Source organism: Ralstonia mannitolilytica (assembly GCF_000954135.1).
In the GTDB taxonomy this organism is placed as follows: domain Bacteria; phylum Pseudomonadota; class Gammaproteobacteria; order Burkholderiales; family Burkholderiaceae; genus Ralstonia; species Ralstonia mannitolilytica.
In genome coordinates this window covers 57,672-283,802 of the sequence record NZ_CP010800.1, presented here as the reverse complement: position 1 = coordinate 283,802, position 226,131 = coordinate 57,672, and the positions used below count along the sequence as shown (strand labels likewise).

General features: G+C 66.9%; 212 protein-coding genes, 1 tRNA gene and 4 pseudogenes (2 of these 217 running past the window's edge). 130 read left to right on the top strand and 87 right to left on the bottom strand.

Going from position 1 to position 226,131, the window contains the following annotated elements; translation table 11 throughout:
- Positions 1-923, top strand: the 3' portion of a protein-coding gene (locus TK49_RS17880; protein ID WP_045218652.1) for a flagellar hook-length control protein FliK. Its footprint begins 631 nt before the window's first position; the window shows 923 of its 1,554 coding nt (coding positions 632-1,554); its start codon lies off the left edge, out of view; its stop codon occupies positions 921-923.
- 373 nt (positions 924-1,296) lie between these two features.
- Here TK49_RS17880 and TK49_RS17875 read toward each other — a convergent pair.
- Positions 1,297-2,274: pseudogene (locus TK49_RS17875) on the bottom strand (DedA family protein/thiosulfate sulfurtransferase GlpE).
- 153 nt (positions 2,275-2,427) lie between these two features.
- Here TK49_RS17875 and TK49_RS17870 point away from each other — a divergent pair.
- Complete coding sequence (locus tag TK49_RS17870) at positions 2,428-2,997, top strand: GNAT family N-acetyltransferase (RefSeq protein ID WP_045220291.1); 570 nt, start codon at positions 2,428-2,430, stop codon at positions 2,995-2,997.
- Here the strand turns inward: TK49_RS17870 and TK49_RS24805 are convergent.
- Positions 2,987-3,154 (bottom strand): DUF6726 family protein, encoded by a 168-nt coding sequence (locus TK49_RS24805; protein WP_164491372.1) that lies wholly within the window; start codon positions 3,152-3,154, stop codon positions 2,987-2,989. The two genes, TK49_RS17870 and TK49_RS24805, sit on opposite strands and share 11 nt — an antisense overlap.
- A gap of 445 nt (positions 3,155-3,599) precedes the next feature.
- Here TK49_RS24805 and TK49_RS17865 point away from each other — a divergent pair, with 445 nt between their 5' ends.
- The 5 genes from TK49_RS17865 (at position 3,600) to TK49_RS17840 (ending at position 8,165) form a co-directional block, all read left to right on the top strand.
- Positions 3,600-3,998 carry a hypothetical protein gene (locus TK49_RS17865; RefSeq protein WP_045218649.1) on the top strand — a complete coding sequence of 133 codons (399 nt, stop codon included), beginning with the start codon at positions 3,600-3,602 and terminating at the stop codon, positions 3,996-3,998.
- Positions 3,999-4,124: 126 nt separating this feature from the next.
- Positions 4,125-4,430: a hypothetical protein gene (locus TK49_RS17860; RefSeq protein WP_045220289.1), complete on the top strand. Its 306-nt coding sequence runs from the start codon at positions 4,125-4,127 to the stop codon at positions 4,428-4,430.
- A gap of 86 nt (positions 4,431-4,516) precedes the next feature.
- Positions 4,517-5,179, top strand: coding sequence for a DUF1345 domain-containing protein (locus TK49_RS17855; protein WP_045218648.1), 663 nt, complete (start codon positions 4,517-4,519; stop codon positions 5,177-5,179).
- Positions 5,176-6,201 carry an AI-2E family transporter gene (locus TK49_RS17850; protein WP_045218646.1) on the top strand — a complete coding sequence of 342 codons (1,026 nt, stop codon included), beginning with the start codon at positions 5,176-5,178 and terminating at the stop codon, positions 6,199-6,201. Before TK49_RS17855 ends, TK49_RS17850 begins: the two co-directional genes overlap by 4 nt.
- A gap of 737 nt (positions 6,202-6,938) precedes the next feature.
- Positions 6,939-8,165, top strand: a complete 1,227-nt coding sequence (locus tag TK49_RS17840; protein ID WP_045218644.1) for an MFS transporter — start codon at positions 6,939-6,941, stop codon at positions 8,163-8,165.
- A 14-nt stretch (positions 8,166-8,179) separates the two neighbouring features.
- On the opposite strand, the gene TK49_RS17835 is transcribed toward TK49_RS17840, so the two are convergent.
- From TK49_RS17835 to TK49_RS17825, 3 genes are all read right to left on the bottom strand, one after another.
- Entirely contained in the window at positions 8,180-8,848 is a 669-nt protein-coding gene (locus TK49_RS17835) for a phosphoribosyltransferase (protein ID WP_045218641.1), read from the bottom strand.
- A gap of 13 nt (positions 8,849-8,861) precedes the next feature.
- On the bottom strand, positions 8,862-9,422 hold the full coding sequence (locus tag TK49_RS17830) for an HdeD family acid-resistance protein (protein ID WP_045218639.1): 561 nt from the start codon (positions 9,420-9,422) through the stop codon (positions 8,862-8,864).
- Positions 9,423-9,580: 158 nt separating this feature from the next.
- Entirely contained in the window at positions 9,581-10,207 is a 627-nt protein-coding gene (locus tag TK49_RS17825; protein WP_045218637.1) for a LysE family transporter, read from the bottom strand.
- Positions 10,208-10,309: 102 nt separating this feature from the next.
- On the opposite strand from TK49_RS17825, the gene TK49_RS17820 reads away from it, so the two are divergent.
- Positions 10,310-11,176: a LysR substrate-binding domain-containing protein gene (locus TK49_RS17820; protein WP_045220284.1), complete on the top strand. Its 867-nt coding sequence runs from the start codon at positions 10,310-10,312 to the stop codon at positions 11,174-11,176.
- Here the strand turns inward: TK49_RS17820 and TK49_RS17815 are convergent.
- The 4 genes from TK49_RS17815 to TK49_RS17800 all read right to left on the bottom strand — a co-directional run bounded on the left by TK49_RS17815 (position 11,173) and on the right by TK49_RS17800 (position 13,971).
- On the bottom strand, positions 11,173-11,448 hold the full coding sequence (locus TK49_RS17815) for a CppA family protein (RefSeq protein ID WP_045218635.1): 276 nt from the start codon (positions 11,446-11,448) through the stop codon (positions 11,173-11,175). The genes TK49_RS17820 and TK49_RS17815 overlap by 4 nt on opposite strands.
- Positions 11,449-11,547: 99 nt before the next feature.
- Positions 11,548-12,450 (bottom strand): MBL fold metallo-hydrolase, encoded by a 903-nt coding sequence (locus tag TK49_RS17810; protein ID WP_045218634.1) that lies wholly within the window; start codon positions 12,448-12,450, stop codon positions 11,548-11,550.
- Positions 12,451-12,486: 36 nt separating this feature from the next.
- Positions 12,487-13,251, bottom strand: a complete 765-nt coding sequence (locus TK49_RS17805; RefSeq protein WP_045218631.1) for an SDR family oxidoreductase — start codon at positions 13,249-13,251, stop codon at positions 12,487-12,489.
- 45 nt (positions 13,252-13,296) lie between these two features.
- Positions 13,297-13,971, bottom strand: a complete 675-nt coding sequence (locus TK49_RS17800; protein ID WP_045218629.1) for a histidine phosphatase family protein — start codon at positions 13,969-13,971, stop codon at positions 13,297-13,299.
- A 225-nt stretch (positions 13,972-14,196) separates the two neighbouring features.
- On the opposite strand from TK49_RS17800, the gene TK49_RS17795 reads away from it, so the two are divergent.
- Positions 14,197-15,318, top strand: a complete 1,122-nt coding sequence (locus TK49_RS17795) for a beta-ketoacyl-ACP synthase III (protein ID WP_045218626.1) — start codon at positions 14,197-14,199, stop codon at positions 15,316-15,318.
- Positions 15,319-15,321: 3 nt separating this feature from the next.
- Here the strand turns inward: TK49_RS17795 and TK49_RS17790 are convergent, their stop codons facing one another.
- Entirely contained in the window at positions 15,322-16,176 is an 855-nt protein-coding gene (locus TK49_RS17790; RefSeq protein WP_045218623.1) for a LysR family transcriptional regulator, read from the bottom strand.
- Positions 16,177-16,278: 102 nt separating this feature from the next.
- Between TK49_RS17790 and TK49_RS17785 the strand changes: the two genes are divergently transcribed.
- Positions 16,279-16,662: a tautomerase family protein gene (locus TK49_RS17785; protein ID WP_045220282.1), complete on the top strand. Its 384-nt coding sequence runs from the start codon at positions 16,279-16,281 to the stop codon at positions 16,660-16,662.
- A complete protein-coding gene (locus TK49_RS25095) occupies positions 16,659-16,784 on the top strand; it encodes a hypothetical protein (RefSeq protein ID WP_257983856.1) in 126 nt (41 codons plus the stop codon). The genes TK49_RS17785 and TK49_RS25095 overlap by 4 nt, the downstream gene beginning before the upstream one ends.
- Here TK49_RS25095 and TK49_RS17780 read toward each other — a convergent pair.
- Together TK49_RS17780 and TK49_RS17775 are read right to left on the bottom strand one after the other, a co-directional pair.
- Entirely contained in the window at positions 16,774-17,730 is a 957-nt protein-coding gene (locus TK49_RS17780) for an SRPBCC family protein (protein WP_045218622.1), read from the bottom strand. The genes TK49_RS25095 and TK49_RS17780 overlap by 11 nt on opposite strands.
- Complete coding sequence (locus TK49_RS17775) at positions 17,714-18,070, bottom strand: ArsR/SmtB family transcription factor (protein ID WP_045218620.1); 357 nt, start codon at positions 18,068-18,070, stop codon at positions 17,714-17,716. The genes TK49_RS17780 and TK49_RS17775 overlap by 17 nt, the downstream gene beginning before the upstream one ends.
- 115 nt (positions 18,071-18,185) lie before the next feature.
- Between TK49_RS17775 and TK49_RS17770 the strand changes: the two genes are divergently transcribed.
- From TK49_RS17770 to TK49_RS17760, 3 genes are read left to right on the top strand one after another with little or no spacing between them, the layout of a single operon-like run.
- Complete coding sequence (locus tag TK49_RS17770) at positions 18,186-19,073, top strand: alpha/beta hydrolase family protein (protein WP_045218618.1); 888 nt, start codon at positions 18,186-18,188, stop codon at positions 19,071-19,073.
- Positions 19,070-19,504 carry a MarR family winged helix-turn-helix transcriptional regulator gene (locus TK49_RS17765; RefSeq protein WP_045218616.1) on the top strand — a complete coding sequence of 145 codons (435 nt, stop codon included), beginning with the start codon at positions 19,070-19,072 and terminating at the stop codon, positions 19,502-19,504. Before TK49_RS17770 ends, TK49_RS17765 begins: the two co-directional genes overlap by 4 nt.
- Positions 19,501-20,280 carry an enoyl-CoA hydratase-related protein gene (locus tag TK49_RS17760; protein ID WP_045218614.1) on the top strand — a complete coding sequence of 260 codons (780 nt, stop codon included), beginning with the start codon at positions 19,501-19,503 and terminating at the stop codon, positions 20,278-20,280. The genes TK49_RS17765 and TK49_RS17760 overlap by 4 nt, the downstream gene beginning before the upstream one ends.
- Before the next feature lie 109 nt (positions 20,281-20,389).
- Here TK49_RS17760 and TK49_RS17755 read toward each other — a convergent pair whose 3' ends face one another.
- Together TK49_RS17755 and TK49_RS17750 are read right to left on the bottom strand one after the other, a co-directional pair.
- Entirely contained in the window at positions 20,390-20,824 is a 435-nt protein-coding gene (locus TK49_RS17755; RefSeq protein ID WP_045218612.1) for a DUF3005 domain-containing protein, read from the bottom strand.
- 62 nt (positions 20,825-20,886) lie between these two features.
- Positions 20,887-22,305, bottom strand: coding sequence for an aminotransferase-like domain-containing protein (locus tag TK49_RS17750; RefSeq protein WP_045218610.1), 1,419 nt, complete (start codon positions 22,303-22,305; stop codon positions 20,887-20,889).
- Between the two features lie 189 nt (positions 22,306-22,494).
- On the opposite strand from TK49_RS17750, the gene TK49_RS17745 reads away from it, so the two are divergent.
- Positions 22,495-24,006, top strand: coding sequence for a M20 family peptidase (locus TK49_RS17745; protein WP_045218607.1), 1,512 nt, complete (start codon positions 22,495-22,497; stop codon positions 24,004-24,006).
- A 2-nt stretch (positions 24,007-24,008) separates the two neighbouring features.
- On the opposite strand, the gene TK49_RS17740 is transcribed toward TK49_RS17745, so the two are convergent.
- A complete protein-coding gene (locus TK49_RS17740) occupies positions 24,009-24,977 on the bottom strand; it encodes a TauD/TfdA dioxygenase family protein (RefSeq protein WP_045218605.1) in 969 nt (322 codons plus the stop codon).
- A gap of 253 nt (positions 24,978-25,230) precedes the next feature.
- Between TK49_RS17740 and TK49_RS17735 the strand changes: the two genes are divergently transcribed.
- A complete protein-coding gene (locus TK49_RS17735; protein ID WP_045218601.1) occupies positions 25,231-25,593 on the top strand; it encodes a DUF2917 domain-containing protein in 363 nt (120 codons plus the stop codon).
- Between the two features lie 13 nt (positions 25,594-25,606).
- On the opposite strand, the gene TK49_RS17730 is transcribed toward TK49_RS17735, so the two are convergent.
- On the bottom strand, positions 25,607-27,016 hold the full coding sequence (locus TK49_RS17730; RefSeq protein WP_045218599.1) for a heavy metal sensor histidine kinase: 1,410 nt from the start codon (positions 27,014-27,016) through the stop codon (positions 25,607-25,609).
- Positions 27,013-27,687 (bottom strand): heavy metal response regulator transcription factor, encoded by a 675-nt coding sequence (locus TK49_RS17725; protein ID WP_045218597.1) that lies wholly within the window; start codon positions 27,685-27,687, stop codon positions 27,013-27,015. Before TK49_RS17725 ends, TK49_RS17730 begins: the two co-directional genes overlap by 4 nt.
- A gap of 198 nt (positions 27,688-27,885) precedes the next feature.
- Between TK49_RS17725 and TK49_RS17720 the strand changes: the two genes are divergently transcribed.
- Genes TK49_RS17720 through TK49_RS17705 form a run of 4 tightly spaced genes read left to right on the top strand, consistent with a single transcriptional unit; the run spans position 27,886 to position 33,866 of the window.
- Positions 27,886-28,203, top strand: a complete 318-nt coding sequence (locus TK49_RS17720; protein WP_045218596.1) for a hypothetical protein — start codon at positions 27,886-27,888, stop codon at positions 28,201-28,203.
- On the top strand, positions 28,203-29,480 hold the full coding sequence (locus tag TK49_RS17715) for a TolC family protein (protein ID WP_045218593.1): 1,278 nt from the start codon (positions 28,203-28,205) through the stop codon (positions 29,478-29,480). Before TK49_RS17720 ends, TK49_RS17715 begins: the two co-directional genes overlap by 1 nt.
- Before the next feature lie 23 nt (positions 29,481-29,503).
- Complete coding sequence (locus TK49_RS17710) at positions 29,504-30,688, top strand: efflux RND transporter periplasmic adaptor subunit (RefSeq protein ID WP_045218591.1); 1,185 nt, start codon at positions 29,504-29,506, stop codon at positions 30,686-30,688.
- Between the two features lie 10 nt (positions 30,689-30,698).
- Complete coding sequence (locus TK49_RS17705; RefSeq protein WP_045218588.1) at positions 30,699-33,866, top strand: efflux RND transporter permease subunit; 3,168 nt, start codon at positions 30,699-30,701, stop codon at positions 33,864-33,866.
- Positions 33,867-33,874: 8 nt separating this feature from the next.
- On the opposite strand, the gene TK49_RS17700 is transcribed toward TK49_RS17705, so the two are convergent.
- The 3 genes from TK49_RS17700 to TK49_RS17690 form a co-directional block, all read right to left on the bottom strand.
- Positions 33,875-34,309: an HIT family protein gene (locus tag TK49_RS17700; RefSeq protein ID WP_045218586.1), complete on the bottom strand. Its 435-nt coding sequence runs from the start codon at positions 34,307-34,309 to the stop codon at positions 33,875-33,877.
- Between the two features lie 95 nt (positions 34,310-34,404).
- Complete coding sequence (locus TK49_RS17695; RefSeq protein WP_045218584.1) at positions 34,405-35,844, bottom strand: MFS transporter; 1,440 nt, start codon at positions 35,842-35,844, stop codon at positions 34,405-34,407.
- Between the two features lie 44 nt (positions 35,845-35,888).
- On the bottom strand, positions 35,889-36,539 hold the full coding sequence (locus TK49_RS17690; RefSeq protein WP_045218582.1) for a TetR/AcrR family transcriptional regulator: 651 nt from the start codon (positions 36,537-36,539) through the stop codon (positions 35,889-35,891).
- A gap of 259 nt (positions 36,540-36,798) precedes the next feature.
- Between TK49_RS17690 and TK49_RS17685 the strand changes: the two genes are divergently transcribed.
- Complete coding sequence (locus tag TK49_RS17685) at positions 36,799-38,043, top strand: branched-chain amino acid ABC transporter substrate-binding protein (RefSeq protein ID WP_045218580.1); 1,245 nt, start codon at positions 36,799-36,801, stop codon at positions 38,041-38,043.
- 42 nt (positions 38,044-38,085) lie between these two features.
- Here the strand turns inward: TK49_RS17685 and TK49_RS17680 are convergent, their stop codons facing one another.
- Positions 38,086-39,018 (bottom strand): 2-hydroxyacid dehydrogenase, encoded by a 933-nt coding sequence (locus TK49_RS17680; protein ID WP_045218578.1) that lies wholly within the window; start codon positions 39,016-39,018, stop codon positions 38,086-38,088.
- Positions 39,019-39,272: 254 nt separating this feature from the next.
- Between TK49_RS17680 and TK49_RS17675 the strand changes: the two genes are divergently transcribed.
- The 8 genes from TK49_RS17675 (at position 39,273) to TK49_RS17640 (ending at position 51,085) form a co-directional block, all read left to right on the top strand.
- A complete protein-coding gene (locus TK49_RS17675) occupies positions 39,273-39,965 on the top strand; it encodes a glycine zipper 2TM domain-containing protein (protein ID WP_045218576.1) in 693 nt (230 codons plus the stop codon).
- A gap of 99 nt (positions 39,966-40,064) precedes the next feature.
- Positions 40,065-41,882 (top strand): methyl-accepting chemotaxis protein, encoded by a 1,818-nt coding sequence (locus TK49_RS17670; protein WP_045218574.1) that lies wholly within the window; start codon positions 40,065-40,067, stop codon positions 41,880-41,882.
- A gap of 719 nt (positions 41,883-42,601) precedes the next feature.
- Positions 42,602-44,713 (top strand): glycosyl transferase family protein, encoded by a 2,112-nt coding sequence (locus tag TK49_RS17665; protein ID WP_045218571.1) that lies wholly within the window; start codon positions 42,602-42,604, stop codon positions 44,711-44,713.
- Positions 44,710-46,446, top strand: coding sequence for a bacteriophage N4 adsorption protein A (locus TK49_RS17660; protein WP_045218568.1), 1,737 nt, complete (start codon positions 44,710-44,712; stop codon positions 46,444-46,446). The genes TK49_RS17665 and TK49_RS17660 overlap by 4 nt, the downstream gene beginning before the upstream one ends.
- Positions 46,447-46,735: 289 nt before the next feature.
- Positions 46,736-47,995 (top strand): non-hydrolyzing UDP-N-acetylglucosamine 2-epimerase, encoded by a 1,260-nt coding sequence (gene wecB, locus TK49_RS17655; RefSeq protein WP_045218567.1) that lies wholly within the window; start codon positions 46,736-46,738, stop codon positions 47,993-47,995.
- A 9-nt stretch (positions 47,996-48,004) separates the two neighbouring features.
- Entirely contained in the window at positions 48,005-48,463 is a 459-nt protein-coding gene (locus TK49_RS17650) for a hypothetical protein (protein ID WP_045218565.1), read from the top strand.
- 13 nt (positions 48,464-48,476) lie between these two features.
- The gene (locus TK49_RS17645; RefSeq protein WP_045218564.1) at positions 48,477-50,195 is read left to right on the top strand and encodes a DUF2334 domain-containing protein; all 1,719 of its coding nucleotides are present in this window, start codon (positions 48,477-48,479) and stop codon (positions 50,193-50,195) included.
- Positions 50,196-50,197: 2 nt separating this feature from the next.
- Positions 50,198-51,085, top strand: a complete 888-nt coding sequence (locus TK49_RS17640) for a hypothetical protein (RefSeq protein WP_045218562.1) — start codon at positions 50,198-50,200, stop codon at positions 51,083-51,085.
- On the opposite strand, the gene TK49_RS17635 is transcribed toward TK49_RS17640, so the two are convergent.
- Both TK49_RS17635 and TK49_RS17630 read right to left on the bottom strand, forming a co-directional pair.
- Positions 51,075-52,211, bottom strand: coding sequence for a mechanosensitive ion channel family protein (locus TK49_RS17635; protein WP_045218561.1), 1,137 nt, complete (start codon positions 52,209-52,211; stop codon positions 51,075-51,077). The two genes, TK49_RS17640 and TK49_RS17635, sit on opposite strands and share 11 nt — an antisense overlap.
- A 93-nt stretch (positions 52,212-52,304) precedes the next feature.
- Positions 52,305-53,624, bottom strand: a complete 1,320-nt coding sequence (locus TK49_RS17630) for an Nramp family divalent metal transporter (RefSeq protein WP_045220280.1) — start codon at positions 53,622-53,624, stop codon at positions 52,305-52,307.
- 166 nt (positions 53,625-53,790) lie between these two features.
- Here TK49_RS17630 and TK49_RS17625 point away from each other — a divergent pair, with 166 nt between their 5' ends.
- The 5 genes from TK49_RS17625 (at position 53,791) to TK49_RS24610 (ending at position 60,270) form a co-directional block, all read left to right on the top strand.
- The gene (locus TK49_RS17625) at positions 53,791-55,548 is read left to right on the top strand and encodes a molecular chaperone HscC (protein WP_082076355.1); all 1,758 of its coding nucleotides are present in this window, start codon (positions 53,791-53,793) and stop codon (positions 55,546-55,548) included.
- 8 nt (positions 55,549-55,556) lie between these two features.
- Positions 55,557-57,356, top strand: coding sequence for a J domain-containing protein (locus tag TK49_RS17620; protein WP_045218559.1), 1,800 nt, complete (start codon positions 55,557-55,559; stop codon positions 57,354-57,356).
- Positions 57,357-57,531: 175 nt separating this feature from the next.
- Positions 57,532-58,197, top strand: a complete 666-nt coding sequence (locus tag TK49_RS17615) for a response regulator (protein WP_045218557.1) — start codon at positions 57,532-57,534, stop codon at positions 58,195-58,197.
- Entirely contained in the window at positions 58,194-59,684 is a 1,491-nt protein-coding gene (locus TK49_RS17610; RefSeq protein ID WP_045218556.1) for an ATP-binding protein, read from the top strand. The genes TK49_RS17615 and TK49_RS17610 overlap by 4 nt, the downstream gene beginning before the upstream one ends.
- Positions 59,685-59,958: 274 nt before the next feature.
- Positions 59,959-60,270, top strand: a complete 312-nt coding sequence (locus tag TK49_RS24610; protein ID WP_157774012.1) for a hypothetical protein — start codon at positions 59,959-59,961, stop codon at positions 60,268-60,270.
- Here the strand turns inward: TK49_RS24610 and TK49_RS17600 are convergent, their stop codons facing one another.
- From TK49_RS17600 to TK49_RS17590, 3 genes are all read right to left on the bottom strand, one after another.
- Positions 60,271-60,882: an NAD(P)-dependent oxidoreductase gene (locus TK49_RS17600; protein WP_045218552.1), complete on the bottom strand. Its 612-nt coding sequence runs from the start codon at positions 60,880-60,882 to the stop codon at positions 60,271-60,273. It abuts the gene before it with no gap.
- A 90-nt stretch (positions 60,883-60,972) separates the two neighbouring features.
- Entirely contained in the window at positions 60,973-61,407 is a 435-nt protein-coding gene (locus tag TK49_RS17595; RefSeq protein ID WP_045218551.1) for an Rrf2 family transcriptional regulator, read from the bottom strand.
- Positions 61,408-61,474: 67 nt separating this feature from the next.
- Positions 61,475-61,801, bottom strand: a complete 327-nt coding sequence (locus tag TK49_RS17590; RefSeq protein WP_045218549.1) for a DMT family transporter — start codon at positions 61,799-61,801, stop codon at positions 61,475-61,477.
- A gap of 108 nt (positions 61,802-61,909) precedes the next feature.
- On the opposite strand from TK49_RS17590, the gene TK49_RS17585 reads away from it, so the two are divergent.
- From TK49_RS17585 to TK49_RS17560, 6 genes are all read left to right on the top strand, one after another.
- The gene (locus TK49_RS17585; RefSeq protein ID WP_045218547.1) at positions 61,910-62,293 is read left to right on the top strand and encodes a winged helix-turn-helix transcriptional regulator; all 384 of its coding nucleotides are present in this window, start codon (positions 61,910-61,912) and stop codon (positions 62,291-62,293) included.
- A gap of 68 nt (positions 62,294-62,361) precedes the next feature.
- Positions 62,362-62,889 (top strand): membrane protein, encoded by a 528-nt coding sequence (locus TK49_RS17580; RefSeq protein ID WP_045218545.1) that lies wholly within the window; start codon positions 62,362-62,364, stop codon positions 62,887-62,889.
- A 113-nt stretch (positions 62,890-63,002) separates the two neighbouring features.
- Positions 63,003-64,373, top strand: coding sequence for a TolC family protein (locus TK49_RS17575; protein ID WP_045218542.1), 1,371 nt, complete (start codon positions 63,003-63,005; stop codon positions 64,371-64,373).
- Between the two features lie 41 nt (positions 64,374-64,414).
- On the top strand, positions 64,415-65,581 hold the full coding sequence (locus TK49_RS17570) for an efflux RND transporter periplasmic adaptor subunit (protein WP_197742992.1): 1,167 nt from the start codon (positions 64,415-64,417) through the stop codon (positions 65,579-65,581).
- Positions 65,578-68,736 (top strand): efflux RND transporter permease subunit, encoded by a 3,159-nt coding sequence (locus tag TK49_RS17565; protein ID WP_045218540.1) that lies wholly within the window; start codon positions 65,578-65,580, stop codon positions 68,734-68,736. The genes TK49_RS17570 and TK49_RS17565 overlap by 4 nt, the downstream gene beginning before the upstream one ends.
- Entirely contained in the window at positions 68,733-69,056 is a 324-nt protein-coding gene (locus tag TK49_RS17560) for a P-II family nitrogen regulator (protein WP_045218538.1), read from the top strand. The genes TK49_RS17565 and TK49_RS17560 overlap by 4 nt, the downstream gene beginning before the upstream one ends.
- Positions 69,057-69,157: 101 nt before the next feature.
- On the opposite strand, the gene TK49_RS17555 is transcribed toward TK49_RS17560, so the two are convergent.
- Positions 69,158-71,365: a M1 family metallopeptidase gene (locus TK49_RS17555; protein WP_045218535.1), complete on the bottom strand. Its 2,208-nt coding sequence runs from the start codon at positions 71,363-71,365 to the stop codon at positions 69,158-69,160.
- 554 nt (positions 71,366-71,919) lie between these two features.
- Here TK49_RS17555 and TK49_RS17550 point away from each other — a divergent pair.
- From TK49_RS17550 to TK49_RS17540, 3 genes are all read left to right on the top strand, one after another.
- The gene (locus TK49_RS17550; protein ID WP_045218533.1) at positions 71,920-73,392 is read left to right on the top strand and encodes a sensor domain-containing diguanylate cyclase; all 1,473 of its coding nucleotides are present in this window, start codon (positions 71,920-71,922) and stop codon (positions 73,390-73,392) included.
- Between the two features lie 114 nt (positions 73,393-73,506).
- Complete coding sequence (locus TK49_RS17545; protein ID WP_045218530.1) at positions 73,507-74,109, top strand: cysteine hydrolase family protein; 603 nt, start codon at positions 73,507-73,509, stop codon at positions 74,107-74,109.
- Positions 74,110-74,190: 81 nt separating this feature from the next.
- The gene (locus TK49_RS17540) at positions 74,191-75,084 is read left to right on the top strand and encodes a LysR family transcriptional regulator (protein ID WP_045218528.1); all 894 of its coding nucleotides are present in this window, start codon (positions 74,191-74,193) and stop codon (positions 75,082-75,084) included.
- A 40-nt stretch (positions 75,085-75,124) separates the two neighbouring features.
- Here TK49_RS17540 and TK49_RS17535 read toward each other — a convergent pair whose 3' ends face one another.
- Entirely contained in the window at positions 75,125-75,961 is an 837-nt protein-coding gene (locus TK49_RS17535; protein ID WP_045218527.1) for a class I SAM-dependent methyltransferase, read from the bottom strand.
- A gap of 212 nt (positions 75,962-76,173) precedes the next feature.
- Between TK49_RS17535 and TK49_RS17530 the strand changes: the two genes are divergently transcribed.
- Positions 76,174-77,433, top strand: coding sequence for a BaiN/RdsA family NAD(P)/FAD-dependent oxidoreductase (locus tag TK49_RS17530; protein ID WP_045220272.1), 1,260 nt, complete (start codon positions 76,174-76,176; stop codon positions 77,431-77,433).
- Positions 77,434-77,437: 4 nt separating this feature from the next.
- Here TK49_RS17530 and TK49_RS17525 read toward each other — a convergent pair whose 3' ends face one another.
- Positions 77,438-78,568, bottom strand: coding sequence for a methyltransferase (locus tag TK49_RS17525; RefSeq protein WP_045218525.1), 1,131 nt, complete (start codon positions 78,566-78,568; stop codon positions 77,438-77,440).
- A 246-nt stretch (positions 78,569-78,814) separates the two neighbouring features.
- Here TK49_RS17525 and TK49_RS24605 point away from each other — a divergent pair, with 246 nt between their 5' ends.
- Both TK49_RS24605 and TK49_RS17510 read left to right on the top strand, forming a co-directional pair.
- Positions 78,815-79,468 (top strand): hypothetical protein, encoded by a 654-nt coding sequence (locus TK49_RS24605; protein ID WP_147282554.1) that lies wholly within the window; start codon positions 78,815-78,817, stop codon positions 79,466-79,468.
- A 128-nt stretch (positions 79,469-79,596) separates the two neighbouring features.
- Entirely contained in the window at positions 79,597-79,860 is a 264-nt protein-coding gene (locus tag TK49_RS17510; RefSeq protein ID WP_045218519.1) for a hypothetical protein, read from the top strand.
- A gap of 156 nt (positions 79,861-80,016) precedes the next feature.
- Here TK49_RS17510 and TK49_RS24275 read toward each other — a convergent pair whose 3' ends face one another.
- The 5 genes and pseudogenes from TK49_RS24275 to TK49_RS17485 all read right to left on the bottom strand — a co-directional run bounded on the left by TK49_RS24275 (position 80,017) and on the right by TK49_RS17485 (position 83,704).
- Positions 80,017-80,511: a PA1136 family autoinducer-binding transcriptional regulator gene (locus tag TK49_RS24275; RefSeq protein WP_099050679.1), complete on the bottom strand. Its 495-nt coding sequence runs from the start codon at positions 80,509-80,511 to the stop codon at positions 80,017-80,019.
- A gap of 50 nt (positions 80,512-80,561) precedes the next feature.
- Positions 80,562-80,877: pseudogene (locus TK49_RS17500) on the bottom strand (type 1 glutamine amidotransferase family protein); the annotation flags it as partial.
- 365 nt (positions 80,878-81,242) lie between these two features.
- Positions 81,243-81,319: transfer RNA gene (locus TK49_RS17495), tRNA-OTHER, on the bottom strand.
- A 98-nt stretch (positions 81,320-81,417) separates the two neighbouring features.
- Positions 81,418-82,479: an SDR family oxidoreductase gene (locus TK49_RS17490; protein ID WP_045218515.1), complete on the bottom strand. Its 1,062-nt coding sequence runs from the start codon at positions 82,477-82,479 to the stop codon at positions 81,418-81,420.
- Positions 82,480-82,522: 43 nt separating this feature from the next.
- Complete coding sequence (locus TK49_RS17485) at positions 82,523-83,704, bottom strand: MFS transporter (protein ID WP_045218512.1); 1,182 nt, start codon at positions 83,702-83,704, stop codon at positions 82,523-82,525.
- A gap of 132 nt (positions 83,705-83,836) precedes the next feature.
- Between TK49_RS17485 and TK49_RS17480 the strand changes: the two genes are divergently transcribed.
- Together TK49_RS17480 and TK49_RS17475 are read left to right on the top strand one after the other, a co-directional pair.
- Complete coding sequence (locus TK49_RS17480) at positions 83,837-84,742, top strand: LysR family transcriptional regulator (RefSeq protein WP_045218510.1); 906 nt, start codon at positions 83,837-83,839, stop codon at positions 84,740-84,742.
- Between the two features lie 115 nt (positions 84,743-84,857).
- Entirely contained in the window at positions 84,858-85,811 is a 954-nt protein-coding gene (locus tag TK49_RS17475) for a chemotaxis protein (protein WP_045218507.1), read from the top strand.
- A 3-nt stretch (positions 85,812-85,814) separates the two neighbouring features.
- Here TK49_RS17475 and TK49_RS17470 read toward each other — a convergent pair whose 3' ends face one another.
- Together TK49_RS17470 and TK49_RS17465 are read right to left on the bottom strand one after the other, a co-directional pair.
- Entirely contained in the window at positions 85,815-86,330 is a 516-nt protein-coding gene (locus tag TK49_RS17470) for a membrane protein (protein WP_045218506.1), read from the bottom strand.
- A gap of 82 nt (positions 86,331-86,412) precedes the next feature.
- Positions 86,413-87,057: a TetR/AcrR family transcriptional regulator gene (locus TK49_RS17465; protein ID WP_045220270.1), complete on the bottom strand. Its 645-nt coding sequence runs from the start codon at positions 87,055-87,057 to the stop codon at positions 86,413-86,415.
- A 139-nt stretch (positions 87,058-87,196) separates the two neighbouring features.
- Here TK49_RS17465 and TK49_RS17460 point away from each other — a divergent pair, with 139 nt between their 5' ends.
- The 8 genes from TK49_RS17460 to paaE all read left to right on the top strand — a co-directional run bounded on the left by TK49_RS17460 (position 87,197) and on the right by paaE (position 93,617).
- Positions 87,197-87,643: a YybH family protein gene (locus TK49_RS17460; protein ID WP_045218504.1), complete on the top strand. Its 447-nt coding sequence runs from the start codon at positions 87,197-87,199 to the stop codon at positions 87,641-87,643.
- A 66-nt stretch (positions 87,644-87,709) separates the two neighbouring features.
- Positions 87,710-88,141, top strand: coding sequence for a VOC family protein (locus TK49_RS17455; RefSeq protein WP_045218503.1), 432 nt, complete (start codon positions 87,710-87,712; stop codon positions 88,139-88,141).
- An 82-nt stretch (positions 88,142-88,223) separates the two neighbouring features.
- Positions 88,224-89,669, top strand: coding sequence for a DHA2 family efflux MFS transporter permease subunit (locus TK49_RS17450; RefSeq protein WP_045218501.1), 1,446 nt, complete (start codon positions 88,224-88,226; stop codon positions 89,667-89,669).
- A gap of 179 nt (positions 89,670-89,848) precedes the next feature.
- Positions 89,849-90,868 (top strand): 1,2-phenylacetyl-CoA epoxidase subunit PaaA, encoded by a 1,020-nt coding sequence (gene paaA, locus TK49_RS17445; RefSeq protein ID WP_045218499.1) that lies wholly within the window; start codon positions 89,849-89,851, stop codon positions 90,866-90,868.
- A 10-nt stretch (positions 90,869-90,878) separates the two neighbouring features.
- Positions 90,879-91,166: a 1,2-phenylacetyl-CoA epoxidase subunit PaaB gene (gene paaB / locus TK49_RS17440; protein ID WP_045218496.1), complete on the top strand. Its 288-nt coding sequence runs from the start codon at positions 90,879-90,881 to the stop codon at positions 91,164-91,166.
- 8 nt (positions 91,167-91,174) lie between these two features.
- Positions 91,175-91,975: a 1,2-phenylacetyl-CoA epoxidase subunit PaaC gene (gene paaC, locus TK49_RS17435; RefSeq protein WP_045218494.1), complete on the top strand. Its 801-nt coding sequence runs from the start codon at positions 91,175-91,177 to the stop codon at positions 91,973-91,975.
- Between the two features lie 23 nt (positions 91,976-91,998).
- Positions 91,999-92,508: a 1,2-phenylacetyl-CoA epoxidase subunit PaaD gene (paaD, locus tag TK49_RS17430; protein WP_045218491.1), complete on the top strand. Its 510-nt coding sequence runs from the start codon at positions 91,999-92,001 to the stop codon at positions 92,506-92,508.
- Between the two features lie 14 nt (positions 92,509-92,522).
- Positions 92,523-93,617: a 1,2-phenylacetyl-CoA epoxidase subunit PaaE gene (paaE, locus tag TK49_RS17425; RefSeq protein WP_045218489.1), complete on the top strand. Its 1,095-nt coding sequence runs from the start codon at positions 92,523-92,525 to the stop codon at positions 93,615-93,617.
- A gap of 121 nt (positions 93,618-93,738) precedes the next feature.
- Here paaE and TK49_RS17420 read toward each other — a convergent pair whose 3' ends face one another.
- The 6 genes from TK49_RS17420 to TK49_RS17395 all read right to left on the bottom strand — a co-directional run bounded on the left by TK49_RS17420 (position 93,739) and on the right by TK49_RS17395 (position 98,285).
- Positions 93,739-94,353 carry a TetR/AcrR family transcriptional regulator gene (locus TK49_RS17420; protein WP_045218486.1) on the bottom strand — a complete coding sequence of 205 codons (615 nt, stop codon included), beginning with the start codon at positions 94,351-94,353 and terminating at the stop codon, positions 93,739-93,741.
- A gap of 64 nt (positions 94,354-94,417) precedes the next feature.
- Positions 94,418-94,777, bottom strand: a complete 360-nt coding sequence (locus tag TK49_RS17415; protein ID WP_373271720.1) for an alpha/beta hydrolase — start codon at positions 94,775-94,777, stop codon at positions 94,418-94,420.
- A 24-nt stretch (positions 94,778-94,801) separates the two neighbouring features.
- A complete protein-coding gene (locus TK49_RS17410) occupies positions 94,802-95,929 on the bottom strand; it encodes an acyltransferase family protein (RefSeq protein WP_045218484.1) in 1,128 nt (375 codons plus the stop codon).
- A gap of 87 nt (positions 95,930-96,016) precedes the next feature.
- Positions 96,017-97,300: an RNA polymerase sigma factor gene (locus TK49_RS17405; RefSeq protein WP_045220268.1), complete on the bottom strand. Its 1,284-nt coding sequence runs from the start codon at positions 97,298-97,300 to the stop codon at positions 96,017-96,019.
- 20 nt (positions 97,301-97,320) lie between these two features.
- A complete protein-coding gene (locus TK49_RS17400) occupies positions 97,321-97,752 on the bottom strand; it encodes a YciI family protein (RefSeq protein WP_045218482.1) in 432 nt (143 codons plus the stop codon).
- 134 nt (positions 97,753-97,886) lie between these two features.
- Positions 97,887-98,285, bottom strand: a complete 399-nt coding sequence (locus TK49_RS17395; protein ID WP_045218481.1) for a winged helix-turn-helix transcriptional regulator — start codon at positions 98,283-98,285, stop codon at positions 97,887-97,889.
- 150 nt (positions 98,286-98,435) lie between these two features.
- On the opposite strand from TK49_RS17395, the gene TK49_RS17390 reads away from it, so the two are divergent.
- Positions 98,436-99,443, top strand: a complete 1,008-nt coding sequence (locus TK49_RS17390) for a zinc-dependent alcohol dehydrogenase family protein (protein WP_045218479.1) — start codon at positions 98,436-98,438, stop codon at positions 99,441-99,443.
- A 75-nt stretch (positions 99,444-99,518) separates the two neighbouring features.
- Here TK49_RS17390 and TK49_RS17385 read toward each other — a convergent pair whose 3' ends face one another.
- Entirely contained in the window at positions 99,519-100,172 is a 654-nt protein-coding gene (locus tag TK49_RS17385; RefSeq protein ID WP_045220266.1) for a GntR family transcriptional regulator, read from the bottom strand.
- A gap of 456 nt (positions 100,173-100,628) precedes the next feature.
- The gene (locus TK49_RS17380) at positions 100,629-101,234 is read right to left on the bottom strand and encodes a cysteine dioxygenase family protein (protein ID WP_045218477.1); all 606 of its coding nucleotides are present in this window, start codon (positions 101,232-101,234) and stop codon (positions 100,629-100,631) included.
- A gap of 169 nt (positions 101,235-101,403) precedes the next feature.
- On the opposite strand from TK49_RS17380, the gene TK49_RS17375 reads away from it, so the two are divergent.
- Together TK49_RS17375 and metC are read left to right on the top strand one after the other, a co-directional pair.
- Positions 101,404-103,029 carry a rhodanese-like domain-containing protein gene (locus TK49_RS17375; protein ID WP_045218474.1) on the top strand — a complete coding sequence of 542 codons (1,626 nt, stop codon included), beginning with the start codon at positions 101,404-101,406 and terminating at the stop codon, positions 103,027-103,029.
- On the top strand, positions 103,026-104,249 hold the full coding sequence (metC, locus tag TK49_RS17370; RefSeq protein ID WP_045218472.1) for a cystathionine beta-lyase: 1,224 nt from the start codon (positions 103,026-103,028) through the stop codon (positions 104,247-104,249). Before TK49_RS17375 ends, metC begins: the two co-directional genes overlap by 4 nt.
- Positions 104,250-104,260: 11 nt before the next feature.
- On the opposite strand, the gene TK49_RS17365 is transcribed toward metC, so the two are convergent.
- From TK49_RS17365 to TK49_RS17345, 5 genes are all read right to left on the bottom strand, one after another.
- Entirely contained in the window at positions 104,261-105,124 is an 864-nt protein-coding gene (locus TK49_RS17365) for an amino acid ABC transporter ATP-binding protein (protein WP_045218471.1), read from the bottom strand.
- On the bottom strand, positions 105,111-105,794 hold the full coding sequence (locus TK49_RS17360) for an amino acid ABC transporter permease (RefSeq protein WP_045218469.1): 684 nt from the start codon (positions 105,792-105,794) through the stop codon (positions 105,111-105,113). The genes TK49_RS17365 and TK49_RS17360 overlap by 14 nt, the downstream gene beginning before the upstream one ends.
- Positions 105,787-106,572: an amino acid ABC transporter permease gene (locus tag TK49_RS17355; protein WP_045218467.1), complete on the bottom strand. Its 786-nt coding sequence runs from the start codon at positions 106,570-106,572 to the stop codon at positions 105,787-105,789. Before TK49_RS17355 ends, TK49_RS17360 begins: the two co-directional genes overlap by 8 nt.
- Before the next feature lie 14 nt (positions 106,573-106,586).
- Entirely contained in the window at positions 106,587-107,426 is an 840-nt protein-coding gene (locus TK49_RS17350; protein WP_045220264.1) for a transporter substrate-binding domain-containing protein, read from the bottom strand.
- Between the two features lie 281 nt (positions 107,427-107,707).
- The gene (locus TK49_RS17345) at positions 107,708-108,676 is read right to left on the bottom strand and encodes a hypothetical protein (protein WP_045218465.1); all 969 of its coding nucleotides are present in this window, start codon (positions 108,674-108,676) and stop codon (positions 107,708-107,710) included.
- 479 nt (positions 108,677-109,155) lie between these two features.
- Here TK49_RS17345 and TK49_RS17340 point away from each other — a divergent pair, with 479 nt between their 5' ends.
- From TK49_RS17340 to TK49_RS17325, 4 genes are all read left to right on the top strand, one after another.
- Positions 109,156-110,748, top strand: a complete 1,593-nt coding sequence (locus tag TK49_RS17340; RefSeq protein ID WP_045218464.1) for an MFS transporter — start codon at positions 109,156-109,158, stop codon at positions 110,746-110,748.
- A 66-nt stretch (positions 110,749-110,814) separates the two neighbouring features.
- A complete protein-coding gene (locus TK49_RS17335; RefSeq protein ID WP_045218462.1) occupies positions 110,815-111,300 on the top strand; it encodes a MarR family winged helix-turn-helix transcriptional regulator in 486 nt (161 codons plus the stop codon).
- 28 nt (positions 111,301-111,328) lie between these two features.
- A complete protein-coding gene (locus TK49_RS17330; protein ID WP_045218460.1) occupies positions 111,329-112,300 on the top strand; it encodes a magnesium and cobalt transport protein CorA in 972 nt (323 codons plus the stop codon).
- 10 nt (positions 112,301-112,310) lie between these two features.
- The gene (locus tag TK49_RS17325; protein WP_045218456.1) at positions 112,311-112,868 is read left to right on the top strand and encodes a DNA-3-methyladenine glycosylase I; all 558 of its coding nucleotides are present in this window, start codon (positions 112,311-112,313) and stop codon (positions 112,866-112,868) included.
- Here the strand turns inward: TK49_RS17325 and TK49_RS17320 are convergent.
- Together TK49_RS17320 and TK49_RS17315 are read right to left on the bottom strand one after the other, a co-directional pair.
- Positions 112,865-114,085: a CynX/NimT family MFS transporter gene (locus TK49_RS17320; protein WP_045218454.1), complete on the bottom strand. Its 1,221-nt coding sequence runs from the start codon at positions 114,083-114,085 to the stop codon at positions 112,865-112,867. The two genes, TK49_RS17325 and TK49_RS17320, sit on opposite strands and share 4 nt — an antisense overlap.
- Before the next feature lie 92 nt (positions 114,086-114,177).
- A complete protein-coding gene (locus tag TK49_RS17315) occupies positions 114,178-115,059 on the bottom strand; it encodes a Rossmann-like and DUF2520 domain-containing protein (RefSeq protein WP_045220263.1) in 882 nt (293 codons plus the stop codon).
- 185 nt (positions 115,060-115,244) lie between these two features.
- Between TK49_RS17315 and TK49_RS24270 the strand changes: the two genes are divergently transcribed.
- From TK49_RS24270 to TK49_RS17290, 5 genes are all read left to right on the top strand, one after another.
- Positions 115,245-115,400, top strand: coding sequence for a DUF3309 family protein (locus TK49_RS24270; protein WP_045218452.1), 156 nt, complete (start codon positions 115,245-115,247; stop codon positions 115,398-115,400).
- Between the two features lie 131 nt (positions 115,401-115,531).
- Positions 115,532-117,103 (top strand): efflux transporter outer membrane subunit, encoded by a 1,572-nt coding sequence (locus TK49_RS17305; RefSeq protein WP_045218450.1) that lies wholly within the window; start codon positions 115,532-115,534, stop codon positions 117,101-117,103.
- Positions 117,100-118,242: an efflux RND transporter periplasmic adaptor subunit gene (locus TK49_RS17300; RefSeq protein WP_045218447.1), complete on the top strand. Its 1,143-nt coding sequence runs from the start codon at positions 117,100-117,102 to the stop codon at positions 118,240-118,242. The genes TK49_RS17305 and TK49_RS17300 overlap by 4 nt, the downstream gene beginning before the upstream one ends.
- Complete coding sequence (locus TK49_RS17295; protein ID WP_045218445.1) at positions 118,239-121,334, top strand: efflux RND transporter permease subunit; 3,096 nt, start codon at positions 118,239-118,241, stop codon at positions 121,332-121,334. Before TK49_RS17300 ends, TK49_RS17295 begins: the two co-directional genes overlap by 4 nt.
- A gap of 48 nt (positions 121,335-121,382) precedes the next feature.
- Positions 121,383-122,168 (top strand): crotonase/enoyl-CoA hydratase family protein, encoded by a 786-nt coding sequence (locus TK49_RS17290; protein ID WP_045218443.1) that lies wholly within the window; start codon positions 121,383-121,385, stop codon positions 122,166-122,168.
- Between the two features lie 73 nt (positions 122,169-122,241).
- On the opposite strand, the gene metE is transcribed toward TK49_RS17290, so the two are convergent.
- The gene (gene metE, locus TK49_RS17285) at positions 122,242-124,572 is read right to left on the bottom strand and encodes a 5-methyltetrahydropteroyltriglutamate--homocysteine S-methyltransferase (protein ID WP_045218441.1); all 2,331 of its coding nucleotides are present in this window, start codon (positions 124,570-124,572) and stop codon (positions 122,242-122,244) included.
- A 123-nt stretch (positions 124,573-124,695) separates the two neighbouring features.
- Here metE and TK49_RS17280 point away from each other — a divergent pair, with 123 nt between their 5' ends.
- Positions 124,696-125,613: a LysR family transcriptional regulator gene (locus TK49_RS17280; protein ID WP_045218440.1), complete on the top strand. Its 918-nt coding sequence runs from the start codon at positions 124,696-124,698 to the stop codon at positions 125,611-125,613.
- On the opposite strand, the gene TK49_RS17275 is transcribed toward TK49_RS17280, so the two are convergent.
- The gene (locus TK49_RS17275) at positions 125,614-126,534 is read right to left on the bottom strand and encodes a LysR family transcriptional regulator (protein ID WP_045218438.1); all 921 of its coding nucleotides are present in this window, start codon (positions 126,532-126,534) and stop codon (positions 125,614-125,616) included.
- Between the two features lie 113 nt (positions 126,535-126,647).
- Between TK49_RS17275 and TK49_RS17270 the strand changes: the two genes are divergently transcribed.
- Both TK49_RS17270 and TK49_RS17265 read left to right on the top strand, forming a co-directional pair.
- Positions 126,648-127,805 carry an acyl-CoA dehydrogenase family protein gene (locus tag TK49_RS17270; RefSeq protein WP_045218436.1) on the top strand — a complete coding sequence of 386 codons (1,158 nt, stop codon included), beginning with the start codon at positions 126,648-126,650 and terminating at the stop codon, positions 127,803-127,805.
- Between the two features lie 100 nt (positions 127,806-127,905).
- On the top strand, positions 127,906-128,565 hold the full coding sequence (locus TK49_RS17265) for an FMN-binding negative transcriptional regulator (RefSeq protein ID WP_045218434.1): 660 nt from the start codon (positions 127,906-127,908) through the stop codon (positions 128,563-128,565).
- Between the two features lie 20 nt (positions 128,566-128,585).
- On the opposite strand, the gene fahA is transcribed toward TK49_RS17265, so the two are convergent.
- The 3 genes from fahA to TK49_RS17250 form a co-directional block, all read right to left on the bottom strand.
- Positions 128,586-129,857, bottom strand: a complete 1,272-nt coding sequence (fahA, locus tag TK49_RS17260; RefSeq protein WP_045218432.1) for a fumarylacetoacetase — start codon at positions 129,855-129,857, stop codon at positions 128,586-128,588.
- 306 nt (positions 129,858-130,163) lie between these two features.
- The gene (gene hmgA / locus TK49_RS17255) at positions 130,164-131,510 is read right to left on the bottom strand and encodes a homogentisate 1,2-dioxygenase (protein ID WP_045218429.1); all 1,347 of its coding nucleotides are present in this window, start codon (positions 131,508-131,510) and stop codon (positions 130,164-130,166) included.
- A gap of 62 nt (positions 131,511-131,572) precedes the next feature.
- Positions 131,573-132,964, bottom strand: coding sequence for an MFS transporter (locus tag TK49_RS17250; RefSeq protein WP_045218426.1), 1,392 nt, complete (start codon positions 132,962-132,964; stop codon positions 131,573-131,575).
- Positions 132,965-133,102: 138 nt separating this feature from the next.
- Between TK49_RS17250 and TK49_RS17245 the strand changes: the two genes are divergently transcribed.
- Positions 133,103-134,020 carry a LysR family transcriptional regulator gene (locus TK49_RS17245; protein WP_045218425.1) on the top strand — a complete coding sequence of 306 codons (918 nt, stop codon included), beginning with the start codon at positions 133,103-133,105 and terminating at the stop codon, positions 134,018-134,020.
- Between the two features lie 3 nt (positions 134,021-134,023).
- Here the strand turns inward: TK49_RS17245 and TK49_RS17240 are convergent, their stop codons facing one another.
- Together TK49_RS17240 and TK49_RS17235 are read right to left on the bottom strand one after the other, a co-directional pair.
- The gene (locus TK49_RS17240; RefSeq protein WP_045218423.1) at positions 134,024-134,872 is read right to left on the bottom strand and encodes an ureidoglycolate lyase; all 849 of its coding nucleotides are present in this window, start codon (positions 134,870-134,872) and stop codon (positions 134,024-134,026) included.
- Positions 134,873-134,911: 39 nt separating this feature from the next.
- Entirely contained in the window at positions 134,912-135,601 is a 690-nt protein-coding gene (locus TK49_RS17235; protein ID WP_082076353.1) for an SDR family oxidoreductase, read from the bottom strand.
- 7 nt (positions 135,602-135,608) lie between these two features.
- Here TK49_RS17235 and TK49_RS24440 point away from each other — a divergent pair.
- A pseudogene (locus tag TK49_RS24440) lies at positions 135,609-136,345 on the top strand (aldo/keto reductase); the annotation flags it as partial.
- Here the strand turns inward: TK49_RS24440 and TK49_RS17220 are convergent.
- The 3 genes from TK49_RS17220 to TK49_RS17210 all read right to left on the bottom strand — a co-directional run bounded on the left by TK49_RS17220 (position 136,342) and on the right by TK49_RS17210 (position 139,274).
- A complete protein-coding gene (locus TK49_RS17220; RefSeq protein ID WP_045218418.1) occupies positions 136,342-136,551 on the bottom strand; it encodes a DUF2783 domain-containing protein in 210 nt (69 codons plus the stop codon). The pseudogene TK49_RS24440 and the gene TK49_RS17220 overlap by 4 nt on opposite strands.
- A gap of 5 nt (positions 136,552-136,556) precedes the next feature.
- Entirely contained in the window at positions 136,557-138,236 is a 1,680-nt protein-coding gene (locus TK49_RS17215; protein ID WP_045218415.1) for an FAD-dependent oxidoreductase, read from the bottom strand.
- A gap of 78 nt (positions 138,237-138,314) precedes the next feature.
- Entirely contained in the window at positions 138,315-139,274 is a 960-nt protein-coding gene (locus tag TK49_RS17210; protein WP_045218414.1) for an MBL fold metallo-hydrolase, read from the bottom strand.
- 268 nt (positions 139,275-139,542) lie between these two features.
- Here TK49_RS17210 and TK49_RS17205 point away from each other — a divergent pair, with 268 nt between their 5' ends.
- The 4 genes from TK49_RS17205 to TK49_RS17190 all read left to right on the top strand — a co-directional run bounded on the left by TK49_RS17205 (position 139,543) and on the right by TK49_RS17190 (position 144,205).
- Positions 139,543-140,427 (top strand): IclR family transcriptional regulator, encoded by an 885-nt coding sequence (locus TK49_RS17205; RefSeq protein WP_045220260.1) that lies wholly within the window; start codon positions 139,543-139,545, stop codon positions 140,425-140,427.
- A gap of 84 nt (positions 140,428-140,511) precedes the next feature.
- Positions 140,512-141,564 (top strand): branched-chain amino acid ABC transporter permease, encoded by a 1,053-nt coding sequence (locus TK49_RS17200; RefSeq protein ID WP_045218412.1) that lies wholly within the window; start codon positions 140,512-140,514, stop codon positions 141,562-141,564.
- Positions 141,565-141,568: 4 nt separating this feature from the next.
- Positions 141,569-143,395 carry a branched-chain amino acid ABC transporter ATP-binding protein/permease gene (locus TK49_RS17195; RefSeq protein ID WP_045218410.1) on the top strand — a complete coding sequence of 609 codons (1,827 nt, stop codon included), beginning with the start codon at positions 141,569-141,571 and terminating at the stop codon, positions 143,393-143,395.
- A gap of 66 nt (positions 143,396-143,461) precedes the next feature.
- Complete coding sequence (locus TK49_RS17190; RefSeq protein ID WP_045218407.1) at positions 143,462-144,205, top strand: ABC transporter ATP-binding protein; 744 nt, start codon at positions 143,462-143,464, stop codon at positions 144,203-144,205.
- A 3-nt stretch (positions 144,206-144,208) separates the two neighbouring features.
- Here the strand turns inward: TK49_RS17190 and TK49_RS17185 are convergent, their stop codons facing one another.
- Both TK49_RS17185 and TK49_RS17180 read right to left on the bottom strand, forming a co-directional pair.
- On the bottom strand, positions 144,209-144,523 hold the full coding sequence (locus tag TK49_RS17185; RefSeq protein ID WP_045218406.1) for a hypothetical protein: 315 nt from the start codon (positions 144,521-144,523) through the stop codon (positions 144,209-144,211).
- Positions 144,524-144,618: 95 nt separating this feature from the next.
- Positions 144,619-145,128, bottom strand: coding sequence for a GNAT family N-acetyltransferase (locus TK49_RS17180; RefSeq protein WP_045218404.1), 510 nt, complete (start codon positions 145,126-145,128; stop codon positions 144,619-144,621).
- 168 nt (positions 145,129-145,296) lie between these two features.
- Here TK49_RS17180 and TK49_RS17175 point away from each other — a divergent pair, with 168 nt between their 5' ends.
- Entirely contained in the window at positions 145,297-146,169 is an 873-nt protein-coding gene (locus tag TK49_RS17175; RefSeq protein WP_045218402.1) for a D-amino-acid transaminase, read from the top strand.
- Positions 146,170-146,235: 66 nt separating this feature from the next.
- Positions 146,236-146,790, top strand: a complete 555-nt coding sequence (locus TK49_RS17170) for a surface-adhesin E family protein (RefSeq protein WP_045218400.1) — start codon at positions 146,236-146,238, stop codon at positions 146,788-146,790.
- Positions 146,791-146,838: 48 nt separating this feature from the next.
- On the opposite strand, the gene TK49_RS17165 is transcribed toward TK49_RS17170, so the two are convergent.
- Positions 146,839-147,063 (bottom strand): hypothetical protein, encoded by a 225-nt coding sequence (locus TK49_RS17165; RefSeq protein WP_009239764.1) that lies wholly within the window; start codon positions 147,061-147,063, stop codon positions 146,839-146,841.
- Positions 147,064-147,403: 340 nt separating this feature from the next.
- On the opposite strand from TK49_RS17165, the gene aspT reads away from it, so the two are divergent.
- Positions 147,404-149,089 (top strand): aspartate-alanine antiporter, encoded by a 1,686-nt coding sequence (aspT, locus tag TK49_RS17160; protein WP_045218398.1) that lies wholly within the window; start codon positions 147,404-147,406, stop codon positions 149,087-149,089.
- A 69-nt stretch (positions 149,090-149,158) separates the two neighbouring features.
- Complete coding sequence (locus TK49_RS17155) at positions 149,159-150,784, top strand: bifunctional aspartate transaminase/aspartate 4-decarboxylase (RefSeq protein ID WP_045218396.1); 1,626 nt, start codon at positions 149,159-149,161, stop codon at positions 150,782-150,784.
- Positions 150,785-150,797: 13 nt separating this feature from the next.
- On the opposite strand, the gene TK49_RS17150 is transcribed toward TK49_RS17155, so the two are convergent.
- Both TK49_RS17150 and TK49_RS17145 read right to left on the bottom strand, forming a co-directional pair.
- Positions 150,798-151,748 carry an alpha/beta fold hydrolase gene (locus tag TK49_RS17150; protein ID WP_045218394.1) on the bottom strand — a complete coding sequence of 317 codons (951 nt, stop codon included), beginning with the start codon at positions 151,746-151,748 and terminating at the stop codon, positions 150,798-150,800.
- 81 nt (positions 151,749-151,829) lie between these two features.
- The gene (locus TK49_RS17145; RefSeq protein ID WP_045218392.1) at positions 151,830-152,750 is read right to left on the bottom strand and encodes a LysR family transcriptional regulator; all 921 of its coding nucleotides are present in this window, start codon (positions 152,748-152,750) and stop codon (positions 151,830-151,832) included.
- A 106-nt stretch (positions 152,751-152,856) separates the two neighbouring features.
- Between TK49_RS17145 and TK49_RS17140 the strand changes: the two genes are divergently transcribed.
- From TK49_RS17140 to TK49_RS17065, 16 genes are all read left to right on the top strand, one after another.
- On the top strand, positions 152,857-153,096 hold the full coding sequence (locus TK49_RS17140) for a DUF2798 domain-containing protein (RefSeq protein ID WP_045218390.1): 240 nt from the start codon (positions 152,857-152,859) through the stop codon (positions 153,094-153,096).
- Positions 153,097-153,418: 322 nt separating this feature from the next.
- On the top strand, positions 153,419-153,880 hold the full coding sequence (locus TK49_RS17135; protein ID WP_045218388.1) for a GNAT family N-acetyltransferase: 462 nt from the start codon (positions 153,419-153,421) through the stop codon (positions 153,878-153,880).
- A 206-nt stretch (positions 153,881-154,086) separates the two neighbouring features.
- Positions 154,087-154,404: a recombinase-like helix-turn-helix domain-containing protein gene (locus TK49_RS17130; protein ID WP_045218385.1), complete on the top strand. Its 318-nt coding sequence runs from the start codon at positions 154,087-154,089 to the stop codon at positions 154,402-154,404.
- A gap of 81 nt (positions 154,405-154,485) precedes the next feature.
- Positions 154,486-155,553, top strand: coding sequence for an aromatic ring-hydroxylating oxygenase subunit alpha (locus TK49_RS17125; RefSeq protein ID WP_045218384.1), 1,068 nt, complete (start codon positions 154,486-154,488; stop codon positions 155,551-155,553).
- Positions 155,546-156,319 (top strand): SDR family oxidoreductase, encoded by a 774-nt coding sequence (locus TK49_RS17120; RefSeq protein ID WP_045218382.1) that lies wholly within the window; start codon positions 155,546-155,548, stop codon positions 156,317-156,319. Before TK49_RS17125 ends, TK49_RS17120 begins: the two co-directional genes overlap by 8 nt.
- 50 nt (positions 156,320-156,369) lie before the next feature.
- A complete protein-coding gene (locus tag TK49_RS17115) occupies positions 156,370-156,906 on the top strand; it encodes a cupin domain-containing protein (protein ID WP_045218380.1) in 537 nt (178 codons plus the stop codon).
- A gap of 4 nt (positions 156,907-156,910) precedes the next feature.
- Positions 156,911-157,813: an alpha/beta fold hydrolase gene (locus tag TK49_RS17110; RefSeq protein ID WP_045218378.1), complete on the top strand. Its 903-nt coding sequence runs from the start codon at positions 156,911-156,913 to the stop codon at positions 157,811-157,813.
- A gap of 13 nt (positions 157,814-157,826) precedes the next feature.
- Positions 157,827-158,654, top strand: coding sequence for an IclR family transcriptional regulator (locus TK49_RS17105; RefSeq protein WP_045218376.1), 828 nt, complete (start codon positions 157,827-157,829; stop codon positions 158,652-158,654).
- Between the two features lie 2 nt (positions 158,655-158,656).
- On the top strand, positions 158,657-159,460 hold the full coding sequence (locus TK49_RS17100) for an SDR family oxidoreductase (protein ID WP_045218373.1): 804 nt from the start codon (positions 158,657-158,659) through the stop codon (positions 159,458-159,460).
- The gene (locus TK49_RS17095) at positions 159,453-161,168 is read left to right on the top strand and encodes a thiamine pyrophosphate-binding protein (RefSeq protein WP_045218364.1); all 1,716 of its coding nucleotides are present in this window, start codon (positions 159,453-159,455) and stop codon (positions 161,166-161,168) included. The genes TK49_RS17100 and TK49_RS17095 overlap by 8 nt, the downstream gene beginning before the upstream one ends.
- 32 nt (positions 161,169-161,200) lie before the next feature.
- Positions 161,201-162,004 (top strand): aspartate dehydrogenase, encoded by an 804-nt coding sequence (locus tag TK49_RS17090; RefSeq protein ID WP_045218362.1) that lies wholly within the window; start codon positions 161,201-161,203, stop codon positions 162,002-162,004.
- An 8-nt stretch (positions 162,005-162,012) separates the two neighbouring features.
- Positions 162,013-163,494: an aldehyde dehydrogenase gene (locus TK49_RS17085; protein ID WP_045218360.1), complete on the top strand. Its 1,482-nt coding sequence runs from the start codon at positions 162,013-162,015 to the stop codon at positions 163,492-163,494.
- A 73-nt stretch (positions 163,495-163,567) separates the two neighbouring features.
- The gene (locus TK49_RS17080; RefSeq protein WP_045218358.1) at positions 163,568-164,848 is read left to right on the top strand and encodes an MFS transporter; all 1,281 of its coding nucleotides are present in this window, start codon (positions 163,568-163,570) and stop codon (positions 164,846-164,848) included.
- A 118-nt stretch (positions 164,849-164,966) separates the two neighbouring features.
- A complete protein-coding gene (locus TK49_RS17075; protein ID WP_045218356.1) occupies positions 164,967-165,929 on the top strand; it encodes a VOC family protein in 963 nt (320 codons plus the stop codon).
- A 22-nt stretch (positions 165,930-165,951) separates the two neighbouring features.
- Positions 165,952-166,908, top strand: coding sequence for a PDR/VanB family oxidoreductase (locus tag TK49_RS17070; protein ID WP_045218354.1), 957 nt, complete (start codon positions 165,952-165,954; stop codon positions 166,906-166,908).
- 156 nt (positions 166,909-167,064) lie between these two features.
- Entirely contained in the window at positions 167,065-168,162 is a 1,098-nt protein-coding gene (locus TK49_RS17065; protein WP_045218352.1) for a porin, read from the top strand.
- Between the two features lie 67 nt (positions 168,163-168,229).
- On the opposite strand, the gene TK49_RS17060 is transcribed toward TK49_RS17065, so the two are convergent.
- The gene (locus TK49_RS17060; RefSeq protein ID WP_045218350.1) at positions 168,230-169,108 is read right to left on the bottom strand and encodes a 2-hydroxy-3-oxopropionate reductase; all 879 of its coding nucleotides are present in this window, start codon (positions 169,106-169,108) and stop codon (positions 168,230-168,232) included.
- Between the two features lie 234 nt (positions 169,109-169,342).
- Between TK49_RS17060 and TK49_RS25090 the strand changes: the two genes are divergently transcribed.
- On the top strand, positions 169,343-169,465 hold the full coding sequence (locus tag TK49_RS25090; protein WP_257983859.1) for a hypothetical protein: 123 nt from the start codon (positions 169,343-169,345) through the stop codon (positions 169,463-169,465).
- Here the strand turns inward: TK49_RS25090 and TK49_RS17055 are convergent, their stop codons facing one another.
- On the bottom strand, positions 169,466-169,990 hold the full coding sequence (locus tag TK49_RS17055; RefSeq protein WP_045218348.1) for a cupin domain-containing protein: 525 nt from the start codon (positions 169,988-169,990) through the stop codon (positions 169,466-169,468).
- Between the two features lie 202 nt (positions 169,991-170,192).
- Here TK49_RS17055 and TK49_RS17050 point away from each other — a divergent pair, with 202 nt between their 5' ends.
- Together TK49_RS17050 and TK49_RS17045 are read left to right on the top strand one after the other, a co-directional pair.
- Positions 170,193-170,765, top strand: coding sequence for a DUF4337 domain-containing protein (locus TK49_RS17050; protein WP_045218347.1), 573 nt, complete (start codon positions 170,193-170,195; stop codon positions 170,763-170,765).
- A gap of 98 nt (positions 170,766-170,863) precedes the next feature.
- Positions 170,864-171,781, top strand: coding sequence for a LysR family transcriptional regulator (locus TK49_RS17045; protein WP_045220258.1), 918 nt, complete (start codon positions 170,864-170,866; stop codon positions 171,779-171,781).
- Between the two features lie 32 nt (positions 171,782-171,813).
- Here the strand turns inward: TK49_RS17045 and TK49_RS17040 are convergent.
- Positions 171,814-172,595 (bottom strand): annotated as a pseudogene (locus tag TK49_RS17040) (substrate-binding domain-containing protein).
- Positions 172,596-173,027: 432 nt separating this feature from the next.
- Between TK49_RS17040 and imuA the strand changes: the two are divergent.
- From imuA to TK49_RS17015, 5 genes are all read left to right on the top strand, one after another.
- Positions 173,028-173,924 (top strand): translesion DNA synthesis-associated protein ImuA, encoded by an 897-nt coding sequence (imuA, locus tag TK49_RS17035; RefSeq protein ID WP_045218346.1) that lies wholly within the window; start codon positions 173,028-173,030, stop codon positions 173,922-173,924.
- The gene (locus tag TK49_RS17030) at positions 173,857-175,434 is read left to right on the top strand and encodes a Y-family DNA polymerase (RefSeq protein ID WP_045218345.1); all 1,578 of its coding nucleotides are present in this window, start codon (positions 173,857-173,859) and stop codon (positions 175,432-175,434) included. Before imuA ends, TK49_RS17030 begins: the two co-directional genes overlap by 68 nt.
- Before the next feature lie 7 nt (positions 175,435-175,441).
- Positions 175,442-178,672, top strand: a complete 3,231-nt coding sequence (locus TK49_RS17025) for an error-prone DNA polymerase (RefSeq protein ID WP_045218342.1) — start codon at positions 175,442-175,444, stop codon at positions 178,670-178,672.
- 541 nt (positions 178,673-179,213) lie between these two features.
- A complete protein-coding gene (locus tag TK49_RS17020; protein WP_045218341.1) occupies positions 179,214-179,753 on the top strand; it encodes a helix-turn-helix domain-containing protein in 540 nt (179 codons plus the stop codon).
- 142 nt (positions 179,754-179,895) lie between these two features.
- On the top strand, positions 179,896-181,044 hold the full coding sequence (locus tag TK49_RS17015) for an SLC13 family permease (RefSeq protein WP_045218339.1): 1,149 nt from the start codon (positions 179,896-179,898) through the stop codon (positions 181,042-181,044).
- A gap of 79 nt (positions 181,045-181,123) precedes the next feature.
- Here the strand turns inward: TK49_RS17015 and fusA are convergent, their stop codons facing one another.
- Positions 181,124-183,226: an elongation factor G gene (fusA, locus tag TK49_RS17010; protein ID WP_045218337.1), complete on the bottom strand. Its 2,103-nt coding sequence runs from the start codon at positions 183,224-183,226 to the stop codon at positions 181,124-181,126.
- A 124-nt stretch (positions 183,227-183,350) separates the two neighbouring features.
- Complete coding sequence (locus tag TK49_RS17005; RefSeq protein ID WP_045220256.1) at positions 183,351-184,088, bottom strand: Crp/Fnr family transcriptional regulator; 738 nt, start codon at positions 184,086-184,088, stop codon at positions 183,351-183,353.
- A gap of 148 nt (positions 184,089-184,236) precedes the next feature.
- On the opposite strand from TK49_RS17005, the gene TK49_RS17000 reads away from it, so the two are divergent.
- Complete coding sequence (locus TK49_RS17000) at positions 184,237-184,770, top strand: Mpo1 family 2-hydroxy fatty acid dioxygenase (RefSeq protein WP_045220254.1); 534 nt, start codon at positions 184,237-184,239, stop codon at positions 184,768-184,770.
- A 15-nt stretch (positions 184,771-184,785) separates the two neighbouring features.
- Here TK49_RS17000 and TK49_RS16995 read toward each other — a convergent pair whose 3' ends face one another.
- Together TK49_RS16995 and fdxA are read right to left on the bottom strand one after the other, a co-directional pair.
- Entirely contained in the window at positions 184,786-185,610 is an 825-nt protein-coding gene (locus tag TK49_RS16995) for a crotonase/enoyl-CoA hydratase family protein (RefSeq protein WP_045218332.1), read from the bottom strand.
- A 20-nt stretch (positions 185,611-185,630) separates the two neighbouring features.
- Entirely contained in the window at positions 185,631-185,981 is a 351-nt protein-coding gene (gene fdxA, locus TK49_RS16990) for a ferredoxin FdxA (RefSeq protein ID WP_045218331.1), read from the bottom strand.
- A 419-nt stretch (positions 185,982-186,400) separates the two neighbouring features.
- On the opposite strand from fdxA, the gene TK49_RS16985 reads away from it, so the two are divergent.
- Positions 186,401-187,960, top strand: coding sequence for a methyl-accepting chemotaxis protein (locus TK49_RS16985; RefSeq protein WP_045218330.1), 1,560 nt, complete (start codon positions 186,401-186,403; stop codon positions 187,958-187,960).
- A gap of 228 nt (positions 187,961-188,188) precedes the next feature.
- Here TK49_RS16985 and TK49_RS16980 read toward each other — a convergent pair whose 3' ends face one another.
- Positions 188,189-188,485: a hypothetical protein gene (locus TK49_RS16980; protein ID WP_062738197.1), complete on the bottom strand. Its 297-nt coding sequence runs from the start codon at positions 188,483-188,485 to the stop codon at positions 188,189-188,191.
- Positions 188,486-188,816: 331 nt separating this feature from the next.
- The gene (locus tag TK49_RS24800; RefSeq protein WP_164491300.1) at positions 188,817-188,993 is read right to left on the bottom strand and encodes a hypothetical protein; all 177 of its coding nucleotides are present in this window, start codon (positions 188,991-188,993) and stop codon (positions 188,817-188,819) included.
- On the opposite strand from TK49_RS24800, the gene TK49_RS16975 reads away from it, so the two are divergent.
- Entirely contained in the window at positions 188,982-189,518 is a 537-nt protein-coding gene (locus TK49_RS16975; protein ID WP_240480045.1) for a LysR substrate-binding domain-containing protein, read from the top strand. The two genes, TK49_RS24800 and TK49_RS16975, sit on opposite strands and share 12 nt — an antisense overlap.
- Positions 189,519-189,563: 45 nt before the next feature.
- On the opposite strand, the gene TK49_RS16970 is transcribed toward TK49_RS16975, so the two are convergent.
- A complete protein-coding gene (locus TK49_RS16970; protein WP_045218325.1) occupies positions 189,564-189,890 on the bottom strand; it encodes a hypothetical protein in 327 nt (108 codons plus the stop codon).
- A 331-nt stretch (positions 189,891-190,221) separates the two neighbouring features.
- Positions 190,222-190,425: a cold-shock protein gene (locus TK49_RS16965; RefSeq protein WP_045218323.1), complete on the bottom strand. Its 204-nt coding sequence runs from the start codon at positions 190,423-190,425 to the stop codon at positions 190,222-190,224.
- A 346-nt stretch (positions 190,426-190,771) separates the two neighbouring features.
- Here TK49_RS16965 and TK49_RS24600 point away from each other — a divergent pair, with 346 nt between their 5' ends.
- From TK49_RS24600 to acnB, 6 genes are all read left to right on the top strand, one after another.
- Positions 190,772-190,945 (top strand): hypothetical protein, encoded by a 174-nt coding sequence (locus TK49_RS24600; RefSeq protein WP_157774011.1) that lies wholly within the window; start codon positions 190,772-190,774, stop codon positions 190,943-190,945.
- A 173-nt stretch (positions 190,946-191,118) separates the two neighbouring features.
- On the top strand, positions 191,119-191,349 hold the full coding sequence (locus TK49_RS24260) for an isochorismatase (protein WP_082076350.1): 231 nt from the start codon (positions 191,119-191,121) through the stop codon (positions 191,347-191,349).
- A gap of 60 nt (positions 191,350-191,409) precedes the next feature.
- Positions 191,410-191,664, top strand: coding sequence for a hypothetical protein (locus tag TK49_RS16960; protein ID WP_045218321.1), 255 nt, complete (start codon positions 191,410-191,412; stop codon positions 191,662-191,664).
- Between the two features lie 99 nt (positions 191,665-191,763).
- Positions 191,764-191,976, top strand: coding sequence for a hypothetical protein (locus tag TK49_RS16955; protein ID WP_045218317.1), 213 nt, complete (start codon positions 191,764-191,766; stop codon positions 191,974-191,976).
- Positions 191,977-192,072: 96 nt separating this feature from the next.
- Complete coding sequence (locus TK49_RS16950) at positions 192,073-192,951, top strand: lysophospholipid acyltransferase family protein (RefSeq protein WP_045218316.1); 879 nt, start codon at positions 192,073-192,075, stop codon at positions 192,949-192,951.
- A gap of 217 nt (positions 192,952-193,168) precedes the next feature.
- Positions 193,169-195,754, top strand: coding sequence for a bifunctional aconitate hydratase 2/2-methylisocitrate dehydratase (gene acnB, locus TK49_RS16945; RefSeq protein WP_045218314.1), 2,586 nt, complete (start codon positions 193,169-193,171; stop codon positions 195,752-195,754).
- 223 nt (positions 195,755-195,977) lie between these two features.
- On the opposite strand, the gene TK49_RS16940 is transcribed toward acnB, so the two are convergent.
- The 3 genes from TK49_RS16940 to hppD all read right to left on the bottom strand — a co-directional run bounded on the left by TK49_RS16940 (position 195,978) and on the right by hppD (position 199,847).
- Positions 195,978-197,180: an amino acid aminotransferase gene (locus tag TK49_RS16940; protein ID WP_045218312.1), complete on the bottom strand. Its 1,203-nt coding sequence runs from the start codon at positions 197,178-197,180 to the stop codon at positions 195,978-195,980.
- An 84-nt stretch (positions 197,181-197,264) separates the two neighbouring features.
- The gene (locus tag TK49_RS16935; RefSeq protein WP_045218310.1) at positions 197,265-198,650 is read right to left on the bottom strand and encodes an amino acid permease; all 1,386 of its coding nucleotides are present in this window, start codon (positions 198,648-198,650) and stop codon (positions 197,265-197,267) included.
- Between the two features lie 123 nt (positions 198,651-198,773).
- Complete coding sequence (hppD, locus tag TK49_RS16930) at positions 198,774-199,847, bottom strand: 4-hydroxyphenylpyruvate dioxygenase (RefSeq protein WP_045218309.1); 1,074 nt, start codon at positions 199,845-199,847, stop codon at positions 198,774-198,776.
- 287 nt (positions 199,848-200,134) lie between these two features.
- Between hppD and TK49_RS16925 the strand changes: the two genes are divergently transcribed.
- Positions 200,135-200,608 (top strand): Lrp/AsnC family transcriptional regulator, encoded by a 474-nt coding sequence (locus TK49_RS16925; RefSeq protein ID WP_045220250.1) that lies wholly within the window; start codon positions 200,135-200,137, stop codon positions 200,606-200,608.
- A 182-nt stretch (positions 200,609-200,790) separates the two neighbouring features.
- On the opposite strand, the gene TK49_RS16920 is transcribed toward TK49_RS16925, so the two are convergent.
- Entirely contained in the window at positions 200,791-202,497 is a 1,707-nt protein-coding gene (locus TK49_RS16920) for a M30 family zinc metallopeptidase (RefSeq protein ID WP_045218308.1), read from the bottom strand.
- Between the two features lie 308 nt (positions 202,498-202,805).
- Here TK49_RS16920 and TK49_RS16915 point away from each other — a divergent pair, with 308 nt between their 5' ends.
- The 6 genes from TK49_RS16915 to TK49_RS16890 all read left to right on the top strand — a co-directional run bounded on the left by TK49_RS16915 (position 202,806) and on the right by TK49_RS16890 (position 209,863).
- Complete coding sequence (locus TK49_RS16915; RefSeq protein ID WP_045218307.1) at positions 202,806-203,678, top strand: LysR family transcriptional regulator; 873 nt, start codon at positions 202,806-202,808, stop codon at positions 203,676-203,678.
- 118 nt (positions 203,679-203,796) lie between these two features.
- The gene (locus tag TK49_RS16910) at positions 203,797-204,915 is read left to right on the top strand and encodes a putative 2-aminoethylphosphonate ABC transporter ATP-binding protein (protein WP_045218305.1); all 1,119 of its coding nucleotides are present in this window, start codon (positions 203,797-203,799) and stop codon (positions 204,913-204,915) included.
- A gap of 7 nt (positions 204,916-204,922) precedes the next feature.
- Entirely contained in the window at positions 204,923-206,674 is a 1,752-nt protein-coding gene (locus TK49_RS16905; RefSeq protein WP_045218303.1) for a putative 2-aminoethylphosphonate ABC transporter permease subunit, read from the top strand.
- Positions 206,675-206,703: 29 nt separating this feature from the next.
- Positions 206,704-207,570, top strand: a complete 867-nt coding sequence (gene phnX, locus TK49_RS16900) for a phosphonoacetaldehyde hydrolase (protein WP_045218299.1) — start codon at positions 206,704-206,706, stop codon at positions 207,568-207,570.
- Positions 207,571-207,613: 43 nt separating this feature from the next.
- Positions 207,614-208,639 (top strand): putative 2-aminoethylphosphonate ABC transporter substrate-binding protein, encoded by a 1,026-nt coding sequence (locus tag TK49_RS16895; protein ID WP_045218298.1) that lies wholly within the window; start codon positions 207,614-207,616, stop codon positions 208,637-208,639.
- On the top strand, positions 208,640-209,863 hold the full coding sequence (locus TK49_RS16890) for a TIGR03364 family FAD-dependent oxidoreductase (protein WP_045218296.1): 1,224 nt from the start codon (positions 208,640-208,642) through the stop codon (positions 209,861-209,863). It begins immediately after the preceding gene.
- Between the two features lie 57 nt (positions 209,864-209,920).
- Here TK49_RS16890 and TK49_RS16885 read toward each other — a convergent pair whose 3' ends face one another.
- Together TK49_RS16885 and TK49_RS16880 are read right to left on the bottom strand one after the other, a co-directional pair.
- Complete coding sequence (locus tag TK49_RS16885; protein ID WP_045218294.1) at positions 209,921-210,604, bottom strand: HAD family hydrolase; 684 nt, start codon at positions 210,602-210,604, stop codon at positions 209,921-209,923.
- A 40-nt stretch (positions 210,605-210,644) separates the two neighbouring features.
- Positions 210,645-211,580: a LysR substrate-binding domain-containing protein gene (locus tag TK49_RS16880; protein ID WP_045218292.1), complete on the bottom strand. Its 936-nt coding sequence runs from the start codon at positions 211,578-211,580 to the stop codon at positions 210,645-210,647.
- A 189-nt stretch (positions 211,581-211,769) separates the two neighbouring features.
- On the opposite strand from TK49_RS16880, the gene TK49_RS16875 reads away from it, so the two are divergent.
- From TK49_RS16875 to TK49_RS16860, 4 genes are all read left to right on the top strand, one after another.
- Entirely contained in the window at positions 211,770-212,186 is a 417-nt protein-coding gene (locus TK49_RS16875) for a F0F1 ATP synthase subunit epsilon (RefSeq protein ID WP_045218290.1), read from the top strand.
- A 232-nt stretch (positions 212,187-212,418) separates the two neighbouring features.
- Positions 212,419-214,401, top strand: coding sequence for a TonB-dependent receptor plug domain-containing protein (locus TK49_RS16870; RefSeq protein ID WP_045218287.1), 1,983 nt, complete (start codon positions 212,419-212,421; stop codon positions 214,399-214,401).
- Positions 214,398-214,967 (top strand): YfiR family protein, encoded by a 570-nt coding sequence (locus tag TK49_RS16865; RefSeq protein WP_045218286.1) that lies wholly within the window; start codon positions 214,398-214,400, stop codon positions 214,965-214,967. The genes TK49_RS16870 and TK49_RS16865 overlap by 4 nt, the downstream gene beginning before the upstream one ends.
- Positions 214,964-216,976 carry a putative bifunctional diguanylate cyclase/phosphodiesterase gene (locus tag TK49_RS16860; protein ID WP_045218285.1) on the top strand — a complete coding sequence of 671 codons (2,013 nt, stop codon included), beginning with the start codon at positions 214,964-214,966 and terminating at the stop codon, positions 216,974-216,976. Before TK49_RS16865 ends, TK49_RS16860 begins: the two co-directional genes overlap by 4 nt.
- A gap of 3 nt (positions 216,977-216,979) precedes the next feature.
- Here the strand turns inward: TK49_RS16860 and TK49_RS16855 are convergent, their stop codons facing one another.
- The 4 genes from TK49_RS16855 to TK49_RS16840 form a co-directional block, all read right to left on the bottom strand.
- Entirely contained in the window at positions 216,980-217,855 is an 876-nt protein-coding gene (locus TK49_RS16855) for an EamA family transporter (RefSeq protein ID WP_045218284.1), read from the bottom strand.
- Positions 217,856-217,980: 125 nt separating this feature from the next.
- Positions 217,981-219,621: a rhodanese-related sulfurtransferase gene (locus TK49_RS16850; protein WP_045218283.1), complete on the bottom strand. Its 1,641-nt coding sequence runs from the start codon at positions 219,619-219,621 to the stop codon at positions 217,981-217,983.
- The gene (locus TK49_RS16845) at positions 219,618-220,253 is read right to left on the bottom strand and encodes a cysteine dioxygenase family protein (protein WP_045218282.1); all 636 of its coding nucleotides are present in this window, start codon (positions 220,251-220,253) and stop codon (positions 219,618-219,620) included. The genes TK49_RS16850 and TK49_RS16845 overlap by 4 nt, the downstream gene beginning before the upstream one ends.
- Positions 220,250-221,530: an acyl-CoA dehydrogenase family protein gene (locus tag TK49_RS16840; protein ID WP_045218280.1), complete on the bottom strand. Its 1,281-nt coding sequence runs from the start codon at positions 221,528-221,530 to the stop codon at positions 220,250-220,252. Before TK49_RS16840 ends, TK49_RS16845 begins: the two co-directional genes overlap by 4 nt.
- A 198-nt stretch (positions 221,531-221,728) precedes the next feature.
- Here TK49_RS16840 and TK49_RS16835 point away from each other — a divergent pair, with 198 nt between their 5' ends.
- The 5 genes in view from TK49_RS16835 to TK49_RS16815 are tightly spaced (at most 43 nt apart) and all read left to right on the top strand, a layout consistent with a single transcriptional unit that may run on beyond the window.
- A complete protein-coding gene (locus tag TK49_RS16835; protein ID WP_045218278.1) occupies positions 221,729-222,820 on the top strand; it encodes an LLM class flavin-dependent oxidoreductase in 1,092 nt (363 codons plus the stop codon).
- 2 nt (positions 222,821-222,822) lie between these two features.
- A complete protein-coding gene (locus TK49_RS16830; RefSeq protein ID WP_045218276.1) occupies positions 222,823-223,671 on the top strand; it encodes a class II aldolase/adducin family protein in 849 nt (282 codons plus the stop codon).
- Between the two features lie 43 nt (positions 223,672-223,714).
- Positions 223,715-224,722 carry an ABC transporter substrate-binding protein gene (locus tag TK49_RS16825; RefSeq protein ID WP_045218275.1) on the top strand — a complete coding sequence of 336 codons (1,008 nt, stop codon included), beginning with the start codon at positions 223,715-223,717 and terminating at the stop codon, positions 224,720-224,722.
- Positions 224,723-224,754: 32 nt separating this feature from the next.
- Entirely contained in the window at positions 224,755-225,792 is a 1,038-nt protein-coding gene (locus TK49_RS16820; protein ID WP_045218274.1) for an ABC transporter permease, read from the top strand.
- Positions 225,786-226,131, top strand: the 5' end (the start) of a protein-coding gene (locus TK49_RS16815) for an ABC transporter ATP-binding protein (protein ID WP_045218268.1). 467 nt of this gene lie beyond the right edge of the window; only the first 346 of its 813 coding nucleotides appear in the window; the start codon lies at positions 225,786-225,788; the stop codon falls past the right edge of the window. Before TK49_RS16820 ends, TK49_RS16815 begins: the two co-directional genes overlap by 7 nt.

The window sequence follows — 226,131 nt, the reverse complement described above, 5'->3', positions numbered from 1 at the left end:
CACAGGCGCCCAACGATGCCAACGCGAACGCGACGGCCGTGTCCAATGCGCCCACCGCGCCCACTGCTGCATTGCCCGACGGCCATGCGCTCGCACAGACACTGGCCCGCACACGCGCCGTCGGCGACAACACGCCGCCCGGCGTGCGCCAACTGGGCAGCACGTCACAGGCCCAGAACGCAGGCGCCGAACATGGCCTGCCGCGCCGCAGCGACGCAAGCGCGCATGGCGCCGCCGGGTCAACCGCCGCCAGCGTGGCCGATGTCACCAATCGCACCGGCGGTAACGGTACCGGCGCCGACAGCGCAGGCACGCAAGCCGATACATCCGGTGCAGGCGCGCAGTTCGAGGGCATCCTGACGCGCGCCCATGGCGACGCCAGCGCTGCCGCTCCGACCTTTGCCGTCGGCGGTGTGGGCGCCACCGGTGCCGCCGCGGCTGCGTCGATCACGCCGGCGCAAGCGCACGCACTGCCCACCTTTGGCGATGCAGCCTGGCCGCACACGATGGCAAGTCAGCTCGCGTTCATGCAGGTGCACCGCCAGTCCTCGGCGGAACTGCAACTGAACCCGGCCGAGCTGGGCGGTCTGCATGTCAAGCTGGAAGTCGACAACGGGGCGGTGAACGCCAGCTTCGTGTGCCAGCACCAGGCCGTCGCCGAACTTGTGCAAGACGCCATGCCGCGCCTGCGCGATGCCATGCACCAGGGTGGGATGCAACTCGCGCAGACGTCCGTCAGCACGGGAGACTTCAGCCAGCAGCAGGGCGCCTCGCAGGGGTCGTCGGCGCAAGGCAATGGTTCGGGTAACGGGGGCAACGGCAGCCGGTTCGGCAGCGGCGCCACGCCCGAGCGTTCGGACACGGTGGCGACGGTGCCGCGGCGCGCGTCCGCCCACGATGGCGCGATCGATACCTTTGCCTAAAGTTTTACGCGCTCCTGCCGTTACCGCTATGAAGTGCCGTACCAACGGCCGGCCGCAAGGCGACAAAGCAGAAAGAAGGGCGGGAAATCACAACGCGAGCCGGTCGTGCATCCATGGATGAACAGCGGCCGGGAGCGTTGGAAAGAATAACAAGGGGGTCAAGTCCGACCGGCGAAGACGGGATCAAACGGGGATCACTTCGCCACATCCGCCCACGGCGGATGCATAACGGACCGATGCGGTGTGTCCGAGCCGGGGGGCTGGCGCATCGCATGTTTGCCGTACTTACGGGAAAGCGCACTGACAAGGTGCGCTTTTTGTTTTTGCCGGTCGCGTTTTGATGGGTTGACCAAGGGTGGCCTGGTCCGCAAGCTCATGCGCGAGCTTCGGCCGTCTGCAGCGTGGCGGGCGACACCGAGACCACGTGCTCCACGCCGTATCCGCGCTCGACCCACGCATCGATGCCGCCGTGCAGCGGCCGCACGCGCTTGAAGCCGCGGCTCATCAGCGTGCGCGCCAGCATGACGGCAGACGCCTCATTGGGGCACGCGCACTAGACGATGATCTCGCGATCGGGGCCGTCGATCTCGATGGGATGGTCGTTGCTCGACATGTCGTACAGCATCGCACCGGGAATGCGCTGCGGCTGCAGCTGGCGCGAGCTGTCGGCCCGCACGTCGATGATGACCGGCGCGGCGCCCGATTCGATCAGCGCATGCAACTCATCCGGAGAGATGCGCACCATCTCCAGCATCTTGCGAAAACGCCAGCGCTGCAGCCAGCGCACCGCCACGTAGATCGCTGCCAGCACGACGATCAGCACGATCGCACGCGTGCCCAGGATGTCGAGCTGCCGCAGCGCCTGATCGATACTGTCATGCGCGATGCGCCCGAGCATCAGCCAGATCACCGCCCACACCGCCGAGCCGGCCAGGTTGTACAGCGCGAACGTGCTGAACGGCGTGCGCATCGTGCCCAGCAGCGCGGACGACACCGTCGACAGCCCCGGAATGAACTTCGACACCAGCAGCAACGGCGCACCCCAGCGCTCGAACTGCGTGCGCGTGCGCCGCACGCACGAATCGGGCGACAGCGACACGCGGCACAGCAGCGCCATCACATGCCGTCCGTAACGCCTGCCGGCGAAGTACCACAGCCCGTCGCCGAGCAGCGCGCCCGAGACGGCCGCCGGCGCCAGTTCGATCAGGTACAGCGGCCCTTGAAACGTGAGCGCCCCGGCCACCAGCAATGTCGGCACGGCGGGCAGCGGCGCGCCGGCCTGCGTCAGCAGCACATTGAGGAACACGGCAAACGCGCCGTATTCGGCGATCAGGGGGAACAGGTCGTGCATGACGGGGAGGGCGCGCGGCAAAGGCAAGTGCGTCCGCCAAGTTACCGCATTCCGGCGCTGCCCGATAGCCATGTCGCCGTGTCGTGCCGGGTCTCGTGGGGTTGGGACGAATTTGGCGCGACAATGCAGGTTTTCGCGCACCTGCCGATTGTCATGTCTTCTGCACAGCCCTCCGACGTTTCCCCCGCCGCGCACAACGGCGCCATCCGGATCCGCGCCGCCACCACGGCCGATCTGCCCGCCATCGTCGCCATCTACGCGCATCACGTTCGCACCGGCACGGCGAGCTTCGAGATCGATCCGCCCGACGCGGCCGAGATGACGCGCCGCTATCAGACGCTGCACGATGCCGGCATGCCGTACATCGTCGCCGAGGCGGCCGGCGGGGAGGTGCTTGGCTATGCCTACGCCGGCCCTCATCGCGCGCGGCCCGCGTATCGCCACACGGTGGAGGATTCGATCTACCTGCACACCGACGCGCAGGGGCGGGGCGTGGGGACGTTGCTGCTACAGGCGCTCATCGCAGAATGCCAGGCGCGCGGTTTCAAGCAGATGGTGGCCGTCGTGGGCGGCGGCCTTGAGAATGCGGGCTCGGCCAGGCTGCACGCGCGCTGCGGCTTTCGCGAGGTGGGCGTGCTGCAGGCGGTGGGTTACAAGTTCGGGCGCTGGCTCGACTGCCTGCTGATGCAGCGCACGCTGGAAGATCCGCCGCCTAGTCAATGATGTCCGCGCACGCATCCGTCGGCGCGGCGGCCACGTGACCGACCAGCGGCACCATCTTGAGCCCCGCCGAAGCCACGCGGCACGGCGCGGCAACGACACCGCAGCCCGAGAGCAGTGCGGCGCCCAGAACAGTCATGGCCAGGAGGAGGCGTTTCATCGTCGGTCGGTCCAAAGGCGAGCATGAAGCGGCCGGCGAGCGTGCACGGCGCAGAATGTCGCGCAGTGTGACACAGGTGTGCGCCCCCAGCCTGTGTGCGAGTGTCTCCGGACGTTGCGGTCCGTACGCCGCGGTGCCATTGCGCAACGCGAAAAAAACAGCCCGCTCCTCGCGTTCGCGCATCGCACAACGCTGACTTTCAACGAAAAAGTCACATCTTCTGTTTGCGCAAATTCGCGGATGATCCCTTGCCGCAGGCCGCTAAACCAGTGTTGATGCGGGTTTTCCCGCAATTTCACATATCGCAACAATAAATTGCCTGTCGCGACATTTATTGTCGCAACAGGCTCGCCTACGATGGCTTCATCGAATGCGGCGCCGCAGCGAAAAAGTCCGGATACCAGACACTGCCCGACGCGCTGCGCCCCCTCTTGGAGAAGACATCATGAACGCCCAACGCACCCCGATCGTCGCCCTGACCGCCGCCCTGATGGCCCTGGCCAGCGTGCCCGCCCTGGCGGCAGACAAGTTTGACGTGTACACGCAAGGCGCCTCGCAGGTGAGCCAGCGTTTTGACGTGTACTCAGACGGCGCCAAGGCTGGCAGCAAGTTCGACCCGTACACCGAAGGCGCCAAGGTCGGCGACAAGTTCGACCCGTACACCCAGGGCGCCCTGGCCCGCACCGGCAAGTTCGACACCTACACCGAAGGCGCCAAGGCCGGGAGCAAGTTCGATCCGTACACGGAAGGCGCGCTCGCCCGTGCCGGCAAGTTCGACACGTACACCGAAGGTGCCAAGGTCGGTGACAAGTTCAACCCGTACACCGACGGCGCCGTGGCCTGAGCCCGGCTCCTACAGCAAAAACGCCCGCTTCCAGCGGGCGTTTTTGTTTGGCGGCCCGCTTGCATGGTGATTGCGAACCCGGCCGCCCGGGCCGCGTCTGACTACCATCGTAATCAGGACCCCATGATGATCCGTTCACGCCCTGCTATTCGCTTGTTGCCACACATCGCCCTGGCTGTGGCCGCCGCCTTGCTGGCGGGCTGCGCCACCGTCACGCCAGGCCCGTTCCAGATCACCGTGCGTGACGCCGATGACACCGTGCTCGAACGCTTCCAGTTCCAGGCCGGCTCACAGAGCTCGCTGCAGACCGCCCTGATCGGCATGTGTCGGGTCTACCCGGACGCGACCGTCACGGCAGACCAGCTCAATACGCACGAGCGCCTCCAGGAACGCTGCAACCGCTCGTTTGCGTCGATGCTCGCGCCCTCCTGATGTGCGGCTGAAGCGGCTACCATGTCGCCTCATCGGCCGGCGCCGTGCCGGCTGCAAACACCGCATGAACGCGCGCGAGAGGTCACGTGAACCCGCAAGACCCGTCTTCTGAAATCTCCCGGTTTGCCGCGACCCGGCCGCGTCTGCTCACGGCGCTCGCGCTGGGCGCCGTAGCCGGTGCGATGCTGCCCGCGCAAGGCTGGCTGGCACGCATGCTGCTCGGTTGGGATGTCGCCGTGTGGTCGTATCTGATCCTGATTTCGGTGATGATGCTGCGCGCCGATCCGCGCCGCATCCGGGCGGTGGCCCGGCGCGAAGACGAGCGCGCGGCCGCGGTCTTGGCCGTGGTATGTCTTGGCGTGGTCGCCAGCATGGTGGCCATTGCGTTTGAGCTGGCGACGGCAAAGTCAGCGGGGCAGGCGCAGGCGTCGCATTACGCGCTGACCGGCGTGACGGTGGTCGGCGCATGGCTGATGGTGCCGATGATGTTCACCGTGCACTACGCGCATCTGTATTACCGGACGCCGCATCAGCCGCCGCTGCTGTTTCCCGACCGCGAACTTGAGCCGAATTACTGGGACTTTTTGTACTTCTCCTTCACGATCGCCGTTGCCAGCCAGACGGCCGACATCGGTATCCGCTCGCGGGCCATGCGCCGAGCGGTGCTTGGGCAATCACTGCTGTCGTTCTTTTTCAATACGAGCATCCTCGCGCTCTCCATCAACATTGCTGCCGGCCTGTTTTCATGACGATGCTTCCGCCCCACGCCCATACCCGCACCATTGATGCCGTCAGCTACGCGCTGGTGACGGCCATGATTGCGGCGGTGCTATGGCTGCACCTGCTGCCGGCGGCCATTGCGGGCTTCCTGGTGTATTCGCTTGCGCGCAAGCTTGAAGCCCGGCTGCGCGCGCGGCATGCGGTGTCAAAGCGGGCGAAGGCCATCGCGGTGATCGGCGTGGTCCTGATGGCAGCGCTCATCCTCGCCGGGCTGGGCCTTGGAATCGGTCGCCTGGTGGAACACGGGCATGGGCTGGAGGGCATGCTCACGCGTGTGGCCGACGTGCTCGACAACCTGCGGGAATCGCTGCCCGCGGCGGTGGCGGACTATGTGCCGCTGTCGGTGACGGAGCTGCGCACACGCCTGGTCGAGATGCTCAAGGAGCACGGCCACCAGGTATCGACCCTCGGCATCGACGGACTGCGGGCGAGCGCGCTGACGCTCGTGGGCCTCATCCTGGGCGCCATGGTGGCGTGGTCGGACACGCCCGACCCGGCGCGCCACAAGCCGCTTGCGGCCGCGCTGATGACCCGGCTTGCCCGGCTGGCGGAGGCCTTTGACGCCGTAGTCTTTGCGCAGGTGAAAATTTCCGCGCTGAACACTGCGCTCGCGGCGGTCTATCTGCTCGGCGCGGTGCCGCTGTTCGGGCAGCACGTGCCGTATTCCAAGTCGCTGGTCCTGCTGACCTTTGTCGCAGGGCTGATCCCGGTGGCGGGCAACCTGATCTCGAACACCGCCGTGGTGGTGATGAGTGTGACGGCGTCTCTCGAGCTGGCGGTGGCATCGCTGATCTTCCTGGTGGTGGTGCACAAGCTCGAGTACTTCGTGAACGCACGCATCATCGGCAGCCGCATCGATGCGCGGGCCTGGGAGCTGATCCTGGCGCTGATCCTGATGGAGGCGGTGTTTGGCGTGGGCGGCGTGATTGCCGCGCCTGTCTTGTACGCCTACCTGAAGCGCGAGCTGACCGAGGCCGGGCTGATCGGCTGATCCGCACGATAGAGGGTGATGCGCCAGCGCCCCCGCGCTGACGGCATCGGCAGAAAAGGGCGCGCCCTACGGGACGAGGGGCGCGCAATAACCCGCTGACCGAGAGACGTCAGCGAGCCGAGGGTCGGTACACGGGAAGGATGCCGCGGGGGCAGGGCGCATGCCGCTGCCCGTGACATCCACCGCTTCAGAGGTCACGAAGCAGCAGACGACGCGGTCGTCGAGCAAGGCCTGATAGAAGAGGTCTCCCATCGCGTGGCAAAGCGTTCCCGTTAGCAGGATCATCATGGCTCCCCTCCCATGGTGGCCGATGTACGGCATCGTGGCGTGCCGGTCACGGGCTCGGTTTGCGGAGTCCCGTGCGGGCATGTGCGTGCGCAGCGGTTCCGTCTTGGCGTCGGCACTGGCGCATGACGCGTCGTGCAGCGCTCCATGCTGGCGAGTATAGAAAGCGTCTCCTGACGGGCCATGCTCCGAACGGAGTAGCCCCGTGTGCGAAAACGGCTAACAGGCTGGCTGTCTGCCGAGGCAAGCGTGGCGCGGGTTTACAGGCGATCGGTGTGCTGGCGGAGCAGACGGCGTGCGCAGGCCTGACGCTTCTGCTCCGACAATAAATTGTCCGGTTCGCGCTAATCATTGTCGAATGTGCGGTAACGCGCCTGCACCGTTTAGGCGCAAGATTCGAGGTCGCAACGCCTCGTTGCCGTCTCGCTTCCACTCTTCACCGCACATCCATCATGCAAACCACCGCAAACGGCACAGCCGCCTCCGCGCAGGCTGACAAGACCGGCTTTGGCGTGATCGGCGCCATCAGCTTCGCGCACTTCCTCAACGACATGATGCAGTCGTTGATCCTGGCGATCTATCCGCTGCTCAAGAGCAACTTCCAGCTCGACTTCGCCCATATCGGTCTGATCACGCTCGTGTACCAGATCACGGCATCGCTGCTGCAGCCGATGGTCGGGCTGTATACCGACAAGCACCCGAAGCCGTATTCGCTGGCGGTGGGCATGGGCTTCACGCTGGTGGGGCTGCTGCTGATGTCGATGGCGCCCAACTTCGGGATGCTGCTGCTGGCGGCGGCGCTGGTGGGCACGGGTTCGTCGATCTTCCACCCGGAGTCGTCGCGCGTGGCGCGCATGGCGTCGGGCGGGCGGCACGGGCTGGCGCAGTCGCTGTTCCAGGTGGGCGGCAACGTGGGCAGCGCGATGGGGCCGCTGCTGGCCGCGCTCATCATCATGCCGTATGGGCAGCACAGCCTGGCGTGGTTCTCGATTGCGGCGCTCGTCGCCATCTTTGTGCTGTACCACGTGGGCGGCTGGTACAAGCGCGAGCGTGCGGCTGGCCATGGCCGCAAGGCGGGTGCGCGCGCGCATGCGGCCGTGAAGCTGTCGGGCGGGCAGGTGGCGTTTGCGATGACGCTGCTGGTGGTGCTGCTGTTCTCCAAGTACTTCTACCTCGCCAGCCTGAACAGCTATTACACGTTCTACCTGATCACCAAGTTCCAGCTGTCGGCGCAGACGTCGCAGCTGTTCCTGTTCCTCTTCCTGTTCTCGGTGGCGGTGGGCACGATCGTGGGCGGCCCCATCGGCGACCGCGTCGGCCGCAAGCTGGTGATCTGGGTGTCGATCCTGGGTGTGGCGCCGTTCACGCTGCTGCTGCCGTACGCAAACCTGTTCTGGACGGCCGTGCTGACGGTGATCATCGGGCTGGTGCTGGCCTCGGCGTTCTCGGCCATCCTCGTGTATGCGCAGGAGCTGATCCCGGGCAAGGTGGGGATGGTGTCCGGCCTGTTCTTCGGGTTTGCGTTCGGGCTGGGCGGCATTGGCGCGGCCGTGCTCGGCAAGCTGGCCGATGCGACTGACATCTACTACGTCTATCACCTGTGCTCGTTCCTGCCGCTGATCGGCCTGCTGACGGTGTTCCTGCCGGACATCGAGCGCAAGCGCCTGCAGGCCGCCTGAATCCGCACTGAACCTCAGTGGTTGCGCTGCCGCGCATCGGCCAGCAGCGCGATCACTTCACTGTCTTCGGTCTGGTCGAAATTGCGGTAGTACTGGCCGACGGCCTGAAAGCTCGGGTCGGGCGCCGCGATCAGGCAAACGCCGTCATCGACTTCGGCGCGCAGCGCTTGCCATGTGGTGTCGGGCGCGACCGGCACGGCCAGCGCCAGCCGTGCGGGGCGTGCGACCCGTACGGCGCCAAGCGCCGCGCGCACCGTCGCGCCGGTGGCAACGCCATCGTCCGTGACGATGACCGTCGCGCCCGCCAAGGGCGTCGGCGTGACGCCGTAGCGTGCGCGCCGGCGCTCCATCTCGGCCAGCTCCTGCGTCGTCACGGCGTCCAGGTACGCTTGCGTCGGCGCGAGGGTGCGGAGCAGGGCGGTATTCCATTCCACGTGGGGCGGCATCCCGGCGCCGCAGTCTGCCAGCGCCCCGAGCGCCAGTTCCGGCTGCAACGGCGCCCCGAGTTTGCGCACGAGCAGCACGCCGAGCACCGCTTGCACGGCCCGCGCGATCGCGTGGCCGACGGGCACGCCGCCACGGGGCAGCGCCAGCACGACGCGCGGCTCGCCCAGCTTGAGCGAGGCCAGTGCATCGGCCAATTGCCGGCCGGCGTCAAGGCGGTCTCGGAAGGGCGCAGACATGACGGGCGCGGCGTCATGCAAACGCCCGTGCGGATCCGCTGCGTCCCCAGTTGCGCACCCGCAGCGCGGCCAGGATCAGCGCGATGCCCCACACGATGGCCCATGCGCCGATCCACCACAACACGGCCAGCACGCCGGCCTCGGGCCCCCACAGCAGCCAGCCGGCCAGCAGCACGCTGGCGATGCCGCCCAGGATCAGCCACCACTCGCCGGCGAGTTCTTCACGCAGGCGCACTGCCACGACGATCTGCAGTACACCCTGCGCAAGCAGCCATGCGGCGATGTACAGCAACAGGCCCAGCGCCGTCACGGCAGGGTGGATCAGCGTCAGCACACCGACCGCCACGCCAAGGAGCCCCTGCAGCACCAGCGGCCAGCGGTCATGCGATGGTGTGTGGCTGCCAAACGACGTGGCCAGCAGCAGACACCCTTCGACCAGCGCATACGCACCAAACGCCAGCACCAGCGCCGCGAGCGTGGCCGCCGGCACGACAAACGCGCCAACGCCGATCAGCAGCGCACACATGCCGCGCAGCGCGAGCACCCACCACAGCCTGGAAAGCGTATGCAGCATGAATCGCCCCGCGGAAGCCAACCAGAAAGCGACCGCGCGCCGGAGCGCGGCGAGCGATCGCTGGTCTTTCCAAGGTAGAGCAACGGGCTGCCAGGCTCAATCGCGGCGTGCGCAGCGGGTGGAGTGGGCGTCGCAATGCGCCCACGCTGGGTGCGGCGTCAGGCGAGCCGCGCGAGGCCAAGCGCCAACCCGAGCCCGATGAGGATCATGCCGATGATGCGATCCACGGTCCGCTGCCGTGCCACGAGGGAGCGCCGCAACGCGCCAGAGGCAAACACCGTAGCGACCAGCGCAAACCACGCCGCATGCGCCGTCGACATGAACAGCCCATAGCCGAACTGCGCGGCCAGCGGCGTGCCTGGGTGAACCAACTGCGTGTATGTGCTGACGACGAAGAGCGTCGTTTTGGGGTTCAGCGCGTTGGTGAAAAAGCCCAGGCGCAGGGCCGCCACAGTGGATAGCGCACGAGGCGCCGCAGGCCCGGCTGAATTTTCGCCGGGCAAGGGTGCCGTGGCAGACAGCGTCTTCCAGCCGATCCACACCAGATAGGCGGCGCCCACCAGCTTGATGCCATGGAGCAGTGCCGGCGCATGGGCAATCAGCAGCCCCACACCGAACATCGTATAGAACACGTGCACCTGCACGCCGAGCGCAATGCCAAGCGCGCACAGCACGCCGGCACGGCGGCCGTACAGCAGGCTGTTGCGCGTGACCATGGCGAAGTCGGCGCCCGGGCTGATGACGGCCAGAAGTGTGATGACGGCAACGGCAACGAGTTCGGCCATGTTGGGCAGCCTGCGCAGAGTCGGGATGCGCAGATTCTGGCCGCGCCGGTGATCGCTGAAAATCGATTTATGATGCCGTATTTCAGTGATGAAAACTCACAGATGGCACTTCCGCCGCTCAATACCTTGCGTGTGTTCGAAGCCGCCGCGCGGCATGGCAGCTTTGTACGTGCCGCGCAGGAACTGCATGTCACGCATGGAGCTGTCAGCCGCCAGATACGGCTTCTGGAAGACTCGCTGGGCGTGGCGCTGTTCGCGCGGCGCAACCGTGCCGTCTTCCTTACGCCGGCCGGCGAGCAGTTGCGCGCGGCGGCTGCCGATGCGTTCTCGATTCTCACGGATAGCATCGACCGGATCGCGCGCCGCGCGGCGTCTTCCACGCTGGTGGTTTCCTGCGAGCCGACGCTGGCGATGCGCTGGCTGATCCCCCGTCTGTCGCGCTTCCAGGCACGGCACCCGCACGTGCAGGTGCATCTGTTTGCCGCCGGCGGTCCCATTGATTTCAAGCGCACCGGCGTCGACGTGGCGGTGCGCCGCAACGATTTCGCGTGGCCCGCGCATGTGCACGCAGCACCGATCTGCGACGAATGGATCGGCCCCGTGCACGCGCCGTCAACCGACACCGTGGCGCGACGGCGTCTGCTGCATACCGCTACGCGCCCCGACGCCTGGCAGACCTGGTGGCGCGTCAGCGGGCTCGCGCGCCCACGCGGCCGCTTGCCCGAGGCGCGCTATGAACACTTCTACCTGAGTCTGCAGGCGGCCCTGGCTGGGCAGGGCGTTGCGATCGCGTCCAAGCTGATGGCCGGCGACGACCTCAAGGACGGCCGCCTCGTGGCGCCCCAGGGGTTCCGGCGGGACGGTTCCGCATATTGCCTGCTGGCAGACGCACCGATTGCTCCCGACAGCGCTGCCGGCGCCTGGCTGGCGTGGCTGCGCGAGGAAACAGCGGCGACGCTGGCCGCCTAGACTGCCGCGTGGCGGTTTGACCCGCCCAGGATGGCGCGGATGGTCGCGAGATACGACTCGCCCACGGCCCGGTTGAGCGGCCGCGCACGCGTTGCGCGTTTGCGCGGCGGCGGCGTCAGGCTCAGCGTGCGGCACACCTCCGACGCATACGGCCGCCCGCGCCCGCCCATGCGCATCACGACTTCGCACAAGGCTTGATCGCCCAGGCGCTCACGCAGCCATGCCACGGTCTGGCGGTCATACTCGTTTTCGATGCGGATCAGGTCGTCCATGATGGGCTGTACAAATTTACAGTTACTGTAAATATATACAGTTACCCGCGGATTGCAAGGATGCGTTGCACGCGTGCCGCGCCCCTGCAATCGGGGCCCTCAATTGGCGTGATAGCGCCCCTCGTCATCCATCCGCACGCGGCCATCGCGCCCGAGCTCGGCCAAGTGCTGCGAGATCGTGCGCGTCTCGGCGCTCACCACCCACAGGGCCTCGTGGCCCGGCGGATACAGCAGGCGCTGCTCGACCAGTTGCCCCAATGTTTTCGGAGACGAATGCAGCATCGCCAGCAAGCGCTGTTCACGTTCATCGAGCTTGGCGGTGTAGGCGGCGAGGTCGCGCAGGAAATGGTCGCGGTCGGTGTAGATGCCGCGGTGGTGCGACGTCACCCACACCTTGGCCCGAATGTCGGGCAGCCGCTCCAGGCTGCGGCGGAAATCGCGCAGGCTGGAGCAGGCATCGCCGTAATAAGGGCCGAAGCCGGTCAGGTCGATGTCGCCGATAAAGGCCACGCCTTCCGGCTCGACCACCAGGACGGTATGGCCGGCAGTGTGCCCCGGCATGTGGTACGCGCGGATCTGCGCGCGGCCCAGGCCCCACGTGGCGCCATCTGTGTAGCCTTGTGCATCGGGGCGCGGCGCGTAGAAGAAATCCCGCTGGATGTTCGCCAGCATCGCCGGGGCCTGTGCCTCGTCGATGCCGTAGTGGGCGACCATGCCCGCCCAGCTGCGCACTGCAGCCAGGTCGGCTTCGTTCACATGCACGCTGGCGTGCGGAAGGCGATGCAGGCCCGCCATGTGGTCTTCATGCGCGTGGCCCATCACCACCAGTTCCGTCGCGTCGAACTCCGGGCCGATGTGGTTGGAGACGATCGGCGTGTCGAAGGCCGCCAGTGTGTCCGCACCCCGGATGACGACCTGGTTGCCGTCGGGATACTTCCCGCGCTTCTCGCCAAAGAAGACGGACACGCGGCCGAAGTCGGCGCGCTGGATGGCGGTATTCATGGTGCGGCGTCCTGGTGCACGTGCAATCCGTGCATCTTAGACCGTCATGCCGCCATCGACGACGATGCATTCGCCGTTGGTGTAGCTCGCCGCGTCGGAGACGAGATACAGCACCGTGCCGGCCATCTCGCGGGGCTCGGCATGGCGGCGCAGCGGGATCTCGTTGATCCAGCGTTCGTACGTGGCCTTGTCTTCGAACAGAGCACCGGCAAACTTGGTCTTGGTCAGGCCCGGCAGCAGCGCGTTGACGCGGATGCCCAGCGGCCCGCATTCCTTGGCGAAGGCGCGTGTCATGTTGACGACCGCCGCCTTGGTGATGGAGTAGATGCCTTGCTTGTCACCCGGCCGCAGCGCGTTGACCGACGCCGTGTTGACGATCGCACCGCCGCCCTGCGCGCGCATCATCTTGCCGGCCTCGACCGACATGAAGAAATAGCCGCGCACGTTGACCTCCACGGTTTTTTCGTAGGCCGCGAGGTCGGTGTCGAGAATGTGGCCAAAGTAGGGGTTGGCCGCCGCGTTGTTGACCAGGATGTCGAGCCGGCCGTGCGTGTTGCGAATCTGCGCGAAGGCCGCCTCGATGTCTTCCATGCGCCCGACGTGGCAGGCCAGCGCTTCGGCCTTGCCGCCCGATGCGCGGATGCCCTCGGCCACGGCCTCGCAGTCGGCCAGCTTGCGGCTCGAGACGATCACGTAGGCGCCTTGCTGGGCGAGCAGCTTGGCGATTTCTTCGCCAATGCCGCGGCTCGCGCCGGTGACGAGCGCGATTTTTCCGGTCAGATCGAACAGGCTGGTGCTCATGTTGTGCTCCTCCAATGGTGGTCGGGTCGGCCGCCGTTCAGGTGTTCAGCCGTAAGTGTGGAAAGCGCGCCGCTGCGGGTCGTCCAGGTGCGGAATGCCGTTGAACGTGGCAAGCTGGAACGATTCCGCATTGAAGAAGTACTGAGAGACGCTGCTGTTGCGGATCTGCAGGTTGAGCGCGATGGCGCTCGTAGGCGGCGCTTGCAGGACCTGCTGTGCCATCACGGCAATCGGGCCGCCCGAGCTGACGGCAAGCACGCGCTGCCCGCTGCCGCGCTGGATGGCGGCCCGCGCGTCGGCCACGCGCTGCTGGAATGCGGCCCATGTCTCGGGCAGCGGCCCGCGGATCTTGTCGTCCGACCACAGATGCAGCACCTGCTTGAGCGCGCGGTAATGGTCGCGCATCGACCCCGAAGCGAGCTTCGTCAGCTCGGGAAAGTCCTCGCCCAGTGCGGCAAACAGCCCTTGGAAGTCGTATTCGTTCAGGCCGGCATGCTGCTCGTACGCCGTGCCGGCCGCGCCCATGCCGCGCAGGATGCCGTCGACGGTCTGCTCGTGACGGCGCAGCGTCCCGCAGACGATGCGGTCGAATACGATGTCGTGCCGCGCGAAGTACTCGCCGAGCCAGACGCTCTGCTGGTGGCCGAGCTCGGAAAGCTGGTCATAATCGGCCGCGCCGAAGGACGCCTGTCCATGCCGTACGAGATAGAGCTCCGCCATCGCCGTCTGCCAAAACCGAAGGGGATCCAGATTAGCGGCCCCCGCACTATTTTTGAAATTTATTCTTTGAATGACCGGTAATGCATAAAATGAATAGTCCGACGGCCTGAACTGAGACGGGCAGGGCAGCGCCCGGCGTTAGATGTAAACGACCAGACGCGACCGGCCGCCGCGCAGGTCCGATGTGCTATCGTCGCCGCCACCAAAATTTCACAAAAAGCGGGTATGCACGACGTTGTCATCAGCGGGACGGGGCTCTGGGTTGCGCCGGAGGTCATCACCAACGAGGAGCTGGTCGCCTCGTTCAATGCATACGCGCAGCGCTACAACGACGCGCATGCCGCGGCGATTGCAGCAGGAGAGCTGGCGCCGCTGCAACCTTCGTCCGCCGAATTCATCGAGAAGGCCTCGGGCATCCGCCAGCGCTACGTGGTGGAAAAGACCGGCGTGCTGGACCCGGCGCGCATGCGCCCGAAGCTCGCTCCACGCCCGGACGACGTGCTGTCGCTGCAGGCAGAAATTGGCGTGGCCGCCGCCCGCGAGGCGCTGGCCGCTGCCGGGCGCGACGCTGCCGACGTCGACATGCTGATCTGCGCAACGTCGAACTTCCAGCGGCCGTATCCGGCATTGGGCGTGGAAATCCAGAACGGCATTGGCGCGGGCGGCTATGCGTTCGACATGAACGTCGCGTGTTCGTCGGCCACGTTCGGGCTGGAGCAGGCGATCAACGCGGTGCGCAGCGGCACGGCCCGCGCGGCGCTGGTCGTGAGCCCCGAGATCACCTCCGGCCACCTCGACTGGAAAGACCGCGATTGCCATTTCATCTTTGGCGATGTCTGCACGGCCGTGCTGGTGGAACGCGCCCAGGAGACGCGCTCCACCGACGCCTGGCGTGTGCTCGGCACCCAGTGCGCGACGCGCTTTTCCAACAACATCCGCAACAACGCCGGCTACCTCTCACGCAGCGAAGACCGCAACCCCGACGACCGCGACCAGCTCTTCCGCCAGGAGGGCCGCAAGGTCTTCAAGGAAGTCTGCCCGATGGCGGCCGAGCACATCGCCGCGCATCTGCAGGCGCTCGGCCATGCGCCCGCGGATGTGCGGCGCTTCTGGCTGCATCAGGCCAACTTGGCGATGAACCAGCTGATCGGCAAGCGCCTGCTTGGGCACGATGCCTCGGCCGACGAGGCGCCGGTCATTCTGGATGAATTCGCCAACACGGCATCGGCCGGCTCGATCATTGCGTTCCACCGTCATCGCGCCGACTTGAAGACGGGCGACCTGGGCATGATCTGCTCGTTTGGCGCGGGCTATTCGATCGGCAGCGTGGCGGTGCAGAAGCAGTAACGCTCAGCGCGCCGCCGTGGCGCGCAGCGCGGAGGCAAACGTGCGCAGCGCCTTGGTCGCGACCGTGTCGGCCAGCCGCGAATGCAGCACCACGCTGCGCGCAGGCAGCGGCGGCAAGCCCAGCGGCCCCGTCATGTCGACGGTGCCGGGCGGCGCCACCCGGCGGCTCAGCGCCGCGACGGCCAGGCCCGCCGCAGCGGCGGCCCCCACGGTGGCGACCCCGCCGCCGATGAACACCTCCTGCCACGCAATGCCTGCCTGATCGAGCGCGGCCACCGCCATCTGGCGCACGCGGCAGGATTCCGACTGCATGGCGAGCCGGATCGGCTCGCCGGCATGCCGCGTGAAGTCTGGCGCGGCCATCCAGCCGAACGGCTCTTCCATGAGCACATCGCCGTCGGTGCGCCGATTGTCGTGGCGCAGCACGATCGCGGCGTCCAGGCCGCCGTTGTCGAAGGTCTCGAGGATCTCCCAGGAGCTGGCAATGCGGATCTCCAGCGTCAGCGACGGTTCGGCCAACCCCATCTGGCGCAGCAGGCGCGGCAGCTCCGCGCCAACGATGTGGTGGCTGATACCGACCGACAGCCGCCGCCGTTCCACTCCAAACGCCCCAAGCGCGCCTTCGTGCGCTGCGACGAGCTCGCGCGCCGCGCCCAGGAAGGCAGCCCCATCCTGCGAGAGCCGCACCACGCGTGGCGTGCGCTCCAGCAGGCGACGGCCGAGCGCATCCTCCAGCCGCTTGATCTTCAAGCTCACGGCCGATTGTGTGGAGTCCATGGCCTCCGCGGCGCGGGTGAAGCTCTTCAGGTCGGCCGTCAGCACGAAGGCCTGCACGGCCTCCAGATCGAGCATCTTCATCGTTCAATCATTAAGAACTGCAATGACTGAAATATCTTAGGATGGCTTTTTGAAATGAACAATTCGGAGCATGCTGTGCGCATCCTCACCCCGGAGCCCACCATGCCTCTCGTTCAAGTGTCGTTGCGGCGGGGCAAGCCTGCCGCGTATCACCAGGCCATTTTCGACGGCGTCTATCGCGCGATGCGGGAGACGTTCAACGTGCCGGAGGACGACCGCTTCATGACGCTCACCGAGCACGACGCCAGCACCTTCAGCGTCAGCCCAACGTACTTCGGCATCGCGCGCAGCGACGACGTTGTGATCCTCCAGATCACCGCCAACAACACGCGCAATCTTGAGCAGAAGCAGGCGCTCTATCGCCGCATCGTCGAGCTGCTGGGCGACAAGCCTGGCATACGGCCCGAAGACGTCTTCATCAACCTCGTGGAGGTGCTGCCCGAGAACTGGTCGTTCGGCCATGGCCTCGCGCAGTATGCAAAATGACGCCGCGCCAGGCGCTTCTGGCGCACCTGGGCGGCGTGCTATGGGCGGCGGTGCTGATCGTGGGCGCGGCCTTCACGTTGGCGGTGATCGCGGGCGACGTATTGCAGAGGCTCAGTCCTTGAGCGAATTGCCCAGCATGTCGAGCAGGAACTGCGTGCCGCGCTCGCGCGATCCGGCATCGTCGTAGCCGTCGAGGAAGGCGCCTTGCTCGGTCATGACGAGGCGTGTGCCAGCGCCATCGTTGGCGGGCTTCAGCTCGAGCGTGGCGAGTGAGGCGGAGATCTTGCGATCGTCCAGGTGCATCACGTACGAGTAGACGACGCGCTCGTCCGGAATGACGTCGTGGTACGTGGCCTCGAAGCTGGACACCACACCGCTGTCCCACCGGCCCTTGAGCACTTCGCGGCCGCCGGGGCGGGCGTCCATTTCGCGCACGAGCTGCGTGTAGCCGTTGCCGCCGGCAAACCACTTGGCCTTGGCCGACGGGTCGGTGAGCGCCTTGAAGACGCGCGAGCGCGGTGCGTCATACGTGCGCTCCACGGTGAACGTCGCATGCACGACCGAGCGCTGGACGCCATCGGCCAACGGCACGCGCGCGGCTTCGCGCTCCAGCTTGTCCAGCGTCTGCTTCCAGCCTTCGGACGCACCCTTGATCATCATCTCGGCAATCGGAGCCAGCGGCGTGTGGGTCTGCGTGACCTCCATGCGCGTGCCGCCGCAGTCTTCGGCAAACGTGACGACGGTGTGGGCGTTCATCAGCGGGCGGTTGTCGGCGTCCACCACGTTCATGTCGATGACCAGGCGCGCGTTGGGCACGATCTCCAGGAAGTGCCCGCGCGACCAGTGGTCTTGCCCTTCGGGCGAGCGCATGCACACGTCAAACTTGCCGCCCACGCGAAACTCGACCGTCGCATCGGGCACCGTGAAATGCATCGGGCAGAACCAGCGCTTGATGTGTTCAGCGGTGCTCCAGGCCTGGAAGACCCAGTCGCGCGAGACGGGGAAGGTGCGCGACATCACGAGTGGGGGCAGCGCAGTGCCTGCGGGCTGGTCAACGGTCGTCGTCATGCGTGTCTCCTTGGGTCTTGAGTGTTTCGAGGTAAGCGCCCAGGCGGTCGAAGTGCTGCTCCCACTCCAGGCGTCGTTGGTTGATCCACTGCTCAGCGAGGCTCAGCGCCCCGGGTTCGATACGGCACGTGCGCACGCGGCCCACCTTTTCCGATCGCACGAGACCGGAGTTTTCCAGCACCGCCAGGTGTTGCATCACGGCCGGCAGCGAGATGTCGAGCGGCTCGGCCAGCTCGCTCACGGAAGCCGGCCCGCGAACGAGCTGCACCAGCATCGCGCGCCGGTTGCCATCGGCCAGCGCCTGGAAGGCGAGATCGAGAGAAGTGTCATGGTTAAGCATGTTGTTAACTATAGTGGCCCCGGATAGTTAAGCAAGGACTTCATTGTTTGAAGGTTGACGGCGGCATTTACTTCGCATACAAAGTAAAAACTTCGCATACGAAATAATCGATCCGATGGACGGCACGCCGCACACCATTCCCGCCGGAGACGGCTACCCGCTCGGCGCCATGCTCTGGCAGGCGGCCGGAACACCGCAGGGCGTGGTGGTCATGCACCCGGCCACCGGTGTGCCGCAGCGCATCTACCAGGCGTTCGCCACGTTCCTGGCATCGCGCGGCTTTCACGCCATCACGTACGACTACCGAGGCATCGGCGCGTCGCGGCCCAGCAGCCTGCGTCGCTTTGCCGCCCGCATGCGCGACTGGGCGTTGCTCGACGCAGACGGCGTGATGCGCTGGGCGCGGGCGCGGTATCCGCAGCTGCCGCAACTGGCGATCGGGCATTCGGTCGGCGGCCACGCCATCGGCCTGTGCTGTGCGGATTGGGACGTCGCCGGCGTTGTGCAGGTGGCCTCGCATACGGGCAACTCGCGCTTCATCCGCAGCCGGGCGGAGCGCTGGCGTGTCGAGCTCATCCTGCGCGGCGTGGGCCCGCTGTTTGCCCGGCTGATCGGCTATGTGCCCGGCAAGCGCCTGGGCCTGGGCGAAGACCTCCCGGGTGGCGTGGCGATCGAGTGGGGCGCCTGGGCCAGCATGCCGCGCTATTTCTTCGACGACCCGACGCTCGGCGCCATCGGGCGCTTCAACCGCGTCACGCATCCAGTGCTCGTCTACGGCTTTGACGACGACCCCTGGGCCACGCCCGCCGCCATCCATGCGCTCACGATGCACTTCACGAACACCCGGGTCGAGCGCCGGCAGATCGCGCCTGCGCAGGCCGGCGGGCCGGTCGGGCACATGGGCTTCTTCCGCCCGCAGTTTTCCGCCACGCTCTGGCCCGGCCTGGCGGACTGGCTGAGCGAGCGCGCCGCAGCATATCGCGCTGAGGTGCAAGCCGCATGACCGCACCCGATCGCCGCCTCGTCTATCTCATCAACGTCGGGCAGCGCCGCCTGCAGCGCTGGATCCAGACGCGCACCGGCGAGGGCGTGACCGCTGCCCAGTCCGGCCTGCTGTTCTTCCTGGAGAAGAACGACGGAGCGCTGATGCGCGAAGCCGGTGCCGCGCTGGACCTCGGCCCCTCCGCCATGAGCGGCCTCGTGGACCGCACCGCCGACGCCGGCCTCATCGAGCGCCGCCCCGACGCCAGGGACGGCCGCGCGTGGCAGCTCTGGCTCACGCCGGCCGGCCGCGCCGCACTCGTCGAAACGCGCAAGGGCCTGACCGAACTGAACGCGCGCCTGACCGAAGGTTTTACCGACGCCGAGATCGACGTTGTCGCCCGCTGGCTCGCCAGCCTGCAAACCAAGTTCCCCACCGGAGACGAGCAATGACCGAACACATCCAGCGGCAGCACGCCGATGGCATCTTGACCCTCACCCTGGCCCGCGCCGACAAGAAGAACGCCATCACCGATGCGATGTACGGGGCGCTGGCCGACGCGCTGGAGGCGGCCGAGCACAACAGCGCCGTCCGCGTGGTGCTGCTGCGCGCCGAGGGCGACATGTTCTCGGCCGGCAACGACATCGGCGAGTTTGCTTCGATTGCCGTGTCCGCCGGCAGCGGCAGCGGTGAGCGCAACGTCATCCGCTTTCTGCATGCGCTTGCGCGCGCCACGCGCCCGCTGGTGGCGGCGGTGCAGGGGCGTGCGGTGGGCATCGGCACAACGATGCTGCTGCATTGCGACTTCGTGCTGCTGGCCGACGACGCGCAGCTCTCCACGCCGTTCGTCAACCTGGCGCTGGTGCCGGAGGCTGCATCGAGCCTGCTGATGCCGGCGCGCCTTGGTCATGTGCGCGCATTCGAGATGTTCGCCCTGGGCGATGCGGTGAGCGCGCAGTCGGCGCTTGCGTGGGGCCTGGCCAACCGCGTGGTGCCGCTATACCAGCTCGGCACCGAGGCGAGGGCGATTGCCGAGCGACTGGCGCGCCAGCCGCTGGGCGCACTCACCGAAACCAAGCGCCTGATGCGCAACGCCGAGCTGCTCAAGCAGCAGATGGACGCGGAGAGCGCCTGCTTTGCGCGGCGCCTGAAATCGCCCGAGGCGCATGAGGCGTTCCGGGCGTTCGTCGATCGGCGGCCGCCCAATTTCAACGCTGTCGCGCACTGAGCGCGGTGGTGTCTCCTTCGGCAGCCCTGGTCCGGCTGCCTTTTTTGTTTTCACACGGCCAGGCGCCCCTGCGTGGCCGCCGCAGATCGTCGCCTTCACGCCGGCGCTGTCATTCCGGTCGGGGCTCCCCCTCATCGTCTTCCAGCGAGAAACGCCGCGCGGCGCGCGTGCCATTGCGCACCGTCTCGTCGACGACGCCCTTGTGCACGACCTTGTGTCCGGCCGCCGCAGCCACGGTCGGCTGCCCCTGACTGGGCCGGCTGTCGATGCCGGCAATGGGCGAGTCGGGGTCGTCCGGGTGGGCATTGGTGAGCGACGCGTTCGAATAGATGACGTTGTCTTGCCACTGCGATGGGTCCTTGGCGGCTTCCAGGCTCTTGCCGTCGGTATCCACGGTATTGTCGGACGCCTCGGTGCCGGCCGTATCGACCGAGCGGATGCGCTGTGAAGCCTGCTGCACCGGGTCCGTCGGTACCGGGCCGGCGACGTAGGTGCTGTCTGCGGGCAGCGGCGGGCGGGCAGAGCGGAATTTGTCGGAGTGCATGACGGGGCTCCTGAGTGGACGGCGGACGGCTACCGTGCCGCAACGGTCATGCCCGCGCGTATTCAGGGGCGCTTGCGCGTCGCCCGTTTGCCGGCCTCCCGCAGGAAGGCAAGCGCGCGCGGTTCGGTGGCATACGCGCTGTTGATGCGCACCCACGGCGACACCTCCATGTTGGGCCGGAAGTAATGGCCGGGGGCGAGCGTCACACCGTGCTTTTCCGCCATGGCGGCAAGGTCGCGCGAATCGTCGACATGCGGCACGCGCGCCCACAGGAAGTTGCCGCCCGACGGATGGTGAAACACCTCCCAGCCCGCGTCGGCCAGCGCATCGAGCGAGGCGATGACCGAATCCCCCGCGCGCTGGCGCAGCCGTTCGACGTACTTGCGATACGCGCCTCGCTCCAGCAGCGTGGCGACCACGGCTTCGGCAAAGCGCGAACCGCCTACGCTGGTGAGCATCTTCACGTTGGTCAGGTCGTGCACCAGCTCGCGCTTGGCGATCAGGTAGCCGACCGGCAATGACGCCGACACGGTCTTGGAAAAACCGCCCACGTAGATCACGTGCTCCATCTGGTCCAGCGTGGCGAGGCGGGCGGTCGGCTCGGCCTGCAGGTCGGCAAAGATGTCGTCTTCCAGGAACACGAAGCCGTGGCGCCGCGCGAGTTCCAGCAGCCGGAATGCCACCGGCGGCGACACCGTGGAACCGGTGGGGTTCTGCAGCACGCTGTTGATGAAGAACAGCTTGGGGCGATGCTCGCGCAGCATGGCTTCGGCCACCTCGACGTCCGGCCCGTCGGCCTTGCGCGGAATGCCGACCAGCTTCACGCCCAGCAGCCGCAGCAGGCCGAACACGGTGTAGTAGCCGGGGTCTTCCACGAAGACGGTGTCCCCGGGCTTGAGCATGTGGCGGATGACGAGGTCGATGGCCTGGCTCGTGCCCGCGGTGATGAGCACATTGGCGGGCTCGGCGTGGATGCCGAGCTGACGCGCACGCATCATGACCTGGTGGCGTAGCGTGGTGTTGCCAAGCGGCGTGGAGTAGTCGATGACGGCGTGCGTGTCCGTGCGCGAGACCTGGCGGATGGCCTGCGTGAGGCCATCGACGTCGCGCCAGTCGGCCGGCACGAAACCACCGCCGAGCTTGAGCATGCCGTCGGGATAGCTGAACTGCTCGAAGATGTGCTTGGACTCGGCCTCCGCGCGGCGCGGGTCTGACCAGCCCCGTCCGTCGCGCCCGGTCAGCCCGCTTTCGGCCACGTAGAAGCCCGAGCCGTGGCGCGAGTCCAGCAGGCCCAGCGACACGAGCCGGTCATACGCTTCGATCACCGGGAAGCGGCTGATGCCGTACTCTGCCGCCATGTGCCGGATGGACGGCAGCCTGGCGCCGGGCCGGACGTCGTTGTCGCGGATCCACGCCTGCACGCCGGCCACGATCTGGTCGGCGATGGGCACGCCTGTGGTGGCGTCGATCTGGAGTTTCATGGCGGGGGAGGGTTGCCGGAAGCTGCCGAACACATCGGCAAGACTGTTCACAAGTGTTCGCTGCATTGTAATCCTGGGAAACCCGCCCCTCGGCGTGATGGCCACTGCACCGGGTTGCAGTGATACTTGTCATCCGGAGGCGGTGCGAAGAGGCCCGCAGGGCAGTTCACCATGAGGAGCGGATTCCCAATGAATGCATGGACGAAGCGTCGCGGCGCAGTGGTCGGGCGGCTGCTGTTGGCGGTGGTTGCGGTGGTGGTCGTGCTGGCGCTGTGCGTGGCCGTCAATACGTGGCGGCACGGCTCGCGCCAGCTCGATGTGCCGCCCGTGACGCCGGTGGCGGTGGACGGTGCTGCGGCAGCGGCGCACCTGGCCGAAGCCGTGCGCGCCCGCACGGTCTCCAGCGTCACCGACGCGCAGTTGAACGCCGACCAGTTCCGCCAGCTGCACGCCATGCTGCAGGCGCGTTACCCCAGGGCCCACGCAGTGCTCCAGCGCGAACTCGTGGGCGATTTCGCCTTGCTTTACACGTGGAAGGGCTCCGACCCGTCGTTGAAGCCCATCATGCTGATGGCGCACCAGGACGTCGTGCCCATCGCCCCCGGCACCGAGGGCGACTGGACGGAGCCGCCCTTTGCCGGCGTGGTGAAGGACGGCATGGTCTGGGGCCGCGGCGCGTGGGACGACAAGGGCAACCTGATCTCGCAGATGGAAGCCATCGAGCTGCTGGCCGCCGGCGGTTTCCAGCCGCGCCGCACCATCCACCTGGCCTTTGGCGCCGACGAGGAAGTGGGCGGCGACCGGGGCGCCCGGCAGATCGCCGCGCTGCTCAAGTCGCGTGGCGAGCGGCTCGATTTCGTGATCGACGAAGGGCTGCTGATTACCGAGGGCGTGCTGCCGGGCCTGACCAAGCCGGCCGCGCTGATCGGGGTGGCGGAAAAGGGTTTTCTCTCGGTGCAGCTGAAGGTGGCGGCAACGCCGGGGCATTCGTCGATGCCGCCGCCGCCCGGCCAGAGCGCCATCGCCATGATGAGCGCCACGCTCAAGCGGCTGGACGACGATCAGCTGCCCGCCGGCATCCGCGGCGTTGCGCAGGAGATGTTTGCCACGCTGGCACCCGAAATGCACGGTTTCAGCCGCGTCGCGCTGTCGAACCTGTGGCTGTTCGGGCCGATGGTGCAGAAGCAGCTGGAAGCGTCCGGCAGCTCCAACGCCATGCTGCGCACCACCACAGCGCTGACCATCGTGCAGGCCGGCAACAAAGACAACGTCCTGCCGGGCCGCGCCGAGGCCACGGTCAATTTCCGCCTGCTGCCCGGCGACACCATTGCGTCCGTCACCGCGCACGTGGAAGACGCCGCCAAGACCGCCGCGCCGCAGGGCAAGTTCGAACTGATCAAGCTGCCCGGCTCAAGCGAGGCGTCGCCCGTGTCGCCCACGCAGTCGGCGTCGTATCAGCTGATCAACAAGACGGTGCGTGAGCTGTTTCCGGGCACGGTGGTGGCGCCGGGCCTGATGATCGGTGCCACGGATTCGCGCCACATGACCGGGATTGCCGACCATGTGTATCGCTTTTCGCCGGTGCGCGCGCGGCCCGAAGACCTGCCGCGCTTTCATGGCACCAACGAACGCATCACCGAGGCCAACCTGGTGGAGCTGATCCGCTTCTACCACCGGCTGGTGCAGCAGGCGGCCGGCTGAACTCAGTGCGCGGCGGCCACCAGTGCGTCGATGTGCGCATCGTTGGTAGCCTCGGGGCGGCGCAGTTGCGTGCTGCGTGTGCCGTCCACGGAGATGGCCGTGTCGCCGTGCACCGTCACGCGGCGCACCACGCGCGGCTGGTTGCCGTAATCGTTGATGGCGTAGTGCTGCGTGGCACGGTTGTCCCAGATGGCGACGTCGTCCTGCCGCCATTGCCAGCGCACGGTGTTCTCCAGCCGCGTCACGCGCTGCTGCAGCAGCTCGAACAGCCGCGCAGACTCGCTGCCCGACACGCCGGCAAAGCGTTTGACGAAATGGCCCAGCAGCAGGGCGCGTTCGCTCGTCTCGGGATGGACATGCACAACCGGATGCGACGCCTCGTACACGGCGGCGGTGAATACGTCGCGGTGATGCCGCAGGCGCGCCTCGTTGATCTGCGTGCGTTCGGCACCGTAGTCGTAGTCGTTGGTATGGACGGCCCAGAGCTGCTCGGCGAGCTGCTTGAGCGTGTCGGGCAGCTGCTCGTAGGCGCGCGCGGTGTTGGCCCACACCGTGTCGCCGCCGTAGGCCGGAATCGTCACGGCCCGCAGGATCGACACCTTCGGAAACGCATCGAGAAACGTCACGTCGGTGTGCCAGGAATCGGCCCGGCCGCCGCCCTTTGAAGCATCGAGTTCGAACAGCTGCGTGCCGGTCGGCGCGGGCACCGTCGGGTGCGCGACGATGCGGCCAAAACGCTTGCCGAACGCCTGGTGCTGCTCGTCGTCCAGATGCCGCTGGTCGCGAAAGAACAACACCTTGTACTTGAGCAGGGCGGCGTACAGGCTGGCGAACGTGTCTTCGGGCAGGTCCGCGCCCAGCTTGACGTCAAGCACCTCGCCGCCGATATGTCCGGCCACCCGGCGCACCCGCAGGGTTCCGAACGCTGTGTCGATGGCGCTGTCGTGGTTCTGGCTGGGGTCGTGCGGCATGGGCGGCTCCGGCAAATAGGGCAATGGCCCATGCTAGCCAGCCGCCGCCGCGCACAGAACGAACGGATTGACATATCCAAATGCAGTTCTGTCTGTCGTCGCACGGAACTGTTCGAGAAAGATGCTGAACAGTCCTGTCAAACTGTTCGCAACTGTTCATGTCCAATCCCCACCCTGCCGCGCAAGATGGAGTCGTGCCGATCTGCAGTGCCATAACAATCCACCACGAACCCCCGGCACAGGAGTCTCCATCATGCGCGAAATCAGGATCTTCGAACTTGACCGGCAGGGCGTGCCGGTAAGCTGGCGATCGGCGCGGGCCCAGACCATCGCCGCACAGGCCGGGTTGTTGTGGGTCACGCAGGAGCATCAGCGGCAGGACATCTGGCTCAGGCCGGGGCAGTCGATCGACGTGCCGGCGGGCGTGCGCTTCTGGCTCTCCGGCGAGACGGTGGACGGTACGCCCGCGCGCTTTTCCGTGACCGAAGACGTCAACGCCCCGCGCCGCCTGCTGCGCTTCGTCGGCCTGCTGGTGGCCGCCGCGTACCGCCGGATCGTGCGCGATGACGGCCAGGACGCCACGCGCACGCCCTCGGCGCTGCGCATCGGCACATGACGAAGCCGCGCGCCTAGTTGGGAAACACGAGCCGGAACTCGGTCCGCCCGTGCGGCGGGCTGCTGGCTTCCACGCTGCCGCCGTGCAGGTCCATGATGGTCTTCACGATCGCCAGCCCCAAGCCCGTCGACTGGCTCGACCGCGCGCCGGATTGTGCACGCGAAGGGTCGCCGCGGTAGAACCGCTCGAACAGCAGCGGCAGGATCGCCGCCGGAATGCCGGGCCCGGGGTTGCGCACGCGGATCGCGGTGGCGTGCGGCAGCGTCTCGATGGCCACGTCGATGCGCTCGCCGGTGGGGGTGTGGCGCAGCGCGTTGTCGAGCAGGTTGTTCAGCGCCCGGCGCAGCAGCGTAGCATCGGCACGGACGAGGCCATCCCCGGTGACGTCGATGACGATGTCGCGGTCGGCGGCCACGGCTTCGAAGTAGTCCACCAGTACCTGAACCTCGTGGCGTGCCTCGAGCATGGCGGTGGCGACCGCCACGCGCGTGTGGTCGGCGCGCGCGAGAAACAGCATGTCTTCGATCATGTGCGACAGGCGCGCGTACTCCTCCAGGTTCGATTCGAGCACGCTGCGGTACTCGTCGGCCGCGCGCGGGTGGGCCAGCGTGACTTCGGTCTGCCCGACCAGGTTCGCCAGCGGTGTGCGGAAATCGTGCGCCAGGTCTGCGGAGAACTGCGACAGGCGTGCGAAGCCGTCCTGCAGCCGCGCGAGCATGGCATTGAGCGAGGCGAGCAGGTCGGCCAGTTCACGCGGCGCACCCTCCAACGCCAGGCGCGTCTCGAGCTGACTCGGGACCACGGCCGCTGCCTGCCTGCCGATGCGCGCCAGCCCGCGCAGCGTGCCGCGCACCAGCAGCAGGCTCAGCAGCGCCACGGCGGCCACACCGCCGACGACCGCAAACACGATGTGACGCTGGTACTTCGCCAGCAACGCTGCACGGCTGTCGCCGTCCTGCGCGACCAGCACGATCACCTTCGTACCGCGCTCGCCCAGCGGCGCCTCGGCCGCCACAGCACGCGACACCATGCCTGCCATCGATGTCCATGTCTGTACCGCAGGCTCTGAAGGGGCCACGCCGGCCGGCACAATGGCCGGCATCCCGACCGCCTCGCCTTCGGGGTTCACCTCCACCAGCGTGCGGCCGTCCGGGGCGGCAATGCGCAGGATCAGGCCGTCATGGCCGGACACCACGTCGGTGTAACGGTGGGCGTTGCGTGCCAGGTCGTCGACGCCCGCGGCCTCGCTGGTCAGATGCCGCAACTGCGCGATCTTGCCGAGCAGCATCGCATCGTCGGCGGCACGCAATTGCGCATTCAGCGCGTAATACAGGTACGTGCCCGCTGCGGTGAGCGTGACCGACGCCACCACCACGAACGCCAGGACCAGGCGGCCGGCAAGCGAAGCGGGCCAGCGCATCAGCGGGCTGCCTCGTCGAGCACGTACCCCATGCCGCGCAATGTGTGGATCAGCTTGTGCTCGAATGGGTCGTCGACCTTGGCGCGCAGGCGGCGGATCGACACGTCCACCACGTTGGTGTTGCTGTCAAAGTTCACGTCCCACACCTGCGACGCTATCAGCGAGCGCGAAAGCACCTCGCCTGCGCGGCGCGCCAGCAGGTGCAGCAGTGCGTATTCCTTGGCGGTCAGGTCGATGCGTTGGCCCGCGCGCGTGACGCGGCGCCTGATGGTGTCGATGGTCAGGTCCGCAATTTCGAGGATCTCGCTCTCGCGCATCGGGCCGCGCCGCAGGATGGTGCGTATGCGCGCCACGAGCTCGGCAAAGGCGAACGGCTTGACGAGGTAATCGTCGGCGCCGAGTTCCAGCCCCTTGAGCCGGTCGGGCAGTTCGTCGCGCGCGGTCAGGAACAGCACCGGCGTGCTCTTGTGCCGGCGCAGTTCCTGGATGAGCTGCCAGCCGTCCATGCCGGGCAGCATGACGTCCAGCACGATCAGGTCGTAGTCATGCTCCATGGCCTGAAAGAGGCCGTCGGGGCCGGTGCGGGCAAGGTCGGCCACGAAGCCGGATTCGGTCAGGCCCTTGCGGAGGTAGTCGCCCGCCTTGGGCTCGTCTTCAACGATGAGCAGTCGCATGGTGAGAAAGGCGCGGGCGCTGGTGGCCCGCCGTGCTGCCAATGCCGCCACGATAGGCCAAAACCCCCGTGGAGGCGACAAAGATGACAACTTTGTCATCTTCGGGTCATGCCCGCGTGGCGCGCCCCTCCGTAGACTGGCCGCACCGACATCGCCCCTTCCTGCTGCTGGTGTCGGCATTTTTCGAAGGAGATGATCATGGCGATCCGATTCCCACGTGCGCTCTGGCTGGCCGCCCTGGCGGCAACCCTGGCAACCGGCACCGCCCTTGCCGCCCAAGACCTGCGCGGCGACTGCTGCGAGCCGCAGGCCAAGCCGATGGCTGCCCCACTGGCCAAGACCGGCACGCGAGACGCCTATACCGACGGCGCCCGAACGGGCGCGCGCGACCCGTACACCGACGGTGCTGCGCAAGCCGTGCTCGAGGCCCGCGTCGGGGCGCGTGATCCGTACACCGACGGCGGCTTGAGCGGCCCCCGCGCACGCGATCCGTACGCAGCCGGTGCGCACGCGTGATGCCCTGGCTGCCGCCTGTTGCAGCCGCCATCGCCGGTTGCGCGGCTCTGATGCCGGCCGCGGCGATGGCGCTCGACCTTACCGCGCCGACGGCCGCATCGGCATCCGGCGAACCGGCCGTGGCCCAGGGCCAAGCCGGCCGGGTGACCTTGCAGCAGGCCATCGACCGTGCCATGCAGACGCACCCGGCGATCGCGGCGGCCGGTTACGAGATCGCCGCCAGCGAAGGCGCGCTCGACCAGGCGCGCCGCTGGCGCAATCCCGAGGCCGCCTTCACGACCGAGGACGTGCGCCGCGATCGCGCCACGATGACGGCGCAATTGAACATTCCGCTCGAACTTGGCGGCAAGCGCGGCGCCCGGACGCGCGCCGCAGAAGCCGCGCGTGACGCGACGGCGCAAGATGCCGCGGTGCTGCGCGCCGAACTGCGTGCCGACGTCACGCGCGCGTTCTTCGACCTGCTGATCGCGCAGGAGCGCCTGTCGCTGGCGCAGGCGTCGGACACCTTGGCCGCCGAGGCCGAATCGGCCGCCGCACGGCGCGTGCAGGCGGGCAAGGTGTCCCCCGTGGAGCAGACCAAGGCTGGTGTGGTGCGGGCCAGCGCCGCCATCGAGTTGCGCGATGCCCAGGCGGAACTGCAGGTTGCGCAGCGCGCGCTGGCCGCGTTCTGGGGCGGTACGCCCTTCGCCCCGGAAGCCGACGGCAGCGTCGAGACCCTGCCCATCGTGCCGCCGGAAGCCCGCGCGGCGGCCGGGGCGCTGGAGGCCACGCCGCGTGCCGTCCGCGCCCGGCTCGAGATCGAACGCCGCCAGGCACTCGCCAATGTGGAGCGCGCCAAGCGCGTGCCCGACGTCACGCTCACCGTGGGGGCCAAGCGCGACAGCGCGGCGAACAACAACATGGCCGTCGTCGGCATTGCCGTGCCGCTGCCGTTGTTTGACCGCAACCAGGGCAGCCTGCTCGAGGCGCAGCGCCGGGCTGACAAGGCGTTCGAAGACTACCGCGCATTGCAGCTCGAACAGGGCGCCGCGCTCGCGCAGGATGTCGCGCGGCTCGAGGCCGCCCGCGCGACCGTGCAATCGCTGCGCGCCAATGTGCTGCCCGGCGCGCAGCGCGCGTACGATGCCGCCCGCATCGGCTTTGATGCCGGCAAGTTCAACTTTCTCGATGTGCTGGACGCGCAGCGCACGCTGTTCCAGGCGCGAGCCCAATACCTCGCCGCACTGTCGCGCGCGCATCAGGCCGCTGGCGGCATCGATCGCATCCTGGGCCGCTAGCGCCCGCTTCCTTTCCTGCTGACATGACACTTCCCCCGCAACAACGGCGCGCCATCGCGCTGATCGTCGTGCTCGGTGCGCTGGCCGCGACCGGCCTGTGGTTCGGCATGGGCGCCCGGCCATCGCCAACGGCCGAGCCGGAAGCCGGCGCTGCCGCAACGGACACCGCCGAGGGCCATCACGCCGAACTGCTGGCCATGACGCCGGGCGCCATGGCCAATGCAAACATCGGCGTGGAGACGGCCGGCCCCGCCGAGCTGCGCACCGAAGTCGTCTTGCCGGGTGAGATCCGCCTGAACGAAGACCGCACCGCGCATGTGGTGCCGCGCGTGGCCGGCGTGGCCGAGAAGGTCGCCGTGGAACTGGGCCAGGCCGTCAATCGTGGTCACCTGCTGGCCGTGCTGTCGAGCCCCGCGCTGTCGGACCAGCGCAGCGAGCTGCAGGCTGCCCAGCAGCGTCTCGCGCTCGCACAGCAGGCGCATGCACGCGAGAAGCGGCTGTGGGAGCAGGGCATCGCTGCCGAGCAGGATTACCAGCAGGCCCGCACCGCATTGCAGGAAGCGCGCATCGCGGCCGACAACGCGCGCCAGAAGCTGGCGGCCATCGGTGCCGCGCCCGGCGGTTCGGCGTTGAACCGCTTCGAGTTGCGGGCGCCGTTCGACGGTGTCGTCGTGGCGAGGCATCTTTCGCAGGGCGAGGCCGTGCAGGCAGAAACGGCCGTCTTTACCGTGGCTGACCTGCGGACCGTGTGGGCCGATTTTTCCGTCACGGCCAAGGACCTGGAGGCGGTGACGACCGGCGCTGCGGCAACGGTGCGCGCCACCGCCACCGGCACCGCGGTCGACGGCAAGGTGTCATACGTGGGCGCATTGCTGGGCGAGCAGACGCGCACCGCGCCCGCCCGCGTGACGCTCGACAACCCGAAGCTGGCGTGGCGGCCCGGCATGTTCGTCAACGTGTCGGTGGAGTCGGGCCGGGCGCGTGTGCCCGTGGCCGTGCGTGCCGAAGCCTTGCAGACCGTCGATGACAAGCCCTCCGTGTTCGTGCCCGTGGAGGGCGGCTTTGAAGTGCGCCCCGTCAAGACCGGCCGCACCGACGGCACGTGGACGGAAATCGTCGAAGGGCTGGCCGCCGGCACGCGCTATGCCGCCGCCAACAGCTACGTGCTCAAAGCCGAGGCCGGCAAGTCCGCCGACCACGGCCACTGACGGAGGCGCCATGTTCGAACGCCTGTTGCGCACCGTCATTGCCCAACGCTGGCTCGTGCTGCTGGCCGTGCTGGCCGCCGCCGCTTTCGGTGCGTATAGCTACACGCGCCTGTCGATCGATGCGGTTCCGGACATTACCAACGTGCAGGTGCAGATCAACACGCCTGCGCCCGGCTACTCGCCGCTGGAGACGGAGCAGCGCATCACCTATGCGCTGGAGACCGCAATGGCGGGGCTGCCGAAGCTCGAGCAGACGCGCTCGCTGTCGCGCTACGGGCTGTCGCAGGTGACCGTCATCTTCAAGGAAGGCACCGACATCTACTTTGCGCGCCAGCTCGTGAGCGAGCGCCTGCAGGCCGCCAAGGAACAGCTGCCCGACGGCATCTCGCCGAGCATGGGGCCGGTCTCCACGGGGCTGGGCGAGATCTACCTGTGGACGGTCGAGGCAGACGCGAATGCGCGCAAGCCCGATGGCACGGCTTACACACCAGCGGACCTGCGTGAGCTGCAGGACTGGGTGATCCGTCCGCAGATCCGCAACGTGCCGGGCGTGACGGAGGTCAATACCATCGGTGGATTCGCCAAGGAATTCCTGGTGGCGACGAGCCCGGAGCGGCTGGCGTCGTACAGGCTGACGCTGGCCGACGTGGTGTCGGCGCTTGAGCGCAACAACGCCAACGTCGGCGCGGGCTATATCGAGCGCAAGGGCGAGCAATACCTCGTGCGTGCGCCCGGCCAGCTGCGTGATGCGGCCGACATCGGCAACGTCGTGCTCGCCAGCCCCAACGGCACGCCGGTGCGCCTGCGCGATGTCGCCACGATCGACAGCGGCAGCGAGCTGCGCACGGGCGCGGCCACCAGCAACGGGCGTGAGGTCGTGCTCGGCACGGCGTTCCTGCTGATCGGCGAAAACAGCCGCACGGTGTCGCAGGCGGTGGACAAGCGCATGCAGGACATCCGCAAGACGTTGCCGGCCGGCATTCGCGTCGAACCGGTGTATGACCGCACGGTACTCGTTGACAAGGCCATCGCCACCGTCAAGAAGAACCTGGTGGAAGGCGCCATCCTGGTGATGGCGGTCCTGTTCGTCTTCCTCGGCAATCTGCGCGCGGCGGTGCTGACGGCGCTGGTGATTCCGCTGTCGATGCTGATGACCTTCAGCGGCATGGTGTCGGCCAAGGTCAGTGCGAACCTGATGAGCCTGGGCGCACTCGACTTCGGCATCATCGTCGACGGCGCGGTGGTGATCGTCGAAAACTGCGTGCGGCGCCTCGCGCATGCGCAGCAGGTGCGGGGCCGGCCACTGAGCCGCGCCGAGCGCCTTGACGAAGTGTTCGAAGCCGCCCGCGAAGCGCGCCGCCCGCTGCTGTACGGCCAGTTGATCATCATGGTCGTGTACCTGCCGATCTTCGCGCTGTCGGGCGTGGAAGGAAAGATGTTCCACCCGATGGCGACCACCGTCGTGCTGGCGCTCGCGGCGGCCATGGTGCTGTCCATCACGTTCGTGCCAGCAGCGGTGGCCCTGTTCATCGGCGAGCGCGTGTCGGAGAAGGAAAACCGCCTGATGGGCTGGGCGCGCCGCACGTACGCGCCGCTGCTCGAGCGCGTGCTGGCAGCGCCTGCCGTGGTGATGACGTTTGCCGTGGTGGCCGTGGCGGTCTCGCTGGTCGCGGCCACGCGCCTGGGTGCGGAATTCGTGCCGAGCCTGAACGAAGGCGACTTCGCCATGCAGGCGATGCGTGTGCCGGGCACGGGCCTGGCGCAATCGCTGGAGATGCAGAAGCAGATCGAGCGCACGCTCAAGGCCAAGTTTCCGGAGATCGAGCGCGTGTTCGCGCGTACCGGTACCGCGGAGGTCGCCACTGACGTGATGCCGCCCAGCATTTCCGACGGCTACATCATGCTCAGGCCCGAGCAGGACTGGCCGGCCGGCCCAGCGGGCACGCGCCGCACGCGCGACCAGTTGCTTGCCGATATCCGCGCCGTGGTGCAGGCGCTGCCGGGCAACGCATACGAGTTCTCGCAGCCGATTCAGCTGCGCTTCAACGAGCTGATCTCTGGCGTGCGCAGCGATGTGGCGGTCAAGCTGTTTGGCGACGACATGGCCGTGCTGGAGGCGCAGGCCAGGACCATCGCCGCGCAGCTGGGCAAGCTGGCCGGCGCAACGGAAGTGAAGATCGAGCAGACCGGCGGCCTGCCGTTTTTGAACGTCGACATCGACCGGGAGAAGGCCGCGCGCTACGGCCTGTCGGTCGGCGCGATCCAGGACACGGTGTCCGCAGCCATCGGCGGCAAGGACGCCGGTACGGTGTTCCAGGGGGACCGCCGCTTCGGCATCGTGGTGCGTCTGCCGGAAACGTCGCGCAGCGATCCGGCCTCGCTGGGCCGCCTGCCGTTGGCATTGCCCAACGGGCAGGGCTACGTGCCGTTGTCCGACGTGGCCACGCTCAACGAGGTGAGCGGCCCCAACCAGGTCAGCCGCGAAGACGGCAAGCGGCGGATCGTCGTCAGCGCGAATGTGCGCGGCCGCGACATCGCCTCGTTCGTCGAAGAGGCGCAGGCCGTGCTCGATGCGCAGGTGCGCCTGCCCGCGGGGTACTGGATGGCCTGGGGCGGGCAGTTCGAGCAGTTGCAGTCGGCCACGCAACGCCTGCAGTTCGTGGTGCCGCTGGCGCTGAGCCTCGTGCTCACGCTGCTGTTCATGATGTTCGGCAATCTCAAGGACGGCTTGCTCGTGTTCTCCGGCATTCCGTTTGCGCTGTCGGGCGGCATCCTGGCGCTGGCGTTGCGCGGCATTCCGCTGTCGATCTCGGCCGCCGTGGGCTTCATCGCCCTGTCCGGCGTGGCGGTGCTCAACGGGCTGGTGATGCTCACCTTCATCCGCAGCCTGCGCGAAGCCGGCAAGTCTGTGGACGAGGCCGTGCGCGAGGGCGCGCTCACGCGCCTGCGGCCGGTGCTCATGACGGCCCTGGTGGCTTCGCTCGGCTTCGTGCCGATGGCGCTGGCCACCGGCACGGGCGCCGAGGTGCAGCGTCCGCTCGCCACGGTGGTGATCGGGGGGATCCTGTCGTCGACGGCGCTCACGCTGCTGGTGCTGCCGGTGCTGTACCGGCTGGCGTATCGACGGGCGGCGCCGGCCGCGCGGGCAGACGCTCTTGCGCCGTCTGCCGCGCCGTAGTGCAACGCTTACTGCGCGTTCAGCGCCGCGATGATCTTGTCTGCGTGGGCCTTCAGCGTCTCGGGCGCGGCCTGCACGCGGGCGTGCGGATGCAGCTCCTTGCCGGGATAGCGCGGCAGCACGTGGAAATGCACGTGCGGCACCGTCTGGCCGGCGGCAGCGCCGTTGAGCTGGAACACGGCGATGCCCGGGGCGGAGAAGGCATCGCGCACCGCACGTGCGAGCTTGCGCGTCGTGACGATTGCCGCGGCTGCAGCTTCGTCCGACAGGTAGAACAGTTCCGTGGCGCCTTCCTTGGGCAGCACCAGCACGTGGCCGTCGGCCTGCGGCATGATGTCCATGAAGGCCAGGGTGTGCTCGTCTTCATACACCTTGGTGCAGGGCAGCTCGCCGCGCAGGATCTTGGCGAAGATGTTCTGGTTGTCGTAGGTCGCGTCAGGCATGGGTGTCTCCGGCAAACAAAAAAATGGCAGCGGGCAGTATATATGCGACGTACGGCGCCGCGCCGGGCGCCCAAGCTCGGGGCGACGCGTCAAGCCTAGCCATCGTCCATCGACAGCGGTGCGGCGACGTGCTCGAGCGGCTTGCGTTCGGCTGCCGTGCCCCAGCGCGCCTGCACCCCGGCGGCGAGCAGCATCAGTGCCGCGCCCAACGCGTAGCCGGCAAACACGGCGCCGCGCGAATGGGTATCGATGAGCCAGCCGAACAGCGCCGGCCCCGCCACACCGCCCAGCCCTGTACCGACGGCGTAGAACAGCGCAATGGCGAGCGCGCGCACCTCGAGCGGGAACGTCTCGCTCACCGTCAGGTACGCTGAACTGGCGGCAGCCGAAGCGAAGAAGAACACCACGGTCCATGCGAGCGTCTGTGTGGCGCCGTCCAGCACGCCGGCCTTGAACAGCGCACCGCTGGCAAGCAGCAGCACGCCGCTGGCTGCATACGTGGCGGCAATCATCGCGCGCCGGCCCACGACGTCGAACAGCCGCCCCAGCAGCAGGGGCCCGAGAAAATTGCCGAGCGCAAACGGCAGCAGATACGTGCCGACCTTCGTGGCCGGCACGTCGTAGAAGTCCGTCAGCACGAGCGCGTAGGTAAAGAAGATGGCGTTGTAGAAGAACGCCTGCGCCGCCATCAAGGCAAGCCCCACCAGTGCGCGCTGCCGGTGCTGCACGAACAGCACGCGCGCCACTTCCAGCAGGCTAGGATGGCCGCGGCTGCGCAGGCGCAGGGTTGGCACCGGTGCACCGTCGAAGCAATGGCCCCGCGCCGCGATCTCGTTTTCGATCGTGCAGACGATGGCCTGTGCTTCTTCATGGCGGCCGCGGGTGAGCAGCCAGCGCGGGCTTTCCGGAATCCAGAAGCGCATCACCAGGATGACGAGCCCCAGCGCCGCGCCAATGAAGAAGCACAGCCGCCAGCCGATATCGACGCGCATGTGCGCAGGGTCCAGCAGCCACAGCGATGCGCCGGCGCCCACGGCCGCACCGACCCAGAACGTGCCGTTGATGGCGAGGTCCGTCCAGCCGCGCACGCGCGCCGGTGTGAGCTCCTGGATGGTCGAGTTGATGGCCGCGTATTCCCCGCCGATGCCCGCGCCCGTGAGCGCACGGAACACGACGAGGCTGGCGAAGTTCCACGAAAACGCCGTCGCCAGCGTGGCCGAGATGTACACGCCCAGCGTGATGAAGAACAGCTTGCGGCGGCCGAGCCGGTCCGTCAGCCAGCCGAAGAGCAGCGCGCCGAGCACCGCGCCGGCCAGGTACGCGCTGCTGGCCATGCCGACCTGCGCATTGGTGAGCCGCAACGCCGGGCTTTGCTTGAGCGCACCGGCCACCGCGCCCGCCAGCGTCACCTCGAGCCCATCGAGCAGCCACGTGATGCCCAACGCGATGACCACGCGCGTGTGGAAGCGGCTCCAGGGCAGGCGGTCGAGCCGGCCGGGCAGGTCCGAGGTGTGAGGGGCTGGCGATCCGGGCATCGCGGCGCACTCCGGCTGATGGAATGCGCACGATGCAGCACGATTTATTCCTGCGAGGCTTTGCGCGGGCGCTCGAGGGGGGCGCCGGCCAGCAGCGTGTCTTCGAAGAAGCGGCGGCGCGCGTCCTTGTCGGGCTTGCTGCCCTGGTTCCAGAGCAGTGCCTCGGAAAGCTGATACGCGTACAGCATGAATGCGCGTGTCTTCGCGTCCTTGCGCGCAAAGCCCATCGCCTGGAAGTGCTTCACGTAGTAGTCCATGCGGTGCTCGTCGACCGCGTCGACTGCCTCCTGCGCCATGGGGTCGCGGCGTGCCCACGCACGGATGGCGAATTCGATCATGGCGGTGCGGCGCGCGCTGCGTCCGCGAAACGGCAGGGCGAGCAGATCGCGCACCAGCCCCTGCACCGACGCGTTCTGCCGCTCCAGCTTGGGGCCGATGCGCGTGCGTTCGCTCCAGTCCTGCAGCACCTGGTGGAGCAGGTCGTCGCGGTTCTTGAAGTGCCAGTAGAAGCTGCCGCGCGTGACATCCAGCTGCTTGGCGAGCACGTCCACGCGCACGGCGTCGATGCTCTTGGTCACCAGCAGATCCGTGGCGGCGCGCACCCAGTCGTGGGGCGTGAGCTGTGTACGGGGCGTGGGGCTGGCGGATGCGGTGTCGACGGGTGCGTCGTGTTCGTCGATCAGCGGGGAGGTCATGCGCACCTCGGCGGCGTGGACATGAAGGCGGATTCTATCGACGCCGGCACGGCTGTCCAGCGCTTCAATCGGGCTGGCGCCCCCAGGTTTGCGCGGGTTGACACGTCAACAAACGCACTTCTACCATGCACATACGTTTGTGTATGGAAGGAACGAGCTGCCGCAAGCCTCGGTTTGCGGTTTTGTGAAGGTGCCATGCTCGACGATGCCTTCTGCACGGCGTCCACCGATAAAAGACAAGACATCAGGAGACATTTGCATGAAGGCATTTCGAGTCGCACTGTGCGCGGCCGCCGTGGCAGGCGCATTCTGCGCAGGGGCTGTACACGCCGAGACCGTCAAGATCGCCTGGATCGATCCGCTGTCCGGGCTGATGGGCGCGCTGGGCCAGAACCAGCTGCGCAGCTGGCAATACGCGGCGGACCTCGCCAACCAGCAGAACTGGAGCGGCAACGGCACCAGGTTTGAAGTCGTCGGCTTTGACAACAAGGTCTCGCCGCAAGAGAGCCTGACCATCCTCAAGCAGATCACCGACCAGGGCATCCGCTATGTCGCGCAGGGCGACGGATCGAGCGTGGGCATGGCGCTGCAGGATGCCATCGCCAAATACAACGACCGCAACCCGGGCAAGGAGATCATCTACCTGAACTACGCCGCGGTCGATCCGGACATGACGAACAGCAAGTGCAACTACTGGCACTTCCGCCTGGACGCCAACTCCGACATGAAGATGGAGGCGCTGACGACGTATCTGGCGAAGGATCCGAACATCAAGAAGGTGTACCTGCTGAACCAGAACTACTCGTTCGGCCACCAGGTGGCGCGCGCGGCCAAGGAATACCTCAAGCGCAAGCGTCCGGACATCCAGGTCGTTGGCGAAGACCTGCATCCGCTCGCGCAGGTGAAGGACTTCTCGCCGTACGTCGCCAAGATCCGCGCATCGGGGGCCGACACCGTCATCACCGGCAACTGGGGGAGCGATCTCGCGCTGCTGATCCGCGCATCGAAGGATGCGGGCCTGAACACGAACTTCTATACGTACTACGCCGGCACCACCGGCGTGCCGACGGCGATGGGCGCCTCGGGTGCCGACCGCGTGAAGGTGATCAGCTACTTTGCGCCGAACGACGGCAACCCGAAGACGAACGCCGTGCTCGACGGCTTCAAGAAGAAGTACAACGACGACTTCTTCAACGCCGATGTCTATACCGGCATCGCGTTCCTCGCCAAGGCCATCAAGACGACGGGCTCGGCCGAGCCCGCCAAGGTGGCCAAGGCGATGGAAGGCATGACGGTGGAAAGCCTCAACGGCCCGGTCGAGATGCGCAAGACCGACCACCAGGCCCAGCAGACGCTGTACGTGACCACCTGGGTCAAGGCCGACGGCAAGAAGATCAAGTACGACCAGGAAAACACCGGCTACGGCTGGCGCACCGACGTCACGCTCGAGCCGCACCTGGGCGCGCAACCGACGTCGTGCCAGATGAAGCGGCCGACCTCGTGATTGCGTGATCGCGTAGCAACCGTTCCCGGCCGGGGCTGCGGCTCAGACCGGGGATACCACGCCCGTGCCGGCCAGGTGCCCGCGGGCGTTCTCCAGGAAGCGGTCGACCGTCGCCTGCACCGATTCCGGCGACCAGCCCGCAATGTGCGGCGTCAGCACGACCTGCTCCAGGTCCAGCAGCCCGGCCGGCGGCGCTGGCTCGCTCTCATAGACATCCAGGCCCGCGCCACCCAGCCTGCCGGCGCGGATGGCGGCTTCCAGCGCGGCCGTGTCGACCACGCTGCCGCGCGCGATGTTCACCACGTAGCCATTCGGGCCCAGCGCTTCCAGGATCGTCTGGTTGACGAGGTGCCGCGTCTGCGCACCGCCCGGTGTGGCGACGATCAGGAAATCCGCCCATTCGGCCATGTCCTTGAGCGCATCGAAGTAGCGGTAGCCGGCCCCTTCGCGCGGCTTGCGGTTGTGATAGCCGATCTGCATGTCGAAGCCGGCTGCGCGGCGCGCGATCTGCAGGCCGATGGTGCCCAGGCCCACGATGCCCAGGCGCTTGCCCCACACGCCGGGCTGCAGCGGAATGTCGTCGCGCCAGACGCCGTTGCGCGTGGTGCGATCCAGCTTGGGGATGCCGCGCACCGTGGCCAGCAGCAGGCCCATGGCATGGTCGGCCACGCAGGCGTCATTGGTGCCGGCGCCATTGGCCACCACCACGCCGCGCTCGCGGGCCGCCTGCACGTCGATATTCTCGTAACCGGCGCCCAGTGCGCACGCGAGTTCCAGCCGCGGCATGGCGTCCATCTCCGCTGCCGTCAGCCCCGTCGAGCCGTTGGTGAGAACGATGCGCACGTGGTGCCCGTCGCGGGCGATGGCCGCATCGCGTTCGGCCCGGGTCGGTGCGTGGATGACGTGGAAGTGTGGCGCGATCTGCGCCACGTTCTCGGGCGTCATCGCAATGAGGATCAGCAGCGTCGCTTGCATGGTGAGGAGGACAGGGCTGGCCGCGTCTTGTCGGCTGGCAGTGCCGCGCGCGGCGCCCGGCGATGATAGCGCGCCGCCGGGCGGCATGCCGAAGCCCTGTCCGCGACGCGGTTACACCGCGTTACCGATGAGCAGGTTTGGTTGCACGGGCCGGTCCGGCCACGGCATAGACTTTGCGGCACCAGGCGCATCGCCACGCCGGAGCGTATGGCCCCGGCCGGCCAAGACGCCTTGTCCACAAGACGGGATTCATCATGCGAGCAACGAACAAGTCCGACCGTGCAGGGCGTGCAGCACGCTGGGTGGCGCTGGCCACGTTGACTGCCATGGCAGCAGGTCTGGCCGGGTGCGTCACGGCACCGCCGTACAGCAGCTACGGCGCGGGTTATGGCGCCGGCTATGCGGCCGGCAGCAACGCGTACGGCAGCACGTCATACGCCAGCAGCTATACCAGCGGGTACGGCAACACGTACGGCAACGGCTACGGCAGCTACGACCCGAACGCGCCGCAGCCGTATGGGCCGCAGCCGGCGCCTGCCTATTCGCAGCCGAATTACTCGCCGTATCCGAGCACGTATCCGAATAGCGGCGACCAAGCCTACCAGGCGCCTGCCGACAACCGCTACGGCGTCGTCGAGTATGTCGAGGCCGTGCCGGTGCGCGGCCAGCCGAGCGGCGTGGGCGCCGTGCTCGGCGGTGTGGTGGGCGGACTGCTTGGCCACCAGGTCGGCGGCGGCCGCGGCAATACCGTGGCGACCATCGGCGGCGCAGTGGCCGGGGCCATGGCGGGCAATGCGGTGGAAGGCAATACCGTGGTCGGCCAGACCTACCGCGTGACCTTGCGCCTGAACGACAACTCGCGCGTGACGCTGACGCAGAACAATCCCAACGGCCTGCGCGCCGGGGACCGGGCCCGCATCGAAAACAACATGGCGGTGCCGTACTAGGCACTTTCGTTCGCCTCACGTCTGGCATGGGAGTCAGCCCGCTTCAGAAACCACGCGGGCTGGCCGATATAGCGGGAGCGACAACCCGCTGTGACTCTCATGCTGAATCGACTTTCCATCCGCTTCCGACTCAACGCGGCCCTGGCGCTGCTTGCCGTGCTGCTGGCCGCCATTGGCGCCATCGGCGTGGTAGGGATGCGTGCGTCCGAGGCGAACATCAAGGACATCTACACCAACCAGCTGGCCTCGACGTCGCTGCTCGGCAAGGCACAGTTGAATGCGGCCATTGTGCGCACGACGCTTGACCGCGCGGTGTTCCATCCGGACGCCGCGGATGTGCCGGCCATCCTCGACAAGGCCAACGGCTACCGCGCCAAGTCCGACGATGCCTGGAAGCAATACAAATCGCTGCCGATGGGCGCCGAGGAGGCGCGCCTGGCCGCCGACGTGGAGGCCAAGCGCAACGCGCTCTTCCGCGATGGCATCGAGCCGCTGATGAACGCATTGCGCGCACGCGATGCCGCTGCCGCCGACCACGTGGTGATGAACACGATCCCGCCGCTGTCGGTGGCGCTGTCCGCCGCCGCCGATGCGCTGGACCGCAGCCAGGTGGAGCAGGCCAAGGCCGCTTACGAGGGCGCGGTGGCGCGCTCGCGGGCCTTCCTGATGCTGGTGGTCGGCGCCATCGCGCTGGGCATCGCGGCGGCGCTCGGTTGCGCGTTCGGCCTGCATCGTGCGATCTCGGTGCCGCTGTCGAACATGCTGGGGCACTTCGGCGAGATCGCGCGTGGCAACCTGACCGAGCGCATCACCGTGCGCAGCCAGGACGAGATGGGCGCGCTCACCCAGGGCCTCATCGACATGCAGCGCGGGCTGATCCGCACGATCGAGACGATGCGCCGCGGCAGCGAGTCGATCGCCAGCGCCACCAAGCAGATTGCCGCCGGCAACATGGATCTGTCGCAGCGCACCGAGGAACAGGCCAGCTCGCTGGAAGAGACGGCATCGAGCATGGAAGAGCTCACGAGCATCGTCAAGCAGAACGCCGACAACGCCCGTCAGGCCAGCCAGCTTGCCGGCAACGCGTCGGACATTGCCGTCAAGGGCGGCGAGGTCGTCGGCCGTGTCATTGAAACGATGTCCGGCATCAATGAAAGCAGCAAGAAGATCGCCGACATCATCGGCGTGATCGAGGGGATTGCGTTCCAGACCAACATCCTCGCGTTGAACGCTGCGGTCGAGGCTGCGCGTGCGGGCGAGCAGGGGCGCGGGTTTGCGGTGGTGGCGGGCGAGGTGCGCAGTCTCGCGCAGCGCTCGGCCACGGCGGCCAAGGAGATCAAGGCGCTGATCAGCGATTCGGTGGGCCGTGTGGAGAACGGCTCGACGCTGGTGAGCGAGGCCGGCGCCGTCATCGACGAGGTGGTGGTGGCCGTCAAGCGCGTGACCGACATCATGGGCGAGATCTCCGCTGCGTCGGACGAGCAGAGCGCCGGCATCGAGCAGGTCAACCAGGCCGTGACGCAAATGGACGAGGTCACGCAGCAGAACGCGGCGCTGGTCGAGCAGGCTGCCGCGGCAGCACAGTCGCTGGAGGAACAGGCCGGCGTGCTGCGCGAGGCGGTGGCTTCGTTCCGCCTGCCGCCGGCCGGCACGCATGTCGCGCCGCAGGCCGTGGTAGCCGTGCAGCCAGCACCGCCAGCCGCCTCGGCAGCCGCTGCGAAGCCGGCGGTGCGCAAGCCCGCCACGACGGCGCCGCGCGTCGCCCGCCCGCGTGCGGCTACGCCGGCCAAGCGTCCGATGCCGACGCCAGTGCCGGCAGCAGCGCCCAGTACGCCTGCCGCGGCAGCCGAGCCCAAGCCCGGCAAGCTTGCCCTGGCTGCCGCTTCAAGCGACGCAGACGACTGGGAACAGTTCTGACGCCCACCCGCCGATCCGCATTTCGACAAGCCGCGCCCGGTGCGCGGCTTTATGTTTCAGCCATGCAACCAATTGGCCCGATTGCGCGGGCGGATGTTGCCGATGCGGTCGACAGACGGCGTGGCGGGCCTCGCGCGGGCCCGACTCCATGTGCGCGCCGCTCGCGCTTGAAGCGCGCTGTCGCGCGTGAACCGTTTGCCGGCAAGGCACGGCGCCCCCAATCGGCCGGGGTGCTGCTTTTCGGGCAGCACGGCGCGTGCTGCCGCCGCCGCGGCGGTCACCGGCCCACCTAACCCGAACACCCTGCACCGGAGCGGACCTCGCCTCCGTCGTTCGTACGGCGGCGCTGTCCGCTGCCTGGACGACGGTTTCGACTTGCCCACTGTGGCTGGGCTTCGCTGCGATACCGGCCCCGCTCTCGCCCGCCGCGATGTGCGTTCATCCATGCAACAACCCGGCGCGTTCGGCAGCGGCTGCGCGGGGGTGCGGCGCAGGACACCGCATAACCGCGCGCCCTCGCGGGTCTTGGTATGGTCCTCGCGTTCCCCCGGCGGAAGCGGGCAGGAGAGCGACGCATGCCACACGATCCGAGCCGATCGACGGCATGCCACCGCGTAAGCGGTCGCCCCGCACATCGATAAGACCTTGGGGGAATCAATGGCGGCGCAAAGCGGGGGAGTGTCCGGGCACGGGCAATGTGCCGGCATGGAGGAGCGGCCATGACCGACGTGCCATGGGAGCTCTATCTGGCGTTGCTCAACACGCTGACGATGGCGACCACGCTCGTCATCCTGATCAGCACGGCCGACGATTTCTTTCTCGACGCGTTCTATTGGCTGCGCGAGCTGTGGCTCTGGCCGCAGCGCGGCCGCACGCCCGTCACGATCGCGGCTGAAGAACTGCGCCAGCGCGAGGAGCAATGGCTCGCCATCATGGTGCCGGCATGGAAGGAGTACGACGTCATCGCCAAGATGGTGGAGAACACGCTGGCGACGATGGAGTACACGCGCTTCATCATCTTTGCCGGCGCCTATCGCAACGATGCCGAGACCACCGCCGAGGTCGAACGCATGGTTCGGCGCTATCCCGGCCGTGTGGTGCGCGCGGCCGTCACGCACGATGGCCCGACGTGCAAGGCCGACTGTCTGAACACCATTGTCCAGACGATCCTGCGCTACGAGGCCGGGCACGGCATCCGCTTTGCCGGCGTGATCATGCACGACTGCGAAGACGTGATTCACCCGCTGGAGCTGAAGTACTTCAACTACTTCATCCGCGATCAGGACCTCGTGCAGTTGCCGGTGCTCTCGCTGGAGCGCAAGTGGTACGAGTGGGTGGCCGGCACCTACATGGACGACTTTTCCGAGACGCACCAGAAAGACCTGGTGGCCCGCCAGGCGCTTACCGGCACGGTCCCGGGCGCCGGCGTGGCGCTGTGCTACAGCCGGCGCGCCATCGAGGCGGTGATGAAGGCGCGCGGCGATGCGCCGTTCAACACCAGCACGCTCACCGAAGACTACGACTTCAGCTTCCGGCTGCGCGAGCTCGGCATGCGCGAAGCGTTTGTGCACTTCCCGATCTGCGAAACCACGCCCCCGCAGGAAGACGCGCAGGGCAAGGCGCATGCACGCTGGCATCTCGGGCGGCGCAAGCCGCGGCGCGTGCAGCTGCTCGCCACGCGTGAGTATTTCCCGAGCACGTTCCGCACGGCCTACCGGCAGCGTGCGCGCTGGGTGCTCGGCATCGCGTTCCAGGGCTGGCTGCAGATGGGGTGGGACGGCAACCTTGTCACCAAGTACATGTTCTTCCGCGACCGCAAGGGCGTGGTGACGGCGCTGTTCTCCATCCTCGCGTATGTGCTCTTGCTCAACTACCTGGTGCTGGGCGTGCTGCTCGCCAAGGGCTGGGCCGCGATACCGGCCGGCACCCTGGCGGTGAACAGTCCATGGATGCACCAGCTGCTCGCCATCAACGCCGTGCTGCTCGCCAACCGGCTCGCGCAGCGCGTGTACTTCGTGGGCCGGCTCAATGGCCCGCTGCAAGGCGTGCTGTGCCTGCCGAGGCTGGTGGTGAACAACTTCATCAACTTCTTCTCGGTGTGCCGTGCCTGGAAGATCTTTCTGATCTACTGCCTGACCGGCAAGCCCATCGCGTGGGACAAGACCCAACACATCTACCTGTCGAATGACGCGCTGGGCCGCACGCGCGGCAGGCTTGGCGAGACGCTCGTCAAATGGGAAGTCATCACGCAGGAGCAGCTTGACGCGGCGCTGGCCATCCATCGGGAGACGGGGCAGCGGCTTGGGCAGGTGCTCCTGCGGCAAGGCCTGGTCACGCCCGACACGTTGGCCGATGCACTGGCCGAGCAGGCCGACCTGCCGCGCGTGAGCCTGACCAACGTCGTGCTCGGGGCGCTGGCAGATTGCCTGCCGCGCGACCTGGCGGTGCGGCATCACGTCGTGCCGTTCTCGATCGGCGAAGACGGCTCGCTCAACATTGCCGTGTCGGAGTTGCCCAACGGCGAAGCGCTCGAAGAGCTGGCCCGCGCGGCCGGCCGCAAGGTGGCGTGCTTCATGGCGTGCGACCACGAAATGTCGGCCGAACTCGCGCTCTTGGCCGACCTCAACCGCCGCGCCACGGTCGTCTTCGGCCCCGCGGCGTACTCGGCCACACTGGCCATCGAATCCATGACGGGCGCCGGCCCAAACCTGTCCGCAGGCACGGCACCCGCGCCCGAGGCTCCCAACATCCCCCCGATACCCGTGCCGCCGGACCCGCCACCGGGACCCGAGGCGCGTCCCAATCCATCCGTCGCGGGAGGTGTGGCATGAACACTGGACGAAAGAACGTTTCGGCATTGCGCAGGCCGCGCTGGCCCATCGCGGCGGCGGTGTGGGCGCTGTGCCACGGGGTGTCGGTTGCCGAGCCCGCAGCGCAGCCGCTGCAGCCCGACGCCTATTTCCGCGCCGACCGTGCCTACCGCGCCATCGACGCGAGCCGGCTCGACGATGCCGAAGCCGCCACACGCGCCGCGCTCGCCGTGCAGCCCGACAGCCTGCAGCTCAACCTGCTGCTGCTCGACGTGCTGACGCGCGAGGGGCGCATCGATGCCGCGCGCGCGCTGGCCGATGGGCTGCTGCAGAAGTATCCGAACGAGCCGCGCGTGTATGCGCAGCACGGCTTCCTTGCTCAGAAGGCCGGTGCGCCGGCAGTGGCCGAGCAGGACTTTGCCCGCGCCGTGCAGGGCGCTGAGTGGACGCCGCAGGAACAGCGCAACCTGCATCTGGCCTGGTCGGACAATGCGTACTCCGCCCGGCATCCGCGGGCAGCGCTCGAGGCGCTTGCCCCGTTGCAGGATCAGCCGGATGCCGCCGTGCAGCTGCGGCTCGCGCAATCGCGCCTGCAGCTCGGGGACCGCGATGGTGCGGCGCAGGCTGCCTCGCTGGCTTCCGAACACGCGACCGACCCGGCGCAGCAACAGTACGCAAAGGCGCTGCTTGCCCAGGCGATGGCACCCGAGGCCCAGCCGGAAAGCGCTGCCGCGGACGATGCGCGCGCGGCGGGGCAGCGTGCGTTGAACGAAGCCTACGAACACCTGCGCGCCCGTGACGACCGCGCTGCGCTCGCCGCATTCCAGAGCGGCTTCTCGGTCGGGCAGGGCAACTGGAGCCATTACGCGGATGCGGCGTACGCCGCCAAGCGCCTCGGCGACAACCCGACCGCCATCGAGCTGTTCCGTCAAACGCTGGACCGCGCCGATGCCGATGCCAGGACCGAGGGCGGCAGCAACGGTGACGACCGCCTGAGCGCGGACCGGCGTTTCGGGTACCGGCGCGAAGTTGAACAGATGCAGCGCACGGTCGGCATGGTGCTCTCAGGTGCGTACCAGACCTCGGCGTTCGGCTTGCCCAACACCGTGAGCATCGCGCAGGCCGGCACGGAGGTGTACTGGCAACCGCCTGGCATCGGCTACCGCGACGGCAGCATCTTCCAGGTCTTCGCGCGCGGTTACGACAGCGTGTACGACCGCAACGGCACCACCGGCCTGCCGACGGTGCAGGGTTCCGTCGGCGCGCGCTACAAGCCGATCAAGGACATCAACCTTGTCTTCACCGCAGAGCGCCTGTTCCGCATCGGCCGGCTCACCAGCAACGACACCCTGCTGCGCATCGGCTTCTCGACCGACCAGGGCATCGACCTGCAGGTGACGAAGCCGCGCTGGCAGACGTGGCAGGTGTATGGCGAGGGCGCCTACTTCATCAACGCGGGCCGCATGATCGTGAGCACCGAGGCGCGCTACGGGCACACCTGGCGCATGGCTTCCATCAGCGATCGCCTGACGGTGTATCCGCACATCGTGCTGGCGGGCGACCACGATAACAAGGCAGTGGGCCAGCGCCTCGCACTGGGCGTTGGCCCAGGCATCAATCTGCGGTACTGGTTTCGCGAGACGCCGTACAGCGCTCCGGCCAGCTGGCTGGATCTGACCGTGCAGTACCGCCTGCCGCTGACCCATGCGGACCGGGCAAAGGGGGTGGTGGCGCGCGCCGTCTTGTGGTTCTGAGCTGGTGGACGTTGCGTACGTGCGTTCCATCAAGGAACGGCCGCGGGCCACGCATCAAGCAGACCCCACAGAGGTGTCGCGAATGAAACGTTTCTGACAGTTGCCGCAAGTGGATCACGAAGAGGGACGGGCAATGGCGCCTGCAGGATGGCGCCGTACCGCCACGGTGGGGACAAAACAGCATGGATGGCACGACCTTCGCTCCATTGGCAGAGTCTGCGCCAGATCGGAAGCGACGCGGTCGTCGTCGCGCGTTGTCGCGCATGGAGCAGATCATTGGGGGGCAGTCATGAAGGAAAGAATCCTGACCGTGTTCGGCACACGGCCCGAGGCGATCAAGATGGCGCCGCTGGTGCAGGCATTGCGCGCCGAGGCAGGCTTCGACTCGGCGGTGTGCGTGAGCGCGCAGCATCGGCAGATGCTCGATCAGGTGCTGGAATTGTTCGGCATCGTGCCCGAGTTCGACCTGAACCTGATGCGGCCTGGGCAGACGTTGTCCGACATCACGTCCAACGTGCTGGGCGGCATCGACCGCGTGCTGGATGCGTACGCCCCCGACGCCGTGCTGGTCCATGGCGATACCACGACCACGCTCGCTGCGAGCCTTGCAGCGTTCTACCGGCGCATTCCCGTCGGTCATGTCGAGGCAGGGTTGCGCACAGGAAACATCTGGTCGCCGTGGCCGGAAGAGCTGAACCGCCGCGTGACCGACGCCGTCACCACGTGGCATTTCGCGCCGACGGCCGAGTCGCGTCAGAACCTGCTCGACGAGGGCATCGACCCTGCGCAGGTGACGCTCACCGGCAACACCGTCATCGACGCGCTGCTGGCGGTCAAGCGGCGGCTGGACACCGACGCCGGGCTCTCGACCGAGATGCTGGCGCGCTATCCGTTCCTGGATGCGGGCCGGCGGATGATCCTGGTGACGGGCCACCGGCGCGAGAACTTCGGCGAGCCGTTCGAGCATTTCTGCGTGGCGCTGCGCCTGCTTGCTGCCAGGCATCCGGATGTGCAGATCGTGTATCCGGTGCATCTGAACCCGAACGTCCAGGAGCCCGTCAACGCCATTCTTTCGGGCCACGGCAACGTTTATCTGATCGCGCCGCAGGACTACCTGCCCTTCGTCTACCTGATGGACCGCGCCCACCTGATCATCACTGATTCGGGCGGCATCCAGGAGGAAGCGCCGGCACTCGGCAAGCCGGTGCTCGTCACGCGCGACACGACGGAGCGCCCCGAGGCCGTTGCGTCTGGCACCGCGCGGCTTGTGGGTACCGATACGCAGCGCATCGTCGATGAAACCGAGCGCCTGCTGCATGACAGCGCCGAATACCAGCGCATGGCGCAGGCCCATAACCCCTACGGCGACGGGCAGGCCTGCTTGCGCATCGTCGATGCGCTGAAGGCCGCGTTTGCCGGGCAGCCGCAACAGGCTGCCCGCGGCCCCCAGCTCGTTCGCAAGCCGGTTGCCGAGGCCGAGATCATCGATCTGGACGTGGCGCGCGCGATCGCGCAAGGATCATCCACGCAACACCGCCTGAACGGTTAGGAGGGTTTGATGAATGCGAAACAGATCGGGGGCGGTGCGTTGCTCGCCTCGGCATTGGTGGCCGGCTGGCTGATCGTCGCGCCACCCGGCGCAGAGAAAGCCGGTGTGCTGGCTGTCGCGCCTGAGGCTGCCCAGAACGACCCGGTTGGCGGAGGCGACAGCAACGACAGGAAAGCCCCCGCACCCACGCCTTCAAAAGGCACGGCCACGGCCGCGCAGCCCGCCCAGCCCGCCGTGATGGCCGCGACGACACACAGGGCCGCGACCGGCGGCCCGCGCGCCTATGGCTACGGCGTCATGGACGAGAACGGACAGGTTGTTCCACCGCCTCGCCCGGCGGTCATGACAGAAGTCCGCCCCGGCATGCCGGAAAACGAGACGACAGGTACCGAACGCGGCCACGACCGTGGCCCTAACTTCAACCTCGGGCTCTACCGCCAAGCGGATGGCTCGGTGTATCGCCCATGAGTCGGAGCGCATCATGAAGACAGTCTTTCGGAAGTTTCTCTGTGCAGTGGTGCTGGCCGGCGGCATGCTCGGCATTTCATTGACGGGGCCAGCGCAGGGCGCCAGCTGCACCATCGGGCTCGGCCCCGTCTGCGTGACGGTCGGAGGTTCGGCCTCTGCACAGACCACACCGGCGAAGATGCTGGTGCTGTACGACGCGCCCGCCAATGATCCGTACACCAACCTTGGCAAGGCGTACGCGATCATGCTGTACAACCTGCTCGCGCACTTCAACACCACCATCACGATGCTGCCGGTGCAGAACTACACGGCAGGCATGACCGAGCAGTACACCGCCACGTTCTATATGGGGAGCTACTACAACAACCCCATACCGGCGGCATTCCTCTCCGACGTGACCACCACGCAGAAGACCGTCGTCTGGTTCAAATACAACCTGTGGGAACTGGCCTGGAACCCGGCGTATCCGTTCACCGCGCGCTACGGCATCAACTTCGTGAACCTGCGCGGCATGAACGCCACGCCTTCGGCCAGCGCTCCGAACCCGGGCTTCTTCGATAACGTGAGTTACAAGAGCCTGTCGATGCAGAAGTACTACGCGTTCAATTCGACGACGGGCGCCGTCACGGCCGACCCGGACATCGGCGTGACCTCCGTGGCCGACGCCACCAAGGCCTCCAGCCTGGTGACGATCACCAACACGGCCACGAATGAGACCGCGCCGTACGTCATGCGCTCGGGCAACTTCTGGTACTTCGCCGACATGCCGTTCTCGTTCATCGGCCCGCGCGATCGCTACCTCGTGATCTGCGACTTGCTGCATGACATCCTCGGCACGAATGCGCCCACGTCGCACCGCGCCCTTGTGCGCCTGGAAGACGTGAATGCCACGACGTCCGTGGCCGCCATGAAGACGCTGACCGACTACATGCAGAGCAAGAGCATTCCGTTCTCGATCGCGACCATCCCGCTGTATACCGACCCGAACGGCGTATACAACGGCGGCGTGGCGCAGACCATCCATCTGGTCAACGCAACGGGGCTGAAACAGGCGCTGAACTACGCCAAGGCACGCGGCGGAAAGATCCTGATGCATGGCTATACGCACCAGTACAGCAACATTCCGAACCTCATTAACGCCGTGAGCGCCAACGACTTCGAGTTCTGGCTTGCCACGCAGAACCGGCCGGTGAATGAGGATTCGACGCAGTGGGCCGCCAATCGGCTGTCTGCCGGCCTGCTGGAGTTCCAGCTCAACGGCTACAACCCGTTTGCCTGGGAGGCGCCGCACTACCAATCGTCGCCGCTGTCGATCCAGGCGGTGCCCAAGTACTTCAAGAACACCTATCAGCGCGTGGTGTACTACACCTCGGACAATCCGCAGACGCTGAACGCGACCACGCCCGGGCATGACTTCTCGGTGGGCCAGTTCTTCCCCTACATCATCCAGAAGGACTACTACAACCAGCGCATCATTCCGGAGAACCTGGGCAATGTGGAATACAACATCTGCAATATCGACCCATCGTCCTGCCTGTCGTACACGGCGCAGGACATCCTGACCAACGCCAACTACGCGCTGGCGGTGCGCGACGGCTTTGCGTCGTTCTTCTTTCACCCGTTCTGGCTGGAACCCGAAGTCGGCACGCCCGGCTTTGCCGACTTCCAGACCATCATCACCGGCATCACGGCGCTGGGCTTTACCTGGGCCGACGCCAGCGTGGTGCAGTGACCATGCCGGCGGTGCGGGCGATACTGGCAATGGCGATGCTGGTATCGGCCGCATCTGCACAGGCCGCGGGGCCGGCGGACGCAATGCCCGTCGGCCCCGCGCCGCTGTATGGCGTGACGATCGATGCGGTGGACGACGTGCCGGCGGTGGTCGATGCGCTTGCGCATCTGCCGCATCGGCCCACCGCCCGCGTCGTCTTTGACGAGGGCATGCGCGCCTCGCACTATGCCGCTCCGGTCGCTGCCATCCGGCGTGTGGCCTACGTGATGGGAGAGCTCGCGGATTCGTCCACGCTCAAGCAATACACGCCACCCGAATTGCGCGAGCGCGCCAGCGCATACCTGCGTACGCTGGGCAGCCAGGTCGACATCTGGGAAATCGGCAACGAGGTCAACGGCGAGTGGGCCGGCCACCCGCGGGACGTGGTCGACAAGACGCTGGCGGCTTACGACGTCATCCGCCAAGGCGGCGGCCGGACCGCGCTGACGCTGTACTACAACGAAGGCTGCGCGGAGCAACCGTCACACGCGATGTTCGGCTGGGTCGAGCGCAAGCTGCCAGCGCGGCTTCGCGAGGGCGTGGACTATGTCTTCATCAGCTTCTATGAAGACGATTGCAGGATCGCCACGCCGCCGTGGAGCGCGGTGTTCCAGCGCCTGGGCGAGCTGTTTCCGCATGCCGCGCTCGGCTTTGGCGAGGTGGGCACCCGCCGCGCCGCGGGCAAGCCGGCGCTCATCGCGCATTACTACGGGTTGGCGGTCGACCACCCTCGCTACGTGGGCGGCTATTTCTGGTGGTATTTCCGGCAGGACATGGTGCCGCGCTCGCGGCCGCTGTGGCGCGACCTCGACGCGGCATTCCGGGCGCAGTCCGCCGCGCTCACCCGCTAGCGCGCGCGTTGACGCGCTGCCTCTGCGGTGCGCCGGGCCTGCCGGTCACGAGGTCTTCCGGGCTGACCGGTTCACCGTCGCGGCGCACGAGCTGGATCGTGCGGGTGGGCAGGGCGAAGGCCGTGCCGAGGTTTTCGAGCCCCTCGAGGATCGTCAGGTTGATGCGCTGCTGGATATCCATGTACAGGTTGAAATCGGGGTCGGTCACGAAGTACACCACCTCGAAGTTCAGTGCGTTCTCGCCAAATTCCTTGAAGTGCGCGCGGTCGAAGCGCGTGTTGCCCGCGGTTTCAACGGCACGGCGCACGATCTCCGGAATCTTCTGCAGCTGCGAGGCCCGTGCGTCGTATGTCACGCCGAACGTAAAGACCACACGCCGTTCCGACATGCGTTTGTAATTGTGAATCGTGCTCTTGAGCAGCGCCGTGTTCGAGGTCACGATCTCCTCGCCGGACAGGCTGCGGATGCGCGTGGTCTTGAGCCCCACGTGCTGCACCGTCCCGGCGATCGATTCGAACACGATGAAGTCGCCGATCTCGAACGGCTTGTCGAGCCCGATGGCAAGCGACGCGAACAGGTCGCTCAGGATGCTCTGCACCGCCAGCGCCACCGCCACGCCGCCCACGCCCAGGCTGGCGACAAAGGCCGTGATGTTCACGCCCACATTGGCGAGGATGCCCAGCACGAGCATCGACCACAGCGCGAAGCGCAGCACCCACGCCATCATCGACGTGATCACGGGGTTATGGGTCGTGCGCCCCTGCGCGGAGAGCTTCTCGCGCGTCCAGAGCGTGACGCCGCGGTTCAGCCATAGCGCAATCTGGAACCCGATGATGACGAACCAGACGTGGTCCGCCTTGTTGGCAATGCGCGTCGGCAGGTCGATGAAATACGAACCCGCCAGCAAGGCCGCCAGCGCGATGAACAGCGGATGCGTGTCGTGCAGTACCGCCGCGCTGAGAATGTCGAACCGGTGGCCGGTGCGCCGGGCCCGGGCCTCGAGCCGGTTGCCGATGAACCGGATGAAGTTGGACAGCACCGCATAGGCGGCGATGGCCGTCAGTGCCGCCGCCAGCCAGTCGCGGATCGGCACGCGCAGAAAAGTGTGGGCGTTGAGCCACTCCATAGGCATCTCCGTGCAATAACACGGATGCTGCGCCGCACAGAACGTGCCAGCGGCACGGGGCAGCGGCCCGGGTTTGGCCCCTCGTGCGCCGTTTCAGCCGGCCAGCACCTGCCAGACCAGCCACACGTTCGCCACGCTGATGATCCCGAACAGCGCCCACGCCAGCAGGGAAGTGACGCGCGTGTTGACGAATGCGCCCATCAGCGTGCGGTCGTCCGTCATCCGGATCAACGGAAACATGGCGAACGGCAGCTGCAGGCCCAGCACCACCTGGCTGATGACGAGCAGCTTGGCGATGGCGTGCTCGCCCAGCATGGCCACGCCGATGAATGCGGGAATCAACGCCAGCGCACGGGTGATGAGGCGTCGCTGCCAGCACGGGATGCGCAGATCGAGGAAGCCTTCCATCAGGATCTGTCCGGCGATCGTCCCGGTGAAGGTGGAGCTTTGCCCGGCCGCCAGCAGCGCGAAGCCGAACAGCAGGCCCGCCAGCGCCGTTCCCACCATGGGCTCCAGCAGGCGGTAGGCGTCCTGGATATCGGCCACGTCGCGGTAGCCGTTGGCATGGAAGGCCGCAGCGGCCAGCACGAGGATGGCGCCATTCACCAGCAGCGCGAGGCTCAACGAGACGATGGTGTCCAGCCGCGAGAGCCCGATCGCTTCGCGCTTGGCCGCGTCCGTGGCGGCCGTCATGCGCGTCTGCACGACCGACGAATGCAGATACAGGTTGTGCGGCATCACCGTCGCGCCCAGGATCCCGATGGCGAGGTACAGCGGCTCGCGTTGGCTCACGGCCTGCCACGACGGCATCAGGCCCGCCGCGACGGAGGGCCAGTACGGCTTGATGAGGACCAGTTCGACGAAGTAGCACAGCCCGATGGTCAGGATCAGCCCGAGCACGATGGCTTCGAGCTGGCGGAAGTTCTTGCCCTTCAGGCCCAGGACGATCAGCGTATCGAGCGCGGTCAGTGCAACGCCCATCAGGATCGGCACGCCCAGCAGCAGGTGGAAGGCCAGCGCACAACCGAGCACCTCGGCGAGGTCGCACGCGATGATCGACAGTTCGGCCAGCAGCCATTGCACCCGCAGCGCACCGGGGCGGTAGCGGTTGCGCGAGGCACGCGCGAGGTCCATCCCGGTGACGATGCCCAGCCGCGCCGACAGGCACTGCAGCACCATCGCCGCCAGGCTGGAAAGCACGACCACGAACAGCAGCGCATAACCGTAGCGGGACCCCGCTTCGATATCGGTGGCCCAGTTGCCCGGGTCCATGTAGCCGACGCAGACCAGCAGCCCCGGCCCCGCAAAGCGCAGCAGCTTCCTCCACAACGGCAGGCCGGGCGGGATGGCAACGGTGCCGCGGACTTCGGATGGGCAGAACGGCGCGGTGGCGGTGGTTGGCAGGCGGAGCATGCGCGCGGCAGAGGAAGAGGCAATCGGAACGGCCCCATGATAGCCAGGCGCCGTCGGCGGCGCGTGGTGCGTGCACGACGCCCCCCACTTCGTGGCATGCCGCTCGAGGCCGGCTTTGGGTAAGCTGCGCGGCAGCTTCGGCTTGCCGCTGCCCAGGCATTCCTGCATGCCAGCGGCCCATGTCCATCCTTCCTTCTTCCTGACCATCGTGATTGTCGGCATCGACCTTGGAACCACCAACAGCCTCGTCGCCGTATGGCGCGACGGCGGCGCCAGCATTGTCCCCAACGCGCTCGGGCACGCGCTGACGCCGTCGTGCGTGGGCTTTCTGGACGACGGCTCTCTTGTCGTGGGCGAAGCCGCGCGCGAACGCCTGCAGACCCATCCGCAGCTGACGGCGGCGCTCTTCAAGCGGTACATGGGCACCGACCGCAAGATCACGCTGGGCCGGCAAACCTTCCGGCCCGAAGAGTTGTCGTCGTTCGTGCTGCGCGCACTCAAGGCAGATGCCGAGGCCCTGCTCGGCGAGCCCGTGACGGAAGCGGTCATTACCGTGCCGGCATACTTCAGCGACGCGCAGCGCAAGGCCACGCGCGTGGCAGGAGAGCTGGCGGGGCTGAAGGTCGAGCGCCTGCTCAACGAGCCGACGGCGGCGGCCCTGGCCTACGGCCTGCAGAGTCAGGACGAGAGCAAATTCCTTGTATTCGACCTGGGCGGCGGTACCTTCGACGTGTCGATCCTGGAATTGTTCGAAGGCGTGATGGAGGTGCGTGCCTCGGCCGGCGACAACTTCCTCGGCGGCGAGGATTTCGCCACGCTGCTCATGCAGTCCTTCCTGCAGAAGACCGCGCTGGGCGAGCGCGTGGGCACCGATATCGGCAGCTTGCCCCCGGCACTGGCCGAGCGCCTGCGTGCAGCCGCCGAGCGCACCAAGCGCACGCTGACGGACGCCGTCTCCACCACGCTGCGCATCGAATACGAGGGCGAAACCTACAACTGGGAAGTCAGCGCCGATGCCTTTGTCTCGCTGGCCGAGCCGCTGCTCGAACGTTTGCGCTCGCCCGTCGAGCGCGCCCTGCGTGACGCGCGCATCCGCCCGGCCGAGCTCGATCGCATCGTGCTGGCCGGCGGCGCCACGCGCATGCCGATGGTGCGCCGGCTCGTGAGCCGCATGTTCGGCCGCTTTCCGGTGGTCGACCTGAATCCTGACGAGGTGGTGGCGCTTGGCGCAGCCGTACAGGCCGGCCTGAAGATGCGCGATGCGGCCCTCGATGAAGTCGTGATGACCGATGTGGCGCCGTATTCGATGGGCGTGGACGTCGTGCAGCGCGTGTCGATGCAGCGCATGACCGAGGGCCATTTCCTGCCGATCATCGAGCGCAACACCGTGGTGCCCGTCAGCCGCGTCGAGCGTCTGCACACCGTGTCGGACAACCAGGCCGAGATCCACCTGCGCATCTTCCAGGGCGAGTCTGCGCGCGTGGTCGACAACATCTTCCTGGGCGAGCTGCGCATCCCGGTGCCGCCCAAGCCGGCGGGAACGGTGCACATCGACGTGCGCTTCACGTACGACGTCAACGGCATTCTCGAATGCGAGGGTACGGTGGCCGACACGGGCGAAAAGCACGTGCTGGTCATCGAAGAAAACCCCGGTGTGATGACACCCGACGAAGTGCAGGCACGCCTGGCAGCACTGGCGGCCATCAAGATCCACCCGCGCGACCAGACCGAGAACCGTGCCGTGATGTCCCGCGCGGAACGCGTGTTCGAACAGCTGCTCGGCGCCCAGCGTGGTGCGGTCGGGCATGCCATCGGCGTGTTCCAGGGTGCGCTCGATACGCAGGATCCGGATCGCATTCGCGAGGTGCGGACCAGCATCAAGCGCCTGCTCGACCAGGTCGAGTCCGGCGCAATGTTCGACTGAAGGCGCCCATGTCGACCGAACTGTTTGGACCGTGGGCGGTGCTGGGCATTGAACCCACACACGATGCCCGCCAGATCAAGCGCGCCTACGCGGCCCGCCTGAAGGTGGTGCGCCCCGACGACGATGCTGCCGGATTCCAGGCGTTGCGCGAGGCCTATGACACGGCCCTCGCGCAATGCGACGATGGCGCGCCGCCGCCGGTTGTCGTGCACCTGGAGACCCGGCACGCTGATCCTGAAGCCGCGGCCCAACTGCCCGACGATGCGCCAGGACGCCCCGCGCCGCTGACGTTTCGGCCGGCACCGCAGCGCGAGCTTGGCCCGGCGCCGGGCGTTGTCGGCGTGCAGCACTGGCAGGCGTTCCTGGCCGAGGTGCCGCAACAGGACCCGGACGACGTGTCCGATGCGCGCGTGGAAGCGATCGAAACGTTGCTGCGCGCTCGCCTCCAGCATCCGGACCTGATCCATTTCGAGGCCCGCGAAGCGTTCCAGCACGCCGCGCTGCGTGCCTGCGCCGATCGGGCAATGCTCGGCACCGTCCGCATGGCGTGCGACAACGTGTTCGAATGGACCGGCGCCCCCATGCCGCTGGACCCGCATGAGCGCCGGCTGTGGCAAATCGCCATTGACCGTGCGGCCGGCGACGTGCAATACCAGGGCGTGCAGCACCGCGCCAAGCACTCCGCCACCGTGCGGCGCATGTTGCAGCCCGGGCCCGCCAGGATTCCGACGCTGCGCCTGTTCATGCCGTACTTCCTGTCGGACGTGCGCAAGTTCCTCGAGCAACTGAGGACGAAGTGGCCGCAGGCGCTCGAATATCGGCTCGACCACGCCTCGATGCAGGCCTGGGACGAGGCGGCGCGCCGCCCATGGCCGTCGTTTTCGGGGCTGGCGGCGCTGGCGGCGCTCAGTGCATTCGGTGCGCTGATGTTCTGGGCGGGCGGCCACCGCTGGGATGCGCCGGATTGGTACCAGCAACTTGGCACGTTCTTCGTGTGGCTGGTGACCGTTTGCATTCTGGTGCTGCCCGTGACGCTGCGCGTGGCCTATCCCGTGTGGATCGCGCCCGCGCTGGAGCGGCGACGCGCGCGCGGCCAGCTGCGGGCGCTGCATCCGGCAGTCTGGTACGGCATTCGCATTGCGCCGCCGACGCTGGCGCTGTGCGTGCTGCATCCGTCCGACTGGTACACCGGTGTCGTGACTGCGGCCATTGTGGGTGTCGCCTTCGTGCACGTGCTGGTGCTGCTTGCCCAGGAACGCGCCCGCGTGCTGGCGCTGCTGGTGCCGGCGGGCATGTTCTACGGCTTCAGCCTGGTGAGCGCCTTCGAGCCATTCTTCGGCAACGGCCTGCTGGTGCTGGCGTTGTCCGATACGTTGTTCCTGGGGCTGCGCGAGGTGCTGCTGCGTGGTTTTGGGCAGGACTGGCAGACCACCCGGGCGCGACTCGTCCTGCTGGCGGTTGGCATTGCCGCCGTGCCGCTGCAGCTGTTGCTGGCGCAGGATCTGCCCGCGGTGGCTGCAACGCTGGGGTGGGCATGGTTCCTGGCCGGCCTCGCGGCCGTCGACCCATTCTGGTCAAAGCTCGCGGAGCGCAAGGGCCTGGGCGGGACGTACGTCTGGATGTTCGCCATGGCGCTGACGCTCGGCGCGGGACTGCTGTTGAGCGACGTGCTCGTGCCGAAGGGGCACGTCCTGCGCGGGATGCTGATCCTGCAAGGCTCGGTCGCCTGGCTGGTATTGACGGCCTTGCTGCGCACCGCATGGCACGCGGTGCTGGACGGCATGCGCAGCCGTCGCCAGCGGGCGTGAGATCCCGCCGTTCATCGCAAACGAGGCGCGCAATTGTGCGCCGACGTGCATATTGCCCGGGCACATTTAAGGCAAAGCTCAGTCCGTTGCGGTAGATTTCAGCGTTTGCCGGCACCTGCACCCAGGTGCCGGCTATTCGTTTACGTCTTGACCGCCGAATTCCGGATTTCCGCGCATGAACGCCATCCTCCTCATCGAAGACGATTTGCCACTGGGTACGGCGCTGGCCCGCGCGCTGCGCCAGGCCGGCTACAACGCGACCTGGGTGCGCCGCCTGGTCGATGCGCAGAAATGGATGACCACCAACACGTTCGAGGCCATCGTGCTCGACCTGGGCCTGCCCGACGGCGAGGGGCATGTCTTCTTGGAGGAACTGCGTGCCGCGCATTGCGATGTGCCGGTCATCATCGCCAGCGCGCGCGATGCGCTGGACGAGCGCCTCAAGGGCCTGGACGCCGGCGCCGACGACTTTCTCGTCAAGCCGTTTCCCGTGGATGAGCTCATCGCCCGCCTGCGCGCGGTGCTGCGCCGCCATGCGGGGCAGAGCACGAACCAGTGGAGCGTCGGCAACCTCGTGGTGGAGCCCTCCCAGAAGCGCGTGACGCAGGACGGCCAGGTCATCGAACTGACGCCGCGCGAGTACCAGCTTCTGCTCGAACTGGTGCGCCGGGCCCATCGCTGGGTGCCGCGCGAAACGCTGATGGACGCGCTCTACCGCGAGGGCGACAGCGTGAGCGCCAACGCGCTCGAAGTCGTCATCCACCACCTGCGCCGCAAGCTCGGCAATGAAACCATCCAGACCATCCGCGGTGTCGGCTACATGATCGGGGGCGACCGGTGAAGTTTGCGGTCCCGGCCATCCTGCGGGTCCGCTCGCTGTCGTTCCGGCTGTATGTCCTGATCCTGCTAGCACTGGTGCTGATGCTGCTGGTGCAGCTTATCATCGCCCACCTCGAAATCTCGCGCACCAACAGCCGCCAGGTGGTGAGCGATCTGCGCATGTCGGCGCAGGCGTATGCCGACCTCACTGCGCTCAACATGGACGATGTGCCGCGCCGCGAAGAATTCCTGCGACGGCTCACCGATATCAAGCTGGGCCTGTCGCTGCCCAACATCCTGCCCGGCGAGTTCCGCTACGTGCTGTGCGATCGCAGCGGCAATGTCATCACCGCATTCCCGGGCGCACCGACCATGCCGTGCGGCAGGGCGCACGATGCGGTTGTCGAGATCAACCTCGAAGGCAAGCCGTGGCGCAGCTATACGGTCGACAGCGTAGACGGCCGGATCTCCGCCACCGTGGCGCAGCCGCTTTCGGCCTACGAGCGCGCCATTCGCGACCTGTTCCAGGAGGTGGCGATTGCGCTGGCCATCCTTGCCGTTGCGCTGATGGTGATGGTGGGCTGGGCCGCCCACCAGGGCCTCAAGCCGCTGCGCACGCTGACGCGGCAGGTGGAAGCGCGCGACTCGGCCGACCTCGAACCCGTGCAGAGCGTCGAGCATGCGGAGCTGAAACCGCTGGTCGACGCACTCAACGCGCTGTTCGCGCGCGTGCGCCGCGGCATTGAAGCCGACCGCCGCTTCTTCGCCGATGCCGCGCACGAATTGCGCACGCCGCTGGCCGCCATTCAGGCGCAGGCGTACGTGGTGTCGCACTCCGACAGCGAAGAGGATCGCTCCACCGCATTGCGCGAGTTCGACCGCGGCATCTCGCGCGCAACGCAGTCGCTGTCCAAGCTGCTGGCCATCGCCCGGCTCGATGCGCGCCGTGTCGAGGCGCAACTGGCGCAGGGCGCGTTGTCCGATCTGGCCGGTTGCGCGCGCAGCGGCGTGATCCAGCAGGCTTCGCGGGCGGAGCGGCGCAACATCACGCTGTCGTACGAGGGGGCCAACCAGGCGTGGGTCTCGGTGTCGCACGAAGATGCCGCCACGCTCGTCGAGAACGTGCTCGACAACGCCGTGCGTGAAACGCCCAACGGCGGCGAAGTGCGCGTCGCCGTGACACGTCTCGGCGCGGGCAAGGGCGGCAACGCCGTACCGATGATCGAACTGCGCATCGAAGATTCCGGCCCCGGCATTCCCCCCGACGAGCGTGAGCGCGTGTTCGAGCGCTTCTATCGTCCGCGCGGTAGTCAGTCGCAGGGCAGCGGCCTTGGGCTGGCCATCGTGCGCCGCATCGTCGAGCTCGGGAACGGTTCGGTTGCCATTGAAGACGGCATTGGCGGCAAGGGCTGCGCGGTGGTCATCCGCCTGCCGGCGCTGGACGCCGTGCCCGAACCGATCGAGCCCGACGATGTTCCCCCTGGCATGGCCGATACGCCGCGCCACTGATTGGCGAGCCTCCCGGTGGATGATTCTGGCGCTTGTGCTGCTGGGCCATCTGGTTCTGCTGGCCGAGTGGCGTGCGCGCCCGATGCCAGCCGTGCGGGAAGAACGGCCCCTGCTGCTCGGGCGCCTGCTTCACGATCAGGCGCCGCGCGCAACGGCTCCCGTATCCCGTCCCGCGCCGCGCCCGCAAAGTCCGCCGGCCCCATCGACTGCCGCATCACGGCGCGCATCGCTTCCACAACCCGAAGCGGCCGGCCCAGCCGCGACTGAAGAGCGCATGACTGCAGCCACCATTCAGGCGCGCCAGCTCGATCTCGGCATGGCTGCGGCGCCCGCCCGGCCCGCACGGTCTTCGGCGGAAAACAATGTCGCACGCAGCGCCGCCCAAGGGGCTGGCCACGCGTTCGGGCCGCATGCGGCATCCGCGCCGTACGCGAGCGGGCCCGTGCAGGAATCGCGCGGTGCCGCCGGCCGCTGGCAAGCCCGTGTGGACGTCGGCGGCGCCGCCTACTGCCTGCAGGCGCAGGACCCAAGCCAGCGGCGCGATCCGTTCGAGAGGGCGCTGGCCGTGCCGTCCACGTGCCGCTGATCAGTAGCCGACAGTGAACCGCTGACGCGCGTGCGCGGGCTTCTCGGCTTCGTCGAGGAACGCGATCGCGAAGTCCTCCATCGACACCCAACTCTTGCCGTTCGCGTCGACGAGCAGCGTGTCCTTGCCGATGCGGAAGTGCCCCGTGCGCTCGCCCGGCTCAAACAGGGCCGACGGCGACACGAACGTCCAGTTCAGCTCGGTTTCGTTGCGCAGCGCGTTGAGGAAGTCCCGCCCGGCCGAGGCTTCGGCAAAGTACGCCTTCGGGAACTCAGGCGTATCGATGAGCGCCTTGCCGGGTGCCACCTCGAGGCTGCCCGCGCCGCCCACCACCAGCAGGCGCGGTACGCCGGCCTTCTTGACGCCACCAACGATCTGGTCCGCGCTTGCCTGCAGAAAGCGCACGGTGCTGAACGCCACGTCGTTGCCGGCCAGTGCCGCAGCAAGCCCGGCCGCGTCTGCCACGTCGACGTCCTTGGCGGTCAGGCCTGGGCGGGCCGGCAGCTTCGATGCCGTGCGCGCAATGGCGGTGACCTGGTGGCCGCGGCGCAGGGCCTCGTCGATCAGGCGGGTGCCTACGCGCCCGGTGGCGCCGATGATTGCAATCTTCATAGTCAACTCCTTATGGAATGGCTCAAGCGGTTGAGAGGTGATATGTAATCAAATTGGTTGCATATCAGGACAAAAAAAACACGCCGGCGGTCAGGCCCGGCGGCGGCGTTGCGCGTGGCTCACCTCGTCGAGGATACCGGCGATGGTCTGCGCGGCAAGTTCGGCTTCCAGCGCGGCCTGCGCGCGTTCGGTCATGCGTTCCAGCACGCCGGTGATCTCGCGGCCCACGGCGCACGCAGGATTGGGCGCGTTGGGCGGCAGCGCAATGAGCACCGGAGACTCCACCACGTGAAAGACGTCCAGCAGCGTGATGCGGTCGGCCGGCCGCGCCAGCGTGGCGCCGCCCGCTGCGCCCATCTGCGAGACAACCAGACCGGCATCGGCCAGTTGCGCCACCAGCCGCCGGATCAGCGCCGGGTTGGTCCCCACGCTGCCCGCGATCAGCGACGACGGCACCGGCCCGTCCGCGCTGGCGAGCAGGGTCAGGATATGCACGGCGACGGCGAAGCGGCTGCTGGTGGACATGGATTCAACGCAAAGTGTAATCAGTGTAGATACACATAAAACTCGCGTCAAGCTGCCCAGCGCAGCGCTATGCGCCGTTGAAGAAATTCAGGCCGACCGTGCCTGCGATCACCAGCGCAATGCAGGCCAGCCGCGCGGGCTGCATGCTTTCGCCAAAGAAGACGATGCCAAGCACGGTCACACCCACCGAGCCGATGCCCGTCCAGACGGCATAGGCCGTGCCGGCGGGCAGGCCGCGCATGGCATGCGTGAGCAGGAAGACGCTGCCCAGCGCCGTCACGATGCCGAGCACGCTCGGGATGGGGCGCGTCCACCCGTGCGCGAACTTGAGCGAAATGGCCATGGCGATCTCCACGGCGCCCGCGGCCAACAGCCAGAGCCAAGCGGTTTGCATCACATTGAACCTCCGTCGATGCCGGCGCCAGCCGCGGCCCGGCGCGTTGCAGTGGCGCCAGATTAGGCGTACGGTCGCTTGCCAACAAGTACGCACCCGGAGGTAACCATGACGCAGAACGTGGGCATTGCCGAAGCCGGCCCGGCGGCTGTCGAGCCCTGTCCATCGGTACAGGCGCTCGAATTGATCGCAGGCAAGTGGGCGCTGCGCATCCTCCCCGCACTGGAAAACGGTCCCGTACGCAACAACGCGCTGCTGCGCCGCGTGGGCGGGGGCATCTCGCAGAAGATGCTGACGCAGACGCTGCGCGCGCTGGAAGCCAACGGCCTCGTCCTGCGCACCGTCTACGACGCGGTTGCGCCGCACGTGGAATACCGCCTCAGCCCCCTGGGCGAATCGCTGAACCGCACCCTGGTGGGGCTGGACGACTGGGTGAAGGCGCATTGGGCCGAGATGGAACGGATCCGCAAAATGCAGGTCGATTCCGAATGACATCTGCACATGGCGGCCGGTCGCCGCCATGTGCAGATGCAGCAATTTTCCTGCTAGTATCGGGCCCCATGTCTGTGACCGCACTCCGATCCGCCTTGCCGACGCTGTGCCGCGCCAATGCGCGTGGCACGCTCTCGCGCACGCGCGGCGTGCGGTGGCTGCTCACTGTCTGGTGCCTGCTGTTCACCGTCTCGGTCTTCTCGGCCACGCACTTCCCCGACGGCCAAGCCGCTGACGAGGCGCTGGAGGCCATCGAGGCCGTGGTGGACGATGCCCTTGCCGATACACCGGCCGTCGCGCAGCCCAGCAAGGGTTTCGAGCGCGCAATCCAGGCGGCGCTTGGCAAGGTGGTCAAGCAGCCCAGCCAGTGCTTCAGTACCGAACACTGGGTTGCGCAGGCGCATGACGCGCCCGCCCTACCTGACACGAATGCGGCCACGCCCGACCATCCGAGCGATGCGCCGGAACTCTGGCTGCCGCCGCCGCCCATGGCGCTGACGCCCGGCCTGCGTGTCGCGCGCGTCCGTGCCGCACTCCCGCCTTTCCAGCCCGGCCCCGCGCCGGCGCCCATGCTGCGCCCGCCCGCGCACGCCTGATCTCCGGCATTGGCCGGAGCCATCCCTCTTGAGTTCGTAGTGCAGCGCCAGCCGTTCGTCTGACCGGCTGGGCGTTCGCGCTCGCCTGTTCCTCTTTTTCAGGATGATTTCGGATGTTGTCCAATCAGGACGCGGCCCGACCTCGCCCCGCGCAATCGCGCGCGGGCGCGCGGGCATCGCAACATTTGCTTCTTGCCGCCGTGCTGGCCGCCTTGTCGGCCCCGGCGTTTTCCGCTCCCTCGGCTGCGGCCGTACCGGCGCCCGCCAAGGCCGCGACGGCCGATTCCAGCACCCCGCGTGACGAAGCGCTTCCGCAGCCGCGCTACACGCTGGCGCAACTGCTCGAGCTTGCGCACACCCACCACCCGGCGCTCGCGGCCTCGCGGGCGCAGGTGCAGGCCGCACAGGCCGGCATGACGACCGCGCGCGCATGGCCCAATCCCGAGATCGAAGCCATGACGGGCCGCCAGCGCGCGCGCATGCCTGGTGCGGCAGAAGGCCGCACGAACAGCGTGTCGATCACGCAGAAGCTCGATCTGCCGTGGCAGCGCGCCGCCCGCACGCGCGCCGCCGACGCGGCCTACGAGGGCTCCCAGGCCACCGCCCAGTCGTATGCCCGCGACGTGGAGGCCGAGCTCAAGCTGCGCTTCTACGACGTCGTGCGCCGCGAGGCCGAGCAGCGCAACGCGCGTGAGGACGTGGCGCTGGTCGAGCAGATCCGCCGCCGCGTGGCCGTGCGCGTCGAGACAGGCGAGGCACCGCGCTATGAGCTCATCCGCGGCGACGCCGAACTGCTCAACGCGCAGCGCACCGAGCAGGCGGCCGCCCTGCGCGTGCAGCAGGCGCTGGCGGAGCTGCGCCGCGCCGTGGGCGCCGACCTGCCGCAGACCTTCGATGTGGCGGCCGATGCCGAGACACCGCCGGTGGCGCACCTCCCGCCGCTGGCCGACCTGGTCAGCATGGTTCTTGCCACGCATCCCGATCTCGAGGCCGACCGCGCCGCCGTGCGCGAGGCCGAAGCGCAGCTCGCCCACGAGCGCAGCCAGCGCTGGCCGTCGCTCGCGCTGCGCGGGTCCGTTGACCGCGCGCCCGACCTGCAGGACAGCCGCGTGGGCCTCGTGATGTCGATTCCGCTGTTCGACCGTCGCGAGGGGCCTGTCGGCGAAGCGGTCGCCGTGCTCGAGCGCGCGCGTGCGCGGCTGCGCGACCGCGAACTCAAGACGCGTCAGGCCGTGGAATCGGCCTATCGCCAATACGAGATCGCCGAGTCGCAGGTGAGCGCGCTCGAGTCTGGCGTGGTCAAGCAGGCCGAATCTGCCCTGCGCGTGGCCGAAGCCGCGTACCGCCACGGCGAGCGCGGGATTCTCGACTACCTGGATGCGCAGCGCGTGTTCCGCCAGGCCCGCAACGACCTGATCGCCGCCCGCGCCGACCTGCGTACTGCCGCGGTCGAACTCGACCGCCTGCGCCCGGAGGCCCAATGAGCCGCCGCAACGCATTCCGAATCCACATGACACGACCGACCATGCAACCACGTTCTTCCCGTTCCTTCTCGCTGCGCATGGCCGGTATGGCCGTGGCCGCCGTGCTGGCGCTGAGCGCCTGCGGCAAGGACACCGCCAGCGATGCGAAGGCCGCACAGGCCGCCACCGACCCGAACCTGGTCGTTGCGCCGCCCACGCTCGTGCAGCGCCTGAAGGTGGCGCCGGCTGGCAAGCAGCCGATTTCGGAGCGCCTGCGCGTGCCGGGCCAGATCGCGTTCGACGAGCAGCGCGTGGCGCGCATCGGCGCGACCGTCACTGGCCGCGTGACCGAGCTCATTGCCACGCCTGGCCAGAACGTCAAGGCGGGCGACATCCTCGCGCAACTGCACAGCACCGAACTCGGCGCCGCGCAACTCGCGTATCAGAAGGCCGCCGCACAGCGCGACCTGCAGGCGCGCGCACTGGAGCGCGCCAAGCTGCTGCTGGCCGCCGACGTGATCGGCTCGGCCGAACTGCAGAAGCGCCAGAGCGAGCTGGCCATGGCCGATGCCGAAGTGCGCGCGGCGGTGGACCAGCTGCGCGTGATGGGCGTATCGCCGGCCACGCTCGCCAGGATGCGCACGGGCGGCATGTCGTCCATCTCGCCGGTGGTGGCGAGCATCAGCGGTACGGTGGTGGAGCGCAAGGTCACGCGCGGGCAGGTCGTGCAGCCGGCCGACGAGCTCTTCACCGTGGCGGACCTCTCGCGCGTCTGGGTGGTGGGCGAGGTGCCCGAAAGTGCCGCCGCCGCCGTGCGCGCAGGCCAGGCGGTGGAGATCGACACCGGCGCTGGCGAGCGCATTGTCGGCAAGCTGATCTGGGTGTCCGACATCGTCGACCCGCAGACACGCACGGTGACGGTGCGCACGGAGGTGGACAACGCCGAACGCACGCTCAAGCCGTCGATGCTGGCGACGCTGCTGATCCAGTCGCGCCCCGAAGACAGGCTCGTGGTGCCGACCTCCGCCGTGGTGCGCGAGGACAATCGCGACTACGTCTTCGTGCGCGCCAGCGAAACGGACTACCGCCTGACGCCGGTCAAGCTGGGCGATGAATCGAATGGCGTGCGGCCCGTGATCTCGGGTCTGCAGGCCGGCCAGCAGATCGTCGTGGAAGGCGGCTTCCACCTGAACAACGAGCGCAAGCGCGCCGAGATGGAGGGCGCATGATCGACGCATTGATTCGCGGCGCGCTCAAGCAGCGGCTGGTGGTTGCCGTGGTGGCCGCCGTGCTGCTGTTCTTCGGGCTCGATGCCGCGCGCAAGCTCTCGCTCGACGCGTTTCCCGACGTGACCAACGTGCAGGTGCAGATCGCCACCGAGGCGCCTGGCCGCTCGCCGGAGGAGGTCGAGCGCTTCGTGACCGTTCCGGTGGAAATGGCGATGACCGGCCTGCCTGCGCTGACCGAGATGCGCTCGCTGAACAAGCCCGGCCTGTCGCTCATCACTCTCGTCTTTACCGACGAGACCGACGTGTACTTCGCGCGCCAGCTTGTGATGGAGCGCTTGATCGAGGTGCAGTCGCGCATGCCGGCGGGTGTGACGCCTGTGCTCGGCCCCGTATCCACGGGCCTGGGCGAGGTGTATCAGTACACGCTCGACAAGCCGGACGATGGCGACAAGGAGCTCTCCGTGGAGGAGCTCACGCAGCGTCGCATCGCGCAGGACTGGGTGGTGCGCCCGCTGCTGCGCTCCATCCCGGGCGTGGCTGAAATCAACTCGCAGGGCGGCTACGAGAAGCAGTACCAGGTGCTGGTCAACCCTGAGCGCCTGCGCCATCACAACGTGACGGTCAAGCAGGTGTTCGAGGCGCTGGCCGCCAACAATGCCAACTCGGGCGGCGGCGTGCTGCCGCACTTTGCCGAGCAGTACCTGATCCGCGGCGTCGGCCTCGTGCGCGATACCAACGACATCGGCGCCATCGTGCTTAAGGAGGTCAACGGCACGCCGCTCACCATCCGCGATGTGGCCGAGGTGAAGATCGGCACGGCGGTGCGCGCCGGCGCGGTGGTCAAGAACGGCGTGACCGAATCCGTGGGCGGCGTGGTGATGATGATGCGCGGCGGCAACGCCAAGGAGGTCGTCGCGCGCATCCAGGAGCGCGTGAAGGCGATCAACGACAACGGCATGCTGCCAGACGGCCTGAAGATCGTGCCGTACTACGAGCGCTCAGACCTCGTCGATTCGGCCCTCAATACCGTCATCAAGGTGCTGGCCGAAGGTGTGGTGCTGGTGGTGATCGTGCTGCTGCTGTTCCTGGGCGATATCCGCTCATCGCTCATCGTGGTGGGCACCTTGGTGCTTACGCCGCTGCTGACCTTCATGGCGATGAACAAGCTCGGCATCTCGGCCAATTTGATGTCGCTGGGCGGGCTGGCGATCGCGATCGGCCTGATGGTCGACGGCTCGGTGGTGGTAGTGGAAAACGCGTTCGCCCACCTGGCCAAGCCGCGCGATCCGAACGAGAGCCGTGCACGCATCATCCTGCACGCGGTGACTGAGGTGGCGACGCCTGTGATCTTCGGTGTGGGCATCATCATCCTGGTGTTCCTGCCGCTGATGACGCTGCAAGGCATGGAGGGCAAGATGTTCGCGCCGCTGGCCTTCACGATTGCGATTGCGCTGTTCATCTCGCTGGTGCTGTCGCTCACGCTCACGCCGGTGCTGTCATCGTATCTGCTCAAGCCGAAGGCGCACCCGCACGTAGAGGGCGAACACGGCGACCATGCACACGACAAGCACGCCGAGCATGACGCCCACGATACGTGGCTCATCCGCAAGCTGAAGAAGCCGTACCTGCGCCTGCTCGAGCTGAGCCTGAACAATGGCCGGAAGACGGTGGTCGTGGCCGTGGCGGTGTTCTTTGCCACCGGCGCGCTGATGCCGTTCCTGGGCACGGCGTTCATTCCGGAGATGAAGGAAGGCTCGGTGGTGCCCGGCATCAACCGCGCGCCGAACATCTCGCTGGAAGAGTCGATCCGCATGGAAATGGAAGCCATGCGCCTGGTGATGCAGGTGCCGGGTGTGAAATCGGCGGTGTCTGGCGTGGGCCGTGGCGAGTCTCCGGCCGACCCGCAGGGCCAGAACGAATCGACCCCGATCGTCTCGCTCAAGCCGCGCGATGAATGGCCGAAGGGCTGGAACCAGGACGACATTGCCGAGGCGATGCGCAAGGCGCTGCAGGTGCTGCCCGGCGTGCAGATCGTCATGGCGCAGCCGATTTCCGATCGCGTGGACGAGATGGTCACGGGCGTGCGTTCGGACGTCGCCATCAAGGTGTTCGGTGACGACCTCAACACGCTGCGCGAGAAGGCCGAGGCGATTGCCAAGGTGGCGCAGGGTATCCACGGTGCGCAGGACATGCGCGTGGAACGCATCACCGGTCAGCAGTATCTGCAGATCGCGATCGACCGCCAGGCCATCGCACGCCACGGCCTGAACGCCGCCGACGTGCACAACGTGATCGAGACCGCCATCGGCGGCAAGGAAGCCACGGAAATCTTCGAGGGCGAACGCCGCTTCAGCGCGGTGGTGCGCCTGCCGGACGCATATCGCGGCAGCGTGGAGGCCATCCGCAACCTGATCGTGGCGGCACCGAACGGCGCCCAGGTGCCGATGGAGAGCATCGCGCGCATCGAGGTGACTGACGGCCCCGCGCAGATCAGCCGCGAGCTTGGCAAGCGCCGTGTGGTGGTGGGCGTGAACGTGCGTGATCGTGACCTCGGCGGCTTCGTGGCCGAGCTGCAATCGGCCGTGGCGCAGAAGGTGAAGCTGCCCGAGGGCTATTACCTCGAGTGGGGCGGCCAGTTCCAGAACATGGAGCGCGCCATGGGCCACCTGCAGGTGATCGTGCCGATCACGGTGGCGGCCATCTTCTTCCTGCTGTTCCTGCTCTTCAACTCCGTGCGCTACGCCACGCTGATCATCCTCGTGCTGCCGTTCGCGTCGGTGGGCGGGATCATCGGGTTGTTCGTCACCGGCGAGTATCTGTCGGTGCCGGCGTCCGTGGGCTTTGTCGCGCTGTGGGGCATCGCGGTGCTCAACGGCGTGGTGCTGGTCAGCACGATCCGCAGCCTGCGCGAGCAGGGGATGTCGGTGGCGGAGTCCGTCCGTCTCGGCGCGCGCATGCGCTTCCGCCCCGTGATGATGACGGCGACCGTCGCCATGCTGGGTTTGATCCCGTTCCTGTTCGCGACGGGACCGGGTTCGGAAGTGCAGCGGCCGCTGGCCATCGTGGTGATCGGCGGCCTGCTGACCTGCACGCTGCTCACGCTGGTGATGCTGCCCACGCTGTACAAATGGTTTGATGAGGAGGCCAAGGCATGAAGCAAATCCACATCGTAGTGCGCCCGCAGTTGCTCGAGCGCGTGCATGAGGCACTGCGCGCCTGTCCTGGGTTTCCGGGCATGACGGTGGGCGAGGTGGATGCGTACCCGCCGGTCGCGTCCCAGGCGGGCGCGCATTCCATCAAGGAGGACCTGACCGAGTTCGTACCGCGCGTGCGGATCGAGATCGTGGCGTCCGACACGGTGGCGGGCCTGCTGTTCGACAGCGCCGTGAAGGTGCTCGAGCACGGCCAGACCGGTGACAGCGCGGTGTGGATGACGGACGTGCTGCAGGCAACGTTCCTGCACCGCACGGGCTGACGCCGCGCTGAAACGGAAAAAGGCGGACAACGTCCGCCAGTCCATCGAAGCCCATGTTGCAACGGGCCGCTTCGGGTGAAGCGGCCCGTTTGCCTTGGTGCTTACCGCTGGATGTCGGTCAGGTGCTTCATGACGCCTTCGTAGCGGAACTTGTGGATCGGGCGATCCATCGACTGCATCTGGTTCAGCTGCACCGCCTGCGGACGCAGCGACCCCGTCGGCGTGACGGACTGCGCCGCCAGCGTGGCCACGGCAGGCTGCATGTTCTGGATGCCCACAATCTGGTCGTACAGCGCCTTGTCGATGATCTGCGCGTTGTACAACTGCGTGGCGTCGCCCGCGATGTTGGTCGTCGTTGCCTTGTTGCTGATGGAACCGGCCTGCGCCAGCAGCGCGCTCCACAGCGTCGGGCTGTAGTTGGTCACGTAGTAGTCGAGGCCCGTCGGGTTGGCCAGCACGGCCGAGCACGTCGGCAGCGTCACCTGCGCGGTCTGCTGATCCAGCACCACGGTCTGCGTCTGCGCGAAGCCGTCGCCGTACGCCAGCGTGAGCGGAATGTTCCACTGGTAGCCGGAGTACACGTTCTTGTTCGGGAACGCCTTCTGCGTGATGGTCAGCACGTTCTTGTCGGTGGCCGGGTTGCACTGCGCGTCAATGGTGACGAGCGGTACGCCGGTCTGCCGCACGAAGCTGTCGCCGACCTTGCCCACCGGCTTGCCGCTGGCGGCCTCCAGTTCTGCCCACAGGCGCGGCGGCGTGCCGTTGCCGAACTTGTACTTGTTCAGGTAGCTCTGCAGCCCGCGGCGCATGGCGTCCTTGCCGACGTAGTTCTCGATCATCTGCAGGACATGGCCGCCCTTGTTGTAGGCAAAGCGGTCCAGGAAGTCCATCGAACCTGCGTCGCTGAGGTTGTGCTGGACCGGCACGGCCGTCGGCTGCAGGTCAAGCGTGTAGACGCGTTGCTTGACCGCCGCGTAGTCCGCCCATGTGTTGCCCTGGAACTCCGGGTGCAGCGTGATCTTGGTGACGTTTTCGAACCAGTTGGCGAAGGATTCGTTGAGCCAGATGTCGTCCCACCAGTCGAGCGTGACGAGGTCGCCAAACCATTGGTGCGCCAGCTCGTGCGACACCACCACGAACGAGCGCGCCTTGCCCATCGTGTGGACCGAGGTGGGCGCGCCCTCGGGCGGTACGAGCACCTGGTCGGCAAACTCGAAGATGGCCCCCCAGTTCTCCATGCCGCCAAAGCCGGCGTTCTTGTTGTTGTAGCTGTCGTTGGCCGCGATGGTGTCCATCTTGTCGAACGGCAGCGGGATCTGGAAGTAGTTGTAGTAGTGGTTCAGCGCTTCCTTGGTGAACTGCATGCCGGCCACCGCGGAGTGCGCCTCGCCGGGCGGCACCCACCAGCGCAGGCGCATGTTGCTGCCGTCGAGCGGGCTCGTGAACTGGTCTTCCAGGATGTCGAACTTGCCGCCGCCGAAGAAGAGCAGGTAGGCGGGCATCGGCGGCGTCTTCGCAAAGGTGACCTGCTGGTAGCCGTCCGGGAGCTTGGTTGCGCCGGTCTGCTTGCCGTTGGCCACGGCCTTCCAGTCGCCCGGGATCTCGGCCGTCACCTCAAAGGTGTTGCGGAAGGCGGGCTCGTCCCAGCTCGGGAACCACTCGCGCGCGAAGTTCGATTCGCCCTGCGTGACGATGGCGTCGGAGCTCTCGCCCGTGGCGGCCTGCAGCCCGAGCTTGAAGATGCCTTCCGCCTTTGTGAAGTTGATCGTGCCCGTCCATTCCATGTGCAGCACGTAGTTGCCGGGCTTGATGTCGCCGGTGGGGTCGCGCAGGTCGTAGAACGCGCCCTGCGATTGCGGGATCGGCACCAGCACGCGCGACGGGCCATTGCCGGAGGTGGGCGTGAGCGTCAGCCGCGAGGCGTCGAACTTGAGGTCGCGCACGGCCAGCGTGACGGCGCCCGTCTGTTTCGTGACCTTGATCTCCACGTCGGCGCGGCCCGAGAAGCTGTTCAGGTCTGCACTGGGGCGGAACCACAGCTTGTAGTTGACGGGCTTGATGTAGTCGGGAAGCTCGACCGGTGGCACCGATGCGTCGACCGCCGGTGCCTGGGCGTTGCCATTGCCGTTGCTGGTGTTGCCCTGCTGCTGCGATCCGTTGGCGTCCAGCTTGCCGCCGGCCGGCGTGAGCGCATCGTCTGCGCCGCCGCCGCACGCGGCGAGAATCAGCGCCGCCACGGCTTGCGCGGCAAGTGCCAGCTTGAACGAGCGTGTCGTCGGCGTACGACGACGGGTGGTCGAATCCCGCATTGCATTTCTCCTGAGATGGAAACGAATCGGCGGCCCGGGGTCCGAAAGCAGGTCCGGTGGTGAGTCGCCGAATCGGGACAAGGAATTTCCCGTTTCTTGCGCGGTACACATCACTGGCCGCGCACGGGATGCACGGATTCTGGATGAAACGTTGTGCGAATCGAGACGAAGTTTTTTAATTCACACCCGCACAAAACCCGCGCCAGGATTGCAGTTTTGGCACCACGCAGCGTGAAGACAGCTGCGGTGATGACGGGGGTCGGGTAGGTTTTTCAAATCGCGTTGAAAGAAAAGTACCGGCATGCTGTTTTGTGAAAGCGATTTAAAAATCGGCATGGTGATTTTTACAACACCGGTTAAAGAGACATTGAATGCGGCGGCCGATGACAAAGAACCAGTGGGGAACTTTCCTGCATGCCGAGCCCTAGCTGCGCCGCAGCAATGGAAAGGGCGCCGCCCACGGGGGTAATCCTTCCGGATGAGGGGGGCGTCATGCGCGGTATGGCGCAAAGCCGGTACGCTTCGAGGTTGTCCTGTTTTCTGTTAAGCAACGCATGCAATCCGCGCCCGGAAGTGTCAGCAGCCCGGCGGCTGTGGGGGTCGACCTGATCGACTTTTTTGACGTCACGCCGACCTCGCTGTGGTTGGAGGACTACAGCGACCTGCACCAGCTCTTTGCCCAGTGGCGCGCCGCGGGCGTGACGGATCTGCGGCGGTTCCTTGAAGAGGATGCTGCGCGGGTGGCGGCCTGCTCCGCATGCATCAAGGTGCTGCGCGTGAACCGGCGCACGCTGGCGATGTACGGCGCACCCGATGCCGCCACCCTGACCGCGCGCCTGGCCGACGTGCTGCGCGACGACATGCTCGAAGCCCACGTCGGCGAGCTGGTGCAGCTGTGGGCCGGCGAGCGCGCGTTCGAGAGCCGCAGCGTCAACTACACGCTGGGCGGCCGCCGGCTCGACATCCTGCTCAAGGGCGTGCTGTTGCCCGATCACGCGCAGCCGTGGGACCGCGTGCTGGTGGCGGTGGACGACATCACGGAGCTGGAAGACGCGCGCCGCCGCGCCGCGGCCAGCCAGATGTATGCGCGCGGCGTGTTCGAGCACGCGCCGGTGTCGCTGTGGGTGGAGAACTTCAGCGCCATCAAGTCGCTGCTGGATGAGGTCCGCATGCAGGGCATCACCGACTTCCGCACCTTTACCGATGTGCATCCTGAATTCGTCGAGCGCTGCATGCAGGAAATCCAGGTGCTCGATGTGAACGGCTTCACGCTCGAGATGTTCAAGGCGCGCAGCCGCAACGATCTGCTGGGCCGGCTGCCCGAGGTGTTTCGCGACGACATGCGCCCGCATTTCCGCGAGCAGCTGATCGACCTGTGGGACGGCAAGCTCTTCCAGCAGCGCGAAGTGGTCAACTACGGGCTCGACGGCAATCCGGTCAATATCCACCTGCAGTTCTCGGTGTTCCCCGGCCGCGAGCAGGACTGGGACATGGTGCTGCTGGCGCTGACCGACATCACCGCGCGCAAGAAGGCCGAGTCGTATCTCGAATACCTGGGCAAGCACGACGTGCTCACCAAGCTGAAGAACCGGTCGTTCTATGTGGAGGAGATCAACCGGCTCGAGCGCAAGGGGCCGTTCCCCGTGACGGTCATCATGATCGACCTCAACGGCTTGCAGACGGTCAACGACCAGCTCGGCCATGCGGCGGGCGACGCGTTGCTGCGCCGCGCGGGTGAGGTGCTCGGCAAGGCCATCGACAAGCCCGCGCATGCAGCCCGCATCGGCGGCGACGAGTTTGCGGTGCTGATGCCCGGGGCCGACGAGAAAGCCGGCGAGACGCTGATGGAAAGCCTGCGCACGCTGGTTGAGCTCAACAACCAGTTCTACTCCGGCCCGGCGCTGGCCTTCTCGATGGGGGCGGCCACCTGCCACGAGGGCGGCCGCCTCGAAGAGGCCTTGCGCGACGCCGACGCGGCGATGTACGAAGACAAGCGCTTGCAACAGGTAAGCGAGCGCCTGGCATAGACGCCGATGCATCGATCTGTGCACGCAATGCACAGAGCCTGTCGCCGGGCAGCGCTGGCTGTGTGGCGCACGCCCTGACAGACTGTGCTCCTGACCGTTTCTTCAGGAGCCGATATGTCCAAGCCAACCCTGCGCAGCATCCTCGGTGCAAGCGCGCCGGCATCGCTTCCCGCCCGGCGCACGGCGCTGCTCGTGATCGATTTCCAGGATGAGTACTTCACCGGCGCGCTGCCCGTTCCCGACGGCGTGCAGGCGCTGGCCCATGCGAACGCGTTGATCGACGTTGCCGACCGGCGGGGCTGGCAGGTCGTGCACGTCCAGCACGTGGCGCCGGCTCAGGCGCCCATCTTCTCGCGGCATGCCGCCATGCATGCGGACGTCCGCCAGCGGCCCGGCCACCGCCTCGTGCAGAAGAGCGCGGTCAGCGTGTTTGCCGGCACCGGCCTGGCCGATGAACTGAAGCGCGACGGCATGACGCATCTGGTCATATGCGGCCTCATGACGCACGCCTGCGTGGCCGGCGCCGCGCGCGATGCCGTGCCGGCCGGGTTCGAGGTGATCGTCGTGGACGATGCCTGCGCCACGCGCGATATCGTGGTCGACGAACGGATCAGCGTGTCGCACGATGAGCTGCATCGTGCTGCGCTGGCGGAGATTGCCGACACATTCGGCACGGTCATGCGCACGCGCGAGGTGATGGCGCTTCAGGCGGCGTAGGGCGCGGGCGCGCGTGATAGCATCCGACGCCTCGGCTACACGGGCGGCCAGGCACACGGTGCCTGCCGAGCCCATTCGACCATGGACCAGTTGCTTGCCATGCGTGTGTTCTGCGCCATCGTGGAGGCGCAAGGGTTTTCCGCTGCGGCGGAGCGCCTGGACAGCACGCATTCCTCAGTGTCCCGCCAGCTCAAGCGGCTCGAAGCCGAACTGGGCGTACAGCTGCTCAATCGCACGACGCGCCGCTTCTCGCTCACCGCGGCCGGACAGCGCTATCACGAAGCCTGCGTCGACATCCTCGCGCGCGTGGACGCTGCCTCGCAGGCCATGGCAAACGAGCATCAGCGCGTTGCCGGCACCCTGCGCGTGAGCGTACCGCTGGCCATCGGCACGCTCGAGCTCGACGATTGGCTGCCGGCCTTCCAGCAGCGTTACCCCGATATCCGCCTCGATCTGTCCTGCAGCGACGAGATGGTCGACCTCGTTGCGGAAGGCGTTGACGTGGCTCTGCGGATCAGCCGGCCCCTGGGCGACAGCAGCCTGATGGCGAAGCCGCTGGCCGAATCCAGCATCGTGCTGGTGGCATCGCCGGTATATCTCGCCAGGCGCGGGCTGCCCACGACGCCGCAAGCCCTCGGCCAGCACGAGCTGATCGCGTTCTCGGGCTCGCGGACGGCCGCCGAATGGTCGATTGAAACCGCGCAGGGCACCACCGTGTCCGTTTCCGTGGGAGGGCGGCTGACGACGGATGCGATTACCGCCGCCTATGCCGCCGCGCTCTCGGGCGTCGGCATTGCCGCCTTCACATGGAATACCGTGCGGCCGGCGATGGCGCGTGGGCACCTCGTGCACGTGCTGCCGGGCTGCACGCTCGGCCGCCGCATCTACTACGCGCTCTATCCGCATACCCGCCATGTAGCGCCCAAGGTCCGGGCCTTCGTCGACTACATGAGCGAGCACTATCGCGCCCGTTAGCAGGCGCCTTGCGGGCGCGGCAGCACGGACGCGGCCTGTGTCAGGCAGGCGTAAAGAACCGCTCGTGCAGCTCTTCCAGCCCCAGCGTGCTGATCACCTCGTTCAGGCGCTCGGTGGCGCGGCGGCGCGGCAGGTTCTTGTACTGCGCGATGATCAGTTCGTTCTTCATCGAGTGCTCCCAGCCGACGAGCTCGGTCACGCTCACCTGATAGCCGTGCGCTTCGAGCTGCAGGCAGCGCAGCACGTTCGTGACCTGGCTGCCGAATTCGCGCGTGTGCAGCGGGTGGCGCCAGATTTCGGTAAGCGCGTTGCCAAGCGACTTGCTCTTGTTCTTGCGCAGCACGCCCGCCACCTCGGCCTGGCAGCAGGGCACGAGCACGATGTATTTGGCCTTCTTTTCGAGTGCGAAGCGGATCGCATCGTCCGTGGCGGTGTTGCAGGCATGCAGCGCGGTGACGATGTCCACCGTGGCGGGCAGCTGGTCCGATGTGATCGACTCCGCCACCGACAGGTTCAGGAACGACATTCCCTTGAACCCGAGCCGCGCGGCCAGCTCGGTCGATTTGGCGACCAGCTCTTCGCGCGTTTCGATGCCGTAGATGTGCGAGGTGCCGTCACCGGGGTGTTCCTTGCAGAACAGGTCGTACAGGATGAAGCCGAGGTACGACTTGCCGGCGCCGTGATCGACCAGCGAGACGTGGCCCTTGGCCTGTTGCACATCGGCCATCAGCGGTTCGATGAACTGGAACAGGTGGTAGACCTGCTTGAGCTTGCGCCGGCTGTCCTGGTTCATCTTGCCGTCGCGCGTGAGGATGTGCAGTTCCTTGAGCAGCTCGATGGACTGGTTGGGGCGGATTTCGTGGGTCTTGTTGGACATCGTGGGACAGCCTGGCGGCATGCGGCGCCATGGGCGCAGGCGCAGTGCCTGAAGGAATGCGCGGGTGAAGGCGTGAGTTTACCGAAAAGCAGCTCACCGCACGGGAGCCGGCCCGCACGCGGACGATGGGGCACGTCGATTGCAGGCCATCGCGACAGGATGGGACAATGGCGCCCCCCCGCTTGCCCGCGGTGCTCCGGACCTTTCTTCGCATGCCCGAATCGCAAAACGCTCCGCAAGTCGCCATCATCGGCGCCGGCCCCGCCGGCCTGATGGCGGCAGAAGTCCTGTCTCGCCAAGGCGTGCGCGTCGACGTGTTCGATGCCATGCCGTCGGCTGGGCGCAAGTTCCTGCTGGCGGGCATCGGCGGGATGAACATCACGCACTCCGAACCGCTCGACGCGTTTGTCGGCCGGTATCGCGCACGGCAGGATGTGCTCGCGCCGCTCATCCAGCGCCTGAGCCCGGACGCGCTGCGCGCGTGGATCCACGGACTGGGCATCGACACGTTCGTGGGCACCTCGGGCCGCGTGTTCCCGACCGAGATGAAGGCCGCGCCGTTGCTGCGTGCCTGGCTGCATCGGTTGCGCGAGGCCGGCGTGAAGCTGCACATGCGGCATCGCTGGACGGGCTGGGCAGAGCCCTCGCAGCACGCGCACGTGCTGCGTTTCGATACGTCTGACGGCGAACGGTTCGTACCGGCCGACGCCGTGGTGCTGGCCACGGGCGGCGGAAGCTGGCCGCGCCTCGGTTCAGACGGTGCATGGGTGCCGTTGCTGCAGGCGCGCGGCGTGCACGTGGTGCCGCTGCAGCCGGCCAATTGCGGGTTCGACGCCGATTGGAGCCCGTTCTTTCAGGAGCGCTTTGCGGGCCAGCCGGTCAAGTCCGTGGCGATCGGGCTGCCGTCCGGTGATGACGGCGCGATGCAGTTTCGCCAGGGCGAGTTCGTTGTCACGCAGACGGGCATTGAAGGCAGCCTCGTCTATGCACTGGCGGCACCGATCCGCGAGGTGTTGTCAGCGCATGGCGAAGCGACGATCTGGCTGGACCTCGCGCCCGGGTGGAGCGCGCAGCGCGTCCTGGATGCGGTGAAGCACCCGCGCGGCTCCCGCTCGATGTCGAGCCATCTGCAGAGCAAGCTGAACATCACCGGCGTGAAGCTCGGCCTGCTGCGCGAGTGCCTGTCGAAAGAGGCCTTTGCCGACCTTGCCCAATTGGCAAACGCCATCAAGGCGCTGCCGCTGCGGCTCACCCGCGCCCGGCCCATCGACGAGGCGATCAGCAGCGCCGGAGGCGTGGCCTTCGAGGCGCTGAACGCCAGTCTGATGATCGAGCGTCTGCCCGGCGTGTTCTGCGCAGGCGAGATGCTCGACTGGGAAGCGCCGACGGGCGGCTATCTGCTGACAGCGTGCTTTGCGACGGGTGCCGCAGCCGGCCAGGGCGTGCTCGACTACCTGGCAACGCCGCGCTGAAGGCCTAGCGCGCTTTCAGCCGCCACAACGACGTGACCTCGGCAACGCGCGCCTGATGAAGCGGGTCTGCCGGGTCGGAAGCCTTGGGGTGCCTGGGTTTGATGTCGTCGCGGCCGATGACCTGCAGGCCGGCCGCGTCGATCATCGCGAACAGGGCATCGCGCGTGCGCAGGCCGAGGTGTTCGGCAAAGTCCGAGAGGATCAGCCAGCCTTCGCCATCGGGCTCCAGATGCGCGGTGAGCCCTTCCAGGAAACCGCGCAGCATGCGGTTGTCCGGGTCATATACGGCGCGCTCGACCGGAGAGCTCGGCCGCGCCGGCAGCCACGGCGGGTTGCAGACGATGAGCGGCGCCCGGCCTTCGGGAAAAAGGTCCGCTTCCACCACCTCTACCTGGCCCTGCAGGCCGAGGCGCGCCACATTCTCGCGCGCGCAGGCCAGGGCTCGCGCGTCCTGATCGGTACCGACCACGCGCTTCACGCCGCGCTTGGCCAGCACCGCTGCCAGCACACCCGTGCCTGTGCCAATGTCGAATGCAAGTGCCCTTGATGGAAGCGGCGCCCGCGCTACCAGGTCGATGTATTCGCCGCGCACCGGCGAGAACACGCCGTAATGCGGGTGAACGCGTTCACCGCCCAGCGCGGGAATCTCGACACCCTTCTTGCGCCATTCATGCGCGCCGATCAGCCCCAGCAGCTCGCGCAGCGAGACGACGGAAGCCGCGTCGCTCGTGCCGTAGGCCTCGGTGCAGGCCTCGCGCACGTCGGGGGCACGCCGCAGCGGGACCGCGTAGTCCGCCTCCAGCGGGATCAGCAGCATGCCCAGCGTGCGCGCTCGTTGCGACTGCGCTTGCCGGTGCAGGTTGAAAGCGTCGATGGGCGAGGTGGCCTGCTTGCGCGGCTTGCGTTCGGTGCGGCGCGCCATCGCCTGCAGCAGCTGCCGCGCGTTGTGGAAGTCGCCTCGCCAGAGCAGCGCCGTGCCTTCGCAGGCCAGGCGGTAGGCCGCATCGGCGGTGGTGCGGTCATCGGCAATGACGACGCGCCTGGGCGGCGGGTTGCCGGCTTCGGAGCGCCACAGGGTGGTATGGACGGCGCCGGTTTCAGCGTCGGTCCAGGAAAGGGTGGGGAGGTCGGTCACGGGAATTGCCAGGTACGGTGCGCAGGCGCGCGCGGGGGAGTCGGCATCGCGCCGGATTGGGCGACACGATACCGCTCATGGTGCAAACGCACAATGCGCACGGCAGTCGCCTGCAGATGCGGCATGACGGCCTGGCCCGAGACGGTTTGATCGACATCAGACCGGCTGGCCGCTTCACGCCTACATCGATCGGGCGAACCATTTCCTATACTGCCCATTCTGTCTTCTACCCCGAACAGTGAAACCGTGAACGCTGCGCCAGCCGATATCCTGCGGGCCGTCGTCAACGGCAAATATGGGCAAGCCGATGCCGATCTGGTCGGCGACGATGCCGAGTCGGTTCGCATGGCCTACTACCGCTATTGGTCGGATTGTGGAAAACCCCATTCCGAATTCCACCGCTGCCTTGCGCGTGCAATTTTTGCCAATGATGGGATCCAGCTGTGGTTCGTTCGACCGGCGCTGGCCGCGATGCTGGGTGCATTGGACCGACCCGTCGAAGTGAACGATGCGCCCACTTCCCGGCCTGCCCGCACGCCCCCGCCCGCGATTGAGGTCCCACGCCTTCTTTCCTGGAACGGGGCGTCAGCGGCGCCGGAGTGGGCCGGGTTCGGGCGGTATGGAGGTTGCTCCCCGAATCGTCGCGATGGTCTCGCAATGACTATGGAAACCACATCCCAGCTAGACGGCTATCTCGTCACCTGCGATTCCGAACTGTTGGAATCGCCTTATTTCCGTGTCTCCTGGAGTGCCATTCCGGAAGGGAAGTTTGCGCCGGGCAGGCCCCTGGGCGAGTCGTACATCTGTCGCGCGAAAACCGACGAGGAGGCGCTGGCGACGGTGCGGCAGCGCGCGCGCCTGATGATCCGCAAGGTGCACGCGGAAATGACCGAGGAGTAACCGTTCGACGCCTGCGGGAGGCCTTGGCGGAAAGGGACCGCGGAGGCGCGCTGTTCCCTTGGGCGCGGACCGTGGGCGCGGCGTCCCTTCCGGTGACGCCAGGCCGCTGCTGGAGACAGGAGCGAACAATGGCCACGTCCTCTGACAAAGCCCTTGAGGCGCTGTGCAGGCAGATCGAACAGCATTACAAGAGCGGCGCGCATATCGTCACGGGCGCCGACGCCGAAGCCATCCGGAGCGGTTATTACCGATACTGGGTCGGATGCGGCAAGCCGGAGACGAAGCTGCATTCGAGAATCGCGAGGTCCGTGTATGCGCAGGACGGCGTTCATCTGGCACTGCTGCGTCCCGCGCTAGCGGAGCTGAGGGGGATAGCGCAGCACGTTCGGTGAGCGGTGTGGTGCCTATTCTGCGAACGGCAGTTCGCTTGCTGCCGTCCTGCTGGGATAGGGGCACCACGAGCGGCGGGCCGGCGAGGGGCGGGCCCCCGCGTTCCGCCTGCGTCCGGCGCCGCCCCGCAACACCACTGCGGCTCGCCGGCTGGCGCCCTACGCCGGAGGGTCAGCAGGGCCGATCGCGGCATTCGCCAACGCAAAGCTCACGGCTTGGGCGGTGGTGGCGACGCCCAAACGGTGGCGCGCCTTTCGCAGATGGTTCTCTACGGTTCGTTCGGACAGCCCCAAAGCAGCCGCAATTTCGGCTTGACGCCGACCCGCGGCAATCCACTGGAGGATTTCACGCTCGCGACGTGAAAGGCCCGGAGAAAGGAGCGGAGTCGGGTGGCCGTCTATGCGTTTTCGAGCAGCGCGGAAAGCGGCCGCGCCGACCTGGCTCAGAAGGATGCGCGCTTCGGGGCTGCTATCAATGTGCTTGCCGCCAAGGCTCACCGCACCTTCAAGGCCGGTTGGGCCGAAGACTGGTATCTGGAGGCCGTGGACACCGTCGCCGCGCGGGTGCCTGACGACGCTATAGCGTTCTTCACGAGCGTTCTCGTGCTTCGTCCAGAAGAAGGGCTCGTTTAGATCGAGAAAATGCCGGGTCACTGGGCAGACTTACCGGGTTGCGGTGACTTCCGTCCCGTCGCCAACCCAGTCTTGTCCGGGTTGCCGGATAGCGTTGCAACATCGAACTCGAACCCTGCCTGGTCGAGGTGATACATCGGCAAGAGCGTTTCAACCGGATGGTTGCCCGTAGAGAAAAAGGTGCCGTTTGCGGTCAGCAGGTAGCGCTCGTCGGCCGCGATCAGTAGCACTTTCCGACGGCCTCCTCGATACGCTTCCGGATACACCGCATCCGAGAGGTTCGATTTTGGCGACGTGAATTGCGAGAGCCAATAGGGTGACGGAAAGAAATGCGTGGCGTTCCGCGGGATCAGGTGTGGGCTGCTTGCTGTCTGGCTGAAGAGTCATGATGAGCTTCCTTCTCAGGTAGAGCGGTCCTGCAGCTTAGATTTCTCGTGTCGTTACCCCAAATGAGGGGCATCCCCCAACAAAGGCAGTGGGCGTATTTCCCGTCCAGAACTGAAATCATGTCCCGCTGGCTGAAAAGACGGCGAGGTCTTTGGCGCGTCCTCCGGCAGGATGGACGGCGAGAAGGAAAGGATTGCGATATCCGCTCGTGACATTTGGGGGCAACTCATCTTGGATGACCAAAGTTGCCCCGCGATTGGCCGGCTGCCAATGAACGGCAGCGGAAGAGAACAGACGACAATCGCCCGCAAAGCCTTGTAATACCGCGATTATTGAGTTTTGTTGTTCCTCAATAAATCTTCAGATGGTGGGGCGTACAGGATTTGAACCTGCCTGCCTGCGCCGGTAAACCGCCGCCGCTCGACCCATGAGCTACCGCCCCGTGTTCACTATATCGGCCTTGTGCGGGCAGACCCGAGTCGGGACATTTCCCTAGCCGGATCGATCCATGCAGCGCGCGAGCGCAGGCATCCGGACGCACTAGCCCGGAATGATCCTGCGCCGGCGCAGGTCGTCGAAGATGCGCATGAACATCGCCTCGGTCTCCACATATTCGTGAAAGCCGAAGCGGCGCGCCTTGGTGCCGTCGCCGAACATGTCGTAGTCCCACGAGAAGACGAAGTCGGCAAAGCGCCACGAAGACACATCGCTGTAGGGCGTGTCGGCCAGACCATGCCTGGCGATCATGCTTTGCCAGAGCGGTTCCTTGTCGGCCATGACGGTGTCTAGCGACAGCGGCAGCGGCGGGGCGACTTCCAGGTCGAAGTAGTGCGCGATCTTGGGCCACATCTCGCTCCAGCGGAACAGGTCGCCGTTGTTGATGTTGAAGGCCTGGTTGGCGCAGCGCGGGTTGGTGGCGGCCCACACGGTGGCGCGGGCCAGCAGGCCTGCGTCGGTCATCTCCAGCAGGTGATCGTACGCACCGGGTTTGCCGGGAAAGCGCAGCGGCAGGCCCAGTTCTTTGGAGATCGACGCATACACGGCAATGGCCACGGCCAGGTTCATCGGGTTGCCCAGCGCAAAGCCGCCCACCACCGCCGGGCGGATGGCCGACCACGTCCACGCCTTGCCCTGCTGGCGCGCTTGCAGGAACGTCTGCTGGTCGAACATGAACTCGGGCGGCATGAAATGCGCGTCGGTTTCGCGGGCCGGCGTCTTGAACGGGCCGAGGTGTCCGCCGTAGACCTTGTAGCCCTGCATCAGGCTCACGTGCGCAAGGTTGGGCGACGCGTCTTCGATGGCGTCGACCACGTTGGTCAGCATGGCCAGGTTGGGCGGCACGAGTTCGGCCCACGTAGGCCGGTCCTGGTAGGCGGCGTAGAAGATGTGGGTGACGTTGCTCAATGTGTGCAGCCTGGCACGCGTGTCTGCGGCATCGAGCAGGTCGACGGCAATGTGGCGGATGCGCCCGTTCGACTCGCCGCCGCGCCGCGACAGGCCCACGATGTGCCAGTCGCCGAGCGTGGCAAGGTGGTCGATCAGGTTGCGGCCGATCACGCCCTGTGCGCCCACGACGAGCGCGACTTTGTTCTGTGCAGTCATGGTGATATTGCGTATGGGTTGAAACGAAGGGGGAGACGTCGGATCAGGCGCCCTGCGGACACTGCGCGGTCGTTTCTCCAGAGCCATGCAGGCGCAGCCCGATGAGGATGAGCGCGAGCGCACTCACAGGAGCGAGGGCGGCCACCCACGGCAGCGCCGTCAGCCCGGGGCCATGCGAGATGACCACGCCGCCCGCCCACGCGCCTAGCGCATTGCCGAGGTTGAACGCGGCAATGTTGAAGCTCGACGCGATGCTCTGGCCCGCACCGTGCGCTTTCTCCAGCACCCACATCTGCAGCGGCGGCACGGTCGAGAACGCCACCGCGCCCAGCAGTGCCACGAACACCACGACCCACACCTTGTCGTGCACGGCAAACGTCATCAGGGCAAGCGTCACGGCCAGCGCCACCAGCGTGCCGACGAGCGTGCCGCGCAGGTGGCGGTCGGCGAGCCGTCCGCCGACGAGGTTGCCGACGATGAGCCCGCCGCCGAACACGAGCATCACCGGTGAGACCGCCGCGCTTGTGTAGCCCGTCACTTCCGTGATGAGCGGCGCGATGTACGTGAACACCGCAAGCACGCCCGCATAGCCGAGCACGGTTGTGAGGAGGCCAAGCAGCACGGGGCCGCGCATCAGCACGCGTATGTCCTGACGCCAGTCTCCCGCGTCGGCCGGCGCAGCTTCGTGCGGCACGAAGCGGGCGATGACGCCCAGCGCGACCACGCCGATGACCACGATCGCCCAGAACGTAGCGCGCCAGCCGTACGCCTGGCCAAGCCACGTGCCGAGCGGCACACCGAGGATGGAGGCGACCGTCAGCCCCGTGAACATGATGGCGATGGCCGAGGCGCGGCGGTTGGGCGGCACGAGGCCCGTGGCCACCACCGACCCGACGCCGAAGAAGGTGCCGTGCGCAAAGGCCGTCAACACGCGTGCGGCCATCAGCAGGGCGTAGCCGGGCGCCAGCGCGCACGCCGCGTTGCCGATCGTGAAAATGACCATCAGCCCGACCAGCACGGCCTTGCGTGGCCAGCGCGCCGTCAGCGCGGTCAACACCGGCGCGCCGAGCACCACGCCGAACGCGTAGCCGGAAATCAGCAGCCCCGCCTGGGCGACGGTCACGTGCAGGTCTGTGCCGACTTCGAGCAGCAGCCCCATCAAGACGAATTCGGTGACGCCGATGCCGAATGCACCGGCTGTCAGGGCAAGTAAAGCGACGGGCATGATCCGTAATCTCCAAACGCCGAGGGCCACGCGGGAAACGCGCCGCAGTGGCGGAACGGAGGCCAGTATGTCGAAGCGGCAGCCTGTGCGATAGACTGCCTGCAAGAACAACATCTATGAATTCAAATCACAATGGCGCGGCTCGATGTCAATCGCTTCAACGAGATGGAAGTCTTCGTGCGGGTGGTGGAGCAGGGCGGTTTCTCGGCGGCGGCGCGGGCGTGCCGGATGACGCCGTCGGCGGTGAGCAAGCTGGTCGCGCGGCTGGAAGCCCGGCTGGGCGCGCGACTCGTGAACCGCTCGACGCGGCGCTTTCAGCTCACGCCCGAGGGCGCCGCGTTCTATGAGCGCAGCGTGGCGGTGCTGGCCGATCTCGACGAGGCCGAGCGCGCAGCATCCGCCGGGGCGCAGCCTTCGGGGCGTTTGCGGATCAACGCGAATGTGCCGGTCGGCACGCATTTGCTGCTGCCGATCGTGCCGGCCTTCCTGGCGTGCCATCCACAGGTGTCGCTCGACATTGCCCTGACCGACCGCGTGGTCGACCTGCTGGAAGACCGCACCGACGTGGCGTTGCGCAGCGGCCCGCTGAAGAACTCCCGGCTGGTGGCGCGCAAGCTGGGCCAGACGCGCCTGCTCGTGGTGGCCTCGCCGGCGTACCTCGCGCGCGCCGGTACGCCGCGCACGCCGGCGGATCTCGCCCACCACAATTGCCTGGCGTTCAGCTACGTGCGGGCGGTCAACGGCTGGCCCTTCCTCAAGCGCGGCCGCCGCACCGAAATCATGCCGCAGGGCAATGCACAGATCAGCGACGGCGAGGCGCTGCGCGCGGTGGCCGTGGCGGGCCTGGGCCTTGCGCGGCTGGCGGAGTTCCAGGTGCGCGCCGATCTCGATGCCGGCCGGCTGGTGCCCGTGCTGGAGGACTACAACCCCGGCGAGACGGAGGACATCCACGCCGTCTATGTCGGCCAGGGCGCGCATTTGCCGGCGCGCGTGCGTGCATTCCTCGACTTTCTGGTCACGCACGTGAAGGTTGCCTAGGCGGCGGCCTCCCCACGCTGGAAGGGCAGCGCGGCGGGATTCGCAAATCCCTTCAAGTTGCGCGGCGCCCTGCCGTTTACCGCTCACATATGTGTGCTTGAACGGGGGAGACGCGATGTCACAGCATTCGCAGCACGAAGTCGATGAACGGACCAATCTGACCAACAACAACCGCTTCGAGCTGTTGCTGTTCCGCCTGGGCGAGTCTGCGCGCTCGAACCAGCGCGAGTTGTTCGGTATCAACGTGTTCAAGGTGCGCGAGATCATGGTCATGCCGCCCGTGACGCACGTGGCGGACGCCGGCGCGCACATCCTCGGCGCCGTGAACGTGCGCGGCCAGATCATCCCGGTCATTGACCTCGCCAGCGTGATCGGCACCCGCAACGGCAACGCCAACATCCTCTTGATTACCGAATACGCGCGCTCCACGCAGGGCTTTGCCGTGGAAGAGGTGGACGAGATCGTGCGCCTGGAATGGAGCCAGATCTTTCCGGCCGAGGCGAGCGTGGGCAGCAGCAACATCACCAGCCTTGCCCGACTGGATGGCAGCGCCGACAACTCGCGCCTCGCGCAGGTCATCGACGTCGAACAGATCCTGGTGGACGTGTTCCCGACCCGCCGTACCGACCTCGCGCCCGACAACGACGAGCGTCCGATCAGGCTTCCGGCGGGTGCGAAGCTGCTCGTGGCCGATGACTCGGGCCTTGCGCGTTCGCTGATCGCCAACGGCCTCGAGGCGATGGGCGCGCCGTATGTGATGACCAAGAGCGGGCAGGAGGCGTGGGACACGCTGCAGAACATCGCGCGCGATGCCGCCCGCGAAGGCAAGACCGTACGCGACAAGATCGCCCTCGTGCTGACCGATCTCGAGATGCCCGAGATGGACGGTTTCACGCTCACGCGCAAGATCAAATCCGAGCCGGCGTTCCAGTCGATCCCGGTGGTGATCCACTCCTCGCTGTCGGGCTCGGCGAATGAAGACCACGTGCGCCGCGTTGGCGCCAACGGCTACGTCGCCAAGTTCGAGGCCAACGAGCTCGCGCAGGCAATTGCTTCGGCGCTGGGCTGACGTCTATTTGCTGCGCGCATCATGGTCGCCGCCAAGCGGGTCGACGATGATCATGGTGCGATCGAGCACGCCGTTGTCGTCAAAGTAGGCGCTGAAGTGCGCCTGCTGATAGCCGTTGGTGAGCATCCGGTATGACCACGCTTCGCGCCTCATGAGCGGGTAATACTGCGTGGGCTCGCGCGGCGTGCCGAAACGCTCGAGCACGTCGCGCTTGGTCCACGTGCCGGGGCGGGCTTCGAAGATTTCCTTCTCCGTCAGCATCTGGCGAAAGCGCGTGAGCCTGCCGCCGGCATCGAAGTCGGCCGCATAGACTTCGTGGCCCATGGGTTGTTTCGAATAGATCCAGCGGTGCGTCCCATCGGCGAGCGCGTAGGTCTCGGTGGGCGTGCCGAAGGTCTCGCGCACGGCACTTTCCGGCTGGCCGATCATCTTCTGCGCCATCTGCACCGGCGTGAACGCCGCACACGCGCTCAACACCAGCGCAGCCGCGCCAGTCCATTTGCCCAATCGCATCTGCATGGTGGTTCTCCAAAGTCGCCTGGCTTGATGGTAAACACACCAGGCGCAAGCACTATTCCATCGCTCGCCGGGGCCGCAGGCTCTACAGGCCGTTTTCCACCATCTCGACCACGCGCAGTGCGATGGCGCCGGTCTGCTCCGGCGGGCGTCCGCGCAGCGGCCCGTCGATGATGAGCAGCGCCAGGCCGTGCACGGCAGACCACGCGAGGTACTCCGCACCCGGGCGGCGCTCGGCGGGCAACACGCCGGCTGCCGTCATGCGGTCCAGGGCCCGGCCCAGCAACTGGAACGGGTTCAGGCCGCTGTTGCCCGCCTTGTCCGGATCCACGTCGTTTTCGACTTCATCCGGCACGGCAAATGCGGTGCGGAACAGGCCCGTCTCCATTTGCGCAAATCGCAGGTATCCCACGCCGATGGCACGCAGCGACGCGCGCGCCTGCACGTCTTGCGGCCAGTTCGGGTCGATGGTGTCGAGTTCGGCTTCCATCGCGCGGGCCAGAGCCGCCAGCGCCGCGGCCCGCACCGCCTGAAGCAGGTCCATCCGCCCGGCAAAGTGCCGGTACGCCGCATTCGGCACCACGCCGGCGCGGCGCGTGGCTTCGCGCAGCACGATGGCCTCGGGGCCGCCGGCACGCGCGAGTTCGATGCCGGCGTCCAGCAGCGCCCGGCGCAGGTCGCCATGGCGGTACGTCGTGCGTGCGGGCGGTCGGGGTGGCTCCTGGGACATGCAGTCAATCTCCGAAAATTCGATGTGGACACCGTCCATTATGTCTGCTATCGTTTGTGGACAGTGTTCACAAATCAACCCTAGACGCTGTTGTGCACCTTTCCAAGCCTGGAATGCGGCAGAAGTTCAGGAGGCCTACATGACGGATGCCACAAGCCAGGCAGACGATGAAGCGCAACTGCGTGCACTGATCGGCGAGTGGGCGGCCGCCGTGCGCGACAAGGACATCGATGCCGTGATGCGGCATTACGCACCCGATGTGGTCGTGTTTGACGTGATGCCGCCGCTGTTCGTAAAGGGCGCGCAGGCATACCGCCGCAACTGGCAGGGCTGGTTTGATGCGCTGGTGGACAAGGCCGATTTCCAGTTCATCGAGTTGCATCTTGAGGTGGGTGGTGATCTGGCCTATTGCTTTAGCACGAACCGTTTGCGCGCGCGCTATCGCGATGGCACGCAGCACGATGCGCAGACGCGCGCCACGGTGTGCTTTCGCAAGATCGACGGCCGCTGGTGGGTCGTGCACGAGCATGCCTCGGTACCGATGCCCGTGTCCGGCCAGCACGCGACGGATGACGTTCTTCACTGAGATGTAACCCCTGACCGCGCGATGCGATGCGCGGGTTTGCGGTCCCTACTAACCCAAGGAGTTGTGATGCAAGTTCAACCGTATCTGTTCTTCGAAGGCCGTTGTGAAGAAGCGCTCGAGTTCTACAAGAAGACGCTCGATGCCAAGGTCGACATGCTGATGCGTTTCAAGGACGCGCCCCCGGGAGCCGAGCCCAAGGCCGACCAGTGCGGCGGCGTTGCACCGCCTGCCGACAAGGTCATGCACGCGGCCTTCCGCGTTGGCGACACCGTCGTGATGGCGTCGGACGGCATGGCTTCGGGCAAGGCCGATTTCAAGGGCTTCGGCCTTTCGGTGAGCGTGCCCGACACGGCCGCCGCCGAGCGCACGTTCCGGGCGCTCAGCGACGGCGGCCAGGTCACGATGCCGATGGCCGAGACGTTTTTCGCCAACGCATTCGGCATGGCCATCGACCGCTTCGGCGTCACGTGGATGGTGATTGCGCCCAAGCCGATGTAACGTTGCGCACTTGCCGCAGACGGCCACCGCGAGGTGGCCGTTCTTTGTTTGAGACATCCCGATCGCAACGAGGAGTGCATTCATGACGCACGGCATCGACGAACGCAAACGCTGGCTTGCTCTCATCGTGCTCTGCCTGGGCGTGCTGATGATCGTGCTGGATACGACCATCGTCAATGTGGCACTGCCGTCCATCCGGGCGGATCTGGGTTTTACCGAAACGTCGCTGGTGTGGGTCGTCAACGCCTATATGCTGACCTTCGGCGGCTTCCTGCTGCTCGGCGGCCGGCTGGGCGACCTGTTCGGCCATCGCAAGATGTTCCTGCTCGGCATCACGTTGTTCACGCTGGCCTCGGCTGCATGCGGGCTGGCGAATTCGCAAGGTCTGCTCATCACGGCACGCGCGGTGCAAGGGCTGGGCGGGGCCGTGGTGTCGGCGGTGTCGCTGTCGCTCATCATGAACCTGTTCACCTCGCCGGCAGATCGCGCCAAGGCGATGGGGATCTACGGTTTTGTATGCGCCGGCGGCGGCAGCATCGGCGTCCTGCTGGGCGGGCTGCTGACGAGTGCACTGAGCTGGCACTGGATCTTCCTGGTGAACCTGCCGATCGGCGTGGCCGTCTACGCGGCGTGCGTGGCGCTCCTGCCGGCCGGCCGGCCGCTGGCTGACCGCACCAGGCTGGACGTGGCGGGCGCCATTACCGTGACCGCATCGCTGATGCTGGCGGTGTACGCGGTGGTGCACGGCAACGAAGCGGGCTGGACTTCCACGCAAACGCTGACGCAGCTGGGCATTGCCGTGGCATTGATGGCCGCGTTCCTGATCATCGAATCGCGGGTGTCGCATCCGCTCATGCCGCTGCACATGTTTGCACTGCGCAACGTGGCCACGGCCAATGTGGTGGGCGTGCTGTGGGCGGCTGCAATGTTCGCGTGGTTCTTCATCTCGGCGCTGTACATGCAGCGCGTGCTGGGCTACAGCGCGATGCAGGTCGGGCTGGCGTTCCTGCCGGCCAACGTCATCATGGCGGTGTTCTCGCTGGGGCTGTCGGCCAAGCTGGTGATGCGCTTTGGGATCCGTGCGCCGCTGTCGCTCGGCCTGCTGGTGGCGGCGGTCGGCCTCGTGCTGTTTGCACGCGCGCCGGCCGGCGGCAGCTTTGTGCTCGATGTGCTGCCCGGCATGCTGCTGCTGGGGCTGGGTGCGGGCGTCGCGTTCAACCCTGTGCTGCTGGCCGCCATGAGCGATGTTGCGCCCGACGAATCGGGCCTGGCGTCGGGCGTGGTCAACACGTCGTTCATGATGGGCGGTGCACTGGGCCTGGCCATCCTGGCGAGCCTGGCGGCAGGGCGCACGGATGGGTTGGCCGCGGCCGGCGCGGATGCGGCGACGGCGCTCAATGGCGGCTATCACCTCGCGTTTCTGCTGGGCGCCATTGCGGCGGTGCTGGCGTCTGCATTGGCCGGCGCGTTCGTGCGCACGCGGCCGCATGCCGCGCACGGCGAGGCCTCTTCCGCCGCGTCGATCTAGTTTTCGTCCGCACAAACAGGTTCACCGCATGTCTGTATCAAGGCATGCGGTGAAACCTGTTATTGACCGACCGGTCGGACGGTTTATAATCGATCCAGCCCCAGCGCGGCATCGGATGATGCGTCGTGCACATCCGCGTTCCGGTGTGTGCCCGGCACGCGCGCGGCCCGGAGGATCGCATGTACACCCAAAGCCTGGACCAGCCCGGCGGGCTGCCGACCGAACAGGAACTGGCCAACGTGCCGCAGGACGAGGCTGCGCTGCAGGCGCGCTTCGATGCGCGCATCGGCGCCGACCAGAAAATCGAGCCGCAGGACTGGATGCCTGCGCCATACCGCAAGACGCTGCTGCGGCAGATCTCGCAGCACGCGCATTCGGAAGTGGTGGGCATGCTGCCCGAGGGCAACTGGATCAGCCGCGCGCCGTCGCTCAAGCGCAAGGCCATCCTGCTGGCCAAGGTGCAGGATGAAGCGGGCCATGGCCTGTATCTCTATTCCGCTGCGGAAACGCTCGGCAGCTCGCGCGACGAGATGATCGACGCACTGCACGAGGGCCGTGCGAAATACTCGTCGATCTTCAATTACCCGACGCTGTCATGGGCAGATGTGGGCGTGATCGGCTGGCTGGTCGATGGCGCGGCGATCATGAACCAGGTACCGCTGTGCCGCTGCTCGTACGGCCCCTATGCGCGCGCGATGATCCGCATCTGCAAGGAGGAGTCGTTCCATCAGCGCCAGGGCTTTGAATCGCTGCTGACGATGATGCGCGGCACACAGGCGCAGCGCGACATGGTGCAGGAGGCCGTCAACCGCTGGTGGTTCCCGGTGCTGATGATGTTCGGCCCGCCGGATACCGCCTCGCCCAACAGCGCGCAGACGATGGCCTGGGGCATCAAGCGCATCTCGAACGACGACCTGCGCCAGCGCTTCGTCGATGCCACGGTCGAGCAGGCGCGCGTGCTCGGCGTGACGCTGCCCGACCCAGGGCTCAAATGGAATGAAGCGCGCGGCCACTATGATTTTTCGCCGCTCGACTGGTCCGAATTCAAGCGCGTGCTCGACGGCCACGGCCCATGCAACCGCGAGCGCCTCGCCACGCGCCGGCGTGCACACGAAGAGGGCGAATGGGTGCGAGAGGCCGCGCTCGCCTATGCACGCAAGCAGGCCGAGCGCGCGGCCGCCAACCAGCAAGCCGCCTGAGGAGTACACCATGCATCAACACGAATGGCCGCTGTGGGAAGTGTTCATCCGCAGCAAGCAGGGCCTGGAGCACAAGCACTGCGGGAGCCTGCATGCCGTGGACGCCAAGCAGGCGCTGCAGATGGCGCGCGATGTGTATACGCGCCGGCAGGAAGGCATCTCGATCTGGGTCGTGCCGTCGTCTGCCATCACCGCGAGCGAGCCTGACGACAAGCCGATGCTGTTCGACCCGATGGCCGACAAGATCTACCGGCATCCGACGTTCTATCGGCTGCCCGATGAAGTCAACCACATGTGAGCGGCGCGATGAGTTCTGACGCGCATCTGCAATACATCCTTCGCCTTGCTGACAACGCGCTCATTCTTGGCCAGCGCAATGCGGAGTGGACGGGTCACGGGCCTGTGCTGGAAGAAGACATCGCCTTGTCCAACCTCAGCCTCGACCTGATTGGCCAGGCGCGGCTGCTGTACACGCACGCGGGGCAGCTCGAAGGCGCGCTGACCGGCCAGCCTCGCACGGAAGACGACTACGCCTACTGGCGCGCCGAGCAGGCCTTTCGCAACTACACGCTGCTCGAGCTGCCGCATGCCGGACCGATGGTGGCAACGTCGTCGGCCGCGCGCGACTATGCCGTCACGATCGTCCGCCACTTCCTGTATGCCGCGCTGATGGTACCGATGTGGCAGGCGCTTACGGCGTCGTCCGACAGCGAGCTGGCCGCGATTGCCGCCAAGTCGGTCAAGGAGATGCGCTACCACCTCGCCCACACGCGCGACTGGCTCGTGCGCTTTGGCGACGGCACCGAGACATCGCATGCGCGCGCGCAGGCCGCGCTCGACTGGCTGATGCCGTACACCAACGAGTTCTTTGCCACCGACGCGGTGGAGGACGCCGTAGCGGACGCTGGCATCGGGGTACGGCCCGCCGACCTGCGCGACACATGGGAGGCGACGGTGCGCGATGCAGTGGACGAGGCCAGGCTCGCGTGGCCGGAGTCCGGCCCGTACGTCAGCACGGGCAAGCAGGGCGTGCATTCCGAACACATGGGCTACCTGCTGGCCGAGATGCAAGGGCTCGCGCGCCAGTTCCCGGGGGCATCGTGGTAGCGCAACCGAGCGCTTCTGCTGACATGGACGCACGGCTGCGCCGCGCGCGGGCCGCCTTGGAAGCCGTGACGGACCCGGAAATCCCGGTGATCACGATCGCCGAACTCGGCATCCTGCGCGATGTGCAGGTCGACGAAACCGGGACGTTGGTCGCAACGATCACGCCCACGTATTCCGGGTGCCCCGCGATGGACCAGATTGCCGATGACGTCGGCCATGCGCTGCAGGCAGCGGACGTGGGCCCGTATCGCGTGCGTTCGGTCCTGTCACCGGCGTGGACCACCGACTGGATGACCGCGCAAGGGCGGCGCAAGCTGCGCGAATTCGGGATCGCCCCGCCCATGCATTGGGCGGGTGCGGGCGATGCGCGCGCCATCCACCTCGTACGGCCGGCCCACGCCGAGCACGTGCCCTGCCCGCAATGCGGATCGCAGGACACGGTGCTCGTGTCCGCTTTCGGCTCGACCGCGTGCAAGGCGCTATACCGCTGCCGCGCCTGCCGCGAGCCGTTCGATTACTTCAAGCCGTACTGAGCCGAGCGACCGCCATGACTCCGCAATTCCACCCGCTGCGCGTTGCCGAGGTGCGCAGCGAGACTGCCGACACGATCTCCGTGCGCTTCGATGTGCCGGAGCCTCTGCGTGACGCCTATCGGTTCAAGCAAGGGCAGTTTCTGACGCTGCGTGTGCCGCCGGGGCAGTTGCCGGGGCAGGACGAGCTGCGCCGCTCGTATTCGATCTGCTGCGCGGTGCAGGACTATGACCAGCACGGCGAGCTGCGCGTGGCCGTCAAGCGCGTCGATGCGGGTGTGTTCTCCAACCATCTGCACGACCGCATCCGTGTGGGGCAGAGCCTCGACGTGCTGCCGCCCGATGGACGCTTCTATGTGCCGCTGGCTCCCGAGAACGCGCGGCACTACGTCGCCTTTGCAGCGGGCAGCGGCATCACCCCGATCCTCTCGCTCATCAAGACCACGCTGGCTGCCGAGCCGCAAAGCCGCTTCACGCTGGTCTACGGCAATCGCAGCGTCGACAGCATCATCTTTGGCGAGGCACTGGAAGACCTGAAAGATCGCTACCTCGATCGGTTCGCGCTGTACCACGTGCTGTCGCGCCAGGCGCAGGAGATTGCGCTGTTCAACGGCCGGCTCGATGGCGCCAAGACGCATGCGTTCCTCGATGCGCTGATCCCGCCGGACGACATCGATGCCGCCTTCATCTGCGGCCCGTCAACGATGATCGATGCGGTGGAAGCCGCGCTGCTCGAGCGCGGCGTGCCGCGCGAGCGCGTGCATGCGGAGCGCTTTGGCGTGCCGGTGGGCGATGCTTCTGCCAAGCCGCGCAAGCACGCCGCCGTGGGGGGCGATGTGGCATTGACGGTTGTGCTCGACGGCAAATCGCATGAGGTGCCGATGGCGGGCGACGCCAAGGTACTCGACAGCGCGTTGAGCGCGGGGCTCGATCTGCCTTATGCCTGCAAGGGCGGGGTGTGCTGTACGTGCCGCGCCAAGGTGCTCGAAGGGCGCGTGGAGATGGAAAAGAACTTCACGCTGGAAGACTGGGAAATCCAGCAGGGCTTTGTGCTGACCTGCCAGGCGCGGCCGCTGACGCAGCGTGTGGTGGTCAGCTACGACGAGCGCTAGGCGCGGCAGACAACACTGCCGCGGTGACGCGTGCCGACGCCGACGGTCCAACCGGTACCGAGTGCTCGTTACTGCGGGAGGCGCAACGACGCCATGGCCGGTTTGCTTGCGGCTCTGAAGCTCACGGTCGCGTCTTGCCGCCCAGGCCGTTCTCGAGCATGTCGATGACCATCTCGGCATAGCCTTCGTAGGAGAGCGGCCCGTCGGGTTTGAGCCAGGTGAACGTCCAGTTCATCATGCCGAACAGCATCATGGTGATGGGCGTGCGGTTGGCGTCGTCCACCTTGTCCGGGTACGCCGCGCCGAGTTGCCGCCCCACGGCGGCCACGACGTCGCGTTCGCGTGCGAGCACGATGTCGCGCTGCTCGGGCGAGAGGTATTTCACATCGTTGAGCAAGGCCACGTGCCGCGTGCGCGAGGTCGCGTATTCGGCCAGGAACGTGCGCACCAGCAGGTGCAGCGTGGCGCGCGCCGACAGCTTGGCGTGGCGCGCATCGCTCTTTGCGCGTTCGACGAGATCCACCAGCCGGCGCGTGTAGCGATCGAGCAGATCGAACAGGATCGCTTCCTTGCCCTCGTAGTAGTGGTACAGGCGCGACTTCGATCCGCCGCACGCCGCGGCAAGCTGGTTCATCGACACGCTCGGGTAGCTGTCGGCCGCAAAGGCCTCGGCGGCGGTGTCGAGCACGCTTTCGCGGCGCAGTTCGAATTCGTCTTCGTTCTTGACGCGGGACATGTGTGGCGGCACATCGGTTGGATGGCCGCCATGTTAACCGGGCGCGTTGCCGCGTGTCGATGCATTAGACCGTTTCCTGCACCGCGAGGAAATCCAGCACGGCTTCCAGGAAGGCATCCGGCTGTTCCACGTTGGCAAGGTGGACGGTGTCCAGCACGCGCAGTTGCGCGCCGGGGATGGCTGCCGCGATTTCCTCGCCATGCTGCAAGGAGGTAACCGTGTCGTGCCGGCCCGCGATGACGAGCGTCGGATGCGTGATCAGCGTGATCGTGCGGCGCAGGTCGGCATCGCGCACCGCCGCCCAGCCGCCGAGGATGCCCTCGCGCGGGGTGGCCAGCAGCGTGCGGCGGAACGGCGCCACGGCGGGGTCGTTCGCTTCCAGCAGGCGGGCGGGAAACCAGTTGCGCGACGGCGGATGATGCAAGCGCCGGCAGCTTGAGGACGCCGCTCAGGGCCTCTGCATGCCGAGGCGCGCGCGCCACGCCTGGCGGCGGCCGCGCATCCATTCCACCGTGCGGCGGCCCAGCGCAATGGACGGCTGTTCGACGTAACGATGCAGCAGCGCAGCCAGCGCCACCGTGAGGCCGAGATTGATGGCAAAGAGCATCAGCTGCGTGCCGATCCACTCCGGTGCCAGTACGCCCACCACGCGGTGCGTGGACTCGATGACGCTTGGATGCACGAGATACAGCGCATAGGAAATCTCACCAAGCCAGACGGCCATGCGCGGTACGCGCAGTGTGCCGCAGTGCTCCATTGCCACCATGCCGACGAGCAGCGCACCGGCGGGGAGTCCCCGTCCAACCAGGTCGAACTTGGGAACGGGCCCGATCACCGACAGCACGAAGGTGGTCACACCCAAGACCATCAGCACACGAGCCAGCGCGGGCGTTAGCCGATGCCGATGCGCCGCATACAGCCACCCCAGTCCCGCGCCGAGCAGGAACTCGAGCACCAGCGGGTTGGCCGCCATGGCCTGCAGCGGCGTGGCCCAGTCATACAGCGCTTCCGGGTTGCGTTGCACGAGACCGTCGTGCCAGAACGGCATGATGACCGTGGTCGTGAACAACCCGAGCGCGACGACGGCAAGCGCGCGCCGGCCGAACAGCGCCAGCCCCACCGCGCACAGTGCGTAGAAGAAGACTTCGTAGTTGAGCGACCAGCCGACATACAGCGCCGGATAGCCGAAATACGGCGCGTCCGTGTTGGCTTGGGGCAGGAACGCCAGTGACGTCAACAACACGCCTGTCGAGACCGGGTTCAGCCATGTCGAGTGGAGCACCGACATCAGCCAGTAAGGCGGCACAAGCCGGAACGCCCGCTTCACCAGGAACTCGCCGGGCGGCTCGGGCCCCTTCGGGCCCAGGATGGCGACCCAGGCGATGATGAAGCCGCTGATGACGAAGAACACGTCCACGCCGACATGCCCACGCTTGATCACGTGCGTGGTGAGCCACGCCAGTGCAGGAATGTCGGCATGGGCGAGGGCGAGGCCCGAGTGGAATACCACCACGTAGAGGGCGGCAAAGCCCCGCAGCGCCTGGATGCTGAGGAGAGACGACGTTGAACGGTTCACGCACGATGGACGACCTTGCGCAACCGAGGTTCCGCAGCCGTCTCGTTGTCGAAACTCAACCTGCCGAGCAAGCGACGTGCCGACCGCTCAACCGATACGGCCGCAGCGGGCCGCACGCTCCAGCAGCAGCGCGCGCTCCTGCCCATTGCGGGCGAGGGCGGCGGCACGTTCGTACTCCGCGCGGGCCTCGTCCAGCCGGTCGAGACGCGCAAGAAGATCTGCGCGCACGCTGGGCAGCAGGTGATAGCCGCGCAGGGCTGGTTCCGTCAGCAGCGTATCGGCAATCTCGAGCCCTGCCGCTGGGCCATAGGCCATGGCGACGGCCACAGCGCGATTCAGTTCCACGACCGGAGACGGCGTGAGCTGGGCGAGCGCATCGTACAGCGCGGCAATGCGCATCCAGTCGGTCTGGTCGGCAGTGCGTGCGCTGGCATGGCATGCCGCGATGGCGGCCTGCAAGCCGTACGACCCCAGCCCCTTGCCGCACGCCTGCGCTTGGGCCAGTGCCGCAAAGCCGCGCCGGACGAGCAGGTAGTCCCACCGGCTGCGGTCCTGATCCATGAGCAGGATCGGTCGGCCGCCCGGTCCTACGCGTGCACGCAGCCGCGAGGCCTGCAGTTCCATCAAGGCCAGCAGGCCGTGCACTTCCGGCTCGTTGGGCATGAGCCCGGCCAGGATGCGGCCCAGGCGCTGCGCTTCTTCGCACAGGGTGGGGCGCGTCCAGTCGTCGCCGGCGGTAGCGGCATAGCCTTCGTTGAAGATGAGATAGACGACCTGCAGCACGGCCGAAAGCCGCTCCGGCAACTGGCCCGCCTCGGGCAGCTCGAACGGCACGCGCGCGGCGGACAGCGTCTTCTTCGCACGCACGATGCGTTGTGCGATGGTGGGCTCCGGCACCAGGAAGGCGCGGGCGATCTCATCGGTTGTCAGGCCGCCCAACATGCGCAGCGTGAGCGCCACGCGACCCTCGTGCGGCAGCACCGGATGGCACGCGATGAAGAGCAGGCGCAGCAGGTCGTCGCCGACGGCCTCGTCGCGCGCGGTTTCGGCATCGGCATGGGCCAGTTCCTGCTCGACCTCCAGCTCGATGGCGAGCAGTGCACGCTTCTGCTCGGCAAGCGTGTGATGGCGCAGCCGGTCGATGGCGCGGTGCTTGGCAGTGGCCGTGAGCCACGCCGCCGGGTTATCCCGAATGCCCGATGCCGGCCATTGTTCGAGCGCGGCAACGAGCGCATCCTGCGCCAGCTCTTCGGCCAGGCCCACATCGCGCAGCAGCCGCGCGAGCCCGGCGATGATCCTGGCCGACTCGATGCGCCACACCGCCTCGATGGTGCGGTGGATGGCCTGCGATGCCTGCGTTGAGTCGGCCATGGACGGCATGCGGGACGGGCTTACGGCTGCTTCGCTGCGAGCTCCGCGCGCAGGCGTTCTTCACGCTCGCGCGCTTCCGGCGTGAACTCCGCACCAAAATCTTCCGCCTCGAAAACGCGCCGCACTTCGAGGCGCACATTGCCGCCGCCGTCGAGCCCGGGCCAGCGCTTGACCCATTCGAGCGCTTCTTCTTCCGACTTCACCTGCAGCATCGTGTAGCCGGCGATGAGCTCCTTGGCCTCGGCAAACGGGCCGTCGATGACGGTCGGCTTGCCGCCGCGGAACTCCACGCGCGCGCCGCGCGAACTTGGGTGCAGGCCTTCGCCGCCCAGCAGCACGCCGGCCTTGGCGAGCTCTTCCATGTAGTTGCCCATGGCGTTGAGCAGTTCTTCGCTGGGCATCACGCCGGCTTCGGTGTCCTTGTCGGCCATTCGCAGGACCATGAATCGCATGGGGTTCTCCTTGGGGGTTGGGTCGGGAGGAGGCGCGAGCGTTTCGCGCCCCTACCTGCACGTCGAATGAAGGGTGGCCGGAATCGACACGTCCCGTTGTCAAAAGTGTAACGAGATGTAAATGGCGGGCGGTGTCACTGCCGCAAGGCGGCGGCCGTTGCGGCCGGGGAGCCGGTGGCGCATGGTGCCGGGGCCGCGTCGCCCAGCTCGTTGGCGCGATAGGACTCGCCCCATTCCCGCAGGCTGATGAGCACGGGCGCCAGCGATTCGCCGAGCGGCGTCAGGGCGTATTCCACCTTGGGCGGCACCTGCGGATAGACGTGCCGCTCGATCACGCCGTCGGCCTCCAGTTCGCGCAACTGCAGCGTGAGCATGCGCTGCGTGGCATTGGGGATGAGCCGCGTCAGCTCCATGAAGCGCTTCTTCCCCGGCAGCAGGTGAAACAGGATCACCGGCTTCCACACGCCACCGATCACGGAAAGGGTGACTTCGACCGCGCAGCCGCTCTTGCCATCCAGACGTTTCAGACGCATGAGTTGATACCTACAAAAATGATAGTACTGGTCAAAATTGTGCGTTCTTGCGAGCTTCGATGTACGCCACGACAATGCCTGCATCGCAGCCGTTGCGCAAGTGTTTGCAAGGCTGTCGTCTGCCCACCGTTCTGCTGAGGACCCTTCACCATGAAAGGCATCACACTGCGCCAGCCCGCTGGCCTCGACCAACTTCAATACGTCGATTTGCCCGATCCCGGCCAGCCCCGCGCCGGAGAAATCCGCGTGCGTGTGCACGCCAGCTCCCTGAACTTTCACGACCTGGGCGTCGTGACCGGCAAGATGCCGAGCGCCGACGGCCGCATCCCGATGTCCGACGGCGCCGGCGTGGTCGAGGCGGTCGGCGAGGGCGTCGAGGAATTTGCCGTGGGCGATTCGGTGGTGTCGACGTTCTTCCCGACGTGGCTGGACGGTGGCCCCACCATCAGCGATTTCCAGACGGTGCCCGGCGACGGCGTGGACGGGTACGCACGCGAATACGTCGTCCGCCCCGCGCACTGGTTCACCCACGCACCGCGCGGCTACACCCACGCAGAAGCCGCCACACTGACCACGGCCGGGCTCACCGCGTGGCGGGCGCTGGTCGTCGACGCGCGGCTGAAGGCGGGCGACACCGTACTGGTGCTCGGTACGGGCGGCGTGTCGATCTTCGCGCTGCAGTTTGCCAAGCTGATGGGCGCCAGCGTGATCGCAACGTCGTCGTCGGATGAAAAGCTCGAGCGCGTGCGCGCACTCGGCGCAGACCACACGATCAACTATCGGCGCGATACCGACTGGGCCGCCAAGGTGCTCGAATACACCAACGGCCGTGGCGTCGATCAGGTGATCGAAGTCGGCGGGCCGGATACGCTGGCGCAATCCATCCAGGCGTGCCGCACGGGGGGCCACATCTCATTGATCGGGGTGCTGACCGGCATTGCCGGCCCGGTGCCGACGGTCGAGCTGATGCGCCGCCACCAGACGCTGCAGGGCCTGATCGTGGGCAGCCGCAGCCAGCAGCGCGACATGGTCCGCGCGATTGAGGCCACGGGGATGAAGCCCGTGATCGACCGCACGTTCGCGCTGCCGGACATTGGCGAGGCGTTTGCGCATCAGGCCGCCGGCAAGCATTTCGGCAAGCTTTGCCTGTCGATCTGAACGTGGGGTTGGTGGCGTGCCCGCCCCACAGCGGAGGTGCCGGGCCCAGACCATTGGGCCGGGCACATACCGGCGCTAGACCGTGAAGAACTCCGGACGCTGGCGGCGCGTGATTTCAAGCACGGGAAGCACGCGGTCCAGATGCTCGCGCATGGCGCGCACGGCCTGCTTCGGGTTGCTCGAGGCCAGCGCGTCGATCACGGCGCGGTGCTCCGCGAGCACCTCGCTCATGCGCCCTTCCAGCGGAAGCGTCAGCAACCGGTAGCGGTCGATCTGCGTCTTGACGTCCAGGATGATCTGCCACACACCGGGGTAACCCGACAGCTCGGCCAGCGTGGCGTGAAACGCTTCGTCGGTGCGGAAGAAACCGCGGCGGTTGCCTTCTCGCGCGCATTGGGCCTGGCGCTCGAGCACGACGTTGAGCTTGTGGATGCCCTCGGGCGTCATGCGCTCGGCTGCCTTCTCGATGATGGCGGCCTCCAGCGCGCTACGCACGAGCATGGCTTCTTCGAGCGTATTGAGCGGGATGCGCGAGACGAACGTACCGACGCGCGCCTGGACATCGATGAGCCCCTCTTCAGCGAGCCGCTGCACAGCCTCGTGAACGGGCGTGCGGCTGGTGCCGAACTCTTCCGCCAGCGCTTTCTCGACGATGCGCGTGCCCGGCAGCAGTTCCATCTCGACGATGCGCTCGCGCAGGCTCAGATACACGCGGCGGGACGCGGTCATGGTGGCCGGATCCTCAGACGGCGAGGGGCGTTGGCGCGAAGTCATATGGCTCGCAACAGGATTCGGGGTGGCAAGGGAAAGGTCGGCAACGCACTGCCTGAGGCTGTCGGCATGGGCCGGTCGGATGGCGTTGCGGGCATCATGATAGCGGCAAAGCTCACGCGCCCGAATGGAAGGCAGACAGGTGCAGCGTGTGCAAACCGTGCCCGGCAGGCCGGGCGCTCAGCACCGGTGGACCATGCCGATGGGGTGCCGAAGATGGCCTGGGCAGCGCACCTGCAGTAGCCCCGGCGGTGTACTGCATGCTGGTGTTAGACACCGCAACGTCGAACTGCGGCGGGGGCGTGTGCGAACCCGGCGGCGCCGACGGGTAGCCAGCGTTGAGGGCCGATGCGGGCACTCGAAACCCAATGCGTCAGCGGCGGCTTCAATACCGCTACGGAGCTCGGACCGCGCTCAGGCTGCCTGCCTGGTCGCGCTCATGTAGTTGCGGTTGTAGTTCAGCACACGCCCGGTGGCGAGATCGAAACCGATGCGGCCCGTGAGTGTTTCGAGGGCGCGGCCGTACAGGTGGAAGTGCCGGGTCGGAGTGTTGCCGACGACGTGGATGCTGTGGATGTCGTCGTCCAGGAAGGTGATGGGCGTGCCCGGCTGCACCACCACCTCCCGCGCCAGGCTCAGCGTGGCCCGTTCCGGATCACGGCCGTCATCGGTGCGCGTGTAGACGCGGTTCACCTCTTCGCCTTCCAGCGCGACGATCACCGCCCATGTGGTGTGGTTGTGCGGTGGCGTCGCCTTGCCGGGGTTGATGGAGTTCAGGTACAGCGCGAAAGTCTTGTCCGCCTCTTCATGCAGGAGGTAGCGGCTGGAGGCATCGGCATCGTCCGCAGGGGGCGGCGGAAAGGCGTCGAACGGAAACAGCGACTCCTGCGCGGCCAGTTCCTGGAGCCGCTCTGCAATGCGTGCAAGCGATGCGCGCGTGATGCCGTCCTGCGCTGCTATCGCACGGACGGCGACGAGGGTTTGACGGATGGCGTGGTCGCGTTGCTCGGCGAGGCTCATGGCAGATCAGGTCAGAGGAAAGACACCGGAGTGTAGAACGCTGAACCGGCGCCACCAAGGCATGATCCTGCATATGGATAGATGCATCGCTTCGTTCTCGCGTGCGTGCCGGCGTGCCTACCATGGCTGCCTCCAGCAACCGCAGAATACGCATCCACGCGAGGCCCGCATGTCCGTTCCATCCATCCACGCCACCACGCTCAAGACCTGGTTGCATGACGGTGCCGAGATCGCGCTGTTCGACGTGCGCGAAGCCGGCGAGTTTGGTGAAGGGCACCTGTTTCTGGCCACGCCCGTGCCCTACAGCCGGCTGGAGGTGGAAGCCGTGCGGCTGGCACCCCGGCGCGCCGTGCGCCTCGTCGTGACCGATGCCGATGGCGGCGCCCTCGCCACACTGGCTGCGCGGCGCCTGACCGATCTCGGTTACACCAGCGTGCACGTGCTGGAAGGCGGCAATGCGGCTTGGCAGGCCGCGGGGTATGCGCTGTTCCAGGGTGTCAACGTGCCGTCCAAGACGTTCGGCGAGCTCGCGGAACTGGCTTACCAGACGCCGCATATCACGGCGGGCGAGCTCGCCGCCTGGCAACGTGAACACAAGCGGCACATCTTGCTCGATGGGCGCACCGTCGCCGAATACCGCCGCATGACGATTCCCGGTGCGGTGTCGTGCCCGAACGGTGAACTGGCGCTGCGTGCGCCTGCGCTCATCCCGGATGACGACACGCCCGTCGTCGTCAATTGCGCGGGCCGCACGCGCAGCATCATCGGTGCGCAGACGCTGCGCAACCTCGGCCTGCGCAACCCGATCTATGCCCTGGAAAACGGTACGCAGGGCTGGCAACTGCATGGCCTCGCGCTCGAGCACGGCGCAGACCGTCGCTACCCCGACACGATCGACGTGCCTGCGCGCCGCCGTGCGCAGGAAGCCGTCACCGAGCTGTCGCGCCGGTTTGCCGTACCCAGCGTCACCGCCGCCGATGTCCGGGCCGAGCGGCAGCGCGACGCGCGCACGGTCTTCCTGCTCGATGTGCGCCCTGCCGAGGCGTTTGCACGCGGCAGCCTTCCAGGGGCGGTGCATGCGCCGGGCGGCCAGCTGCTGCAGGCGACGGACCAATACGTTGGCGTGCGCGGGGCTCGGCTGATCGTCTTCGACGACGATGGCATCCGCGCGCCGGTGATCGTCAGCTGGCTGCGGCAGATGGGCCACGATGCCATCGTGCTCGACGGTGGCCTGAGCGAGGCGAATGCCGCCGCACTCGTGCAAAGCGACGCGGCGTGGCAGCCGCCCGCGCTCTCTGGCATCGCTGCCGCAGCGCTGCACAATGGCCTCCCGCATGGGCAGACGCAGGTGTTCGATCTGCGCAGCAGCGCGGCCTATCGCGCGGGCCACATCCCCGGCGCACGCTGGGCGACACGGCGCCAGTTGGCTGGTGTGCGTGGCGTGCATGTGGTGCTCGTCGATGACGATCCCGCTGTCAGCGCGCTGGCCGCGGTGGACGTGCGCGAGCACGGCGCCGCGTCCGTGCAGCGCCTGGATGGCGGCATCCCTGCCTGGCACGCCGCCGGATATCCGCTCGAAGCCACGCCCGCAATGCCGACCGACCCCGAGCGCATCGATTACCTCTTCTTCGTGCACGACCGCCACGACGGCAATCTCGAGGCGGCGCGCGGCTACCTGGCCTGGGAAGTCGGCCTCGTGGCGCAACTCGATGCGCTGGAACGCGCCGCCTTCAAGCCCGGCTTGCCCGCGCACGCGCGTGCCGCATCCGAAGCCAACGAAGTGGAGGCCCAATGACGCACGACGTCCGCCAAGCCTCCGGAGCGCTGGCCACCCGCATCGTCCACGCAGGCAGTCCGCCGTTTGTGAATGGCACCGCGCCCGTCAACGTGCCTGTCGAGCGCACGAGCACCGTGCGCCATGCCAGCACGGCGGCCCAGCACGATGTGCATGCGCGCCGCAAGGCCGGCGAGAACGTCGCAAGCTACGGCCGCCATGGCTCACAGACGCACCGCGCCCTGGAAGACGCATTGCTGGCGCTTGAAGGCGGCGTGCGCGCGTTCCTGGTGCCCTCCGGCCTGTCAGCGATTTCGCTGACCTTTCTCGCGCTGCTTTCGCCCGGCGACCACGTCATCGTGACGGATAGCATCTACGCCCCCGTGCGACGGCTCGATGCGGCGCTGTTGCAGCGGCTTGGCATCGAGCTGTCGTACGTGGACCTGGCTGACGGACAGCTCGAAGCGGCCATCCGGCCGCATACGCGGCTGATCTATACGGAATCGCCCGGGTCACTGCTGTACGAAATCTATGACCTGCCCGCCATTGCGAGCGTGGCGCGGCGCCATGACATTGTGCTGGCGACGGACAACACCTGGGCGTCGGGCATCCTGTTTCGTCCGCTGGATGCAGGGGCGGATATTTCTGTGCTGGCCGCCACCAAGTACGTGGCGGGGCATTCTGATGTGATGCTGGGCGCGGTCATCGCCCGCACGGATGCCGTGGCCGCACGCCTAGCAGCCGCGCACGATGTGCTCGGCCTCACCATCGGGGCAGACGACGCCTACCTCGCCCTGCGCGGCGTGCGTACGCTGCCCGTGCGCATGGCGCAGCACCAGCACAATGCCACGCGCGTCGCCCGCTGGCTGCAATCGCAGCCCGGTGTCGGCCGGGTGTATTACCCCGCGCTGCCGGATGACCCGGGCCACGCGCTGTGGAAGCGCGATTTCAAGGGCGCGAACGGCCTGGTTTCGTTCGTGCTCGAAGGTGCCGACGTGCAGGCAGCCGAGCACGTAGCCGATGCGCTGCGCTTGTTCGCCATTGGCGCATCGTGGGGCGGCTACGAAAGCCTCGTCACCGTCGTGGCACCGGAGCGTCTGGATGACCACGCGCAGTGGAACCGGGCCGGCGCCGTGCTCCGCCTGCACGTCGGGCTGGAAGACGCGGACGATCTGATAGCCGATCTGGCGCAGGCGTTGCAGCGCGTGCCTGCGGCGGCGTTGCATGCCATTGGTGGGTGAGTTTCAGGCGGTCAGACCGCAAACGCCGCGCTGCTGAAGGCGGCGTGCCACGGTGCGTGCGGGGCCGGCGCTGCACCGGCATGCCCGGACAGCGCACGCCGCAGGAACGCACGCGTGCGTCCGCTGGCCGGGGACGCGAACAACTGTGCCGCAGGCCCGCGCTCCACCACCACGCCGTGTTCTGTGAATACCACCTCATCACTGATCGCGCGCGCGAAGGCCATCTCGTGCGTGACGAGCACGCAGGTGAGCCCATCGTCTACCAGCGCTTCGATCACGTTGAGCACTTCGCCCACGGTTTCGGGGTCGAGCGCGGACGTGACTTCATCAAACAGGATCAGCTCCGGGCGCATCGCCAACGCACGCGCAATCGCCACGCGCTGCTGCTGGCCGCCGGAGAGCTGGCCAGGGTAGGCGCGGGCCTTGTCGGCCAGGCCCACCTTGCTGAGCAGCGCGTGCGCGTCGGACTCCGCCTCCTGGCGGCTGCGGCCGAGCACGCGCACGGGCGCTGCGGTGAGGTTGTCCAGCACGCTCAGATGCGGAAACAGGTTGTACTGCTGGAACACGAAACCAATGCGCTTGCGCAGGGCAGTCGTTTCGGCTTCCGTGGCAAGCTGGTCAACGCGAATGCCATCCACCGCGATGCTGCCGCGCTGTGGGCGCAGCAATCCGCTGATGCAGCGCAGGAGCGTCGACTTGCCCGACCCCGACGGGCCGATGATGGACACGGCCTGGCCTCGCCGAACATCGAGATCGATACCGCGCAGGACGTGCGTGGTGCCGAAGCTCAGGTGCACGTCGCGCAATGCGACCAGTGGCCCGGCGGCGTAGGCATCGGGCGACGCGTCGAGAGGCAGGAGATCAGGCGACGACATGGGCGCGCTCCAGGCGCCGGGTCAGGCGCGAAATGGGGTAGCAGTAAACGAAGAACAGGGCGAGCACGGTGAAATACGTCAGCACCGTAAACGGCGTGCGGTTGACGGTGTTGCTCGCGATCTGCGCGGTGTCGAGCAGGTCGTGAACGCCCACCAGCGACGCCATTGCCGTGCCCATGGTGATGACCGCATACAGGTTCATCCACGAGGGCAGCATGCGGCGCACGCATTGCGGCAGCACGATGCGCCAGAGGATGTCGCGGCGCGTGAAGGCGAGCGATGCGGCTGCCTCCCATTGCGTGGACGGAATGGAGAGCACCGCGCCCCGGAAGATCTCGGCCACGTGTGCGCTGGCGGGCAACGCGAGCGCCAGCGTCACCTTGAACCAGTCGGGAAACGGCACGACATGGCCGCGCACGACAACCTCGAATGGCACGGCATACGCAATCCCGTAGACCAGCACAAGCCACGGCGCATTGCGAAAGGCCACAACGTAGGTCCCGGCCACGCGTTGCCAGCCGCGTGCGGGCGACAGATGCAGCGCGCCCACCGCAAGCCCCGCCAGCGAACCGAGGCCAACCGCCAGCACGCTGATGCCGATGTTGATGCTCAGTCCGCGCAGCAGGGCGGGTGACCAGTGCAGCAAGGTCGCAAACAGGGTCTCAGGCATGCGCGGCTCCTGCGATGGCCTTGGCCTGGCCGGCTGTGCCGTAACCCGGCATGCGCAGGCGCCGTTCCAGCCACAGCCCGATGGCGTGCACGGCATAGGTGACCACGCCGTAGAACAGCAGCAACAGCACCATGCATTCGAGCACGTTGTCACGTTGCGTCCAGATCATCAGCGCGCTGTAGGTGAGGTCGCCCACCGCGATGGCCGATGCCAGCGATGACGCTTTCACCAGCTCCACTGTGTTGTTCATCAGCGAGGGCAGTGCGGCGCGAAACGCCAGCGGAAGCTGCACGCGCCACAGCCGTTCCCGCGCGCTGAAGCCGAGCGACGCGGCGGCTTCGAGCATGGCGGGCGGCACGGCTTCGATGCCGGCGCGCAGTGCTTCTGCGTGGAAGGCTGCCTTGTGCAGCGAGAGCAGCGTTACCGCCCAGAAGAACGGCGTGAGCGGATTGGTCAACTGCCACTGCGCCAACGCCTGCGTGATGAGCGTGTTGACGACCAGGAACGCGCAGCACAACTGCACCAGCGTGGGCGTGTTGCGCGTGAGTTCGACAAAGCCCTGCGCAAGCCGCGTCACACGCCTGTGCGGCGACACCAGCAGGCGTGCCAGCCCCACGCCAAAGACAAGGCTCAGCACCACGGTGCTCAACATCACCAGCAGCGACGTCTTCGCACCCTGCAGGAGCGAGTTGCGCTCGTAGGCTTCAGCCAGGAACCCGTAGTCGAGGCCGGTGTGGCGGACCAGCGCAATCGCGCGCAGAAGCAGGTCGTCGGTCAACGGCAGATCCTCGGTCAGCTGCGATTGGCGCGCAGCTTGTCATGCCACTCCACCAGCGCGGGCGAGGGCGGCTGGATGCCATGCTTCTTCTCGGTTTCGATCAGCCAGCCGGTGCGGTGCCAGCCCTGCACGATGCGATCGAGCGCGGCCACCGTGTCGTTCTCGCCCTTGCGTGCCCAGATGACGGTGGGCGCGGGAATGAGGTCGGGGCCGACGACGCGGTAGTCCTTCCATTCCGGGTTGGTGCGCGGCAGCGGCTGCAGCAGCGTAGCGTCGTGTACGGCCGCGGCGCAGTTGGCGCCGCGCAGGGCCAGCAGCGATTCGGCGGGGCTCTTGAAGCCCTTGGGCGTGGCGCCGATGTCGGCGGCCAGCGGCTTGGTGTAGCTGCTGCCTTGCGACAGGCACACGTCCTTGCCCTTGAGGTCGCTCCACTGGTGCACGGGGCTGTCTTTAGGGACGAGCGCCACGCCACCCACGCGGTAGTAGGGGGTCGGCACGTGCGCCAGGAGTTCCGCGCGTTCCGCATTCAGTTCCATCGATGCCACGAGCACATCGACGCGCCCCTGCTGCAGAAACTGCACGCGGTTGGACGGCTGCACCTGCACGGTCTCGACTTCGACGCCCAGCCCGCGCCCCAGCGCCTGTGCAAGGTCAACGTTGAAGCCGGTCGCCCGCTGCGTGGCGGGGTCGATGGAGCCAAACGGGCCGCCTGACAGCACGACGCCCACTACCAGCTTCTTGCGCTGCTGGATCTTGTCGAGCGTGGCATCGGCATGGGCCGTAGCGGCCACCAGCAGTGAGGCGGCAGCCACCGCGGCTGAAAAAAAACGGAACCCAGCAGAACGAGCGGACATTGCATGCAGCCCATGGTTTTGGAGGCAGCCATTGTCGAAGAAGCCCATCGTGCGGGGAACGAATAAAAACTGGAAACGTTATGCGCTCCTGATGCCTTCGCGCCGCGTGTGCGAGCGTTGTTCCATATTTCCAGTCCGCGCGCGCAGAAGACCATGTCATTTCCTTCGTTGGCGCATACGGACGATTCTTCAATACTCGGCAGTCGCATCCGATGATGGCGTTGCCGTAGTGGCTCGCCGTCCGCTGCGTGGCCAATCCGATAGCGCGTCCAGGCTAGCCTTCAGTTCTGCGTCAGCGGATTCAGCGTTGTGCAGAGGAACCCACTGCAGTTGCTGGCCTTGAAGTAGTAGGACGCCGACGTGCCGATCATGAGGTCCCCAAGGTATGCGTTGCTTTGCGCGCCAAGGTCGTTCAGTTGCTGGATGTACGCTGCGCTCGCCGTCTGCATGGTCGCCGGCTGGTACGTGAACGAGGACGATTGCGTCTGATCCTTGACGTAGACCCAGGCGGAGTCGGTGCCGAACCCCAGCGCCCCCTTGGCACGGTAGCCATTGGCACCTTCGCTGTTCGCCTGCGCAATGAAATCGCTCGACGTTGCCGGCAGCGTCAACGCATGGTAGGTGTAGGTCGCGTTCGAGGCATTGTCCTTCATGTACAGGCTCGTGCTCCCCGGGCCCAGCATGATCGGGCCGACCAGCCAGTAGCCCGACTGTCCTTGCCCGTTGGCCTGCGTGAGGAACGCGGCCTGGCTTGCTGGCCAGGCCAGGGCAGCGTAGGTATAGGTCGCAGACGACCCACCGTCCTTGCGATACAGGTTTCCATACGTCAGCGGACCTTCAAAGCGATAGCCGCGCGCGCCCTCCGCATTGGCCTGCGCGAGGAAGGCCGACGCGCTGCTCTGTGCGCCAGCCAGTTCGTACGTGTACGTTTGCGCGGTGCCGTCGTTGACGAAGACCGAAGTCGTCGTGGTCCCCGATGCGTTGAACCGATCGCTCAGGTAGCGGAAGCCTTTTGCGCCTTCGCTGTTCAGGAGCGCCAGGAAACTCGCCGCATCTGCAGCGGGCGACAGGGCTTCATAGCGCAGCGTCAGCGTGCTCCCGCCGTTGGAGCCCGAGCCTGTACCCGGTCCATTTCCAGTGCCCGTTCCCGTTCCCGTGTTCGGGCCGGTCGAAGCCGTTGAGGAGTCGTCACCGCCGCCACAGGCAGTGAGTACAACACAAGTCATTGCGATCAGCGCTGCGGTTTTCATGAGCTCACCTGGGAAAAATGCAAACGGAAACGTGCGTGCACGGGCCCGCCGTGCGCGGGGCGATTGGCAATCAAGCCGTGCGACCTGCCTTCAACCGATGATGGGCTGCCTCCGCCGGGGTGGGCGACTGACATACGCCGACGCCGCTTGCGAGTGCAGCCGCGAAATAACTATACCGGTCTATCTCATTTCAAATGGTGAGCGTTTGGTAACAGACGCAGTCTCATTGGATATGCGCGAGAACAGGCGTCCGGAGGGTGGGACTTTCGCAGTACTGCGTGGACGAAAGGCGCGCCGTTCGTCGTACCAGTCAGGATTTGGCTGATGCGTGCGCGGGAATACGACCCGCTTCACATACGCTTTTCCAGCGGACTCTTGTTTCATCCCGATCAACGGCCAGCAGGCGAAACGCGATTTCGCTACACTATTGATTGACGAAGCAATCGTTGATGCATCATTTGTATCCTGCCCCTGCTGCCATGGCCGTCCATACCGCGCTCCCGCACTCGCATACCCAGGTCCTGCCGTTCAAGGAATCGCTGCTGGCGATGATCGGCATCTGCTTTGTTGTCGTTCTGGTGGCGTTCGACCAGACCGTGGTCGGCACCGCCCTGCCGACGGTGGTGGCGGAACTGAAGGGGTTTGAACTGTATGCGTGGGTGGCCACGTCGTACCTGCTCACCTCCGTGGTGACGGTGCCGATCTTCGGGCGGCTGGGGGATTTCTACGGGCGCAAGCCTTTCGTCATCGCATCGATCGTGGTCTTCACGCTGGCGTCGGTCATGTGCGGCATGGCGGGCAGCATGTCGTTCCTGGTGTGGTCGCGGGCGCTGCAAGGCGTGGGTGGCGGCATGCTCGTTGGCACGGCCTACGCCTGTATCCCGGACCTCTTTCCCGATGCGCGCGTACGATTGCGCTGGCAGGTCATGCTCAGTGCGTCGTTCGGCATTGCCAACGCCATCGGCCCGACGCTGGGCGGATGGATGACGCAGGCGTTCGGCTGGCGCTCGGTGTTCTACGTCAACATTCCGTTTGGTGTGCTGGGGCTGTGGTTTGCGTGGCGCTTCTTGCCGCATCTGCGCCAGAACACGCACACCGGGCGCGTCCGGCTGGATTGGCAAGGCGCACTGCTGATTACGGTGGCGCTCGGCGCGCTGCAGCTGTTCGTCGAGTGGTTGCCGCGGCACGGCCTGTCATTGCCGATGCTGGGCTGGCTGGCGTTGTCGGCCGCGGCTTTTGCGGGGCTGTGGTGGTGGGAGCAGCGTGCCGAGCAGCCGCTGCTGCCGTCCGACATGGTGCGCAATCCCGCGCTCGCTGCGCTGTTCGTGCTCGCACTGCTGTCGGGGTTTTCGATGTTCGCGGTGCTCTTCTATGCGCCGCTGCTGTTCCAGGGCGGCTTCGGCATGTCGCCGCAGCAGGCCGGGCTGGTGATTACGCCGCTGGTCGTCTGCATCACGCTGGGCAGCATCATCAACGGGCGCATCGTCACGCGCATCCCTGAGCCGAATGCCATGCTGTATGCCGGCTTCGCGTTGTTGACCGCGGCGTTGGCCGGCATGTCGCTGTCCTCGAGGGACATGCCGCACGCGGTGCTTACGCTGCTGATGCTGCTGGCGGGGCTGGGCCTCGGCTTCGTGCTGCCCAACCTCACCGTGTTTGCGCAGCAGACGGCGGGGCGCGCACACCTGGGTATCGCGACCGCGCTGCTGCAATCGCTTCGCATGGTCGGCGGGATGGTCGGGACGGCGCTGGTCGGCACGCTGGTGACCGAACGCTATGCCGCCGGCGTTCGCGATGCGCTGAGCGCCGACAACGCAACGCACTGGCTGCGCCCGTTGGCCGACCCGAAGATCCTCATCGATCAGGAGGCGCAGGCCGCCCTGCTTGCGCACCTGCATGCCGCCGGCCACGATGGTGCGGCGCTGCTCGAGGCTGCGCGCCACGTGCTGGTGGGCGCCATCCACATCGGCCTTGTGGCAGCCACGGTGGCGGCGCTCGTGGGCCTGTGGCGGGTACGGCGCGTGCCGCCGGTGGTGCTCCATCACGTCGAACCGGTGCAACACACAGACTAGCCCGAGTACGCCACACCGGCCGACAGCGGTTAGCATGCGGGGTTTCAGCACTTTCACGCTTGATCCATGACCTCTGAACGCGAACGCTTCGCCGTCATGCACCAGTTTGGCCGGACCTACCGCGCCTTCATGGCCGCTTTCGAGGCGCATGTCGGCCAGCCGATGCCGCGCTGGCGCATCCTGCTCGCGCTGCACGACCACACCGGTGGCGGCATGGCCCAGAAGCAGCTGGCCGAGCGCCTGCAGATGGACCCCGGTGCGCTGACGCGCCAGCTCAAGGTGCTCGAGCAGCTCGGCTGGATCGAACGCACCACCGATGCCCGCGACAACCGCCTGACCAACGTATCTCTGTCCGACGCCGGTCTGGCCGTCGTGCTCGACTGCATGCCGCGACGCATCGCCTTCATCAATGCCACGCTCGACGGGCTGCCCGACGATCTCGTCCACGCGCTGTCCGAAGCGCTGGCGCAGATCGAAGCGCGCATCGCAGAGGTGCCCTTGCTGCCGGGCACGTCCGCTTCCAAGACCGCCAGTCAGCCAGAAGACCGATAACGCGCGCAGAATGCGCCCGGAGACAACCATGTCCATGGTGATCAACAGCGCGCTGTACCGCAACGGCAAGCGCGAGCGCGATCTTTCCGTCGAAGCCATCAGCGACGTCCTGCACACGCCGGGCTCGTTTGTCTGGCTCGGCCTGCACGAGCCGGACGACGCGATGCTCAAGCGCGTGCAGGAAGAGTTCGGCCTGCACGACCTCGCCATTGAGGACGCCCGCAACGCGCACCAGCGCCCCAAGCTCGAAACGTACGGCGACACGCTGTTCATCGTGCTCAACACCGCGCAGATGGACGACGGCAACGTCGTCTTTGGCGAGACGCACCTGTTTGTCGGGCGCGATTTTCTTGTCTCGGTGCGGCATGGACCGTCGGCGTCGTATTCACCGGTGCGCGAGCGCTGCGAACGCACGCCGCAACTGCTCGCCAAGGGCGCGCCGTTTGCGCTGTATGCAGTGATGGACTTCGTGGTCGACAACTATCAGCCCGTGCTGCATCGCATGCAGGACGAGTTCGAGCAGATCGAAAGCCAGATCTTTGGCGATACGTTCGACCGCGGGGCCATCGAGCGGCTTTATACGCTCAAGCGCCAGCTCCTGCGGTTGCGCAACGCCGCGCTGCCGGTGGAAGACATCGCCGGGCAACTCATCCGCCTGCACGAAGAGGTGGTCCCGAAGGAATTGCGCGCCTACTTCCGTGACATTGCCGACCATGCACACCGCGTGGTGGGCGCGCTCGACGTGATCCGCGAAATGCTGACCACGGCCATCTCCGTGAACGTCGCGCTGGTGTCGGTCACGCAGAACGACATCGTCAAGCGGCTGGCGGGGTGGGGCGCTATCCTTGCCATCCCGACCGTGGTGTTCAGCAACTACGGCATGAACTTCAAGGGCATGCCGGAGCTGGAGCACCCCGCCGGCTACCCGATCGTGCTGGCATGTACGGCCGCCGCCTGCGTGTGGCTGTATCGCAAGCTGCGCAGGTCCGGCTGGATCTAGGAGACAAGAGATGGCGCGTTGCTGCTGGGTTGGCGAAGACCCGCTGATGATCGAGTACCACGACACTGAATGGGGCTCACCTTCGCACGATGATCGTCACCTCTACGAGATGCTCGTGCTCGAAGGCGCCCAGGCCGGGTTGTCGTGGCAGACCATTCTGCGCAAGCGGGCGCGCTACCAGGAAGTGTTCGAGGGGTTTGACCCGGCGCGCGTCGCGCGTTTCACGCCCGCGCGCATCGAGAAGCTGCTGGCAGACCCGGGCATCGTCCGCAACCGGGCCAAGGTGGAAGGCGCCGTCGTCAACGCGCGCAAGGTGCTGGAGCTGCAGGAAGAAGCGGGTTCGCTCGATGCGTTCCTGTGGGCATTCGTCGATGGCAAGACCATCGTCAACCGCTGGGACAGCTACCGCGACGCCCCCGCCGCCACCGATGTCTCCAAGGCGATGAGCAAGGCGCTGGTGGCGCGCGGCTTCAAGTTTGTCGGCCCTACCATCTGCTATGCCTTCATGCAGGCCACGGGCATGGTGGACGACCACGAAGCCGGCTGTTTCCGCGCCGGCAAGCGCTAGCTGGACCGCTCGGCGTGCAGCGTGCGGTTGCGTCCGGCCAGCATGCCCGCCACGATGGACGCCAGCGCAATCGCGCTGAACAGCCAGCCCATCACGGCCCAGTTGCCGGTCAGGTCGTGCAGCACACCCATGAGGTACGGGCCGGCTGCCGCCATCGTATAGCCGATGCCCTGCGTCATGGCCGACAGGCTGGCTGCCACGCGCGCATCGGCCGAGCGCAGCACGATCAATGAAAGCGCCACGCTGAAGTTGCCGCCCTGACCGAGGCCCAGCAGCACCGCCCACCACCACAGCGTGGACAGCGGCGCATAGAGGCAGCCGAGCAGGCCCGCCCAGCACATCAGCATCATCAGCAGCACGGCCGGGCGCTGGTCGCGGCCGAGCCGCGCTACGAACGGGCCGCCCAGCGCGGTGATGAGCTGCATCAGGATCGACACCGCCACCACAACGCCTGATTGCACCGCAGACAGCCCCCGGTCCTGCAGGATCACGGGCAGCCATCCGAACACGCAGTACGCGAGCGACGATTGCAGACCCATGTGCAGCGTCACCTGCCAGGCAATCGGCTTGTTCCACAGCGAGACGCGTTCGAGGCGCGTGGCGGCGTGCTTGCCATGCGCATGCCGCATGTGCGGCCACCAGCCGATGAAAGCCAGCAACGCGGGCAGCGCCCAGAACGCGAGCGCCGGCTGCCAGCCGCCAAGCCATGCCGACAGCGGCGCCGTCGCGCCGGCGGCAACGGCCGCACCGAAGCACAGCGCCATCGTATAGACGCCGGTCATCAGGTCGGCCTGGCGGCCGAAATCGCGTTTGACGATGCCCGGCAGCAGAATGCCGGTCACGCCGATGCACGCGCCTGCCGCCAGCGTGCCGACGAAGAGCGGCGCGACACCCCCCGCGCTGCGCAACGCAATGCCCGCTGCCAGTGCGACGAGCAGGCCGCCAACGGCACGTTCCGCACCGAAGCGCCGCGCGAGCACCGCTGCGGCCGGCGCGAAGAGTCCCAGGCACAGCACCGGCAGCGTCGTCAGCAGACCCGCCGTGGCGCCCGACAGCCCCGTGCCGGCCGTCACCTGCTTGAGCACCGGCGACAGGCTCGACAGCGCCGGCCGCAGGTTCACGCCCACCAGCACCAGGCCGATCACCAGGAGGATCAGCGCGCCGGTCGAGCGGCGTTCAGCGTGCGGGGTGGCAGACGAGGACGGTGTGGAGGACATGGTAGAGCGGGGCGTCGAGGCAGGGTGCCGATTGTAAGCAAGGCCCTGGATTGGTGCATGCCTGCGGCCCAATCCCTATGACGCCGATGCAGTTATTGCGGCGGATCGAGGCGCCGCGCGAGACTCGCCAGCACGTCGGCAGGCGGTGCACCGCGTTCTGCCGCCAACGCGAGCGCGCGCCGGGTGAGCGCCGTATACAGCGCAGCGTGATCCGCGCCCAGCGTATCGAGCGCGTGCAGGTGTTTGTCGATGACGCCGCCGTCGCCTCGAGAGACGGGGCCTGACAGCGCGCCCGCCAAGCCGCGTGCGCGGGCCGCGGCCAATGTGCCGTCCACCAGAGGCCACATGGCGGCCACTGCGGCGTTGCGATCGATGCCCGCCGCTTCCCACAACGTCGCCGCTTCGTGCAGCGCGCACAGCAGAAAGCTGGCGGCGTAGTTGGCCCCGGCGTGGTACAGCGCACGCTGGCCGGCGCGCACCTTCAGCGGCGTGCAGCCGAGGCGCTGCGCAAAGCCGGCGAGCGCGGCGTCGTGTGGAGCGTCGGCGTCGATGGCGACGGAGGCGCCCCCCAGCCGCTCGGCATCATCCGGCAGGCCGGCAAAGAGAAACAGCGGATGAAAGCTGGCGGTGTCGGCCCCGGCACGTCGCGCGGCGGCAAGCAGCTCGCGCTCCCCAGCGCCACTGCAGTGGATGACGAGCTGCCCGGGGCGCCAGCGGACGCGTTGCGCCACGGTGGCGATCGCGTCATCCGGCACGGTGATGAAGACCCAGTCCGCCGCATCGGCCACCCCTTGGGCGTCGAGCGCGTCGGCGCCGGTGGCTTGTGCCAGCCATGCCGCATGGGCAGGAGTACGGCTGGCCACCGCAACGGTCTGCGCCCCAGCGTCGCGCGCCCGGGCGGCAACGGCGCGAGCGAGGCGGCCGGCCCCGATCCAGCCGAGCGAAGCCGGCGACTCCATCGAAATGGAAGACATACGCAACCCCTTGATCAGAACGGCCGGATCATAAGCCGCGCGATGCATGGTGCATGCAATTAACCGCCAGCAATTTTCTGCGCCAGGCCAGGCAGCCGGCAATGGGAACGAGGCGTGCTAGGTGACGAACAAGACCGTCGCTCGCCCCCGGGTGACGGCATACCAACACGAAATCAGGAGGCATCATGCTGGGTACCATCCTCATCATTGTTCTGATCCTGCTGCTGATCGGCGCGCTGCCGTCCTGGCCGTACAGCCGCGGCTGGGGCTACGGGCCCACGGGCGGGCTCGGTCTGATCGTCGTCATCGTGATCATCCTGGTGCTGCTCGGCTACATCTGACGGGCATGTGCGTCTTTCTGAGCATCGCCTGACCCTTACCTGCGGTTGAACGGCCGCCGTCGCGGCGCAGGTGTCTTGCGAACGCTTGACTGGGCATAATTCCGGCTGCGTTCCCGAAGGACACTTTCTCCATGACGACAGGTCGATGCGCCGGCCGCCCAGCGCACGGCGGGCGGGCGCGATATGCCGCGCTGCTGGCGGCGCTCGCGCTGGCCGCCTGCGCGGTCGGGCCCGATTACCGTGCGCCGCAACTCGGCGGCACCGAAGCTCCGCAAGGCTGGCACGCCACGCTGCCGCACCACGGCAGCCGTATGGCGCTGGCGCGCTGGTGGGAGCAGTTTCGCGATCCGGTGCTGACCCGGCTCGTCGAGCAGGCCGACGCGACGAGCCCGACGCTGGCCCAGGCGGTCGGTCGCGTGCGCGAGGCGCGGGCAAGCGTTTCAAGCAGCCAGGCGGCACTGTTGCCGCAGCTCAAAGGCACCGGCTCGGCAACGCGTCAGGGCGGGTTTGGCAGCAGCCAGTTTGGCGGGGCGTCCGGCTTTGGCGGGGTGCCCGCCGGCACGCTCGGGCCGACGCCCGGCCTGGGCACCATCACGACGCTGGCCGCCCAGTCCGACGCCTCCTGGGAGATCGACCTCTTTGGCGGCAAGCAGCGCAGCCTGGAAGGCGCAGACGCTCGCTTGAGCGCGGCCGAGGCAGATTGGCACGACGCGCGCGTATCGCTTGCCGCAGAAGTCGCCAACACCTACCTTCAGCAGCGCGAGTGCGAGGCGCTCGTCGAGATCGGCGCTGCGACGCTCGCTTCACGGCAGGAGACGCTGCAACTCACCGAGCGGAAATTTCACGCGGGCTTCGTCACCCCCGCCGATCACGCACAGGCGCAAGCCACCGTGGGCGATGCCATCAACGCCCTGGAAGCGCAGCGCGCGCAATGCGCCCAGGGTATCGACAAGCTCGTCACCCTGACTGGCGTCGACCACGACACGTTGAACGGCCTGCTCGCCCAGGCCGGTGCGCAGATTCCCGCCCCGCCCGATGCCGGCGTGCCGGAGGTTCCGGCGCGGGTGCTGTCGCAACGGCCCGATGTGTCGTCCGCCGAGCGCGCGCTGACCGGTGCCAGCGCAGACATTGGCGTGGCGGTCGCCAGCCGGTTGCCGTCGATCACGCTGGCCGGTTCCATCGGCATCAATTCCTTTCGCTTCAGCGGCCAGTCGGTGACGACGAAATCGTGGTCGTTCGGGCCGTCGGTGTCGCTGCCCATCTTTGATGGCGGTGCCGGCGCCGCGCGCGTCGAAACCGCCCGTGCCCGCTACGACCAGGCGCTGGCAAGCTACCGCGCCAAGGTCCGCCAGGCGGTGCAGGAAGTGGAAGACGCGCTGGTGCGCCTGGATGCCGCCGAGCGCCGCCTCGATGCCGCCACGAAGGCCGATGCGCAATACGCGAAGGTGCTCGAGGCCGCCAATGCCCGCTATCGGCTGGGCGCGGGCAGCCTGCTGCAGCTGGAGGATGTGCGCCGCATGGCGTTGCAGGCTTCGCAATCGCTGGCGGCCGTCAGGCTTGAGCGCGCGCAGGCGTGGGTCGCGCTCTACAAGGCCGTGGGCGGCGGCTGGCGCGAAGACGACGTCGCCGGCGCGCTACCTGATTCCACTCATGCTCCCGCGTCTGCCGCACAGGGCGGCGCGCCCACCGGAAACGCTTCATGACAGGACAACGTGTTTGGATGGCCGGCCTCGCCATGGTGCTGGCCAGCATGCTGGCGGCATGCGGAAAGCCCGCGGCGCAGCACCAGAACAAGCAGCAGGCCGCCAAGCCCGCGCTGGCCGTCAACGTGGTGCATCTGGTGCAGCGCGTGTGGCCACGTATCGCCACGGCCAGCGGGGCGGTCCAACCGTGGCAGGAGGCCAGTGTCGGCGCCGAGGTCAACGGGCTGAAGCTGGCCGAAGTGCTCGTCAACGTCGGGGATGTGGTCAAGCAGGGCCAGTTGCTCGCTCGCCTGTCGGATGAGACCGTGCGCGCCGATGTGGCCGCGCAACGCGCCACGCTCGTCGAGGCCGAAGCGTCGGCCGCACAGGCGGCCGGTGAGGCGCGCCGTGCGCATGAGCTCGACAAGAGCGGCGCCATCAGCCAGCAGGATCTGATCCAGTACGACACGCAGGCCAAGACGGCGGCCGCCAAGCTGGCTGCCGCACGCGCGCAGTTCGACAGCCAGCAACTGCGCCTGCGTTACACGCGCGTGGTGGCGCCCGACGATGGCGTGATCAGCGCGCGCTCTGCCACCGTGGGCGCGGTGGTGTCGTCGGGTACGGAACTGTTCAAGCTGATCCGCAAGAACCGCCTCGAATGGCGCGCCGAGATGCATGGCGAGGTGCTGCCGCGCATCCAGCCCGGCCAGGCCGTGCGGCTGCGCCGCATGGACGGCGGTGTGGTCGAGGGGCGTGTGCGCCAGGTTGCGCCCACGGTGGATGCCAGCACGCGCAATGGCCTCGTCTACGTCGACCTGCCCGCGCAGGCCGCGGCGTCTGGCGTCAAGGCTGGCATGTACCTGTCGGGCGACGTGCTGCTGGGCGACGCGCCGGCTGCGACGCTGCCGGAGTCGGCCGTGTTCTCGCGCGACGGCTACGACTACGTGATGGCGCTTGTTGCACAAAACCGCGTCCGCCAGACCAAGGTGACGGTGGGCCGCCGCCAGGACGGGCAGGTCGAGATCGTGCAGGGCATTGGGCCGAACGATGGCGTGGTGGCCGCAGGCGCCGCCTTCCTGAGCGATGGCGACACGGTGCGTGTGGCGGACGCCAGTGCTGCGGCGTCCGCGGCATCGGCGCCCGCAGGAGCCCGGCGATGAACTTTTCCGCGTGGGCGATCCGCAAGCCGATTCCGTCGATCCTGCTGTTCATCCTGATCACGGTGGCGGGGCTGGTGTCGTTCAAGATGCTGTCGATCCAGAATTTTCCGGACATCGACTTCCCAGCCGTGTCGGTCACGGCCACGCTGCCGGGCGCCACGCCCACGCAGATGGAGACCGAGGTCACGCGCAAGATCGAGGACAGCATCGCCAGCATCGGCGCCATCAAGCACATCACTTCGACCATCAACGATGGCAGCTCGACCACGATGGTCGAGTTCCAGCTCGAAAAGGATGTGCAGGAGGCCGTGAACGACGTGCGCGATGCGGTGAGCCGCATCCGCGCGCAGTTGCCGTCCGACGTGCAGGAACCCGTCATCTCGCGGGTGACGTTTGCCAGCCTGCCCGTGCTGACCTACGCCGTGAATGCGCCGGACATGGACCCGGAAGACCTCTCCTGGTTCGTCGACAACACGGTCAACAAGCGCCTGCTGTCGGTGCATGGCGTGGCGAAGGTCACGCGCCAGGGCGGCGTGGACCGCGAAGTGCGCGTACAGCTCGACCCCGTGCGCCTGCAGGCCCTGAACGTGACGGCCGCCGAGGTCAGCACGCAGGTGCGCGGCATGCAGCAGGAGGCGCCGGGTGGGCGCGGCAACATCGGCGGGCAGGAGCAGGCCGTGCGCACGCTGGGCACTGTGAAGAGCGCCCGCGAGCTCGCGCAGATGGACATCCCGCTGTCCGACGGCCGGCGCATTCGCCTCTCGGATGTGGCCGACGTGCGCGACACCGCCGCCGAGCCGCGCCAGATGGCCCTGCTCGACGGCAAGCCGGTGGTGAGCTTCCAGGTGTTCCGCTCGCGCGGCGCGAGCGAGATCTCGGTCGCCAAGGGCGTACGCGACGCACTGGCCAGGCTGCAGGCCGAACGCCCCAACGTGCAGGTGACTGAGGTCTACAACATGGTCAAGCCGGTGTCCGATGCGTACACCGCATCGATGCACGCGCTGTACGAAGGCGCCATCCTGGCCGTGCTGGTGGTGTGGCTGTTCCTGCGCGACTGGCGCGCGACGTTCGTGTCGGCGGTGGCGCTGCCGCTGTCGATCATCCCGACGTTCGCCGCCATGGACATGCTGGGCTTCACGCTCAACGGCATCACGCTGCTCGCGCTGACGCTGGTCGTCGGCATTCTGGTCGACGATGCCATCGTGGAGGTCGAAAACATCGTGCGCCACCTGCGCAACGGCAAGAAGCCCCTCGAAGCGGCCATGGAGGCGGCGCAGGAAATCGGCCTGGCGGTGATTGCGACCTCGCTCACGCTGGTGGCGGTGTTCCTGCCGACGGCCTTCATGGGCGGCATCTCGGGCAAATTCTTCAAGCAGTTCGGATGGACGGCGTCGCTGGCGGTGCTGGCCTCGCTGCTGGTGGCGCGGCTGCTCACCCCGATGATGGCCGCCTACCTGCTCAAGCCGCAGGCCGAGCCGAACCGCGATGGCTGGATCATGACGCGCTATCTGCGCGCGGCGCGCTGGTGCCTCGTCCACCCGTGGAAGACGGGCGGCATGGCGGCGGCGTTCTTCGTTGTGTCGGTCGCCATCATCGGGCTGATTCCAGCGACGTTCCTGCCGCCCGAAGACTGGGCGCAGCTGCAGATGACGGTGGAAAGCCCGCCCGGCAGCACCATCGCACAAACGCGCGACAACACCGAACGCGTACGCAGGATCATCATGCAGCACAAGGAAGTGCGACGCGTGTACACCGCCATCGGCTCCGGCGTGATGGCCGGTGTGCCGGGCTCGAGCGGCGGCGAAGTCCGCACCGGCACGCTGACGATCTCGCTGACGGACCGGCACGAGCGCCACATCAGGCAGCAGGGCGTGCAGCGCCAGCTGCGCGAGATGCTCGAGGGCGTACCCGGCATGCGTATCTCATTCGGCGCGGTCGGTTCCGGCGAACAGCTGCAGGTCGTGCTGGCCGGCGACGACCCGGTCACGCTGCAGCGGGCCGCGCGCGATGTCATGCGCGACTTGCGCACCGTGCCGGGGCTGGGTGCCGTCACCTCATCCGCGAGCCTGCTGCGGCCCGAAATCGTCATCCGCCCCGACTTTGCGCGCGCGGCACAGCAAGGCGTGACCGCCGCGGCGATTGGCCAGGCCGTGCGCGTGGCCACCGCCGGCGACTACGACGTCAACCTGCCCAAGCTGAACCTGCCAGAGCGGCAGGTGTACATCCGCGTGGAGCTCGACCCGAAGGCGCGCAACCAGATCGATACGATCCGGCAGTTGCGCGTGCCGGGGCGCAACGGCGCGGTGCCGCTGGAGAACATCGCCGACATTTCCATCGCCAGCGGCCCCGCGCAGATCGACCGCTACGACCGCAGCCGCAATGTCACCATCAACGTGGGGCTGGAGGGGCGCGCGCTCGGCGACACCAACGAGGCCGTGGAGGCGCTGCCCTCCATCAAGAACCTGCCCGCAGGCGTGCACCGCATTGCCGCCGGCGATGTCGAGGGCATGCAGGAGCTGTTCGGCAGCTTCTTCCTCGCCATGTTTGCCGGCGTGCTGTGCGTGTATGCGGTGCTGGTGCTGCTGTTCCACGACTTCACGCAGCCGGTGACGATCCTGGCGGCGCTGCCGCTGTCGGTGGGCGGAGCGTTCGGGCTCTTGGCGCTGTTCGGTTTCAGCTTGTCGTTGCCGGCGTTGATCGGCTTGCTGATGCTGATGGGCATCGTCACCAAGAACTCGATCCTGCTGGTCGAATACGCCATCGTTGCGCGGCGCGATCTCGGCATGTCGCGCACCGAGGCGATCATCGACGCCTGCCACAAGCGCGCCCGCCCCATCGTCATGACCACGGTGGCCATGACGGCGGGCATGGTGCCGATGGCGCTCGGCCTGGAGGGCGATGCCGGCTTCCGCTCACCGATGGCCGTGGCGGTGATCGGCGGTCTGCTGACTTCCACGCTGCTGAGCCTGCTCGTGGTGCCGGTGGTGTTCGAGAAGGTGGACGACTTTAAAGAGTGGGCCTTGCACAAGTTCCGCGGCGTGCGCCATCACGGGAACCGGGCGGAGGGCGCGTCCGAGCATGGCCCGCGCTAGGTGTAGCATCGGGCGGTCTGCCAACGTACCGCGCTGCGGAGACCGCCCATGCCCGATGCTGTGCTCTTCCAGACCGATGGCCCGGTCTGCACCATCCTGCTCAACCGGCCCGAATGCCGCAACGCGGTGGACGGGCCGACTGCTGCCGCGCTGCTCAATGCGTTCGAGCGTTTCGAAGCCGATGACGCGCTGCGTGTTGCCGTGCTTGGCGGCACTGGCGGCCACTTCTGTGCCGGCGCCGACCTGACGGCCGTCGGCGACCCTTCCAGACGCAATCATCTCGATCCTGACGGCGGCATGCCCGGCCCGATGGGCCCTTCGCGCATGGCGCTGTCCAAGCCGCTCATCGCTGCGGTAAGCGGCTATGCCGTGGCGGGCGGGCTGGAACTTGCGCTGTTGGCCGACCTGCGCGTCATGGAGCGCGACGCCGTATTCGGCGTGTTCTGCCGCCGCTGGGGTGTGCCCCTTATCGACGGCGGTACGGTGCGCTTGCCGCGCATCATCGGCATGGGCCGAGCGTTGGACATGATCCTGACCGGCCGCGCCGTGTCTGCCGATGAAGCGCTGGCCATGGGTCTCGCCAATCGAGTGGTCGAGCCCGGGGGCGCGCTCGCTGCCGCCCAACAGCTCGCGCGGGACATCGCCGCCTTTCCGCAGCAGTGCATGTTGGCCGACCGGGCATCGGTATATGCGCAATGGGATCTGCCGCTGGCCGACGCATTGCGGCAGGAGGGCGTGCGCGGCGTACCGGTCGTGTTTGCCGAAGGCGTTGCGGGCGCCGCGCGCTTTGCGGGTGGCGCGGGCCGGCATGGCCGAGCAGAGCCTCCCATGTGAGTGAGTGCACAAGGCAAAACGCCAACCGGCGCAAGCCGGTTGGCGCTTTTTTTTTTTTGAGCCTTGCTGACGTTCAGGCCGTAGCGGTTTCGCCTTGGTCGGCCCTGCTGCCGGCATGCAGCACATTGGCATGCTTGGCGCGCAAGCGGCGCGTGGCTTCCACCATGCCTTGCAGTGCCGCTTCCACTTCCGGCCAGCCGCGCGTCTTCAGGCCGCAGTCGGGGTTGACCCACAGGCGTTGCACCGGCACAACCTGGGCGGCTTTGTCGAGCAACGCTTCCATTTCTTCCACACGCGGCACGCGGGGCGAGTGAATGTCGTACACGCCGGGGCCGATCTCGTTCGGGTACGCAAACTCGCCAAACGCGTCGAGCAGCTCCATGTTCGAGCGCGACGTTTCGATGGTGATCACGTCGGCATCCATCGACGCGATGGCCGGCAGGATGTCGTTGAACTCCGAGTAGCACATGTGCGTGTGGATCTGCGTGTCGTTGCGCACGCCCGAGGCTGAGACGCGGAACGCGCGCGCCGCCCATTCCAGGTAGCCCGGCACATCCGATGCGCGCAGCGGCAGCCCTTCGCGGAAGGCCGGCTCGTCGATCTGGATGGCGGCAATGCCGGCGGCTTCAAGGTCGCACACCTCGTCGCGCAGGGCCAGCGCGATCTGCAGCGCGGTCTGCTCGCGCGGCTGGTCGTCGCGCACGAACGACCATTGCAGCATCGTCACCGGGCCGGTCAGCATGCCCTTCATCGGTTTGGCCGTGAGGCTTTGCGCATACTTGCTCCATTCGACCGTCATCGGCTCGGGGCGATAGACGTCGCCATAGATGACGGGTGGCTTCACGCAGCGCGAGCCGTAGCTCTGCACCCAGCCGTTGGCTGTGAAGGCGTAGCCCCAGAGGAGCTCGCCGAAGTACTCGACCATGTCGTTGCGCTCGGCTTCGCCGTGCACGAGCATGTCGAGCCCCAGCGCTTCCTGGCGGCGCACGACGTCGGCAATCTCGGCGCGCATGCGTTCGAGGTAGTCCAGGGCGGGCAGTTCGCCGCGCTTGTGTTGCGCGCGTGCGTGGCGGATCTCCGGCGTCTGCGGGAACGAGCCGATCGTGGTGGTGGGCAGCAGCGGCAGCTTCAGGCGGGCCTGCTGGGCTTGAGCGCGAGCCGGGTAGGGTGCGCCGCGCTCGGCATCTTCGGGGCGGATGGCGGCCACGCGCTTCTTGACGCCGGCGTTGTGCACGCGGCGCGATTGGGCACGCGAGGCGATGGCGGCGCGGTTCTCGTCGAGCGCCGTCTGCACGGCCGCGGGCCCTTCAACCAGGGCGCGCTTGAGCACCGCCAGTTCATCCAGCTTCTGGCGCGCAAAGGCGAGCCAGCCCTTGAGCTCGTCGTCGAGCTTGGTTTCGGCCGACAGGTCGACCGGCACGTGCAGCAGCGAGCAGCTCGGGGCAATCCACAGGCGATCGCCAAACGCTTCGGCCAGCGGCGTCAGGCGCTCGAGCACGCGTGCGAGGTCGGTACGCCAGATGTTGCGGCCGTCCACCACGCCCACCGACAGGATCTTGTCGGCGGGCCACGGCGCGAAGCTGCCCAACTGTTCCGGTGCACGCACGAGGTCCAGGTGCACGCCGGCCACGGGCAGCGACTTGATGAGCGCAGCATGATGCGAAGCGGCTTCGAAGTACGTGGCGAGCAGCAGCTTGGGGCCATGGGCGGCGGCCAGCGCCTTGTATGCCGGGCCAAATGCTTCCACCCAGGCATTCGGCAGGTCCAGCACGAGCGCGGGTTCGTCGATCTGCACCCACTCCACGTTCAGTGCGGCCAGGCGCTTGAGCGCGGCCGTGTAGGCCTGCAGCAGTTGCGGCAGCAGCGCGAGCTTGTCGGTCAGGCCATTGCGCGCCTTGGCCAGATGCAGGAACGTCACCGGGCCGATCAGCGCGACCTTCACGCGATGGCCGGCGGCCTGCGCCTCACGCACTTCGTCGAACAGCCATTCGGTGCCGGAGCCCCATTGCCGATCAAGCAGGTCGGGCGTGAGTTCCGGCACGAGGTAGTGGTAGTTGGTATCGAACCACTTGGTCATTTCCATGGCCGCGTGGTCGGCATTGCCGCGTGCAAGCACGAACGATTGCGCCAGCGTCAGCTGTGCCGCGTCAAAGCCATAGCGCGTGGGAAGGGCGCCCAGCAGGGCCGCCGTCTGCAGCACCTGGTCGTACCAGGCGAAATCGCCCACGGTCACGTAGTCGAGGCCGGCGTCGCGCTGGGCAGCCCAGTGGCGCTCACGCAGCGCACGGCCGGTGGCGCGCAGGTCGTCTTCGGACGAAGCGCCTTTCCAGAACGATTCGAGCGCGAATTTCAGTTCGCGTTGCGCGCCGATGCGCGGGTAGCCGAGGGTGTGGATGGTCGTCATGTTGATCGCACAGAGAGGCAATGTGTTGCAGTCCTGCGATGATGGGCGACCCTCGATCATGAATCAAATGATATTATTTTCGGTATCTTTGAATAGGATTCATATTTTGAGGCGCCTCGGAACATGCTCGAAATCCGTCACCTCCGCACGCTGATCGCCCTGGCCGATGGCGGCTCTGTGTCGCGCGCAGCCGAGCGGCTGCATCTGACGCAATCGGCGCTGTCGCACCAGTTGCGCGCGCTGGAATCGCACTACGGGCTGCCGGTCGTGCGCCGCAAGGGCCAGACGGTCGAGCTGACCGAAGCCGGCGAGCGCCTGCTCGAACTCGCGCAAAAGGTCGTCGCCGACATCCAGACCGCCGAGCGCGACCTCGAGCGCATCAAGGGCCGGGCGGCCGGCACGCTGCGTATCGCGCTGGAATGCCACACGTGCTTCGACTGGCTGATGCCTGTGATGGACGCCTTCCGCCAGCGCTGGCCCGAGGTGGAGATGGATCTCGTCTCCGGCTTCCATACCGATCCGCTGGCGCTGCTCAAGGACGGCCGCGCCGACGTGGTCATCGGCTCCGATGCCAAGATGCGCCGGGGCGTGGTGTTCGCGCCGCTGTTCCGCTTCGAGATCCTGGCCGTGCTGCCGGTCGACCACCCGCTGCGCAACAGGAAATGGATGGAGGCGAAGGACTTTGCCGACCAGACGCTCATCACGTATCCCGTGCCGGAAGAGCGTATCGATCTGATCCGGCAGGTCCTGACGCCTGCCGGCATTGCGTTCAACCGCCGCACGGCGGAACTCACGATTGCCGTGCTGCAGCTCGTCGCGAGCCGCCGCGGGCTGGCCGCGCTGCCGAGCTGGGGCATCAAGAACTACGTCGATTACGAATACGTGATCGCCAAGCGTGTCGGCAAGGAAGGCCTGTGGAGCGATCTCTACGCCGCCATGACGCGCGACTACGCGCAGGCGCCGTTTGCGCAGGACTTCATCGAGACGGCCAAGGCGATCTGCTTTGCGCAGTTGCCGGGGCTGATGCCGCTGGAGGCCTGATCAGGCACGCGCCTTCTGGGGCAGCCGCGGCAGCTTGCCCTGCAGCCCCTCCTTGAGGAAATCCAGCAAATGCCGCGTCGCCAGCGTCCGATACCGGCTCGGCATCGCCAGCATGTACAGGCGGCTGCCGAAGACGCTGAACCGATAGCCGGGCAAGACGCGCTTGACGTGCCCGTCGCGCAAATCGTCGGCCGCGGCGTAGTAAGGCAGGATGCCCAGCCCGTTGCCGGCGCGCACGGCCGCTTGCAGGAACAGGTAGTTGTCTGACGAGACGCCCGGGTCCAGCGTGACGAGGGTGCGTTCCTCCCCCGCTTGCGCCGACAGCCGCAGCGGCTGCCCCACGGCCGGCGCGCTGACGATGGTGTGGCCGGCCAGCGCATCGAGCGTTTCCGGCACCCCGCGCGCGGCCAGGTAATCGGGCGCCGCGCACAGCACCCAGTCGACCTCGTCGAGCAGGGTGGCGACGAGCGACTCCGGCGGGTTCGACACGATGCGCAGCGCCACATCGACGTCTTCGCCGATCAGGTCGGATACACGGTTGTCGAACCGCACGTCGAGGCGGATGTCCGGATAGGCGCGCTTGAATGCCACCAGCAGCGGCGACACCAGCAGGTGCCCCAACCCCGTCGGAACCGACAGCCGCACGCTGCCCTGCAGCGATTTGCCGAGTGACGAGACCAGCGCGTCGGCCGCCGCCATTTCACGCAGGATGCTGCGTCCATGCTCATAGATGCCGGCGCCGACCTCCGTGGGCTCCACGCGGCGCGTCGTCCGGCGCAGCAATTGCACCCCGAGTGCGCGCTCGAACGCCTTGAGCCGGTGGCTGACGTTCGAGCGCGTGGTCTGCAGCCGCCGCGCCGCCGCCGACAGGTTGCCCGCGTCGACGATTTCCACGAACAGCTTGAGCGCGTTGAGGTCCATGTGGGGGCCGCAATTGGTGAAGGCGATTCGACATTCTGTTGATGCAAGCCAGGATTGTCAAAGCATCGCAGCCCGGTAACATCACCCGCAACACCCCTATGGAGCCAAGCCACATGGCGCTCGACGACGAATCCTTCGGCCTGCTGCAGCAATCGGTGCAGCGCTTCATCGCAGAACGGCTGGTGCCGGCGGAGAACATCCTCGAGGAAGAGGACGACGTGCCCGCTGACATCGTTGCCGACATGAAGGAAATGGGCCTGTTCGGCCTGTCCATTCCCGAGCAATACGGCGGCATCGGCCTGTCGATGGCGCAGGAATGCGAGGTCGGATACGACCTCGGGCATACGGCGCTGGCGTTCCGGTCAGTGTTCGGCACCAACGTGGGCATCGGCTCGCAGGGCATCCTGATGGACGGCACCGAGGCGCAGAGGGCCAGCTACCTGCCGCGCATCGCCAGTGGCGAGCTCATCATCTCGTTTGCGCTGACGGAGCCGAATGCAGGCTCGGACGCCGCATCGCTGCAGACGCGCGCCGTGCTCGAGGGCGACCACTATGTCATCAACGGCACCAAACGCTTCATCACCAACGCGCCGCGCGCAGGCGCCTTTACGCTGATGGCGCGCACTGGCGGCGAGGGTGCCGGCGGCATCTCCGCCTTCATCGTGCCGGCCGACACGCCGGGCATCACGCTCGGCAAGCCGGACAAGAAGATGGGTCAGCGCGGCACCAAGACGTGCGACGTGGTGCTCGACAACGTGCGCGTGCCGACGGCGAACATCATCGGCGGCGTGGCAGGGCAGGGCTTCAAGACGGCGATGAAGGTGCTCGATCGCGGGCGCCTGCATATCTCCTCGCTCGCATGCGGCATGGCGCATCGGCTCATTACCGATGCGGTGGCGTATGCCAAGGAGCGCAGGCAGTTCGGCCAGCCGATCGCCGATTTCCAGCTGATCCAGGCCATGCTGGCCGACAGCCAGGCCGAGCTGTATGCCGGCATGTCGATGGTGCGCGACTGCGCCCGCCGCTATGACGCCAAGCCCGTCGGCAAGCAAGACCACGAGGTGAGCATGCTGGCCTCCTGCACGAAGATGTTCTGCACCGAGATGGTGGGCCGCGTGGCAGACCGCGCGGTGCAGATCCACGGCGGCGCCGGCTACATTGCCGAATACAAGGCCGAGCGCTTCTACCGCGACGTGCGCCTGCTGCGCCTGTACGAAGGCACGACGCAGATCCAGCAGCTCATCATCGCCAAGCACCTGCTGCGCGATTAGGCTGGCCCTAAACATTCGCACAAAGTTGGCTCTGTTTTGGGGCCACGCATGCGCGCACAATGGGGGGTTCGTCCGCTGCGCCGGACTTTTCGGAGCCGCCATGTACGTCCCCGCCCACTTCGAAGAATCACGCACCGAAGCGCTGCATGCGCTGATCGCGCAGAACCCGTTCGGCTCGCTTGTCACGCACGGCAGGAACGGGCTCGATGCGAACCACCTCCCGTTTCTGCTGCTGCCCGAGGACGGGCCGCTCGGCACGCTGCATGCGCACGTGGCGCGCGCCAACCCGGTGTGGCAGGACGTGGCCGGCGGCGATGAAGTGCTCGTCATCTTCCGTGCGGGCGATGCGTATATCTCGCCGACGTGGTACCCGAGCAAGCACGAGGCGCACAGGCAGGTGCCGACGTGGAACTACCGCGTGGTGCACGCCCATGGCCGCATCACCGTGCGTGACGACGAGCGCTTCGTGCGCGGTGTGGTGGCGCGCCTGACGCGCACGCACGAGGCATCGCAGCCGACGCCGTGGAAGATGTCGGACGCCCCCGCCGACTACACCGATGCCCTGCTCAAGATGATCGTCGGCATCGAGATCGAGATCACGCGCCTCGACGGCAAGCTCAAGCTGAGCCAGAACAAGGAGACGCGCGACATGGCGGGCGCCGGCGAGGCACTCAAGGCCAGCGGCCAGCACGTGATGGGTGACGCGATGCTGGCCTGCGCCGCAGCCAAAACCAAGCAGGCAGAGCGCAACGGACCGTGAATCCGTTGCACAACCCAGCCTTACTTCGCGCCGCGCGCCGGCAGGATTTCGCCGCGCACCTCACCGAAGCCCACGCGGTAGCCATCGCCCTGGCACCAGCCGGTCATGATTACTTCGTCGCCGTCTTCCAGGAACGCGCGTTTGAGGCCATTGCCGAGTTCCAGCGGCTGCTTGCCGTTGAACGTCAGCTCCAGCAGGCTGCCGGACGAATCCGGGGTGGTGCCGCTGATGGTGCCGGAGCCCATCAGGTCGCCCACGCGCACGTTGCAGCCCGACACCGTGTGGTGCGCAAGCTGCTGCGCCATCGTCCAGTACATCGCGCGGAAGTTCGTCCGCGCGATGGTGGTGCGCTCGCCGCCGTGCGGACGCAGCGCGGTTTCCAGCGCAATGTCGTAGGCGTTCGGCCGGCTTTGCCGCAGGTACTCCAGCGGCTCGGGCGATTGCGCCGGATTGGCCACGCGGAACGGCTCCAGCGCTTCCATCGTCACGATCCACGGCGAGATCGATGTGCCGAACCCCTTCGAGTTGAACGGGCCGAGTGGCACGTATTCCCATTGCTGGATGTCGCGCGCGCTCCAGTCGTTGAGCAGCACGACGCCGAACATGTAGTCCGGTGCGGCGTCCACGGAAACCGGCTCACCGAGCACGCTGGGCTTGCCGACCACAAACGCCATCTCTAGCTCGTAGTCCAGCTTGCGGCAGGCCGTGAAGATCGGGCGCGGCTGGTCGGGCAGCTTGATCTGGCCCATCGGGCGGTGCAGCGGTGTGCCGCTCACCACCACGGAGCTGGCGCGGCCGTTGTAGCCGATCGGGATTTCCAGCCAGTTGGGCAGCAGCGCGTTCTCGGGATCTCGGAACATGCGGCCGACGTTGGTGGCGTGTTCTTTCGATGAATAGAAATCCGTGTAGCCGGGGATGTCGATCGGCAGATGCATCACGGCATGCGCTTGCGGCACCAGCGCGCGAGCGTGCAGTGTGGCGTTGTCGCGCACGTGCGTGTCGGCCACGCTGAACAGCGCTTGCAGTTTCTTGCGCGTTTCTGCCCAGACGGGCTTGCCGAGGGCGATGAAGGTGTTGAGTTTGCCGGTGCGGAACGTGCCGCGTGTTGCTGCGGGGAGCAGGCCGGCATCATCCAGCACGCCGAGGTCGATCACGTGGTCGCCCAGGGCCACGCCTGCGCGCGGGGATGGGTTGTCCTTCGTGGAGAAGATGCCGAAGGGCAGGTTTTCCAGGGGGAAATGGGTGTCGGGGGTGTTGGCGGATTCTAGCCAGCTTAGTTGGCGGGTGGTCATGATGGGGCGGTGATTTGTTTGTTGAGTCGGTTATTGCTTGACGTTGCTGGTGCATCCCTTGTTTCACCCCCTGCCGGGGGCGACTCACTTTCTTTGTCTTGCCAAAGAAAGTAAGCAAAGAAAGGCGCGCCCGAGATGGCGAAAGACTCCTTGAATTTCCGTAACCGGGCGGAGAAGGACCGAAACTCGCTGCGCTCAGACAGCGGTCCTTCTTTTTTCCGCCCGCTTACGAAAATTCAAGGCGCCATCTAGGGCAAGGTACGGCCACACCTTCTGGATGCTCGCGTTGGCGCCAAGGCGAAGTTCTTAGGGCTTGGTCGGGTCGAAATGCTTTTTCAGGCCTTGCCAGCATTCGAAGTACTTGGCTTGCAGTTGCGCGGATTCCGCTGCGAAGCGCGTGGGGCGGATCACGGCTGGCGTTTCGAACATGAAGGCCATCGTTGCGTCGACCTTGTGCGGCTTGGTGGTGTCGCCGTTGCTGGCTTTTTCGAACGTGTCGGCGTCGGGGCCGTGGCCGCTCATGCAGTTGTGCAGGCTGGCGCCGCCGGGCACGAAGCCTTCGGCCTTGGCGTCGTACACGCCCTGAATCAGGCCCATGAATTCGCTGGCGACGTTGCGGTGGAACCAGGGCGGGCGGAACGTGTTTTCGGCGGCCAGCCAGCGCGGCGGGAAGATCACGAAGTCGATCGTGTCCACGCCTGGTGTGGCGGAGGGGCTTTGCAGCACCAGGAAGATCGACGGGTCCGGATGGTCGTAGCTGATCGAGCCGATGGTGTTGAACAGGCGCAGGTCGTACTTGTACGGCGCGAGGTTGCCGTGCCAGGCCACCACGTCCAGCGGCGAGTGGCCGATCTTCGCGGTCCACAGGCTGCCCTGGAATTTTGCGACGAGTTCGAAGTCGCCCTCGCGGTCTTCGTACCACGCGTGCGGGGTGAGGAAGTCGCGCGGGTTGGCCAGGCCGTTCGAGCCGATGACGCCGAGGTCGGGCAAGCGGAAGAGCGCGCCGAAGTTCTCGCAGATGTAGCCGCGCGCGTCGCCATCCGGCAGTTCGACGCGGAAGCGCACGCCGCGTGGGACGACCACAATCTCCAGCGGTTCGACATCGACCACGCCCATCTCCGTCAGCAGGCGCAGGCGGCCTTGCTGCGGCACGATCAGCAGTTCGCCGTCGGCGTTGTAGAAGAAGCGGTCGGTCATGTCGGCGTTGGCGGCGTACAGGTGGATGCCGCAGCCGGTCTGTGCGTCCGGCCCGCCATTGCCGGCGAAGGTGACGATGCCGTCGATGAAGTCCGTGCCGGGCGCCGGTGCGGGCAGCGGATCCCAGCGCAACTGGTTCGGCGAGGGCGGCACCTCGTTGAAGTTGCTGTGCAGGCGCGCTTGCGCAACGGCTTCGAACGGCAGGTGCACGGCGGCCGGCCGGATGCGGTACAGCCACGAGCGGCGGTTGTGCGCGCGCGGCGCGGTGAACGCCGTGCCGGAAATCTGCTCCGCATACAGCCCATACGGCGCCTTCTGGGGGGAGTTCTGGCCGTGCGGCAGCGCGCCGGGCAGGGCTTCGGTGGCGAACTCGTTGCCGAAGCCGCTCTGGTAGGCGGGCCGGTCCAGCGACGCGGGGGTGAATGCGTTCTTGACCGTCGGGGCGAGCATATTCATGGTGAAGTCCTTGGAGAAAAAGTCAGGAGCGTCTTCAGGAAAGCGTAGTCGTTACCGGGCCATCAGGCGGGTTTGCCGGTTGTGCGACCTGAGGCAAAGCGGGCGGCGTCGGTGCCACTGGCGGCCAGCGTCAACGCCAGCACCATGCCGAAGGACACCAGCGCCGGCACCGCTGCCGCCTGGAACAGCGCCGGCCCGCTCCACTGCATGGCAATCAGTTGTCCGCCGATGACCGGGCCGATGACCGAGCCGATGCGCCCGACGCCCAGACTCCAGCCGATGCCGGTGGCGCGCAGTGTGGTCGGGTAATACGTGGCGGCCAGCGCATTCACGGCAGGCTGCCCGCCGACGATGCAGAAGCCGGCAATGAACACCACCGCCACCAGCATCGGCAGCGCCGCCGCCACGTGGCCGATCAGCGCCACGGTGGCGCAGGCGACGAGGAAGCACACGGCCAGCACGCGCACGAAGCCCAGGCGGTCGATCAGCCGGCCCAGCGTCAACGTGCCGATCACGCCGCCCACCTGCAGCGCGGTCGCCACCAGCACGGAGGTGTCGGTCGGATAGCCGGCATCCCGGATCAGCGTGGGCAGCCAGTTCGACAGGAAGTACAGGTCGATCAGGTTCATGAAGTTGATGACCCACAGCACGAGCGTGACCTTGGCGCGGCCTTCCGTGAACAGCGCGGAGACCGGCATGCCGCGCGCCGGTGCTTCCGGCACCACGAATTGTGTTTGCGCATCGACATGCAGCGTCGGATCAAGCTTGCCCAGCCAGCGTGCCAGCCGTCGATGGCGCGTTTGCGGATCGCCCTTGAGCGCCAGGTATTGCAGGGATTCGGGCAGCCACAGCACCATCATCACGGCAATGACGAGCGGCACCAGGCCGCCCACCAGGAACACCGCCTGCCACCCGAAGCGCGACAGCAGCGCCGCGCTCACGAAGCCGCCCAGCGCCGCGCCCACGGTAAAGCCGCAAGACACCAGCATCATCCACGTCACGCGCGTGCGCGCGGGGCTGAACTCGCCGGCCAGCGCCATCGCATTCGGCATGATGCAGCCCAGGCCCAGGCCGGTGATGAAGCGCAGCACCAGCAGCGCCCGCACCGTTTCCACCTGCGTGGTGGCCAGCATGCAGGCGGCAAAGAAGAACGTCGCAACGATCAGCACCGGACGCCGGCCGAAGCGGTCGCCCAGCACGCCGAACACCAGCGAGCCGACCAGCATGCCGAAGAGGCCCGCGCCGAACACGGGCCCCAGGCTCGCCTTGGTGATGTTCCAGTCCTTGATGATGGCCGGCGCCACGTAGCCCATGGCCTGCACGTCAAAGCCGTCGATGATGAGGCACAGCCCGCAGATGGCGAGCAGCAGGATCTGGAAGCCGCCGACCTTGCCCTGGTCGATGAGGCGGGCAAGGTCGATCGAGGCTGACGATGCAGCGGGGGCAGGGCGCATGGTGGTCTCCGGTGGCGGCGGCGTCTGGCCGCTCTGTTGTTCTGGCTTGGGTCTGCCGTATTGTCCGGATTCGGTGAAAATTTGGAATATCAATGCGAGAATGCATAACATTGATAATCTGAATAATAAGGCCAGGCCATGCTGAACCTGCGGGATGTCGACCTGAACCTGCTGGTGCTGTTCCAGGAAATCCTGCGCGAGAAGCGCATTTCTGTCGTGGCGGAGCGGCTGGGCCTGTCGCAGCCGGCGGTGAGCAACGCGCTGGCGCGCCTGCGCCAGACGTTCGACGACGAGCTGTTTGTGCGCACCCCACGCGGCATGATGCCGACCGCACTTGCCGAGCAACTCTCCGAACCGGTGGCGATGGCGCTGGACACGCTGCAGCGTGCCTTCGGCCAGCGCGCACATTTCGATGCCGCCACATCCACGCGCAGCTTCACCGTGGCCATGAGCGACGTCGGCGAGGTGTACTTCATGCCGGTGCTGGCGCAACTTTGTGCGGAGCAGGCGCCCGGCGTGCGCATCCACACCGTGCGCGCGGGCGGGTTCGACATGAAGGCAGAGATGGAGGCCGGCGCCATCGACCTGGCCATCGGCGCGTTCGATGACCTGTCGGGCGAGAGCGTGTTCCAGCGCCGGCTGTTTCAGCAGGATTACGTGACGATGTTCCGGCGCGGCCACGCGCTGGCAGATGGGGCACTGACGCTCGAACGCTTTCGCGCCGCATCGCACCTCGTGGTGGCGAGCTCGGCCAGCCCGTACAACGCCATCGGGCCGCTGCTCGACAAGGCGGGGATCACACAATCGGCGCGCTTTTCGGTGCCGCACTTCGTGGCGGTGCCGTACATCATCAGCACGACCGATCTCGTGGTGACGGTGCCGCGCAAGCTGGCCGAGCGGGCAGCGCCGCCGTTCGGGCTGGAATTTGCAGCGCCGCCGCTCAAGCTGCCGGCGCTGCAGACCAACGTGTTCTGGCACCGGCGCTTTCATCAGGACGCCGGCAACCAGTGGCTGCGCAACCTCGTCGCGCAGCGCTTTGCCGAGCTGGACGGCTGATCCTTACGGTGCGGCGACGGTGCGCTGCAACTGCTCGCCGAGGCCGGCGATGCCCAATCGCATGGTCTGCCCGGGCTTGAGATAGACCGGGTTCGGCTTGATGCCCAGCCCCACGCCCGGCGGCGTGCCCGTCGAGATGACGTCGCCCGGCTGCAGGCTCATGCAGCGGCTCAGATACGCGACCAGCTTCGCCACGCCAAACACCATCGTCCGCGTATTGCCGTTCTGGTAGCGGTGGCCGTCCACCTCCAGCCAGAGGTCCAGTGCCTGCGGGTCGGGCACCTCGTCGCGCGTGACCAGCCACGGCCCGAGCGGGCCGAACGTGTCGAAGCCCTTGCCCTTGTCCCACTGGCCGCCGCGCTCGATCTGCCATTCGCGCTCGGAAACGTCGTTGACGATGCAATAGCCGGCCACGTAGTCGAGCGCGTTGGCTTCGTCGATGTACTTGGCGGGCTTGCCGATGACCACGCCCAGTTCGACTTCCCAGTCGGTCTTGACGGAGCCGCGCGGGATTTCGATGTCGTCATTCGGGCCGCAGATGGCGCTGGTCCATTTGTTGAAGACGACCGGTTCGGACGGTACCGGCAGGCCGGACTCTGCGGCGTGGTCGGCGTAGTTCAACCCGATGCAGATGAACTTGCCGACACGCCCGACGCACGGGCCAATGCGGGGTTGGCCGCTGACGGCCGGCAGCGTGGCAGGGTCCACCTCGCGTAGCCGGGCGAGCGATGCGTCCGACAGCACGTTGCCCGCAATGTCGTCGACGATGCCCGACAGATCACGGAGAGTGCCGGTGGCATCGAGCAGGCCGGGTTTTTCTTGGCCCTGGGGGCCGAAGCGCAGCAGTTTCATGAAAAGCTCAAATCGGTTGGGGGGAAAGGCATCAAGGTATCAATTTGACCTGCCGCCGTCGATCAGGTGGACTTGCCCCGTCGTAAAGGCGGCCTCGTCAGAAGCCAGATACGCCGCCAGCGCGGCAATCTCTTCCGGCTGCCCGAGGCGCCCCATCGGCTGGCGTGCGACGAACACCGCTTCGACTTCCGCGCGCGGCTTGCCTTGCGTGCGGGCTTGCTCATCGATGCGCTGGACGAGGGATGGCGATACCACCGTGCCGGGGCAGACCGCATTGCAGCGGATGCCGCGCGCCACAAAGTCTGCCGCCACGGATTTGGTCAACCCGATCACCGCCGCCTTCGATGCGCCATACACAAAGCGGTTCGGCACGCCCTTGATGCTCGACGCGGCGGACGACATGTTGATGACACTGCCGCCGCCGCGTTCCAGCCTGCCTGGCAGGAACGTGCGGAGGGTGCGGTACATCGACTTGACGTTGTGGTCGAACGAGAAATCCCATGCATCCTCATCGCATTCCAGCACCGAGCCGGCGTGTACGAAGCCCGCGCAGTTGAAGAGGATGTCGATGCCGCCAAGCTCGGCAGCGAGCGCATTGACCTGCCCGGTATCGCGCACGTCGAGGCGGTGGACCTCGAACGGCACATCGTTCAATGCATCGATGCGCAGGTCGGTGGCGATCACGCGCGCACCTTCGCGGGCAAAGCGCTCGGCGCAGGCGCGGCCGATGCCCTGCGCCTCGCGCTTTCACATCATGGACGGCGTCAAGGCGAGCCTGAAGCGCCTGCAGCTCGACCACATCGATCTCTACCAGATCCACGGCTTCGACCCGGCCACGCCCACCGAGGAGACCGTGCGTGCGCTCTACACGCTCGTGCAGCACGGGCACGTCCGCTACGTGGGCGTATCGGACTGGGCCGCATGGCAGATCGTCAAGGCGTTGGGCATTGCCGAGCGCCTCGGTTGCGCGCGCTTCGAAAGCCTGCAGGCCTACTACACCATTGCCGGCCGTGATCTCGAGCGCGAACTCGTGCCGATGCTGAAGGGCTGGGGCTGATGGTGTGGAGCCCGCTGGCCGGCGGCCTGCTCAGCGGCAAGTACACGCGCGAACAGCATGGCGAACAGGACAGCCGCCGCAACAAGTTCGACTTCCCGCCCGTGGACCAGGCGCGGGCGTATACCTGTATCGACGCGATGCGTGTCATGGCCCGTGCGCGCGGTGTGTCCGTGGCGCAGATCGCCTTGGCGTGGCTGCTGCACCAGCGCGTGGTGACGAGCGTGATCGTCGGTGCCAAGAAGGTCGATCAGCTTGACGACAACATCGCCGCGACCCAGGTGGAACTGACAACGGAAGAATTGGCGCAGCTCGATGAGGTCAGCAGGCTGCCCGCCGAGTACCCGGGCTGGATGCTGGAGCGCCAGGGTGAGTATCGCCGTGGTCAGCTCGCCGGGACGCGGCAGGGTGGGTGCTAATCCGCTGCGCCCGCCGGCAGGGCCAGTCGCGCAGCCGCCAGCGCCTCCCGCAGCACCGCCATGTCGCCGATATGGTTCGCGAGCAGCAGGATCAGCTGCGCGTTGAGCATCGCGCTGTGCGCGTCGCTCAGCCCGCGGTGCGTGTCGATCAGCGCCTCATAGAAGTCGTCCGGGCGCGGCAGGTTGGGCTGGGTGTTCAACGGCATGGCGGTCAGGCGGTGGCTGTAGCGGGCGATGGCGTGGTGGCGTCGGCATGGCCCATGGCGCGGCGCATGGCGGCCGCGAGCTTGGCGGTATCGACGCTGCGCCAGCGTGCGCAGACGTGCTGGTCCGGGCGGATGAGGTACAACGTGCCGGGCCGTGCGTCATAGCGTTGGGCGACCAGGCCGTCGATGTCTTCGAGCGCCGTGACGCCCGCCGACACCGTACCTGCGCCGCCGGCGGGAAAGATCGCCAGCGTGGGTACCGGCAACGCGTCGATGTGTTCTCCCGCGCGGCAGAAACGCAATGCCATGAAGCCGTCGCGCAGATGGCTGAGCAGCCACGCGGCACGCCCGTCGCGCGTTCGCACCGGCGCGTCGAGCGCGACACTGCCGGGTACCAGCGCACATCCGAAGTCGGCGTCGTCGGGCGTGCTGAGCGGGGAGCCTTCCAGCACCGTTGGCGTTGAAAGCCGCCCGCTGTTGACCAGCGTGCGCGCAAACGGATAGTGCTTGGCCAGGCGCAGCGCGGCATCGCGAAAGAGGCGGCTGACGGCGCTCTTGGGCGTGATGAAATCGGTCGAGCGGGTGGAGTGGCGGATGTTGTCGTCGGCGGCGAATTCGCGCTCGGTGGCGTAGGTGTCGAGCAGCGTATCGGGCGCATCGCCGGCCAGCACCATGCGCAGTTTCCAGGCGAGGTTTTCGGCGTCCTGCAGGCCGCTGTTGGCGCCGCGCGCGCCGAATGGCGAGACGCGATGCGCCGCGTCGCCGATGAACAGCACGCGGCCGTGGCGGAAGCGGTCCATGCGCTCGCATGAGAACGTGTAGACGCTCACCCACTCGAGTTCGAAGTCGACGCCCTCGCCAAGCAGCGCGCGCACGCGCGGAATGACGCGCTCCGGCTGCTTCTCGGCCACCGGGTCGGCGTCCCAGCCGAGCTGGAAGTCGATGCGCCAGACGTTGTCGGGCTGGTGGTGCAGCAGCACCGACTGGTTCGGGTGGAACGGTGGGTCAAACCAGAACCAGCGCTCGCTCGGGAAGGGCGCTTCCATGCGCACGTCGGCGATCAGGAAGCGGTCTTTGAAGGTCTGGCCGTGGGCTTCGAGGCCCATCATGCGGCGCACCGGGCTGCGCGAGCCGTCGGCGGCGACCACGTATTGGGCGCGCTGGGTATAGGCGCCGTCGGGCGTCTCCACGGTGAGCGTCACGCCGTCCGCATCCTGCGTGAGGCCCGTCACCTTGTTCTTCCAGCGCAGCTCGATGTTCGGCAGCGCCAGTGCCCGCTCGACGAGGAACCCCTCGACGTAGTACTGCTGCAGGTTGATGAACGCCGGACGGCGGTGGCCGGTTTCCGGCAGCAGGTCGAAACTGTAGAGCAGCTCGTTCTTCAGGTAGACCTTGCCGACGTTCCAGCTCACGCCTTTGTCGACCATGCAGTCGCCGCAGCCCAGCCGGTCGAAGATCTCCAGGGAGCGTTTGGAGAAGCAGATCGCCCGCGAGCCGGTCGACAGCGTGCAATCGTCATCCAGCACAACGACGGCCACGCCTTGCTGCGCGAGGTCGATGGCCGTGGCCAGGCCCACCGGCCCTGCGCCGACGATGACGACGGGGCGGGCCCCGGCCGTGCAGCCGGGCTGCTGCTCCGCGCAAGGCGCGTACGTGAAGACGCGGTTCTGGAAATCGGGGTTCATGTCTCGCTCGCACCTGCGGCAGTCGTGGCCGCCGCTTTGTCGGTGGATATCGTGGTCGAAGAAAGACGCCTGGGCGGATCAGCCCTGCAGCGCGGCCCACATCTCCTTGTCGCGCTCGGCCGTCCAGATGCGCGGGTGCTTGATGCCGCTGGCTTCGTCGTAGGCGCGCGTCACGTCAAACGGCAGGCAGTGCTCGTAGATGAAGACGTGGCCGAACTTCGGGTCCATGGCGGCGCGGGTGTGGGCCATGGCGGCTTTCAGGTCCATCTTCTGGGCGACGGCTTCCTTGCCGCGCTGGAGCAGCGTCGACACGAAGTCGCGCGTGTAGGCGAGGCCCTTGGCGACTTCCTGCGGGTTCAGCAGCGCCGGGCCGCGGCCGGGCACGAGTTTTTCGGCGCCCAGCGCACGCAGGGCGTCGAGCGTGGCGGGCCATTCTTCGAGTTGGGCATCGCCGCAGTAGCAGGCGGCGTCGTATTCGACCAGGTCGCCCGAGAACAGCACCTTTTGCGATGGAATCCACACGACCGTGTCGCCCTTCGTGTGGCCCGGGCCCAGGTGCAGGATTTTGACCTCGAGCTTGCCCAGGAACAGCGTGAGTTCGCGCTCGAACACCAGCGTCGGCCAGGTCAGGCCCGGCACGGTTTCAACGCCCGCGAACAGGCGCGGAAAGCGCTCGATCTCCGACTTCATATCGGCCTCGCCACGCTCGACGATCATCTCGTACGTGCCGCGGCTGGCGATGATGTTCTGCGCGCCCTCGGCAAAGTAGGCCGAGGCGCCCAGCACGCGCACCGCGTGGTAATGCGACAGCACGACGTGCTTGATCGGCTTGTCTGTGATGCCGCGGATGCGGGCGATCAGGTCTTGCGCCATCGCCGGCGTGGCGGTGGTGTCGACGATCAGCACCGCGTCGTCGCCGATGATGACGCCGGAGTTCGGGTCGCCCTCGGCGGTGTAGGCGTAGGCGTTGGGAGAGAGCTGCGTGAAGGTGACTTGTTTGGCCTCGAGGTCGGCCTGCGAGGCGAAGGCTTTGGCCATTCTGTCACTCCTGGTGTAGTGAATTACGGTGGGTGGAATTTCTTCTGCGGCCGGCTGGTGCCTGCCGTGTACGGTGCAGCGCACGCCATGCAGCAAGGGCCGCGTGCAGCGAATCATAGACCGGGCGGTCGGCAGTCGCGCCTAGGGTATACGAGAATTATGATTAGATTCATGATTTCTACAATGCGTAAGAACGACTGCGCGCCGCCAGGCGTGCGCGGCGTGCTACGCTCGCAGCACTTTGCCGGCCCGCCACGACGCCAAGAACATGGAGACCACTGAAGCAGCGAACGCCCCCCAACCCGATGGCGATGCGGATGACGCTCCGGCCAGCCGCGACCGCTCCGGCATCCAGTCCATCGAGGTCGGCTCCCATCTGCTGGTGGCGCTCACGCGGGCGATGCGCGCGATGGCCCTGGGTGATCTGGCGCGCGCCGCCGGCATGCATCCGTCCAAGGCGCACCGCTACCTGGTCAGCCTGCAGCGCGTCGGCGCGGTTTCGCAGGATCCGCTGACCGGCCGCTATGAGCTCGGCCCCTTTGCACTGCGCCTGGGCCTGGCAAGCCTGAACCGAAGAGAAGCCATTGCGCTTGCACGGCCGCTGCTGGGGGGCCTTCGGGACCAGACCGGCCACACCATCGGCATTGCCGTCTGGAGCGATCGCGGGCCGACCGTGGTGCACTGGGAAAAGGCGGGCGGCGCGCCCGGTGTGAACCTGCGCATCGGCGATGTCATGCCGATGCTCAACTCCGCCACCGGCCGCCTGTTTGGCGCTTACCTGCCGATCGAGCAGACCTTGCCGCTGGTCGAGCGCGAACTCCACGAGCGCGCCGCCGACGATCTGCCGGACCTGCCGCGCTCGCTCACCGACTACTACCGGCTGTGCGAAGAGATCCGTACCGAGGGCGCTTCATGGGTATCCGGTAGCCTGCTGCCTGGCGTGAGCGCGCTGTCGCTGCCGGTGTTCGGCATGCGGGGGCAACTGGCCCTGGTGCTGATCGCATTGAATCTGCATCCGCTGTTTCACGCGCAGCGCGGCGGCGAACTGGAGGCCACCCTGCGCGCGTTCGTCACGCGGCTGTCCACCTTGCTGCAGACGCCGCAGCCAGCGCGCACCAAGGCCAGCGGGCGGCGCGAAAAGGCGGCGCGTTAGGGTTGTCGCCAATTTCACCCTGTCGTAAAAGATTTACCCTCTCGTAACTCGTGGCGCGCCACGACCATCAGAGCAAGGAGACTCATGGACTTGTCGATTGCCGCCATCCTGGCGCAAGACGGCGTGACATCGGGCGCGATCTACGCGCTGCTGGCGCTGGCGCTCGTGCTGGTGTTTTCCGTCACGCGCGTGATCTTCATCCCGCAGGGCGAATTCGTCGCGTATGGCGCGCTCACGCTGGCGGCCATCCAGGCGAACAAGGCGCCGCTGTCTGCGAGCATGCTCGTGACGCTCGGCGTGCTCACCTTCCTCGTCGAGATGGGCCGCACGCTGCTGCAGCCGGAGCTGCGTCTGCACGCGCTGCGCACGGGCGCCGTCTACGCGGGTAAGTATCTGGTCTTCCCGATCGCGGTGTATGCGGCGGCCGGCATGCTTGCGCCGATGCAGCTGCCGCAGGTCGTGCAGGTGGCGCTGGCGCTGCTGATCGTCATTCCGATGGGCCCGATGATCTACCGCCTGGCCTATGAGCCGCTGGCCGAGGCGAGCACGCTGGTGCTGCTGATCGTCTCGGTGGGGGTGCACTTCGCGATGGTGGGCCTGGGCCTCGTGATGTTCGGCGCAGAGGGCTCGCGCACGGATGCGTTTTCCGATGCGCGATTCGATCTGGGCGCGCTGTCGGTATCGGGCCAGAGCCTGTGGGTGGTGGCGGTATCGGCGCTGATGATCGCGGCGCTGTATTTCTATTTTGGCCGCACGGTGTCGGGCAAGGCGCTGCGCGCGACGGCGGTGAACCGGCTCGGCGCCCGGCTCGTCGGCATCGGCACCACGCAGGCGGGGCGCCTGGCCTTCACGCTGGCCGCGGCGCTGGGCGCGCTGTGCGGCATCCTCATCGCACCCATCACGACGGTGTACTACGAGTCGGGCTTCCTGATCGGCCTGAAGGGTTTCGTGGGTGCCATCGTGGGCGGGCTGGTGAGCTATCCGGTGGCGGCGCTGGGCGCGCTGCTGGTGGGGCTGCTGGAGTCGTATTCATCGTTCTGGGCGTCGGCGTTCAAGGAGGTGATCGTGTTCACGCTCATCATCCCGGTGCTGCTGTGGCGATCGCTCACCACCAAGCATGTCGAGGAAGAGGAGTAAGCCGATGAACACGCTCGCCAAATCTTCCGGGAACGCCGCGCAGCGCGGCTGGTTCTCGCGCAACCGCGTGCTGACGGCGCTCTTCGTGATCGTGCTGGCGCTGATCCCGGTCGTGCCGACGCCCGAGTTCTGGATCACGCTGCTCAATTACATCGGGCTGTACAGCCTCGTCGCGCTGGGCCTCGTGCTGCTCACGGGCGTCGGCGGGCTGACGTCGTTCGGCCAAGCCGCGTTTGTGGGGCTGGGCGCGTACAGCACGGCGTATCTCACCACGCAGTACGGCGTATCGCCGTGGGTCGGCCTGCTGGCGGGGCTTGTGATCACGATGGTGTCGGCATACGTGATCGGGCTGATCACGATGCGGATGTCCGGTCACTACCTGCCGCTGGCGACGATTGCGTGGGGCCTGTCGCTGTTCTTCCTGTTCGGCAACCTGGAGTTCCTGGGCAAGTACGACGGCCTCAACGGCATCCCGGTGCTGAACGTGCTCGGCAAACAGCTGAACACCGGCCGCGAGATGTTCTATCTCATCTGGGCCGTCGTGGTGGTGGCCGTGCTGGCGGTGCAGAACCTTCTGAACTCGCGCCCGGGCCGCGCCATCCGCGCGCTCAAGGGCGGTGGCACGATGGCCGAGGCGATGGGCGTGAACACCGCGTGGATGAAGGTCGTGATCTTCGTGTTTGCGGCGGTGCTGGCCTGCATCTCGGGCTTTCTCTACGCGCACCTGCAGCGCGCGGTGAACCCCACGCCGTTCGGCCTGAACTACGGCATCGAATATCTGTTCATGGCGGTGGTCGGCGGCGTGGGCCACGTGTGGGGCGCCGTGCTCGGCGCGGGTTTGTTGACCATCCTGAAAGACAGCCTGCAAAGCATCCTGCCCAGGCTGCTGGGCTCCAACGGCAACTTCGAGATCATCGTGTTCGGCGTGCTGCTGGTGCTGTTGCTGCAATACGCGCGCGATGGCGTGTGGCCGTTCATCCGCAAGCTGTTCCCTTCTGCGCCGACAGCGCGCGCGCCGGAAGATGCACCTGCGCTCAGGCAGCGCGAGAAACCGCAGGCAGGCGAGCTGATTCTGGACGTGCGCGCCGCGCGCAAGGAGTTCGGCGGCCTCGTCGCCGTCAACGATGTCAGCTTCCAGGTGAGGGCTGGAGAGATCGTGGGCCTGATCGGCCCGAACGGCGCCGGCAAGTCCACCACGTTCAACCTTGTCACCGGCGTACTGCCGGTCACGCGCGGCGAGGTGCTGTATCGCGGCGAGCGCATCAGCGACAAGCCCTCGCGCGAGATCGTCAGGCGCGGCATCGGCCGCACGTTCCAGCACGTGCAATTGCTCTCGGGCATGACGGTGCTCGAGAACGTGGCGCTGGGCGCGCACCTGCGTGGCGACTTCGCGGCGCAAGGCGGCGTGCTGGCCAGCGTGGTGCGCATGAACCAGGCGGAAGAGCAGAAGCTGCTGTTTGAAGCGCGGCGCCAGCTCGAGCGCGTCGGCCTGGCCGATTGCATGTATCAGGAAGCCGGCAGCCTGGCGCTCGGCCAGCAGCGGATCCTGGAGATCGCCCGCGCGCTGTGCTGCGACCCGGCGCTGCTGCTGCTCGACGAGCCTGCTGCCGGCCTGCGCTACAAGGAAAAGCAGGCCCTGGCCGCGCTGCTCACCAAGCTCAAAGCCGAAGGGATGAGCGTGCTGCTGGTCGAGCACGACATGGACTTCGTCATGAACCTGACCGACCGTCTTGTCGTGATGGAATTCGGTACCAAGATCGCCGAGGGCGTGCCGCAAGAGGTGCAGCAGAACCCCGCCGTGCTCGAGGCCTATCTGGGCGGCGTGGAATAAACCTGCACGGTCCAACCTCGGGCAGCCCCCAGCGGAGCGTGAACAGGTTTGGAGAAGGAGAACAACATGTCAGTCATCCTCGAAGTGAAAGACCTGCACGTCCGCTACGGCAAGGTAGAGGCCCTGCACGGCGCAAACCTGAAGGTGGAGGCCGGGCAGATCGTCACCGTCATCGGCCCGAACGGCGCAGGCAAGTCGACCATGCTCGCCGCCATCATGGGCGCGCTGCCGACCACGGGTTCGGCCAACGGCGTGGTCTCCTATCTCGGCCACAACCTGACGGGGCTCCCGGTGGAAAAGCGCGTGGCGCGCGGCATGTGCCTGGTGCCCGAAAAGCGCGAGCTGTTCGCCACCATGAGCGTGGAAGACAACCTGGTGCTCGGTGCCTACCGCCGCAAGCGCGCGGGCGAGCGCAACTATCTGGACCAGATGGACGTCGTCTACGAGCTGTTCCCGCGGCTCAAGGAGCGTCGCGTGCAGGAAGCCGGCACGCTCTCCGGCGGCGAGCGCCAGATGCTCGCCGTCGGCCGCGCGTTGATGGCCAAGCCGCAACTGCTGATGCTCGACGAGCCGAGCCTGGGCCTCGCGCCGCTGATCGTGAAGGAGATCTTCCACATCATCAGCGACCTGCGCAAAACCGGCGTGGCAACCTTGCTGATCGAGCAGAATGCGCGTGCCGCCCTGCAGGTGGCCGATTACGGTTGCGTCTTGGAAACGGGCGACATGACGCTCGAAGGCCCGGCGCAGGAACTGGCCGTGAACCCGCGCGTGATCGAAACCTACCTGGGGCTGGCGAAGAAGGCGGCCTGACGATCAATCGTCGTCATCGTCGTGGCGGCGGTGCTTCCAGTATTTGCGTTCCCATTTGCGCTGCTCGCGCCACTGCTTTTCCTGCCATTTGCGGGCACGCCAGTCGTCGTAGTAGCCGGGGGCGACCACGACGGGCTGCGGCTCAACGTAAACCGGAGCGGGCGCGTAGACGGGCGCCGGCGCATAGACCGGAGCCGGCGCCACATAGACCGGCGCCGGGATTCCGATACCGATCCCAACGTCGACGCCTGCCTGCGCGGCCTGGGACGATAATGCCGCGATGGCGGCCAGGGCGCACAGCGCCAGATGCTTTTGCATGGTGGAGTTCCTCGACACGGCCGCACTGTAGTCGAGTGGCGCGCCGGCGGTCTTGCGAAACCTATACGAACGTTACGAGATGTAACGGCCTGCCGTCAGACCAGCGCGCGCTCCATCAGCAGGGCGTCATTGCCGTACATCTCACGCAGCGGGTCGAGCGCCTGTGGGGCCATCGCCGCGGGGCGATAGCCGAGCCGACGCCAGAAGGCATCCGCACCTTGCACGGCGACGAGCCGCGAGTGCAGCAAGCCCTGTGCTTGCGCGACCGCGCAGGCCATCGCGTAAAGGCGTTCGCCCAGGCGCTGCCCGCGTCCCGACGGCGCAATGGCCATGTCATGGACAAACCAGAGCAGGTCGGCTGCATCCGAGGCAGGCAGCGGCACATGCAGTTTCGGCGGCGTCCATGCATGCCACGCATGCGAGAGCAGGTAGCCCACCACCTCGTCACCGCGCACTGCCGCCAGGCACAGGGTCGGGCTGCGCGCCCAGCGGCTGACGAGCGCCTCCGCCGGCTCCAGGAAGCCATCGCCATAACAGGCTTGTTGCACGGCCAGGATGCCGGGCAGGTCGTCTGCAGAAATGGGGCGAATGGTCAGCTCGGACATGGTCGCGCAGGCGTGGACAAGCCGCCGAGTTTACCCGACGCCAACCGGCCCTCATGCCGTTTTCGCATAACCTGGGCAGACATCGGCAGTCGCGGCGCAGCGCCCGTATCCTATGCAGGCGTCCACGGGGCAGTTCCGCTCCGGCGTTGAATTCTCTCCCTCTCCAGCATGTCTCGAATCGTCTTTCTGAACGGCCAATACGTGCCGGCCGCCGAGGCCACTGTCTCAATCATGGACCGCGGCTTCACCTTTGCCGATGGCATTTACGAAGTGACCGCCGTGGCGCGCGGCAAGCTCGTCGACAACGACGCGCACCTCGCCCGCCTGACGCGTTCGCTGTCCGAGATCGGCATCGATAACCCATACACCGCCGCCGAATGGACGCGTGTGTGCGAAGAGCTGGTGGTGCGCAACGGGCTGGAAGAGGGCGTGGTCTACATGCAGGTCACGCGCGGCGTGGCTGAGCGTGATTTCGGCATCCCGGCCGACATCACGCCGACGGCCGTGGCGTTCACCCAGGTCAAGTCCATCGTCAACAGCCCGCTGGCCAAGAAGGGCGCAACCGTGGTGACGGTACCCGACCTGCGCTGGAAGCGTTGCGACATCAAGAGCGTCGGCTTGCTGCCGCAGGTGATGGCCAAGCAGATCGCCGCGCGCGCCGGTGCGCATGAAGCCTGGATGACCGACGGCGACCGCGTGACCGAAGGCGCGTCGTCGACCGCGTTCATCATCACCGCCGATAAGCGCCTGATCACGCGTCCGCTGTCGAACGCCGTGCTGCCGGGCATCACGCGTGTGTCGATCCTGGCGCTGGCGCGTGAACATGGCCTGACGTTGGAGGAGCGCACCTTTACCGTCGCCGAAGCCCAGCAAGCCGCCGAAGCGTTCTACACGAGCGCGTCGACGTTTGTGATGCCGGTGGTGTCCATCGACGGCGTGCAGATCGGCAGCGGTCAGCCGGGCCCGCTCACGCAGGCGCTGCGCACGCTGTATCTGCGGTTTGCCGGCGTGGACGTGGCCGAGCCCGTCGACCCGATGTGACGTAAGCGGTTGCGCCAGCGCGGTAGAATCGCCCGCTGAGTTTTTTGCAGCAAGGCGAGACACCCCATGAAGACAGGAGGCTGGCGCTGGCAAAGCGCCATCGCGGCGACCGCTCTGGTTGCCGCGCAGTGGGCAGCGATGCCCGTATCCGCACAAACCATTTCTGCGTCGGCCGCTGTGCCGACGGGGGCCGCGCAAGCCGTTTCGGGCGATGCGGCACCCGCCCTCGAATCCGCCAGCGCCGATTCCCGGTGGCGCCGGTTCGAGAGCATCAACGGCATCGTTTCGTACATCGACCGGCAATCGGTCAAGCCGCAGCCCGGCGCCGCGGCGGATGCCAATTCGCCCACCGTGCACTTCCGGCTGCTGCGCAACGTGCTGCCCGACTTCACGATCAAGACAGCCGATGGGCAGCCCATCCGCTCGTCGGTCAAACAGGTCGTGCTCGATTGCGCGCGACACAGCTATACGGTGATTGCGCAAACGCTCTATCGCGCGCGCAACGCCACCGGCAAGCCGCTCTACCAGATCCACTACGGCGACGAAGCGCAAAGCCGCTCGCTGCGCGAAGGCAGCGTGTTCGAGTGGATCGCCGGGCGCTTTTGCGGCGCGGGCCACTAACGCCTGGGTCGGCAGGGGCGGCGTAAATGCCGCCCGGGGCGTTCCCGTTCAGATGGGCGCAGCTTCGCGGCTGTCGCTTCCGTTCTCGCTTTCTTCGCGGCCCCGCGCGTAGGGCTGCCGCTCCTGCTCAAGCTCCGGATAACGGCGTGAGGCGAAGCCCATGGCGGCTTCGTACGAGCCAAACTGGTTCGATTCGGCGGCCACACCGTCGTTGACCAGGATTGCGTACCACTTCCCGTAGAGCGGGCCGTACACCACGACCTTGCTTTTCATTGTCTTGTCCCTGTTTCTTGTATCGATGGCCGGCAATGCGGTTTGCGCGAAGCGGCGGCTCGAGCCGTCCGGGCGCCAGGTCATGGCGCGCCGTCAGCGTGGTGGCGGACGATGATTACAGTGTGTTACACGCGCGTCAACGTTTGCGTTGGGCGCAATCTTCTAATGCGGAGCGTTGAATATGTGCTCCAGCAGTTAAATTTTGTGAAATTGACATCACCGATGTGTCGCTTCTAACGTCCACGGGCGTGTTGCGCACACATGGCGTGGCGCCTTACGCGATGTCTGTTTGTCTGCTCAACCAGACAAGCCTTTAAGACTTTCCGGAGAGTCGCTGCCCATGGATTGGATTCACACCGTGTTCAAAAGCGTGCCGGAGACGGCGCTCTTTCTGTCGCTTGCCATTGGCTACGCAGTCGGCAAGATCAATTTCGGCAAATTTCAAATCGGCGGCGTTGGCGGATCGCTGATTGCCGCGGTGCTGATCAGCCAGTTTGGCGTGACGATCGATTCCGGTGTGAAGAGCATCATGTTCGCGCTCTTCATCTACGCGGTCGGCTACGAAAGCGGGCCGCAATTCTTTAGCTCCCTCAATCGCAGCACACTGCGCGAGATCGCCATGGCGGTGTTTCTGGCGGTGAGTGGCCTGGTCACCATTCTCGTGTGCGGCAAGCTGTTCGGCTTCGACAAGGGCTTGACCGCCGGCATTGCGGCGGGCGGCATGACACAGTCGGCAGTCATTGGCACCGCGGGCGATGCCCTCTCACGCATGGGCCTGCCGGCCGACGAGGTGGCGCATCTGCAGTCGAATGTGGCCATCGGCTATGCAGTGACGTACGTGTTCGGCAGCCTGGGCGCCATCATCATGTGCGTGAACATCCTGCCGCGCCTGATGGGCCGTGAGCTGCGCGATGATGCCAAGAAGGCCGAGCTGGAAATGGCCGGAGGCAAGCGCCCGCTGGAGCAGGGCGAGGTGGCCTCTCTGCCGGCACTGGTCGGACGCGTGTATGACGTGACCACGGGCGCAGGCAAGACCGTGGAGGAAGTCGAGACCACGCTGGACGACGGCATCACCATCGAGCGCATCTTGCGCAACGGCGAGGAAATCGCCATTGAGCCGAAGTCGAAATTGCAGCGCGCCGATCGCGTTTTGCTGATCGGCCGTCGCGAAGCCGCTGCCAAGGCCTGGACGCTGCTGGGCGACGAGTCCACCGTGTCTTCCGACATGGATCAGCCGCTGCAAGTGCGCGATGTCGTGTTCACGCGCAAGGGCGCAAGTCATAAGACGTTGGGCGAGCTGAAGGCACAGGCCACACGCGACATGAAGCACGGCGTGTACATCGCACGCATCACCCGCATGGGCAAAGCCGTGCCGCTGTTGGACGGCACGGTCATGCTGCACGGTGATGTCGTCACCCTGCACGGCGCACCTTCCGATGTCAAACGCGCGGCCGCCGAAGTCGGCTATCCCGTGCCGCCGGGCGACAAGACGGACTTCGTCTACCTCGGGCTGGGCGTGCTGGTCGGTCTGCTGATCGGTACGCTGGTGGCAAAGGTGGGCGGCATACCGCTGACGCTGGGCAGTGGGGGCGGGGCGCTACTTTCCGGGCTCGTGTTTGGCTGGCTGCGCGGCAAGCACCCCACCTTCGGCCAGTTGCCGAATGCAGCGTCGCAAATCCTCAAGGACATGGGCTTGGCCGCCTTTGTCGCCTGCGTGGGCCTGGGTTCTGGCGCGCAGGCGTGGGCGACTCTGCAAAAGAGCGGCGTGTCGATCTTCATTGCGGGCGTGATCGTCACGATGGTGCCGTTGATCCTGACTTACCTGTTCGGCCGCTATGTGCTCCGCTACGACAACGTTGCCGTGCTGGCGGGCGCGCTGTCTGGCGCCCGTTCGGCCAACCCCGCGTTTGGCGGCGTGTTGGAGAAAGCCGAGAGCAGTGTGCCGACCATTCCCTTTGCCATTACCTACGCGCTCGCGAACGTGCTGCTGACCCTGCTCGGTCCGCTTGTGATCGCCTTCGCCTGAGCGTCTCCTCAGCCTGCTACTCGCGTGGCGGGCTCTTCTTCGCCAACGCTGCATCCACGGGAATCTGCGATGACCACCAATCCGACGCAAAAATCCAAGGAACTGGAAGCCCTTGGGCAACTGAGCCCGTTTGAACTGAAGGACGTGCTGATCCAGCTCGCGCAGAGCGACTCGCAACGCATCATGCTCAATGCCGGGCGCGGCAATCCGAACTTCCTCGCTTTGGAGCCGCGTCATGGTTTCTTCCAACTGGGCCTGTTCGCACTGGAGGAGTCCGAGCGCTCGTTTTCCTATCTGGCCGAGAGGATTGGCGGCATCCCGACCAAGCAAGGTTTTGAGGCGCGCTTTGAGAGCTTTGTACGCCGTAACGCAGATGTGCCCGGCGTGAAGTTCTTGCACCACGCGGTGTCGTACGTACGCGATCAACTTGGCCTTTCCGCCGAAGACTTTCTGGCGGAGATGGTGAACGGCATTCTCGGTTGCAACTATCCGGTACCAGACCGTATGCTGAAGATCAGCGAGCAGATTGCCGCGCGCTATCTGAAGCAGGAAATGATCGGCAGTGCGCCGTTTGTCGGCCAGTTTGATCTGTTTGCCGTCGAGGGCGGTACGGCGGCGATGACGTATCTGTTCAGCACGCTCCGGGAGAACTTCCTGCTCAATGCCGGCGACAAGATTGCGCTGGGCATGCCGATTTTCACGCCGTACATCGAGATCCCGGAACTCAACAGCTTCCAGCTCGTCGAGGTCAAGCTGAATGCAGACCCATTCAACGGCTGGCAATACACCGACGAAGAACTCGACAAGCTGCGCGATCCGAGCGTGAAGGCGTTCTTCCTGGTCAACCCCAGCAACCCGCCGTCGGTCAAGATTTCCAAAGACGGCTTGAAGAAGCTCAAAGCCATCGTGGACGAGCGCCACGAGGCCGGCAACGATCTCATCATCCTGACCGATGATGTGTACGGCACGTTTGCGGACGACTTTGTCTCGCTGTTTGCGGTGGCGCCGTACAACACGATCCTGGTGTATTCGTACTCCAAGTACTTCGGGGCGACGGGTTGGCGCCTGGGCACCATCGCCACGCATGAAAACAACGTGCTGGACGATAAGCTGGCCGCGCTGCCCGAAGACAAGCGCAAGATCCTGCACCAGCGCTATGCGTCGATCACGACCGAGCCGGACCAACTCAAGTTCATCGATCGTCTGGTTGCGGATAGTCGAACCGTGGCGCTGAACCACACGGCAGGTCTGTCGACGCCGCAACAGGTGCAGATGGCGCTGTTCTCGCTGTACGCGCTCATGGATCAGCCGAATGCCTACAAGGCGGCGGTCAAGCGCCTGGTGCGCGGGCGCAAGGCCGCCCTGTACCAAGCCATCGGTATCGACTGTGAGGCAGATGAGAATGACGTCGCCTACTACAACATCCTTGATGCCGAAGTGGTTGGCCGCAAGACCTATGGCGAGGCGTTCGTGCAGTGGTTCAAGACGAAGACCAAACCGGCGGATGTGCTATTCCGCCTGGCCAAGGAGAGTGGCGTCGTGCTGCTGCCCGGCAATGGCTTTGGTGCACTCAACCCGTCGGTGCGCGTGTCGCTGGCCAACCTGAACGAGCCGGACTACATCCGCATCGGTGCAACGCTGCAGCGCTTGCTGGAGGAGTATCACCAGCGCTGGCTGGACGAAGGCGGAAAGTAACGCGCTGACAAGATCAGGCCGGCACCCGCGTACCGGCCACGCGGGCCCGCTGCAGTTCAGCGGGCTCCTGGCCGGATTCGACATAGTCGGCGAAGCGGCGGATGTAGTCGGCCACCCACTCGGGGCGACGCAGGGGCAGCCAGTGGCCGGCGTCGACCTCGTGGCGCCAGTAATGCGACACCCAGGCCTCCACAGCGCGCGTCACGGCGGGGCTGACGTAGCGATCGCGCGTTGGCACGATGAGCTGCACGGGCGCATGCGGCGCACGCGCCTGCGGGCGGGCGAGGCGGTCACGAAAATTTGCGCGGTACATTCGCACGCCGTTGCAGGCATCGCGCACAAGCGTCGGTCGCTGGGTTTCGATGCGGATGCCTTCCGTTTTGCGCAGCCACCACGGCCAGGCGCGCGCGACCCACAGCCGCCACGACCATTCCGGCACCAGCGGCAAGTGGAAATACCCCACATACCAGGATTGCAGCCGCTGTTTCCACACCGCACGTTTGGCGGCCCATGTGCCGGTATCGAGCTGTGCGCGCATCCAGTGGCCGACGTGGTCCAGGCACGGGCCCGAGATTGACGTGTAGGACGCGATGCGCCCGCGCAGCCGATCGGTCGTCACCGATTCCCAGCTGTGGATGGAGCCCCAGTCATGCCCGACCAGATGAAAGCGCTCGCCGGGCAGCAGCGCGTCGGCCACGGCGGCCAGGTCGTCGACAAACTGCGGGATGCGATAACCGGTGGTGTCTGCGGGCGCATCTGACAGGCCGGCACCGCGCACGTCGAATGTGAGCACGCGGCGGTCGCGCGCCAGGGTATCGCGCACGCCGTGCCAGACGGAACTGTCGTCCGGATAGCCATGCACAAGCACGATGGCGGGGCGCCGTCGCGCAGAGGCGTCGGCGGGCAGGGTCATGCGGGCATGCAGGCGGAGGTCGCCGGAGCGCACCACGTGGCTGCTGTGCATCGGGTCTCCAGTGAAATGGGCGCGGGAATCTCCAGCCTACGGGCTGATGGGCTGACGCGGCAACGCGTGTTTTTACCCGTTTCAAGCAGTGCCTGAGGCACTCGGGGCGGGTTCGGCCTGCAGCAGCGGCGTGGCTGCCGTGAAGGCTGCCAGATGCTCCAGCAACGTCCGCACCTTGCGTGGCAGCTGTTGCTGCGGCCACACCGCATAGATGGGCCGCTGCGGTGTCCGCCATGCCGGCAGCAGGCGTATCAGCCGGCCCGCCTCCAGCGCCTGGTGGCAGAGCGTGTGCGGACAGTAGAGCAGGCCGAGGCCCGTTTCAGCCAGCGTCACGCCCAGTTCGATGTCGTTCAGGTCGCAGCGTCCATGGGGCTGCAGTTCGATGGTTTCCTCACCGTCGGGTGAGGTGAAGCGCCATGTCGAGAGCGGCGACGACACCAACAAGCGATGCGCTTGCAGGTCATGCGGATGGGTCGGCGCGCCATGCGCGGCCACATACGCCGGCGACCCCACCAGCACCATCCCGATCACGCCGAGCCGCCGCTGCCGCAGCTTCGGGTCGTCTTGCTGGCCGACGCGGATGGCCAGATCGGCGCCATGCCGCCACACGTCTTCATTGCGGTTGCTGAGCGAGAGCTCCAGCCGGATCTCCGGCCATGTCGCCATGAAGCTCGCATAGGCGGGCGCCAGCAGCCCGCGCGACAGGTTCAGCGGTGCCAGCACGCGCAGGGTGCCCTTGACCTGGTTGAGATCGTCGTCCAGCGTGGCCGTGGTTTGCGCAAGCGCGGTCAAGAGCGGGCGGCACTGCTCGTAGTAGAGCTGGCCCTCCGGCGTCGGTTTCAGGCTGCGTGCGCTGCGCAGCAGAAGCTGGCAGCCCAGCGAAGCCTCCAGCTTCTGCAGGCGTCGCGTCAGCGTGGCGGGCGGCAGGTTGGCGTGGCGTGCCGCGGCCTGCAGGCTGCCGTGATCCACGATGGAAACGAAGAGGGCCAGATCGTCAAGCATGATTCCATTTTTGGAATTTAAGTTTCAGTATACGTCTATAGTTTCTGGAAAAGCGGTTGTCTAGTATGCCGTCCATCACATCGATGGCTTTGTCAGGAGAACCGCCATGTCGTTGCCCACTCGCCTTCGTGTCACGTTTGCGTGGTTGATGTCCGGCCTCATGTCGTTGCTGATGACGGGCTGGATCGGCTGGATCAACGCCGGCATCAGCGCCGACTTCCTCGCCCGCTGGGCACACGCCTTCGCGCTGGCGTGGCCGGCCGCCTTCACCATCGTCCTGATTGCCGGGCCTGCGGTGCAGCGGCTGACGCAAGCGCTGGTGACGGCCAACACGGTGCAGCCCTGAAAAGAAAGACGGCCCACCAGGAGGGCCGGCGGGCCGCAAGGTTGACAGCAGGAAAGACCGACGTAGACGGCGCGCGGGATGGATATCGCATCCCGGCGCCGGGGCTGAAACACCCGACCCTTCATCATGATGGCGGCAGCGGCCGCATTGCCCGATGCGGGGTCGCAGCCGGGCCATGGCGCGCACTGTAGAGGGCGCCGGCTTTCAGCAAACTTTCTTCGCCTGCCGAGTCGCATCCGGACTAATCCCAGGAGCGGCTGGGCCCCAAGGCGCCGCATGGCGCGACTGGCACAATGCCAGCTCGCCGATACGGACCGCCATCATGCCCGCCGACCTGCTCATCCGCCCCATCCACCCAGACGACTTTGCCGCCTGGAAACCGCTCTGGGACGGCTACAACGCCTTCTATGGCCGCGCAGGGGATACGGCGTTGCCCGACATCGTCACGCAGACGACGTGGCGGCGCTTCTTCGACGCGTACGAACCGGTCCATGCCATGGTGGCCGAGCGCGATGGGGCATTGCTCGGCATCGTGCATTTCCTCTTCCACCGCAGCACGACGCAGATCCAGCCGACCTGTTACCTCCAGGATCTCTTTACCGCCGGGGTAGCGCGCGGGCAGGGCGTGGGCCGTGCCCTCATTGAAGCGGTGTACCGGCGGGCCGCCGCAGCAGGCGTGCCGCGCGTGTACTGGCAGACACACGAAACCAACGCGACGGCCATGAAGCTGTACGACACCGTGGCCGAAAAGTCCGGCTTCGTCGTCTATCGGAAGTTTTTATAAGCCCCGGAGCGCAGAGCGTCTGACGCCAGGGTGGCCCGAAGACCCGCGCCGGATGGGCGATCCGGCCGCATGCCGCCTGAGCGGGTGGCGCTTTTGTACCGCACCATAGGGTAATCCCGCATCTTCGATTTCGAGGACGCGGTCTATAGTGCTACCTGTGTTCCAGATATTAACAGACGTTTCATATGTAAAACAAGCGAAACGTGATGGAGTCGACAACCATGCAGCCGCAATACAACCCCGACCTGGCTCCCTGGGAGCCGGTTTCTCCGAACAACGTGGCCGGCAAGGGCCGCATCGAGCGCCCGGACCACGTTGCCAATCTGGTCTGGCAGACGCGCGCCGCCGAGCCCACCGCCTATGAGAACCAGCTTGGCGATTCACTCGAGGCTGCGTTTCTGGCCGGTGCGCAAACGCCCGCAGACATCGTCGCCGTGTTGAACGAACGCGGCCCGCGCCTGCCCTCCGGGCAAGGCTGGACGGAAGACGCGTTCCTGGCCGAGATGCGCCGCCTGGGCGCGTAAGCCGCAGGGCTGCTCAACACCGATTCGACGCCGCATCGCCCGCAGAAGCGTTCGGCGCAACCCCATCAGACGAGGCAAGCAATGGAAGGCAACAAGGAAGCGCAGAAAGAAGCGCGCATCAATACCGGTCTGCGCAACTACTGGTATCCGGTGGCCGCATCGTGGAATGTGAAGAACGCCCCGGTGGGCATCACGCGCCTGAGCCAGAACATCGTGCTGTGGCGCGATACCGAAGGCCAGGTGCACGCGCTGGAAGACCGCTGCCCGCACCGCGGCGCGCGCCTGTCGATGGGCTGGAACCTGGGCGACCACGTTGCGTGCTGGTACCACGGCGTCGAGGTGAACGGCGAGGGCACCGTGACGAGCGTGCCCGCGGTCGACAACTGCCCGATGGAAGGCAAGACCTGCGTGCGCAGCTACCCGGTGCAGGAACGCGCCGGTGCGATCTTCCTGTGGTTTGGCGACAAGGCCCCGTCGGAGTTTGACGATGCCGTCGGCACGCTGCGCCTGCCCGAAGAGCTGACCAGCGAGGAGCACAGCCACTTCCTCTGCTACGCACACTGGAACGTCAACTACCGCTACGCCATCGACAACGTCATGGACCCGATGCACGGGGCTTATCTGCATGCCGTATCGCACTCGATGGCCAGCGGCGAGAAGAAGGCCGTGATGGAAGTGGTTGAAACCGAGCACGGCATCCTGTTCCAGAAGACCGGCCAGCGCGGCGTGAACTTCGACTGGACCGAGTTTGGCGAGACCGGAACGATGTGGCTGCGCCTGTCGATCCCGTATCAGCCGAAGGTGGGCCCCGGTGGCCCGTTCACCATCATCGGCATCGTCACGCCGGTGGATGAGGCGCACTGCATCGTCTACTTCTGGCGCACGCGCCACGTGCAGGGTTGGCAGCGCGACGTCTGGCGCTTTCTGTATCGCAATCGCCTGGAAGGGCTGCACTGGGACGTGCTGGAGCAGGACCGAGTGGTGCTGGAGTCGATGGCACCCGAGGCGCGCGACCACGAGACGCTGTATCAGCACGACATCGGCATCACGCGCATCCGCCGCATTCTCGCGCGCCGCGCCGCCGCCGAACTGGCCGATGCGCCGGTCGCCATGCTCAAGCCCGTTGCCGCGGAAGCCCAACATGCCTGAGCGTCAATCCACCGCCGCACTGCTGGGCGGCCGCAAGGTGCTCGTCACGGGCGCGGCGCGCGGGCTGGGGTTGGCCTTCGCCAAGGCCATCGCTCAAGCGGGCGGTGCGGTGGCGATGGCCGACATCCTCGGCGAGCGCGTGCAGGAAGAGGCCGCAGCACTGCGCGCGGCAGGCTTCGATGCGCATGGCTTCACGCTTGATCTTGGCGATCCGGCATCCATCCAGGCATGCGCGGCGGCGTCCGTGCAGGCGCTGGGCGGGCTCGACGGGCTGGTCAACAACGCGGCCATCACGAACTCGGGCGGGCGCGACGCCTCGTCGATCGACATCGAGACCTGGGACCGCGTGATGAACGTCAACGTGCGCGGCACCTGGCTGATGACGACGGCCTGCCTGCCCGCGCTGAAGGCGTCCGGCCGTGGGGCCATCGTCAATCTGTCGTCGGACACCCCGCTGTGGGGCGCGCCGAACCTGCTGGCGTATGTGGCGAGCAAGAGCGCCGTCATCGGCATGACCAAGTCTCTGGCGCGCGAATGCGGCGCAGACGGCATCACCGTCAACGCCATCGCGCCGGGCCTGACGCTCGTGGAGGCGACCGAATACGTGCCGGCGCATCGCCATGCGCTGTATCGCGACCAGCGCGCCATTTCGCGCGACCAGTTGCCCGACGACGTCTGCGGCGCCGTGCTGTTCGCGCTGTCGGACCTTTCCCGATTCGTGACGGGCCAGACGCTGGCCGTCAACGGCGGTTTCGTCATGCAGTAATGCACTGACCGCCTCCATCCAGCAACCACACCATTGAGAAGAGGACTTCGATGAGCGATCTCTCCGAACAACAGCAAGTGCAACGCACGTGGGACCGCCCAGAAGGCGCATCGTTTGAAGCGTGGATGAACAGCCGCGTGGCACGTTTCTCCACCCGCCGTTACGACTGGGATGCCCTCAAGTTCCAGGCCGACTACGACCCGAAGTACCGCCGCGCGCAGATGCGCTACCTCGGCACGGGCGGCACGGGCGTCGCCGCTGACACCAATACGGTGCCGGCCGAGCATTTCACGTTCTCCACGATGATCATCCCGGCCGGCCACGAGGGCCCGTCGCATGTGCACACCGACGTGGAGGAGGTGTTCTTCATCCTGCGCGGCAAGATCAAGCTGATCCTCGAGAAGGACGGCGAGCGCTACGAAACCGTGCTGACCGACCGCGATCTCGTTTCCGTGCCGCCCGGCGTGTACCGCGAAGAAATCAACATCGGCGAGGAAGACGCGCTGATGTGCGTGATGCTCGGCGCCAAGAAGCCGGTCACGCCGACGTATCCGCCCGAGCATCCGCTGTCGAAGATCAAGCGTTGATGCCATGAGCGCGCAGGCTGCCATGTCTTCCCGTCCGTTTCGCGTGGCCGATGCACTGGCCGTGCTCGAGGCCGAGTTTGCCGAACGCAGCGTCACGATCAACGCCCAGCGCGATCGCATCGGCTATCGGCAGTGGGGCGGTCGCGGGCCGGTGGTGGTGCTGTTGCACGGCATCAGCTCCAGCGCCGCGTCGTGGCTGCCTTGCGCGCAGGTTCTCTCCCACACCATGCGCGTGTTCGCGTGGGATGCGCCGGGCTATGGCCGATCCACGCCGCTCGAACAAGCCGAGCCGCGCGCTGCCGATTACGCGGTGCGCCTGCAGGCATGGCTGGACGCGCTGCAGGTGAAGCCGGACGTGATCGTCGGACATTCGCTGGGCGCGCTGATGGCTGCGGCCTATGTGGCGCAGGCGCCGGAAGCGCTGCAACCCGGCTGCGTGCTGCTGCTGAATCCCGCGCAGGGTTACGGGCAGCCCGGTCACGAAGACCAGTCCCGCAGTGTGCGGGCCCAGCGCCTTGCCACGCTCGACCGGCTTGGTATCGAGGGCATGGCGGAATCGCGCCACGCGCATCTGCTGCGCCCGGATGCCGGCAGCGAAGAGCGCGCCTGGGTGCGCTGGAACATGCTGCGCCTGAACGACGCCGGTTACCGCCAGGCCGTGGTCATGCTCAGCGGCGACGACATCGGCGCGTATCTGCGCAAGCGCCCCGCCTCAACGCCCGCTCGCGTGGCCTGTGGCGATGTCGACGGCATCACGCCCCCGCAGGGCTGCGAAGCGTTGGCCGACGCCTTCGGCCTGCCTTTCGCGCGGGTGACCGCCGCCGGGCACGCGTCGTACATCGATGCGCCGGATGCCGTTGCCGGCTGGATCGCGCAAGCCGCTTTCTCCCCACTCCAAAACGCCTAAAGCGCCAAGACGTATGAGCAACGACCTCATTCCCGAAGACGTGCAGGAAAAGTACATCGTGCCCGGGCTCGAACGCGGCCTGCGCCTGCTGTGCGAGTTCAGCCACAAAGACCGCGTGCTGTCTGCGCCGGAACTGGCGCGCCGGCTGAAGGTGCCGCGCTCCACGGTGTTCCGCCTGCTGACCACGCTCGAGGTGATGGGCTTCATCGAACGCGTGGACGGCGGCCGGGATTTCCGCCTCGGCATGGCCGTGCTGCGCCTCGGGTTCGAATATCTCGCCTCGCTCGAGTTGACCGAACTTGGCCGTCCGCTGCTCGACCGCCTGCGCGACGACATTCACTATCCGTGCAACCTTGTCGTGCGCGATGGCCGCTCGATCGTCTACGTGGCGAAATCGGTGGCGCCGACGCCGTTCACGAGTTCGGTCAACGTCGGTACGCGCCTGCCCGCGCACGCCACGGTGCTGGGGCGCGTGCTGCTGGCAGACCTGTCGCTGGCCGAGCTGCGCCAGCTGTATCCGGAGCCGCAGCTGGAGGCATTCACCGCCAACACGCCGCGCACCGTGGAAGACCTGTTCGAGATGGTGCAGCGCGACCGCGAACACGGCTACGTGCTCGAAGAGGGCTTCTTCGAGGCCAACATCTCGACGATCGCGGCGCCGGTGCTCGACCGCGCCGGCAAGATCGTCGCCGCCCTCGGTACGACGATCCCGTCGCCGCGCATCGACCCCGCGCAGCTCGATCCCATGATCGACAAGGTGCGCGCCGCCGCAGACGAGCTCTCTTACCTGCTCGACTACCGCCCGGCCAGCGGCAAGGTTGTCAACCTGTTCGGGGAGTGACCATGCCGATGATCGACCTGACCGGCAAGACGGCCGTGGTGACGGGGGGCTCCTCCGGCATCGGCCTTGCCACCGTCGAGCTGCTGCTGGAAGCCGGCGCCGCCGTGGCGTTGTGCGGACGCAATGCCGAGCGATTGGCCGCGGCCGAAGACACGCTGCGCAGCCGCTTTCCCGCCGCCCGGCTGCTTGCCGCCGCGTGCAACGTGCTCGACGCCGCGCAGACGGCTGCCTTTGCGCGGTCGGTCGAGCAGGAACTCGGTCCCGTCGACATGCTCGTCAACAACGCCGGCCAGGGCCGCGTCTCGACCTTTGCCGACACCGACGACGCAGCGTGGACGCAAGAGCTGCACCTGAAGTTCTTCTCCGTCATTCATCCGACGCGCGCATTCCTGCCGCAACTGGAGCGCTCGCCTCACGGCGCGATCGTCTGCGTGAATTCGCTGCTGGCGCAGCAGCCCGAGCCGCACATGGTGGCCACGTCGGCCGCGCGCGCGGGTGTGCTGAACCTCGTGCGCTCCATGGCGACCGAGTTTGCGCCCAAGGGCGTGCGCGTCAACGGCATCCTCATCGGGCTGGTGGAGTCCGGCCAATGGCGGCGCCGCTTCGAGGCGCGCCCTGAAGAAGACCGCCACCTCGACTGGGCCGCGTGGACGCGCCGCCTGGCCGTGCAGAAACACATTCCCCTCGGCCGCCTGGGCCTGCCCGAAGAGGCAGCCCGCGCCATTCTGTTCCTTGCCTCGCCGTTGTCTTCGTACACCACGGGCACCCATATCGATATCTCCGGAGGACACTCCCGTCATGCGTAACGAACAACAACTGGTCACGGTGGGCTGCGCGATTGCCGCCTTCCTGGAAGCCTGCGAGGTCAAGGCCGCCTTCGGCGTGATCTCGATCCACAACATGCCCATCCTCGACGCGATGGGCGAGCGCGGCAAGATCCGCTTCATCCCGGCGCGTGGCGAGGCGGGCGGCACCAACATGGCCGATGCCTATGCCCGCACCACGGGCGGTCTGGGTGTGTGCCTGACCAGCACCGGCACGGCCGCGGGCAACGCGGCCGGCGCGATGGTGGAAGCGCTGACCGCGGGCACGCCGCTGCTGCACATCACCGGCCAGATCGAAACGCCGTACCTGGACCAGAGCCTGGCCTACATCCACGAGGCGCCGGATCAGCTCACCATGCTCAAGGCCGTGTCGAAGGCGGCGTTCCGCGTGCGCAGCGCCGACACCGCGATCAGCACGATGAAGCTCGCCGTGCAGACCGCGCTGACGGCCCCGACCGGCCCCGTGAGCGTGGAGATTCCGATCGACATCCAGGCCGCGCTGATCCCGATGCCGGACGACCTGCGTCCGCTGCAGGTGCCGCAGCACGTGCCGTCGGCGCATGCGCTGGATGAGCTCGCCGAGCGCCTGTCGCGCGCGCGCCGCCCGATGTTGTGGCTGGGCGGCGGCGCCCGCCATGCCGCCAGGCAGGTCAAGCGCCTGCTGGACCTCGGCTTCGGCGTAGTGACCAGCACGCAGGGCCGCGGCATCGTGCCGGAAGACGACCCGCGCTCGCTGGGCGCCTTCAACCTGCACAAGCCGGTCGAAGCGTTCTATCAGACCTGCGACGCCATGCTCGTCGTCGGCTCGCGTCTGCGCGGCAACGAAACGCTCAAGTACGAGCTGAAGCTGCCGCGCCCGCTGTACCGCATCGATGCCGATGCTTCGGCGGAAGGCCGCTGCTATGCCAGCGACTACTTCGTCTGCGGCGACTCCGCCCTCGCACTGGACGGGCTGGCCGACCGGCTCGAACAGAAGATGCAGATCGACGCCGCGTTTGCAGGCGACCTGCGCGCGGCGCACGACCAGGCGGTGGGCGCGCTGGTCGATGGTCTCGGTCCGTATGCCGCGCTGGTGGAATCCTTGCAGGCCGCGGTGGGCCGCGAGTTCAACTGGGTGCGCGACGTGACGGTGTCGAACAGCACGTGGGGCAATCGCCAGCTGCGCATCTTCGACTCGCGTGCGGGCGTGCATGCGTTGGGCGGCGGCATCGGCCAGGGTCTGGCGATGGGCATCGGCGCGGCCATCGGTGCGGCCGCCACCGGATCGGGCAAGAAGACCTTCTGCCTCGCGGGCGATGGCGGTTTCATCCTGAACCTCGGTGAGCTGGCAACGGCCGTGCAGGAGCGCGCCGACCTCGTCATCGTGCTCATGAACGACAAGGGCTACGGCGTCATCAAGAACATCCAGGACGCGCAGTACGGCGGCCGCCGCCATTACGTCGATCTGCACACGCCCGACTACGCGGAGCTCGCCAGGTCGTTGCGGCTGCGCCATCGCCGCGTGTCGAACCTCGCAGACGTGGGCGCTGCGCTGAACGAGGCCACGACGGGGGAGGGCCCGTTCCTGCTCGAGATCGACATGCTCTCCATCGGCAGCTTCAAGACAGCGTTTGCCGGCCCGCCGGTCAACCAGCAGGCACCGAGCGGCCAGGGCGAACGCGCCGCCGAACGCATCACGGTGGTGGCGTGAGCCCGCAAGCGAGCCGAACCAAGGAGCCGGACATGCTGCATGTATCGATGGTCGGTTGCGGCGCGATCGGGCAGAGCGTGCTGGAGCTGCTCAAGAGCGATCCGGACGTCTGCTTTGACGCGGTCATCGTGCCCGAGCACGCGATGGACAAGGCGCGCGAGGCCATCGCTCCGTTTGCGCCTCATGCACGCGTGACGACGCACCTGGGCGCCGATGCGCATCCCGACCTGCTGGTGGAGTGTGCGGGGCACGATGCGCTCGAAGAGCACGTGTTGCCGGCGCTGGAGCAGGGCATCGACTGCCTCGTGGTATCGGTGGGCGCGCTGTCGGAACCGGGGCTGGCGGAACGTCTCGAGGCTGCGGCGCGGCGCGGCCACGCGCAGGTGCAGTTGCTGTCGGGTGCCATCGGCGCCATCGATGCGCTGGCCGCCGCACGCGTGGGCGGGCTGGACGCCGTCACCTACACCGGCCGCAAGCCCCCGCGCGCGTGGAAGGACACGCCGGCCGAGGGCGAGTTCGACCTCGATGCGCTGCGCGAGCCTACCGTGATCTTCGAAGGCAACGCCCGTGAGGCCGCGCGGCTGTTCCCGAAGAACGCCAATGTGGCGGCCACGCTGTCGCTGGCGGGCCTCGGGCTCGAGCACACGCACGTGAAGCTGCTGGCCGATCCCACCGTCGACGAAAACATCCATCACGTCGAGGCGCGCGGCGCCTTTGGCGGCTTCGAGCTGACCATGCGCGGCAAGCCGCTGGCGGCCAACCCCAAGACTTCCGCGCTGACGGTGTTCAGCGTGGTGCGTGCGCTGGGCAACCGTGCGCACGCCGTTTCGATCTGAGCCCCATCATGAACGCAATCACAACGACGTTGCTTCCCATCTGCATCGCAGGCGAATGGCGCCTCGGCACGGGCGAGCGCTACGCGACGCGCTATCCGGCCACGGGTGAAGTCGTGGCCGAGCTGAACGCAGCCAGCGTGGCCGATGTGGAAGAGGCCGTCGCCGGCGCCTACCGCGCATTCCTCTCGAGCGGCTGGGCGCAGCGCAAGCCCCACGAGCGTGCGGCCGTGCTGTACCGCGTGGCTGAACTGATCCGCTCGCGCAGCGAAGCCCTGGCCCAGCGCCAGCGGCTGGACAACGGCAAGCCGATCAACGAGACGCGTGCGCTGGTGGCCAGCGCGGCCGGTACGTTCCAGTTCTTTGCCGCGGCATGCGAGACGCTCGAAGAATCGCTCACCCCGCCGCGCGGCGACTGCCTGACGATGAGCGTGCACGAGCCCATGGGCGTGGTGGCCGCCATCACGCCGTGGAATTCGCCCATCGCCAGCGAGGCGCAGAAGATGGCGCCCGCGCTGGCAGCCGGCAACGCCGTCGTCGTGAAGCCGGCCGAGGTGACGCCGCTGATGGCGCTGGAGCTCGCCGCGATCTGCGAAGAGGCCGGCGTGCCCAAGGGCCTGATCAGCGTGCTGCCGGGCAAAGGTTCGGTCATCGGCGATGCGATCACGAAGCATCCGCTGGTGCGCCGCGTGTCGTTCACGGGCGGCACGACCACGGGCAAGCACATCGCGCACATCGCCGCCGACAAGATGATGCCGGTGTCGCTGGAGCTGGGCGGGAAGTCTCCGACGATGGTGTTTGAAGACGCCGATCTGGACCACGCCGTCAACGGGGTGCTGTACGGCATCTTCAGTTCGTCGGGCGAGTCGTGCATCGCGGGCTCGCGCCTGTTCGTGGCGCGTTCGCTGTACGAGCCGTTCATGGACCGCCTGGCTGCCGCCACCGCACGCCTGCGCGTGGGCAACCCCGCCGACGAGGCCACGCAGATGGGGCCGCTGATCACTGAGCGCCATCGCCAGACCATCGAATCGTACGTGGCGATGGGCGTGGAAGAGGGTGGCCATCTGCGCACGGGCGGGCTGCGTCCGCAGGTTGCCGGCTGCGAGTCGGGCTATTTCTACATGCCGACCATCATCGAAGGCCTCACCAACCGCGCACGCATCTGCCAGGAAGAGATCTTCGGCCCCGTGCTCGTGGCCATGCCGTTTGAAGACGAGGACGAACTGATCGAGCAGGCCAACGACAGCGTCTACGCGCTGGCCGCGGGCGTCTGGACGCGCGACTACAAGCGCGCCTGGCGCATCGGCCGCGCCGTGCAGGCCGGCAACGTGTGGATCAACACGTACAAGCAGTTCTCGATTTCCACGCCGTTTGGCGGCTGGCGCGACAGCGGCCTCGGCCGCGAGAAGGGGCGCCTGGGCATCCTGCAATACATGGAGCAGAAGAGCCTCTACTGGGGCCTGAACGAAGAACCGCTGGCCTGGGCCAACTGACGCCCGGCAGTGTGGAGGAGACCAAGATGAAAACGATTCTGACGCAAGCATCGGTCACGCAAGGGAGCGTGCAATGAACTCGAACGCGCAACGCTGGCTCGGTGTGATCACGCTGTTCCTGGTGGTCGCCATTTCATATGTCGACCGCATCAACATCGCCGTGCTCATCACGCAGCACGACTTTCTGCAGCACATGGGCATCGCCGCCAATGACCGCAGCAGCCAGGGCCTGCTGGCCACGGCATTCATGGCCGGTTACGGGTTGTCTGCCATTGTGTTCACGCCTTTCTGCGCCGCGCTGTTCGGCGTGCGCCGCAGCCTGATCTACGGGCTGACCCTGTGGGGCGTGATCACCATCGCGTCGCCGTGGTTCCACAGCTATATGGAACTTCTCGCGTCGCGCTTCATTCTCGGCTTCGCCGAAGGACCGTTGTTCTCGCTGGGTGCGTCCTACATCAAGGCCCATTTCGACAGCAAGGAAAGCGGCAAGCCGAATGCGATCTTCAACATGGGCACGGGTATCGGCCTGGCGGTCGGGTATCCGCTGGTCGGCTACGCCATTGCCAGCGCTGACTGGGAGTCCTCGTTCCACCTGCTGGGCCTGTGCAACCTGGTGCTCGGCATTCCGCTGGTGCTGGCCTTTGTTCGCATGCCGGCGCGCTATGCGGCGCTGCCGCGGCCGGAGTCGTTTCCGGCGGCGCTGAGCACGGTGGGCGACATGTTCCGCGGGGCCTTCCACACGCGGCATATCTTCACGATGACGGTGCTCACTGCGGCCTTCCTGGCGTACCTGTGGGGCAGCAGCAACTGGCTGCCGACGTATCTGAAGGAAGCGCGCGGCTTTTCGCTGCGCGAGATGGGGTGGATGGCGTCGATGCCGCAGTACGCGGCGGTGCTCGGCGTGCTGCTCGGCGGCCTGTTGCTGGATGTCATTCCGCGCCGGCGTGTGCCCCTGGTGTTCGTGCTGGGCAGCCTGGGCGTGGCGGTGGCAGTGCTGCTGGCCATCAACAGTACCGACCGCTATGCCGCGGCCTATTGGCTGACCGCCGCCAGCCTGTTCTGGGGCCTGCAGAGCCCAGCCATTCCGAGCACGGTGCAGTTCAACGCCGCGCCGCAGCACGTTGCCTGCGCCTTCGGTGTCGTCAACGGCGTGGGCAGCCTCGTGGCAGGGTTCATGCCGGCCGTCATGGGCGTCGTGATCGGGCTTGGCAGCGGCGGCGGCCTTGCCGCCGGCTTTGGCAGCCTGGTGGGCACGCAGCTGATCGTGCTGCTCTGCGGTCTGGCCCTGCTGCGCGGCGGAGCGCAGGCCGCACCGGCCGTTCCGGGCGCCGTGCATCCCGTCACCGGCAAGTGACGCGATCCGGCTTCGCATGGGGCGCGTTGCGCCATCGCAGTGCGGAGCTCGGCGCACCCATTGAATCACAGTCACTGGTGGCCGCTGAAGGCCATGCGGTGCACAGCAGGAGATGAAGATGAACACCATTCGTGGCATCGACGAGATCGTCTACGGTGCAGACGACCTCGCCGCATGCAAGCAGTTCTTTCTCGATTGGGGCCTCGCGCTGCAATCCGAAGACGCCAGCGGGCTGCTGTTCGAAACGCTCAATGGTTGCCGCGTGCGCGTCAAGCGCAGCGATGACGCCGCATTGCCGCCCGCCATGGAAGCCGGCCCGACGCTGCGCGAAGTGGTGTGGGGTGCCGATTCGCAAGCCGTGCTCGACCGCCTGGCCGACGCACTTGCAGATCAGCCCGGCTACGTCCATGCCGACGGCCGCGTCGGCTGCACCGACCCGAACGGCCTGGCGGTGCGTGTGCAGGTCAGCATCAAGCGCGACGTCGACGTGCAATGCGCGGCGATGAACACCTGGAACGACAAACCGCGCCGCAACCAGCCGAGCCCGATCTACGAACGCGCCACGCCCATCGAGGTCGGCCACGTGGTGTTCTTCGTCAAGGACGTGGCGGCCACCGAGCGCTTCTACATCGACAAGCTCGGGTTCGTGCCGTCAGACCACTACCCGGGGCGCGGCGCGTTCCTGCGCTGCGAGCCGGAAGGCGGCCATCACGATCTGTTCCTGCTGCAGACGCCGCAGGCCAGGAGCGGGCTCAACCACGTCGCGTTTACGGTGCGCGACATCCACGAAGTGTTCGGCGGCGGCATGCAGATGTCCCGCTGCGGATGGGATACGCAGCTCGGCCCGGGCCGGCACCCGATTTCTTCCGCGTACTTCTGGTACTTCAAGAACCCGGCCGGCGGCCTGATCGAGTACTACGCCGACGAAGACCAGCTCGACGCCGAATGGCAGCCGCGCGATTTCGAGCCGGGCCCCACCGTCTTTGCCGAGTGGGCCATCGAAGGCGGTATCGACGGCAACACGCGCCGGCAGAAGAACGCCGCCGGCCCGGAGGGCAAGTTCCTCACGGAAAAGCGCTGAACTGGAAGCAGAGAGACGTGCCATGAGTACCCATCCTCCCCTTACGTTGCGCGTGCAGGCCATGCGCCACGAAGCCCAGGGCATCGTCAGCGTGGAGCTGCGCGATGTCGATGGCAGGACGCTGCCGGAATATGCGCCCGGTGCGCATATCGACCTGCACCTGGGCAACGGCCTGGTGCGCAGCTATTCGCTGTGCGGCGCGCCGGAAGTGCGCGACCGCTATGTGGTCGGCGTGCTGCTCGATCGCAACAGCCGTGGCGGTTCGCGCTACGTGCACGAACAATTGCGCGTGGGGTCGACGCTGAAGATCGGCGGTCCGCGCAACCACTTTGAACTCGATGAGAGCGCACCCCGCACGGTGCTGGTGGCAGGCGGCATCGGCGTCACGCCGATCGTCTGCATGGCGCGGCGCCTGGCCGAGCACGGCAGGCCGTTCTCGATGCTGTACTGCGCGCGCTCGCGCGCCGAGGCCGCGTTTGCCGATGAACTGGCCGCGCACGGCGATGCGGTGCGCTTCCATTTCGACGCCGATGCCGGCGGCCCGCCTGACCTGAAGGCGCTGCTGACAGGCCACCCGGCCGACACGCATTTTTACTGCTGCGGCCCGGGCCCGATGTTGCGCGCCTTTGAAGCTGCGTGCGAGGCGCTCGGCTACACCAACGTCCACATCGAACGCTTTGCGGCTGACGCGTCCGTCTCTTCGGTGCAAGAAGGTGAATACGCGGTCAAGCTCGCCCGCACGGGCACCGAGCTGCACGTGCCGGCCGGCAAGTCGCTGCTCGATGCGCTGCTGGAGATTGGCGTGGAAGTGGAGCACAGCTGCAAGGAGGGCGTGTGCGGCTCGTGCGAGACGCGCGTGCTGGAAGGCGAGCCCGACCACCGCGACAGCGTGCTCTCCAAGAGCGAGCGCGAATCGAACCAGACGATGATGGTTTGCGTTTCCGGCTGCAAGGGCAAGCGGCTGGTGATTGATCTGTAACCGTTGGGGCGCCGGCCTGACCAGCCGAGCGCTCTTTTTTTTTGCTCACGGTCTTTTCTTAAACAACGTTTCATATACGAAACAACCACAACCAGCTCGTCCACCAAGACGGCAACAACGGGTGGGGCCGGTACCCCAGCCACCGGAGGAAACAACATGAGGAAGACACTGTTTGTCATGGCCGCAATGGGCCTGGCCGGCACGGCAGCCGCGCAGGGCAGCGTGACGCTGTACGGCAGCATCGATGAGGGCGTGGCCTACATCAACAGCTTGAAGAGCGGCACCACCAGCGGGTCGGCCATGCGCCTTGATCCGGGCACGATGCAGCCGGACCGCTTCGGCTTGCGCGGTACGGAAGACCTGGGTGGCGGCACGCAGGCCATCTTCCAGCTGGAATCGGGCTTCCTGGGCGACAGCGGCAACAGCGTGGTGGCAGGCAAGCTGTTCAACCGCACCGCGTGGGTGGGGCTGAGCAACGAGCGACTGGGCAACATCCAGCTCGGCCATCAGGCAGACTTCATGTTCGATTACCTCGGGCGCCTGAGCAACGGCTTCCAGCTGACCAACTTCTATCTGTTCCACCCGGGCAACTTCGACAACCTGGCCAACCAGTTCCAGATCGATAACGCCGTGCGCTATGTCTCGCCCATCTTTGGCGGTCTGCAGCTCGGGGGCATGTACGGCTTTGGCGAGGTGCCGGGCTCCGCGTCCAGGAGCCGCAGCTACAGCCTGGGGGCGTACTACAGCAACGGCGGCTTCCGCGCGGCGGCGGCTTACACGGCCTCCAACGATCGCGCGCTGGACATCGCAGGGCGCCTGGGCATCACGAATACACTCGGCACGACGCTGGCGCCGGGCATGACACCGATGAGCTCGGTCAAGTCGTTCGGCGGTGGCGCGCTGTACCAGCTCAGCGGCCTGCCGCTGCAGGTCAACGCGGTGTACACGCAGACGCGCATCACGCTCGGCGGCGCCAACGCCCGCGCCCAGAACGTCGACCTCGGTACCGCGTGGCACTACAGCGCGGCCAACACGCTCAACGTGGGCTACACCTTCAGCAAGTACGAAGGCGCCCGCTGGAACCAGTTCAGCGTGGGTAACGTGTACGCGTTCTCCAAGCGTACGCAGGTGTATCTGCAGGGCACGTACCAGCGCGCATCGGGCGATGCCCAGTACGCGACCATCAACGGAGCAGGCGTTTCGGGCCGGCGCAACCAGCTCGTCGTCAGCACGGGGGTGCACCACTCGTTCTGATCCGCACCGCATGCGCCGTCGGCAAGTTATCCGGCGGCGCATTGCATTGGCGCACAGGCGCGCGCGATCAGGCGACGCTGTGATTGGCCATCAGTTCCAGCGCACGCACCATGGCGGAGTGGTCCCATGCCTTGCCGCCGTTCGCTGCGCATACGCTGAAGAGCTGTTGCGCGCTGGCCGTGTTCGGCAGCGCGATGCCGAGCTTGCGCGCGCCTTCCAGGGCAAGGTTCAGGTCCTTCTGATGAAGCTCGATGCGAAAGCCCGGGTCGAACGTGCGCTTGATCATGCGCTCGCCATGCACTTCAAGAATGCGCGACGAGGCAAAGCCGCCCATCAGTGCCTCGCGCACGCGTGCCGGATCGGCGCCGGCCTTGGATGCAAACACGAGCGCTTCGCCCACCGCTTCGATCGTCAGCGCGACGATGATCTGGTTGGCGACCTTGCACGTTTGGCCGGCCCCCGATTCGCCCACATGCGTGATGTTCTTGCCCATCAGCGCGAACAGCGGCCTGGCGCGCTCGAACGCCGCGGCCTTGCCGCCGACCATGATGGTGAGCGTGGCGTCGCGTGCGCCCACCTCGCCGCCGGAAACGGGCGCATCGAGGTAGTCGGCGCCGAGCGCCTCGATGCGCTTGGCAAAGGCCTGCGTCTCGATGGGCGAGATGGAACTCATGTCGATGAAGAGCTTGCCGGCCGTGAGGCCCCGGGCGACGCCGTCTTCGGCAAACAGCACGTTCGCCACGTCGGCCGTGTCCGGCACCATGGCGATGACGATGTCGGCCGCCTGCGCAACCGCGGCCGAGCTCTCGACGACGGTGGCGCGTGCGCGCAGGTCGTCGGGCACGGAACGTCTGCCGCTCACGACAAGCGTGTGGTCGCCCTTGAGCAGGTTGCGGGCCATGTGGGCGCCCATGATGCCCAGTCCGATGAATCCGATGGTTGCCATGATGTGTTTCCGAGTGAGGACGTCTGCGAGTCAATGTGGATGCGAACGCATGGCAAGCATAGTGCGTCACCCCGTTCCCCACGATCAAGCGGCGCACGATGCCCACCCGCCGGCCCGCGCCGTGAATAGCGCCCCAGAAGGGGTCGTGCTCGTGCAATGGCTGCGCGCACTTGCCTCATAGACTGGAAATGCGCCGATCGCACCCGAGCGGCGCGGCCGGGATGGGAGGGAGAGATGTCCACCACAGCAGCCAACTGGATCGTCGTGCTCAGCTGCGCGTACATGGAGTACAGCACCTGGCGCGGCATGAGCGTTTATCGCCGCACGGTCGACTATGACAACGTGGTCTGGTGCTGATCAGCGCACGGGCCGCGGCAGCAGCCTCCGGATCAACCCGTCATGCGCCGAATGATCTGCCAGCAGCACATGGCCTGTCGCGTGATCGGCCAGCTCGAACTCACTGAACTCGAAGCCCGGGGCCACCGTGCAGCTGACCAGGGCATAGCCGTGTTCGCCCGGTACCCGCTCGGCGGCAAACCAGCGGCGCGCCGGCACCACCGCGTGGTACACCGCCACCTCGTCCTCGGCCGCATGGCCCAGGCGATGCGTGCGCACCGTACCGTCGTCTTCCAACACATGCACATTGAGCGAGTCACCCGCATGGAAGTACCACACCTCATCCGACTGGATCCGATGCCAGGCGGAATATGCATCATCGGCCAGCAGGTAATGGATGACGGTGGCAGCCGCACGTTCGACGGCAGGGATGCCTCGCTGGACGCGCTCCTGACTGCGATAGGTTTCGCGATAGAAGCCACCTTCCGGGTGCGGTTCGAGACCGAGGCGGGCGATGAGGCGTTGGGCGGCGGGCGTGAGGGGCATGGTGAAGTGAGGCTGTCCTGAAGGCAGAAAACGGCCACTGCAGTATTGCAGAAGACGGTCGGCCCGCGCGGCGCTCCCGGCCACCCGATCCGTTGGACAATTGCATCGCGGGCGTTGCCTTTGCGCACGAGTCGATGCATTGTGTCGCGCACGCCCGACGGGCCGCATGACAATGCCAGAACCGAAAAAAAGGGGAGCCAACATGTCCGAAGGATTCCATGTGCATGGGGCGCACGATCACGTGCTCGAACACGCCGCCGAGACCGGCCACGCCGACAGCTTTGCCGGCCGCATTGCCGTCATGACGGCGATTCTCTCAACGGCCGGCGCCATCTTCGGCTACCAGGGCGGCGCCACGCAGAATGCCGCGCTGCTGGCCAAGAACGAGGCAGCCATCCACAAGACCGAAGCCGCCAACCGATGGGCCTACTACCAGGCCAAGGGGCAGAAGCAGGCCATCGCCGAGCTGACTGCGCAATTGCCGGGGGCTGACCAGGCCGCCGCCCGGCGCGAGGCGCAGCGCTATGCCACCGAGAAGGAAGACATCCGCCGCCAGGCCGAAGACCAGGAGCGCCTCGCCAGGGAAGCCGACGAGGCGAGCGAGCGTGCCGTGCACCATCACCACCGGTGGGCGCAGGCGGTGGTCGCCATCCAGGTGTCGATTGCGCTGGCCGCCATCACACTGCTGTCGCGCCGACGCTGGATGCAGGTGCTTTCGTATGGCGTGGGCGCGGTCGGGGGCGTCCTGGCGGTGCTGGCGCTCCTGCATATCTAGGGCCTCAGCCAGCCGAGCAGTCTGCAACCGCGCTACCGGGCCCGGGCCGTGCGCTGGATGCTGCAAAATGCTCCGCATCTGAAATGCGGAGCACGCTCGTGGGGATCAACTTTGACTTGACGGACTTACAGGCGTTTCGCGCGGTCGTCGAGCTGGGGAGCTTTCGCAAGGCGGCGGAGGCCGTCAGCATTTCCCAGCCCGCGTTGAGCCGCCGGATCGACAAGCTTGAGAGCGCGCTCGGCGTGCCGCTGTTCGAGCGCACCACACGCAGCGTGACGCTCACCACCGTCGGCCGCGTGTTCGCCCGCAGCGCTGAACAGCTGCTCGACGATCTCGACGCAGCGCTATTGGGGATCCGCGATGTGGCATCGAGCCGCCTGGGCCACGTGACCATCGCGTGTGTGCCTTCGGTGGCCTATTACTTCCTGCCGAGCCTCATTGCGAGCTATCACCGCCGGTTTCCGCGCATCCGGGTGAAGCTGCTGGATGCGAGTGCGAATGAGGTGCTTGGGGCTGTCATCAGCGGCGAGGCCGACTTTGGCGTGAGCTTCATGGGCAGCCAGGAGCCGGGGATCGAGTTCAAGCTGCTGCTGCAGGAGCGCTTCGTGGCGGCATGCCGTCGCGATCATCCTCTCGCGCGCAAGAAGCGCGTGACGTGGAGCGAACTCTACGAGCACGACTACGTGTCGGTCGACAAGACCTCCGGCAACCGCCTGTTGCTCGACCAGGCGCTTTCTGCGGTGGTGCCGCATGCGTCCAGCGTTTGCGAGACGCGGCACGTCACCACTTTGCTCGGGTTGGTGGAAGCGGGGCTCGGCGTTGCCGCGGTACCGTCGATGGCCATGCCCGGGCGCGATCATCCCATCCTCACGAGCGTCCCGCTTGTCGAGCCGGCCGTGCAGCGGCGCGTGGGCATCATCAAGCGCCGCGGGCGCCCGCTCACACCGGCGGCGCAAGCGTTCTACCGCACCATCGTCGAAGCCCGGCGCAGTACCGCCGCGAGACGCGACGCGTAGCAAGATCGCCCGGCCGGCGAGGGTGGGCCTTCTCAATGCGCGGGCACGGAATCGAGCCCCGTCGATTTCACCTCCGCCTGCACAGCGGGCGAGGCGAGATAGTCGAGCAGCGCCTTGGCTTCCTTCGGATGCTGCGCGCCCACCGGGATGCCGGCGGCAAAGCGCGTGACGGACTGCAGCGGCTCCGGAATCTTCCCGACGAAGCTCACCCCCTGCACGGGCAGCAGTTCGCTCACCTGCTGAAAGCCGATTTCGTAGTCGCCGCTGGCTACCACCGAGGCCACCGGAATGCGCGGAATCATCTTGGCCTTCGTTTTGACCTGCGCTTCAATGCCGAGCTTCCTGAACAGCTCGCGCTCGATATAGACGCCGCTGGCGCTGTCCGAATAGGCGATCGACTTGGCGTGCAGCAGCGCTTGCCGCAGGGCCTCGGGTGAGCTGATGTCGGGCTTTGCCGCGCCTTCGCGCACGACCATGCCGATGCGCGAGTCGGCCAGTTCCACGCGCGAATCCGGGATGACCTTGCCTTGCTTGATCAGCTCGTCAAGCGCGTAGCCCACCATGATGACGGCGTCGGCGGGCTCGCCGCGCGCGAGCCGGTTCGGAATGGCTTCGGGCGATTTGCCCATCGACGGGCCGAGTTCGGTGTGCAGCGTGTTGCCGGTCTGGGAGGCAAACTTCGGCCCAGCAGCTTGTAGGCGGCGGTGAAGCCGCCGGAGGTCATGACGTGCAGATCGGCGGCCTGCACGTTTGCCGTCGCGGCCGAGGTGGCGAGGAGCGCGGTTGCGCAGAGCTTCAGAAGCAGGTGTTTCATGGTGGCGTCGTGCGGGTCGTATCGATGGTGAGCCAGCAAGGCAGGGCTGGGCGTTGGCAATGTTCGCCGGGAAGGCCGCAGACGATAAGTGCAATTTTGGAAACGATTGATGTTCTGGGGTTATCAATCGGCAGACGCCGATGGGGCGGCGGCGGTGGCCTGGAGGAATCGGTCGGCGGCGGGAAAAAGTTGTGCTTCTGTATATCCAAGCGGTCGTTACCGGCCCTGTGACGTATGCGGATGTAGTGAACCGGACCGAGACGGTGTAGCATACGAATACTGTATATCCATCCAGTTATCCTGGGCTGGTGGAGCTAAGTGGATACCCCACCTATCCATACAGTATTTAAGCGATTCGCCTTGCCGTCCGCCATGTTTGCGTCCTCCCCGTCTCTTTCCTTTGCCGAAGCCGTGGCAGAACGTCCGCCCGCGATGGGGCCCGTGACGTGCGGGCCACGCCGGCCCGCATCGAATGGCCGGGCCATCCCGGCACCCGAGACGCTGCACCCGGCCCTGTGGCGCGCGGGCAGCCTCGCTCGGGGCGGCGGTCGCGTGCTGGCCACCGGTTATGACGCGCTCAATGCCGAGCTGCCCGGTGGCGGCTGGCCGCTTGGCGGCATGACAGAGCTGCTGTGCCCGCAACCCGGTATCGGTGAATGCCGATTGCTGCGCCCGGCCTTGTCTACGTTATGCAGCGGGGCAGGCCGCATCGCCCTGGTCGGACCGCCGTATCTGCCCAACGCGGTGCGGCTGGTGGGGTGGGGTTTCTCTCCCGAACAGATCGTCTGGGTGCGTGCCGACAAGCCTGCCGACCTGCTGTGGGCCACGGAACAGATCGTGCGCAGCCAGGCGTTTGGAGGCGTGCTGATCTGGCTGAACCAGGTGCGTCCCGGGGCGCTGCGCCGGCTGCAGGTGCTGGCCCAGGCGGGCGAGAGTGCCATCTGGGTATTCCGGCCCGTGCAGGCGTTGCGCGAGTCGTCGCCGGCAGTGCTGCGGCTGGGGCTGGAACCTGCGGGCGGCGATGCCCTGGCGGTCCATTTTCACAAGCGACGCGGGCCGGTGCGTGAGACGCCGCTGCTGCTGCCGCTGGCCGATCCGCTGCGTGCCGGCCGCGCTTCCGTGCGCCCTGTGCCTGCGCTGCCTGCCGAAACGTTCACCATGGATCCGGCCACGGCCGCGTTGCTGGCCGCACTGTCGTCTCCATCGTCTTCCGCCGCGTTCGATGCCTTGTCGGACGCTTCTGATCAGGACACCTCCGATCATGCCGTTCTGGATCGCGGTGCATCTGCCCCGTCTGCCGCTCGACGCACTTCGGCCCCGGTGGTCTGACCCGGCTGCGTTGCCCTTGCCCGTGATGGTGCTGGAGCAGGAGCGCGTGGTGTCGGCCAACCGCCTGGCGATGCGCGAGGGCATTCGGCCCGGATTGCGCCGGGCTGGCGCGCAGGCGCTGGTGCCGCACGCGGTGCAGCTGGAGCGCGATCTGGCGGCCGAGGCACGGCTGCTGCAATCGCTGGCGCTGGCGCTGCTGGCTTTCACTCCGCATGTCACGCTGGATGTGGCGGACGAATCCACGGTGCTGCTGGAGGTGGAGGCCAGCTTGCGGCTGTTTGGCGGCCATCGGGCGTTGTGCCGGGCGGTGAAGTATTGCGCGTTCCGGCTGGGCGCGATGCCGCAGCTGGGCACCGGCCCCACGGCGCGCGGCGCGGCGTGGCTTGCCAGCACGCGTCCCGCGTCGGTGCGCGGGCGTCGCCGCATGGCCATGCGTTCGGGCTGGGCGCGGCGGGCGGTGCGGCTGGAACGCATGTCTGCACTGCTGGATCGATTGTCGGTCGATGCGGTGGCGCGCCTGACGCGGCCTGATTGGCTCGAGGGGCTCGGCTGCCGCACGTTGGCCGATTTGCGCGATTTGCCGCGCAGCGGCCTGCGCCGCCGTTGCGGGCCGCGGCTGGTCGACGCGCTCGATGCCGCATACGGCACCGGACACGAGAGTTTCACGTGGTTTGCCGCACCGCTGCGCTTTGACGTGCCGCTGGAACTGCCGGGCCGCATCGACAGTGCGGAAGGCGTGCTGGCGGCTTCTGAGCAACTGTTGCTGCAACTGGTCGGCTGGCTGTCGGCGCATCAGCTGGGCGCCAAGACATATCGCCTGACGCTGGAACACGAACGCCGGCGCGGCCGGGACAGCGCGGATGCCGACGCCTCCACGCCCATCGAGATCGCGCTGGCACAGCCGGTTCGCACGCTGGCGCACCTGTCGCGCGTTCTGCACGAGCGCGTGCACCGGCTGACGCTGATCGCCCCGGTGGTCGAGCTGCGTCTGACGGTGATCGACGCCACACCGCTCGCAGCGCCCACGGCATCGCTGTTTCCCGAGCCGGGCGGGCGCGCCGAAGACGCCGCTCGCCTGATCGACACGCTCATCGCGCGGTTGGGCGCTGGCAACGTCCGCCACCCGCAGCCGTGTGCCGACCACCGTCCCGAGCGCGCCAACCACTGGGTCGAGGTGAACGCCGCCACCACCGCGCAGAGCCGTGCCGCCGCGCGCCAGGCGCTGGCGCAATGGCATGCCCAGCAGCCCGAGCGGCCGCTGTGGTTGCTGCAGACGCCGATCCCGCTGCTCACGCGCAAGCACTATCCGTATTACCGCGGACGGCTGCGGCTGGTATCGATGCCCGAGCGCATTGAATCCGGCTGGTGGGACGACGGCCTCATCAAGCGTGATTACTTCATCGCCGAAGGGGAGGGCGGCGTGCGGTATTGGCTCTACCGCGAACGTGTTTCTGCCGCCCAGACCAGCGAGGAGGACGCCCGCTGGTATCTGCACGGCCTGTTCGGCTAGGTTTGCCATGGCTGCTTCCTCGTCTGTTCCCATCGGCCTGCCCGACTATGCAGAGCTGCATTGCATCAGCAACTTCACGTTCCTGACCGGCGCCTCGCACCCGCAGGAACTGGTGGAGCGGGCCCAGGAGTTCGGCTACCAGGCGCTTGCGCTGACGGACGAATGCTCCGTGGCCGGCACGGTGCGCGCGCACATGGAAGCCAAGGAGCGCGGGTTCAAGCTCATCATCGGCAGCCGGTTCACCGTGCGTGATGCGCAAGGCCAACCCTGGCTGCGGCTGGTGCTGCTGGCGCAGGACATCGAAGGCTACGGCAACCTGTGCGAAGTCATTACGCAGGCCCGGCTGGCTGCGCCCAAAGGCGAATACCGCCTGTATGCCGACGACCTGGCCGCACCGAAGGGCGACCTGGCCCACTTGCGCGGCGTACCGCATTGCCTGGCCATCCTGCTGCCTGACTACGACCCCGACCCGCAGCACCTGCTGGCCCAGACGCTGTGGTGCCAGCGCGTGTTCGGCGACCGGCTGTCGCTTGCGCTGGAGATGCCGCTGCGCCACGCCGACGACCGCCATCGCGGCACGGTGGCTGCGGTGTCGGAGCAGACCGACGTGCCGATGGTGGCCACCGGCGGCGTGCAGATGCACACGCGCCGGCGCAAGCCGCTGCATGACGTGCTGACCGCCATCCGCCTGTCCAAGCCGCTGGCCGAATGCGGGCTCGAGCTCGCGCCCAGTGCCGAGCAAGCCATGCGCACGCGCATGCAGCTCGGCTTTTTCTATCGGGACGAACGCGGCGAGCGGGCGTTGCAGCGTTCAGTGGAGCTGGCGCGTCTGTGCACGTTCGCCCTCGACGAAATCGAATACGAATACCCCAGCGAGGTCGTGCCAGAAGGCATGACGCCGGCGCAATACCTGCGGGCCGAAGTGGAGGCGGGCGCCGTCTCGCGTTATCCGAAGGGCATTCCGGGCAAGGTGCGCGAACAGATCGAGGAAGAGCTCGGGCTGATTTCGGAGCTGCGCTACGAGCCGTTCTTCCTCACTGTCTATGACGTGGTGAAGTTTGCCCGCAGCCAGGGCATTCTTTGCCAGGGACGCGGCTCGGCGGCCAACTCGGCGGTGTGCTACTGCTTGGGCATTACCGAGGTCAACCCGGAAAGCGGCAACACGCTGTTTGCGCGTTTTCTCTCACGTGCACGCAACGAACCGCCCGACATCGACGTCGACTTCGAACACCAGCGCCGCGAAGAAGTCATCCAGTACATCTACGAAAAATACGGCGTGACGCGCACCGCGCTGGCGGCCGCGCTCATCACGTACCGCACGCGCAGTGCGTTGCGCGACGTGGGCCGGGCGCTCGGCATCGATCTGGGCATCATCGAGCAGGTGGCCAAGGGGCAGGCGTGGTGGGACAGCCGCAAGGAATTCGCCCAGCGGGCGGGGCAGCAGGGGTTGGATCCGGAATCGCCGCTGGTGCAGCGCTGGGCCGAGCTTGTGAGCCAGCTGTACGGGTTTCCGCGGCACCTGTCGCAGCACGTGGGCGGATTCGTGATTGCGCAGGGCAAGCTTTCGCGCCTGGTGCCGATCGAGAACGCGGCCATGGAAAACCGCCGCGTCATCCAGTGGGACAAAAACGACCTTGAATCGCTGCGCCTGCTGAAGGTGGATGTGCTGGCGCTGGGCATGCTGACCGCCATCCGCCGCACGCTCGACATGCTCGATGCGCTGCCGGGCAGGCGCGAGCGTTATGGCGCAACGGGCAAGCTCGCCATGCAGAACATCCGCGATGAGGACAAAAAAACCTACGAGATGATCTGCCGCGCCGACACCATCGGCGTGTTCCAGATCGAGTCGCGCGCGCAGCAGTCGATGCTGCCGCGCTTGCGCCCGCAGACGTACTACGACCTGGTGATCCAGGTGGCCATCGTGCGCCCGGGGCCGATCCAGGGCGGCATGGTGCATCCGTACCTGCAACGGCGCGAAGCCATGCGCAACGGGCAGACCGACTGCGTGACGTACCCGGGCAAGGAGGTGGAGGGGGTGCTCAAGCGCACCCTCGGGGTGCCGATCTTCCAGGAACAGGTCATGCAGATCGCCATCGACGCCGCCGATTTCACCCCCGATGAGGCCGATCGCCTGCGCCGCGACATGGCGGCCTGGAAGCGCAAGGGCAATCTCACGCAACATCAGGAGCGGCTGCTCAGGGTGATGGTGGAAGAGAAGGGCTATGACCGCGCGTTCGTCAAATCGCTGTGCGATCAGATGGAGGGCTTTGCCGAATACGGCTTTCCTGAAAGCCATGCGGCGGGTTTCGCCAAGCTGGCTTACCTCAGCAGCTATCTGAAGTGCCACGAGCCGGCGGCGTTCTTTGCCGCGCTGCTCAACAGCCAGCCGATGGGGTTCTATTCGCCGTCGCAACTGGTGCAGGCAGCGCGCCGCAGCCATGTGCGCGTACTGCCGGTGGACGTCACGGCCAGCGTGTGGGACAGCACCTTGCACCCCCGCGCCGATGGCGATGGCAGCGGGCAGCCCGACATCCGCCTGGGCTTGAACCGCATCCGCGGCATGCGCAAGCCGGCCGCCGAACGTATCGAAGCCGCGCGCGCCCAGGCCCCATTCACCAGCGTGGAGGATCTGGCCCACCGTGCGGCGCTGGATCGCCACGACCTGAACGTGCTGGCTGCGGCGAACGCGCTCAAGCCGCTGGCCGGGCATCGCCGCCAGGCGCTGTGGCAGACGCTCGCGCTGCAAGAGCCCGGCCGCGATCACGCGCTGCTGCGCCAGGCCCGCCCCGTGGAGGCGCCGCTCGTGCTGCCCGCGCCGCCCATTGGGGAGGAGGTGATGGCCGATTACGGCAGCCTGGGCTTGTCTTTGCAAAGCCATCCCCTGAGCCTGCTGCGCGAGCGGTTGACGCGCATGCGCTTTGCCACCGCCGCCACGCTGGCCGGTTACCGCAACGGGCAGCTCGCGCGCGCCTGCGGCCTCGTCACCGTGCGCCAGCGGCCGGGCACCGCCAACGGCACGATCTTCGTCTCCATCGAGGACGAAACCGGCGCCATCAACGTCATCCTCTGGCCACACCTGATCGAGCGGCAGCGCCGCGAAGTGCTGCATGCCCAGCTGCTCGGGGTGTACGGCAAATGGCAATGCGAGCGCGAGACCCGGCATCTCGTCGCCCAGCATCTTGTGGATCTGACCCCACTTCTCGGGCGCTTGGCCACCTCCAGCCGCGATTTCCACTGAGCCGGCACCTCGTCGGCCGCCGGGTTCCATTCCAACTGGCCGCAGCGTCACCTCCGGCACGGCAATTGCGTGACGGAAGACGCGCGCAGCCCTCCGGCCGTGACGCAGGCGGCGCAGGCGGTCATCTATCGCCCCGCCCCTCCAATTGGCGGATAGGGCAAGCGCGGATCGACGAATTGCGGTGTAGGTGCAAGGATTTGCGCTGGAAACGTCACAAAAGCGGCAGGCCAAGCGCAGTCCGCAGCATCTTCCGGGGAACCGACACTCCCGGCGCCTTGTCACCATAAGCACGGGCGGCGAGATGCGCTTTCATCACGCGTCGATGTTGGGTGCAGTCGAAATTACGTCTACTCTGTAGAAAACACATCACGGAGGCTGCCACCGGAAACGTGTGCAACGGCGTGCATACGCAACATTGCCGCTGCTGCCATGCTGTAGACCGCGGACAAAGGTGACCCACCCGGCCCGCATATTTTTTTCAGCCCATCGTTCGGGGGTCCAACCCGGCGGTGTTTCCCATCTCAGGTGCAGGAGCGAACAGATGGAACAGCCCTTCAAGCAGTTGCACAGTCTGCGCAAGTCGCGCAAGCTCAAACAGGAAGATGTCGCCAAGATGGCCGGTATCTCCCGCGAAGCGTATCTGCGCGCGGAATCCGGCCGTGCCGATCCCCGCCTGTCGACGCTGATGGCCGTGGCGGGCGCGCTGGGGCTGGAAGTCGTTCTGGCGCCGCGCGAGGCCGTGGCTGAGATCGAACGCGTGATCGCCAGCCACCCGACCCAGCCGCTGCAAGGCAGCGGCGCGGGCGATGCCGGCCAGGATCGCTCCGAGCATGGCTCGATGGGCGGCACCGGCGGTGGGCATGGCCTCGCGGGGCAGTATCGCGGGCCGGAGCGCCATCCGCAGTCGGCCTATCATCCGGGTGCCTCGCACAGTCAGGCCGGCCAGCAGGGCGCGCCGCATGCGGGCAGCATGGAAGACCGCTCGCGCATGACTACGTCCACTTCCGACCGGCCGGGTGCCGGCGGGGCGTCGGGCAGTTCGGACCGTCCGGGATCGGGTTCGGGCTCGCGCGAATCGTAAGCCCGCTCCCCAGCACGGGGCCGGCGCGCATGTACGCCGGCCCCGTGCGCTTGAGCGCCCTAGGCGAGCGCACGTAGAATCGGTGCGGCAAGCCGCGCCCGGCGGCTTGTGTCCTGTTGCGCCAACGTTTTCTTCCTACTGCATGCACGGCGATTCCTTCCGCACGCCTACCGCGTCACACCATCCGCCGTTCTGGCATACCCTCAAGCAAGACGTTTTCTTCTGGTGGCTGCTGGCCATCTGCGGCGTGCTGACGCTCGCCGCGCCGCGCCGCATTGTCGAGTATCCGGCGCTGGTCGACTGGCACACCATCGCCGCCCTGGGCGGGCTGCTCATCCTGACCAAGGCCGTGGAAGCCAGCGGCATGCTGCAACTGCTCGGCCGGCGTCTCGTCGATGTGGCCAGCAGCGAGCGGGTGCTGGCGCTCAGTCTGGTCGGCGCATCCGCCGTGCTGTCGACGGTGCTGACCAACGACGTGGCGTTGTTCGTGATCGTGCCGCTCACCGTCGGGTTGCGGCAAGTGGCGACGCTGCCGGTGACGCGGCTGGTGATTTTCGAGGCGCTGGCCGTCAACGCCGGCTCGGCCCTCACGCCGATCGGCAATCCGCAGAACCTGTTCCTGTGGCACCAGTCGGGCTTGTCATTTGGCGCCTTCGTCTGGCAAATGGCGCCCATGGTGGCGTTGCTTACGGTGCTGCTGCTCGCGGCCACGTGGCTGGCGTTTGCCCCGCACACGATCCGTCTGCACGCCGGGGCCGGCGACGTCGATGTGCACAGGCGCCTGCTGCTGCCCGCACTCGTGCTGTACGTGCCGTTTCTGGTCTTGACCGATCTCGGCTACCCGGTTGTGGCGCTGGCCGGGCTCGTGGTGCTGTATCTGCTCGGCGCGCGCTATGTGCTGGCCCGCGTGGACTGGGGGCTGCTCCTGGTGTTCGTGCTGATGTTCATCGACCTGCGGCTGGTGGCGCAACTCGGCGTGGTGCGGCAGGGCCTCGATGCGCTGGCACTCGGCAACCCGATGCACCTGTACTGGGCCGGCATCGGCGTGTCGCAACTCATCAGCAACGTGCCGGCGGCGATCCTGCTGGCCGAGTATTCGCACGACTGGCCGATCATCGCGTTTGCCGTGAGCGTGGGCGGCTTCGGCACGCTGATCGGGTCGCTGGCAAACGTGATTGCCCTGCGCATGCTGGGCGAGCGGCGCGCGTGGTGGTTGTTCCACGCGTATTCGATGCCGTTCCTGGCGGTGGCGGCCGGCGCGGTGTACGCGTGGCTCACCTGGGTGCGCTGACACGCCGCAATGAAAGCGCGCAAGGAAAACGGCCACCCGAAGGTGGCCGTTTCTTTTCGGATGGCGCAGACGTGAGGTGTTACACCTTCTTGGCCGCCATCACCGCTTCGGACACATTGCGCGGCGCCTCGGCGTAGTGCTTGAACTCCATCGTGTAGGTCGCGCGGCCTTGCGAGAGCGAGCGCAGGTTCGTCGAGTAGCCGAACATCTCCGCCAGCGGCACCTCGGCGTGGACGACCTTGCCGCCGCCGCCCGGAATGTCTTCCGTGCCCTGCACCATGCCGCGACGCGACGACAGATCGCCGATGACGTTGCCCATGTAGTCTTCGGGCGTTTCCACTTCCACGGCCATCATCGGCTCCAGCAGCACCGGGCCCGCCTTGCGCATCGCTTCCTTGAACGCCATGGAGCCGGCCATGCGGAACGCGTTTTCGTTCGAATCGACGTCGTGGTACGAGCCGAAGGTCAGGCGCACCTTCACGTCCACCACCGGGTAGCCGGCCAGCACGCCGGTGTTGAGCGTGTCGCGAATGCCCTTGTCCACGGCCGGGATGAACTCGCGCGGAATCACGCCGCCCTTGATCTCGTCGACGAACTCGTAGCCCTTGCCCGGGTTCGGCTCCAGCGTGATGACCGCGTGGCCGTACTGGCCGCGCCCGCCCGACTGCTTGACGAACTTGCCTTCGACGTCCTCCGCCGTCTTGGTGATGGTCTCGCGGTACGCCACCTGCGGCTTGCCGACGGTAGCCTCCACGCCAAACTCGCGCTTCATGCGGTCGACCAGGATTTCGAGGTGCAGCTCGCCCATGCCCGAGATGATGGTCTGGCCGGATTCCTCATCGGTCTTCACGCGGAACGACGGGTCTTCCTGCGCCAGGCGGTTCAGCGCCAGGCTCATCTTTTCCTGGTCGCCCTTGGTCTTGGGCTCCACGGCCTGGCTGATGACGGGCTCGGGGAATTCCATGCGTTCGAGCACGATGATGTGCTCGGGATCGCAGAGGGTTTCTCCGGTGGTCACGTCCTTCAGGCCGACGGCGGCGGCGATGTCGCCGGCCAGCACTTCCTTGATCTCTTCGCGCTGGTTGGCGTGCATCTGCAGGATGCGACCGAGGCGCTCCTTCTTCTGCTTGACGGAGTTGTAGACCGTGTCCCCCGAGTTGATCTTGCCCGAATAGACGCGGAAGAACGCCAACTGGCCGACGAACGGGTCGGTCATGATCTTGAAGGCCAGCGCGGAGAACGGCTCGTTGTCGCTGGCATGGCGCTCAAGCTCTTCATCCTTCTCGCCGTGGCCCTTGATGGCGGGAATGTCCACCGGCGAGGGCAGGTAGTCGACCACCGCGTCGAGCATGGCCTGCACGCCCTTGTTCTTGAACGCGGAGCCGCACAGCATCGGCTGGATTTCGCCGGCGATGGTGCGCTTGCGCAGCGCACGCTTGATCTCTTCTTCGGTGAGCTCTTCGCCGCCCAGGTATTTGTTCAGCAGCTCTTCATCGGCCTCGGCGGCGGCCTCGACCATTTTTTCGCGCCATTCCTGCGCAACGGGCAGCAGTGCCGGGTCGATGTCGGTGTACTCGAACTTCACCCCCTGCGAGGCGTCGTCCCACAGGATCTCCTTCATCTTCACGAGGTCGACCACGCCGCGGAAACCGTCTTCCGCCCCCACGGGAATCTGGATGGGCACGGGGTTGCCTTTCAGGCGCTCGCGCATCTGCCGCTCGACGCGGAAGAAATCTGCACCGATGCGGTCCATCTTGTTGACGAACGCGATGCGCGGCACCTTGTACTTGTTGGCCTGGCGCCAGACGGTTTCGGACTGCGGCTGCACCCCGCCCACTGAGTCGTAGACCATGCAGGCGCCGTCGAGCACGCGCATGGAACGCTCCACCTCGATGGTGAAGTCGACGTGGCCCGGGGTGTCGATGATGTTGATGCGGTGTTCGGGGTAGTTGCCGGCCATGCCGCGCCACATGCAGTGCGTGGCCGCCGACGTGATCGTGATGCCGCGCTCCTGCTCCTGCTCCATCCAGTCCATGGTGGCGGCGCCGTCATGCACCTCGCCTATCTTGTGGTTGACCCCCGTGTAGAACAGGATGCGCTCGGTGGTGGTGGTTTTGCCGGCGTCGATGTGCGCCGAGATGCCGATGTTGCGATAGCGCTCGATGGGGGTCTGGCGGGGCATGATGGTTCTCTTCGAGAAAGGCTCGCATCGCCGATTCCGCACCATGCAGAACGGCGATGTGCGAGTGGGAACACATTATAGGAGGGGTCCTATCCCACCGCATGTAGGGGCATTGGGCGAAATTTCAGCCCCTCGCCCATTCGTAGGACAGCGCGCGCAGGCCGGCCGGATCGAGCAGTTCGATGCCGCCATAGGCGACGTGGATGAGGCCCCGCGCCTGGAAATCCTTCAGGACCTGGTTGACCGTCTGGCGTGACAGCGCCAGCAGTTGCGCCAGTTGCTCCTGTGGCACATGCAGCACGCGGCGCGTGCCCAGGCGCAGGTCGCCGTAGCCCTCGGCCATCAGCAGCAGGCGGCGGGCCACGCGGACGGGTGCCGGGAGCAGGGCGGTCTCCTCGAGCACGGTGAAGGTCAGGCGCAGCTTGTGGGTCAGCAGTAGCGCGAATGCCTGCAGCAGCGCAGGCATGCTGTCCAGCAGCGCCGTCAGCGGGGCCTGCGGCATGTGGAGCAACGTCGTGTTGGCGTCGGCCCGGGCGTCGTGCGTGCGCGGCTGGCGGTCGAACACGCCGATCTCGCCAAACCAGTTGACGGGTTCCAGCACCGCCAGCAGCGCTTCGCGGCCATCCGGGCTCGTCGCGCCGATGTGGATGGTGCCTTCCACCACGCAGTACAGGCCGTCGGGCGGGTCGCCGCGCCGGAAGAGCGGGGTGCCGGCGGCCAGGCGCCGCACGGTCGCCACACGCAGCAGCGCGTCCTGTGCCGGCGCGCCGAGTCCGCCAAACCAGCTGCTCGCCTGCAGGCGTTCACGGTACGAGGCGGCATCCGGGGTGGAGGGGGCGCAGGGCGCGGCGGAGCGGTCCATGCGGGCCAGCATTAGAGGGGCGTTTCAGGAACGCGGATTTGTCGGCTACGTGACAGAGTGCCGCCGCCTCCGCTGACTAAGATGAAACGATCATAACGAGGGCGCAATTGCGGCGTCCATGCTGCAAACGCACAAAACGGAGACCATCATGCGCAGCCTGTCCGACCATCTTTCCAACTACGCGGCGTATCACCAGGACAGCCGCAATATCGCCACCCACTTCGTTGGCATTCCGGCGATCGTGCTCGCGGTGGCGGTGTTGCTCTCGCGCCCGGCTTTTGCCGAATGGGCGGGCGTGGCCGTGACGCCGGCGCTCATCCTGCTGGCGCTCGTGACGGTGTTCTATCTGCGCCTGGATGCGGCGTTTGGCGTGGTCATGTTCGTGCTGATCGGCGCGTGTGTCTGGGTGGGCGGCCACGTGGCGGCGCATTCGACAGCGGCGTGGCTGTCGGTGGGTATCGGCCTGTTCGTGATCGGCTGGATCATCCAGTTTGTCGGCCACTACTACGAGGGGCGCAAGCCGGCATTCGTCGACGACCTGGCCGGCCTGGTGATCGGCCCGCTGTTCCTGGTGGCCGAGACGGCGTTTGCGATGGGTTGGCGTGCGCCGTTGCGCGACGAGGTGGTCAGCCGCTCGCGTGCGATGCGGGCGGCGTTGGGCGGCAAGCACGCCGCCGCCTGAGCGCTTCAGCCCCGTTTATTGGCCTTCGGGCACCGCGGCCGGTTGGAAGACCGGTGCGCGCTGCTCCATGCCCGCTCGCACGGCTTCGCGCTGGTTCGCGCCCCCGATCAGCCGATCCTGTTCCGCCGATTCCGCCAACAGGATGGCAGCCGTGTCGCCGTCTTCGGCCACGCGCATGAGGCGCTTGGCAGCGCGGATGGCGTCGGGGCTCTTCTGCGCAATCTCCCGTGCGGCCGCCAGCGCGGCAGCACGCGGATCGTCCACGACGTGCGTCGCCAGGCCCAGCGCGCATGCTTCTTCGCCGTTGACGATGCGGCCGCTGTAGATCAGCTCGCGCAGGCGGTCGGGCCGTACCAGGCCGCGCGTGAGTGCCATGCCGCCCATGTCGGGCACCAGGCCCCATTTGATCTCCATGATGGACAGCCGCGTGTCGGCCGCCACGTAGCGCACGTCGGCACCCAGCGCGATCTGCAGCCCGCCTCCATACGCGACACCATGGACCGCGGCCAGCACGGGCACCGGCAGGTCGCGCCACACGGTGCAGGCGTACTGCGGCAGATTGGCCGCGCCGTGTGTGCGTCTGGCGAGGCGGCCATCGCTGCTGACACCGGCGTCGCCGCTGCCGAGGCTCGCCATGCTGCCCATGTCGAGGCCTGCGCAAAATGCACGCCCTTCGCCGGACAGCACCACGGCGCGCACGTCCCGCGCGTTCAGCAGGCGCTGCCCCGTGGCGACCAGCGCCTCGAACATGGCCGGATCGATGGCGTTCATCTTCTCCGGCCGATTCAGGCGGACTTCCGCCACGCCGGCCTCGATGGTGAGCAGGATGCGTTCAGTCATGAAGTGGTTCTCGTGCAGGATCAGCGTTGAACATGTTCGGGGTCGATGACGAGCGCGTCGCGCTTGTCCTTGATCTGCGCCCAATGGGCGTGGCCGGGCAAGGGGGCCTGCACCTTCGTCAGGCGCGGCCAATCGGCGCGTTGCGACAGTTCGGCATTCAATGCGATGAACGCCTGCTGGTCGGCCGGCACCTCGGCCTGCGGATAGATGGCGCCGACGGGGCATTCCGGCGCGCAGATCGAGCAGTCGATGCACTCGTCCGGGTCGATCACCAGAAAGTTGGGGCCGGCGTGAAAGCAGTCCATCGGGCAGACGGCCACGCAATCGGTGTACTTGCACTGGATGCAGGATTCGGTGACGACGTAAGGCATGACAGCGGGGGTGTGTAAGACCGGTTCGAGAGCGGCCCAAAATTATGCAGCATCGCGACATCGCGACCGTGCCTCCGCGCCGATCCCGCGCCCCGCACGCGAGAACGACGAACGCGCGGCGCTCGACCGCCCCCTTTGAAAGAGAGAAGCCCAAAGCGCTCGTACCCCCCGCAAGTGGGGTGTGTTTCCTCCGCTTTCGCTCGATAAACGAGAAGAACAAAAACCCGCTCCAGACGATGGTTTTTGGGCGCACATCAGGGCAGTGCGCGCTTGTTTGCCGTCCTCGCTTTTTTTTTCTGGGCATCGCGTGGTTTGTGCTGCCGCGACAAACCGACCTTCCGGACTGGAATAGCTCGACGAAGCATCGCCCCAAGACGTACACCCCCACCGGCCAGGTGTGGCCAAATGGAACGGAAGACATGCAATTCATCAGCAACATGAGAATCGGCAAGCGCCTCGCCCTGGGCTTTGCCGTCGTCCTTGCATTCTCCATCGTCATCACGGCCATCGCGATCTGGCGTCTCGACAGTGCCTCCACGGCAACGCGCGAGATGATGAATGAGCCGCTGCTCAAGGAACGCCTGATGGGCGACTGGTATGCCAATCTGGCCGCCGGAATCCGTCGCACCATCGCCATTGCAAAGAGCTCCGACCCCGCATTGGGACCATATTTCGCGGTGGAGGTGGCTGCCTCGTCAAAGAGCTCGGGGGAGTACCAGAAGAAGGTGGAAGCCCTGCTGTCCAGCGACGAAGAGAAAAGGCTCTTTGCCCGGATCGGTGAACTGCGAAAGGTCTACCTGAGCGCCCGTGATTCGATCAACAAGGCCAAGGCCGGGGGCGACGCCGAAGAGGCGCAGCGCATTCTCGACCAGGTCTTCGTGCCGGGCGCCAACGCGTATCAAGACACCATGCGCCAGCTTGTCGAGGTGCAGCGGCGCACCATCGACGATGCCGCGAAGAAGATCGACGCTGACTCGGCAAGGAGCCGGACCCTGCTGATGGTGCTGGAAGGGTTGATCCTGACGATGGGCATCGCCTTTGCGTATTTCCTGACGCTCAGCATCACGCGGCCGTTGCATGCGGCGGTGGGCATCGCCAGCCGGGTGGCAGAAGGCGATCTCTCGACTGTGGTCGCAGCCAAGTCGACGGATGAAACCGGCAGGCTGCTCCAGGCCTTGGCAGACATGACGGCACAGCTGGTCGGCACGGTCGGGAGTATCCGCGTGGCCAGCGAGTCGGTTGCAGGGGCGGCTGGCCAGATTGCGGCGGGCAATATGGATCTGTCCACGCGCACTGAGGAACAGGCGGCTTCGATCGAAGAGACCGCCGCCAGCACGACGGAACTCACCGAAGCCGTCAAGCGGAATGCCGACAACGCGCGTGAAGCGACGTCGCTCGCGGCCAGCGCAAGAGGCATGACGGAAACCGGGCGCGCCGAAGTGGCCGCGATGGTGAAGACGGTCGAAGAGGTGAACGCGGCCTCAAAGAAGATTGCCGAGATCACCGGAATGATTGAGGGCATTGCATTCCAGACGAACATCCTCGCACTCAACGCAGCCGTGGAGGCGGCGCGCGCAGGCGAACAGGGCAGGGGGTTTGCAGTGGTGGCCGGCGAAGTCCGGTCGCTCGCGCAGCGGGCATCTGGCGCCGCGAAGGAGGTCAAGGCGTTGATCGAGGCATCGACGGGCAAGGTTCAGCTCAGCGCAGAGCAGGCCGCTGGCGTGAACGCAGCGATGACTCGCGTCAGCACCGCGATCGAAGGGGTATCGAGCATCATTGCCGAGATCGCGGCGGCGTCCGACGAGCAAAGCAGAAACCTGGCGCAAGTGAGCCAGGCCATCAGCCAGATCGATCAGGTGACACAGCAGAATGCTGCGCTGGTCGAGGAGTCCGCTGCAGCCGCACAGGCGATGCAGGAACAGTCTGGCAACCTCCGGCGTGCTGTGAGCGTCTTCAGGTTGGGGGCTGGGCAGGGCTGAACTCTCACAGCGCGGTCTGGGCACCGTTCCTGCATGGCTGGATCGGTCTTCTTGGGCGCTGGCGCACGCGGCTCATGTCGGCGCGCGCTGCGAGCGCCGTGGTCCTACCACCGTGCCTCGATCCAGTCCGACATCTGGGCCCACTCCGCGCTGAACTGGACGGCGCGGCACGGTGCCCGGCTTGACGGTCTCTCGGCAGAGCAGGGCGCTGTACCCAACGAAGCCACGTCACGGCTCGCGCAACGGGCACACCAGGGACGCCAGCAACAGCGCGGCAGCAGCCAGGAGCAGCGCTCTCACGCCGGCGCCCGTTTGGCCGCCCGTCACTGCCCACGCCAGGAACGACAGGCATGCCGCGCCGGCCACAGCCATCGACACGGCAAAAGGCGTGCTTTGCCGCCATGTCACCGCGCGAGTGCGAATCTGGCGGAGGGTGTCCGCCGTGGCGCGATAGAAAAGCCACCCCATGCCGAGGAAGAGGAAGGTGGCGCAACTCCATAAAGGCAGGTTGTTTGTCACCGTCATACCGGCAGGCTCAATGTGAGACCGGAACCGGGCCGGCTGCGTGCGCGCCGCTGGAGGGCGGCTGCGGGGGCGGCCGGCCCCGCGTCAATACACACTGCGGCGGTAGATGGGGAGGGGGAGGGCGTTTTTCAAGTCTTCCGTGCCTTCAGGTAAAACGTCCGCCACCGTCCACCTGCAGGGTTTCAGCGCACCCGTAGCGATTGTCCAATGGAAACGCGATGGCGACTCCGACCCGTTCCGGTTGCCCACCCCCTGTCGCCCAGAGGCCGGCAGCAACGGGGACGCGTATTCCCATTCCGGCGCGCCGAGGTGCGTGAATCCGCGTTCACGGCTACAGCGTCGGCGGACGTAGGCCTTCGTCGAGCCCGGATTCGCTGCAACGTGTACCGGTGCCAGGGCCGAACACCACGGCGCTGAGCAGTGCCAGCGCGGCAGCGCCGATGGCGCCGTACAGCATCACCAGGCCAAAACCGTGCCTGACCGGACGGTGGACCTGGTGGAAGAACACATCGATCTCGCCGTGCGCATCGGCGAACTGCCCGGCAGCACGACGCTCGTGGCACGACGCCTCGGCGTTCAGGATCTGAGCATCGGCGCCGCGCCGTCATACCTGGCACGGCACGGTACGCCCGTCGCGTTCGATGATTTTGCGCAGCACGTGGGCATTGCGTATTTGCGCGACGGTGTGGTGTCACCGAGGCGCGTGCGGGACGCGGACGGCGTCGAGCGCGAGCTGCCGGTCAAACGGCAGTTGAGCCTCGATGATGTCCAGGCGATCGCGGGTGCCGGCGTCGCCGGCCTGGGGCTCGTGCAGTTGCCGTGCTGGCTGCTGACGCACTATGTGGACACGGGCCAGCTCGTAACCGTGAGGGAGCGCTGCGGCGTGCGGCCGATGGACGTCCACGCGGTATGGCCCAGGACGCCCTATCTTCCGCTGAAGACGCGTTGCGCGATCGATGCGCTGGCTGCGGACATTCCCCGGATGATTCACCCACGAGCGGGCCCGGGCAACGGGCTGCGCGCCATGCAATGAACGCGCGTGCTCTGTCCCCGGTCGACGGCTTTCGCCGCGAATCCGTTATGAATCCACCCCCAACTGATCGACGGTGATCACGAGCGTCCGGTCTCCGTGGTCGGTCTGGGCAAGCAGGCCGAGCTGCGTCCGCAGAACACGATCGAGCATGCACTGGAGTTGGCAGAGATCCTGCCGATCGGCGCACGTCAGCCGGTTCATGACATCGTGCGTGAATGCGATCGTGAGCGTTCTCACACGCCAGATGCGGCTGCCGAGTTCAGGCACCTGCCAGTTTGCCGCCAGCACACCGGGGCTGGTGTTCCAGGTCTGCACGTCCTGCCCGGTAATTTCATCGAGCACGGGTTTGGTGAAGGCGACAAGGTCGAGCATCACGGATCTCCATGGCTGACATCGCGAGCCGGCGCATCAGTGGCGGGCGTTGATATGTGGAACTGGCAAGGAGGGCGGCGAGGGGCCCGAACCCGCGAGGGGCCGCCGAAGCCGGCGGATCACCCGTGTCGCGCGAACATGCTGTCGTGCGACGCAGGCGTGGCCGGGCGCGCCGGGTCGCTGTCCCACTCTACTCCCATCCGTGCATCGCGGCGTGATGGTGTTCGCATGTGCAGAGGCGCGCCGCATGCGCAAGCGCGCAAGTGCGCCCGTGTGCGCAGACGAAAAAAAACCCCGCGTGGCGGGGTTTCTTATCGGTGTGCGCGACGGATCAGATCACTTCGATCTTGGTCGCCACCGGGCCTTTCTGGCCTGCGCCTTGCACGAAGCGCACTTTCTGCCCTTCTTGAAGCGACTTGAAGCCGCTGCCCTGAACTTCGGAGAAGTGCGCGAACAGATCGTTGCCGCCCGCATCCGGGGAGATGAAGCCGAAGCCCTTCGAGTCGTTGAACCACTTGACGATACCGGTTTCCATGTTGGATATCCTTAAATGTTCTGGATGAGCCCGTGCTCACCAGGCATGACGATCAAGGAAGGAACAAAGAGAAACAGGTGCCGCTTGCGTGACAACCCAGAACATCGGAGTAACTGCTTGAAAAGCCTGCGAGGGCAAGATGTACCGCTATCGCGCGGCTCTGTCAACAAAAAACGCAGATTCAACGCGAAAAGATGTACGAATGTGGATATGGGGGCGCTTTGCCGCTGCTGCATGTTGCCCAGGCACCGCGGCCGTTGCACACCGGGGAACGGCATCGTTCGATCGCTACGGACCGGGCTAGCCTGGCTGAACCGGCTGGAGGCGGTGGCTGCCAGAAGCTGTTATGATGCGCAACCTTTTCCCGCTTCTGGAATCGAGCGGGCCGGGGGCCGGGCAAGACAAGACGACGTGGCCCTGGCCGTCCGTCGGGCGTACACCCGAATCGTCCTGGGCGACGCAGCCCACCAACCACCAGACCGGCGGTGAATCCGCTCCGTATCCGGCGCGCATGTACTAGGCGCCCGCATGCGCAGGTACGGTCATCTCGCCGCCAATGGCCGACGGTCTGCACCCGCGTGCATGACACACCGGCATTGGCCCCACCCATCGTGGCGTACGTCATCGGCAAGACGTGGTCCGCCTAGCCGCACCACGCGTGCCTTGAACGTTCGCCCGAAACCCGGCAGTGCATTGAACAAAGTCCTTTCCCCCTACACGGTATCCGTGTACCCCATTGAGCAAGAACCAGGCGTCTGGTTTGCCACCTACCTCATCAGTGAATACAGCGACGGCATGGAGCGCATCCTCGCCAACGTCTCGATGCGCCACAACGTCCACGGCACCGAAGCCCTCGCAAGACATGCGGCCCGGACTGCAGGAAGAGCAGCCGTTGCACGGCTGACGCCCCGTCGCACGATTTGAGCGCGAGCGCCGCCAGCCGGCAGGCGCCCCACCAACGAAGTCAACGAGAAGGAAATCCCCATGTCTGTCAGCGATGAATGGGAAGAACTGCATCTGACGCCCGACGGCTGGAAAGCGGGCAGCTACCGACACGAGCCGGGCGATGCCGTCATCGTCGAGCCGCCGGTCAACGATGTGCTGACCGTGCGCAGGCATGTGGCTGCCGTGTATGGCGGCCCGTCGCGCGTGACCGAAGACAGAACGCCGCGCACCGATGACATGCCCGTGATCGAGCAACTGTTGCTGAAGTACGGTGCGCCCGCCTTTAGCGTCTGAACCAAAGGCGATGTGGACCAACATGTTCGCATCCGATACCCGGGCGCAGCTGCCACCCCTCGCGGCGGCGGCACTGCGTCATTTGAGAGACACATTGGCATGACACTCTGCCGCGCTTGCCGCGCCATTGAAATCCATCGGGCCGGTGCGTCAGGCCATGCCTTCCTGACGATCACCGATACCCAGCGCATCAAACCATCCAAGGCAGCGGCCGTCACGGTGAGCACGTTTACATGCCGCACGTGCGGCGCGTGCTGGACGTATCGCGAAGGCAAGAACGCCGCCGAACCGGGATGGTCGCTCGATCAGTAGCGGCGTTCATTGACCCGCGGCCCTTTGCCGACCTGGCCGAGGTCTCGACCCACGCTTGGCGATGCGTCAGGCTGCCCACTCCAGGAGTGCTTCACCATGCTTGACCGCTCCCAGTTCAGCCAGCGCGCATTGCCTGTGCTCTTGCGGCTGTTCTCGTCGCTGCCGCTGCCCGTGGTTCACGGCATCGGACGCGCGGTCGGCCGCATGATCTATGCCGTGCCGGGCGGATATCGCCGCCACGTGCAGCGCAATGCCGCCCAGGCGGGCTTCCGTGAGCCCCGCTTTGCACGGCAGGCCGCCGCAGAAACCGGCGCGATGATGAGCGAGCTTGCGCGCGTCTGGTTCCAGAGCGATGCATGCATGGCCCAGGTGGTCTGCGAGGACTGGAGCGTCATCGAACAAGCCCTGGCCGAGCGCAACGGGCTCATCATGCTCACGCCCCATCTTGGCTGCTTTGAGCTTGCTGCACGCTATGCGGCGCAACGCATTCCGTTGACGGTCATGTTCCGCCCGCACCGCAAGGCCATGCTGCGCGGCCTGCTCGACGCCGTGCGCGCAACGTCGAACCTGACCACGGTGCCGGCAACATCGCAAGGCGTGCGCTCGTTCGTGCGCGCATTGCGCCAGGGCAACGCGGTCGGCCTTCTTCCGGATCAGGCCCCGAAAGGCGAGGGCGTATGGGTGCCGTTCTTCGGTAGGCCTGCGTACACCATGACGCTGCCGGGCAAGCTTGCGCAGCAGACAAACGCCGCCCTGATCATCGCCGCCGGCGAGCGCCTGCCCGGCGGGCGCGGATGGCGGATGCACGTCCGGCGACTGACCGGGCCGCTGCCCGAGGATGCCGAGGCCCAGGCCGCGTGGATCAATGCGGAAATGGAAGAGATGGTCAGGCGTTTTCCGCAGCAATACCTGTGGGGCTACAACCGCTATAAGGTGCCCGCGGGCGCGCCAGCTGTTCCCGCCGGCACGGCATAGGCGGATCGCGCCATTCACGCATGGCGGGCCGCCGCAAGCGGCCGGAACCGTCGGGCAAGCAGTCTGCGCACCGCAGGAATTCGGTCACTCTTATATAAGATATAAGACATTTGACCGTGTAGGGGTAGTGCCATTAGAATCGCGCCTACGTGGCATCCGCGATGGCCTCGGATGCCGGAAAAAGCCTTTCCTGTAACGCAAATCAGCAGACCCCACCATGCTTGAAAACTATCGTGCTCACGTGGCCGCCCGCGCCGCGCTCGGTATTCCCCCGTTGCCGCTGACGGCTCAACAGACCGCCGAACTGGTGGAACTGCTGACGAATCCGCCCGCTGGTGAAGAGCAGACGCTGCTTGACCTGATCACCCATCGCGTGCCCGCCGGCGTGGACGAAGCCGCCCGCGTGAAGGCCGGCTTCCTGGCTGCCGTGGCCAAGGGCGAGACCGCCTGCCCGCTGATCTCGCGCGCGCACGCCACCGAACTGCTCGGCACGATGCTGGGCGGCTACAACATCGCCCCGCTGATCGAGCTGCTGTCCGACGCCGAGGTTGGCGCCGTCGCCGCCGACGCGCTGAAGAAAACCCTGCTGATGTTCGACCAGTTCCACGACGTGAAGGAACTCGCCGACAAGGGCAATGCGAATGCCAAGGCCGTCCTGCAGAGCTGGGCCGACGCCGAATGGTTCACGAGCCGCCCGGAAGTGCCGCAAAGCCTGACGATCACCGTGTTCAAGGTCCCGGGCGAAACCAACACCGACGACCTGTCGCCGGCACCCGACGCCACGACCCGCCCGGACATCCCGCTGCACGCGCTGGCGATGCTGAAGAACGCGCGCCCCGGCATCACGCCCGAAGAAGACGGCAAGCGCGGCCCCGTCAAGTTCATCGAATCGCTGAAGGAAAAGGGTCACCTGGTCGCTTACGTGGGCGACGTGGTCGGCACGGGCTCCTCGCGCAAGTCGGCCACCAACTCGGTGCTGTGGTTCACGGGTGAGGACATCCCGTACGTCCCGAACAAGCGTTTTGGCGGCGTGTGCCTCGGCGGCAAGATCGCCCCGATCTTCTACAACACGATGGAAGACGCCGGCGCGCTGCCGATCGAACTCGACGTGTCGCAGATGAACATGGGCGACGTGGTGGAACTGCGCCCGTACGAAGGCAAGGCGCTGAAGGACGGCAAGGTCATCGCCGAATTCCAGGTCAAGTCCGACGTGCTGTTCGACGAAGTGCGCGCCGGCGGCCGCATTCCGCTGATCATCGGCCGCGGCCTGACCGCCAAGGCGCGTGAAGCGCTGGGCCTGCCGCCGTCGACGCTGTTCCGCCTGCCGCACCAGCCGGCCAACAGCGGCAAGGGCTTCTCGCTCGCGCAGAAGATGGTCGGCCGCGCGTGCGGTCTGCCGGAAGGCCAGGGCGTGCGCCCGGGCACGTACTGCGAACCGAAGATGACCTCCGTCGGCTCGCAGGACACCACCGGCCCGATGACCCGTGACGAACTGAAGGACCTGGCGTGCCTGGGCTTCTCGGCCGACCTCGTGATGCAGTCGTTCTGCCACACCGCCGCGTATCCGAAGCCGGTGGACGTGAAGACGCACCAGACGCTGCCGAACTTCATCAGCACGCGCGGCGGCATCGCGCTGCGCCCGGGCGACGGCGTGATCCACTCGTGGCTGAACCGCATGCTGCTGCCCGACACCGTCGGCACCGGTGGCGATTCGCACACGCGCTTCCCGATCGGCATCAGCTTCCCCGCAGGCTCGGGCCTGGTCGCTTTCGCGGCCGCCACCGGCACGATGCCGCTGGACATGCCGGAATCGGTGCTGGTCCGCTTCAAGGGCCAAATGCAGCCGGGCGTCACGCTGCGTGACCTCGTCAACGCGATCCCGCTGTACGCCATCAAGCAAGGCATGCTGACGGTCGCCAAGCAGGGCAAGAAGAACATCTTCTCGGGCCGCATCCTCGAAATCGAAGGCCTGCCTGACCTGAAGGTCGAGCAGGCGTTCGAGCTGTCGGATGCATCTGCCGAGCGTTCGGCCGCAGGCTGCACGGTGCGCCTGAACAAGGAACCGATCATCGAATACCTGAACAGCAACATCACGCTGCTCAAGTGGATGATTGCGGAGGGCTACCAGGATGCGCGCAGCCTCCAGCGCCGCATCAAGGCGATGGAAGCATGGCTGGCCGATCCGAAGCTGCTGGAGCCGGATGCCGATGCCGAATACGCTGCCGTCATCGAGATCGACCTGGCCGACATCCACGAGCCGATCGTCGCGTGCCCGAACGATCCGGACGACGTGAAGACGCTGTCGGATGTGGCCGGCGCCAAGATCGACGAGGTGTTCATCGGCTCCTGCATGACCAACATCGGTCACTTCCGCGCCGCGTCGAAGCTGCTCGAAGGCAAGCGCGACATTCCCGTCAAGCTGTGGGTGGCGCCGCCGACCAAGATGGACCAGAAGCAGCTGACCGAAGAAGGCCACTACGGTGTGTTTGGCACGGCCGGCGCGCGTACCGAAATGCCGGGCTGCTCGCTGTGCATGGGCAACCAGGCACAGGTGCGCGAAGGCGCGACCGTCATGTCGACGTCCACGCGTAACTTCCCGAACCGTCTGGGCAAGAACACGAACGTGTATCTGGGCTCGGCGGAACTGGCGGCGATCTGCTCACGCCTGGGCCGTATCCCGACGAAGGAAGAGTACATGGCCGACATCGGCGTGATCAACGCGAACGGCGACAAGATCTACAAGTACATGAACTTCGACCAGATCCAGGACTTCAAGGAAGTGGCCGACACCGTGCAGGTCTAAACGGGCCGTCGGTATGCGGCCGGTCGTGCTGGCCGCAGCGGATGCGATGACGCCGCAGGTGGAATGCCTGCGGCGTTTCTTTTTGGGGGGCGGGGCACCTGGCCGACGCCGCTACGGCATCTCGACGAGCGTCATGGCGTCGATGATTCGCGGCTGGCTCGGTTGAGCCGCAACCGCCAAGGGTGCACACGAAATGCACCCTTGGTGTTTTCGGGCCGGCTCCTCAGGCGTTGTTCGCCATGACGTGCGCGACGGCTTCGGCCACCGGGCCGACGTTGCGCTGGTTGAGCCCTGCCACGCACATCCGCCCCGAGCGCAGGATGTACACGCCGTGCTGCTCGCGCAAGCGGTCGACCTGCTCGGCACTCAAACCGGTGTACGTGAACATGCCGCGCTGCTTGATGTAGCGCGACAGCGCTTCGCCGCTCAGGTGCCGGCTCAGCCGGTCATGGATGGCCGTGCGCATGCCCGCGATGCGCTGGCACATGGCCGACAGTTCGCTGCGCCATGCCTGGTCCAGCTCGGGCGTGGTGAGGATCCGGGTGACGATCCTGGCGCCGTGCGTGGGCGGGTTGCTGTAGTTCGAGCGGACGGCGCTGGTCAACTGGCCGAGCACGCGGTCCGCCTCGGCGGCGCTGTCGCAGATGAGGCTGAGGCCGCCGCAGCGCTCGCCGTACAGCGAGAAGTTCTTGGAGAACGAGTTCGCCACCAGTGCCGGCACGCCGCGGCGCGCGAGCTCGCGAATGGCGAATGCATCGTCATCGAGGCCGGCGCCAAAGCCCTGGTACGCCATGTCGACGAAGGGCAGCAGCTTGCGCTTTTGCAGCACGTCGATCAGTTGCAGCCACTGCGCGTTGTCCAGGTCCACGCCGGTAGGGTTGTGGCAGCACGCATGCAGGACGACGATGCTGTGCTTGTCCAGCGCGTCGATGGCCGCGAGCATGGCATCAAACCTGAGGCCGCCGGTGGCCTCGTCGTAGTACGGATACGTGTTCACCGTAAAGCCGGCGCGCTCGAAGATGAAGCGGTGGTTTTCCCACGTCGGGTCGCTCACCCACACCTGGGCCTGGGGGAAATAGCGCTTGAGAAAATCGGCGCCGATCTTCAGCGCGCCCGATCCGCCCAGCGTCTGCACCGTGGCGATGCGGCCTTCGGTGCGGGCGGCGCAGTCCTGCCCGAACACGAGCTTCTGCACGGCATCCCGGTACTGCGCGAAACCGGCCATCGGCAGATAGGGCTTGGGGCCCGGCTCGTGGAGGATGGCGGCTTCGGCTTCGCGCACGGCCTTCATGATGGGCAGGCGCCCATCGTCGTCAAAGTAGATGCCGATGCTCAGGTTGACCTTGTCCTGGCGCGGATCCTTCTGGAAGTTCTCGTTCAAGGTCAGGATGGGGTCGCCTGGGTATGCGTCAACGTGTTCGAACATGATGGTGTTGCCTGGAAGTGGAAGGGGTCGATTGTGCCGGATCGCGCGCCGGCCGTGTCGGCTGCGCGCAATCCGGCGAAGGCGTTACAGCGCCTCGGCGCGTGCCTGGGATGCCAGCGTGGCGTTCTTCTGGCGGAACAGGTAGCTGATGCCCAGCACGGCCATCCAGACCGGGATCAGGTACACCGAGATCCGCAGGTCCGGCGTCAGATACATCACCACCAGCACGCCAGCCAGGAAGGCCAGGCACAGGTAGTTGGTGAGCGGATACCCGAAGCTGCGGAAGGCCGTCGACTGGCCAGCCTTGCGCTTGTCGTGGCGGAACTTCAGGTGGATCACGCTGATCATCGCCCAGTTGATGATGAGTGCCGAGACCACGAGGCCCATCAGAAGCTCGAACGCCTTGCCGGGCATGAAGTAGTTGAGCGCCACGCACGCCAGCGTGGCGATGGCCGATACGCCCAGCGCCGCCAGCGGAATGCCGCGCTGGCTGACCTTGAGCAGCGCCCTGGGGGCGTTGCCCTGCCTGGCCAGGCCGTACAGCATGCGGCTGTTGCAGTACACGCCGCTGTTGTAGACCGACAGCGCGGCCGTCAGCACCACAACGTTCAGCACGTTCGCCACGAGGTTGCTGTTCATCGCGTGGAAGATGAGCACGAAGGGGCTGCCGCCGGTGACGACCTTCTCCCACGGATACAGCGACAGCAGCACACCGAGCGCGCCCACGTAGAAGATCAGGATGCGGTAGATGACCTGGTTCGTTGCCCGCGGGATCGTGACCGACGGGTTGTCCGCCTCCGCCGCCGTAATGCCCACCAGCTCCAGCCCGCCAAACGAGAACATGATGACAGCCATGGCCATCACGAGGCCGCCGATGCCGTTGGGGAAGAACCCGCCGTGCGCCCACAGGTTGGTGACGCTTGCCGCGGGACCGGCACCGCCGGTGAGCAGCAGATAGCCGCCAAATCCGATCATGCCGACAATGGCGAGCACCTTGACGATGGCGAACCAGAACTCCATCTCGCCGTACGACTTCACGCTCGTCAGGTTGATGCCGTTGATGATCACGAAGAACGCCAGCGCGGCCACCCACGTCGGCACGCCCGGCCACCAGTACTGGACGTAGATGCCGACGGCCGACAGCTCCGCCATGCCGACGAGGATGTACAGCACCCAGTAGTTCCAGCCCGACATGAAGCCGGCAAAGTGCCCGCAGTACTTGTCGGCAAAGTAGCTGAACGAGCCGGCCACGGGCTCATCGACGACCATCTCACCGAGCTGGCGCATGATGAAGAACGCCACCATGCCCGCCAGCGCGTAGCCGAGCAGCACCGAAGGGCCCGCCAGCTTGATCGTCTGCGCGATGCCGAGGAACAGCCCCGTACCGATGGCGCCGCCCAGCGCGATGAGCTGGATGTGGCGATTCTTCAGGCCGCGCTTGAGCCCGCCTTCCTTGTCATGGGAAATCATGTCTTCCTGTCTCCTGCCTTGGATGGAAGCGGCATGCGCCATGGATGTCGGCGCGCCGCGTCAACGCTGCCCGGCGCTTTTGGCGCCGGACGGTGTCCTTGTATTTCGTAGGGGAATGGGGGCTCAGACCTTGAGCGTGCCACGCTCGATCTGATCGCGTTCCAGCGATTCGAACAGCGCCTTGAAGTTGCCTTCGCCAAAGCCGTCGTCGCCCTTGCGCTGGATGAACTCGAAGAACACGGGCCCGAGCAGCGTCTTGGAAAAGATCTGCAGCAACAGGCGCGGCGAGCCGTCTTCCGTCGTGCCGTCGAGCAGGATGCCGCGCTTCTGCAGCTCTGCCACCGGCTGGCCGTGGCCCGGCAGGCGCTTCTCGAGGTTTTCGTAGTAACGGCTGTTCGGCGCCGTCATCAGCGGCACGCCGGCGGCCTGCAGCTTGTCGATGACCTCGATGAGGTTGTCGGTGAGAAAGGCGATGTGCTGGATGCCTTCGCCGTTGAAGGCCATCAGGAATTCTTCGATCTGCCCGCTGCCGCCGGCGGACTCCTCGTTGAGCGGAATGCGGATCTTGCCGTCCGGTGCCGTCATCGCCTTGGAGGTGAGGCCGGTGTATTCGCCCTTGATGTCGAAGTAGCGGATCTCGCGGAAGTTGAACAGCTTCTCGTAGAAGTTGGCCCAGTACGCCATGCGGCCGCGATAGACGTTGTGCGTCAGGTGGTCGACCAGGCGCAGGCCGTGGCCCACCGGGCGGCGTTCGACGCCCTCGATGAACTCGAAGTCGATGTCGTAGATCGATTTGCCGTCTTCGAAGCGGTCGATCAGGTACAGCGGCGCACCGCCGATGCCCTTGATGGCCGGCAGGCGCAGCTCCATCGGGCCCGTCGCGATCTCGATGGGCTGGGCGCCCAGCTCCAGGGCGCGCGCATAGGCCTGGTGAGAGTCCTTCACGCGGAACGCCATGCCGCATGCGCTCGGGCCGTGCTCGGCCGCAAAGTACGCGGCCTGGCTGTTCGGCTCACGGTTGACGATGAAGTTGATGTCGCCCTGGCGATACAGCAGCACATCTTTCGAACGATGGCGTGCGACCAGCGAGAAGCCCATCTGCTCGAACAGCGGTTCCAGCACGTTGGGCGTCGGCGAGGCGAATTCGACAAACTCGAAGCCCATCAGCTTCATCGGGTTTTCAAAGAGATCGGTCATGGCGGGGGCGTTGTTGAGAAGTGAAGCGAAAGGGGCGGTCGCGGGGCACACAATGCGCGCAGGGAATGGTGGTGCCTGGCGAAATAAAGTTGCGGGTCACATTGTGCGCGGGGCGGCGCTCGGGCCTTGGGGCGGGGCGCGTGCCAGTCGCACTCCGGCCGTCTACCGGCGCGTCGTTTGTGGAGAAGTGTATATTTCCGCCTGAGAAATAGGATTTCGTGCGGTGGCCAGGGAAACCCTCGGTTCTGAAACGAAATTTCCCTTTGACAGGGGTTCAGGAAATGGAAGTGCAGACAATCACGTTCGATCGCATCGACCTGCGGCTGCTGGGGGCGTTGCAGGAGCACGGCCGGATCTCGAATCTCGAGCTGGCCGAAACGATCAAGCTTTCACCGGCGCAAACGCTGCGGCGGCACCGGCGGCTTGAAGAGCTTGGCGTGATCCGCCGTTACGAGGCGCGGCTCGACCCGAAGAGCCTCGGCTTTGGCGTGGTCGCGTTCATCCAGGTCACCATGGAGCGCGGCCACATCCGTGATCTCGCCAAGTTCAAGGAGCTTGTCGCCAAGCTCGCGCAGATCCAGGAGTGCTATTCCGTGACTGGCGATATCGACTACGTGCTGAAAGTCGTCGCGCGCGACCTGAAGGCGCTGTCGGACTTCCTGCTGGACACGCTGATGCGCATTCCGGGCGTGAGCCGCGTGCAGTCCATCGTCTGCCTGGACGAGATCAAGGGAACGACCGCGATGCCGCTGGAGGCGTGATGGCGGCCCGCAGTGTGCCGCCGCGGTCGGATGCCGCGAGGGCGTCATCGCGCGTGGTCGGTGATCGGCACCACCGGCGCGCGCCGGTTTGGCGTGCAGACGGCGAGGCCCATGAGCTGGGCCGGGCGCGCTGCACCGACGTGTGGCCCTCGCCCGGCAAGCCGCGCGAGAGCCACACGCCCTCAATGCACGATGATTGATACCGTTGAGTTTGCGGGCACCGTGAGCGTCTCGCTGTACGTGCCGGCCTTCAGCCCGCGCGAGACCGGGAACTGTCCGAAGCCCTGCAGCGTGGCCGGCACGGAGGTCGGCATGGTGCGCTGGCTGCTGTAGTTCGGGCCGTTGAGCGCCGGGATGGAGAAGCCGCTGTCCGAGCGCGCCGGATACGCAAAGCCCGACGGGCTGCCCGGCACCGGCAGCAGGGCGACGGCTGTACCCCAGCGGCTGACCGCATCGCCCAGGCCCGCGCCGCCGCCCGCGCGGATGGCGTTGTCGAGCACCGTGGCGGAATCGGTCGACGAGAAGTTGTGCAGCAGGTTGGTGTAGTACGCAACGCCGTACTGGCGCAGCAGGAAGCCACCGAGGCTACCCGAGATCGGGTACCCCGGGCATGGCGACGACAGCGAGGGGTCGAAGGCCGTCAGCGCGCAGTCATATGCGCTTTGCAGCCAGGCCGGGAAGCGGCTGTCGCGCACGTTGTTGAAGCTCGGATCGATCTGGCTGGAGAGCACGTCTTCCATGGTCATGGCGGTCATTTCTTCGAGCCACGTGCCGTACATGTACTGCGAGCCGTGCAGCACGCCGCGCTGGTAGAAATTGGCCATGTGCGTGAACTCGTGGCCGAGCGTCGAGATGACCGTGTTCAGCCCGCTGGTGCCGCCCAGGTACACGGTTTCCGAATCCACATACAACGACAGCGACTGGTTCGACAGCGGCTGTGCGCTGGTGGTGAAGTTGTTGCGCGCCCAGAAGTAGCCGACGCGGCCATAGGGCTGGCCATCCGGCTGGATGTTCAGCACGACGATGTCGAGTGCCTGGTTCGGGTCGATCAGGCTGGCCGAGCTGGAGTAGCTGCCCCACGGCTGCCCGACGAGCGACGTCGCCAGCGTGTAGATCGACTGGTTGCCCGAGGCAAACTTGTTGGCCAGCGTGCCGATGACGCCGTCGGAGATCTTGCTGCTGCCGTACTCCGAGTCCTGCACCCACACGTTGACGATGCGGCCGTCCGTGGCGGTGGCCTGCTGCCGCAGCGTGGCCGAGACGACCACGGCCGTGCCGTCGGGCTGCTGGTGGTTCCACGTGCGCTGCGCGCCCACGGCTGCCACCGATTGCGGGCGCAGCACCGTGTTGCCGGAGCCGGATGCGCTCTGCGTCTTGAGCGGGCCCGCGCCGCTGGCATAGCCGTCCAGTGCATGCGCGTTGAAGTCGGAAAGCTGGCGGTCAAAGGCCGCGTTGGCATCGTTGCCCACCACGTCGGCCGCTGCCTTTGGTGCAGCCGTACCGGTGGTGTCGAGCAGCCCCAGGCTGGTGATCGGGACAGACGGCATCGGCTGGGCCGCCGCGCCCTGGTTGGTGTAGACGAGCGTCACGTTCTGCCCCGTGAGCCCCGCGATCGACACGGACACCGTTCCGGCCGAGCCGCCTGCATTGGTTGCCTGCCATACGCCCACGCCGGAGCCGGCATACGTGGTGCCGAGCGCGCCGCAGTTCGTACCGCTGCAGGCTGGCGCCACGGTAATGTTGGCGGTGGTGCTCTGCGGCGTGTTCGAGGCTCCCTCGCTCGCACCGCCTCCGCCGCCTCCGCAAGCGGCCAGGGTGCCTGCGGCTGCCACCATCATCGTGAGGGCCCATTGCTTCGTGCCGCGCACGGTCGTGCTGCTACGTTCCATCCACTTCTCTCCCAATCCGAATCCTTGCGCGCTGTCGGCTCGTGACTGTGGCGCGCGGACGGATTCTCAGGTGGAAGTGGCGGAGCCGATCCGTGGAAATAACGGGCCGTGAGCGCCCAATTCCCCCCGATATGGGGGTGCGGAACCCACCGCCTTGTCGGAAAGGATGAAAAAGTCGTAGCGCGAGGATGAGGAAGCGGAAAACGGACGAGGGCAGCCGGCACCGTTTTTGCCCATCCGCTGCTCCGCTAGAATGGTCCGCTCCCTTTTTCAGGCGCCGTACAAAGCGCCGGATACGCCACCCACCGATGCTCGTTGCGCAGCTCAAATCGTTCTTCATGGTCGCCCGCCTGGGCAGCATCACGCTGGCCGCCAAGCAGCTCGGGCTGTCGCAGCCGACCGTGACCTCGCAGATCCGCGCGCTGGAAGAGGCCTACGGGGTCGAACTGTTCTACCGGGGCGGGCGGCGCCTTGCGCTGTCCGATGCCGGCGTGCGGCTGATGCCGCTGGTCGACCAGCTCGTGCGCCAGGAAACCGAGATCGATTTCTTCCTGCGCAACTCCGGCGACATGGGCACGGGCCACCTGCGCATCGGCGCCACGGCGCCGTACTACGTGCTCGACATCGTTGACCGCTTCTGCAAGAGCCACCCCGGCATCGACGTGAGCATCGAAGCCGGCAACTCGGTGCAGATGCTCGAAGCGCTGCAGGAATACCGCGTGGACGTGGCATCGTCGTCGCAGCGCGTGGACGACGCGCGCTTCCTGCGCATCGAGCTGGCACGCGATCCGCTGGTGCTGGTCGTGCATCGCAGCCACCCGCTGGCTGCGCAGACCAGCGTGCCGGTGAGCGTGCTGTCGCAATGCCGGCTGCTCGTGCGCGAGGTCGGGTCCACCACGCGCGCCATGACGGAAACGATGATGGCGCAGGCGGGCGTGACGCCGGCGTCCACGGTCGAGATCGGCAGCCGGGAGTCCATCCGCGAGGCGATCACCCGCAACCTTGGTGTGAGCGTGATCGCGCGGCAGGAGGTGCCCAGCCATGCCGACCTGCGCGTGCTGCCGTTTGAGGGCATCGAAGGCGGTGCCCCGGAGCTGAGCGAATACCTGTACTGCCTGCAGGACCGCAAGGATGCACGGCTGATTGCCGCGTTCCTGGGGGAAGTCCGCCCGGTGGCGTAGTCGGCCATCCCCCAACCAAAATCCGGAAATGCGCACATTGGCGTTTTTGGGGTAACTGCCACATGGGCTACATGTCGGCTGGCTACAGTGGCGACCGTTTTCGCTACCGGCCCCGACGATGCCTCAGTCCGCTTCCCACCCGACCACGGGTCTGGCCACGCCGTTTCTCTCGGTGCGGCAGGTCACGCGCCGCTTCGGCACCGGCGCGGCTGCATTCACCGCGCTCGAAGGCGTATCGCTGGACGTGGCGCGGGGCGAATTCGTCTGCCTGCTCGGGCCCTCCGGCTGCGGTAAGACCACGCTGCTGCGTATCATCGCCGGGCTCGAGGCGCAGGATGCCGGCCAGATCGTTGCCGGCGGCCGCGATATCTCGAACCTGCCGCCGCGTGAACGCGACTACGGCATCGTCTTCCAGTCGTACGCGCTGTTTCCGAACCTGACGGTCGCGCAGAACGTTGCCTACGGGCTCGACACGCGCAACGGCAACCGGGCGCGTCTGCACGAGCGTGTGTCCGAGATGCTGGCGCTGGTGGGTCTGTCCGGGAGCGAGGCGAAATATCCGTCGCAGCTCTCCGGCGGCCAACAGCAGCGCGTGGCGCTGGCCCGCGCGCTGGCGCCCGCGCCGTCGCTGCTGCTGCTCGACGAGCCGATGTCGGCGCTGGACGCCCAGGTGCGCGAACACCTGCGCATCGAACTGCGCCGCCTGCAGCGCAAGTTGAACGTGACCACGCTCATGGTCACGCACGATCAGGACGAGGCCATGGCGATGGCCGATCGCATTGCCGTGATGTCCAACGGCCGCATCGAGCAGACCGGCTCGCCCGCCGAAATCTATTCGCGCCCGGCCACCGGTTTTGTCGCCGGGTTTGTCGGGCAGGCCAACTGGCTGCCGCTCGAGCGCGCGGAAGACGGCACGCCCACGCTGGCCGGCCAGCCGCTGCTGCTCGATCCGGCGTTTTCCGACGGCGCCGGCGACAACGGCCGCCTGTTCTGCCGTCCCGAATCCGTCACGCTGCATCCCGACGACGACGCCCCGAACCGTCACCTGGCCCGCGTGGTCGACCAGATCTATCTGGGCAGCCGCACGCGGGTGATGCTCGCCATCGACGGTCTGGCCGATGTGCCGCTGGTGGCGGAAGTCGCATCCGGCGTGCTGCGCCACGGGCTGGGCGACAGCAAGTTGTGGATTGCCCTCGAGCGCGATGGGCTGCGCCTGTATCCGTACGACCGTGCCTGAGGCTGCCATGTCGATGCTGCCGCCTGAGGCCAACGTCATCACGGCCCCGCCATCCGAAGCCGCCCGCCCGACACGCACGCCCTTCTGGCGTACGGATGTGCCGGTGCTCACCGGCATGAAGCTCGGCTGGCTGCTGTTGCTCTGCATCGGCTTGTTGCTGCCAACGGCGATGATGCTGCTGCAGGCGACAGGCCTCGTCACCAGCGCGCGCAGTTCAGACGAGCATGGCCTGGCGCTGGTGCTGCACGTCGTGCGCGGGCCGAACTTCCTCGACATGGTGGGCCGCACGCTGGCGGTGTCCGGCGCGGTCGCCGCCCTGGTGGTGCCGCTTGCGTTTGCGCTGGCCTACGCAGTGCAGCGCACGCGCATGCCGTTGCGCGGCACGCTGCGCACGCTGGCGATGCTGCCGCTGTTTGCGCCGTCGCTGCTGCCGGGCATTGCACTGGTCTACCTGTTCGGTAACCAGGGCCTGCTCAAGGCGTGGCTGCACGGCGGCAGCATCTACGGCTTCTGGGGCATCGTGCTGGGCGAGGTGTTCTACACGTTTCCGTATGCGCTGATGCTGCTGCTGGCCACGCTCACGCTGGCCGACGGCCGCCTGTATGACGCGGCCCGCGCGATGGGAGCGGGGCCGTGGCGCACGTTCCGCACGGTGACGCTGCCGGGCGCCCGCTATGGGCTGTTCGGTGCCTTTGCGCTGGTCTTCACGCTGGTCGCCACGGACTTCGGCGTGCCGACCGTGGTGGGCGGCAGCTACCAGGTGCTGGCCGTAGAGGCCTACAAGGCGGTGGTGGGGCAGCAGCAGTTTGCACGCGGCGCCGTGATCGGCCTGATGCTGTTGCTGCCGGCCCTGCTGACGTTTGCCGTGGAGCGCCTCGTACAGCGCCGCCAGCACGCCGCGCTGGCCAGCCGCGCACAACCGTATCACCCGCAGCCGGACCGCCTGCGCGACGGTGTCTTCCTGCTGCTGAGCGTGCTCGTGGTCGGCGGGATCCTGCTGATGCTCGCCACGGCGGTGGGTGCGTCGCTGGTGAAGCTCTGGCCGTACAACCTCGAGCTGTCGCTGCGCAATTACGACTTCGACAACATGGACGGTGGCGGCTGGCTTGCGTATCGCAACAGCCTGAAGCTGGCTGCGCTCACCACCGTGTTCGGTACGGCGCTGATCTTTACCGGCGCGTGGCTGGTCGAGAAAACGCGCACGGCGGCGTGGCTGCACTCGGCCATCCGGTTTGCCGTGCTGCTGCCGATGGCGGTGCCGGGCCTGGTGCTTGGCCTGGGCTACGTGTTCTTCTTCAACCATCCGGCCAATCCGCTCAACGGCCTGTACGGCGGCATGGCGCTGATGGTGCTGTGCACCATCATGCATTGCGCCACGGCCGCGCACCTCACGTCGGTGGCGGCGCTGGGGCAGCTTGATCCGGTGTTCGAGGCGGTGTCGGCTTCGCTCAAGGTGTCGGCGCTGCGCACCTACTGGCGCGTGACGCTGCCGATGTGCCTGCCCGCCGTGCTGTCGTGCGCGCGCTATCTGTTCGTGTCGGCCATGACCACCGTGTCGGCGGTGATCTTCCTCTACAGCCCCGACACCGTGCTCGCCTCCGTGGCCGTGCTGAACATGGACGACGCTGGCGACATCGGCCCGGCGGCGGCCATGTCCACGCTCATTCTTGCCACGTCGATCGTCGTATCGCTGCTTCTTGAGCTGGCCACACGCGGCATCGTGCGGCGCACGCAGGCATGGCGAGCGGCCCCCCATTGAATTCGTAGCCAAGACAAGGAAAGCAAGACATGGGTGATGTTTCCCCGATGATGGGCCGTGCCTCGGGCGCTGCCCGCCCCACGCCGCTGCGCCTCGAGGCCGCCGTGCTCGACTGGGCCGGTACCGTGGTCGATTTCGGCTCCTTTGCGCCCACGCAGATCTTTGTGGAAGCGTTTGCCGAGTTCGGCGTGGCCATCACGCTGGACGAAGCGCGCGGCCCGATGGGCCTGGGCAAGTGGGACCACATCCGTACGCTGTGCAACGACGGCGCGATCGCCGCGCGCTTCTCGCTCGCGCACGGCCGCATGCCGACCGATGACGACGTCACCGCCATCTACAACCGCTTCATGCCGCTGCAGATCGAAAAGGTCGGGGCGCATTCGGCGCTGATTCCCGGCGCGCTGGAGACCGTGGCCGCGCTGCGCGAAGCCGGCCTGAAGATCGGCACATGCTCGGGCTACCCGCGCGTGGTGATGGACCGCGTGGTCGACCTGGCCGCCCAGGCCGGCTACACGCCCGACTGCGTCGTCGCGTGCGACGAGGTGCCGCGCGCGCGCCCGTGGCCGGCCCAGGCGCTGCGCTGCGTGGTCGATCTCGCCATTGGCGACGTGGCAGCCTGCGTGAAGGTGGATGACACCGTGCCCGGCATCGAGGAAGGCCGCCGCGCAGGCATGTGGACCGTCGCATTGCTGATGTCGGGCAACGCGCTCGGCTTGCCGTACGCGCAATACGCAGCGCTGTCTGCCGACGAGCGCGCACGCCATCGCGTGGCCATCTCGGCTGGCTTTGCCGCCTGCCGCCCGCATTACGAGATCGACACCATCGCCGATCTGCCTGCCGTCGTGGCCGATATCAACCACCGCCTGGCGCGCGGTGAACGCCCGCAGGGCGCCTGATTACCGTAGTCCCATCCGTTGCATCACACCTACCGAGGAAACCATGACTGCACGTCTTTCTCTCTTTGCGACGGCGGCTGCTGCAGCCGCCATGGCCTTCGCCACGTCGGCCTTCGCCAAGACCACGCTGACGGTGTACACCGCGCTGGAAGCCGACCAGGTGAAGGCGTATCAGGATGCCTTCGAGAAGGCCAATCCGGACATCGACATCAAGTGGGTGCGCGACTCCACCGGCGTCGTCACCGCCAAGCTGCTGGCCGAGAAGAACAACCCGCGCGCCGACGTGGTGTGGGGCCTGGCCGCATCGAGCCTGGCCATCCTCGACAAGGAAGGCATGCTGACGCCGTACGCGCCGGCCGACCTGGCCAAGATCGGTGCGACGTACCGCGACAAGGCCAACCCGCCGGCATGGGTGGGCATGGATGCCTGGGGCGCCGCCATCTGCTTCAACACCGTCGAAGCGCAGAAGCAGAACCTGCCAAAGCCGACGTCGTGGGCGGACCTCACCAAGCCGGTGTACGCCGGCAAGATCGTCATGCCGAACCCGGCATCGTCGGGCACGGGCTACCTGGACGTGAGCGCCTGGCTGCAGACGATGGGCGAGCAGAAGGGCTGGGCTTACATGGATGCGCTGCACCAGAACATCGGCCAGTACACGCACTCGGGTTCAAAGCCTTGCAAGATGGCGGCGTCGGGCGAATTCCCGATCGGCATTGCGTTTGAATACCGCGCGGTGAAGTCGAAGAAGGAAGGCGCGCCGATCGACATCGTGCTGCCCTCCGAAGGCCTGGGCTGGGATGTGGAAGCGACCGCCATCATGAAGGGCACCAAGAACCTGGAGGCCGCCAAGAAGCTGGCCGACTTCTCCGCCAGCCCCACTGCCATGGCGCTGTACGAGAAGAACTTTGCCGTGGTGGCAACCCCGGGCTTCTCCAAGCCCGATCCGCTCCTGCCGGCCGACTACGAGAAACGCCTGATCAAGAACGACTTCACGTGGGCCAGCGCCAACCGCGACCGCATCCTGGCCGAGTGGACCAAGCGCTACGACGGCAAGTCGGAGAAGAAGTAAGTGACCGACGCTCCCGTATCCCCAGGGAGCCTGGATGCCAGCACCGACGTCGCCATCGTCGGGGCTGGCATTCTGGGCTTGGCGCACGCAGCCGCCGCCGTCAAACGCGGCCTGCGCGTGACGGTATTCGAGCGCAGCGAAATCGCGCTCGGTGCATCGATCCGCAACTTCGGGCAGATGCTCGTGACGGGGCAGCCGCCCGGCATCATGCTCGACCTCGCGCGCGAAAGCCGCCGGCTGTATCTCGACTGGGCCGACAAGGCCGGCATCTTTGCGCGCGCGAACGGTGCCCTGCTGTTTGCCCGCAATGCCGCAGAAGAGGCCGCGCTGGACGAGTTCATGGCGACGCGCGCACAGGCCTTCGGCTACCACGTCAAGCTGCTGCGCGGTGCAGACCTGGCGAATCTCTACGATGGCCGCTTCATGCGCCACCGTGCGGCGCTGCAGGGCTTCGACGATGTCCAGCTCTATTCGCGCGAAGCGATTCCGGCGCTGGCCTCGTGGCTTGCCGCGCAGGGCGTGCGTTTCCACTTCGGTACGCTCGTGCGCCACGTGGAAGGCGGCCGGCTGGAGACCACCGCCGGCGTGTGCAACGCCCAGCGAGTGGTCGTCTGTAGCGGTCACGATTACCAGACGCTGTGCGCCGATCAGCTTCGCGTACTGCAGCCGCAGGTTTGCCGCCTGCAGATGCTGCGTGTCACACCCGACGACGCCTTCCGGCTGGAGCACGCCGTGCTGACCGGCCTGTCATGCACGCACTACGGCGCGTTTGCGGACTTGCCGACTGCCCAGGCGCTGGCCATGCAGATCGAGCATGAGCGCCCCGAGCTGGCGCGCCACGGCATTCACCTGCTGGTGAGCCCCACGCCGTATGGCGACTGGATCGTGGGCGATTCGCACGACTACCGCCAGGACGCCGTCCCGTTCAACGCCGAATCGGTCGACAACCTCCTGCTGGACCTCGCCCGCGACACGTTCGGCAGCAAGCTGCGAGTGGTGGAGCGCTGGCAGGGCGTCTATGGCGCCAAATGCCGCGTGCCGGGCAGCGGCGCGTTCTCGATCACGCGCGTCGATGACCGTACGACCGTCGCGCTGATGCACAGCGGGATCGGCATGAGCGTGGGGCCTGCGCTCGCGCATCGCCATATCGATGCGCTGGTGGATGGCACGGCGCTGCCGCGCTGGACGCCGCCCGCGACGGAGCGGGTGGCCGCGGCTGCCTGAATCGGCGCGTGCGCAAATCCCGCCCGCAGGGCTGGCGCCGTGCGGGCGTTTTTCCGCTTACGCGGCGAACAGTTCGATGACCGGCCAGCCTCGCGATTCGGCCACGGCCCGCAAGGTCGCATCCGGGCTCACGGCCACCGGGTGCGACACCGCTTCGAGCAGCGGCAGGTCGTTGCGTGAATCGCTGTAGAACACGGTGCGTGAGAAATCCGCCATGCGCTGGCCGCGCTGCGCCAGCCATTCCGTGACGCGTGCGATTTTGCCCGCGCCAAAGCTGGGCGTACCCAGCAGGTTGCCCGTGAATTCGCCATCGGGCGTGCCACCCACGGTTTCGCCTTCCACTGCCAGCAGGTGCGGCACGTTGAAGGCGTCGGCGATCGGCTCTGTCAGGAAGCGGTGCGTGGCGGTGACGATGCAGCAGAGATCGCCGGCGCGCAGGTGTGCATCCACGAGCTCCCTGGCAGGCCGCCGGATGGCAGGCATGACGACCTCGCGCAGGAACATCGTGCGCCATGCATCGAGCAGCGTGCGCGGGTGGTGCGCCAGCAAGCCGAGCGAGAAGCGCGCGTGCCGCGCAAAGTCGAGCGTGCCTTCGCGGTAATCACGCATCCACCGCTCGTTGGCCTGTTCGAAGACGTGGCGATCGACAGCGCCCTGGGCAACGAGGAAGCGGCCCCATTCGTATTCGCTGTCGATGGGCAGCAGCGTGTGGTCCAGGTCGAACAGGGCGAGCGATTGCATACAACAGGGGCGGCGGTTGGAAAACCGCGAGCTTAAGGTCCTAGCGCGTCGCGGCCGTGTCCATCGCCATAACTTTGGCGATGAGCGCATCGGTCTTTTTCCGGGGGGCGTGTGCGTGCAGCGGGGTCAGGCAATCGAGGAACGCGCGCACGAGCCGCGCATCCTTGCGCTCCTTCAGGAAGTACAGGTACTCATGGATGACGGGCGCGTGCGCGGCAAAGGGCAGCACGCGCACGTCGGGCCGGCGTGGCGCCTCGCGCGCGGGAACGATGCTGCATCCGAGGCCGAGGCTGATCGCCTCGTAGATCGCCTCGCGGCTGCCGATGATGCTCATGCCCGCCGGCTCGACACCGGCGGCGGCCAACGCCTCTTCGGTCACGCGGCGGGTGATCGAGCCCGGCTCGCGCATCAGCAGCTGGCAGCAGGCGATGTCGGCGAGCGCCACGTGGGAGCACCGCGCCAGCGGGTCGTCCGCCGGCACGGCCAGTACCATGGCGTCTTCGGCCAGCGTGATGCGGTGCAGCCGCTCGTCGTCCACGGCGTGCGACGAGACGGCCAGGTCGATGCGGACCTCCGAGAGCGCCTCGAGCATCTGCTGCGAGTTGCCGAACTCGATGGTGATCTCGATGGTCGGGTGACGGGTGCGGAAGGCCGCCACGCTTGGCAGGATGTAGTAGGGGCCGGTGGCGCCCACGCGCAGGTTGCCGGTGCGCAGGTCGCCAGCGTTGCGCAGGAGGAAGTCCACGTCGCCTTCCTGCTGGGCAAGCCGCTCGACGATGGGCATGAGGCTCACGCCGAGGTCTGACAGGTCGAGCCGGCTACCGCGGCGGTGGAACAGCTCGACGCCGTACATCTCTTCCAGCTGGCGGATGCGCCCGGTCACCGTCGGCTGCGACAGGCGCAATTGCTTGGCGGCCGCCGTGACGCTGCCCTGGCGGGCCACTTCAAAGAACGACATCAACAGATCGCCCAGCATGCTCGTGTTTCCGTTTCGTGTTTGGAAGCGCAGTCTAGGCAGCGTTTGTGACGCCACATGCGGTGAAACCTTACGGTGTGCCACGCGTGCCGGAGCGGAAGCCATGTTCCGAGACGGGCATCCGAAGGGAGGGCCGCTGGCGCCGCTCGTGCTACCTTGTCAGCCAACGCGTGCAACACAGGAGACACCATGCCGGTGCTGAAGGTCGACGTCGTCACGGCAGAAGAGCGGCTGTACGAAGGCCGCGCCAAGTTCGTGGTCATTCCCGGTACCGAAGGGGAACTGGGCATCCTCCCTGGCCACGAACGCCTGCTCACGCGCATGCGCCCCGGCACCGTGCGCGTGACGCTGGAAAACGATGAAGAGGTGATCCTGTTCGTGGCCGGCGGCTTTGCCGACGTGCAGCCCGAACAGGTGATCGTGCTGGCCGATACCGCCGTGCGCGCGCACGACCTCGACGAAGCCAAGGCCCAGCAGGCGCGCAGAGCGGCTCAAGAGCACATGCAGAACAGCCACAGCAAGTTCGACTACGCCCGCGCCCAGGCCGAACTGGCGGAGGCCGTGGCCCAGTTGGCCGCCATCGAACGTTTGCGCAAACGTCGCTGAGCCGTCCACCACAATCGCATCACGCTGTCGCCCCACCCACTGTGGGGTAAAGAACCGCGCCGGGCCTCCGTTTTAAAGCAGAACACCCGAAACCCGCCGAACGCCCGAGCAGACACGCTCGGTTCTGCTGATGCCGCCCCATGTAGTGATTGCCCGTGCCCTTGCACGGTATTGCCGGACCCGCCTGGCCGTGACGCCGTTCGCGCCCGGCTGGCGCAGGGGCCACGCGCAAATGTTTGCGGTGCTGTGTACGTTGCTTTGCTCAACCAGCCACGCGGAAACCGATCTGACGGAGCTGCCTATCGAGCAGCTGATGCAGGTACAGGTCGTGACCGGTGCTTCCAAGTACGCGCAGGCGTCCGACGATGCGCCGGCCAATGTCTCCGTCATCACCGCAGACGACATCAAGGCGCACGGCTGGCGCACCCTGGCCGACATCCTGCGCAGCCTGCCGGGGCTTTACACCAATTACGACCGCAACTACACAACGCTTGGCGCGCGGGGCTTTCTGCGGGCGGGCGATTACGACACGCGCTTCCTGCTGCTGATCGACGGCTTCCGCGCGAACGACCCCATCTTCGACCAGGCCGCCGTCGGCACCGATGCGCAGCTCAACGTCGACCTTATCGAGCGCGTGGAATACGTGCCCGGGGCGGGGTCCGCGGTGTATGGCTCGAATGCGCTGTTTGGCGTCATCAACGTCATCACCAAGCGCGGGCGCGACATCGGCGGCGTGCAGGTCAGCGGCTTCACGGGCAGCCCCAATGCGCCCAATGGACGCGAAGGCCGCGTGACCTGGGGCCAGCGCGCGGACAACGGCGCTGAATGGCTGCTCTCTGCCAGCATGAACGACGCGCCGGGCCGCAACCTGTACTTCGGCGAGTTCAACCAGCCCGGCGTGAGCGACGGCGTGGCACGCGGCATGGATTTCGACCGTGCCAGGCGGCTGTTCGCCAAGGGCGGCTTTGGCGAGTTCGGCCTGAGCTTCGGTTACGCCGATCGCACGAAGGGCGTGCCCACCGCGCCTTACGATCAGAGCTTCAACGACCCGCGCTCGCGCACCGTCGACACGCGATACATGGTCAACGGCACCTGGCAGCACGCGCTGGACGAGCTGACCGATGTATCGGCGCGGCTGTACTGGGGCCGCTATGTGTCGGAGGGTGACTACGCATACAACCCGCCGCCGGCCGGCATCAACCGCGACGCGTTCGACACCGCGTGGTACGGCACCGAGCTGAAGCTGGTGACCCGGCGCATCGAGCGGCATACGGTGGTCGTGGGCGCCGAGCTGCAGCGCGACTATCGCGACGCCATGCGCAATTTCGACACGGTGCCGTATGTCAGCTACCTTGACGACCACCGCAGCAACCACCGCATGGGTTTGTACCTGCAGGACCAGTTCGCGTTCCACCCGGACTGGCTGCTGGATTCGGGCCTGCGCTACGACCACACCAGCTTTGCGCCGGGCATGCTGAGCCCGCGCGTGGGCCTGATCTGGCACGCCACGCCGTCGACCACCGTCAAGGCGATCTACGGCATGGCCTACCGCGCGCCCAACGACTATGAGCTGCACTACCAGACGAGCGCGCCCGGTGGAGAGCAGTTGAACTCGCGCCTTTCGGCCGAGCGCATCCGCACGTATGAGGCTGTGCTTGAACAGCGCGTGGCGGCAGGCGGCAAGGCGACCGTGTCGGTGTTTCAGAACAACGTGTCGGACCTGATCAGCCAGAGCGTAGACCCCAACACCGGCCTGCTGTTTTTCAGCAACGTGGCCCGCGTGCGGACGCGCGGCGTGGAACTCGGCTACGAGCAGCGCTGGCCGGGCGGCACGCGCCTGCGCACGAGCTACAGCTTCCAGCATTCGGAGGACATCGATACCGGCCAGACGCTGTCGAACTCGCCGCGCCACATGTTCAAGCTCAATGCCACCGTGCCAGTGTGGCGCGAAGGCTGGCGTGCGGGCGTGGAGGCGCAGTACATCAGCAGCCGGCTCACGACGTCGGACGCGCCGCTGGGCCGCGTGGGCGGCTACTGGATCGCCAACCTGACCGTGGCGGCGGCGCGGCTGCTGCCCAACCTCGAGATGTCGGCCAGCATCTACAACGTGTTCGGCCGGCGCTATGCCGATCCGGCCGGGCCGGAGCTGGTGCAGCCGTCCATCCGGCAGGACGGCCGCAGCCTGGGCGTGAAGTTCACGTACACCTTCCGATGACCGTCCGGCACGACCTCGCACGAAGCGCCCGATGGCCGAGCGCGCGCAAGCTCTGTACGGCGCTGGGGATCGTGCTGGCCGGCGCGGCGGGCATGCACACCGCCTGCGCGCAGAAGCAGGCCAGCGAGACGCAGGTCAAGGCGGCGTTCGTCTACAACTTTGCGCTGTTCACCACCTGGCCGCCCGACGCCATGCCGCCCGACGGGCCCATGGTGGTCTGTGTGAAACCCGATCACCCGCTGCAGGCGGCGCTGGAAAAACTGACAGGAAAACCCGTGCGAGGACACCGCCTGGAAATCCGCAGACTCAACGACAGTACGGCCACCGGCTGCCATGTGCTCGTCATCGACGCGCGGGCGGCCAACGGTGTCCGGGTCGATCCGGCTGCCGCCGTGCTCGTCATCTCCGACCAGCCCCGGACCCCACGCGGCAGCGGCCCGGACCCGGTGATCTCGCTGGCGCTGGACGGGGATCGCGTGGTCTTCGACATCGATGCGGCGGCTGCGCGCCAGGCTCGTCTGGAGCTCAGTTCGCAGTTGCTGCGGCTGGCAAGGAGCGTGCAATGAGCGAAGCGTTGACGACATCGCGCCCGCGCCTTGGGCATTCCGTGGTGCGCGCCAACATGGCCGGCGCGGGCGCGGCCCTGACCATCGCGGGTTTCCTGCTGATCGTGTTCCAGTTCATCGCGCTGCACGCCGCCCTGGTGCGCGATGTGCATGTGCAGGCGCGCATCATCGGCGCCAACAGCGTGGCGGCGCTGCTGTTCAATGACCGGCGCGCGGCCGAAGAGACGCTCGCCGCGCTGGAGGCTTCGCCGTCGCTGCGTGCGGCTGGCATCTTCAGCGCGCTGCGCAAGCCGCTCGCGCTGTACCAGCACGGCAATGCCGCACCGGTGGCCGCGCCCGATGCCGCCATGCTGCGCGAGTCCGATGTGTCGACGCTGACCACGCTTCAGGTGGTCGAGCCGGTGGAATCCGAGCGGCGCGTGATCGGCTACGTGGTCATCCGCTCCAGCCTCGCAGAGCTTTACATGCAGTTGCTCGGCTACGCCGTGCTCACGGTATCGGTGGGCATCGGCGCGATGGGGCTCGCGTACCTCGTCATCGCCCGCATGCGCCGTGCCGTGCTGCAGGCCGAGGCACACCTCGACTACCTCGCCCACATCGATTCGGTGACGGAGCTGCCGAACCGGCACGCGTTCAACGAACGCCTGCACGTGTCGCTCAAGCGCGCGGGGCAGGTGGGCGCCGTGGGGCTGCTTCTGCTCGACCTCGACAACTTCAAGGTGGTGAACGACACACTCGGCCACAACAACGGTGACCGTCTGCTGCGCCAGGTTGCTCGCCGGCTGAACGACGTGATCGAGCAAGCCAACCTGCGCGCCGTGCTGTGCCGCATCGGCGGGGACGAGTTTGCCGTCATCGCCGAACTCTCGGGGCGCGCGCAGATCACGCAAGCCGATGCGGCCGCGCTGGCCGATGGGCTGGCCAAGCGCGTGCTGGCGGCCCTCGCGGCGCCGTTTGCGCTCGATCTGCACCAGATCTACGTGACGGCCAGCGTGGGCGTGAGCCTGTATCCGCATGACGCGCGCGACGTGCAGGTGCTCACGCGCAATGCCGACACGGCGATGTACCACGCCAAGAACCACGGCAAGAACGCCGCCGCCAGCTTCACGTCGGAGATGGACCAGCAGGCCCGCCGCCGCCTTCGTGTGGAGGCCGACCTGCGCCGCGCACTGGACCGCGACGAGCTGCTGCTGGCCTATCAGCCTCAACTGCGCCTGCGCACCGACGGCGCGCACGACGCTGCGATCGCCGCATCGAACGTCCACGGTGTGGAGGCGCTGGTGCGCTGGCGCCATCCGGAGATCGGCGTGATCGGCCCCGGCGAGTTCATCGCCGTGGCCGAGGAAACGGGCCTGATCGTGCCGCTCGGCATGTGGGTGCTGCGCACCGCGTGCGCGCAAGTGGCCCGCTGGATGCGCGAAGACGGCGTCACGCTGCGTGTATCGGTCAACCTGTCGGCGCGGCAGACGCGCGATCCGAGCCTCGTGCAAAGCGTGATGGACGTGCTGCGCGACACCGGCCTGCCGCCGCATCTGCTCGAACTCGAGATCACCGAAAGCGTGCTGATGGAAGATATCGAGACCAACATCACGCTGCTCGAATCGCTGCACGCGGCCGGTATCAGCCTGTCGATCGACGACTTCGGCACAGGGTATTCATCGTTGGCGTATCTGCAGCGCTTCCCGATCCAGAAGCTGAAGATCGACCGCAGCTTCGTCCAGCGCATGCCGGGCGACGGCGAAGCGATTGCCAGCGCCGTCATCGCCATGGCGCACAGCCTGAACATGCAGGTGGTGGCCGAAGGCGTGGAAGGCGCCGACCAGCTCGCACTGCTGCGCCGGGCCGGATGCGATCTGGGGCAGGGCTATCTGTTTTCGCGGCCGCTGGACGCGCCATCGCTGATAGCGTGGGTCAGGCGGCTCGGCAATGAGGCGCAGGACAGCAGCCGTGCCGAGCCGCAAGACGGCGGGGTGCCGCTTGGGGCCTTGCCGTCTTCCCTGGCCGGATAGGGCTCACGCTGCGGCGCGGCGCGCCGCTCGCGTTGCGCCGGCCGTCAGGACCACCACCGCCGCCAGGATGATGGCCGTTGCGCCGAGCGTTTGCGGCGCGACCTGCTCATCGGCCAGCCATGCGCCCATCAGCAGGGCGATGGGCGGGTTCACGTACACATAGCTCGTCGCCATGACGGTGGACACGCGCTCGACCAGCGCCATGTAGGCCGTGAAGGCAACCGCCGAGCCGAACACCACGAGATAACCCCACGCCAGCGCGGACTGCATGCCGACATGCCGTGGCCAGCTCTCGCCCGTCAGGAGGCTCAGCAGCACCAGCGCCACGCCGCCAAAGGCCATTTCGAGTACGAAGGCCGTCATGCCCTTGGGCATGTCGATGCGCTTGGAGAGTTGCGAGCCGAACGACCACGAAGCAATGGCGGCCGTGAGCGCCAGCACGCCGACGGTGCTGGCCTGGAACTCCGCCCCGCGAAACAGCACCGCAATGCCGACGGTGCCCAGCGCGATGGCGCCGATCTCATACGCACGCAGGCGGCCGCCCGCGAGCAGCGTCCACAGCGTCGAGAACAGCGGCATCGACGCAATCATGACCGTTGTGGCCCCTGACGAGATCGTCTGCTCGGCCACGGCCGTCATGCCCATGCCGCCCACCAGCATGAACGCGCCGATCAGCGCGCAGTTGCGCACTTGCCGCCCGCTCGGCCGCTCGTGCTGGCGCAGGATGACGACAGGTGCAAGCAGCAGCGCCGCAGCCAGAAACCGCGAACCCATCATCAGGAAGGGCGGCAGATCGGTCAGCGCAAAGCGGATGGCGAGATAGGTCGTGCCCCACACCACGTACGTGATGAGCAGGCACAGAGCGATAAACGGCGACATGGCGGGACCTCGGCGAGGAAGCCCCGATGCTACTCAAGGCACGCTTATGCGCAAAACGAGTTTTGTTATCGCTCGTTGTGAGCGGGGTTAGCAAGCACGTGAGCGCGCGCGGCGCTCGTGCCCGGTCAGATCACACGGAAGCCATGCGTTCCATCCCGTGCGAGCTGCCCAACCAGGCCGAACTCCCAGTCGAGATACGCCTGCATGGCCGCGCGCGGCGCGCTCGTGCCTTCGTACGGGCGGCGGTAGCGGTCGATGCGCTCGGAGGCGAGGCGCGTTTCGCCGGTTTCGACGGGCAGGCCGGCGGCAACCCACGCAGCGGTGCCTCCATCGAGCACCCAGACCTCGGCCTGGGTGAGCCCCGCCAGGTCGGCAGCGGCAAAGCGCGCGAGCTGGCTCGAGCCGCAGGTCAGGACGTACCGCCGCGCGGGCGGAATGCGCTGCAGCGCGGCGGCCAGATCCGAACGCACGGCAAACCAGGCGCCCGGGATGTGCCGCGCCACGTAATTGGCGCTGCGGGTGACGTCGATGACGGCGGTATCGCCGGCCTCCAGCCAGCCCGCCAGCGCGTGCGCATCGACGGTACGCACGGCCGGTGACGCCGGCACGGCGGGCTGCCATGCGCCAGTGACGTTGCGTTGGCTGGCGTCGACCGGATCCACCACATAGACTTCCCAGCCCATCTGCGCGAGCCACGAGGCGGTCATGTCGGCGCGCACGCCGTCGTCGTCTGCCAGCACGATGCGCGCGCCGCGCACGGCGGCGGTGTGGTCGGTTTCCTGCACGAGCTGGCCGCCCGGCGCGCTGGCGAAGCCGGGCAGGTGGCCGGCGGCGTACTCCTCGGGCGTGCGCACGTCGAGCTTGTACAGCGTCCGGTCGGGCACCTCAAGCGCGGCAACGTCGGCCAGTGCGATGCGCGGCACGTTCGCGCGTTCGGCCACGGCGCGTGCATCGGCCTGCGCCTGCGCGCGTGTTGCCTCGGACACGGTCTGCGGATGCCGGCGGCTGGCGCCGTGATCCAGCACCTGATCGGCCAGCAACCAGCCGATGGTGCCGTTGCGCAGCGCCGCCACCGGGTTCGGAATGCCGGCGTTCACCAGCGATTGCGTGCCGATGATGCTGCGCGTACGGCCGGCGCAGTTGACGATGATCTGCGTGTTCGGGTCTGGCGCCAGCTCACGGATGCGCAGCACGAGTTCGGCCCCCGGCACGCTCGTCGCGGTGGGAATGCTCATGGTCTGGAACTCGTCATAGCGGCGCGCATCGACGATGACCACATCGCGCTTGTCGTCGATCAGCGCCTTGACTTCCTGTGCGCTGAAGGACGGCGTGTGCCGCTGGGCCTCCACGTATTCGCCGAAGGCCTTGCTTGGCACGTTCACGTCCTGGAAGACCTCGCCGCCGGCGGCACGCCAGCCGTCGAGCCCGCCTTCGAGCAGGTAGACGCGCGTGTAGCCGAGTTCGGCCAGCCTCGCGGCGGCGCGCGTGGCGAGGTCGACGCCGTCGTGCTCGCCGTACAGCACGATCAGCGTATCGCGGCGCGGAATGCGCGACCACGCCTCCAGCTCCAGGCGCGAGAGCGGCAGGTTCACCGCCCATAGCGGGTGCCCCTGCGCGTAGGGGTCTTCTTCACGCACGTCGAGCAGCGCGATCTCCTTGCGGGCGAGCAGGGCGGCGCGCACCTCGGCGTAGGTCAGCGTGGGCACGTGGGTCTCCGCGAGCGGGGCGGCCACGGGGGATTCAGTCGTGTCGATGACGATGCTCATGATGCAGACGTGTCCTTGGAACGATCCCAGAGATTGGGCAGGTGAGTGTTCGAATAGCCCGAGACGAACGGCTTGCGCTCGCCCTCTTCGGTATAGACCGAGCGGTGGATGCCGCCGATGTTGCCGCCGTACACATGGATGCTGATCGACGTGCGGTCGTCAAACGCGTTGTGCACGCGGTGGATGTCGCCAACGCGCGGCGAGACGCGTTCAACGTCGCCGGGCTCCAGCCGGACGGCGGCGCCATGCGGCTGCGGTACGCCGCGCGCGTCGAGCGTGAACGGCTGCGAGTATTCAGCGCCGCGCAGCATGCCGATCAGGCCCCATGTGGTGTGGTCGTGAATCGGCGTGCGCTGGCCGGGGCCCCACACAAAGCTGACGATGGAAAAGCGCTCGCCCGAGTCGGCATGCAGCAGGTATTGCTGGAAGTGCTCGGGGTGCGGTTGCGCGTATTCGGCGGGCAGCCAGTCGTCGCGGGCGACAAGCGCGCCGAGCAGGCTCCCCGCGCGCGACAGGATCTCGGCCTCGGTCGGCTGCTGCTCGAGCAGGCGCGACAGCGCGATCACGAAATCACGCAGCGGCGCGATGGACTGCGCTGGCGGCGGCACAGCGGCAAGGGCGGGTGGGCTCATGATCCGGTTCTGGCGATGGAAGCGGAACGATCTTGCTGGAGTTGGCGCGCGCCGTCCAGTGAAACCCCAAGCGCGGCGCGGCCGGCGGCCACCAGGATCGAATCATTCTGCGGCGTGTGGATGCGGCTGCACAGCACGTCGCGGTAGTGGCGCTCCAGCGGATTGTGGCGCGACAGGCCGTGGTTGCCGGAAAGCTGCAGGGCGAGCTCCACCGCGCGAATGGCATGGGTGGTGACGGTGTACTTGAGCAACCCGCTGTCTGTGATGGACAGCGGTGCCCCGGCATCTGCGGCCTCTGCGGCGTGGTCGAGCAGCACGCGGTTCGTGCGCAGCGCGGCGGCGATGTCGCCCGCGGTTTCCTGGACGCGCGGCAACGTTGCCAGTGGCGCGCCCAGGTTGGCCGGCGCGCGCGTGTTCAGGAACTGTGCGAGCCAATCCCACGCGGACTGCGCGACGGCGTCGTACAGGCTGCCAAGCAGCACGGTCATCCATGCCTGCTGGTCGAGCTGCGCACCGGTGTCCGTGGTGTGGGCCTGTTGTGCGCCGTGCGCCGTCCACTGCGCGGGCGGGCGGATGTCGACAGCGTGGTCGAGCGGGATCTCCACGTCTTCGAGCACGACGTCGTGGCTGCCCGAGGCACGCAGGCCGAGGTGGTTCCATGTCTGTTCGATGCGGATGCCGGGCGTGTCGGCCGAGGGGCGCGGCACGAGAAAGAAGCCGACGCGCGGCTCTGGTTCGTCGGTGCGCCCCCACACGGCCAGCCAGCGCAGGGCAGGGCTGCCGGTGCTGTAGAGCTTGCGGCCACGGATGCGCCAGCTGTTGCCCACCCTCGTGGCCACCGTGGCCGGCAAGCCGCCGCGCGCCGGCGAGCCGAGATCGGGCTCCACCCGCAGCGAGTTGATGAGTGCGCCTTCGTTCAATGCGGTGGCAAACACCTGCTGCCGCACGTGCTCGGGCCAGCGCGAATCCGTGCGGCTGATGGCGCGGTGCTGCAGGTACGTCATGGTCAGCACGAGGGCGGTGGCCGCATCGGCGCGGGCGATGCTGGAGACGATCTGCCGCGCGGTCTTCAGGTCGGCACCGCCGCCACCATGCGATTGCGGAATGACCTGCGCAATGAGACCCGACGCGTGCAGTGCTGCAAAGTTCTCGTGCGCAAACGTGCCGTGCAGATCGTGTTCGGCCGCGGAAGCAGCAAGCTGCGGCGTGACTCCGGCCAGCACTTCGGCAAGCCGCTCGGGCGGTGTGGGCAGGCGATGCAAGGGGACGGACGACATGGCAACACAGCGAAGTAAGCAAGTGACATGGCGCACAGCGTATCGGCGTTGCCCGATGCGGCGAACGACCGATGCCGAATATGCAGCGTTGAAATTATTCGTTCTGGCAGCGCAGGCGGTGGCGTAACTTCGTTCGCATTCACGGCAGGGCGCGGCATGCCCGCCGGCCTTCTAACGATATGCGGAAACGGAGCCACCATGAGCGTCGATTTCATCGGCATGATCCAGACCCAGAAGCAGTCGGAAATCCATCCGCCCGATCCCAACGGGCCGGTGGTCGACCGCGACTATGTGCGGGCCTTTGCCCAGGCCCACGAGCAGGCCGGCTTTGATCGCATCCTGGTGCCGCATCATTCGACCGGGCCTTCCGCCACGCTCACGATCTCGTATGCGGCCGCGCTGACGGAGCGCATCCACTTCATGCTCGCGCACCGGCCGGGCTTCACCAACCCGACGCTGGCCGCGCGACAGATCGCCACGCTCGATCAGTTCACCGGCGGACGCCTGGGCGTGCACTTCATCTCGGGCGGCTCCGACAGCGAGCAGCGCCGCGATGGCGATTACCTCGACCACGACCAACGCTACGCACGCACGGACGAATACCTCGGCATCCTGCGGCGCATCTGGACGGAAGCCAAACCGTTCGACCATGAAGGCCAGTTCTATCGCTTCGAGCAGGGCTTCTCGGAGGTCAAGCCTGCCCAGAAGCCTCATGTGCCGATCTACTTCGGCGGGGCATCGGATGTGGCGATCGAAGTGGCCGGCAAGCACGCCGATGTCTATGCGCTGTGGGGCGAGTCGCTCGACCAGGTGCGTGAGCTGACCACGCGGGTGCGTGCGGAGGCCGCGCGGCATGGGCGCAGCATTCGCTTCTCGGTATCGTTCCGCCCGATCCTGGCAGAGACGGAAGACGCTGCGTGGAAGCGTGCGGAGGGCATCCTCGAACGCACGCGCGCGCTGCGCGTGCAGCAGGGCTACAGCCGTGGCGGCCCGCAGCAGAGCGAGGGCGCCCGGCGCCTGCTCGCTGCAGCAGACAAGGGCGAGCGCGTCGACAAGCGCTTGTGGACGGCCATCGCCAAGGAAACCGGCGGGCGCTCCAACTCCACCGCGCTGGTCGGCACGCCCGAGCAGGTGGCCGACGCGCTGCTCGATTACTACGACCTGGGCGTCACGACGTTCCTCATCCGTGGCTTCGATCCGCTGGAAGACGTGGTGGACTACGGCCGCACGCTGATCCCGCGCGTGCGCGAGCTGGTTGCGCAGCGCGATGCGCAACGCAAGGCGGCGTAATCATGAGCGCCGTTCTGTGCATCGACCGGCCGGCGCCGGGCGCCCTCAAGCTGAACGCCGTTCCGCAGCAGAAGTTCTGGTTTGATCCGCCCGCCACACGGCCGACGCTGGAGGCGGAGCGGCGCCACCGGCAGGAACGGCTGGCCGGCGCCTTCCGCATCTTTGCGCGGCATGGCTTCGATCTTGGCCTGGCCGGCCACATCACCGCGCGCGATCCGGAGTTGACGGACCACTTCTGGGTCAACCCGCTCGGCGTGCATTTCTCGCGCATCAAGGTCTCGGACCTGTTGCTCGTCAATGCGCGCGGAGAGACGGTTATCGGCAGCCGCCCGCTCAACAAGGCGGCGTTTGCGATCCACGCGGCGATCCACGAAGCGCATCCGCACATCGTGGCCGCGGCGCATACGCACTCGACGTACGGCAAGGCGTGGTCTGCACTGGGCCGGCTGCTCGATCCGCTCACGCAGGACGCGTGCTCGTTCTACGAAGACCACGCGCTCTTTGACGACTTCACCGGCATGGTGGTCGACACGAGCGAAGGGGACCGCATCGCCCACGCGCTGCGCAAGCCGGACGGCGGCACGCACAAGGGCGTCATCCTGAAGAACCACGGCATCCTCACCGCCGGGCCGACGGTGGAAGCCGCAGCGTGGTGGTACATCGCGCTGGACAACGCTGCGCATACGCAGTTGCTGGCCGAAGCGGCCGGCAGGACGCACGCGCCGCAGCCCATCGATGCCGCCACGGCGCGCCGCACGCACAGCCAGGTGGGCGGACAGGAGGGCGCACTGCACGCCTTCGAGAGCCTCTACGCCGGCCTCGTCGCCGCCGAGCCGGACCTGCTCGATTGAACCTGCACAGAAGACACCAAACGCATCATCACGGGGAGCATTCATGAGCCAAGACACAGCGGATCTGTCTCGCCGCAAGGTATTGCATGCGGCGGCGGCCACGGCGCTGGCGGGGCCGGCATTGATCCTGGGCCGCAAGGCCTACTCGCAGCCGCGCAAGCTGACGTTTGCGTGGAACCAGAATTCGTTCTGCCTGACGCCGATCGTGGTGGCCCAGGAGCGGGGCTTCTTCGAGAAGAACGGCCTGCAGGTCGACCTGATCAACTACAGCGGCTCGACCGACCAGCTGCTCGAATCCATTGCCACCGGCAAGGCCGATGCTGCCGTGGGCATGATCCACCGCTGGCTCAAGCCGCTGGAGGCCGGTTTTGACGTGAAGATCATCGGCAGTTCGCACGGCGGATGCGTGCGTCTGGTCGGGGCCAAGGCGGCGGGCGTGACGAGCCTGCAGGCGCTCAAGGGCAAGACTGTAGGCGTGAGCGACCTGGCCGCGCCGGGCAAGCATTTCTTCACCATCCTCCTGGCCAAGAACGGCATTGATCCCGACCGCGACATCACGTGGCGCCAATACCCGGCCGACCTGCTGGGCGTGGCCGTCGACAAGGGTGAGATCCAGGCCATTGCCGACGGCGACCCGAACCTCTACCTGCTCGAGAAGCGGACCCATGGCGCCTATGTGGAGCTGGCAACCAACCTTTCCGGCGAATACGCCCGCAAGGTCTGCTGCGTGATCGGCGCGCGCGGCGAGCTCGTGCGCAACGACCGGCCGACGGCCTCCGCACTGGCCCGCGCCATTGTGCAGGCCACCGACTTCGTCAACGAAAACCCGAACGAGGCGGCCAAGGTGTTTGCCAAGTACTCGCCCAAGGTGGCGCTGGACGACCTGCGCAAGCTCTACGCCACGCTCACCTACACGCATCACCCCACGGGCGTCGACCTGCGCGACGAGATCGCCTTCTATGCGGAAGACTTCCGCCGCATTGGCGTCATCAAGAAGACGACCGACCCGCAGCGCCTGGCGCAGCACGTGTACGTCAACGTGCTGGCCTGAGCCGGCCCTGCGCACATGAGGAGCACATCGACATGAGCACGATCCCCCAAACCTTGGAGGCACCGGGCGCGCTGGCCCATCCGCTGGCGGGCGCCGCAGCCGGCGGCCGTGTCTGGCGCACGGGCGTGGCGGCGGCCATCGCGTGGGCGGCATTCGGGCTGGTGACGTGGCGCTGGCCAAACCACGTGGTGGGCTTCAGCGATTGGGCGTTCACGACCGAGCTTGGCATGACGGCGCTGGCGGCCGGCATTGCGCTGCTCGTGCTTGCGGTGGCCGGGGCGTATGTCGTGCCGCTGCGCGCCGTGCAGGAGGCAGTGCAGCCGGCGGGTCCATGGCTGGTTGCGGTGGCCGCTGTGCTGGCATTGTGGGAGGCGTTGACGGCCAAGTCGGGCGTGTTGCCCACGCCGTTCTTCGCGCCGCCCCAGGCGCTGATCGAGGTCTATACCGAAGACTGGCCGCGCCTGGGCAGCAGCGTGGTCAACACGCTCAAGCTGCTGGGCATCGGCTACTTCCTCGGCGCACTCACGGGCTTCCTGGTGGGCGTGTCGATCGGATGGTCGCGTGCCGTGGGCTACTGGGTGCATCCGGTCTTGCGCGTTCTGGGGCCGCTGCCTGCCACGGCGCTGCTGCCGATCACGTTCTACTTCTTTCCGTCGAGCTATTCGGCGGCGGCGTTCCTCATTGCGCTGGCGTCGGGCTTTCCCGTGGCGGTGCTGACGTGGTCGGGCGTGGCGGGCGTGGGCAAGCGGTATTACGACGTCGCGCGCACGCTGGGGGCATCCAACGCCTTCCTGGTGCTGCGCGTGGCGATTCCGGCGGCGCTGCCGCAGGTGTTCGTGGGCCTGTTCATGGGCCTGGGTGCGTCGTTCACCGTGCTGGTGACCGCCGAGATGATGGGCGTGAAATCGGGCCTGGGCTGGTACCTGACGTGGGCACAGGGCTGGGCCTCGTACGTGAACATGTATGCCGCACTGATCGTCATGGCGCTGCTCTTCTCGAGCATCATCACGCTGCTGTTCAAGGTGCGGGACCGCGCCCTGGTCTGGCAGCAGGGGACGCTGAAATGGTAGCCGTGCTCGAACGCGAGGCGACGATCGAGGCGCCGGTGCCATCGTCGAAGAACGGGGCGCGGATCGACGTGCAGGACGTGAGCCACTGGTTCGGCAGCCAGGCCAATCCGTTGCAGGTGCTCGACAACGTGAGCCTGACCGTGCAGCCCGGCGAGTTCGTCGCGCTGCTCGGGCCGAGCGGTTGCGGCAAGTCGACGCTGCTGCGGCTGATTGCCGGGCTGGAGCCGCCCACGCGCGGCCGCATCCTGCAGGACGATGTGCCGATCACCGCGCCGGACCCATCGCGCATCGTCGTCTTCCAGGATCCGACGCTGTACCCGTGGCGGCGCGTGTGGGACA

Coding starts and splice junctions, on each gene's coding strand:
- TK49_RS16835 (WP_045218278.1), top strand. CDS start 221,729: ATGAGCGTCGATTTCATCGGCATGATCCAGACCCAGAAGCAGTCGGAA.
- TK49_RS17670 (WP_045218574.1), top strand. CDS start 40,065: ATGCTGAATCGACTTTCCATCCGCTTCCGACTCAACGCGGCCCTGGCG.
- TK49_RS17485 (WP_045218512.1), bottom strand. CDS start 83,704: ATGCCCGTCGCTTTACTTGCCCTGACAGCCGGTGCATTCGGCATCGGC.
- TK49_RS17480 (WP_045218510.1), top strand. CDS start 83,837: ATGGCGCGGCTCGATGTCAATCGCTTCAACGAGATGGAAGTCTTCGTG.
- TK49_RS17455 (WP_045218503.1), top strand. CDS start 87,710: ATGCAAGTTCAACCGTATCTGTTCTTCGAAGGCCGTTGTGAAGAAGCG.
- TK49_RS17840 (WP_045218644.1), top strand. CDS start 6,939: ATGCAAACCACCGCAAACGGCACAGCCGCCTCCGCGCAGGCTGACAAG.
- TK49_RS17575 (WP_045218542.1), top strand. CDS start 63,003: ATGTTGTCCAATCAGGACGCGGCCCGACCTCGCCCCGCGCAATCGCGC.
- paaC (WP_045218494.1), top strand. CDS start 91,175: ATGAGTTCTGACGCGCATCTGCAATACATCCTTCGCCTTGCTGACAAC.
- TK49_RS17280 (WP_045218440.1), top strand. CDS start 124,696: ATGCTCGAAATCCGTCACCTCCGCACGCTGATCGCCCTGGCCGATGGC.
- TK49_RS16825 (WP_045218275.1), top strand. CDS start 223,715: ATGAGCCAAGACACAGCGGATCTGTCTCGCCGCAAGGTATTGCATGCG.
- TK49_RS16870 (WP_045218287.1), top strand. CDS start 212,419: ATGTTTGCGGTGCTGTGTACGTTGCTTTGCTCAACCAGCCACGCGGAA.
- TK49_RS17620 (WP_045218559.1), top strand. CDS start 55,557: ATGTCGACCGAACTGTTTGGACCGTGGGCGGTGCTGGGCATTGAACCC.
- TK49_RS17645 (WP_045218564.1), top strand. CDS start 48,477: ATGAAGACAGTCTTTCGGAAGTTTCTCTGTGCAGTGGTGCTGGCCGGC.
- TK49_RS17115 (WP_045218380.1), top strand. CDS start 156,370: ATGAGCGATCTCTCCGAACAACAGCAAGTGCAACGCACGTGGGACCGC.
- TK49_RS17215 (WP_045218415.1), bottom strand. CDS start 138,236: ATGAACCCCGATTTCCAGAACCGCGTCTTCACGTACGCGCCTTGCGCG.
- TK49_RS17780 (WP_045218622.1), bottom strand. CDS start 17,730: ATGACGACGACCGTTGACCAGCCCGCAGGCACTGCGCTGCCCCCACTC.
- TK49_RS17765 (WP_045218616.1), top strand. CDS start 19,070: ATGACCGCACCCGATCGCCGCCTCGTCTATCTCATCAACGTCGGGCAG.
- TK49_RS17625 (WP_082076355.1), top strand. CDS start 53,791: ATGCCAGCGGCCCATGTCCATCCTTCCTTCTTCCTGACCATCGTGATT.
- TK49_RS16895 (WP_045218298.1), top strand. CDS start 207,614: ATGACTGCACGTCTTTCTCTCTTTGCGACGGCGGCTGCTGCAGCCGCC.
- TK49_RS24600 (WP_157774011.1), top strand. CDS start 190,772: ATGATGCGCAACCTTTTCCCGCTTCTGGAATCGAGCGGGCCGGGGGCC.
- TK49_RS17830 (WP_045218639.1), bottom strand. CDS start 9,422: ATGCTGCATACGCTTTCCAGGCTGTGGTGGGTGCTCGCGCTGCGCGGC.
- TK49_RS17755 (WP_045218612.1), bottom strand. CDS start 20,824: ATGCACTCCGACAAATTCCGCTCTGCCCGCCCGCCGCTGCCCGCAGAC.
- TK49_RS25090 (WP_257983859.1), top strand. CDS start 169,343: ATGTCCACCACAGCAGCCAACTGGATCGTCGTGCTCAGCTGCGCGTAC.
- acnB (WP_045218314.1), top strand. CDS start 193,169: ATGCTTGAAAACTATCGTGCTCACGTGGCCGCCCGCGCCGCGCTCGGT.
- TK49_RS17030 (WP_045218345.1), top strand. CDS start 173,857: ATGCCGTTCTGGATCGCGGTGCATCTGCCCCGTCTGCCGCTCGACGCA.
- TK49_RS16955 (WP_045218317.1), top strand. CDS start 191,764: ATGACACTCTGCCGCGCTTGCCGCGCCATTGAAATCCATCGGGCCGGT.
- TK49_RS17075 (WP_045218356.1), top strand. CDS start 164,967: ATGAACACCATTCGTGGCATCGACGAGATCGTCTACGGTGCAGACGAC.
- TK49_RS17750 (WP_045218610.1), bottom strand. CDS start 22,305: ATGAAACTCCAGATCGACGCCACCACAGGCGTGCCCATCGCCGACCAG.
- TK49_RS16980 (WP_062738197.1), bottom strand. CDS start 188,485: ATGACGGTGACAAACAACCTGCCTTTATGGAGTTGCGCCACCTTCCTC.
- TK49_RS17175 (WP_045218402.1), top strand. CDS start 145,297: ATGTCTCGAATCGTCTTTCTGAACGGCCAATACGTGCCGGCCGCCGAG.
- TK49_RS17825 (WP_045218637.1), bottom strand. CDS start 10,207: ATGGCCGAACTCGTTGCCGTTGCCGTCATCACACTTCTGGCCGTCATC.
- TK49_RS24270 (WP_045218452.1), top strand. CDS start 115,245: ATGCTGGGTACCATCCTCATCATTGTTCTGATCCTGCTGCTGATCGGC.
- TK49_RS17535 (WP_045218527.1), bottom strand. CDS start 75,961: ATGTCCAACAAGACCCACGAAATCCGCCCCAACCAGTCCATCGAGCTG.
- TK49_RS16855 (WP_045218284.1), bottom strand. CDS start 217,855: ATGTCGCCGTTTATCGCTCTGTGCCTGCTCATCACGTACGTGGTGTGG.
- TK49_RS17660 (WP_045218568.1), top strand. CDS start 44,710: ATGAACACTGGACGAAAGAACGTTTCGGCATTGCGCAGGCCGCGCTGG.
- TK49_RS17140 (WP_045218390.1), top strand. CDS start 152,857: ATGTCGTTGCCCACTCGCCTTCGTGTCACGTTTGCGTGGTTGATGTCC.
- TK49_RS16830 (WP_045218276.1), top strand. CDS start 222,823: ATGAGCGCCGTTCTGTGCATCGACCGGCCGGCGCCGGGCGCCCTCAAG.
- TK49_RS16960 (WP_045218321.1), top strand. CDS start 191,410: ATGTCTGTCAGCGATGAATGGGAAGAACTGCATCTGACGCCCGACGGC.
- TK49_RS17250 (WP_045218426.1), bottom strand. CDS start 132,964: ATGCGCCCTGCCCCCGCTGCATCGTCAGCCTCGATCGACCTTGCCCGC.
- TK49_RS17240 (WP_045218423.1), bottom strand. CDS start 134,872: ATGAAACTGCTGCGCTTCGGCCCCCAGGGCCAAGAAAAACCCGGCCTG.
- TK49_RS24805 (WP_164491372.1), bottom strand. CDS start 3,154: ATGAAACGCCTCCTCCTGGCCATGACTGTTCTGGGCGCCGCACTGCTC.
- TK49_RS17145 (WP_045218392.1), bottom strand. CDS start 152,750: ATGCTTGACGATCTGGCCCTCTTCGTTTCCATCGTGGATCACGGCAGC.
- TK49_RS17170 (WP_045218400.1), top strand. CDS start 146,236: ATGAAGACAGGAGGCTGGCGCTGGCAAAGCGCCATCGCGGCGACCGCT.
- TK49_RS17330 (WP_045218460.1), top strand. CDS start 111,329: ATGTCCATGGTGATCAACAGCGCGCTGTACCGCAACGGCAAGCGCGAG.
- TK49_RS17395 (WP_045218481.1), bottom strand. CDS start 98,285: ATGCGTCTGAAACGTCTGGATGGCAAGAGCGGCTGCGCGGTCGAAGTC.
- TK49_RS17135 (WP_045218388.1), top strand. CDS start 153,419: ATGCCCGCCGACCTGCTCATCCGCCCCATCCACCCAGACGACTTTGCC.
- TK49_RS17125 (WP_045218384.1), top strand. CDS start 154,486: ATGGAAGGCAACAAGGAAGCGCAGAAAGAAGCGCGCATCAATACCGGT.
- TK49_RS17275 (WP_045218438.1), bottom strand. CDS start 126,534: ATGGACCTCAACGCGCTCAAGCTGTTCGTGGAAATCGTCGACGCGGGC.
- TK49_RS17720 (WP_045218596.1), top strand. CDS start 27,886: ATGGCGATCCGATTCCCACGTGCGCTCTGGCTGGCCGCCCTGGCGGCA.
- TK49_RS17290 (WP_045218443.1), top strand. CDS start 121,383: ATGCCCGATGCTGTGCTCTTCCAGACCGATGGCCCGGTCTGCACCATC.
- TK49_RS17745 (WP_045218607.1), top strand. CDS start 22,495: ATGAATGCATGGACGAAGCGTCGCGGCGCAGTGGTCGGGCGGCTGCTG.
- TK49_RS17865 (WP_045218649.1), top strand. CDS start 3,600: ATGAACGCCCAACGCACCCCGATCGTCGCCCTGACCGCCGCCCTGATG.
- TK49_RS17365 (WP_045218471.1), bottom strand. CDS start 105,124: ATGTCGTCGCCTGATCTCCTGCCTCTCGACGCGTCGCCCGATGCCTAC.
- TK49_RS17180 (WP_045218404.1), bottom strand. CDS start 145,128: ATGTCCGAGCTGACCATTCGCCCCATTTCTGCAGACGACCTGCCCGGC.
- fahA (WP_045218432.1), bottom strand. CDS start 129,857: ATGACCACCCGCCAACTAAGCTGGCTAGAATCCGCCAACACCCCCGAC.
- TK49_RS16845 (WP_045218282.1), bottom strand. CDS start 220,253: ATGAGCCCACCCGCCCTTGCCGCTGTGCCGCCGCCAGCGCAGTCCATC.
- TK49_RS17130 (WP_045218385.1), top strand. CDS start 154,087: ATGGAGTCGACAACCATGCAGCCGCAATACAACCCCGACCTGGCTCCC.
- aspT (WP_045218398.1), top strand. CDS start 147,404: ATGGATTGGATTCACACCGTGTTCAAAAGCGTGCCGGAGACGGCGCTC.
- TK49_RS17295 (WP_045218445.1), top strand. CDS start 118,239: ATGAACTTTTCCGCGTGGGCGATCCGCAAGCCGATTCCGTCGATCCTG.
- metE (WP_045218441.1), bottom strand. CDS start 124,572: ATGACGACCATCCACACCCTCGGCTACCCGCGCATCGGCGCGCAACGC.
- TK49_RS17070 (WP_045218354.1), top strand. CDS start 165,952: ATGAGTACCCATCCTCCCCTTACGTTGCGCGTGCAGGCCATGCGCCAC.
- TK49_RS17085 (WP_045218360.1), top strand. CDS start 162,013: ATGAACGCAATCACAACGACGTTGCTTCCCATCTGCATCGCAGGCGAA.
- TK49_RS17695 (WP_045218584.1), bottom strand. CDS start 35,844: ATGCCCGGATCGCCAGCCCCTCACACCTCGGACCTGCCCGGCCGGCTC.
- TK49_RS17475 (WP_045218507.1), top strand. CDS start 84,858: ATGTCACAGCATTCGCAGCACGAAGTCGATGAACGGACCAATCTGACC.
- TK49_RS17345 (WP_045218465.1), bottom strand. CDS start 108,676: ATGAAAACCGCAGCGCTGATCGCAATGACTTGTGTTGTACTCACTGCC.
- TK49_RS17760 (WP_045218614.1), top strand. CDS start 19,501: ATGACCGAACACATCCAGCGGCAGCACGCCGATGGCATCTTGACCCTC.
- TK49_RS17185 (WP_045218406.1), bottom strand. CDS start 144,523: ATGCAAAAGCATCTGGCGCTGTGCGCCCTGGCCGCCATCGCGGCATTA.
- TK49_RS17390 (WP_045218479.1), top strand. CDS start 98,436: ATGAAAGGCATCACACTGCGCCAGCCCGCTGGCCTCGACCAACTTCAA.
- TK49_RS16860 (WP_045218285.1), top strand. CDS start 214,964: ATGAGCGAAGCGTTGACGACATCGCGCCCGCGCCTTGGGCATTCCGTG.
- TK49_RS16920 (WP_045218308.1), bottom strand. CDS start 202,497: ATGGAACGTAGCAGCACGACCGTGCGCGGCACGAAGCAATGGGCCCTC.
- TK49_RS17800 (WP_045218629.1), bottom strand. CDS start 13,971: ATGGCGGAGCTCTATCTCGTACGGCATGGACAGGCGTCCTTCGGCGCG.
- TK49_RS16880 (WP_045218292.1), bottom strand. CDS start 211,580: ATGCTGGGCGATCTGTTGATGTCGTTCTTTGAAGTGGCCCGCCAGGGC.
- TK49_RS17300 (WP_045218447.1), top strand. CDS start 117,100: ATGACAGGACAACGTGTTTGGATGGCCGGCCTCGCCATGGTGCTGGCC.
- TK49_RS17325 (WP_045218456.1), top strand. CDS start 112,311: ATGGCGCGTTGCTGCTGGGTTGGCGAAGACCCGCTGATGATCGAGTAC.
- TK49_RS16950 (WP_045218316.1), top strand. CDS start 192,073: ATGCTTGACCGCTCCCAGTTCAGCCAGCGCGCATTGCCTGTGCTCTTG.
- TK49_RS17105 (WP_045218376.1), top strand. CDS start 157,827: ATGAGCAACGACCTCATTCCCGAAGACGTGCAGGAAAAGTACATCGTG.
- TK49_RS16970 (WP_045218325.1), bottom strand. CDS start 189,890: ATGCTCGACCTTGTCGCCTTCACCAAACCCGTGCTCGATGAAATTACC.
- TK49_RS17675 (WP_045218576.1), top strand. CDS start 39,273: ATGCGAGCAACGAACAAGTCCGACCGTGCAGGGCGTGCAGCACGCTGG.
- TK49_RS17095 (WP_045218364.1), top strand. CDS start 159,453: ATGCGTAACGAACAACAACTGGTCACGGTGGGCTGCGCGATTGCCGCC.
- TK49_RS25095 (WP_257983856.1), top strand. CDS start 16,659: ATGACGCCGCGCCAGGCGCTTCTGGCGCACCTGGGCGGCGTGCTATGG.
- TK49_RS16915 (WP_045218307.1), top strand. CDS start 202,806: ATGCTCGTTGCGCAGCTCAAATCGTTCTTCATGGTCGCCCGCCTGGGC.
- TK49_RS16840 (WP_045218280.1), bottom strand. CDS start 221,530: ATGTCGTCCGTCCCCTTGCATCGCCTGCCCACACCGCCCGAGCGGCTT.
- TK49_RS17850 (WP_045218646.1), top strand. CDS start 5,176: ATGACGATGCTTCCGCCCCACGCCCATACCCGCACCATTGATGCCGTC.
- TK49_RS16985 (WP_045218330.1), top strand. CDS start 186,401: ATGCAATTCATCAGCAACATGAGAATCGGCAAGCGCCTCGCCCTGGGC.
- TK49_RS17570 (WP_197742992.1), top strand. CDS start 64,415: ATGCAACCACGTTCTTCCCGTTCCTTCTCGCTGCGCATGGCCGGTATG.
- TK49_RS17685 (WP_045218580.1), top strand. CDS start 36,799: ATGAAGGCATTTCGAGTCGCACTGTGCGCGGCCGCCGTGGCAGGCGCA.
- paaD (WP_045218491.1), top strand. CDS start 91,999: ATGGACGCACGGCTGCGCCGCGCGCGGGCCGCCTTGGAAGCCGTGACG.
- TK49_RS17820 (WP_045220284.1), top strand. CDS start 10,310: ATGGCACTTCCGCCGCTCAATACCTTGCGTGTGTTCGAAGCCGCCGCG.
- TK49_RS17405 (WP_045220268.1), bottom strand. CDS start 97,300: ATGGCCGACTCAACGCAGGCATCGCAGGCCATCCACCGCACCATCGAG.
- TK49_RS17210 (WP_045218414.1), bottom strand. CDS start 139,274: ATGGCCAAAGCCTTCGCCTCGCAGGCCGACCTCGAGGCCAAACAAGTC.
- TK49_RS17735 (WP_045218601.1), top strand. CDS start 25,231: ATGCGCGAAATCAGGATCTTCGAACTTGACCGGCAGGGCGTGCCGGTA.
- TK49_RS17665 (WP_045218571.1), top strand. CDS start 42,602: ATGACCGACGTGCCATGGGAGCTCTATCTGGCGTTGCTCAACACGCTG.
- TK49_RS17350 (WP_045220264.1), bottom strand. CDS start 107,426: ATGTCCGCTCGTTCTGCTGGGTTCCGTTTTTTTTCAGCCGCGGTGGCT.
- TK49_RS16965 (WP_045218323.1), bottom strand. CDS start 190,425: ATGGAAACCGGTATCGTCAAGTGGTTCAACGACTCGAAGGGCTTCGGC.
- TK49_RS16910 (WP_045218305.1), top strand. CDS start 203,797: ATGCCTCAGTCCGCTTCCCACCCGACCACGGGTCTGGCCACGCCGTTT.
- TK49_RS17530 (WP_045220272.1), top strand. CDS start 76,174: ATGCCCGAATCGCAAAACGCTCCGCAAGTCGCCATCATCGGCGCCGGC.
- TK49_RS17690 (WP_045218582.1), bottom strand. CDS start 36,539: ATGACCTCCCCGCTGATCGACGAACACGACGCACCCGTCGACACCGCA.
- phnX (WP_045218299.1), top strand. CDS start 206,704: ATGGGTGATGTTTCCCCGATGATGGGCCGTGCCTCGGGCGCTGCCCGC.
- TK49_RS17770 (WP_045218618.1), top strand. CDS start 18,186: ATGGACGGCACGCCGCACACCATTCCCGCCGGAGACGGCTACCCGCTC.
- TK49_RS17860 (WP_045220289.1), top strand. CDS start 4,125: ATGATCCGTTCACGCCCTGCTATTCGCTTGTTGCCACACATCGCCCTG.
- fusA (WP_045218337.1), bottom strand. CDS start 183,226: ATGCCCCGCCAGACCCCCATCGAGCGCTATCGCAACATCGGCATCTCG.
- TK49_RS16850 (WP_045218283.1), bottom strand. CDS start 219,621: ATGAGCATCGTCATCGACACGACTGAATCCCCCGTGGCCGCCCCGCTC.
- TK49_RS17565 (WP_045218540.1), top strand. CDS start 65,578: ATGATCGACGCATTGATTCGCGGCGCGCTCAAGCAGCGGCTGGTGGTT.
- TK49_RS24610 (WP_157774012.1), top strand. CDS start 59,959: ATGACTGCAGCCACCATTCAGGCGCGCCAGCTCGATCTCGGCATGGCT.
- metC (WP_045218472.1), top strand. CDS start 103,026: ATGACGCACGACGTCCGCCAAGCCTCCGGAGCGCTGGCCACCCGCATC.
- TK49_RS17025 (WP_045218342.1), top strand. CDS start 175,442: ATGGCTGCTTCCTCGTCTGTTCCCATCGGCCTGCCCGACTATGCAGAG.
- TK49_RS17335 (WP_045218462.1), top strand. CDS start 110,815: ATGACCTCTGAACGCGAACGCTTCGCCGTCATGCACCAGTTTGGCCGG.
- TK49_RS17775 (WP_045218620.1), bottom strand. CDS start 18,070: ATGCTTAACCATGACACTTCTCTCGATCTCGCCTTCCAGGCGCTGGCC.
- TK49_RS17450 (WP_045218501.1), top strand. CDS start 88,224: ATGACGCACGGCATCGACGAACGCAAACGCTGGCTTGCTCTCATCGTG.
- TK49_RS17305 (WP_045218450.1), top strand. CDS start 115,532: ATGACGACAGGTCGATGCGCCGGCCGCCCAGCGCACGGCGGGCGGGCG.
- TK49_RS17060 (WP_045218350.1), bottom strand. CDS start 169,108: ATGGCAACCATCGGATTCATCGGACTGGGCATCATGGGCGCCCACATG.
- TK49_RS17790 (WP_045218623.1), bottom strand. CDS start 16,176: ATGAAGATGCTCGATCTGGAGGCCGTGCAGGCCTTCGTGCTGACGGCC.
- TK49_RS17560 (WP_045218538.1), top strand. CDS start 68,733: ATGAAGCAAATCCACATCGTAGTGCGCCCGCAGTTGCTCGAGCGCGTG.
- TK49_RS17420 (WP_045218486.1), bottom strand. CDS start 94,353: ATGTCCCGCGTCAAGAACGAAGACGAATTCGAACTGCGCCGCGAAAGC.
- TK49_RS17540 (WP_045218528.1), top strand. CDS start 74,191: ATGGACCAGTTGCTTGCCATGCGTGTGTTCTGCGCCATCGTGGAGGCG.
- TK49_RS17380 (WP_045218477.1), bottom strand. CDS start 101,234: ATGAGCCTCGCCGAGCAACGCGACCACGCCATCCGTCAAACCCTCGTC.
- TK49_RS17725 (WP_045218597.1), bottom strand. CDS start 27,687: ATGCGACTGCTCATCGTTGAAGACGAGCCCAAGGCGGGCGACTACCTC.
- TK49_RS17555 (WP_045218535.1), bottom strand. CDS start 71,365: ATGCGGGATTCGACCACCCGTCGTCGTACGCCGACGACACGCTCGTTC.
- TK49_RS17785 (WP_045220282.1), top strand. CDS start 16,279: ATGCCTCTCGTTCAAGTGTCGTTGCGGCGGGGCAAGCCTGCCGCGTAT.
- TK49_RS16865 (WP_045218286.1), top strand. CDS start 214,398: ATGACCGTCCGGCACGACCTCGCACGAAGCGCCCGATGGCCGAGCGCG.
- TK49_RS17050 (WP_045218347.1), top strand. CDS start 170,193: ATGTCCGAAGGATTCCATGTGCATGGGGCGCACGATCACGTGCTCGAA.
- TK49_RS17245 (WP_045218425.1), top strand. CDS start 133,103: ATGCTGAACCTGCGGGATGTCGACCTGAACCTGCTGGTGCTGTTCCAG.
- TK49_RS17710 (WP_045218591.1), top strand. CDS start 29,504: ATGACACTTCCCCCGCAACAACGGCGCGCCATCGCGCTGATCGTCGTG.
- TK49_RS17375 (WP_045218474.1), top strand. CDS start 101,404: ATGTCCGTTCCATCCATCCACGCCACCACGCTCAAGACCTGGTTGCAT.
- TK49_RS17120 (WP_045218382.1), top strand. CDS start 155,546: ATGCCTGAGCGTCAATCCACCGCCGCACTGCTGGGCGGCCGCAAGGTG.
- TK49_RS17200 (WP_045218412.1), top strand. CDS start 140,512: ATGGACTTGTCGATTGCCGCCATCCTGGCGCAAGACGGCGTGACATCG.
- TK49_RS16940 (WP_045218312.1), bottom strand. CDS start 197,180: ATGTTCGAACACGTTGACGCATACCCAGGCGACCCCATCCTGACCTTG.
- TK49_RS17110 (WP_045218378.1), top strand. CDS start 156,911: ATGAGCGCGCAGGCTGCCATGTCTTCCCGTCCGTTTCGCGTGGCCGAT.
- TK49_RS17585 (WP_045218547.1), top strand. CDS start 61,910: ATGACGCAGAACGTGGGCATTGCCGAAGCCGGCCCGGCGGCTGTCGAG.
- TK49_RS17870 (WP_045220291.1), top strand. CDS start 2,428: ATGTCTTCTGCACAGCCCTCCGACGTTTCCCCCGCCGCGCACAACGGC.
- TK49_RS17190 (WP_045218407.1), top strand. CDS start 143,462: ATGTCAGTCATCCTCGAAGTGAAAGACCTGCACGTCCGCTACGGCAAG.
- TK49_RS17315 (WP_045220263.1), bottom strand. CDS start 115,059: ATGTCTTCCATTTCGATGGAGTCGCCGGCTTCGCTCGGCTGGATCGGG.
- paaB (WP_045218496.1), top strand. CDS start 90,879: ATGCATCAACACGAATGGCCGCTGTGGGAAGTGTTCATCCGCAGCAAG.
- TK49_RS17805 (WP_045218631.1), bottom strand. CDS start 13,251: ATGAGCACCAGCCTGTTCGATCTGACCGGAAAAATCGCGCTCGTCACC.
- TK49_RS17815 (WP_045218635.1), bottom strand. CDS start 11,448: ATGGACGACCTGATCCGCATCGAAAACGAGTATGACCGCCAGACCGTG.
- TK49_RS17195 (WP_045218410.1), top strand. CDS start 141,569: ATGAACACGCTCGCCAAATCTTCCGGGAACGCCGCGCAGCGCGGCTGG.
- TK49_RS17055 (WP_045218348.1), bottom strand. CDS start 169,990: ATGCCCCTCACGCCCGCCGCCCAACGCCTCATCGCCCGCCTCGGTCTC.
- TK49_RS17630 (WP_045220280.1), bottom strand. CDS start 53,624: ATGCTCCGCCTGCCAACCACCGCCACCGCGCCGTTCTGCCCATCCGAA.
- TK49_RS17795 (WP_045218626.1), top strand. CDS start 14,197: ATGCACGACGTTGTCATCAGCGGGACGGGGCTCTGGGTTGCGCCGGAG.
- TK49_RS17470 (WP_045218506.1), bottom strand. CDS start 86,330: ATGCAGATGCGATTGGGCAAATGGACTGGCGCGGCTGCGCTGGTGTTG.
- TK49_RS17705 (WP_045218588.1), top strand. CDS start 30,699: ATGTTCGAACGCCTGTTGCGCACCGTCATTGCCCAACGCTGGCTCGTG.
- TK49_RS16905 (WP_045218303.1), top strand. CDS start 204,923: ATGTCGATGCTGCCGCCTGAGGCCAACGTCATCACGGCCCCGCCATCC.
- TK49_RS17640 (WP_045218562.1), top strand. CDS start 50,198: ATGCCGGCGGTGCGGGCGATACTGGCAATGGCGATGCTGGTATCGGCC.
- TK49_RS16935 (WP_045218310.1), bottom strand. CDS start 198,650: ATGATTTCCCATGACAAGGAAGGCGGGCTCAAGCGCGGCCTGAAGAAT.
- hppD (WP_045218309.1), bottom strand. CDS start 199,847: ATGACCGATCTCTTTGAAAACCCGATGAAGCTGATGGGCTTCGAGTTT.
- TK49_RS17065 (WP_045218352.1), top strand. CDS start 167,065: ATGAGGAAGACACTGTTTGTCATGGCCGCAATGGGCCTGGCCGGCACG.
- TK49_RS17165 (WP_009239764.1), bottom strand. CDS start 147,063: ATGAAAAGCAAGGTCGTGGTGTACGGCCCGCTCTACGGGAAGTGGTAC.
- TK49_RS17700 (WP_045218586.1), bottom strand. CDS start 34,309: ATGCCTGACGCGACCTACGACAACCAGAACATCTTCGCCAAGATCCTG.
- TK49_RS17595 (WP_045218551.1), bottom strand. CDS start 61,407: ATGTCCACCAGCAGCCGCTTCGCCGTCGCCGTGCATATCCTGACCCTG.
- TK49_RS17680 (WP_045218578.1), bottom strand. CDS start 39,018: ATGCAAGCGACGCTGCTGATCCTCATTGCGATGACGCCCGAGAACGTG.
- TK49_RS17580 (WP_045218545.1), top strand. CDS start 62,362: ATGTCTGTGACCGCACTCCGATCCGCCTTGCCGACGCTGTGCCGCGCC.
- TK49_RS17545 (WP_045218530.1), top strand. CDS start 73,507: ATGTCCAAGCCAACCCTGCGCAGCATCCTCGGTGCAAGCGCGCCGGCA.
- TK49_RS17155 (WP_045218396.1), top strand. CDS start 149,159: ATGACCACCAATCCGACGCAAAAATCCAAGGAACTGGAAGCCCTTGGG.
- TK49_RS17460 (WP_045218504.1), top strand. CDS start 87,197: ATGACGGATGCCACAAGCCAGGCAGACGATGAAGCGCAACTGCGTGCA.
- TK49_RS17265 (WP_045218434.1), top strand. CDS start 127,906: ATGTACGTCCCCGCCCACTTCGAAGAATCACGCACCGAAGCGCTGCAT.
- imuA (WP_045218346.1), top strand. CDS start 173,028: ATGGGGCCCGTGACGTGCGGGCCACGCCGGCCCGCATCGAATGGCCGG.
- TK49_RS16995 (WP_045218332.1), bottom strand. CDS start 185,610: ATGACTGAACGCATCCTGCTCACCATCGAGGCCGGCGTGGCGGAAGTC.
- TK49_RS17090 (WP_045218362.1), top strand. CDS start 161,201: ATGCTGCATGTATCGATGGTCGGTTGCGGCGCGATCGGGCAGAGCGTG.
- TK49_RS17000 (WP_045220254.1), top strand. CDS start 184,237: ATGCGCAGCCTGTCCGACCATCTTTCCAACTACGCGGCGTATCACCAG.
- TK49_RS17400 (WP_045218482.1), bottom strand. CDS start 97,752: ATGCGATTCATGGTCCTGCGAATGGCCGACAAGGACACCGAAGCCGGC.
- TK49_RS17360 (WP_045218469.1), bottom strand. CDS start 105,794: ATGCCTGAGACCCTGTTTGCGACCTTGCTGCACTGGTCACCCGCCCTG.
- paaA (WP_045218499.1), top strand. CDS start 89,849: ATGTACACCCAAAGCCTGGACCAGCCCGGCGGGCTGCCGACCGAACAG.
- TK49_RS17015 (WP_045218339.1), top strand. CDS start 179,896: ATGCACGGCGATTCCTTCCGCACGCCTACCGCGTCACACCATCCGCCG.
- fdxA (WP_045218331.1), bottom strand. CDS start 185,981: ATGCCTTACGTCGTCACCGAATCCTGCATCCAGTGCAAGTACACCGAT.
- TK49_RS17635 (WP_045218561.1), bottom strand. CDS start 52,211: ATGGAGTGGCTCAACGCCCACACTTTTCTGCGCGTGCCGATCCGCGAC.
- TK49_RS17205 (WP_045220260.1), top strand. CDS start 139,543: ATGGAGACCACTGAAGCAGCGAACGCCCCCCAACCCGATGGCGATGCG.
- TK49_RS17615 (WP_045218557.1), top strand. CDS start 57,532: ATGAACGCCATCCTCCTCATCGAAGACGATTTGCCACTGGGTACGGCG.
- TK49_RS17020 (WP_045218341.1), top strand. CDS start 179,214: ATGGAACAGCCCTTCAAGCAGTTGCACAGTCTGCGCAAGTCGCGCAAG.
- TK49_RS17340 (WP_045218464.1), top strand. CDS start 109,156: ATGGCCGTCCATACCGCGCTCCCGCACTCGCATACCCAGGTCCTGCCG.
- TK49_RS17715 (WP_045218593.1), top strand. CDS start 28,203: ATGCCCTGGCTGCCGCCTGTTGCAGCCGCCATCGCCGGTTGCGCGGCT.
- TK49_RS16885 (WP_045218294.1), bottom strand. CDS start 210,604: ATGCAATCGCTCGCCCTGTTCGACCTGGACCACACGCTGCTGCCCATC.
- TK49_RS17810 (WP_045218634.1), bottom strand. CDS start 12,450: ATGAATACCGCCATCCAGCGCGCCGACTTCGGCCGCGTGTCCGTCTTC.
- TK49_RS17320 (WP_045218454.1), bottom strand. CDS start 114,085: ATGTCCTCCACACCGTCCTCGTCTGCCACCCCGCACGCTGAACGCCGC.
- hmgA (WP_045218429.1), bottom strand. CDS start 131,510: ATGAATATGCTCGCCCCGACGGTCAAGAACGCATTCACCCCCGCGTCG.
- TK49_RS17740 (WP_045218605.1), bottom strand. CDS start 24,977: ATGCCGCACGACCCCAGCCAGAACCACGACAGCGCCATCGACACAGCG.
- TK49_RS17590 (WP_045218549.1), bottom strand. CDS start 61,801: ATGCAAACCGCTTGGCTCTGGCTGTTGGCCGCGGGCGCCGTGGAGATC.
- TK49_RS17600 (WP_045218552.1), bottom strand. CDS start 60,882: ATGAAGATTGCAATCATCGGCGCCACCGGGCGCGTAGGCACCCGCCTG.
- TK49_RS17385 (WP_045220266.1), bottom strand. CDS start 100,172: ATGACCGCGTCCCGCCGCGTGTATCTGAGCCTGCGCGAGCGCATCGTC.
- TK49_RS17550 (WP_045218533.1), top strand. CDS start 71,920: ATGCAATCCGCGCCCGGAAGTGTCAGCAGCCCGGCGGCTGTGGGGGTC.
- paaE (WP_045218489.1), top strand. CDS start 92,523: ATGACTCCGCAATTCCACCCGCTGCGCGTTGCCGAGGTGCGCAGCGAG.
- TK49_RS16875 (WP_045218290.1), top strand. CDS start 211,770: ATGCCGGTGCTGAAGGTCGACGTCGTCACGGCAGAAGAGCGGCTGTAC.
- wecB (WP_045218567.1), top strand. CDS start 46,736: ATGAAGGAAAGAATCCTGACCGTGTTCGGCACACGGCCCGAGGCGATC.
- TK49_RS17080 (WP_045218358.1), top strand. CDS start 163,568: ATGAACTCGAACGCGCAACGCTGGCTCGGTGTGATCACGCTGTTCCTG.
- TK49_RS17100 (WP_045218373.1), top strand. CDS start 158,657: ATGCCGATGATCGACCTGACCGGCAAGACGGCCGTGGTGACGGGGGGC.
- TK49_RS16820 (WP_045218274.1), top strand. CDS start 224,755: ATGAGCACGATCCCCCAAACCTTGGAGGCACCGGGCGCGCTGGCCCAT.
- TK49_RS17220 (WP_045218418.1), bottom strand. CDS start 136,551: ATGCCGTTGAACACCCAGCCCAACCTGCCGCGCCCGGACGACTTCTAT.
- TK49_RS17650 (WP_045218565.1), top strand. CDS start 48,005: ATGAATGCGAAACAGATCGGGGGCGGTGCGTTGCTCGCCTCGGCATTG.
- TK49_RS17490 (WP_045218515.1), bottom strand. CDS start 82,479: ATGACTGCACAGAACAAAGTCGCGCTCGTCGTGGGCGCACAGGGCGTG.
- TK49_RS17005 (WP_045220256.1), bottom strand. CDS start 184,088: ATGGACCGCTCCGCCGCGCCCTGCGCCCCCTCCACCCCGGATGCCGCC.
- TK49_RS17465 (WP_045220270.1), bottom strand. CDS start 87,057: ATGTCCCAGGAGCCACCCCGACCGCCCGCACGCACGACGTACCGCCAT.
- TK49_RS17150 (WP_045218394.1), bottom strand. CDS start 151,748: ATGCACAGCAGCCACGTGGTGCGCTCCGGCGACCTCCGCCTGCATGCC.
- TK49_RS17510 (WP_045218519.1), top strand. CDS start 79,597: ATGGCCACGTCCTCTGACAAAGCCCTTGAGGCGCTGTGCAGGCAGATC.
- TK49_RS17835 (WP_045218641.1), bottom strand. CDS start 8,848: ATGTCTGCGCCCTTCCGAGACCGCCTTGACGCCGGCCGGCAATTGGCC.
- TK49_RS17270 (WP_045218436.1), top strand. CDS start 126,648: ATGGCGCTCGACGACGAATCCTTCGGCCTGCTGCAGCAATCGGTGCAG.